This is a genomic window from Pontiella agarivorans, assembly GCF_034531395.1.
GTDB classification, from domain to species: domain Bacteria; phylum Verrucomicrobiota; class Kiritimatiellia; order Kiritimatiellales; family Pontiellaceae; genus Pontiella; species Pontiella agarivorans.
Genome location: NZ_JARVCO010000012.1, coordinates 1,094,231 through 1,265,434, shown reverse-complemented (window position 1 = coordinate 1,265,434; position 171,204 = coordinate 1,094,231). Strand labels below are relative to the sequence as shown.

Sequence of the window (171,204 nt, the reverse complement as noted above, 5' to 3'; positions counted from 1 at the left end):
TTTCAGCACGGACCGCAGGGCGTTGGTGAGTTTTACCCGCAAATTAACGGCTTTGCGCCGGTGCTCGGTAAGCAGGATCAGCTGGCGGGTCTGGTCGTCTTCCGGATACCACGCCTTGAGTTTGTGACGGCAATCCCGCACCAGCTCCATAAGCAGCACGGCATCTGAAGGATCATCTTTGGCCCGGCTTGTCTTCCAGGTTTTGCGATACCGGGCACTCGTGGCCGGATTAATCGTGTAGAGTACGATGAACTCATACTGCATTAACAAATGGATCAAGCCCCCCCTGGACTGTTCCAGGCCCACGGCGATGCGTTGGCCCTCATATCGGCCCCGGAGTTTGCAGATCCATTCGTGCAGCACTTCAGGTCGGTGTTCGATGCGTCCACTTTCCGTGGTTTGTGAGGCCTCATCCCAGAGGCAGAAGTCATGCTTCTTATCCGCCCAGTCTATGCCGATCTCAGCGGCGAAGGCATTCGGTTTAGGTCCGGTTTTTCATGTGCGTCTCCTTGTTGGTTTTTGAATGAACACGCTGGCTTCGAACGGGCGAAGGTCTTATAGTTGGTCATGCTGAATGACGATATCTGAGTATTCGTTGTTGTTCGAAGCGCACCGGCCAGGGCGAACAGCTGGTTATAAGCGTTATGGCGCTTGAACATTGGACATTCGTACCTAGCCGGTGCGTGCCCTTTCGGGCTGAAAGTTAACATAGAGCAATTAAAAAGAACACTAACCGGGCAACCTCCGCTCAGAGCGAATCGCAAGGCTCTCCGCTCCGGCTGCCACAATGAACTGGAATACCTATAAGAACATGGAGCCTATCGTGATAACGCCCGTCGATGAAGTTGAAGCGCAATCCACTCAGGCTCATGTTTAACGTTCGATAACTCATAATAAGGAAATTATATGAAACAAACTCTAACAATGACATTCAGTTTTCTCCTTCTAATGAATTCAATTGCAAGCACGACTTATCGGACGTTCAAGGATTCAAGCGGAAGAGCTATACAGGCTCGATTAGTTCAGTTTGATGCCGAGTCAGAAGTTGTGACCATCGAACGCAAAGATAGAAAAACCGCTCAGCTTCCCCTCTCCAAGTTCAGCGTTAATGATCGGGCATATATCCGTAACTTTGATATATCTACAGAATCTCAAGATAATATTAGTACTACTAAAGAACTGGAGCCATTGACCAAAGGTCAGGTTAAGGATCTTGCCGAGCAACTTGAGGAATCAATTGAAGATAAAGATTTCGAGTCTTTTAGTAGTCTCTACCTATCAGCCATCAAACGTCCCGGAAATTGGGACCAGATGAAACGGGTAGACATCGGTGACATAGAGGATCATGTTTTTCATATGCAAATCTCTGCTGACACAGGAAGTAATGGCGCCATCGGTTGGGTACATCTAACCCCAAGTGGCAAGATCAAATATTGTCCTTTAACCAGTCAACATCCTGTTGAGTTGGTTGCAGGGGCTATTTCAACATTTGACTGGCTCGACAGAGAGCGTCTGGATGCTTACAAGCCCCAACTGAATCAAGCTATTAGAGACCTAGAGCGATCCAAAGTTCCGACCTTCGGATTTAAAAAAAACATGCCCTTCAATGAGCTCAAGGAAAACAACAAAAAACTAAAGGCATGGTTTAAAGAAAATTGCGAAACCTACGACGTAGGAACTCCTAAACTACCCATTCCGGAAAAGCGTCTAAAATCCATCAAGTCAAATATCAAATTCTAGTTGTGCATATAAAAAATCGAACCAGCTCATTGACCCTACTTGGACAACGCCCGTCGATTCGGTCAAAGTCTGATTCCCAAGCGGGTCATGAGTAACGTTATGTTGCAGGAATAGATATGAATAAAGAAGACGTAATTTTAATAGCAGCGCTCATTGCATCTCTGACATCAGTTGTCACTTTAGGGCTTAATACTCGCCTCGCGATTATGCGAGAAAAGCGAATGCTCCTGTGGGAGAAAGAACTCGAGCGTTTACATCATTTGGAGGAAATTTCTGGCATGGCCAAAGAGATTGCTTTGTGTCATGCAGATCCCGAGGTTTTACAAAAAGAATTCCCTCCGTTGTATGATGAACTTCGTCAATCAGCTGGCAGGTTTGGGAGATATCCCCAGTTAGCAAATTCTATTCGAGATCTAAACCAAGCCAGCTCGGCATTAGTATCAGATAAGATTAATAAAAGTATCACTGGGCAGGGAGGCTGGGCAAAAAAAGTTACTGAAGCACATACAGCCCTTCTTGCGGAATGTGATGTCATTACAAAAAGAGAAAAAACATAACAAAAGGATTGAGTCTATTTTGACAACGCCCGTTTTGAAGGCAAAGTCTGATTCCCAAGCGGGTCATGAGTAACGTTTGGATAGGAAAATATAATGAACACAATTCAAGCAATCAGCATAGCAATCGCCTATCTATTGATCGTTCTTTTGTTTCCATTTTACAGCGCACTATTGATTCGTAAATTTAGCAAATATTTGACGGATAAATTCATCATAAACTCGATAACCTTAAGCTGCATGATTCTTCAGGTTCCCAGCGCACTGAATTCATACGCTGCAAATATTTGGGTTAAATCTTCTTTGGTAATAGTCATTTTAGCGATCACATATATCGTAAGTTCAACGCTGGCTAAACTGGGTGTATTCGTAATAAACAGAAAAAATCTAACCACCATTAAGTCCCTCTGAGTAAAGACAAAAAGTTCCCTGTCCCAATCTTCGTGTTTTGCCAACTACCACTACCGATTGAACATTCCAACCTGGCCTCAACTTGTGCCGTTTTTATTTCCGTATGAACGAGTGGAGCAAGGCTCCCTCAAACAACCGTGCGGGCTCAGGCGGCCGGATCTCCCCGACAAACGGGGCGGCGGCTGTCAATGATTACATCGATCTATGACGTCCCGGAATTTCATGCGGTTATTCCCTGTGCGCTACCTATTCAAGAACGAGCGGTTGTTCGCCATAAAGACGGAGCCCACTTCTCCTCGCTGGTGGAATGGCCCGTCAGCTCCGTCCGGTTTTTCACAAACTTATTGCGGCGCCGGAGCAGCTTACGCACCGGACGCAGATTGCGAGGACAGACATAGGCAGGAGGAATACGATTACAGCGAAGACAGTCGGCCAGTTCCTCGGAGTCGAACCGGTCGCTCTTATGCTTGTTCGCTGCAATTGATTTCACATAGTACGCATGGGCCAACACGAACTTGATCCCCGCATCCTCGCAGGCATCCGCCAGCCAGAAGCATACAAAGCAGCTCTCGCAGGTTACCGTTAAATCATGTTTATAGGGTTCAACGAGTTTAAGGAAAAACTCAAAGTCGTTGTTGCGGATATTTCGGTGAACCAGTTTGTTTCCGGCCAGGTCCTTCACACAGATGTACATCTGGCGGGTGTGCGACCGATTCCGCAGTTGTATTCGGTCGTCGTTTTGTAATACTTCATCGCAGTTTCCTTAAGTGTTACGGGTTAATGAGACTCTTCTTCTGGACCGGTCGGGAAACTTGGCCAGAAGGAGAACCCTCGATTTCAGTTTAAGGAATTAACCGTCCTTTTCAGAGGACTTAGATGAGTATCAAGTGGTTCGAGTTTACGGTGGCCGACGCGGAATTAATCCGGTCAACGTTTATGTTCACCGAAACTCACGTGTAACGTTAGAGAATCATGAATAAAATCATTCTATCCCTCACCCTTCTGATTGCAGGAATAACTTTTACTGGTTGTTCAACCAAAGCCTATCTGCCAACACTTCCAGACACTCCAGATTATGGAAAAGTTACACTCATTCGGATAAACACAGAACCAACAGCGCAAAAACTTATAATTTATTCTAAGGATGAAAAAATAGCTACACTTAGAAATTATTCAACAGTCACATTCAGCCTACCCAGAGGGCCTCATGATTTTTCCATTAGTTGGCCAAATACTGGTTCTTATTTTGAAAATGAAATTTCATTAAATATCATGGGCAATGATCATCATTACTTTGCAATCAACCATTACTTTGAAATTCAAAATTACAAAAGATACCCAAGGCATGAAAAATGGATGAATACCGAAATTGTAAATGTCCTAAAAATGGATAAACAAAGTGCAGAGAAACTAATTACGGAACAAAATCTCTAACCAGAAAGTAGAGCCTACTTGGCCCACGTATGTTGATGAGGTCAATGTTACTTTCCCAAGCGGCTCACTTTGAACGTTCGGCACGACAAAATATGAATCTCGATCAAATATTTAAATTTCAAAGCCATCGGTCTCAGCGTTACCCAAGGATTCGAGGATTAAAAAGCAAAGCCAAGAGAATCCTAGAAGAAGCAAAAGGTTATGAGGCAGAAATAGATCCTGATGGATGGTTTTATTATTATCACGTCCATCTGGATTGGGATGGAATTGGTGATTTGGGAGCACAGATACGGTTACTAACATTGGAAGCTCATCTGAACATTTTTAAAAAATATGTGGATGCATTAACTCAGTTTGACAAACCCTATCAAATCTTCATGAGTTTCTTTATCGAAGATGCAGGACAGGATGCAGTCTACGTCCACAGTGAAAACCCACATTCTGATTTCCCTGTAGTATTTGATGATGTTCAGTGGGATATTCCAGAGTTTGAATCATTTCTTAAATCCATGTGTCCAGAATACAAATTCATTGCTGGTAGAAGAGAAGAAAACATTGTTGTGTATGCAGAAGGTGTTGGAGAACAACTTAAACCAAACTAGCCGAACCAGAGCCTTGACCTTACTGAGAAAACGCCCGTTGATTAGGTCGATGTTTATGTGCACGGCAGGTCAACCTTAACGGGCGCTGGTGAAGAAAATGAGAACTGAATTATACACCTTCTTTGCATTGTCCAGTATTTTAAGCGGTTGCGCAGCAATCGTTGAAGATTCTCTACAAGGAGAAAATAGAAGAATGTATCACAATGGAGAAATATCCTATTCAGAATACCGCTGGAGACACAACCACCTCGACCAAGTTGACGAACAATTAAGAAACAAAAAATAACAGCGAACCAGTGGCTTTCCCTACCGTGAAAACGCCCGTTTGATTCGGTCACGCACGGCGGGTTATCCATAACACTCGCCGGATAAATGAATAATCGATCAATCTGAGGATCAACGAGTATGCAAAAGGAAAAACCAACTTCTACATTACTAAATAAACTCTATAAGGAATCTCTAATCCCGGCGTTGGTCTTTACGGTCATATGCTCATCGATTTTCTATTTTGCAAACTCTAGACATTTCTACTTTGTCCAAAGTGAAGAGATGATTCATGAACCTCACTACAAAATAATTCCTCCATCTGACCATTTGATTAATTCTGGAGAGAATTATTCGATACATGTAATGGTCAAAACACCACTTCAAGGACTAAAGGCCTCAACGATACCCATCCTTTTTTTAGTGATTCATTTATCAATCAAGGGATACATCAAAAAAGAAGTGGCGAACCGGTGTATGGAGCGTACCGGAAAAACGCCCGGTGATTAGATTGAAGTCTATGTACCCGGAAGCTCACGCTTAACGTTCATATGACTGCAGTTTTGTCAACAGGGTAAAAAATATACGACCTGACCTGAGCCCATAAACCTGGACCGTTTTAAATGAGAGTTTTTCGTGGCAAATAACCCGTAAGGAGAACCCAGAAAAGAAGCGACACGGTCTCAGGATCACGACAATAACGAATTATTTATTTTTTATATCCTGCCACGGACGGGAGGGGTCGGTGTCGAATGAGCCGTCGTGGAAGGTGCCGAACCATTTATCGAATGGAATAAGACACTCACCGAAATTATAGCGATAATAACGGTGATGCAGATAATGAAAATAAGAACCGGTCGGCACCTTGCCATTGAGAATCGGCCCTTCAAATCCGTGGTGTCCGCCCGCCGGCGTCAGCGCTGTGAGCTGAGCATTAAACAGCATATGCAGGGGGTGCGACGGGATGATCCAGTGAATCATAATGACACTGAAATAGCCGAAACATTCCACCGGATGCATGGCCAGCCCGGCCCAGGGTCCCGGATTGACATTGAGGTGATGCAGCGAGTGGTACCGTTTAAACATCGGCTTCCAGTGCAGAAAGCGATGAACCCAATAGAAATGAAACTCGCGCCAGACTGGAATCAGGAAAAACCAGGCGACAAACCAGACCGGATGCATGGCCCATTCCAGGAAAGGAATTTTTCCGTTGGCGTAGGCCCACATAAACAGTACTTCATAGGCCGTCCAGAACGGGACGGCGCTGCAACAGGTCCAGAAAATATTGTCAAGCACCTGATTTTTGAAGAGAAATTTTTTATTTCCTTTGTTCTGCCACCGAGGATCATATTTTTGTTTTGTGCCTTGAAGCTTCAGGATATAGAGCACCAGATGCCATGCCCCGCAGACCATCCAGATCAGGATTTCGTTCCGAATGAACATATAGAGGATCCAGTCCACGTTAAAAGTTCTGCATTGCTCGAGCGACGGCTGGAACCAGTACCATGTTGCCGCGGTCACGCCGAAAAAAAGAAGGTGCCACGGCCAGATATAACCCGGCCATCCCAACAGCCACTTCAGTATTACACCGATTTTCTGCGGCGTTTCAAAAAGCGGCGCATATTTCACCGGATACGGCGGGCGCCACTCCCCCTTGCTGTTGTATTCACCGAACTCACATTGCTCTGCCTTCTTTATATTCTTCATGATCATATTACTCACCTTTTAAATTAAAATAAGAGCCGAAATAGAGCACGGATGAATGTTACCCCGATCTTCCGTGATATATCGCGGCCTGAATCCTACCGCTGATTGAATTCCTTCACCGCATCAAAGGCCGCAATGGTGTTTTCCGCCGGGACCTCCGGAAGAATGTTGTGAATGGTATTGAAGATAAATCCCCCGCCCCGACCGAACAGTTCGCAGCGTTCCAGCACATGTTCCCGAACGCCGGCCGGCGTAGCCTTATTCAGAACCGAAGCCGTATCGCATCCCCCTCCCCAGAAACTGATCTGATCGCCGAATTCTTTTTTCAGACGCTCCGGCTCCATTTCGAAACAATTGGTCTGTACCGGATTGATGATGTCATACCCTGCTTCAATGAGATCGGGCATGATACGGTAAATCGATCCGCAGGAATGAAGAAAAGTTTTCATCTGCGAGTTTTCATGCACAAAGGCATTCAGTCGCGTGTGGTGCGGTTTAAACAGTTCACGATAGGTATCCGGCGGCATAAACAGTCCACCGGTTGTCCCCAGATCATCGCCGAAACGCAGAATATCGCAGCAGTCGCCCACTGCCTCGCACACTTTTTCCAGCGTCCGGAGATGGCGCTTCATCAGTTCGTCCAACAATCCCGTCACGGCTTCGGGCTCTGTCAGCAGATCCATCAGAAAATTATCGAGCTTTCTCAAAAACGTGCCCCACTCAAAGAGATTGCATCCGCAGACAATCATCAGGGCTTTATCGCTCTCGTCCCGCAACCGCAGGGTATTTTCACGCAACGTGGTCCAGAACTTCGGATCGTCGGCATGATCCCACGGGCTGTGCGCCATTGACTGCCAGAGAACCATGTTCATGGCGTCGTCAAGATGATCATAGCTTTCCGGATAATCCTCTTCATACGGAAACCAGGTCTGATCGAAAAAAGCACCGTCCGGCGGCATACGGGCAATCACTTCACCATTGCGTTCCACTTCCCACGCCCCATCCGAACGTTTCAGCGGGCGAAACCATTTGGGATACTGCGCCGGCGTTCCATCCGGCAGCGTAATGTCATACCAGTCCTCATCCGCCGTATTAAAGATTCGGCCGATATCCAGCACATCGCAACCCAAGGCATCCAGCACTTCCATTTCGGGCTGTGCCAGCTGTTGCACCACATCATAAATCCGAGTATGACCGCCCTGGATGCCCAGAGCCTTCTTGAGCTTATTGTAGCCCATGGCCGAAATTCCGGAACTCGGATTCGACCCCAGATCTACTGGAAGCTGATCGGCGGACTGATGATTGATTGCTGCAAGTACGCGTTCCCGTGATGTCATAATCATTCCTTGTTTAATCCTGATGAAAAACTTCTTCGGCTACAGACCAGATTTCACCCCGTCCCGCGGCATCGGGTAAGGGCAGCTGACAGGGATCCGTCTCTTTCCACCAGCGCTGAGTCTCTGGATCAGAAGCCATTTTCTGCATATCGGCTTCAAAATCCGACCCCGAGTATTCAAAATAGCTGAAGAGATAAAGGTTTCCGTCGATCTCTTTCATAAAAATTGAATAGTTCTGAATATGGCATTCTGAAATCATCCGTTGAACAGAAGGCCAGGATGCAGCATGCAGTTTTTTGTAGCAGTCGGCTTTTTCCGGTTTCAGCCCGGTGATTGATCCATAGCGTTTCATAACTCACGCCTGCAAAAAAGTTCGTTCCAGTTCCTCGATACTTTTTCCCTTGGTCTCCGGCAGAACGAAATGGATGACCGGAAGGTAGATTAACAGCATGAATGCAAATATATAAAAGATTGCAGCAGTCGGTATATTCGCCCGCATCACCGGAAACAGCTGAGCAACCAATGCACTGCTCAACCAGATGGAAAGGCTCGCCACAGAGATTGCTTTTCCGCGAATCCGGTTCGGAAAAACTTCCGAAATGAAAACAAATTTAACCGGTCCCAGTGAGCAGGAGAAGAAGGCAATGAAAGCATTCACCGCAATCACAATCGGCCACCCCGTATTCCCCATCAGAAAAAGTGTACCGACCACAACCTGAGAAATCATCGCTCCTGCAGAACCGATAAACAGCAGCTTCTTCCTCCCCCAGCTATCCATGAATTTAAGCGCAGCCATTGATGCGAAAAAGTTAACAACTGCGATTGTTCCGAATCCGCCCAATGCCCCGCCCAGTCCGAATCCGGCAGCCTCCAGAATATCCGGCCCGAAATAAAACATGGCTGCAGCACCACAGGCTTCGGCAAAAAAGCAGATTAATGCAGAATAGATCAGCGGCCTGCGAAGCCTGGGCGTAAACAGATCCCGCAGCCGTATATTGGATTCATCAATCAGTGTCGCTTCAATTTCCGCTTCAATCTCCGCAGCACGCTCTGCACCGTTGATTCGGGTCAGGACCTTAAACGCTTTTTCCTTCTGTCCGTTTTTGGAGAGCCAGCGCGGAGTCTCAGGCAGCACTGCTGTACAGATCAGAAACAGAATGCCCGGCACCGCCTCGGCGGAAAACATGATCCTCCAGTTCTGATCCACAGCAAACCACTTCCAGAAACGCGGAAGCATCTCATTGTTCTGATTAATCTCTGCATAGTAATAAATCCCCCAGTTGACCAGCACACAGGCCAGCAGTCCTATGGTAATCGTAAATTGATAAAGAGTGACCATGCGGCCGCGATGTTCCTCTGGAGCAACTTCTGAAATATACAAAGGACAAACCATGGTGGCCGCTCCGATACCGATACCACCGATCATGCGGGCTAAAATCAGATGTGTTGCATTAGCAGCGAGTCCACTCCAGACAGCGGAGATGAAAATCATAACCGAAGCCAGTACAACGAGACTTTTTCTTCCCATAGCATCAGCAATGAAACCGGCGATAAAAGAACCAAGCCCGCAACCGAGCAAAACACAGCTGACATAAAAACCCTGCTGAAAAGGGGAAAAGGAAAAGAGTTCCTTAACCTGCGAATTCGTTCCCGAAACCACAATGGCGTCGTATCCGAAAAGAATCCCTCCAGCACCGGCTATAATACAGATGAACCAAAGGTAAGCCGTCTGTTTATTAAGTTTCATATCCTCTTCGTCCTGAAACACCCATCTCCAGGGTGTTCAGGAACTGCTCTCCTTTATGAAGAGAGGAGTGGACCACAATCCGAGCAGTCTTGCTTCCATATCTGTCCAGTGGTAATTTTCCGACATGACTGAATTAACAGAAATCATCAGCTACGGGCATATTGAGAATAAAATGATGTACCCGCACAAGAATCCCGGCATGGAGCTCGTGCTCGTGGAACAGGGCCGTCTCGACTGGGCGGTCGAAGGCGTTCCTGAAGCCCTCAAACCGGGAACGCTGTTTTTCACTCTGCCCTGGCAGACGCACGGCAGCATGCATATTCGCGAACCGAAAAACCGGATCTACTTTATTCTGTTCGATCTCCCCGGAGCCGGGTTCCAGCCTTTGGAAAAAATCACGATGGCTGAACGGTTCGGATTTTCGGAAGAGGAGCTGAATTTTCTGAGCACCGCACTGGTCAATGCCCGTCGCCATGCCTGGCCGGCCTCGCAATTAGCCCGGCACAACCTTCCGGAAATTATTCACCGTCTGGACAATCGAAATCCGATCGACCACACCATTGCATTTTCCATGCTGCGCACCATCCTGCTGGAGCTCGCGGCAATCATTACCCGCGATTTTGAAATCAGCAGCAACACTTCCCGGACGATGCACCGTATTGAACAGTTTCTGAAATCATTACGTAAAACCCTCGACCATTCCTGGACGCTCAATGAAATGGCGGAAAGCTGTGGTGTAAAGCGTACCTATTTCTCAAACATAACCCTCAGACTGACCGGCTACGCCCCCTTGCAATATCTCAATCGGCTGCGCTTTGAACATGCCTGCCGGCTGCTGCGAGAAACCGACCGGTCAATTACCGATATCGGATTTGAATGCGGTTACAGCACCAGTCAGTATTTCGCCGAAACCTTTAAAAATGCTGCGCGCATGACCCCTTCCGAATACCGGAAAAGTCTCCCCGAACTGGAGCGAATTCTTCAGGCCAACTGGAAACACCCCGAACTGCGTACCATGGACGACGAACGAAAACGCCGCCGCATTTTCTCTTAACGCAGGCCGGGATCATCCAGCTGGGCACACACGGTATTTACCGGCACTTTTCCACGACTTTCCGTTCAACCGGAATCTGCAGTTCCACGGGAGCCAGTCCCTTCGATTCAATGCGAATCTGAACCGCTTCGGCACTGCCGCCTTTAACGATGGCCAAACACCGGCCCTCATCTGTACGGCGATGCTTCTTTTCGGTAAAGTGGTCTTCTGCCCCCATCGTTCCGAAATCCAAGCCCAACACTTCACCGCCCCGGACCGAAAACGAAAGTAACCGGTCATCATGTTTCACCGGAACACCGGCCTCATCGGTTAATTGAACTTCAACCTGAACAACACCTCCCGGCCGAATCGTTTCGCGATCAGCCGTCGCCTTAATACGCGCAGGTTCACCGGCGGTCTGGAGACTGAATTCACACACCGGTTTTCCATTGTTGATTCCCACGGCTTTGAGTTCCCCCGGCTCAAATTCAATATCGTACCAGTTCATAATCCGATTGGAAAAATCACTGAGTTTCTGTTTCCCGATTTTACGACCGTTCAGATAGAGCTCAACAAACTCACAGTTGGTGAACGTCACCAGATTGAGCGATTCCCCGTTTTTGAAATTCCAGATCATTCTGCGTGCCGGCGAACCCCAGCACCGGAATGATTCAATCGGTTTCATCTCATCATAAACCGCAATACTGACCGTCGGCCTATCCGACCAAAGCGCTTCGTAGAAATAACCGTTAACGGTTTTAAAGCTCGCCATATCCAGCAGTGCACTGCTTCCGCCATTGATTCGCGGCCAGTCTTTGCTTTTACTGACCTCTCCGAGATAACGCGTACCGCTCCAGAGAAACAATCCGGCATTAAACTCATTTTCCAGCACATCGAACCACGGGGATCGCTCCACGAGATCCCACCGCTTAAATTCCGTGCTGTTGTAATAGACATAGCTTTCCGTACTCACAAATGCTTTGCCGGGATTGCGGTGTCCGATCCGTTTCACCCACTGCTCGCCATAATTCATACCGATGAGATCCATGTACTGCGTCGATTCAAGAATATCATCCACCTTCTCTGAAGGATCTTTATCCAATCCGCGCTCCATGCCCGAAACCACGGGTCGCGTCGGATCGATGGTTCGCACAAAGTTACAGTATTCTTTCAGCCCTTGATTCTGTTTTTCACTGCCGGCCGGATAATTTTCATTCCCCACACTCCAGATAATAACCGATGGATGATTACGGTCCCGCCGAATGGTCTGTTCAAAATTTTTCTTCCATTCTTTGCGGAAGTTCGGTTCAGCGAATTTCGGATCATTCAGCGGATCGGCATTCGGGCGGATATGATGTTCCCATTTATCAACAAACTCATCCATCACCAGAAAACCCATGCGGTCGCAGAGATCCATAAATTCCGGTGCCATGGGATTATGCGCGGTACGGATGGCATTGCAGCCCAGCGCCTTCAGATTCCGCAGACGCCGCTCCCACATTTCCAGCGGCACCGCCGCGCCGACCGTGCCCATATCGTGATGAAGGCAGACCCCTTTGAGTTTCATGTTTTTGCCGTTCAGGAAAAAGCCCTTTTTACCGTCGAACCGGAAAGACCGGATGCCGAATGTACTGCGGTATACATCGACGGTCTTTCCGCCGACCTTCACCCGGCTTTCGGTGGAATAGAGCAGTGGTGAATCCACCGACCAGCGTTGCGGATTTTCGACAGTCAGAGACTGTTTCGCCTCAAACTCCGAAGTGATTTTTCCGGAAGATACCGCCCGTGCCACTTCCCGGCCCGCCGGATCGAATACGACGGTTTCAAGCTCGAATGTTTCCGCGCGACCCTTATTCGCCAATTCGGTTTTTACTGAAACTTCGGCCGAGCGATCTGTAATTTCCGGTGTCGTAATATAGGTGCCCCAATTCTTCACATGCACCGGAGTTTTCTTCGTCAGCCAGACCTGGCGATAGATTCCCGATCCGGAATACCACCGGCAGTTCGGCACATCGTGATTATCCACCCGAACCGCCACCACATTTTCCTGTCCCGGACGAACAAATTCCGTGATATCAAAATAGAAACTGGTATAGCCGTCAAACTGCCGCCCGACAAACGCTCCGTTCACATAAACTTCTGCGTGACGATAGACCCCGTCGAACTGAATTTCAAAAACCTTGCCCGCATCTTCCGCCGGCACGTCAACGGTTTTGCGGTACCAGGCAATACCGCCCGGCAGCCAGGCATTCCGGCCCGGATTCTCCTGACTGAATGCAAATTCCACACTCCAGTCATGCGGCACATCCAGTGTCCGCCAGCCTGAATCATCAAAATCAGCCCGTTTCGCCCCGGCCGGATCATTGAGAGAAAATTTCCAGTCGCTGGAAAAATTCAATCGTTCGGCGTGAACACTCAATACACAGGTGATGCCCAGAAAAATCAGTAAACGCTTCATCTTATTCCACTCCATTTTAGGGGTTGGATGTACGGACCAGTACAACGCCATGCGAAGGAATTTTTGCCGTGAAACTTCCGGCATAGGTTCCAATGTCTTTCTGTCGCCAGACATCACGCAGTTGTTTGCGGCCGCGGATTCCGGCCTTTTTCCAGTCGATGGAAACGGTCCGCGCCTTATCATCTTTATTCACAATTCCGATGGCCTTTTCCCCGTCCGCCAGATCTTTCACGAGAATTTCATACTCATCCTTCACCACCACAGACACCGCAGGAATTGCTTTTTCATCCTGATGAATAGCCAGCACCTCATCATTGCAGAGCAGGTTCTTCGTAAACTCATCCATCATCTCAATCGGACAGCCGATCAGCATCGGAGCGCTCCAAAGCGTCCATAACGAAATATGGGCATACTGCTCATCCGGAGTGAGACGCGAAGGCCGCGGCTCCTTGCCCTTATTACCTTCAACCACACGCCCCACCACGAGCATATCCGGATCCGGAAAATGGCCGGGACCGCCGCGCTGTCCTTCTTCAATCCAATGGCGATGGCGCTCCCACTGGTCAATAATATTCAGATGGGCCCCATCCTGGTCCCAGCGGTCTTTCAGGTCGCCGGCTGTACGCCAGCAATTTACTTCCTTTGCATAAAGTTCCGCGTGTTCAAGCGGTGCTGTATTCGACAGCGAATAAACGATATCCCGTCCGCTGTTTCTTAACGCATGAGCCATTCGCAGCGTGCTTTCCGGATCGTTCGGGTTCCAGTCATATTTCAGATAGTCGATGCCCCAGGCCGCCCACTGTTTTGCATCATTTTCATCAAATTTATATTTCGCCACCACCTGATGAGCCCTCTTTACCTCTTTCGACGCCGCATATTTTTCAGCGCTCCAGAAGCCGTCCTCATTCTCACTTGATCCGCCGACAAAACCGGCATAGGTGGTCACCCACGGAGAGGAATAGATTCCGATTTTAAGCCCCAGCGCATGCACTTCGTCACACATCTGTTTCATTTCAGGAAACTTTTCCGGATTGCCCTGAATGGCATTGAATTCCCCGCCGCGCTTTCCCTGCCAGGCATCATCAATATTGATATAGGTCCAGCCGAAATTTTTCAGCCCCTTGTCGACCATGGCGCGAGCAGAAGCCAGCACCTTTTCCTGATCGACCTGATGTCCCCAACAATTCCAGCTGTTCCAGCCCAACGGCGGCGTCAGACAGATTTCATCGGCGACTTTGATGGTCCATTCTTTCTCATCCAGCCCCGCTTCATTCTCCGCCTGAAGGACCACCTTGTAATCTCGTTTTTCCAGCGATTGGATTTTTCCGCTGATGGTTCCGGAACGCGGATCCACCGTCAGCCCTGCGGGCAGATTTTTCACGGCGAAAGACAACGGCGTTTTTCCCGTGGCCGGAATGGTGTAAAGAAAGGGCGATCCCGGACGAACCCCGAATACCGACGGACCGTGAATCATCGGTTGCTCTTTGACCGGCGGCGTCAGAATATACCGCCCTTCGCCGAAATTCGGCGCATAAATTCCGCCGGCCATCCCATTCAATACCAACCCCGTCAAAACGACGGCCATTACCGACTTACTTAAACGCATCATAATCCACTCCGTTAAATCATTTTTCTATGTTGCGTAAAGTTACGGAGATTTTACCTGCGGGAATATCGGCGATTTTGTAAATAACATACAGTTTTCCGCAAGCCGGTTCAGCGGTCAGCTCAGAGACTTCCGGTATTTCAGCGGCGGCAATCCATAGCGGAATTTAAATAAGCGGCTGAGGTGCTGCGCGTGGCAAAAACCACATTGGGCGGAAATATCTTCAACGGTCAAAGCCGATGATCTCAGCAGCTGCTCTGCGGCGGACAGCCTCAGCTCAATCATTTTCTGATGCACCGTCTTTCCTGTTGCCGCCCTGAAGCGAATTTCCAGCATGCGGCGCGTTAAGCCAACGCAGTCTGCAACCTCCATGGTTCCGAGAGAACGGGACAGATGATTTTTCATATATATTAACGCGTCACGAACCGGCTCATCGAGCACCGCAAAACTATTCGTACTTGCACGCACCGTCACCCCCTGCGGGCGGATCAGCCGTGTGCTCTTCGGCGGCTCTTTTCCATTGATCAACTCGTCCAGCAAACGAGCGGCTTCATAGCCCAGCCGCTCCAGATCATGATTTACACTGGAGAGCGGAACTTGGAGATATTCGCAAATAAGCGGATTATTATCCACACCCAGCACAGCAATTTCCCCGGGCACATCACAGCCCTCCTCCCTACACAGACTCAGCAACCAAGCCGCATCGGAATCCCGCCGCGCAAACACAGCGCAGGGCTTCGGCAGCGCCTTCAGTTTTTCCGCCATTCGTCCCCGGTTCCGGGCAAATTCGCCATCGAGCCGAATCACCGGCTTATTCAGTTTTTTCTGAAAACCTTCAAGTCGAGCCCGGCTGACAGCATCCCGCTCAAACGAAAACCAGGCAAAATTACGATGCCCGAATTCCAACAGATGTTCCGCCGCTATTTTTCCAATGGCTGGATGATCCGCAACGACCCGCGGCAACTTCACCTCCGACCGGTTTATCGAAATATCCACCACCGGCACCTCTGAGCAGCGCACAAACCGCTCCATTTCCGGATCGTTCGTCAAAGCACACAGAACACCATCGCCGCAAAAACGATCCGGCACGCCCGAACCTTCGATATACCCCCAATCAAGATACCATCCAAAATCATGCGCCGCCCGGGCAACACCGAGATGCGTCGCACTGTGCATGCCATCCACCAGGACCAATATGGTTTTAACGTTGTTCTTCAGTTTCGTTCTCCGCATTGCAATTATGCATTTATATATCTCATTTATGCATTTTATATAAACCCGGTTCTGATGACAGGATTCATCTGGAAAATTAAAACACGATCGCTGATGGTGCCGAATGAGGCGAAAAAGCTGATGAAACAAACATACACTCTTTTTTATGCACTTCTAACCTGCGCTCGGTGTGCGTCAGATCCGGCCAGAGACACCGCCGTGCGAGGATCAAGGATTGCGGATCCCGCCGAGACCCCTGAATAAACCCTATAAACAACGGTATCAATAATGATTTTACTCCAGGAATCCATGCGATGGTTCGGGCCGGGTGATCCGGTTTCACTGCACGATATACGACAATGCGGCTGTACGGGCGTTATGAGTTCGCTGCATCACATCGAATACGGGGAACTTTGGAGCCGCGAAGAAATCGCCACACGCAAAGCGGAAATTGAGGCAGAAAAACTGACCTGGCGGGCCGTTGAATCCGTGCCGGTCTCTGAGGCGATCAAAACCCGCACCGGCAATTTTGAACATCACATTGAAAACTATAAGCAAACAATCCGCAATCTGGGCGCCGAGAGCATCAACACAATCATCTACAACTTCATGCCCGTGCTCGACTGGACCCGGACCGATATGGCGTATACGCTGCCCGACGGCACGCAGACCCTTCTTTATGATCCGGTAATGTTTGCCGTTTTCGACATCCATCTGCTTCAGCGTCCCGGCGCAGAAAAAGCCTTTTCTTCCAGGATCCGGGAAAAAGCCGCAGCCTTTATTGATTCGATGTCGAAGGCGGAAAAGCAAACCTTTGAAAAAACCATTATCGATGTTTTTCCCGGCATGGACTTCAGCTTCACACTGGACGACATCCGGGCCATGCTTTCGACCTATAAACAAATCGATCGCTTCCAATTACTGGAACATCTGAAGCAGTTTCTTCAGGAAGTGATTCCGGTCTGCGAAGAAAACGGTGTGCGCATGGCCATCCATCCCGACGATCCCCCTTTCCCTGTTTTGGGATTGCCGCGCATCGTCTCCACCGAATCCGATCTGAAAAATATTACGGACCTGATCGACAGTCCGGCCAACGGCATCTGTTTCTGCACCGGCTCGCTGAGTCCCCGCGAAGACAATGACCTGCCCGGCATGGTCCAACGGCTGGGCCACCGAATCAATGCCTTTCATTTTCGCAGTACCCAGCGCAATCCGGACGGCTCGTTCTATGAAGCCAATCATCTTGAAGGCTCTGTCAACATGCCGGCCGTTGTAAAGGCCGCGCTTCAGGAAATGCAGAAAAGAAAAAATGCCGGACGCGAAGACTGGCAGCTTACCTTCCGTCCGGATCACGGAAGAACCATGCTTGACGATCTCAAAAAACCGCCGCTCAAAACCCCCGGCTATACCTGCATCGGCCGCCTCCGCGGCCTCGCCGAAATCCGCGGCCTGCAACTTGGCCTGCAGTCGACATAAATACGCTCAAACCGGGCCGGATATCTAGATTCAAGTAATCGGCCCGCATGCCCATGTCGCATTATTAATCCCCGGTCTGAGTCAGAAGTCGATGACGGCTGCCCGAATTTATATTGAGTTTCGCAGTACACCTGAAACGTATTGAATTTAAAGCCGGCTCAGACATTCCATACAGTATGGACGGCATTGCTTTTACATCCTTACTTTCCCGGCATCCCATCAGCACAGCCAAACAAACAAAGACTTACCCGCAATCTGACTCGATACCATCAAACCCGCGCATTCAAATATGCAATTTAAGCATAGTTCTTTGCAATATCAGCTATGGAAAACTCCCTCCCCAGACATTTATCTATAGCATGTTTTAACATACCTCAGATGCAGGATACTTAATCTCTATCTGAACAGCTGACCGATTCAATCAAGCGTGCCGAATCAGGAGGGGTTAACGGTTGGAATTCATCATATTAAAGAGATGAATCGCTTCCGCGGAGAGGCTTGTAAAAAACAAATATAGGTCCGCAGAGCAACGGGCTCTGCAGAGCTGATAAGTATCATGAGTACCGGCTCTAATCCTATAGCGTGTTGTGTGTTGTGCAGTGATCTTTGACATCTGGATATTGATTGATCAGACGACCTGAGGTTCTGCGGAGCCGAGGACCGCTATTTGCTCCGTTTCAACCCTGCATTCTCAACCGATCCTGCGATTACTTCGGGATAGATTCCGAAACATTTTTTAGATTCAGCACTTTCAGATTTCCGTTGAAGGGCTTGTCGAATCCTGAACGCACAACACCTTTATGTCCCCGCCTGATTAATCAATCCCCGGATAGAATGTCGGGTATATTTCGTAACCCACACCTAAGACACAGTTAATTGAATACCCGTAAAGGATGTCTCCTTTACAGGACGATACAAAATACAGGGAGTAAACTATGAAAAAAACAGGAAGGTTCGCCATTGCGATTCTTGTGGCTGCAACATGGATTTCAGATCCAGCAGAAGCAGTGATCGTCAATTACACAGCACCCGATTATTCAGATGGTGATTTAACCAACAGTACCGTCTGGGCCGGTGATGGCGGAAATATCATTTCCAACGCCGCAACCGACGGTGTTGTTTTATATTCAGCGGATGTACAATGGGTGGACAATGTGTTCAACGAACCCATTACGATGGCGTCTCCTGGCGACCGAATGACCCTGGCACAAAAATTCAAATATAATGCAACGGAACAATTCACCTCAGGAACCGGCGGATTAACCAGTTTAATATTTTTTGATAACTCAACGGTTTCTGCCAATACCATTCGAGTGGCACTTCGTCGCGGATCCACGGACAAGTTATTTCTCTTCCTGCAATACGGAAACACTGTGAGCAGCCCTTATATGGACGAGATCACCGCCGGCGTTACCAACGGAGTTGGAGAAAGCGACTGGCTTGATTTCCGGGCAACTTTGCAGAAAAATTACGGCACTGATGATTGGACGTTGGTTGCAACGGTAACAAACCTTACGACCGGAGCTGAAGTGCTGTCTCACGATTTCGGTGCGTTTGAACCGAAAGCTGCTTTGCAGGACGATGACATCATGTATGGCGGCATTAATTCCACCCGGAGTGATTCCGTTTGCAAGGCCAATAATCGTATGGTCGGCAGCTTTGAAGTTGCCTCCAGCTTCATTACCCCTCCTGCCCCGACAGAAGTCATTGTGCAGTGGAACAATGCCGGTGAAACCAACATTGTTTTTGATAACAGCATTTCCTTTAAAGACTGGGTCTCCACCAGTTACGAAGCGCATCAAGGCTTTGATGGCGGAACCAATGTGTACTATCCGGATGCATCCACCAACCGCACCCCCGGTGTGAATGCAACAGCAAGTAATACCGGCACGGTCATTATTCGCGATGGAGGCAACGGCGCCGATGCCATTGAACTGGGCCGTGGAGCAGGAGATGAATATGAAGGCATGCTGGTTTGGGAAGACTTCCTCGGAACTAACACAACGCTGGCCAGCTATTCGATCAATATTTATGGAACCGGAAAAGGCTACACCAACGGTGTAATTCGTTTTCTGATGCAAAAAGGAAGCGGCGAATGGTATGCCAGCGAAACCAACAATCTGCCCAAAGGCCAGTTGCTGCTATCGGATATTGATGCCGCTGCGATGACTTGGTATGAATTTTCTCCGCTGGTGGACGGTAAGGCGACGATCGGTTCTGTAGCAACACCAGATATGACAGACGTTTCAACCGTCGGTTATTATTTCGATCTCGGTGCCGGAGGGGCCTATTACGCGACACGTTGCTTCGGCTTTTCAGTCAGAGCCTCCGTCGGCGAAGTTCGTTCGGACAATGTATTTGCATACGATTTCAAAGGATGGAATAGCGAAACCGCGTTTTCAGATGCTCCGGGCTGGGACAGCCTGAACCAATGGGGCTGGGGATTTGTTAATTCAAATGCAACCGGAAACGCCCTGGTTCACCGCCCGAGTTCAACCAATTATACAGCAGCAAAACGAGGTTGGAACTGGCGTGGCGTCATGTATACCAACGGCCTTCCACATCAACTGGATGCCGGCGATGAAATCGAGTTCAGCGTAAATGCAAAAATGTTTGTGAGAGACAACCTGTCCAACCTGACTCTGGCTGATTTCTTCTTCACAACAAACGGCACATCGCTGGCTGAAAACACCTCGCCCTATGCTGAATCCATTCAATCCTTTGGAACCTACCCGGATGGACAGCTCGGTTTCCGAATCAATCAGGGAAGCTGGAATAATAGCGGTGCATGGCCGGATGGCGGACTCACAATCGGGCTCGACCCGGCCGCGCCTTCGACCCCTTCAGGCTCAATGAATCTCAATGATATCGGGGTGACGAATCTTAACAATCCCGGTTCTGACTATGAAACTGATGAACTTGTATATACCTACTCCGCACTGAAAACAACCAATGCCGGAGTGTGGGATGTCAGCTTCATTCTTTCAGACGCAAATGGTGCAGTTCTGAAAACCATTAACCAGAGCAGCTGGACCAACGAAGCACTATATAATGCTACGAATATTTATTTCGGCATGTATGCGGACCAAAACTTCGGAACAGAAGAAGGTCTTGAAATTCAAAACATGAACTGTCGCGTCATTCTTGGACCCGAGGTTGAAGAAGTGATTGTTGGCTGGGATAAGTTTATCATTGATTATCCAGGCATTGGAAGTGAGACAGACAATCCCGACAACGATGCGCTGGATAACTGGTCTGAATACATCTTCGGTGGTGTTCCAACCAATGGAAATGACATTGGAACACAACCCACATTTGATGGCTCAACCGGCGACTACACGTTCTATACCGTTAACACCGAACGTGAACTTCAGGCCCTCGTACTGACGAAAGAAAACCTCATCCTTGATCAGTGGGAAACCAACTCGGTGATTGATGTAAATGCGGGTGCGGATGATGGCACGTTCTATGTGAACTCTGTCAACTTCGATACCGCTTCATCGACAAATCAGCTCTTCATGAAGTTGATTATTGAACAGCAACCCTAACGTATTTCCGATTACGTGAACCGGCGCGCTCCCTTTGGGAGCGCGTTTTATGGTTAGGGAAATAACCGATAGGATCTCCATGATTAAAATGTGTAAATCAGTAACCCGTGCACTCTCACCAACTCTTGGACTTCTTGCATTAGGACAGGCGCATGCAGCGGCAGTTTATTTTGCGGCTCCTGATTATGTCAATGGAGATTTGATCAACCATATTAACTGGAACAAAGACAACGGAAATACCGTATTCGTCGACGAGCCTGGATACGACGGATCGCTTGGAATCGTCTCCCTATCCTCTTCCGGCGAATATATTGAAGGCATCTACAGCGAAGCCCTTCCAATGGTTGGACCGAACGATTCCGCCACGATCAAACTTCGTTTTCAATACACCTCCACAGGCACCTTATCCAGCAGCCAATCCGGCGTGATTGCTGCGCAGTTTAATGAAACATCCAGCGGCGGAGATATTATTACGCTGGCCGTACGCCGCAGAAACACAAACAAAATTCAACTGTATGGTTCCAATGCCGGTGGCGCAAATATCTTCTCTGCCCAGGTCGATGAAACTGCCGCGGGCATCACCAACATCACCGACACCAGCCATTGGCTGGAACTCACCGCCACCCTGACCAGGGGAAATACGACGAATGACTGGCTGCTGGGCGGGACATTAACCAATCTTACACTTGGCGGAACCCACGTGGTCACCCTGCCGGACACCGAAATAACTCCACCCTTCGACATCGTAAACGGCAACGCCGTTTATGGCGGAATTAATTCCCGCCGCACAGCATCCGACAATATGACGACCAACCGTATCGTCGACACCTTCGAAGTGGTTTCCAACTCTGAAACCTATATGCCCCTTGCGCTAGTCAGCTACGACACCGGTTATACCATTTCCAACGTTAAAACGGTGCAAACCGTAAGCAACTCGTTCATTATCGGCAGCAGCTATGAAGGCACGCTGCTGGCCATGGACTTTGCCGGAACCGCTCTTTGGACCAATGCGCTTTCAGGCTTCATGAACCGCGACCTCTGGTGCGATGATCTGACCGGCGACGGAACAGACGAGATTTTAACCGCAAATGCAGACGGAACCATTTACTGCCTTGATGCTGAAGGCAGCCTTCTGTGGCAGTTTAAAATGAATGATGCACCGATGAATTCGGTCTGTGTAGTCCACGATTCCAGCAACACGCCCTATGTCGTCTGCGGCGGCTATGATTTGAATATCTACTATCTTTCATCAACGGGAAACCTGGTTAAAACCATCGCCTCTTCGACCTACTCGATTGATATCGCGTGGTCCGGCATCCTTCCCCCCCGCCCGCCGGACTATATTCATACCGCCAACTTTCTACGCCCGATCCAAATCAACGGAACGGAAAATCTTGCCGTCCAAGGGGTACTTAACACCCATCAGGAATCGGGAAGTATTTACCTATTCGAAGTGCTGGCTGACCTGCCGTTTCGTTCCGACGATGTATTCACAAAAATGCGTGTGGGCGACTTCCGAGCAGTCGATCCTGACGGAGACGGAACGGACGAAATTCTCATGGGCGCCTCAGTCAACCGGCCTGATGGACGCATCGTCCGCTACGATCCGCTGACCGGTGCGCAGGTCGAATTCAATATCTATAATACGTTTAATGCGGAGTGTGGCCCCGGCTACCGGGTGGCCCAGACCGAACCCATTCCGGATGGAGAAGGAAGCTTTCAATACTTACTGCTCTATGGTGACAACATTATGCTGGTTCCGCCCGATCTGGACCCCGCCAACTCGACCATTCTCTCCACTCGTTATGCGTTCAACGATCTGTGCAAAGATCCCGTCTCGGGCCGAATTATCCTGGCCAGCGCACAGAGCGGCGGAAGCTGCATCCATTTAATCGACCCCTTGCATGCAGACTGGAAAATGGATTATGAAAACCTGACCCCTCCCGGTAAAATTGCAACAATCCTTGCCAATACAGCATCGGCAAGAAACCACCTGAACACTTTCACGAAACCGGCATGGGAGCGGAAACAGACCCCCATCTACATGATGACAGAAAACACAAAGGGGCTTGAATCACTCGCCTACAGCCTCACGAATACCTATGACTCTTTGATCTTCCTGAACAGCCACTATGAACTCGATGTACAATCCACTGAATGGCGCACGGCCATCTCCAACGAGGTCTACCGAAATAAACGAGACTCACGCAGAAACTATATCCTGACCCAGAACGAAGCTTTGAATGGCACCACGGGTGTCGAAGGTCTATTGGAAGCATTTGATGGATATCCGGGAATGACGACCTGGGGCGGTCATGGGAATGACCCCTACTTTTACGAACCGTCCACCTTACGCGCCACGATTGACGGCGCCACGAACAGCGTAACCGGCGGATTCAAAAAAACCGTTCTGGTCTGGCCTGAGATGAATGGTTCAGACACCAATTTCACCTATGTGATGGATAACCTATTCTATCCCCTAGCTGACTATGCATCGCCCCGGAATGCCAATATTTATGTGCGCAACAAAAACCTGTTCTGGCTGGCATCGGTCTACCTGCCCGCATGGCAACGTATGGTATCGGGTGAATTTTCCGATGTATTCGTGCCTTCTATGGAGGAAACCAGCGATAAAACACAGGACATGACCATTGCCGGACGAATCGGCATATGGGCCAGTGGAGCTGTCGACAGCTGGGGCACCCGTGCGGTGCCGGACAACGCAAGTTACGATCGCCTGCGTCAGTTTTCCACTCAGCGCCTGCCCAACCACTTTCTGCGGATGCTCGTTTATCACCTTTCCAGCGGTGCGCAGTATCTGAATAACTATGCGGTGGATCAGGAATACATCAGCATCTTTTGGGAACTGTTGGCCAAGGGCGCACTCTTTGTTCCCAAACCGCATGAAATCGTCAGTTTCAATCCGGTCCATCTCAGCATGACTGAACCGGATCACGAATTTGTTGAACATGCTGAGAATAGCAAATGGACCACCTACTGGGATGAAGCATGGGAAGATTCCAACAAAATGGTCTTCAACCGAATGAACGGCACATGGCCCGGTGCTCCGCTTACGGACTGGGATTTCTCGCGCTATGCCTCCGGCGTCAAAGAACGCCGCCTCGAATTTCTGCCACCCTATCAAAACGGAATGGTCATGATTACCCCGCCGCAACATGGCGTATTTGCTGATACAAATGCGGTACGCGGAAAAATGGCTGATCGCCTGCACCCGCTCTATAAAAATATTATGCAGGAATTTATCACCGACGGACGCAACTATATTTCGTCTGATGGAACTACAACGAACGCCGCGGAAACCTACTACACCACCGTATCGAATGCCATCGCCAGTGCCGCAAGTAAACTGCCGCTGACAGTTTCCGGCGATGTGGCCTGGGTTTGTGCTCAGACGTCCCCCACTCACTTACGCCTGACGCTCATCGACAGCGGCTACATTAACCCCAAAGCTCGTATCGCAACGGTGCACTTCAATACCGTAACTCCAGTCGGCATCACCGATCTGCTCGACGGCACAACCTATTCCCCGGCTTCAACAGTCAAAATCGATGTTCCGCTCGGGCTGTTCCGCTTCATCGATATCGAACTCGCCTCTCCCTTTTTTCCTGAAAACGGATGGGGCGACTATGCAAGTGAACACGGCCTTACCGGAAATCCGAAAGCGGATCAGGATAACGATGGCGAACTGGATATTCATGAATACGCCTGGGCCGGAAATCCAACCAACCCGGCTATAGTCGGATCCAAACCATCAATGGTATTTCAGCATAACAACGTAAGTCTCTTTACCCACCAGCTGAATCACACCAATCCCGGCATTACCTATGTAACCGAATGGAGCACCTCCTTGGTTTCCAACCATTGGAACAGCTCATGGAACATGATTACGAATTTTTCCATGGGCAATGCGGACTACACGCAAACACAATATCAGCTCACTGGTTCAACCAACGATTATCTGTTTTTCCGGCTTAAGATCACGCAACCCTAAAAAACAAATATCAAAATCGTATTTTGAAGGTTCACCATGATTTCACCAATGTTGCGACAGAGAATCAATATGCCCTCACCAAATGCAGCAATCAGCTGAAAAGTCCGCTGAATCAGATCACTGCCCTAAATCAAATTTCGCTTCGACCGCACCAGTCAGACTGAAATTCAGCAGTCTAAGCGATCTTCAAAAATTAATATCAGCAACAGGCCCTTTCTCAAATCGAAAGCAGCATTTCATAATGGAACCGAAAAAAACTATTCCAGCTCAAGTTTAAGAACGGTGGAAATTTCGTTCATTTCCACATCCGGAAGCTTGAAATTCAGAGAGTAGGTATCATCGTTCCAAGCGACCTCTTCGCCGCTGCCCAGCAGGGTTACACGTTTGATGGCTGAACGCGGCGTGTAACGGTGACGGCCGAGAGCTTTGATTTTCACTTCGGCTCCGGGCTCCGGCCGGCCCAGAAAAAAGATATACATGAATTTATCATCCTTGGAGACCGTGAAGCGTATATCTTCGGCGGTATATTTCACCGTGGCGGACTGGCCGTCGTGGGAGCTGTCACTGCTGCTGGCCGTTCCGGTTCCATAGATATCGAAGGGCCGCGTTCCATAGACGGCCTCCCCGTAACAGCTAAGCCAATTTCCGATTTTCGCCAGAATGGCACGTTGTTCATCATCAATCACTCCGTCGGCACGCGGCGCCACATTCAGCAGCACAATGCCGTTTTTACTCCAGACATCGATCATGTTGCGCACCACGAGTGCGGCATCTTTATAGCTGTGCCCTTCCACATACATCCAGCGGTTTTCACCCAGGGTGATATCGGTCATCCACGGCATCGGATGAATTTCCCGACGTCCGCCCTGCTCAAAATCAAGCACACTGAAACTCATCGGCATATCATTATGCTTATGACAGGTCACCACCTGCTGCCCTGTTTTTTCAGCATGGTTGAAATAGTAGGCGGCATAGTTCAGACGGTATTCTTCCGGCACCATATTCATCCACGAATCAAACCAGACAATATCCGGGGAATAGGCATCGATCACCTCTTTCAACTGATCCAGCCAGTATTGATTGAATTCATCCATCGTTTCAAAGTTGCCGAACAGTTTGCGGAGTTTCGGATCGGTTGTGGCCGTGGGATAATCCGGATGATACGGGTAGTGACTGTTAAAACTTTTATGCACGTGGTCGGGGGCCCACCGCTCCGGTTTATTACGGTTGCGCTGTCCGTTGCGTGCATGGTGAAACGTGGCGATGGTTTTCATATCGCACTTTTTCAGCTCATCAAACAAATCACCGAGCACATCTCGTTTCGGCCCCATATCGGCTGCGTTCCAGGGATTGACCTCGCTGTCCCACATAGCAAACCCGTCATGATGCTCGGCAACCGGCCCGGCAAATTTTGCCCCTGTTTTTTTAAACAGCTCCGCCCATTCTGCCGGATCAAAATGTTCCGCCGTGAAAAGCGGAATCATTTTTTCGTATCCAAACGTTTCAACCGGACCGAATTTTTTCGTGTGATATTTGTTTTCCGGACTGCCCGGGCGATAGATCGCGCTCGGATACCAGGCACTGCCGTAGGCCGCCACCGAATACGGCCCCCAGTGGAAATAAATGCCCAGCTTGGCATCCTGGAACCATTCCGGAGCCGCGGTGTGACCGGCAAGCGACTCGCGTACCGGCTGATACGTTGTCGCCATGACTGAGGCGGAAAACAATCCCAGCAGAATCAATATATTTTTTTTCATGAAATCTTCTGTGAAAGATTGATTATGTGTTGTCCCCAGGCCGCAGTTCCAACAGTTTTCCATACTCAACAATACCCTGCTCTTTGATCCAGGTATTGCATTTTTCCTCCAGCATTTTCACAATTTCCGGTTTTACGTCCGCTACGTTTTTCAGCTCGGAGGGATCATTTTCGAGATCATACAGTTCATACTGAATACCCGGTTTTTCCTGGGTCATGGTAAACCATCCGGGCTCAATCAGGAGTTTCCATTTTCCCTGCCAGATGACACTCTGCTGCCCTTTATCGTTAAAGAACAGATATTCAGCCGGTTTGCGTTTTTTACCTTCCAGTACCGGCAGCATGCTGCGGCTGGGCAGTGGTTCAGTTTTCTTTCCACGGAAGGTTTCCGGATATTCTGTACCGGCGAGTTCGAGACACGTCGGCAATACATCCCCCACCCAGACCTGCTCGTGCGAAATCGTTCCGGGTTTAATGTGCCCCGGCCAGGAGGCGATAAAGTGTGTTTTGCAGCCGCCCTCCCATAGCAGGGCTTTCACGCCGCGATACGGCGTGTTGAAGATGCTGTCCAGATGCGCCGCATTTCCGTTATCGGAAAAATAAAGAATCAGCGTGTTGTTCAATTCACCCTTTTTCCTGAGCGATTCAACCAGACGGCCGACGTTTTCATCCACTTTCTCAATCATCGCGGCGTGAATGGCCATTTGAAGCCGGAATTCATCGGACTTTTTCACATCAAACCAGGCCGGCTTGTAATCCAGGTCCGGATCGCACAGGCCCTGCGCTTTGAGCCCTTCAGCACGTGCGGCTTCTATGGCGCGGATGTCTTCATATTTCTTCAGATATTTCTGTACCAGCTCTTCCGGAGCCTGGAGCGGTTTATGCGGAGCGCGATAGGCCAGATAGAGGAAAAAGGGAGCCTTCTCTTTTCCCGAAGCGTCCGAAATCATTTCGATGGCGCGGTCGGTCACGCCGTCCGTGGCATACCATGCCTTTCCGGTTTTTCCATGATTCACCGTATAGGGCAGATCCTTGCGTTTCGAAAAACAGTGCATGGTATATTCACGATCATAGTTCAGTTTCGCATTTTCGTTCCCTTCCATAATCGGATGATACTGACCCGGCACGAAAAAGGAGCTGTCCTGCGCCCCATAGAGCCCGAAATATTCATCGAATCCACGCTGCAGCGGAAGTCCCAGAAAATCCTGCTCAATCTCTTCGTCGGTAAGCTCCCAGCCTTCGTGATACTGTTTCCAGACTTCGCGCCGGCCCGGGCGGGTTTTCATCAGGCTCCCGCCCATATGCCATTTACCCGACATCAGCGTACGATATCCCGCCTCTTTCAACAGTTCCGGCAGCAGTGGCGTATCATACGGCAGACGACCGCGGTGCGCCGCATACGGCATTTCCCGCACCCAGTCTCCGACCACACCGCCGCCGAAACCAACCTTGGCACAGTCGAGCCCCGAAAGCAGAGAAGCCCGGGTCGGACTGCAGCGTCCATTCGAATAAAAATTACTCAGTCGTATTCCGGACTCGGCCAGTTTATCAATATTGGGCGTATCAATTTCGCCGCCGAAACATCCAAGATCCGTGTACCCGGAATCATCGCTCATAATCACCACAATATTCGGTCGCGTATCCGCAGCCAATACACTCCAGCTGAACAGCAGCGACAACATCAGCAATAACCTTGTTTTCATACTCATTACTCCTTTGATCAAATTCCTGTTGTATCCATCGCACATCATTTACGAAGAACGTCCGGGGTTCAATGAACCGATCATCCAACTTGACACCGCGCCCGGTATCTGTTCTCGAAAAGACAGAATGCCTCGACCATCAAAATGTACCAGCCGCGCCTGGCCTTGTCCCCTGTCCCATTGATCAGCATCCGTCCCCCCTTCAACCCTCCGGACCGACGGAAAAAACGTCTGGAAACAGATCCCTTCAAAACCTTCCGATTTCAGGGATTGGAAAGCCGACCGTTTTCTTTATGTATCCGCTCAAGCTGCTGTGAGGAAAGCCCATGCCTATAGTGTTCCTCCGGTGTAAATTTAACAAAATGGTCCTTCATTTCCGGATCATGAATATCCCGGCTTAGGTCGCAATCAAAACGGACCAACACGGAATGGTTGTTTCCGTTGTACCCCCCGGCATAAGTGAAATGAGAAAGCCCCCATGTAATCCCGCGACCATCCTGCGTATCGGTAAACGCATCCGGCACAAACGGTCCGGCCGCCACCGGCATCATTTCCACATGTGCAACCACCTTGAAATTCACCCAGTCCTCAGCATATTGAATGGTATTCCGCTCCATGCCGTCTTTAATCACCAGCGCGGCAACGCCTTCCTTAAAGGGAAACAGCGTCGTTTCATGCCCCGAATTGATCACCGGATTCCGCGGATGTTTTTTAAACGGTCCCAGTGGATGCTCTGCAATTGCCAGCCCCTGCATGCGCACTTTGGATGGGAAAAACTCAGAACGCTTATCGAAATCGCTTTTGTAATACAGATAAATTTTTCCGTCATGCACCAGCGGATAGGGATCGTGAATGGAAAACTGATCCCACTCCCCCTCGGCTCCGTTCGGGATCACCACCTTGCCATACGGCGTCCAGGGTCCATCCGGCGAATCAGCCCAGGATACCGCGACGGGGCAGAAATCGCCACGGGTTCCACTCGCCTCCATAAAGGCCTGATAATAGAGATAATATTTTCCTTCCCATTCGAGAATATCGGTCGTCGTGACTGACCGCCAGCCGGGTTGCGGTTTCGGCGGCCGCGGCACAGCTACCCCCTGCTCCTCCCAGACAAAACCATCCTCCGAAACGGCATAATAAATATCCGCCAGATCCCAGTCGGCCGATGGAATAACCTCCGTGGCCTCCCGCGCCCGCGCCATGCCCACAGGTCTGTGACCCGTTGCGCGGCGCGTATACCAGACATAGTATTTCCCATTGGCAAAAATCACCTTGGAAGGATCGCGGCGGGATACTGTCCCGTCGCCACCGTTGTAATCAAAGCCCTTCAGTTCGGTATACTTAAACTGAGTATAGAGCTCCTGCGCTTCCGGGCGGAACCCTCCGTATTCATTATAACCCCGTTCCACAGCCGCACTTAACGGCCGTTCCGGTTTTTCCTCCGGAATAAGAAAAGGGAAAGCATTCATCTGATCTGCAGTTTCCGCCGCACAACCTGCCGACAGAAGCAGCAGCATACCTAATAATCCAACATCATTTTTCAACGTCATAATTGAGTCCTTATACCTTCCTGTCCGGAGGAATTGCGCTCTGTTTTATACGTCCGGGATGAATTCCCGGATTGAATGAAAACTGTACCGCCTCCCGATACTTTCTAATCAGGACGAATGTCAGCGCTGAATTCAAACACCTGCATGGCCAAACTAGATACATGACCGCCATCATCAGGAAAGATCACTTCAACCGTGTTGTTCTTCTCCAACAGGTCATACTCAACCGGAATCTCCACAACGCCGAAAAACTGATTTCGGGTCGCCTGATCATAGCCCCGCCAATCGGTCGGAACCTCAACCGACGTTCCGTTCACCCGAACGACGGGATGGAGCGAACGCCCGTGCTCCCGGCCCATACCCAGGCGCAAAACCGCCTCACCGTAAGAAGAAGCCCGCCTCACCCCCTCAATCCTGAAACGAACCGGCTCATCAGCCTTTATCGGTTGCAGATAGGTCGTTGCGTAATATTTCTTTTCCACAGAGACTTCATCCGTTTTAAGCGGGGCCCGATAAGAGAATTTCAGCATCGCAGTTGCAGAGGCCCCCAGCGTGATCCGTTCCAGCGAAGCGCGCTCAAATTCATCGATTACCGGCTCAAGATTTTCATCCGCATGCGCATGCTTAACCTCGACCCTCAACAGATCTTCAGCAGCTCCCAGCATACTGAGTTCCACCGTTTGCGGTCCCGTATGATCCAGACTGCTGACAACCGCAAACACATCGGCACCGTTCACATAGGCATCAACCTGAATATCCGGGTCAGAGGCGATGGTATCAACACGTGTTCCCTTAACCCCTTTCCACAGCTCCCAGAAATTAAGACGCGGTGTATAGGCCCAGGGACCGTCATTATCCTTCGGGCGGCCTTTCAGTTCATCCACATCATACAAGAGCCGTTTCGGATACGGATACCCGTCTTTACGCCCCCACTCCGCTTTCAGAACCATAAACGGGATAGCCTGGATAATCCGATCCGGACGTTCCAGCAGCTGCATCAGAATCGTATTGTAGGATCGGGTGCAGCGCCATGCCTCGTCCGGACTGTAGGGAAATCCGTTGCCCACACGCAGACAACCGTATTCCGAAATATTGAGCGGTTTCACCTCTCCCAGTTTAAGGAAGCTGTAGTGCTCCACCATATCCAGAATGGCTTCCACATTGCTTCCGCTGCGGTAGATACTGTTCTGCGGATCCTTGTTTTTGAGCGGATTGTCATAGAGATGCAGAGAAAAGAAATCCATATTCCCGCCGGCAATATCAATAAACTGCCGCCAGTTTTTATCCCAGTGTCCAAAATCATGATCTTCAAACCCCGGATGCGCAGCGGTATATCCGCCGATCAGAAGATCAGGATGCAACCGCTTAACACGCTCTGCCACCTTGTTGTGAAATTCGGAAATTTCCGCATAGGTTGTGTTATGCTCACGGGCATGAACAAAGGGTTCATTCACCACTTCAAGCATCGCCGGTTTCGGCGGACCGTCCGTTCCTCCGCTACCGGTAAAATGCGTCAGATACTGCTCATAAAAGTCGGCCAGCGCATCATAACTTCCGATCGCAAATCCATTCGCGTTTGTACTGCCGTCCGGGAACATTTTCGGTTGGCCGCCGATGGTCATTTTTTTACTGCGGTATTCCAGCGCATGGACCGCAGTGTTCTGCGCATACCGTTCCCGCTCCCGCTTTCCGAGCTGCTCAATACAGGCATGATCACACCAGCCCGGTTTATCCGGATCCTCCGAGGTCCACGACAGCGCCTCCGGCAAAGCCCCGCAGTCGCGCCCCAGATAAACATCGTATTCATTTAGAAACGTTTCCCGCTGTTCCTCGGAATCCCAGTCATGCTCGGTCGCCCGCGCATGCAGCACCATCCATTTTTCACGATCGAAAGCATCCACCCCGCCGACAGAATGCCGGACGTTCAGGTTGACCGTCACCGAAACCGGCTGTTCTTCCGCTATCCCGTTTTGATTCGCCGTAATAACCGCCGCAAAAAGACCGATCCACTTCATCTTCATCATTAACTCCGTATTTTTATTTAACATGCAGCTGATTCCACCCCTCAGTAATGACCGCTTCCATAAACAGATTTAATGCAACCTCATTCCCCCATTCTTCCGGAGTCCGGGCTCTGGCGACTTCATGCCGGACATTCTCCCGGATTTCCATGATGGCCGGTTTCCCGTTCCCCGAACCGTCGGGCGTGAGAGCAAGCATGCCGGCCGATAGTAAAACCCGTTTAATCGTCATGATTCCTCCGGTCACTTCCGACCGTTTAATCCGGCGTCAACCGTCTGCAGGGTCACACTACTGATCCGGCCGCCACTATCCGGAAACATGATCTCCACACTATTGTTCTTTTTAATCCGTTCAATAGGAACCGGAATTTCAAGCAGGCCGAAAAAGGCCGGACGCGTCGGCTGGTCACTGCCGCTGTAATGATCCGGAACCTCCAGCGCGGTTCCGTTGAAAACGACTTCAGGCCGACGGGAACGATCCGGTTCTCTCCCGAATCCGACACGCAGCACGGCCTCACCCGACGTTAGCGGCTGAACCTCATTCAGCGCAAACTCAACCGGGCGCCCGGCTGTAATCGGGCGGTTATAATCCGACGCATAAAACTTATGTTCCTCAACCGTTTCAGTAATGGCAATGGAATCGGCAAACGAACACGCAATAACAGCACTGGCCTCCGGTTTTAAGGTAAACGACTTCAATTCCTTCATAACCGTTTTCTCCTCCAGCAGCGGACCGTCTGCCACGCGGTACAGATGCTTAATCCGTGCGGATTCCATTCCGCTGGAAAGATTCAGATCAACCGTCTCCTCCACCGGATTCAGGTTACTCAGAATCACATAGGCTTTTTTACCATCCACATAGCTGTCGAGCAGCACATCAGGATTATCGGAAGCACTCTTCACCCGCGTTCCGTTCACATCCGACCACAGTTCATAAAACAACACCAGATCCGTGAAGATCCAGTCCTCGCCGAACCGGCCCGGACGCTCTTTCATCTGATGCATCAGACGACGGTTATACGGCACCCCGTTTTTGCGGCCCCATTCCGCCTTGGCGGTAATAAAAGGAATCGATTTAAGAATCATATTCGGTCGATCCAGCAACTGCAGTGTTAACGGCGTTGCAGCCTTAAGAAAATGCCAGTCACGCAACGCGGTCCAGACCCGGTTTTCCAGTTTATGATCCCGTCCGCCATATTCCGAAATAATAAACGGCTTAACCTCCCCCAGCCGGATCAGACTGTACTGTTCGATCATATCCAGCGTAGCTTCCAGACGGGACCCTTTATAATCATCACGCGCGCGATCCCCCCGGTTGTTGAAGTCATAGAAATGAAGCGAATAAAAATCCATCTGCTCGCCACAGGTATCGATAAACAGTTTCATCCGCTCATCCCACCGTGCGAAATCCCGTTCTTCAAAAATCGGAAACGCCATCGTCGGACCGCCAATCAGTACATCGGGATCAAACCGGCGAATCGCCTTCGCCGCGCCGTTATGAAATTCGAAAATGGATTTTGCGCTACGGATATCTCCGCGACGGCCGTCGATAAAATGATACAGCGGTTCATTCAGAATTTCGATAAACCCGGGACGCGACTGTCCCGCCGTCGGAGGCTCACCCGGGTTCCGGTAAAACTCCTGCAGAAAACGACCCATATATTCACCGACAGCGTCAGCACCGCCCAGCTCCCACTTCGTTTTCTCTTCCCCGGGGCTCGGCAGAAACGCATGGGGCTGTCCGCCGATCATAACATCGTTAACAGCGTCATATTTATGCAGATAGGCTTTGTGACTTCCATAGATGATTTTACGATGAATCCGCCCGGCGTTTTTCAGATATTCCGGATCCACATAACCCGGCCGGTCCGGATCTTCCGGAGCCTGCCGCAGGTATTCAATCATTGTTCCGTTATCGCGCCCGAAAGAAACATTCAGATCCGAGACCAATATATCCAGCAGTTCATCCTCACCCACCCAGTCAGGTTCCGAGAGATGTGAATGTGCATTGATATACTTATGGCGGTCAAAGGATGAAATCCCGCCCACTGAATATTTCATATTAAGCTGAATATCGACGGTTGTTCGGGCGTGACTCATCAGCCCCATAAACAGCACACTCAAAACAACGGTTTTGCCACTGATTATTTGCATTCGCTTATCCCTCGATAGATTTATACGTACTGGAGGTGAAAATCCGCTCATGCTGATGCCCGTCGAACCGGCGGATATACTGATCATTGCTGTTCATATATTCATGTGTCAGCCCCCATTCGAAAATGGTGAAAGGAATCGCTGAATCATCATTTTTACGCAGCAGCCCCATGGCATGCGGTGCATTCTGTATATACGCCAGAATTTCAAAATTGATGCCGTCAGGCGCCCACTGAATCGTATTGCGCTCCGGTCCGTCGGTGGTAATCAGCGACCCGATACCGCCGTTATAATGCCAGACCGCCACTTCATGTCCGCTGTTGGAAATCGGATTGAACGGTGATTTTTCATAAGGCCCGAACGGCGAATCAGACATCGCAACACCGTGCCGGATCTCACGCCCGCCGAAGTTGATCTCCCAGCCCATCTGTTCCCCTTTGTAATACAGATGAAACCTGCCGTTATAAAATGTGAGATAAGGATCATGTACCTTATGGCTGTCGAAATCGCCTTTTTTAATCACACTGAACCGGTCGTGCGGATCATTCCCCTTCCATATGCCGTTGTCCGCAGGACTCAGAATCGGTTCAGGATGCTTTATCCAGGGGCCATACGGCGATGCGGCCGACGCAATTCCGATCTGCTCTTTTGCACGCTGGATGTAGGGCGATTTTACCGTCTGGTAAACCAGATAGTAGGTTCCTTCATGGTTTAACACCTCCGGGGTAAACACGGAGCGATCATCAAAAGCTCCGGCTTCTCCCCGACCCACTGCACGTTGATCCTCGTTCCACGTAATGCCGTCCTCCGACGTCGCATGCCAGATTTCGGCATAATCCCAGGGCCACACTTTATCATCGAAATTATCGGTAAAACCCACACTCGGCCCCTCCGACTTCGTGTACCAGACATGATACACTCCATCCTCAAAAAGAACGGAACTCGGGTCGCGACGCGTGACGCCTTTCTCATAAGCCAGATCCCCCTTCAGGTCGCTGACAGAAAAGGTTCCGTACCAGTTGTTGCTGCGCTCCGGCCAGGCCAGCGCCCGTTTCGAGGCGGCACTTAAACAGTCCGGGTTGGTGATTCCCAGACGTTCCGATCTTTCATCGGTATATTCTGAAGACATAAGCATACTCACACGGTTTATATTCCGGCAGGATAATCTCGAGGCCAGCGCCTTCCTGCCCCCATTTCAACGGCCCTTCATGGCCGATCAGTTCAACTTCGGAAATACGGCCGTTGTAATGATGGCTGCCCAGTGAACGGATCGACAGCACGCCGGATTCCGGCCAGCTCAGCGCAATCGCATAAAGCTGTCCGTCACGGGTGGTATAACGGATATCACGATCCGTATACCCATCAAACGTCATATCCGCCAGATGCCCCTCCCGGGCTTTTGAAGGTCCTTCACCATAGATGATCCAGGGGCGGGTTCTATAGATCGCCTCACCATTCAGCTTCAGCCACCGGCCCATATTCTTCAGGCGCTGTTGCTGTTCTTCCGGAATCGTTCCATCCGGGTGAGGAGCAAGATTGAGCAGCAGACAGCCGTTCTTACTGACAATATCCACAAGATCGCCGATGAGCCGGTTTTCGTCATAGCACTCCAGATTCAGCGCCCAACTCCACGAAGTTCGCGAGATCGATGTATCCGTCAGCCAGGGTTCCGGATAAATCTCCGGCATCCGCGCCCGTTCCAGATCAACGGTACCGACACCCAGCGGAAAATCCGGCCGCTTGAAGGTCATCACCACATCCTGGTTCCGCTCTGCCGCATGATTATAATAATGGGCCAGCATCTGTTTCCGGACGGTTTCTGAAAGAATCTCCACCCGGTTGTCAAACCAGAGCAGATCCGGCGAATAACCCTCGACCACTTCCTTCACTTTCTCCAGCCAGATCCGTTCAAAGTCCGGACTCGGCATCGGATCACACGACTTCGTTTGAATACCTTCAATATGGCGTGCCGTTTTCGGCAGCCGGGGTCCGTACAGCGAGGCATTCGCCGGATCTGCACAGTCCGTATTCTCCAGCCAGGTCGGGAACCAGCCCCACAGCCAGGAATGATGCATACTCACCATAAACTTCATCCCCCGGCTCCGGACCGCCTGTTCCATTTCGGCCACCACATCGCGGCACGGCCCCTTTTTCGCGGCGTTCCAGGGATTTACGGTTGAATCCCACATGGCAAAACCATCTGCGTGTTCACCGACCGGTCCGGCAAACTGGGCCCCGGCTTCCTCAAACAGGTCCGCCCAGGCTTCAGCATTGAAATGTTCCCCTGTAAAACGCGGCACAAAATCCTTGTAGCCGAACTGATCCACCGGTCCGTAGGTTTCGCGATGGAACACATTATTCGGGTGTCCCTCTTCATACATGCCGCACCCATACCAGTCCGTATTCTCCGGCGCTCTGGTTGCAGAATAGACCCCCCAGTGCGCATAGATGCCGAACTTGGCATCGTGAAACCATTCCGGACATTGATAGGCCGACAGCGACTCCCAGTCCGATTTGAACCGTTGATCACTTTTCATAAACAAATTCCTTTACCGTCGGCATTTTTTCATCGGCGGTTTCTACGCCCGGCGTATGATTCAGACCGTCGAAATAACGAAGATAGTTGCAATTGCCGAATTTCACTTTCCGTGTAATCGCCTCTGCACCGATCTCCTTCAGTCTTGGAAGATCAACGCGCTCATCAGCAACCAGCAGCAGATATTTATTTTCCGAAACGACCGCACCTGCGGCATCCGTCATTTCAACTTCGATATGAAAACGGTCGCCCAGCTTTCCCGGAACCTTACACCTCACCGTTGCAAATTCTGCCGAGCTGTCCGGTTTAATTTCGCCGAGTTCGACCTCTTCCACAAACACATCTTCACAGCCTGATGAACGGAAGCAGACTTTCGCTTTACATCCGTGGAACGGTTCATAGCGGTCATTCACCACCCACAGCCGACCTTCGAAATCCTCCCCGGGCAGCCAGCGCCGTTTCTCATAATCCAGCGAAATCAGCAGCGGCTGATAGGCCAGACGCAGATATTCATACGACCGCTTCGGCTGCTGATAATAATCAACCACACCCCACTTCATATCCGGAGCGAAGGTAATGTAGTGACAGATGCAGAGTGCACTGGTTTTCGGTTTTCTCCGCCGGAAAAATTCAAGGGCATACTGAAAGTGAACCCCCTGCGTAATCTGTGTGGCCTCCACAAACTCCTGCAGTCCCCCCGTTGCCTGGGTACCGAGCACTTCAAAGTTCAGTGTCCGGAAAACATCAAAGTCGGTCCAGTGATGCCCCCAGCTCGGTCCGGGCGGCCACAGTTCTTCTTCCGGAATAAACTTTTTAATACTCTCCACATTCGGGCACGAGGAAATCGCCAGCTCAGGAACCGCCGCAAAATCCAGCTTACGGTAATACCGTTCAATGGTGTTCCGTCCTTCGCCGTAAAACAGTCCGTTGGCATGCACACTTTCTTTCGGTTTAAACCCCAGCGAAACCCCGACATCATCACTCAACGGCGAAACCGGAATATAATGCAGATCCGTGTAGGGTTTAACGACTTCACCCAGTTCATTCATCAGCTGCAGGTTGTGAGCCGGATCGGAGGCACTCATCAGAATCTCCTCACCGCCTTCAATGATCACCATGCACGGATGATTCCGAAGCTGTTTCACCACATCAACCGCATCCGAGAAAATCGCCTCTTTATAGGCCTCTTCTTCCGGCAGCGACAGACTCGCTATCGGCAGAATATCCTGCCAGACGGTGATTCCTTCGCGATTACACAACTCATAGAAATACGGTATTTCCGTCGGGTGCCACCCGAAAATCCGCAGGTTGTTCATATTGGCCGCTTTCGCCAGCCGAATCAGCTCCTCATACTTTTCATCCGTTGCACGGCCGAAAAAGATATCCGGCGGGCCGCCCCAGGTTCCGGAACGGATAAAATGACGTTTGCCGTTGATCATCAACGTCCACGGATATTCAACCTCATCCTCCGTAAAGCCCGGATTCATTTTCATTTCCAATTCGCGAATACCGAACAGCTGCTCCCGGGCATCGAGCGGTTTACCGTATTCTTTCAGGCAGACGCTCGCTGTATACAGGTTCTGCTCCCCCAGATCCCAGGGATACCAGAGTTTCGCATCCTCAATCCGAACCGAAATGCGGAACATATTGCGGCCGGACTGCAGCGTCTGCTGTACGGAAATTTCAACTTCCTCCGTCCGGACATTTTCGCCCTGAACCGCAACTACAACATCAACCGTACGCTCCGTTTTTCCGTGATGCAGAACTTCAATCTCAAGAACAACATCAGCAGACCCGTCATCCTGCACAGAGGTCTTTACATAAATATCTTCAATCCGGGCTTCGTCATAGGCCTCCAGATAAACCGGTTTCCAGATCCCGGACGGCACCACGCTCGTCCAGTAATCCCCATGCCAGGCAGGCTTTCTGCCGGCCACCCGGCTGTAACGCCGGGGCGCCGGATGCAGCCGGACCGCCAGAAGGTTACGACCGCGGGCAAGCTGTTCAAAACTCACGAGATCCGTAATATCAAATGAAAAGGCGGTGAACATCCCTTCATGCGAACCCATCGGCGTTCCATTCACAAACACGTCACAGGCATAGTCGACCCCTTCAAAGGTCACCTCAATCCGCTTCCCTTCCATTTCCGGCGGAACGTTAAAATGGCGCATATACCACCATTCATATTCATTCACCCATTTGGCTTTAAGACTGTTCCGGGCATAATGCGGATCCTCAATACGGCCGATGCGCCACAGATCGGTAAAAACATCACCCGGAACATGCGCATGCGACCAGTCCAGCATATCGCCCATATGATCATGGTTGATTTCCGGAAACTTCTGCTCCATACCCCGGCCCGGCAGACACCCTTCCAGCTTCCACAGAAAACCGCTCAGATCATGCTTCAGCCTTCCTCCGGCGTGTCCGGAGCGGGATACCGCATTTTCCTCCGTCATCACCTGCTTATCATTCATCACACTTTTCATCATCGTTCTCCAGTTTCTCCCGGAACCGTTTAATCAGGAAGCCACCGCTTTCCCGCGGCGCTCTTCCAGCTCTGCGCGGATCTCCATCATCTTTTCATGCGACAGCTTGTACTTCTGCAAAAGCAGGTATGCGATAGCCAGCGCGATAAACTTCGGCAGCACAAAGAAAAACCGCATCCGGAAAAGCATGCCCTCATCCTGCTGTTCCATAATGACCTCCTGCTCCATCTGACTTCTGAGCAGATGCACGGTTACTTCCGGAACATCCCCCTCATAGAACATGGCATCGGTCACCCGCATTTCCAGACTTCGACCGCTTCCGTCATCCGGAAAAGCTTTAAACATGCGGACAAAAACATTGTGCTCCGCCTTCTGTCCGGCACGCTCCCCTTCAGACATGGCTTCAAACTGTTCCTGTGCTTTTTCCTCAATCCGGGTAAGTACCGTCTCGTCTTCAATTTTATTGTCCAGCCCGACCGCAAACTGAATCAGGAGTCCACTCAATACTGCTGCAAGGGTCATGGCGGATTTTGTAAACCAGTTGGTCGTTGCCGAAATAATCCCCTCCCGCCGGCGGCCGGTCCGGTATTCATCCCAGTCACACACATCAGCCCGCATGGAAATAATCAGAATCCAGAATCCGACCTCGCCGATCGCCCAGAGCGGCCTGGTGACCAGAGCCAGCAGCGGACGCCCCGGAATCAGGGAGAAATACAGGCCCACCAGCGAAATCAGCATCGTGATCACACACCAGCTCATCAGGCGATGTTTATCAAATTTATCCGCCATGCGTTTGATCGCATAGGCCGCAAACAGGGAATACACAACGCGAAGCGTACCCTCTACCCCGCCGAGTACGGTTCCCGCAAACCGGTCACCGTCAAAAATATAATAAACGTTCACATAATACCCCAACGCACCGGCCGACATAATCGCCAGCAGATAGGTGCAGATGATCCCGATCACGATCATCAGCTGGGTATTTTTGAGCAGGTCCATAAACCCTTCCTTGAAGCTGGCTTTTTTCTTCTTCTGTTCCTCCTGTGCAATTTTACGGTAGCGCTCTTTACAGAAGATGCCGGGCAGCACTCCGGTGCTGATAACGATGACGGCAACCAGAATGCTGACCAGCCGCACGCCGTTGATATCACCGCCGACCCAAGGCTGCAGAGCCAGCCAGGTGGCCAGCGGGAAAAGCCAGCTCAGGCCGATATTGCCGAACTGATTCATGTAGGAACGAACCACAAAAATATTGGTGCGCTCATTATAGTCGGCCGTCAGCTCCGTACCCAGCGATTCATACGGCACCGAAAAAACAGAATAAAACGTAAAAAACAGCAGCAGAGCTCCCACCAGATAGGCCACAACCACACTCTGGTTCCAGTCGGGGGAAGCCAGCCAGATGACGGGATAAAACAGACCGGTCAGTATCGCCCCGGTAATAACAAACGGTTTCCGTCGGCCGAATTTAGACGTCCACTTATCAGATATGGATCCCACCAGCGGATCACTGATTGCGTCCCACAAACGGGCCAGGGCCAGAGCCCCGGTCACAATACTTGCCGGCACCTTCAGAAAATCATTAAAGAAGGGCAGAAAAAACAGATAGACAATCGAAACGTTCGCAAAATGGTCGGAAACAACCCCCAGACCATATGCAACTTTCTGATGCAGCAGCACCCGGTCTTCCGATTGGATCGAAGCTTCCCTACCCTGTTTTTTTTCATGTTCCGGTTTTTCCGACATGGCGAACTCCCTTATTGCACTGCATTGACTTCAACCGGTCCGGCTGAAAGGTTTAATTCATCCACCAGAGCCCTGACGCTCACGGTCCCTTCAACCACCAGCAGACATCGCCCCTGATCCGTAACCACACGATCCGACTGAAAGGGCTGCGTGCTGTAACAGGACCCGTTATCAATTCCCAGAATGCGACCGCCTCCATTGACCTCGAAACGGATTTCGTACTCCTCCGCTTTAACCGGAATACCCTGCGCATCCACCAGCCGGGCAATTACATGACAGCCGTCGACCTCCAGTATAACCGCCGAAGGTGCTCCGGCGGTTTTCAAACGATCCGATGCATCGGCCGCACGGGCCTCCAGCGTTCCGGCGGTATACGGCACCGCCCACTTATAGATACGGTCATCAAAATCCTTCAGGTGTTTAACACCGAGCGATTCCCCGTTCAGAAACAATTCCACCGACGCACAGTTGGAATACACCTCCACCGCAATCATCTCACCGTCGGCATAGTTCCAATGCGTGTTGACGTCGTGCCAGAACCAGGTTTTGGTTTTCCAGGCCTCGGAATCCTCTTCCCCGATAAACCCGGTCGCTGCATCAAAAATATAAGGTGATTTTTCCAGCGTCTGGGTTGTCAGGTGTACATGCGGCTCATCGCACCACAGCGTTTTCATCATGTGATACGATCCCTTTTCAAAACCGGCGCTGTTGAGCAGTCCCGACCGCTTGGAACGCATCGGCCAGCGACCGGCACATTCTCCCAGATAATCAATCCCGATCCACAGAAACGTCCCGGCCACAAACGGGCGTTCCATAACGGCTTTCCATTCATGCCACTGCCCCAGATTTTCGCAGCCCATCAATGGAAGGTCCGGATAATTTTCATGCCCATAATCATACATTACCCGGCGGTAGCTGAACCCGATGATATTCAGCGCATCCGCATAGCCGGAACGGTAGCTGGCCGACGGCAGAATGCAGTTGGCAATCACCGGACGCGTGGTATCCATTTCCTTCGTCCATTTTGAGAGCTTCAGCGCCGTTTCACCGATGTCATATTTTCCGCGCGGCAGTGTCGCCAGCTCATGATCAATCTCCTCCGGGCTATTCGGCGGCGTGGTCCAGAAATAATTGCCCGTTGCCTTCATTCCGAAAAAACCGGTCGCTTCGGCATTACGCGGATATGTCCATTCAATCTCATTACCGATACTCCACTGAATAATCGAAGGATGGTTCCGGTGCGCACGGATCACATCGTTCAGATCCCGCTCCGCCCACTCCTGAAAATGTTCCGTGTAACCGCGCGTAATATAATCATCATGCCGTTCATTCTGATTCAGCCGCTTGTCTTTCGGATAATCCCATTCATCGAAAAACTCCTCCTGAACCAGCAGCCCCATTTCATCACACAGCGAAATAAACTCTTCGGAACCCGGATTGTGAGCAATTCGGACCGCGTTACATCCGCCCTTTTTCAGAATTTCAAAGCGCCTGCGCCAGACATCCTTCGGTACGGCTGCACCGACACATCCCGCATCATGATGAAGACAGACCCCCTTGATTTTCAGATTCCGCCCGTTCAGAAAAAAACCTTCGTTCACATCAAAGCGGAATGTGCGAATGCCGAAAACCGTAGTGTATTCATCGACCGTTTTCCCCTCCCTGGAAATCGCCGTGATCGCTTTGTACAGATTCGGCGCATCAACATCCCAACGCCGCGGCTTCAAAACTTCCAAGGTCTGGAATGTTTCTGCTGATGCTTCTATTGCACCTTCGGCAACCTGGTTTCCATTCGGGTCAAAAATGGAAGTCGTCAACACCGCTCCTTCCGGATTGAGCACCTCAACCTGTATCTGGACCGCAGCCTTCTCGTCGGAAATCTCCGGCGTCGTCACAAAGGTGCCCCATACCGGAATATGTATTTTTGAAGTGCCGACCAGTTCCACATTGCGGTAGATGCCCGACCCGGTGTACCAGCGGCTGTCGCAGTAACGCGAATGATCCACCCGCACCGCAATCAGATTCTCCCCCTCAACCACCTGCTCTGAAATATCATAATAGAACGGTGAATATCCATAGGGATGAAAACCGATCTTCTGCCCGTTCACATACACCGTCGCATTGTTGTAAATTCCGTCAAAATGCAGATAGGTCACGTCGGTTTTCAGCGCTTGAAACGTTTTCCGGTACCAGCCTTCTCCACCGGGAAGCCAGCCGGTGGCCCCGTCGAAATCCTGACTGAACGGCGATTCCACGCTCCAGTCATGCGGCACCTGCACCGTGCGCCATGCCACACGCTCGTCAGACTCGTCCAGCTCAATCGCCGCTCCTCCGGCAAACCCCTGTTTTACAAATTTCCAAGCTCCGTTCAGTGATACCTTTTTTCTACTGCTCATTGAATATACCCCGTTGAAGTTGATCTATCCGTACCGACCTTTAAAACTGCAGCCGACGATGTTCTGTATTTTCCCCCGCGAATGGCTGCGAAAAGATATTCCGGTTTTCCATGGCGCATCAGTAACTGCGGGCGCTCAAAGCGATCATCCAGTCTGTTGCCCGTCGGCGGTTCTTTCAGATAGTGATGCGCCTGCAGATAACCGACCTGCGGTTCGCCCCAGCGGATCCCGTCAGCCGATTCAAAATAGAGTCCATACTGGTGATTCCAGTACCCCATATCACGCATCAGCATTTTAAACATTCCGTCTTCATACCAGACATAGGCATCCTCGCTCTGGGCATCTTCAACCACACGGCGAAGATCAAGAATCGGACCGCCCTGTTTTTCCCAAGGACCGTCAAGACTTTTGGCGATAGCCAGTCCATACCGGCGATAGGTGTTGCGCCAGTCATTTTCCCGGATATCCTTTTCCCGGTCGGTTACACACCACGATTTATAATACAGCCAATACTGGCCGTTCGGATGGCGTAGAAAAGCCGGATTGGATGTGATCATGGAATTCCAGGCCCCGGGATCCGGGTCCGGCTCAATAATCGGTTGATCCGACCGTTTCCACGGACCGTCCAGCGAATCAGACGTCGCCATCCCGACGCGTTTCGTGGCCGCCGTTCCATCCGAATTCCCCATATAAAACAGCACATATTTTCCGTCGACTTCATGAACGGTCGGATTGTGACAGGTCATGGCATCCCACCAGTCACCGCCGCGCCCCGTCACGGCAACATCCACGGTTTTATAGGGCCCGGCCGGATGATCCGCAACCGCATGGGCAATCTCACTGCAGCTGATCCAGCCCTGATGCGCCGCTTCGTTTTTCCAACGCGAATAAAATACGTGCACCTTTCCGTCCGGCCCGTAAATCGGCGAACAGCCCCAGACATTATAATCCGGATCATCCAGAATACGCCCGATGCCGCACAGACGCTTACTGAAATCTGAAAAGGTCTCTTCAATCATGTTGTTCATCTCCGCTCACCACTACCTTCCCAACCCCCGGCGCACCGGCTGTACCTCAGGATTCAGCGGAGAAGATAGGATGGATCTGAGATAAACACATATTGCATTATTTTATATTTATTGCATAAATGCGCATCATGCCTTCCATTAAAAAAGTGATGATGATCCAGAGTAATTACGACACCGAAACCCATAAGGGAATCGCGCGGGCGGCACAGGAACTTGGATGGCACCTTAATGTCAGCATGATGAATGCATTCCAGATTCCGAAACACTGGAAAGGCGACGGCATTATCTGTTCAATGGATAACAACAGACAGCTCGAGGAATTTATCCGAAATGCCGGTCTGCCCTGCGTGGATCTCTCTGAATGGCGGTCCGATCTTCACCTACCGCGGGTTTCGGCCGATAACAAACGTATCGGTCAGATGGCGGCCGAACACTTCCGGGCCTTCGGCCACCATTCGTTCGCCTACATCAGCTATCGGCAGCATCCCGTTTCTGAAGCACGCTATCAGGGCTTTAAAAAAGAGCTCATCGAAAACGGAATTGCCGCGCCGTCCCGATTGGTCGGCCGCCACTCCCAGGACGAAATTATGCAGTGGCTTGACACCCTGGCCAAACCGAGCTCCATCCTCGCCTATAACGACGTGGACGCCGCATGGCTGTTGAGCAACTGCATGGAAGCCGGCTACCGCGTACCTGAAGATTTTGCCATTCTCGGAGTCGACAACAATCTGCTGATCTGCGAACACCAGCCCGTTCCGCTTTCCAGTATCAACCACGATCACGAACGTATCGGCTACGAAGGCGCCCAACTGCTTGCACAGATCATGAACGGCATCCCGCCCAAACAGGGCATCATCTATATCGAACCCGCCGGAATCACCCAGCGCGCCAGCACCAATGCACTCGCGACCAACGATCCCCTGGTCCGGCAGGCCATGAGTTATCTCATCGAAAACCTGCGTCACGCCATCGGAACCCCGGAAATCGCCGCTGAGCTGGGCGTCTCACGTCGTACGCTGGAACAACGTTTCCGCGCAACACTCGGCAGCAGCATTCACCGCAAGCTGACCGAACAGCGTCTTAAAAAAGCCGAAAACCTGCTCTGCACCAGCCAGCACAGCGTCGAGGAAATTGCCGCGCTCTGCGGCTTCTGTCACGCCCCCCACCTCAGCCGGGTGTTCAAAAAAGAATACGGCCTTCCCCCGCTCGCCTACCGCAAAGCCAACACGCCCTGACGACAGGCGCGTGTACGCTTATTTCTCAGCCGGCTTCCAGGTGCGGATCCAGTCATATTTGGTGGTGCGCTCGTCGAGCGTTCCCGAAGCCACCAGTCCGCCGTCTTCCGGAATCGGATTCCAGTCATAGGTTTCGATCGCCATGTGCAGATAGGCCGGCCAGTCCCAGTGCGTTTCCGGATTAATGGAATATTTATATTCCCCATCCAGATAAAAACGGATTTCCTCCGGCGATTTCCACCATGCGCCGTACACAAAATAACGGCTGGAATTCTTTTCCTCCAGATATTCCCAGCCCTGCGCTTTCGTCTCTTTCGGTTCGCTGAAATAACGCCAGTGAATCGCGTTGGAATGAAAAATTCGGTTCCAGTTCTTCGCCCATTTATGGGTTAAATCGGTCGTACGGCCGACGCACTCCTGAATATCGAGTTCCAACGCTTCATCGGGACCGCCGATAGTCAGCATCCAGAAGGTGGAAGACATCTCGGTGGCATTGGCTTTCATCCGGCATTCGTAATACCATCCCACCTGTCCCGGCATAATCGACCGAACAATTCCCCCCGAATACGTGTAGGTTCCCTCCACGCCCTCATACGGCTCATCCAGCACATCCACTTTGACCCGCAGGTTGCCGTCCTTCACCCAGATATTATCTGCACGGAACAGCCCCGGCGGACGCCCTTCCCAGGTAAAACTGTTTCCGACAGGATCCACCTGCCATTTTTTCAAGTTTACTTTCCGGCCGTTAAATTCGTCCGACATGCCGTCAACCAGCTTCCACTTCATTCCTTCCGGCAAGGCGCTGTTTTCATCGGTAATCGTCGGGCCCGCCGGAGCATCCCGGAATGCACCCGACTGACAGGAAACCAGCAAAAGAGGCAACAGCAGACAGCCGCCCAGGTTTAAAATCGGATGTGGTTTTCGGTAATCCATTTCCATCTCCTTTAAAGTGCAGGCACAATTTCGGCCGGAATATCGAGTTTTTTATCATCCGCGCCTTTCGCAAAGGTGCTGATTTTATAACTGTTTTTCTGATTCCAGTCGCATTCCACCCGGCCGTCGCCCAGCACAATATTTCCCAGTTTCTGACGGAACCAGGCCGCAAGCTCACGATAGTGCGGATCATTCGCCACGTTGTTGCGTTCCAGCGGATCCCTGCGCAGATCGTACAGTGCCAGCTCGGCTTTCTCCACCGGACACTCCAGAGCCCATTTGATATCTTTGTTCAGATTCCCTTCCTGCGGCTTGCCGTTATTCGGACGGGTACGCATCGAAAATGCAAAATCCTCCGACCGCATATAAGCACGCGGCCCATAAATCAGGTTCATTTCGCCCAGTGCATATTCACGTTTAACGGCTTTCCCCGACAGCACTTCCGCCAGATCGTAACCATCCATATAATCATACTGCGGATCGTGGATATCCACGCCGGCAGCCGCGAGGATAGTCGGCATGAAATCGACATATTCCACGATACCGTCATACACCTTGCCCGCCGGAAATTTGGTTTTATCGGACGACACCACAATCGCCGCGTTATGAACCGATTCACGCCACGGGCTGAACTTGGTCTCAATCCCCTGTTCGCCCAGCTGCCAGCCGTGGTCCCCGACCGTATAAATAATCAGGTAATCCCTTTTATTTTCAGCACAGTATTTTTTGAACTCTTTTACGGCCTCTCCGATCAATTGATCTCCATGCGCACAGAATGCATAATAGTCCTGCACGGCCTGCTGGAATTTTTCGGGGGTATAAGCCCGGTTCGCTGAAATATCCTCCGGAGTCCCCAGCACCTTCATGCCCCGCGAAAGCTGCTGCAGTTGCGGCGGAAGTTTTTCAACTTCATCATTACTGAATTCCGGTACCCGATAACTCTTTTTCTGAAAACGATCGCGGAAGGATTTCGGCGGAAGCACCGGCGTATGCGGCAGGCGGAAACCGATTTCCGTCATCGCCGGCTTTGCCGTTGGAACGCCTTGCTGTTTCCGGCCGAAACAGGTGGAGTATTCCGTATCGGCATGATCCAGATAGCTTTTGAATTCCTTAACAATATAGGCGTCAATCGTCTTATCATCCGGTTGCGGATTAACCCCGCCATAGATCAGCTTTTTGCTGTAAAACCCTTCCGTATCAGCGCGGAGAATATCAAATTCCTTATCCGTCTTTCTGCGCTCCGCAATATCCTCTTCGGTCAGCGCGCCCGAATTCCGTTTAAGGAAATATTCCCGAATACTGCCATCGGGATACATTACTTTTTCCGTGGTTCCGTCCGGGCTATATCCTCCGGCATAAATATCGCCGAAACCGTTTGCCTGCAGATCGTGTTTAAAATGAACTTTAGTCCCGAACAGTCCGGCCGTCACATATTTACCGACTTCGGTGTAAATGTAGGAATCCGACTTACCGAATACCGCCGTGCTGTAGCCGTTCTTGCGCAGCGTCTGATGAATGATCGGTTTCACAAAATCCGGAAACTGATGCGTCAGTTCAAACTGATAATGCCCGTTGCGGAATGGATAGCGCCCGCTGTGCATGGAACCGCGCGACGGACCGCAGGCCGGCGAGTTGCAGATGGCGCGTGTAAACAGCACCCCTTCGTCAGCCAGCGCATCCACATTCGGCGACTCCACATAGCCCAGCGGACTTTCATCGGTTCCATAGACCGCCCGGTTAAAACAGGCCAGCGAATCGGGCCGCTGGTCATCCGTCACAATCCACAGCACATTCGGTCTTTTCTCCGCGGCATAAGCCGCCGCAATACATATTCCACTGAAAAGCAATACACTGATTTTTTTCTTCATCACTACACCCATACGTTTGATTAATTCCCCGTAACAAACAGCGTTGCCGCTTCCGAGTCACTTTTGAACCCGGCAATTCCGGTTTTGAAAAAATGAATTTTATCGATGCGGAATCCACTCGACCGTCCACAGATCCAGAAACAGTGATCGCCTGCTGATAAATCATAAACCGGTTCCGACACTCTGCCCTCTTTCGACCGGACCGCGCCATAGTTCTTATGAGCCGTATCCCACGTGAATCCGGAATTTTCATTCGCCGGAAAACCGGTTTTCCGCGTATTGCCATAGGGACTGACCGGATTGAGCCCCATCAGCGTATAACAACTGCTCCAATCATCCTTTAACCCGGCACCGTCATGTGCAGACTTCAGCGCCATACGGTACTTCCCGGGATTGGAAATCCGTATCGTATACATCAGCTCGCCCTGATGCTGGTGGCTGACGCCTTTGCCTTCCGGCGGTTCCCAGCGAATGGCCCCGGTTCCGTCGTTTTTCCAACCTCTGGAAAGCGGAACCGATTCCGCTTCGATCACCAGTTTTCCGTCCACTTCAAGAAATACCTGATCAGCAGCCGGAGGAATGACCTCAGGCTCCACCCCCGCCGGCGCAGCCGGTGTTTCCGGAACGCCGCCCGGCGCCGGAACCAAATCCGGCCCAAACCACTGCCGCATTTCCTGAATCGTCACCATTTCGTCATCGCCACTGATCCCCATCAGCCAGGCCAGCATCCCCGCATCCGAAACATCCGGCTTCCCGGCCCTGATGCGCTCATAAACCCAGTTGAGGTTGGGATCCGCATGATCACGTAGCCAGTAAAAGTCCGCATAGCCTTTCCCTTTCAGCCCGCTTCCGTCCCAACCGTTCTGATCTTTAATTCTCAAATATCCAATTTCCGGAACCAGTGCCTGCACGTCGTTCCAGTTCCGATGCCATAGACGCGCCTTGAAATATTCATTGTAATTATGGTGCGAAACCAGAATCACCCTTTTCCGCGCCTCAGGTTCCGCCGCTTCCAACGCCTGGAAAATCAGCTCCATCGGCCCCGCCACGATCAGATACAACGGATCAGCAGCCGTGGATTTATTGATCTCTTCAGTCAGATGCGCCACGGCACCCTGCGGATCAACAGCCGCATCGAAAAAGCGGTTTTTATCAAATCCCCACCGGGCCTGTCCGCCCATCGCCCCTTGCCACATCCGATTATTTCCCGGATCAATCCGTTTATAATTCAGGAAATTATTAAAGTCATAATGCACCAGATTTTCCTGCAGGCCCGCTTTTGCGAGCATCGCCAGCGAGATCGGCGAGGCACCGACATCGTCCGCATCCGCGTCCGGATTGCCGTCCGCACTGATCGCAATCCGGTTCGCCGTCGTCCACGGCGACTCCTCCGCATTGCTCACACCGATGCCTGCAAGCAGCAGCACGCTCAGGAATAGATCCCTTCTCATCTCCGAAATCCCAGCGGTTGACTTATTCTTCCGGTTTCAGCTCCGCAAATGTTCCCGGAACATCAGCCAGCAGTCGGCTGAGTTTCTTCTGCATTTTCTGGAGCTTGGCCTGATATTCCGGATTTTCCGCCAGATTCGTGGTTTCACGTGGATCGCGGTTAAGGTCGTAAAGCTGATCCGGATCAAAATAATTTTTTTCAAACGGCGGATGGTTCAGATAGAGCTGAAAACGTTCCATATGGTGGCCGCCCGGGGCCATGCCCATGTGCATGTATCTTGGATTTTCTTCCTCATGCCACATTTTCTTCGTCCAGGGAAACATCTTATGAATGTTCGCCAGAGACTCCCGATGTTCTTTCAGAATCTCTTCCTTCGGTCGATTCGTGTAGCTCTCCGGAACGCGGAATGCAAGATACTTGAAATTGTCGTCGGTTACCACCGCACGGGTAATTCCGATTTCCAGGAACATGGCGTCCCGCCAGTCGCTTACATTTTCACCCCGGCAAAGCGGCATCAGGCTCGCACCGTCCAGCACCATATCTTCCGGCGGAGTAACGCCGCAGAAATCAAAAATCGTCGGCGCAATATCAATATTAGCCACCAGCTCTTTTCGTTCTCCCGGTTTTACAACACCGGGCAGATTCACCATCATCGGCACATGTGCGCCCCCCTGGTAACAGGATCCTTTGCCCTGGTCATCCGTACTATTGTCGTTAAAGTAAATCACCAGCGTATTATCATCCAGCCCCAGCTCTTTCAGCTTATGCTGCACGGCTCCGACCACATCATCCAGCCAGGTGGCGGCAATCAGCTTTCCGTTCTCGCTTTCCGGAACACCGGCTTCACGGGCCCGACGCAGCACATCTTCACGCGGCGGCAGAACTCCCGGAGCAATCGGCTCATCCATCCAGCCCAGCGGCGTCAGACGCGGATCTTTTTTCAGATCGGCCGTACAATCCGGAACGTGCAGCAGGGTGGAGGCATAGTAGAGGACAAACGGCTCATCCTTATTTTCCTCGATAAAGTTCAGTGCATGCATGGTCTGCCACTCCGGCACATGCACATTACACCCGGTTTTCACCAGGTTCGGATCATCGTTTGGATTTCCGTGAAACGCCGCACCGACATAATCAAACCCGAATTCGGCAATGTCTTTGCAGTAGTATTCCTGATTATATTTCAGCACCTCAATAACTGCCGGATCTTTCGGATCATTATTCGGAACCGATTTGCGATAACCATGTTTTCCGCTGGATCCGACATGCCATTTTCCAACCATACCGGTCTTATAACCATTAGCCTGCATGACCCGCGGAAAGTTCCACTGCCCTTCTTCCATTCCCATATTCCACAGCACTTTTGTTACCCCTTCAGTACTGATTTCCTTTCGGAACTGCGGAGACTGACAACGGCTGGCATACTGGCCCGTCAAAGCCGAATAACGACTCGGGGAACACACACTGCTGGTGGCATACGCTCGCGAAAAATACGTCCCGCTCTGCGCCAGCTGATCAATATTCGGGGTATGCGCTTTCCCGTTAATGAACCCGAATGAATCCATCGGCTGATCATCGGTGTAGAAGATAACCACGTTGGGTTTTCGTTTAGCCGCACTTCCCGAAAGAACCGCGCCCGAAACAACCAGAAAAAGAATTATCCATTTTTTCATGACAGTATTCCTTAAAAATTAACCGGTGCTGTGCGCACGCCGCTCTTTCGAATTTTCACATACTTTTCAAACATTTTCTCTGCACGCGCTTTGTATTCCGGATGGTTGATCAGATTTTTTTTCGGACTTTCATTCGGATTGGACTCCAGATTATACAGTTCGATCGGATCCCATTTGCTCAGCTCATGATTGCTCTGGATAATCAGTTTCCATGGGCCTTCCCGATACATCACTTCAAACGTGGCCCCCGACTGCCAGGCCAGAAAATCGCGTGGTTTAAACGCCTGACCCAGCAGAAGCGGCAGAATATTAGTGGAATCCAGCGTATCCTCATCGCGCAGCTCTGTTCCGACAATCCGGGCTACCGTAGCCATCAGATCGTGCGTAACCACCAGCTCCCCGGAAAGCTGCCCGGGCTTGATATATTTCGGCCAATGCGCAACAAACGGAACCCGGTGTCCCCCTTCATGCGGTGCACTTTTCGCTCCGCGATAGTTGCCGCTCGGACGGTGTCCGGACTCCATGGTTCCCGGAACGTTCCAGGTCAAACCACCGTTATCGGTCATAAAAAAGATCAGCGTATTTTCAAATACTCCGTTGGCCTTCAGTGCATCCACAATACGCTTCACTTCAAGGTCCAGCACCTTGATGCATTCCATATGACGCGACGCCAGTGTTCCGCGAATTTTCACGCCGTCCATCTCGGCCGGCGGAATATGCGGGCGGTGCGCTTCGGGACTGCAGTAGTAGAGAAAGAACGGTTTTTTATTGGCATGCTGATTGATGAAACCCACCGCTTTGCTCGAAATAATATCGGGAATGCGCGAGGTATCCCAGCGGGAATCCCCCATCCCCGGCCCTTTGTCCGAGATCGTAAGAACCCCTTTTGCTCCAACGCCCTTTTTATCCGCTTCAGTCACCGTTTCAGGATCCCAACCGTTCTCTTCGTTGAAGCAGATGATTTCTGAAACGCCCTCTTCAAACGGAGCCCATTTCTCATTTTCATAGGCGAGATAAAGCGGCCCCTGAACTCCGGTCGGCAGCGCATAACTATACTCGAATCCCATATCGATCGGGCCGCCGTAAGCCACCTGCGTCATATCGGCATTCACAACTTTATCGTCTTTATCACTGCCCCGATAAAAGCCTTCGCCGTTCCGTTTTTTGAAATTCAGGCCCAGGTGCCATTTCCCGATAAACCCGGTGGCATACCCGCCGTCGCGCGCCACAGTGCCAAGCGTGGTGTCGCCTTTTTTTATGGCCCCTTCATGAAACGAATTCCAAACGCCCCAGGGCGCAAAGGAACGGTAGTTGTTTTTTCCACTCATAATCGCGTAGCGCGTCGGTGCGCAGAGCGAGGTGGAGGAATGGCCATCCGTAAACCACATGCCGTTTTCCGCCAGTGCATCAATATTCGGCGTTTCAAAAACCGGTTTCCCATCCATAAATTTATTGCGGTAAAAACTGATATCCCCGGAACCTACATCATCCGCCAGAATCACAACAATATTCGGCCGATCCGAAGCTGAAAAAGCCGGATCAATTCCTGTTAACAGCGCAAGGACAACAAATAACATACTTTTTTTCATCAAACTTCCCTTTCAAACGATTCAAGCAGCAAACAACTTTTCAGTTTTTATACCCGCTGTCACTTGGCTTATTGGATGGTTTTTTCGTGTCCAATTCACAGAATTTTACGATTTTACTGTGCGCCAAAATTCAACCCCGCCTGATTCCATCAGTGTGCCGGGGAGCAGGAGATACTGCGGAGAGGCATCGGCAGGATGCCCTCTGAACAGCCGTCAATATGCGGGGTTCAAACGGAAAATTCCTGAAAGAGTTTCGTAACTCATCGAGATACGCGTACGACAAACCGAAATCCCGTAACAGATGACATCGCCCGGCAGGATACAACCACCGTTCACCGTTTCTTTTGTCCGAACCGGATCGGTTCCATTTATCGCATCAGGTTTTAATACAGTGTAGCCGGAGGCCTCGTAGGAAAAACACGTTCACACTGTTTATTGATATAATTTCCAGGTTTCTGCCTTTTCAGATTTCCCAGATTTTTATAAAGCCATTCATTCGAAGTGCTGTAGCCAATTTCCCGGCCCCTTTCATCCGTAAGGATTACCAGATAGCCGGCATATTTTTCGCCGCGCGGTTCATTTTCAACTTCATAATTCTGCAGCACCACTTCCTGACTGCTTTTGAAACTGTGCGATTTTCCATTTTCCCGGGTCGGAACAAATGAAGTTTTCTGCCGGTCCAGCACGATGTACTTTGTGCCGAGCCGTTCCTGGCCGATGACAAACATTTCAGCATTTACACGGTAGGGGTAATCTCCTGATCCCTTTTGACTGAGCCTGAATCCATAATAACAGCGTAACTCCGGCGGACGGATATTGTTCACATCATAACTGTCCATCGCGAACGTCTTCTGGTTGTGATCTCGCACAAAATTGATATCAAATTCCGGTGGTAGCGAAAGACCGATATTATGCCGGCTGGTGTCAGTCATATTCTCCAAAGGCACCTTAACGGTTTTATTCCGCGCATTTTTGAATACAGCCATCCCGGCCATCACATTCACCAGTTCCGCTTCGAAATCGGTGCCATCCTGCAATTCCCACACACCGACTCCCGATACCTCCGGGGAGGGCTCAACCAGCGGAGGATTCTCCGAAGCTGCGGCAACGGCATTCTTTTCAGCAGAACTTCCGCCATAATCATTAAACACCGGCCCGTTGGTCAGACTCACCTCACCTTCAACCAGATCTTTGTAGATAATATCCATCATATCCCGGGATATCGGTGCCGTTTTAAATACAGGAAGAATCGGTCCACCCTGTTTACTTTCCGGGTACTCCACCCCCTGCTCCTCGACGGCCAGGCAGAAGTTCGCTTTACCTCCATTATCCCCGATAATAATTTCAAGATCCAACGGCACCCCCGGTTCCAAGGTAATCCAATCCCCCACGGCAGCCCGGCTGTTCCCCAGAATAAACCGGTAAGAATCCATGGATGAACTTTGCCAGAACGGCGTCACCGTGTCCGGCTCAACGTTTGACCAGCCGGTATCCGTATTCGCCCACTTTGCTCCAATAACGATTTCCCCATCGACCCGGACCAGCAGCGTTTCATCGGCTGCTGCCCAGAAGCGGAAAGTAATCCCCTCCGCATGAACCAGCTCGCCTTTATAATGCACCATCCACTGAGCCCCGCTCGCATCCTTGTCCCCGAATGCAGCCGGCGCAATCGATGATTGCGTCGTCGGCACAACCAACGATGTGGCATAGATTTTATTCGGTGACCGGAAAAATTTCGCCAAGGTGGATGGCCGCCAGCCTTTCCGAATAAAATCAATCATATTGGCACGGAAGGTCTCTTTATCATTTGAGATAAACCGGCCCTGTCGATCGAGCTTCAGGTCATAATACGTTCCTTCCAGATCGCTGCCGATCGACTGTGAGCTGCCCAGAACAGACAACTGCCCCAAATCCGGCATAATTTCAAAACCGCCGATATCACCGCTGAGGTTGTCCCCGATCCCCGAAAGCTCCGGCAACTGAATATCCGGCATACTGGCCTTCTGCACTTTGGTAACAATCCGATTGGTCGCTCGCGGTTTCGATGATTTCTTCACCTTCACTTTAGGCTTTTTCAGTTTCATCTTCGGCCGGTCAACCGGCTTGGGCGGAACAAACTTTTTCTCTTCCTTCTGAGTTACCGAAAAAACCACCAGCAGGCCTGCAAGCATGAACGCACCGGCATGAATGAGTATACTGATCAAAAAACCACTCGGCGCTCCTTTTGAAATACCCTTGGACTGCGTACGTTCTTTTCGCATAACCCCTCCAGTTAGCTTGTATTATAATTTACCTAACCATAAAGCTCACCTTACCAGCAATAGATCTTTTGAGCAGTTCCGGACAACCCTGAGGTCCCAGCTCCCACGCATTCGCGAATTTGGTTCCGGTCCCCGGAAGTTTATGGAACAGATACAGACCGCCGGTTTCCGGATAGTGCCACCAGGCATGCACCGGACTGGTCGGCCCGTGTTTATCCCGCTCACCCTCCGCATTGGCCGGGCGCAGCACTCCGACCGCCGCATAATCCGTATCCACCAGCAGTGATTTCCCGGATTTCAGATTCAGCTGCATCCAGTCGACGTTGCCGAAAATGCCTTTAAAGGGCGTTTCGCCCCAGTTCACACCGACGATATGATCGTTGTATTCATTGTCCCACAGCCCGAACTGCGGACCGCGCAGCCGGTTGCCCCAGATACGGTCCGGACCCTGCCCCAGCCACCGCTTGGAAGCCACCGCGGTTTCTTCCAGATCAAACCCGATTGCGGCATACACCAGCTCATTGGTCGGAGCCGAAAAATCATAATCCAGCACCGCCGAACCATCCGGCTGAACCGTCCAGCTGAATGACGCATCTTCGCAGATCGATCTGACGACTACGGAATTGCCCTTTTTCACAACCGAGGTTTTCCAGATACGGGAAAATTCCAAAGCACCGTCCAGTGTGCCCGCATAAAGTACGGGGCCCCGGCCGAATCCTTCAGCACTGCAGTTCAGTAATTGCCCGGTTTCAGGTGAAAACTTCCAGGTGGTTTTTCCGGCTTTGATTTCGAACAAGTTGTCTTCGGCCTGTCGCACGACAGCTTCGGCGCCTTTAATTTCCGGAGAACGAATGGGCCAGGCCCACTGCATAATTTCCCGCCCGTCGGAACTGAATGCACGCAATTCAAGTGCCGTAGCATTTTGCCAATTATCCGGAAACCGCAGTTTCAGCTCCCCCGTTTTTCCGGGTTTTATTTTAGGTCCTTTCACCCGTCCTTCGGCCTGCACGCTGCTTTTCGCTGTTTCAAACGGTCCGGTATGGTTCACGAGCTTCCACTCAAACGAACAGGCATCCAGGCGGGTTTCATAGAACTGGTTTTCCAGCGGAATTTTTCCGCTGAAATTATCCGGAAGCGTTTTCATGGCAATCTGTATCGGCGACCAGATTTCACGGATGGAATAATAGCTGGCCTCCTTCTCTCCGTTCGGCCCAACGATACCGTCCGCCGAATGATTGCCGTCAGTATCCAGCATGCCGTTGCGGTCTGTGCGGGCAATCGCCGCATCGGCCCAACACCAGAGCACCCCGCCCGCCGCGATCGGCGAAGCTTTAATCGCATCCCAGTAGTCCTGCAGTCCGGCCCCGTGACCCCCGTCATAAAGGCCATGCAGAAACTCGGTCGGCAGATAAACCTTATCGTGACTCAAACGCAGCTGGAATTCCTTCCAATCCGGATAATGCTTGGTATTCATCCCTTCAAAATAGGCCCATGGATGAATGATCGGACGATTCTGCAGATCGTAAAGATGATACAGTTCATCCACTTCCAGATTAAATCCGTTTTCATTGCCGTTCGCCCAGATAATCACCGACGGATGATTCTGATAGGTTGTAACCAGCTCATACACCAGATTACGTGCAACCGGTGTATCAATCACCGGATCATGCCAGTTGCACAGCTCCGTGATCACCATCAGACCCAGCTCATCACACGCCCTCATAAATTCCATAGTCGGCGGCATATGGGAACGTACCAGATTGGCATTCATCGCCTTGATCTCACGCGCTTCGCGCCAGACCCGCTCTGCATCAATCGCCCGGCCATGCTGCGGATCAAACACATTGCGATTCACCCCTTTGATCAGAATACGTTTTCCATTCAGATAAAGTCCGTCACCCAGCCGGTGCTCAAATGTCCGGAAACCGAAACGTTCAATCGTTGTAGACAGCACCTTCCCCTTGTGCTTCAACGTCAGTTTCACCTGATACAGGTTCGGATGTTCCGGCGACCACAGCGCCGGTTTTTTAATGTGGTTTTCAAAACGGATGCGACCGGCCGAACCATAAATGGGAGCTAACATCGGCTTTCCGACATTCTCCCCGTCCAGCGTCTGGATCTGCGCGGTAAGTTCATCCACGTATTCCTTAAACTCCTCGCGGAATTTGGTGGGCTGCTGCACCTGTGGAAAAACATCCATTTTAAACGTGCCGTCCATCTGCGCATCGATCGCCACCCGGTTCACAAATTCACGCGGCAGCACTTCCAGATAAACCGGCCGGTAGATCCCGCCGAATACCCAGTAATCCGCCTTACGCTCCGCCTGATCCAGACTGTCGTTATCCGGTTTCTTCTTCACCAGTACTTCGAGAGTATTTTCTTCACCGTATTTCAGCTTGGTTTTATCCAGAATATAGCGGAACGGAAGATAGCCGCCATAGTTCGGGAACCCGGCCTGCTTACCGTTAATCGTCACCTCGGTCTGCGTCATGGATCCTTCAAACACCAGACGCACATGTTTATCTTTCCATTCCTTCGGAACAAAAAAGGTGGTTTTATAGCGGCCCGTTTCGTCTGCTTTTTCTGCAGCCGGTTCATGGCCATAGTTGTATTCGCCGAACCCCTGCTGTTCCCAGTTCGACGGCACCGGAATCTTCGTCCACTCCCCGCTTTTCCGACCATTGGAACAAAAGAAATCCCATTCAACTGCATCCGACGGCCCTTTACCGCTCAGATAAACCCGCTCAGCAGTTGATGCTCCAAAGACGGGACTCATCATACCCAACACCAAACTGACTATCGCTAACCTGCATCTCATCGTGCTCTCCGTTTCTGACAATTCCTTTTTAATATGGATATATATGTTCAGTTTCCTTTTTCAACCGCACACCGAAACGGGCTCGAAGGCTGGTTTACCCGCCCGTTTTCATTTTTAATTACCCCTTCTTTGACCTGTAAAATAATCTGAGGTTTTCCCGTCGACTGCACCGTAACACTCACCGTTTTTCCACGATGTTCAATCGCCGTTACTTCAGCGCCATCGATGTATAAATCATCTTTCATCAACTTCATGGGCTCACTGCAAACCAGCTCAAATACCGCATCGCGTCCCGAAGTAACCGTCTTCGGCCCCTTGATCCAGACCGACATCAACGGCCGCCCTTCGTCTTTTGCCGCTTCGGATTCATAAAAATCCAATAGCGACTTCACTTTCTCCGGATATTTTTCCGCCAGATTTTTCTGCTCCCCGGGATCCGTCTCTAAATGATACAGCGCCCACGACTGCCCCTCATTAACCAGCTTCCAGCCTCCCCGGCGCACAGCGCGCCTGGACCACGGAATCTGTTTTCCGCGCGCCCAGTAAAAACCGCGCGGTTCCGCCGGCTCTCCCTTGAGCACAGGAAGAATATCCCTTCCATCAAGATTACTCGGAAGCTCCACCCCCGCTATTTTTCCAAAGGTTGGAAGCCAGTCGCAAATATGCACCGGATCATCAATCACACCTTTTCCCAGCACCCCCGGCCAACTGACAATGGTTGGAACACGAATTCCACCTTCATATACATGGGTTTTTCCGGAACGCAGTTCGCCGTTACTGCTGTACCCGGGTTTCAGATCCGGATTCGGTTCTGCGTACCCTCCTCCTTGATGTCCACCAGCCACTCCGCCATTGTCTGATGAATAGACCACTATTGTATTCTCCAGCACTCCGGTCTCTGCCAACGCCTGCAGCACCTGCCCGACGGCATCATCAAGATGATGCACCGAAGCCGCCATCAACCGACGACTTTCATCTTTTATTTTCTGAATTTTCCCTTCAGGGTCCTTAAACCATTTATCCTCTTCCGCCAGCGGGGTATGCACCGCAGTATACGCTAAATAGAGAAAAAAAGGCTGCTCTCGTTTCTGTTTTAAAAAGCGGATTGCATCTTTCGTGATAAGATCGGTCACATGGGTTCCCTCTTCATAGGGCTTTCCATTTTCATGCCCCGGAATCAGCTCACCGTTACGGTGCCAGGTGTTGACATAGTCTTTTTTGCGTAACCGGTAGCGATGGTCATACACTCCGACAGCACCTCCAAGTGATCCATAGGAATAATCAAATCCCCATAAATTCGGATGCTGTCCCGGAACCGAACCCAGGTGCCACTTTCCGATTAATGCAGTGTCGTACCCCTGTGCTTTGAGGAGACTCGCCAACGTTGGTGTCCCAAACGGAATAGCCTGTACATTATACCCCGCAATAATCGCCTGCGGACCGAACCGTTGCGCATAACGTCCAGTCAGAAACGAAACTCTGCTCGGAGTGCATTGCGGTGCCGCATAGTGATGCGTAAGCTCCAGGTTCTGTTCCGCCAGCCGGTCCAGATTCGGAGAATAAAGCGCCGGATCATGAAATCCGATATCCCCCCAGCCCTGATCATCCGATAGAATGAAAAGAAGGTTTGGACGTTTCTGCGCCGAATCAGCAACCGTCATCAGTACGAGAAAACTGAACGCAAGCAGCCATCCGGTCATCAGATATTTTTTTTTGTAATTCATATTCCTTCTCCGAACAACAAATACAAATCCTATTCAAAAGAGTGAAACGTAACACGGCCGGTGATCTGTTCAGACCGTTTTACGAGCCCACTCTGTGGACCCAGCAGCGAAATATCTTTTGATTTCGTGCCGACCGGCGGCAGCTTATGAAACAAGAACAACCCACCGGATTCGGGATAATCCCACATCGCATTGCTCGGACCGGTCGGATGCTTCCGGTCTCCTCGCGGACCTTCCGAATTTTTCGGAATCAGTACACCGACTTCAGCGGGAGCAGGCGATTTGATAAGCAGTGAATGCCCGCCTTTCAGGCTCAAGCGCATCCATTCCACATCACTGAATATTCCCTTGAATTCCGGATATTCCCAGGTCACCCCGGTGATGGCATCGTTGTATTCATTTTCCCACAGCCCATATTGCGGACCTTTCCGCCGGTTTCCCCAAATACGGAACGGACCATCACCCAGCCAGCGCTTGCTTTGAACCTCCTCTTCGGGCAGATCAAAACCAACTGCACAATAGATCACCGGAGATTCAATCGGAGCAAATGAATAGTCGAGTTGAACCAGGCCACCCGGCGCCAGCGTCCAGCGGAACGACGAAGCTCCATCACGACTCTTTGATTCAATTACTATGGCGTCGTTCTGTTTAACAACCGTGGCGTTCCAATCGAATGTAAAATCAAAGGCCTGATCAGAAATTCCGGCATAGAGATTCGGTCCGGAAACGGGCCCGACAACATGATCGCCGACCGTACAGTTTAACAACTGTCCGGTTTCCGGAGAAAAAGACCACAGCGTTTCGCCCATTTGAATATCAAAAGGTTTCCCCTTCAACGGTTCCGGCTTAACCCCCGCCATCGTTTTCCGTTCAGTCTGAGAAGTAGAAATCGGCCAGGTCCACTGCATAACCTCAACGCCATTCACGCCGAATGCGCGGAGTTTCAACGCATCAGCATTGCGCCAGTCGGCCGGAAGAGGTAGTTTAATTGCACCGGTTTTCCCCGGCTCTACATTCGGTCCCTGCAAGCGGCCCTTTTCCAGAACGTTTATCGAAGCCTTCGCGTCGTAGGGTCCGGAATAATCCACCAGTTCCCATTCCAGAGTACAGCGATTCAGCGAGGTATCGTAATAACGGTTTTCAACCGGCAGCGTTCCGGAAAAATCATTCGGCAGCGTTTCAACAGGAATCTGTATCGGCGACCAGATTTCGCGTACTGTAAAATAACTGGCTTCCTTTTCACCGTTCGGCCCAACCACCCCATCTGCAGAACGGTTTCCGAAAGTGTCCAGTTTTCCGCCCCGATCCGTCCGGGCAATCGCGGCATCTTTCCAGCACCAGAGAATGCCGCCGGCACCATAGGCTGACTTACGGATAGCCTCCCAATAATCCTCCAGCCCGGCTCCCATACCGCCATCGTATAATCCGTGCATAAACTCGGTAGGCATATAAACCCGCGGTCCGCGAAGCCGCTCAACCAACTGTTTATAAGCCGGATAATGCATCGTATCCAACGCCTCATTATGGAGCCACGGATGAAGCACAGGCCGACGCTGAATATCCAGAAGATGATACAACCCGCCCACCTCAAGATTGAACCCGCCTTCATTACCATTCGCCCAGAATAGGACACTCGGATGATTCTGATATTTAGCGACCAGTTCAAAAACAAGATTACGTGCAATCGGCGTATCAATCACAGGAGTACTCCAGGTGCAAAGCTCCACAATAACAAACAGGCCCAGCTCATCGCAGGCATTCATAAATTCAGTGGTGGCCGGCATATGGGAACGGACCATATTCACATTCATGGCCTTGATTGCACGGGCCTCATTCCACACGTCCTCTTTGTTCACCGCGCGAGCAGTTTGCGGATCAAACACATTCCGGTTCACGCCCTGAATACGAATCTTTTTCCCATTCAGATAAAGCCCGTCTTCCGGTCTCAGTTCAAACGTACGGAATCCGAAACGTTCCGTTTTTTCAAAAAGTACCCGACCCTCTTTTCGAAGACTGACTTTAACGGCATACAGATTCGGAAATTCCGGCGACCATAGATTCGGATTATTCACACGGCCTTCCAGACGTACCATTCCTGCCCCGCCGTACATACGTGCTGACATCATTTCGCCGACGGGCTCACCATCCAGCGTCTGGATTCGGGCAACCACCTCGTCCACCTGCTCCATAAGATGGCCCTTGCGCAGTTTCCCGTAATCATAAATCTGCGGAAAAACGTCCATTCTGAATGTGCCGTCAGCCTGCGCATCAATGGCAACACGATCAATGAACATTTTCGGCAACACCTCCAGATAGACCGGACGATAAATTCCGCCGAATACCCAGTAATCACCTTTCCGCTCCGCCCGGTCCAGACTCACATTCTCCGGACGCTTTTTAACCAGCACTTCAAGCTCGTTCACTTCGCCATATTTCAGCTCGTTTTCGTCCAGATTATACCGGAACGGAAGATACCCGCCTTCATTGGGCGCGCCGGCAACCTTACCATTAACTTTAACTGACGTCTCATTCATCGCCCCCTCAAAAACAATACGCACATGCTTGTCTTTCCACGCCTTCGGAACCAGGAATGTTGTCCGATAGGTGCCCGTTTCATCGTGCTCCCCTTTTGGTGTATCATGTCCATAGGCATAGCCGCCGAACCCCTGCTGCTCCCAATTCGACGGCACCGGAATCTTCGTCCACTCTCCGCTCTTCCGACCTTCCGAGCAGAAGAAATCCCACTCAACCGCATCCGACGGCCCTTTACCGCTCAGATAAACCCGCTCAGCATGCTGTGCCGAAGCGCCCCATGCAATCCATGCACCTAAAACAACCAGCACTTTTTTCATCACAATGTCACTCCCTGTTTCCAAATGGCAAAATCCCGATATCCGTTTTCTTCCGACCGCGTTTTACGTCCTGAGGCCACATCGACCAGATCGTCAAAAAACGCATCCCCCAGACCATCCATCGTCCGGCCTTCCATCAGCACACCTGCATTGAAATCAATCCAGTTTTTCTTCCGCTCGGCCAACGCCGAATTGGAAGCAATTTTCACCACCGGAACCGGTCCGCCCAACGGCGTGCCCCGCCCGGTGGTAAACAGCACCATATGACAGCCCGCCGCCGCCAGCGCAGTGACAGCCACAATGTCATTACCGGGACCCTCCAGCAGAGTCAGCCCGTTTTTCCGAACCCGCGCACCGTAACGCAGCACATCGTTCAACGGCGCGGTTCCGCCCTTCTGCACACAACCGAGCGATTTATCTTCCAGCGTCGTAATCCCGCCGGCCTTATTGCCCGGCGACGGATTTTCTCCCACCGGTTCACCGTGGGATAAAAAATATTCCTTGAAATCGTTCACCACATTCACCGCCTCATCGAACACGGCTTTTGATACGCACCGGTTGAACAGTATCGTTTCCGCACCGAATGCTTCAGGAATCTCGGTCAGCACGGCCGAACCACCGCGAGCAATCAAACGGTCCGAAACCGCGCCGACCAGCGCATTGGCTGTCAGCCCCGAAAAAGCATCCGACCCGCCGCACTTCAGACCGATCCGAAGTTTGGAAACCGGCACCGGCCCGCGCCGGTCTTTTGCCGCCGTTTCGCACAGTTCATGCAGCAATCTCCCGCATGCTTCCAGCTCGTCCTCCACCGCCTGTGTCACCAGAAATTTAACCCGGTCCCCATCCACTTCCCCGACCAGCTCCCGGAACTCTTTCATGGTGTTGTTTTCACACCCCAGACCAACCACCAGCACACCTCCGGCATTCGGATGCTTCACCAATGCCGAGAGAATCGTCCGCGAAGCTTCATGATCATCCCCCAGCTGGGAACAGCCGTACGGATGTGCCAGAACAACCACATCATCCACATTATCCGGCAAACCTTCCGCACAAAGCCGCGCCGCCGCCTTTTCCGCCAGCCCGTTCACACATCCGACCGTCGGAACAATCCAGAGTTCATTGCGTATCCCGACATCCCCATTGGCCCGAGGATACCCCATAAAGGTTTTTCCATCCGCAATACGTCCCGGCAGCCGGAAGTCCGGTTCATACGGATATTCCTGCACCCCGGACAACCCCGTCTTCACATTATGGTCATGCACCCAGTCACCGGCTTCGATCGTCTCGGTCGCATAGCCGATCGGAAAACCGTATTTAATGACCGCCTCTCCTTTTTCAATCGGAACCAGGGCTGTTTTATGCCCTCTTGGAATTTTATCCGAATCGTCGGAGATAACGACGGCGACGTTATCGCGTTCATTGATTTTAAGCGTCTTCATGATCCAACCAGTCTTTTACCGCTTCACGCATTCCTCCATGCAGAATCCGACCCAGCGCTTTTGAAACTTCCAGCTCGAATCCCGGCAGAGCCGTAAGATCCTCGCCCCAGAAATCCGTATGTTCCAGTACCCGCGCAACCACCTCAGACCCCGACCAGGCCGTTCGGAAGAATTCGAGAACCGCCGGATCATCCTTCGGTTCATAACTGTCCCGCAGATCTCCTTTATAAAAGGCAATCAGTGCCGCCATTGAAAAGGCAAGCAACGAAGGGACTTTGCCGAATTCAGCCATATAATTTTTCACCGAGGGCAACACCCGTACCTTCCATTTTGAAACCGAATTCAGACTGATGGAAAGCAGCTCATGCCGAATGAACGGATTCCTAAACCGTTCCAGTACCGCCCCTGCATAGACCTCCGCTTCTTCCCGTTCCACATCCAGTGTCGGAATAATCTCATTAAACAGAACCGCCTGCACGTACCTTCCGAAAAGCCCGTCCTCTACCATCTCACGTACAATATCCAGACCGCCCAGATAAGCCGCCAGCACACTTGATGTATGAGCACCGTTCAGAATACTGACCTTCAGATTCCGGTACGGCTGCATATCGTCCGTCCAAACCACATTCAGTCCCGCCTTATGAAACGGCAGCTCGGCTTTCAGCTCTTCAGGCCCTTCAATCACCAGCAGATGAAAAATCTCGCCCGTACAGATCAGATGATCCGTATACCCAAGTTCGCGCTGCATCGCCTCAGCTTCATCGTGCGGATAACCCGGCACAATACGGTCCACCAGCGTACTGAGAAAAATACAGTCGTTTTCAATCCAGGCCTCAAAATCCCCGCCCAGTTTCCAGTCCGCAGAATGCTTCAGAATGCACTCCTTCAATTTGCGGCCGTTATAGTTGATCAGTTCGCACGGCAGAAAAATCATCGCGGAATCTGCGGAGCCCCCAAGCTGTTCAAAACGCCGGACGAGCCAGGCGGTCAGTTTTGCCGGAAAGGTTGCGGGACAGGAATCCGGCGGTTCCACACGCTGATAGGCAATACCCGCCTCCGTCGTATTCGAAACCACAAAACGCATATCCGGATTGGCCGCTGTTTCCAGAAAACCTTCCCAGTCGGAATAAGGATTGATTCCCCGGCTGATTGAACGGATCACTTCATGATCGTCCACCTGTTCACCATTCTGAATTCCCCGCAGATAAAGTGTATAAAGACCCTGCTGTTCATTCAGCAAATCCACCTGCCCGTTTTCCAGCGGCTGAACCACCACAGCACTGCCTCCGAACACCCCGCTCTCGTTCATGCGGTGGAACATCCAGTCGATAAACGCCCGCAGAAAATTACCTTCCCCAAACTGCAGTACCCGTTCCGGCGGCAATGAAGCCGTCATCCTCTTTTGCTCAATTCGTTCCATCTTCACGTCCTTGTCCCCCTTTTTCCAGACCTTGGAATATTCAACAAACGAATACGTTACGCGGACGCGGACATAATTGGTATTGCATGGTTTATTATTTATTATTGCAAAATACGCCAGATGAGCCTTTGATCCGGAAATGCTGAATAAACGACGAGTCCTCCTGCTCCTGAACGCCTACGACCAGCCGACGCATCAGGCGGCCGTTGAAGCCGCCCGGAAATTTAACTGGCACCTCGATGCCAATCTGCTCACTCCGACCGGTATGATTAACCGATGGCGCGGTGACGGCATTCTGAGTTCGCTCACCGACAATCCGCGCACGGCCGGTTTTGTCCTTCAGCACCCGGAAATTCCCTGTGTCGATCTTTCCTCCTGGCGGAACGATATTCAACGGCCGCGCGTCGCCGCCGACAACACGGCCATCGGCCGGATTGCCGCACGTCACTTTCTCTCCTACGACCACCGCCACTTTGCCTGGTACGCCAGCACACCGACCCCGTTCGGCGAAGCCCGCCTGACGGCTTTCAGCGCTGAACTGCAGAAAAGCGGAAAAACGGTAATCCGCCTCGATGGAACCGGCAGCCTCAATTACAGCACCATGGCCGGCCGTTTACAGAACCTGCCCCGCCCCTGCGCCATCTTTACCGCCAACGATGCCGACGCCGCCTGGATTTCCGCCCTCTGTCTGGAAGCCGGATTTCAGGTTCCGCTCGATTTTTCCATTCTGGGTGTCGACAACAACCCGCTGGTCTGTGAAGTACAGGCCGTACCGATTTCCAGCATCGACCGCGACACCGCCGGCATGGTCCAGCAAGGCGCTGCACTGCTGCAGGCCGCCATGGACGGACGCCCCATTGTACCCGAAACCGTATTTATCCAACCCAAAGGGGTAATCACCCGCGCCAGCTCCGATGCCTTTGTTATGGCCGACGAACTGATCCGCCGCGCCATTCTCTATCTCCAGCAGAACCTCCCCGCAAAAATAGGCACCCCCGAAGTTGCCGCAGAACTCGGCATTTCACGCAGTCTGCTGAACCGACGCTTCCGGGAATCAACACAAACCACCCTCCACCAGACCCTCATGAAAATGCGCCTCAACAAAGCCGCCGAACTGCTGCTCTACACCAACTGGACCATCGAGCGTATTGCCGCCGAAACCGGCTTCACCCACGCCTCCCACCTCAGTAACAGCTTCAGAAAACATTTCGGACAAAGCCCCCAGACTTATCGGAAATCCCGATAAAAAAAGCCGCCCTGCAGGACGGCTTTTCAAACTTTGTAAATTTCCAATGATTGGAAATCAGAAACCGAGCTGTTTTTTATTCAGCCCTTTTTCGCCAACGGCTTTTTCGGGAGCCACTTCGGCGATGATGGCTTTCATCTCTTTCACGCGGTTGGGATAGATTTCGGCGAGGTTATGTTCCTCGGCCGGATCTTCCGTAAGATGGAACAGCAGACCCGGTTCCGGAACGGTGGTTTCTTTCCACCCGCTTCCGGCTTTCCAGGTCATGATGCCGAGGCGTTCGGTGACGCTGCCCGGCGGAATATATTTCCAGTTTCCTTTACGCACAGCAATCTGAGTCAGGGCTTCCTGAATTACATATTCCCGCCCTTCCAGCTTTTCCCCGAGAAATGTGGAAAGCAGCGGCTGTCCGTCCTGCCCCGCGTTTTTCGGCATCGGTTTTCCAATCAGCTCAGCAATGGACGCATAAAGGTCGACCTGGCTCACAATCGCATCGGAAATTCCCGGTTTGGATTTTCCGGGCCAGGTAACGATGAACGGAATACGCGTTCCGCCTTCCCAGCGGCTGTATTTTCCGCCGCGCCACGGGCCGGAAGCATCGTGCGTTCCCTGCCGCTCAATGCCCGCTTCCCAGTAGCCGTCGAACAGAACCGGACCGTTATCAGAGGTCACCACAATCAGCGTATTCTCATACTGCCCGGTTTCCTTCAGCGTCTGAACAATCCGGCCGACACACCAGTCAAAAACCGCCAGCGCATCGCCGCGCGCCCCGAGACTGGTAGAGCCCTGGAACCGAGGATGCACCACGCGCGGCACATGATTTTCGTTCAATGCATAATAGAGGAAAAAGGGATTTTCTTTGTTTTCACGAATAAACGCCTGCGCCTTACGAAGATACGTGTCAGCCATATCCTCATCTTTAAAACGGGCACTGTTTCCTCCGCTCATCCAACCGATACGACTGACCCCGTTCACAATGGTTTTACCATGCTGTTCATCGGCCTGCAGTTTCAGCAGATGCGGATGCGTGATGCCGGTCGGATCATTTCCAACCGGTTTCTGATAATTAACCTCAATCGGATCCGAGGGATCCAGCCCGACAACCCGGCCGTTTTTAATGAAAACCGACGGTACACGGTCAGCCGTTGCCGCCATGTGGAAGGATTCCTGGAAGCCGACTTCTCTGGGACCCGGCGCAATTTCACCGTTCCAGTCGAGCGGCTTATCCGGGGAACCGAGGCCCAGATGCCATTTTCCGGACAGCATGGTTTTATACCCGTTATCTGCCAGAAACTGTGCAATGGTCGGGCGCGACGGATCGATGATCAGCGGCGCATTGCCCGGCAGAATTTTTGCGGCTTTATTCCGGAAGGCATATTCGCCGGTCAGCATCGAATAACGTGATGGCGTACAGGTGGCCGCCGTGCAGTAGCCGCCGGTGAAACGAACCCCCTCTTCCGCCAGCGTGTCTATGGCCGCCGTATCGACCTCTCCGCCATAGCAGCTGAAATCACCGTAACCGATATCATCGCCGTAAATGAAAACGATGTTGGGTTTTTCCGCAACGGCGGAAAACGTGACGGCCGTCAAGGCCGACAGAATGAATTTGAATTTCATGGGATCTCTCCTTGTTATCTTAACGAACAGAAAAACGATAAATGGTCTTCGATTCAAAATGTTCTCCGGGCCGGAGAATGGTATTCGGGAATTCAGGTTTATTCGGGCTGTCCGGGAAATGCTGGGTTTCCAGACACAGCGCACTGCGCTTCCGGTAACGCTCACCCGACTTTCCCACCAGATCACCGCTCAGATAATTTGCGGTATAAAGTTGAATGCCGGGCTCCGTGGTAATGACCTCCATACATCTTCCGGATTCCGGATCATACAGCTCGGCGGAAACCGGGCCATCCGAAAGAACAAAAGTATGATCATACCCCATCCCGATCTGCAGCTGAGGATGTTCGGCATCTATATCGCGACCGACTGCCTTTGCCCGGAGAAAATCAAACGGAGTTCCGGACACGGGAAGTTTTCTGCCGGTTGGAATCGAAAACTCATCGGTTTCAAGAATACAGTCTGCATCGATTCGCAACGCATGATTCAGCACCGTCGACGCCCCCTCGCCCGCCAGATTGAAATAGGTATGATTCGTCAGATTGATCGGTGTCGCTTTATCCGTCGCAGCCCGATACTGAATGATCAACTCATCAGCATCGGTCAGCGTATATATAACCTGAACCTGCAGGGTGCCGGGATATCCCTCTTCCCCATCTCTTGAAACATAGCTGAAGCTGACGCTGTTATGCGTGGAAGCGCCGGTCCATTCGACTTTGTCAAACCCAACCATGCCGCCGTGCAGATGGTTCGGACCGTTATTTGCTGCCAATTCATATTCCCGGCCATCGAGGGCAAATTTTCCATTGGCAATCCGCCCGGCATACCGCCCGACAACACAGCCGAAATAGGGTTTCTTTTGCGCGGTTTTATAGGCATTGATATCCTCATAACCCAGCACAACATCAGCCATGCTGCCATCGCGATCCGGCACGTTTATGGAAGTGATACGCGCGCCATAGGAGGCCAGTTGAACCTCCATCCCACCGGAGTTTCTGAGGGTATAGTGCCCGGGTCTGTGCTCAACCGTTTTGTGAGAAACACAACCGGACAGCAACACCGCAAAACCGAGCACTGTACACTCCTTCACCATAATGATTTAGAATCCCCTGTTATCTTTCACAGACAGTGTCGGCTTCGTGGCCCCATCAGCAAGCACCCCTTTTTTGTTTTTTCCGATATAGGTATTTCCGGAGATTTCCACATGACGGCAGTTCTTCAGGTCAAACAGATAGGCATCACGCATCGGCTTGAAAGTATCGGTCTGTTTGATGGTATTACCTTTAAAAACAAATCCGTCCACCCGGTCGAGCCAGACAATCCGGTTATCAAATGTTTCAATAGTATTATTGATAAAACGAATATTCCGATCATAAGGAATCGTATCATCAAAAGTTTTTCCAAGCCGGGGCGTCACATTGAGCACCGCATGCTCCATCCCGCTCGAAGCACAGTCTTTAAATCGGTTATGCTGAATCAGCACATCCTCAACGGCACCGGATTCAAACCAGTGGAATGTTTCACCACGCAGAAAAACGGCCGACATGTGTGACGAAAAATCATTGTTCTCAATCAGAATCGGCCGCGGCGTTTTAATCACCACATTCCGGGCGCGGTGCTTTTCAAAATGGTTTCCGCGCATGGTGAACGTCGGATTCCAGGTCTTATTTTCCAGCACATCGCCTTTCTTCAGTTTTCCGGGAACCGGATTTGTAAACGTCAGTTCAATGAATCGGTCATTCAGCACTTTGACTCTGGATACCGTATTCACTTCACCGCGGGACGGATCAGGGTGATGAATAAACCAGCATTCGTCGCCGACTCCGGCAAATTCAAAACCGAGCTGCTGAAAATGCATCAGTCTGACGCGCACGCTGTGCTGATCAAGGACCTTATCCACTTCAACATAGGTTCCATGCACGTTAGTGGAATCATCAAGCATGCCTTTGAAACGAGCATTTTCCACCAGAATTTCCCCTTTGCAGTTCGCAAAGTGCGTTCCATCGGCGATGATCGAAACCACACGTTCGGAACCTTCCCGGACATAGACCCCGCCGCCCCGGATCGTTCCGGTGTCGCAACGTTCCAGCAGAAATCCCATGCCCAGCGCATGATGAATCACCACATTTTCAAACAGCAGATTTGAAGAGGAGATTCCCTGAAAAGCCGGCGCATAACGGTTTTTCTTTCCTTTGGAATTAAGGATCTGTCCCACCTTCGGCCAATGCTTAAGCTTTTCGTAAAAACGCAGATTTCCATTTTTCAGTTTCTGAACTTTTTCGGGCTGGCTGGTAAAGTCCCAGGCCCCGTATGCAACCTCTTTCGTCTCTTTGTTAAAAGCCAGGGTTGATCCAACGAGATTATAGGAAAAGCCGTCAATATCCGGAAAGCGCAAATGATTATTCCGGATCGTCCAGCTGAATCCATCCGTTGCCGGTTTGATCTCGCGCCAGCCTTCCTCTTCGTTAACGGCGACCACTTCTCCCTGAAAACAGAACGGAATATCCCAATCTACAACCACATCTTTAACCGTAACACGGCTGCAGTTTTCAAAGCGGAACGGAAACATCTGTCCATGGAAAATAAACTCGGAACCATTTCCCTCGATTTCAACGGAATCGAAACCATCGAACAGAAAAGCAATATTTTTCAACCCGTTATCATGGTTGGTGATATAGCAATACCGATGAAGTGCAAAATCCGGCCGAAAGCGGTATTCCCCCGCTGCAAATACCAGTTTGACATCACGATCCTTCACCTGTTCCAAGGCTGCACGCAACTCGGGCATACGATCACCCTTCGTCGGTTCAAAACGAATCACTTCCAAAGCCTGAACACATAACGGTCCGATGGCCAGAAACAAGGCCACCGCCGTTTTTACTCTTCTGTAGTTCATAGAATATCCTTTTTCATTTAAAGCCAAACAGTATACGGCGGATTTACAAGTTGAACACAAACGATCTTGCCAAAATCATATAAAAAACCGCCAAGAAAATCATTAACCGAAAAAACCCGCGCCATTCGGCACGGGCTTCAATCAACATTTTACAAAGACCGATAACTCAGTACCGGGCCCGTGGCGGCCCCTCAGGAAAGACGCGCTCACCCTGCTCATTCAAATAACGCCCTACCGGGAAATCCTTAAGTTTTTCATAGGCGTCTTCAATCCAGCCAGCAGTTGCTTTTTTCGCAATGATCTCACCGCGTTTATCCTTCACCACAATAAGATAGCCGTAATCTTTTTCTCCACGCACGGTAAAATCAGCTGACTCCCATTCCCGCGGCTCAATCTTGCGCAAATGAACCGTGTTCCCTGAAAAATTGTACTCCTTTTGATTTTCATCCAGCACAAAGGTTGATTCCTGACGATCCAACAGCAGATAGGTATCCGCATAATTCTGCACGCCGATGGCATAAAATTCTGCGGTCAATTCATGAGGATAGGCCTTCGGACTCTTCTTCCGGATTTTTCCCGTGTAAACCGCATCATATCCAACCACTTCATCCTTAACGCCATCACTGTAAGCGAATACAGGATCCTCTTTGTTGCTGACCGACACCTGCAGATCCGGGGGATTGCAGAGTTCAATATAGTTCAGGTCCTCTGCAGAGAGCATGCTCAGTGCGATTTTACGCTGTTTACCTTTTGCATCTTTCAGCACCACTTTATCGCCCATCCGGGTAACATATTCCGCTTCAAGCACCCCGCCACCGCTCGTACTCCAACTTCTCAGCTTTGATATTTTTTCAGGAATAGCCGGTTCAACCGTTTCTGCGGACACCATCTCAACCGTTGAATCATCTGACAGCGGGGAGGCCTCATTCTGCTCCGACGCATTGCTTGCAAAATCATTAAATACCGGACCGTTGGTGAGTGAAATTTCACCCGGAACCATGTCCCGCATGATCATATCCTGCAAATCATGTGAAGGATATGCTGTTTTGAACGCAGGCAAACGCGGCCCCCCCCCCGGCCGCGTTTCATAGTCCACCCCTTCTTCCTGGATGGCCAGCATCAGACAGCACAGGCCACCGGCATCCGAAATCAGAATTTCGATATCCTGCGGCTCATTGGCCTTCAGCGTCACCCAATCGCCAACCACCGCTGTCCAGTTGCCCATCCACCATTTCCGGTTATCCGCTGAAGAAGAGCGCCAGACATCGCCCATATACTCTTCTTCGGTGCCCTTCCACCAGCCGCCGAGCACCATCTCGTTATCGACTTTCACGCCAATGGTCATATCGGCCTGACAGACAAAACGGAACGTAATATCTTCCGGATACACAATCTGTCCTTTGTAGTGCACTATCCAGTACTGACTGTCACGGTCGCTTTCGCCAAATGACAACGGAGCAACGTTGGAGAACATTTCAGGAACCACAACCATAGAGCCGTATAGTTTTTTGGGAGAACGGTAATAACGCGACAGCGTCGATGTTTTCCATCCGCTCTTATAAAAGCGGTGAACAAGGTCTTTTAAAATATCACCGCTATAGGTAATGGGTCTTCCGGTCCGATCACGCATTATTGTATAGAATGTACCAACCAGGTCATTACCTGCTGACACATCATCACCGAGCACTGATGGCGCAACATCCAATGAGCCCAAATCAAATCCGCCGACATCACCAATGAGACCATCCGCCATACCCGACATTTCCGGAAGCTGGATATCCGGCATGGAAGCACGTTGCACCTTGGTAACGATGCGCGTAGTCGATCTCGGTTTTACCGATTTTTTGACCTTCACCTTCGGCTTCTTCAATTTCATTTTCGGCCGATCAACCGGTTTGGGCGGAACAAATTTTTTCTCTTCCTTTTGAACGACATTAAAAACCACCAGCATCCCGGCGAGCGCGAAAGCCGCCGCATGAATAGCAATACTGATAATGAAGCCGCTTGGAGCTCCCTTATTCACTTTTTTTGAACGCATTTTCTTTTTCATCATCATTCCCCAAATCAAATAATCAACACCGCAGGTGCAACCTTTTCTCTTTTTTTACACTATAAGTTTTACGCACTGTTGCGTATGGGGAATATAGCTATTTGCGCAATAAACATACGAAATCGGTACCTATCAAAAACTGCGAAATCTTCACTACCTCGGAATCGGAACGCATTTTTTTACATCCGAATTTCGCACATGTTTCGACACCGTACGTTGAAAACTATTTGCGTAATCACGAATATACATGCGATATATTGCCACATGTTACACTCAAATGAGACGCCGCGTATTGCCATCATGATGGGGACGCCTAACGACTGGGCCCGAAAAATTCTTAAAGGCATTCTATCCTATGCCAGCGAAGCGGGTTTCTGGGATGTATGGATCCGCCCCACGGCACCGGTTGAAATTAAACAGCTTCCTGCCGACTGGGAAGGGCACGGCGTCATTGGCAGAATCATCTCCCCCTCTTTGGCCGAGGAACTCAAACAGCGGAAGATCCCGGCCGTGAGTGTCGAGGACAGCTATCTAGAGGGCTACACCTTCCCTTATGTCAGGACCGATGACTCCATTTCCACTGCCATGGCCGCCGATTTCTTCATTGAACGCGGTTTTAAAAATCTGGCGTTTGCCGCACCGGACTATCTGGCCAACGTATCCTGGTATGCAGAAGAATACCGCCGGGTTCTTCACACACGCGGATTCCAATGCCCCGGCTTTTTCAGCACACGTCATGAACGTAATCTTCAGGAAAAATTGACTCACTGGCTCGCAGAACTCCCGAAACCGGTCGGCATCCTCGCCTATGCCGAGGGCATCGGCCGCCAAATCATCGAAGCCTGCCGCACCGCCGGCGTAAAAGTCCCGCACGACGTCGCCGTACTGAGTGGAAGCTATGATGAACTGATGTGCTACGCTTGCAATCCGCCGCTTTCCGGCATTCTGCTTCCCACAGAACAGATAGGCTATAAAGCCGCAAAACTGCTGCACCGGATGATGCTTGGTGAAGATGTCCCACACAAAACGACATTCCTACCCCCTCTTGGCATCAGGGAACACCTCTCCACCGACACCCTCGCAGTCGATGACCCTGCACTGGTCCCCCTTGTAAATTATCTTAAAGCCCACGCCTTTGAACCCCTCACCATGGACGATATTCTCAAATCCATCCCCATGAGCCGACGTACACTTGAGCGCCGCTTCCAGAAAGCCTTCGGTCGAACACCGTTCGATGAAATCAGACAGATCCGCATCAATCATGCCCGCAAACTGCTCGTTGAAACCGACAAACCGCTTCAAATTATTGCTGAAGAATGCGGTTACACCACCTACAACTACCTTGCTCAGGTTTTCAAACAGGTCACAGGCTGCAGCCCCAGCACATACCGCAAACGTATGCGCGTGTGACTTCCAAAGACTGGAATTCGTCTCTCCTCCCCAAAAAAACACCCGCCGGGAAACGGCGGGTGCTTACCATCGCATCCCGGAGGCGGGACGCAGTGGATTGTATTATGGCTATTCGACAACCGTTTTGAAGAAACGGATGGAACGGCCCGCAGTTGGAATGGCATTTGTTACCGCTTCAAACTCGGGAGCCCAACCCGCCCAGTCACCACCGGCAGAAACTTCGGTAAAGTCCACCCCTTCCACCAGCGTCTCATCGAAGCCTCCAATCACCAGGCTGTCGGCCGCCTTGAGGGTATAGGTCGGAGCCACCCCTTTCAGGCGCGGATAGATGTACACAAAGTCATCTCCATCCATATACATTCTGCGTTGCGTAATGCCGATATCCGTCCCATCCAGTGGGTCGCCACCCATGCCCCATTCGTATAGGTTATCAGCGCCATCGCCGTCCAGATCAGCACTTTCCACCGCATCCTCATTGTAGATCCCCTGCTCATCGCACCACTTTTGGAACACAGATGGTGAACTGCCGTAGAGCAACCGCATGTGATCCACCCAGGCATCATTACTGGCCGCTGCATTTTCAGCAAAAAAGCCGAAGGCATTGATATCATCAAAGCCGATTTCATCACCGGTGACATACGTTCCTTCCCGCACCATAAGGTTGGTATCTGTAGCTGATGCCAGAGTCACCGTCGTCCATCGCTCATCGCCCAGATCCAGACTCCGATCAGCATTCAACGAACTTTCGGCTACATACCAGGTCGAACCGTTGCGAACCGCAGGGAAACAGTACCACTGGTATTTGTCCCATTCTCCGGAAAGATCGTTTACTGTATTATCCAGCGAAGGACACTCCACCCAATACATGGCCGATGCACCTTCCGCGAAACGGAAGCGGGCCCCACCATTCCAGCGCAACTCCACATTCGGCCGGTTCGCCTCATAGGCACTGTTGGTCGGAGCCTGAATCACCGCTTTGAGATCCGGATGCGGCGGATTGGCATACCATGAATCCGATGCCCCGATAACTGAGTACGCCTCGACTCCTTCACCCTGCCAGTAATTCAACTCACCGGAAACCGTGGGTGCGCTTAGTCCAGTTGCCCAGTGATTGCCCGCCGACAATGCAACTTCACCGCCCCACTCAAGATGAAGCGTCCGGCCCAGCGCTCGAACCACCAATGGATCAGACAATGCACTTTCCCCCGCCGGATAAACGGAAGAAACTTTATAGAAATACGAACGAAGATCCGTCAATCCGGTGTCCAGGAAAAACTTATCGGTGGCCGGCACGCTGCTCAGCAACACATACGGTCCACCATTCGTTTCTGCACGGTAGATATTATAGCTCAACTCCTCACCGAAATTTTTCCAGTCCACGGTAATCTCAAGATTGCCCAGAGCACTGTCCAGACTATATGGCGGAAGCATAACGGGATCACTGGATGAGGTATAGGTTACGGAAAGGGAATCAACCGACACATCCACCTGCTGTTCGGCACTCGGTGCACCCCGACTCATACCGAAATAAACGAGCGGTTCACCCCATACAACCGTGGGCTTGCCCCACTCATTATCATCGGCCGTAGTATGCCATTGTCCTTCATAGGTCACTCCGGCAACCGTTGCCGTACACACCCCCATATAGGCAAGGTTATCCGTCGATTTACGGATCACATAGTCCAGCGTGATGGTATCCGTCGCAAAATCCGCTCCATTAGTAGCACTGATATCCATACCGGCAGGGTCCCAGCCCAGCTGTTCGCGGTTCAGAGCCAGCATGATATTTTCAGCCCAGTTGAAGTTGTTGATACTGATATCCACGCGTCCATCATCCCCTCCTACGCGGGCTGAAACCAGCACATCATCATCGCCTCCGACTTCCTTGTCACCATCAGTCGGATCCAGAACCGTATCCGGATTCGATGTAAGACCGAACATGAAGGTCTGGTATCCATTACCCAGCCGAGCAACTTCATACACATTGGTTACACCATCTGTGACATTCGTCTTAAACCCATCCGCTTCTGTTGAGAGAGAGAAGACCACAGTACCGCTCCAAGTGGCCGTTACCTCATTCGAGGTGGGCGCGGTATAATACACCTGATGAACTCCGCCGGTAGCTGTAAGTCCATATGTTTCAGCAACGCCGTCACCGGAAGAATCAATTTCAAACGCACCCGGAAGCGATGCGGAAAGTTGTTCCCATCCATTCTGCCCGGCCAAATCGCCATCTACATATGACGGATTATCTGAAGCTGCAAATGTGGTATCCAGAAAAGTCCCGGAAACAATCATCAGTGGCGTTCCCGAAACCGGCTCAGATTCCACATCCGCGGCACCCGCAGCTTTAGACACCACTTTATACCAGTAAACATTGCCGTTGATGGCCGTGCTGTCCGTAAAACGGTTTGTTGTAATTCCACTTCCTCCTGATACAGCAGTATAACCGCCGACTTCAGTATCAGACCGGAGAATATCATACGATTCCGCTTCAGTAACCGGATCCCAGGTCAGATTGACCGCACTATCTTCTCCCATAGCAGTAACCGCTGTAGCAACCAGAACCGGAGCATTGCCTGCTGATTTGATCAGACTGAGCGAATCAATTTGAATCCCTTTCCAGTACTGAACATCCTCATCCCACCAGCTGTAGCCCCTGGCCATCCCCATCATGTAATACGGGTCACTGGCCGCATAAGCCCCCGGCTTCTCCACAGAAACGGTTGAACCCGGATAATTCGAACCGGTCAGCGTATTCATCAGCGAAGCGGTGATGGTATAAAATCCGCTGTCCCGCGTTTTCCGCACATTCCACGTGATTTCCAATGGGTCCGAATCCAGCTCACTTCCGATCGTCATCCCCAGATCATCTGCAGTTACAGCCAGACACTCTACAAACGTTCCGCTTGCATCCGCCGTACCGATATAAAGTTTATCCGGCCAGCCGGTTTCAATAATCAGCGGCACATCATCGGAACTGGCATTCCTGAGCCCATTGGTCACAGTCGTTGAAGTACCGATTTTAAAGAATGCCCCATGGCGCCATTTGGTTCCGCTCCAGTTGAACGAGCACTCCATGCTGCCGTCCCATTCATCATCCATCGCATTGCCCGACGGCGTATTTCCCAGACTTACATAATAATCGAGTCCCGAACTGCCATCCCCGTTAGAAACCGCCATGTTGTTCGTCACGTTGAATGCTCCGGCGCCAGCACCGGAAGCCGCCACTTCCAGCCAATCGCCCTGCCCCGCCAGATCTCCATCCGAATAGGTCGAAAAATCGTCGGTAATGATACTCTGCCCCAACGCTGCGGAAACCATCCCCGAGCCGGCAAGCAGAGCAATGAACAAGGTATTCCTCTTCATTATGATACTCCCTTTAGTTTTGTTGATTCATCCCGTGGTCCACACCGGAAATTCCGGCACGCACCTCCTCTCGATCAAACTCAAGCTTCAGAAAGCCTTTGTCTGATGGTTGAATAAAATCACATTGCTGACGTTTTTCTATATGTCTTCGCGCATGAAAAATATGTGTTTCCGCCATGCACAATTTCGCCGATTAAAAAACACAAAACAGAAGATCCGGAGGGAAAATTTTACAGGGCCGCCTCTACCTTAAGCCGGAAAAAGAGCTGCTTTTCAGCGTCACCATTCAGCTTATAATCCAATTTATCCATTCCGGCATAGCCCGACGGGCGATTCGTGATCGATTCAAAACTGTTGGTCCATCCGCCAACCACCAGATTCGTCGCCCACTCCACATTATAGGAAACGCCTGAATTCGGATTGGTCAGCGCAACATGATAATAGTGAACCGAATCATCGAGTTGATATTCAACATCCGGCGCAATGCCGCGATCTGATGAATTCGTAGGATTCCCCCCCAAGGCATACTCCACAAAATCACTGACCCCGTTGGCATCCGCATCATCATTCGGATCCCCGCTCAGCCCATATGCAATAACAAAATTATCCCACCCGTTCTGAGGAAGTGCTGTAAATGCCGTAGCTTTAAAATAACGGGTTTCACTGGCACGGTATTTTATATTGGTCGATAATTGTTGAAAAGTGGCCAGATAACCCACCGCATTAATATCCTCCAGAGTAATAGAGGCACTTCCCCCCACCGACGCCACACCACCGACATGCGGCGTAAAATCAAACCAGCTCAGACTTTCCGGATCTTCCTCAGCAAAAAGTGTAAACGTATCGCTCGTATCCACCGCATCACTGGCATACCATTGGCCATCCATCTTACGCACCAGCCAGCGGAACTGCGAATCGGTATCGGCTGAATTATTCACCCGGGTTTCAATCTCAAGGCTCTTCAGAATATAGGCATTGGTAAGATAATTCTCCCACACCACCATAGCCGCGTAATCCGGATCATTTTTTGCCGTAGTAATATAATCGCCCAGCGTACCGCCATCAGTAATCTGCTTAACATTAAATGCATTTTTCGATGCGTGATTAAACACCGGAGAGCGACCACGGCTATCCGGATAATAATCCGGTCCCGGCAGCGGTGAAGCCGTATTTCCATAAGTATATGTAGTGAACGCCGGATAAGGGTTAAAGTTCTGTGTATTGGTCACAATACCGTCATCCCCGCCCGGTTTCCCCCACTGCACAATCGTTGAAAGTTGCGGCACAACATCCTGAGAAACCACCTCCAACAGACGCATCTCGAAAGGTTCCAGCACGAAAGAAGACGAATGCGCCTCCCCGGTCAGCATGTCCGTACAAACCGCCCCCTCCCCGTTTCGCATAACGAGAGACAATGATGCCGCCGAATGACCCAGATTCACAATGGAAACCACCGCATTGCCCGCTTCATTTGTCACACATTTCCACGCACAACCTTCAGTTCCAATCCCATTGGTTTCAGAAATCTCCACCGGCGGCAGGTCCACCCGAGCCAGCGCCTGCTCTTTCATATCAGCCAGCGAAACCGCAGAAATGAGCGTACCGGCAGAAGGGGCCAGCCCACCGATCCCCCGACCGTATTCATCCTTCCGAAGACTGTCAGAATCGATCACCACCGAGCCCCCGCCGTCGAGATATGCCTGCAGGGCCGCCACCTGATTGGTCGTTGCAAATTCAGTTTCATGCACCAGCACTACATCCCACAGGTCGTGCCCCTGCTTCGTCAGAATATTTTCTGTCACAAATCCGACCGGAACGCCTTCAAAATAGAGTTTTTCATAAAGCTCAAATATTTCATCCATATATTCAGGCTTGTTAATCGCCGACGTCTCGGAATAGAAAATACGAATCGGTTTACGCTGGCGCTGCATGGCCATCACCTCTTCCGAAAAGGTATTCAGGTCCAACATCGTCTGTGCGACTTCATTCACGACCTGCGGCTGGAAATTATTCGATCCCCACCATCCGGTACCCACGTTCACCCCCTTACGCGGCGACCCATCACTCTGCCGTGCCCAGAACCAGATCTGGCTCGCAGTCAGCCCGTGCAGATGCGCCAGCCAGCAGGTCGCCCGCGCATAGGCCGGATCCAGAAAAAGATCCCGCGAACCGCCGGTGGAAAGATAGTGTGCCTCCGAATTAAAAGTGATTTTTTCAGGACTGACCGACTTGAAAAAATCGTATGACATACACATTTCCCGCCAATCAAATGCATAGGTCCCCTGCCACCACAGCGCCTTGCCCCACCAGTTGGTGTGATCCGCCCCGGCGTCATTTCCGATGATTTCACTCAGCTCGGTCAATGCCTCCATATCCAACCCATGCCCACGGTCGTTTTCACTCCACAGATTCGGCATAACTTTCAGGTGCACTTTCGCCGCCGCATCATTCGCGCGAATTGCACTTTTAACCCAGGTATACCACTCCGTCACCCGCCACTGATTGAACCGCACCCAGTCATACCACTGCGGCGTACCCTGCAGTCCTTCATAAATCGGAACGTCCAGATCCACCGCATCAAAATCTGCAAACGACGTTCCCCATAGTGCATTGAGGTCGGCAACTGTTGCATGCCGATCCTGCAGCCACACCCGGAATTTATCCATCGTATATTCCGAAACCGGTCCGCGCGCCCAGCCCCAGTCATCCGGCTCCATCGAATCTTTTTCCTTGGTAGTGTAAAAATGCGGTTCATTGCAGAGCATATAACCCAGTTCAGAAAACTTTTTTCCGCTCATGAAAGGCACGCAGGCATCGAACAGAAAACTCAGCATCTCCCGCGCTCCCGGATTATCGATATCATACCCGGTATACGTATCTTCCCGCATCTGAAAGCCCGGACCGTATTCGGCTTCCGCCCAGTTCGGTGCCGCTTTATTTCCCAGAAAGATAAAACCCAGTGTGCCGGACGATTTATTCGTCAGATCATTCATCGTCCACTGATTAATATCCCCTGAAGCATTCGAAATCTTATTCGGATCAAAATAAAACCCATCCTGATTGCCATGATACTCCGTCAACCAGTCATCCCCCGGCTTCCAGGTATAATCCGCCACAAAGGCCGGCCGGCCGTTAAACGTAAGCTGATCCCCGTCATGTGTCACTTGAGCCCAGTCAATCTCCGGGGCCGGCTTACGCGAAATTTCCCCATTAATCAACCGGGTCAAATTCGACGTACTTTTGTCCAGCATGTGGATTACATCCTGCCGCTCAAACTCCGGCATATATTCCGCCCAATACTCCGGATCATCTTTGAATGATCCTGACTTGGAAAAAATATTGGAATTCACCGATGTATTCGCTTCATCCCAGTCAGCATAGAAAAGAAAAATATCTGCAGTACGCAGCATCGTCCGCTCCTGCAGCGTATGAATACCCTGTCCCTCCGCCTGCACCACCAAATTCGACAGCGCCGCCATTTTTGCCCGGGCATCCTCTTCCAGCCCAGCCTGTGCCGCCAATGTCATTCCGGACAGCAATAATGCGGTCCACTGATTAGAGCTTTTCATCGTGTTTACCTCTTCTTTTCACCTACGTTGATCGGCAGATACAGAACCCTTCCACCAGCTTCGAATGTTTCGTAAACGGGGAAAACACGCTATAGGCAATCCAGCAAAAGATGTATGTAATTTTGCCGTTGCCTTCATCGGCAGAAGCGCTATGAAGCCTGTGGAGAAACTCGAAAAAACAAACGGCTGACAAACACGAAAAAAACAAAGCCCGGACAATTACGTTTCCATGTTTTTTGAAGCCCTCCGCAAGTCCTATACATATAAAAAAATCCCCGCATCGGCAGAATGCGGAGATTCTAGAAGTACCGGGAAACAGCGCCGAATCTACAGGATCGCGCGGATGCCGTTGTGCTGTTTCATTTTTTCCAGCAACTTGGACATCTCTTCAACTTTCTCAGGATACTGATCGGCAAGATTTTTGGTTTCAGCCGGATCATCCTTAAGGTTGAACAAGGTGGCGTCGAACGGAGCAAGACCTTTGGGATATTTAACCTTCTGCGGCTCGATATATTTCCAGTCACCGTTCCGCAGAGCAAGACCGGTGGCCTCTTCAATCATATATTCAAGCCCCTCAGAATCACGTCCCATAAAGGCATCCAAAGTATTGCGACTGTCGATGCCTTCGTCATCGTCCAGCTCCACACCAAGAAGCTCTGCAAAAGAAGCCATAAAATCGATCTGATTGACCGTGGCATCGGAGGTGCCGGGCTTTATGCGCGCCGGCCATTTTATGATGAGCGGAACACGGGTGCCTCCCTCGTAGATCTGATACTTTCCGCCACTCCATTTTCCGGAAGCATCGTGGCCGCGGTCATTTTCGCCAATAGACGTTTTCAGCGTCGTTCCATCATCATAACCATCGTCATAAACCGGTCCGTTGTCGGAGGAGAAAATCACGATTGTATTCTCCGAAAGGCCGTGCTCTTCCAACGTCTGAAGAATCTGGCCCACCGTCCAATCAAACTGAACCATGGCATCACCGCGGTAGCCCAGTTTGGTAGCCCCTTTAAACCGCGGATTCGGTGCACGCGGAACATGAACATCCTGCGAAGCAAAATACAGGAAAAACGGCGCGTCTTTGTGGTCAGCGATATACGCTTTCATTTCATCCACAAAAACATCAGAAATGGTTTCATCATTCCAAAGCGCAGCTTTTCCGCCGGACTGATAGCCGATACGGCCGATGCCGTTAATCACACTGTTATCGTGACCGTGAGTGCTTTGATAATAAGTCATCGCTTCGCGATTGGTTTGTCCATCCGGATACGGGGTTGACCCCGGCACCTGCACATCGGCAAGAGTTTTCCCCACATAGAGCGGATCAGCGGGATCGAGATTCAGCACACGATGGTTTTTCAGAAAAACACAAGGTACACGGTCGTTCGTGGAAGGCAGGAGAAAAGAATAATCAAAGCCGATTTCAATCGGCCCAGGCTTTACATCGCCATTCCAGTTCACTTTTTTACCGGGTGTTCCAATGCCCAGATGCCATTTCCCGATGACAGCAGTCTGATAGCCGGCTCTGCTAAACAGCTGCGGAAGCGTCAGTTTATCAAGCGGAATAAGCAGCGGGGCATCGGGCGGCAGTACGCGGGCATTATAACGAAACGCATGAATGCCCGTCAGCATGGAAAAGCGCGAAGGCGTGCACGTGGCAGCCGAACTGTGGCCATCGCTGAAATTAATGCCCTCGGCAGCCAGCCGGTCAATATTCGGCGTCGGAATCATTTCTGCGCCGTTTACACCGATATCCGCAAACCCTACGTCGTCGCCGTAAATAACAACCACATTGGGACGCGACAAATCCGTCGGCTGCCGGCCCGCGGCAATCGAAATCCCTGCACTGAGCAGGGTCATTAAAAACAGAGCACTCTTCACCTTTTCCTCCGAAAGTTTATAATCAGGTTTTATTTAAAATTCAGGTTTCAGCTAACACTACGAATCAGCACCACCCCATGTGGACGCACGGCAGCAGAAAAATGATGATCGAATGTACCGATATCTTTCTGACGCCAGACATCCCGGAACCGTTGCGGTCCATTCAGCCCCACCGCCTTCCAATCAATCGAAACAGTCTGTTTCACGGTGCCTTTGTTGAACATACCGAACGCCCGACTGCCGTCCGCCAGCTCTTTAACCACCACTTCAATATCGTCCGCGAGATCAATGGAATATCCAGGAATGCCCCGCTCATCCTGATTAATGGCCAACACCTCGGAATTCGTCAGCAAACCGAGCGTAAAATCATCCATCATTTCAATCGGACAGCCGATCAGCAGCGGGCACGACCAAAGCGCCCACAGCGAAATATGGGCATACTGCTCATCAGCCCCCAAGCGTGACGGTACCGGCTCGCCCTTACACCCTTCCGCAGTCGTTAAATTTCCCACCACAAGCATATCGGCATCCGGAAAATGACCGGGACCGCCGCGTGCGCCAGTCTCCAGCCAGCGGCGATGCGCAGTCCACTGTTCAATCAGATTAAAGTGATAGCATTCGCCATCCCAAAGATCCTTCAGATCACCGGCTGTGCGCCAGCAGCTCACCTCTGTCTCAAACAGATCCGCATGTTCAACCGGAGCGGAATTCGACAGCGAAAAAACCATATCCCGCCCGCACGCCTTCAGGGCATCGGCCATACGCTGCGTACTGATACGGTCGTTGGGTTTCCAGTCATATTTCAGATAATCGAATCCCCATTCGGCCCACTGGCGGGCATCCTCCTGCTCAAAACAGTATTTCCCGATTCGGAAACGTGCCCGCTTTTCGACGATATCATCCGGCCCTAAATCACGCTCCCAGTCCCCGCCCGGAGAATCGGAGGAGCCGCCGATACGTCCGGCATAGGTGCTCATCCACGGCGAAGAATAAATGCCGATTTTCAGCCCAAGCGCATGAACATCTGCGCAAAGTTTTCCAAGGTCCGGAAAACGTTCCGGATCCGGCTGAATGGCATTATGTACTCCGCCGCGGCGGCCCTGCCAGGCATCATCAATATTGATATAGCTCCATCCGTAATTGATCAGACCGGTCTCGACCATGGCTCGGGCAGAGTCGAGCACGTGCTGCTGCGTCACCCGTGTCCGCCAGCAGTTCCATGAATTCCAGCCCAGCGGCGGAGTCAGACAGATTGTTTTTCCAACTTTGATCGTAAAGCGTTTTTCCGCACACCCCGCCTCATTTTCCGCTACCAGAAGAACGGGATAATCAACGGTTTTTAAATCAGCAATCGTTCCGCTGATCACCCCGTCGACTTCATCCAAGTTCAATCCTTCCGGAAGATTTTCCGCCGACAGACGCATCGGCCGGTTTCCCGTGACCGGAATTTTGTAGAGGAATGGAGCCCCGGGCCGAACCCCGTATATTGAAGGTCCGTTGATGATCGGCCGGGACGGCGCCGGTGGAGTCAGAATATATTTCCCGCCTCCGCACACCGGATCATATACCGGGAGCGATTCTGTCGCAACGCATCGCGCTCCCTCCTGAGTCATACACTTTGCCGTTCCATTCATATCGTCTATGGTGCGGTTTTGAGAGCAATAACACTATATGGTTTGCCGTAAAAGACATTCGTTATTCCGTCATAAAAAAAGGCGCCCCGAAGGACGCCTTTTTCGATACACTCCACTAATAGTTTATTTTACTTCGAGCTTAATAAACTTCTTGTTCTCTCCAGTTCCGAGGTTTGTGGTGTATTCACTCAGCTCACCATCATCCACCGTTACTGTAATGGTTTCATTGGTCGTCCACTCTCCGAGAAGCAGATCCGTAGTCGACACAACATAGGCTTCGATCGAGCTGTCGCCTACCAGTGAGACGGTATATACGCCGGTCGCTGCATCGAATTCGGGCTGTGCTCCCTGATCATTCGCTCCGGACGGAAGAACCGGATTGCCGCCGAATACATATTCGCCGAAGTTGCTGAGACCGTCTCCATCATCATCATCGCTATCAGCTCCCGTAACCCCCTGACCTGCGGCCCAGAGATCGTACGCGGTCGGCAGCGAACCGGTAATTCCGACCGCCTTGAAGGAACGAACCTGTACGGCCAGATATCCGCCAGAACCCTGAACAACAGCGTAATAACCTACCGCCGCAATATCTTCCGTATCAATTACCGCAGCAGCACCGACGGACGCCGTTCCGCCATCGTGCGGCGTGAATTCATACCAGGACAGACTGGAGAGCGATCCGTTTAGCGTGGCATATGCTTTAACCACCTCAAAAGCTTCACTGGCATACCAGTTTCCGCTGGAGGCACTTTTCACCAGGAAGCGTACCGCACCGTTTGTGGCACTGTTCTGAGTGCGGATATCCAGCTCGAGGTTCTGAACCAGCGTCGGTTCCTGCAGGAAGTCTTCCCAGGTCACCATAGCTTCATATTCTTCCACTCCTTTGCCGAAATGAATGGCATCACCGTCTTCAATATCATAGACCTGTGCCCCGCCATATGCCGCACCGCAGGCATAGTTAAAGAGCGGCGAACGATCCGTGTTGTTGGGATAATAATCCGCACCGACGACCGGACTGTTGGTTTCGCCATCCACATAAGTTGTCGGATAAGGCGCCTCGCCGAGGGTGACATTTGCCGTAACAATATCGAGCTCTCCGCCCGGTGCCCCCCACTGCAGCAGCGTCGTTGAAGTCGGTCCCGGAACCGCCGTTGCTTTGAAGTAGCGCACATTGAACGCCTGGAACTTGCCATTCGTGATTCCACCCATCAGACCGTAAACACCAACAGCCTTAACATCGGTCATATCGATGTCTTCAATCGTCGTACCGACGGTTGCTGATCCTGCGGTAATCGGAGTAAAATCATACCAGCTCAGCGCATCCGCCTCCACATCGGCACCGGAAGTGAATCCCTTATCAAAAACGGTCGGCTCACTGGCGTACCATTCGCCGGTTCCTTTCTGGATCACGAAACGGTATGTGGAATTACTTTCTGCAATGAAGCCCGCGCCGGTTCCCTGAACCTCAGCGGCCAGCGTTTTAACGAATGTGTTGTTCGTCAGAAAGTTTTCCCAGACCACCATGCCTTCATAGAACTCTTTATTTTTACCCAGCTGTATGTAATCGCCTCCGTTTTTCACAAAAGCCGTTCCGTACGCTTCAGATACCGCAAGATTGTAATCCGGAGTACGGTCTGTGCTGTTGGTGTAATAAGCCACATTGGTCGGGCTGTGAACAGCACCTGCGGTGTACGTCGTGGGATAAGGTTTTCCGTTGGAAGTATCATTGGTAACGATGCCCGCATCGCCGCCGATATTCCCCCACTGCACAATCACCGGCGGAGGTTCCGGGGGAACAAACGTATTAAACGAGAAAGAATGGACCGTACGGTTAGTGACAGCTGCATTACTGTCGCTTTGTCCTACTCCGATAGAACCGTAAAGCTCAGAAGCATCAAAACTCAGTCCGCTTTCCGTAAAGCCGCCAATTTCAACTCCGGTATCCAGGTTGGTTACCACAGCGGTCCCCGTCCAGTCATTCGTTGTTTCACCGGCGATCAGCTGAAAAGTCAGCTGAATACGATCGCTTACCAGATCCGAGCTGCCCTCATCATCTCCACGCACAATACCCACATCCGCAGTTGAAAAGGTGTCACTGGCACTGCCGGACGCTCCGGTCACATTGTCACCTCCACCAGAACCCCAGTCGGTCTGCAGGTCGATGTCAAACCCTGTTCCATTGCGATCAAATGAAAGCACGAGCTGATTATTCAGACTGTCCACCTCATTGGTATCGGCAAAACCGGTATTAAAGAATGGCTTCCGGAGTGCATTCGTTACATTGAAAGAATCCTGAAAAGTGAATGTGGCGGACACCCTGTACGCCTTGCCCTCAGTAAACACACCCTGTTCGGCCGTATACACCGCATTGTTATAGCCATCTTCGGTACAGCTGCCGGCAACGGCATCAACAGTCCATTGGGCCGCACTCCAGTTGCTGTTGTTATCCAGGGGCCCGGTCACATACCCCTCGGCGGCAGTAAAATTGACGGTAGCGGCCTGTACCGCTGCAGCCTGCACCAGACCCAGGCCCAATGCGAAAGCATATCGTGTTCTAATTTTCATCCTGATATTTCCTTTTGGAGTTATACGGATTCGCATCCGTTTATCATATGGAAGGAGCGTTTCTGCTAATGCAGATTGCCTAAAAAAGGAAATAAGAGCGTATTCTGAGCGATCAGGCTATACGGCATATTGCAAGAAAGATGCGAAATCTTGCCAGCCAGACAAAATCCCCGCCTATGTCCCGTTCTGTCGCAGCACCACCACCCCGCCTCCAGCGAGGTATATATGGCGGTTATCCGCATAAACAATACGTTTTAACCTATAGCTAACCCTCTAAAAAACCCGTTATCTTCAATCAATCTGTCATAAAAGATTTTAATTAAGGAGGGATGACCATGCACAAGTCAAAGAGGAAAATTCGGATATCCAGCAGAAAGCTCTGCAGCCTTGCAACGGTGATGCTGCTTCCAATGATTGGAAAAGTCTATGGCGATTTTCTCGTCGACGGTCCCTTCTCATCCGGCATCACCGAAGCGAACACCGGAAGTAATGAAACCTCCTTCGATGAACTCGATGCCGGCTGGGACCATAAAGGCAGCTGGGATCTCAGCAACGGAAGTGCATCGAACACCGCAACCCGCTCGCAGGCTGGACTGGCTCAGGTGGTTTCCATCGGATCCGCCTCTGGAAATGTTGTGCACTTATCCATCGACTGGATGCCTCCATCCGACGCCACCGGCACACAGCTTAATCTGACTTATCAGGTCATTGCCTGGAAAAAAACGGGTACACCGGAAAGCGGCAAATTTTTTGTCGGCATCAATTACGCCTCACCAAAAATCGGCACACTGGACGGCACAACGGCCTACACCGACCTGCTGAACGGCACCTACAGCACCACCGAAGCCAATCAATCGCGCGGAACATTCACCGGAACAGCCGGCCTGAACCAGACCTTTTCGGTTGATCTGCCGTTATCCTCTTTCAGCAGCGGGCTGGATGATATCAGCGAATATGACTATATCGGAATCCGCTTGGCCACAGAAAACGGCAGTGGCGGTATAGTGGACAATGTCATGCTTTCAACCGGCATCGATCATAATATGCCGCAACCGTTGACCTCTATCGATACCGGCTGGACCATCCAGAAAGTACGTACAGCCGCCGTCGATACAAATACCCTGCTCATCGGAAGCAGCTACGAAGGGGCCCTGATCGGCATGACCTGGGACGGCACCGCCCTCTGGACCAACCACCTCTCGGGCTACATGAATCATGATCTCTGGTGCGACGATCTCACCGGCGACGGCACCGACGAAATTCTCGTTGCCAATGCCGACGGACGGGTCTACTGCGTCGACAGCTCCACCGGTTCCAATGTCTGGAATTATGTGCCGAATGACGGCGGACATCTTCCGCCGATGTATGCCGTCTGCACGGTGCATTCCAATGGGACGCCTTATGTCGTCTGCGGCGCTTTCGACAAATTCATTCACTATATCGATGCGGCGGGAGCTCCGGTTAAATCGGTGGATTCTCATCCCTACTCCATTGCCAACACCTGGGGGAATACCGCGCCGCCGGATAAATATCATAATGCCAACTTCCTGCGCCCGTTCATAACCAACGGCGTCGAAAAGCTGGCTCTGCTCGGCAGCATGAGCCACATGCAGGATAATGGTGTTTTCTACCTCTTTGATCCGCTCGCCGATATGCCGTATCTAACGGTGGATGTGAACGGCCCGAAAGTTTCCGGCGACCTGCGTGTGATGGATCCCGACGGCGACGGAAACGACGAGCTCATCATCGGCTCCTCCGCCCTCAACGGAGACTCGATCGTGCATTTTGATCCGCGCTCCGGCGAACAGAATGAGTGGGTAATCACCGGCAACAAAGGCTCTGCGGGCTACCGTGTAACACAGGTGGCCAGCTATCCCGACGGCGACAGTTTTAAATATTTTGTACTCTGCGGCGCCACCCTCTCCATCGCCACACCCAGCGGCGACAGCAACATCGTCAGCTCAGCCGCAAACTATCAGTGCTCCTATGCCTTCAACGATCTCTGGCAGGATCCGGATTCCGGAAAAATCGTACTTGCCTCGGCCCAAAGCGGCGGCAGCTGTATCCACATCATCGACACCCGGCATTCCAACTGGCTGCCCGCCTTTGAAGCGCTGAATCCTCCCGGAAAAATTGCCGCCATTATCGCCAATACGGCTCAGACGAAAGCGCAGCTCAGCACCTTCACCAAACCGGCATGGGAGCGCGATCCGGTGGAAGTCATTCTGACGGCCGCCAGCCCGACTCATCCCGTCGCCCAGGATGTCATATCCTATTCGGACACGCCGGTTTTCATGAACTATTACTGGGACAGCTTTGCACAGGATCCCGACGATTGGAACCGCGATACCGTGCTAGCAACCAATCCCGAGTACCGTGACAAACGCGACAGCCGTCGCAGCTACACCAAAACCGAAGCATGGATTCTTTCTCAGGTAGGGGCCGAGGATGACGGCGGCGAAGGCATCGCCATGTGGGGCGGTCACGGCAACGATCCCTACTATTACAGTCTGGATACGCTTAAAGGCATCATTGATCTGCAGAACGGCGAAAAAACCTGCCTCATCTGGCCGGAAATGAACGGATCATCCGAAGCCTTCGCAAAGGTTATGGAAGACCGTTTTTATCCGTTGGCAGAATACGCCCGGACCAACAACGCCAATATTTTCATCCGTAACAAAAATATCTTCTGGCAGGGCGCGGTTTACCTCCCGGCCTGGGAGCGCATACGCAACGGCGAATTTTCAGAAGTATTCACTTCGCTGCTGGAAGAAACTACAGACAAAACCTGCGAGTTGAGTGTGGTTGGACGTATGGGCCTGTGGGCCAGCGGGGCACTCGACAGCTGGGGTATGCGCTGCTCCCGCGACAACCCCAGCTTCGACCGCGCGCGCCAACACTCCTACCAGCGCCTTCCGAACCATTTTCTGCGTAATATGGTTTACAATCTGGCCGGCGGAGCAACCATGCTGAACGTTACATATGTGGATGCCGACTACCAAAGCCTCGCCTGGGAACTCGTCGCCAAAGGTGCGCTGTTTGTGCCGAAACGTGAAGAAATTGTCAGTTTCAACCCGGTTCATCTCAGCATGCATGATCCGGATGAACACTATCTCGAGGACGGTGAAAACAACAAATGGACCACCTTCTACGATCAGTCCTTCGAACAGAACAACCCGTTTGTATTCAGCCGCATGAACGGAACCTGGCCGGCCGCCCCGAACACCGCATGGGATTTCTCGCGCTATGCCGCCGGCGTGAAAGACCGCCGTCAGAATTTTATTCCGCCCTATCCGAACGGCACCGTACTGGTGACCCCGGTGCAGGACGGCGTATTTGCCAACACCAATGCCGCCCGCGGCCGCATGACTGATCATCTTCATCCCATGTATAAAAACATTATGCAGGAGTTTATCAGCAACGGGCGGTATTATATTTCCAGCGACGGCACCGCAACCAACGCTGCGGATACGTTCTACACCACTGTGGCCAACGCCATCACCAACAGCGCATCCCGCCTGCCCGTCACCGTCAGCGGCGATATTGCCTGGATCGTAGCGCAGACCTCCCCCACCCATCTGCGTCTCACCCTGGTCGACAGCGGATACCTCAATCCGAAAAGCCGCACCGCAACCGTCCGTTTCAATACCGTTTCGCCGATTGCCGTGACCGATGTCCTGGACGGCACCGTTTTCCCGGTGTCCGGGAACTCCGCCACAATCAATGTCCCGCTCGGACTCTGGCGCTTTATCGACCTCGAGCTGAGCGAACCTTTTTTTCCGGACAACGGATGGGGCGAATTTTCCAGCACAAACGGACTCCCCGGAAACTCCTGGGCCGACACCGACGGCGACGGCGCAGCGGATCAAATCGAATATGCCCTCAACGGCGATCCGAAAGATGCCGGCTCCATGCCGCTCTCCCCCCGGATTAATTTTTATCCGGACAGCTCCGTCGGCTTCGCGCATCCTCAGCTGGTCCACAGCAACCCCGGCATCGGCTATATTCAGGAATGGACCACAAACCTCGTTTCAGGCCCCTGGCTCACCAACTGGTCGTCCTATTCGAGCGCAGCCACTACCAATCCTGCTTATAACCTTGCCGAACAGACTCTCGACGGTTCAGCCAAAGAAAAACTTTTTTTCCGACTTCAAATCACGCAGCCCTAATCCGCTCAAAAACGAACGCTGACGGAAAAACATATATAATTGGCAACCATGCATATTTATCAACCCTGTGGCTTCCGTCAGTATGACCGTGTTGAAGTCAGGTATAATGAAGCAAAAATAAATAAGGGGCATAATATGAAAAAATTGATACTCGGGCTCTCAGTTGCTGCCGCTGTTTTCAGCGCACAGGCAACAGTAGTGAGCTTTGACGAAGCCGGCTACACCGCCGGTGCGCTGGACGAGCAGGGAGCCACCGGAGGCAGCACCTGGAATGCCAGCGGAAACACCGTCGACCCAACCGGCGGCGGATCGGTCGTATTAGCCACGGGAACGGACACCTGGAAATACGGTGTATTCCGCGAAAACCTTCGGGCCGATTCAGGCAACAACGATTTCACGGTATCTCAGACCATTTCGTGGACTGAAAATGCCGAAACCGGAAACAATGATGCGTTCAGTCTGCTCTTTAACGATACGCTAAATGGAACCAGCACAATGCGTGCTTATCTGAACCGATCGGGTACCGACAGCTACAAACTCGGCATTAAAACCGACCTCGGCGAAGACCTGGGCGGCTCTACGTTTTCCGAGACTTTGTTTGGTCTGGATGACCTCGGCGACACAACCAGTGATTCCATTAAATTTTCCTTTAACCTGGTTGCGGGAGCCTCCTCAAATGACTGGTCCTACACGATCTCTCTTTATAATGAGACCACTGCCAGTGATATCGGAGTGATCTCCGACAGCGAAATCACAACGTCCGAGGCTCTCTTTACCGCAGGCAACCTGTATGGCGGATTCAGCTCGTCGCGTAACGAATCGACCCACGGTCTGACAGATCGCGTAATAACCTCCTTTGAAGTCGCAGCCGTTCCGGAACCGGCCACACTGGGAATGATTTCCGCTATCGGAATCGGCATCCTGTTTATCCGTCGCAGATTCATGATGTAAACTGAAAGCTCATTTTCACAGGAAAGGCGCAACACTGAGTTGCGTCTTTTTTTTGTGGCAAAATATCATATAAACCAAACGCAAGAGTGCATGTTATTTGCGTCCAAATCCCCTGTTGCATCGCGTTCCTTTCGCAAAACAACGAGGATTCATTTAATGATCAACAAGAAATGCGTTTTAACAACGGCACTGGTGATTACAACAGGTGCGGCATTGGCCTCCGCCATCACCAGCATTGAAACCGGGCACACCATGTCCAAAGTCCGGACCGCTCGGAAAAACGGGACAACCTATATCGTCGGGAGCGACTACAACGGCACCATCATGGCCATTTCCCCGAACGGTTCCATCGGCTGGAAAAACAAACTCTCGGGCTTTATGAACCGCGACGTATGGTGCGCCGACATCACGGGCGATGCATCCGATGAAATTCTTGCCGCCAACGCGGATGGTTCTATCTACTGCCTGGACTCCGATGGAAAACTGCTCTGGTCGTTCAAACCGTCCGATGCGCCGATGAATGCCGTGACCGTGATTCATAAAGACCGGACCCCCTACGTGGTCTGCGGCGGGTTCGATATGAACCTCTATTATCTTACAGTCGACGGCAAACTCATCAAAACCATTGATTCCAAGGTCTATTCCAAAGAAAAGCCATGGGGAAAATCCTATAAATCCCGACCGGAGGACTTTAAACACGTCGCCAACTTTATCCGCCCGCTGAAACGCCAGGACGGCTCTGAAGTGCTGCTGGTGCACGGCGTCATCTGGAGCAACAGCGCGGGGGGACACTTTTACTGCTTTGAACCGCTGGAAGAGAAGCCGTTCAACCAACTGAAAAAATCGGCCGGCGGCGTTGGCGATCTTAAAACGGCCGATCTTGACGGCGATGGCAATGAGGAGATTCTCTACGGTGCCACGTCCATGATTCAGGATGCTCACGTCAGCTCCTTCGATATCGATAAAGCGAAAAATCATACCTTCAAAATCAGTTCACTCCGTCGTGAGATCGACGGATTCGGTTATCGCGTTGCCCAGCCCGAACTCATCCGCGAGAACGGTGAAGATAAACTCTTTGTTCTTTTCGGCTCCCGCATTCTGCTGATGCCGACCGACCTCAATGCGGACCCGAAAAAAACCGAAGTGCTGAGCAACCGCTTTGCCTATAACGATCTGTGGAAACCGGATGACAAAAATCTCATCATTCTCGCCAGTGCACAGAGCGGCGGCAGCTGCATCCACATCATCAACCTCGATTCCAAATACTGGAAAACCGCATACGAAAATCTGGTTCCCCCCGGTAACATCACCGAAATACTTGAACAAACCGCGCAGGCCCGCGAACAGCTGAAGAGCTACACCAAACCCGAATGGGAAACTGACCGCCCTGTGGTCACCTTCATGACGGAAAGTCGAAAAGGCAGTGGCGGCCCCTATATTGAAGCCATCGAAAAATCGGGATACCCCAGCCCGGTCTTTCTGGGCGGGAAACATCTGCCGCGTGTTGAAAATGTCGACCGTTCGGACTTCCATCCGGACTATCAGACGAAACGTGACCGCCGCAAAAAATATGTCCTCAGCGAAAAAGAAATGACCAAAGAGCTGACGGACTGTTTCGCCGGCATTCCCGGCATTGCCTATTGGGGCGGCCATGGAAATGATCCGTTCCAGACCAGTCTGCAAACGCAGAAAAACGTCTTCGATTATGCGAAGAAACAGAACAAAAAAGTGGTAACCATTTATCCGGAACTCGAACAGCACGATGCCGCCTTTGCATGGGTTATGGAGCATCATTTTTATCCGATGGCCGCCTATGCCCAAAAAACAGGCGCGGCAAAAATCTTTGTCCGCACCAAGCATGCCTTCTGGAACGGCATCGTCTATATGCCCTTCTGGGCCGGACTGATTTCCGGGGAATATGCCGATGTATTTATCCCGGCTCTGGAGGAAACCACCGATAAAACCATGGAGCAGAGCGTTGCTTCCCGCCTGGGCATCTGGACGGCCGGTTCGGTCGACCAATGGGGAGCCCGTTGCGCCCGGGATAACACCAGCTTTGATCGAACCCGCCAGCATTCGCACCAGATGCTGCCCAACCATTTTCTGCGGCAGATGATCTACAACATTTCCTGCGGTGCAACCTACCTCAACAACTTCGCGGTCGATCAGGATTACATGTCGATTCTCTGGGAACTCATTGCCAAAGGGGCTCTTTATGTCCCGGAACGCGACGAACTCCTCAGTCTCAACCCGGTGCACCTCAGCATGAAAAAACCTGATGAACGATTCATCAACTATGGAAACAATGTCAAATGGATGACCTTTTTCAATCAGGCCGACGAGGACGCCAACCCCATGGTCTTCCAGCGCCTGAATGGCTCATGGCCGGGAGCTCCTGTCGTGGAATGGGATTATTCCCGCTATGCCGCCGGAGCCCATGAGCGGCGCCTCAACTTTCTTCCAACCTTTGAAAACGGCGTGGTCATGATCACTCCGCCCCAATCCGGAGTTTTTGCCGATCCGGATGCGCCGCGCGGAAAAATGGAAGATCATCTGCATCCGATATATAAAGGACTTCTGAAAGAATATATTACCGACGGACGGAACTACTATTCCGCCGATGGAACCCGGACCTTCAAGGCTGACGAATATTATAAAACCATCGAAGCCGACATCCGTGAAGCCGCCGAAAAACTGCCGCTTACAGTCGGTGGTGACGTCGCCTGGGTGGCGGCACAGTCCGCTCCGAACCACATCCGCCTCACGCTGCTCGACAGCGGCTACATCAATCCCTCGGCCAAAACGGCCGTCGTACATATCCAGGGATTGGAAATTGCAAAAATGACCGACCTGCTCAGCGGGGAAATATTTGATCCGGCCGATTCATCGACGGTCAAGATCGACATACCTGTCGGCATGTTCCGCTTCATTGATGTGGAACTGAAAAAACCCCTCGCTAAATAATTAAGAAACAAATATCCGCACACTGGAACAGCGTCGCCCCGACAGCCGTAATCCAAACGGCTTCGGGGCGATCTCTTTGTTTTTTTCACCCCCTGAAAACTTCTCCGGAGTCAGCCTATCCGCCGGCAGTTCAGGCGCAGGATCAAACGTTTCAGCGGTAGCTTTCCCGAAGCAGGTTCATCATGTAAACATTGGTATCCCATTGATCGCACAACGGTTGCAATGTGTACGGCACCGACGGAATATAGGGCCACGGTCCGAATTCCGGGCAAATAATAAGATCTTCATTCGCGGCTTTTTTACATTCCACAATCTGATCCCACCAGCCGAGATGCGCATTCAAGGCATCGGAAAATTCCGGCGCACGCGGATCGGAAACCTGCGGACCTTCCTGGAATCCGACACGGGCATGAATATGGTCCGCCCGGCTGATCGCCAGCGCCACGCTGTCCTGCTGATCCTCCAGCAGCGTTTCCGAAACACAGCACCAGTGTGAGGCATCAAAGGTGATCCGCAGTTCCGGGTCAGCTTCCAGAAAACGGTGCATAACAGCGGCGGAATATGAGAATTTTCCGCGGTGCGTTTCATGGATAATATTAACGCCGGAGACCTCGCTCATCTCTTTCGCTGCGGCGATGATGCGCTGATTATCTTCAAAACTGAACCAGTCACGACCGGTCTGTGAATTAATATAAAGCGGCTCTGTCCCGATGATCCACTCCAGCTGCTGTTTATATTCTTCGATGTGGGCCTCCACATCGGGATTGACGGTTTGCCAGTGCTGGCCGACATGCGCAATACCACGGCTTTTCATGGCTTCAACCCGTTGCTTGCGCTGCGTTTCATCGCCCCTGTCATACGAAAGTTCGATACCGTCATACCCGGCCTCCAGCACTTGGTCGCAAAATGCTTCAAACGGCATTTCAACACTGCCCCAGAGCGGACAGAAATAACTGATTTTCATGAATAAACTCCTGTTAATGCGAGCCGTTATACCCAAATGCGCAGCAAAATAAAATCCGGATAATATGATCAAATTTCATATTTATCCGGATTCAACGATCCGGCGACATCCCTGAAAACTATTCTTCCGGAACCCGGAAGCGATGTATCTCAGGACAGTACAATCGTGCAACGAGAATTACGCCCACAGCGCCGATCAGAAAATAGGGCGGAAAATACTGGGCCCCGGCAATAAACATTTCGTCGGAGCCCGCTTCAATCGACCGGTTGTTTTCCAGAAATTTAAGCAGTTGGGCATAGACGATCCCGATGAAACCGTAACCGAGGTTCAGCGCCATGCCCTTGAAACTCAGCACGGTGGCACGAATGGAATTCGTGGTGATGCGATTAAGATAAAATGAGATGGCAAATGCGGTAATTGAAAAAGCCGCGGAAAGCAGAATCATAAAAACTACCCCCAGAAACGGTATAAAAAAAGACGCACCCGTAAATCCGGCAATACCCAGCAGCAGCGCAATCACAAAAACCCGACCCGGCGTTTTGTGGTCGACCAGCTTCCTCGCCAATGGAGCGATCACAAAATTCAGCAGCGACATCCCCGCACCGATCAATCCCAGTGCAAATTCGGGATAATGAATCAACCGGTAATATTCGGAATTCAGCGTAATAAACATCCGGATCACACTGTCCAGAAAGGCGCCGGCCAAAATCACGACAAGTGCAAACGGCGTCTGAAAGATCCACCGGCCGGCCTGAACGGTCTGGCGAAATGCATCGCCCACGGCAAGCTGCTCCTCTTTATCCGGCCTTGCCGATTCGTGAAATCCCAGACAGTTGATCCAGCAGAGAATCGAAGTGATAAATGTCAGAAACAACGGCAGCCGCACCGTAAATTCCTTACTGATCTCAAGCCCCGTCCATGCAGAAAGAAGCGTTGGATCATACACCAGCCCGCCAATAATCATGGCAAACATAAAGGCTGCTGAGCGCCATTTGGTAACCGATTCAAGAACTCGCGACCACTGGTCCTGCATGCCCGCATCTTCAAGGCTTTCATACACCAGCGCTTCGTCCGATCCGCTCGCCGCCGCCTCGCCCAGCCCGCTCAGCACCCGGTTCAGCGCCAGCAACCAAAACAGCAACGCGGGATTTCCCCGCGGCGCAAAAGCCCAAACCGCCATTTCGGCAACCATCAGGCCGGAAGTTAGAATCAGCAGCTTTTTCCGTCCCATCAAATCCGATAACGCCCCCGACGGCACCTCCGCCAGAATAATTGTGGCCGCCCAGATTGCATTCAGCATCGCAAACTGATCCAGCGTCATCCCGAAATCCAGAAAAATTACCGCAAAGACCGGATAATAAAAACGCGCGTTGAACAGCAGTCGGAACGTAATAAAACGCCGAACATTATTTTTTGCAATACTCTGTAAATCCCTGACCATATTTTTATTCATGGGAGGCCGCCTGAATCGCAGCGATACCTCAGCGTACCGTCGGCATTCTTCCGGCCTTGTTGTGAACAGCAGGCAGAGCAAACAGCACCAGCGTGCCGAGCACCAGCAGGAAATACGGATTAAACCCCAATCCGGCCGGCAGGAATCCGATTGCGCCGGCCGCGGCGGCGGCGATCAGCGCATACGGCATCTGCGTCTTCACATGCTCCATCGGCTCAATGTCGCAGGAAATGGAGGAGACAATCGTCGTGTCGCTGAACGGCGAACAGTGATCACCGAAAACAGCACCGCTGAAAACGGCGGCGATGGTTGCATAGATTAACGGTGTAATCTCGCCGTCCGCCAGTCCGATCGCCGATGGCAGCGCCAGCGGCATCAGAATCCCCATGGTGCCCCACGACGTTCCCGTGATGAACGAGATTAAAGCACCTGTGATAAAGACCAGCATTGGAAAAACAGCCGGAGGGACATTCCCCTTCAGCAGGGCTGTCAACACCTCATGGGCATTCAGCGCCTTCAGCACACTGCTCAGCAGCCAAGCCGCAATCAGAATCAGCACCGGTTTAAACAGATGCCCCACGCCCTGCCCGAAAACCAGGGCCGCATGGGAGCCGCCGGCTTTGATCCTCTTTGCATTCATCGCCAATGCAATCCCGCACGCCAGCACACTCACCATCACCAGCACCCGCGCCGCATCGGCATTGCCGTACGCCGCCGAAACCTTTGCCAGTGTCAACGGCCAGATGCCGCCTTCAACCCCTTCGATATATAAACCGCCCAAAAGACCCATAATTAAAAAAAACAGCGGGATCAGGGCCGACCTTATTTTTTTCCGCGACGAAACAGAAAAATCGGGATCGTTTGGTCTTTGGTCTTTTTGAACCGCATGGTGATCATTCTTTATTTTTCCGATCTTCCAATCCCTGGAAATCACTACGACCAGAAGGATCAGCGTAAACCAGCAGTAAAAATTAAACGGGATCGATTTTAAAAACAGGCCGAACGGCTGGGCATCGAGCCCGGCCTGCGCCAGCCCTTCTTTAATCATTGCCAGCTGATAGGCGATCCAGGTTGAGATCACCGCCACGCACGCCACTGCAGAGCTGGTCGAATCGACGATATACGCCAGGCGCTGCTTTGAAACTCCGGCCCGTTCCGCCATCGGACTGATGGATTTGCCCACCAGCATACTGTTCGCCAACCCGTCGAAGAAACAAACCAGCCCCAAAAAATACGCACTCCACTGCACACACCGGTCCGACTGTTTTCCGGAAGCCAGCCGCCGTTCCGTCAGCGCCTGCAGTCCGCCGCCTTTTTCAATCAGCGCCGCAAACCCGCCCAGCAAAAGTGTAAATGCCAGCACGCTCAGATTCCACACACTTCCAAGCACTGGAAAAAGATGATCCGTAAAAAGAGAAACGGACGCCTGAACCGGATGACCGTCATTCAGCAGAATCAGCCCCGCCCCGGTCCCCAACAGCAGCCCCGTAATCGTCCGGTTCAGCAAAAATACCGACACCAGCGCCACCACACTCGGCCAAAGTGCACGCCCGGGAAAATCGAAAAAAACAACTCCCCATGAAAACAGAAAAAAAACGCTTACAGTTATTACACGCATAATCATGATTTCAAACCATCCGGATTTTTTGGCCGACCAGATCAGGGATTCCAGTTCCAGAACCAGTCTTTAACCTGTGCCCTGTGCACGAAGCCGCTGGCTCCGGGATAGGTGCTGACAATCTCCACCTGAAGGCGCGCCGCACTTTCCGGATCCCACCCTTTTTTGGGCGTGGCCGTGAAAACGAACGGAAAAAGATTTCCGTCTATAGAAAGGCTGGCCCTCTGTGTCTGAAAATCAATCTGCATCCGGACGTCGTGCCAATCGGTATCCGGCTCAAGGAACCCCACCGTCACCCATTCGTTCGTCCCGAACCCGGTCCACACCTGCACATCACCGAATTCATCGGTCCATGGATTCAGGATCCATTGAAATGCCCCGCCATAATCCAGCTGTTCCTCTCCGTTCCAGATGAAGAGCCCGCCTTCCAGGGTTTGCGCATTGAGAACCGGATTGGTGGTTGCCGGAAGATACGGCAGTCGGAAAGAATATCCGCAGTCATGAACAAAATTGGCGGCGGTGTCATCGTAAATGCGGTTAAGCAGAATGTGGTGAGCCATAATTCGGCGCTGGCTGCCGTTGGCCTCCAGTTCGCTGTATTCAGCAAAATGCGTGGTTTCAATATCGTTGGTCGTTACAGCAGACACTCCGTCCGGCGCGTAGATTCCATCTCCGAGCGCAGTCGTCCACCCGGCAAGGTTTACCCCGGAATGTCGGTTCGTGGACACCAGTACCCTATAGAACATCGGCACCGGAACCGACATCGTTTCGTTGGTGATCGGAATCTGGCGGAGCGTCCCCCAGTCTGAACGCCAGTCGCCGGCAGTCAGGCTGGGCGACCACTGCACCGTCCCTACCGCATTGCTTAGACGATTCGTCCAATTGAGAGAACCATTGCCATTAAATCCGGTAATTCTCACCTGTGCCACTGCATTCGGAGCACCGCCGATGAATAACCAGAAGAAAAGCGACGCCGTCAGGTATCTGAGCAGACGGCCCGTAACGCCCCTGCACGGGCCGAACGTTCGAAAACCGGTCATCCATTTTCCTCTGTTTTTATAATAAGTCCGATGTCGGCATCAAAAATGCACAATTTAATCAGGTTTCACCTTACCCTAAAGTCCAACGAGAACAAGGCCTACACTGCAACGGATTTACAGAGTATGCTCTACAAAATAAAACACCCGATACTGAGAGTAAAAAGATATGAAGAAAGTAATTTTCCTATTGGCGGCGCTTCTGGCGTCCGGAACCCTGCAGGCAGGCGTGATTGTGGACAGCCTGGATAATACGGATAATATTTCATATACGTTCGGCGCGGCATCAGTTTCGGACAATGGCGGAAGCGGTATTGTAACCCTGCAGAAAACGAGTACGAATTATGTGGATACCGGCATGGACTGGCAGCTGGGAGGCGCATCCGGCGGAAGCATGGATATCAATGCCTATACGAGTGCCAGCATCACTCCGGAGGGACCGGTCAACGGCGGATATTATAATGTAAACATCCTCCTCTATGATGCGCTGGGCGATTATATCGCTGAACAGGCCTGGATCACCGATACGCAGGACACCGAAACCCAAACGGTGGTTCTGGCCGACCTTATTAATGCATCCGCCTACGCCGAAAGCGGTGTGGCCAGCTGGGCCTTGCGGATTCGCGCCAACCTTCCCCACGACGTGGAGAACAGTGGATTTGGATTTACAGAGATTGCAGTAAACAACATTCCTGAACCCGTTTCACTGGCCCTGATCGGGATCTTTGGAGGCGGCGCACTCTTTGTCAGACGTCTACTTATGTAGATCGAGCCGGGCGGCAGTTAGGATTCCGCCCGATAATCCCTGGCCTCCCTCCGTGCGTGGAGATACATCTCCACCCCGCATCATGCCTTAATCGCTTCTTCGACAAGTTTGAGGGTGGAGTCGAAGGAGTAGGTGGCCAGAAGAAAAGCTCCCTGATGGCAGAAGATGCCGTCGGATATCCCCGCCGCCTGGTTAAAGTCATCATCCATCAAACCCGCCCAGGCCTGCGGAAAATCTTTGCGGTTACTGTATTCCCCGAGAGCTGACGGCACAGCCTGTGCGAAGGTCTTTTTGCCTTTGGAAAAAACGGCATACAGAATGGACTCGTTGCCTTCGCTGTTAAACAGATGTTCCTGCCACTTGCAGTTTTCCGGAACAATAATATACGCCCGTTTTTCGGCCAAAGCCTCGTTTAATGCCAACGCCAACCCCGCGCGACTGTGAATCCATCGTTTAGCCCGGCTAATCGCCGCCAGCAGCAGCTGGCGCGCCCGCACCACTTCCCCTTCAAATACGTCATCGGCCTTAAACGGATTGTCCGGATTCATCATTGAAATGGACGTCGTTAATGACACTTCCCGCACATCGGAAAAATCGTCCAGCGGCGCGGAGAGCTTTACCCCGTTATCGATGGCGTCAAATTGACGGATCAGGGTTTTGCACACTTGCTCCGCAAGTTTTGAATCGCCGCAGATTTCTGCGCCATAGTGCTTCCAGATCAAACCGATGGATGACATCTTCAACCCGTCATCATAGGTCGGACCGTTCTTAAAATGATGGTCATACTTTTTTTCAGCATGATCATACGTTCCACCCACATCCACGAGATAGTCGCACTGAGCCCAAACCTCCGGATCGCGGGAACGCCGGATTTCATACTCCGGGTGAAGTATCGATAAAGCCGCCACGGCAAATACATCGTCCGCATGAAAATTTCCGCTGTGAGTTCCAAGTATCGTTTTCAAAATTCGTCTCCCTTTTAAATCAGGGCGCGCATCAAACCACAAAGAAGCAAAGAACACAAAGGCAGCGGCGCAGATGTTTTCAATCGGGATCAGGAATATTTAAACGAAAGGTCTTTTTCAACGATTGGAACGTCTCCGTCCCCTCCTGCGATAAAATCCATTCCCCCTGAACGCTGCAGCCGGCTCTTCGCTGAAAAGGCCTGACAGGGCATGCAGAACAAGGTACAAAACGAGCCCTCAATTTACCTATGGAGCCCTTTGGTTATGAAATGTATATCCTGGAATGTGAATGGAATCCGCGCCGTCATGAAAAAGGGATTTCCCGATTTTTTAGACGCCCATGCCCCCGACGTCCTGTGTCTGCAGGAAATCAAAGTGCATAACGATGATCTGCCCGGGGAAATTCAGAGCACTGCCACCGACCGCGGCTATACCGGCTTCTGGAACGGCGCCGATCGAAAAGGCTACAGCGGTACTGCCACCCTCTCTAAAACGGAACCCCTATCCTACGAGACCCGTATGGGCGATGACCGCTTTGACCTGGAAGGCCGTTTCCAATGTCTGGAATTTCAGGAGTTCTTCCTCATCAACACCTATGTGCCCAATGTGAAGAGCGACCTCTCCCGCCTCGCCGAACGTCAGGAATTCGATGCGCTGATGCGCGATAAAATCCAGGAACTGGAAGCCGCCAAACCGGTTGTACTCTGCGGCGATATGAATGTGGCCCATCAGCCCATCGATCTCGCACGCCCCAAGCCCAACGAAGGCAAAGCCGGCTATACCGACGAAGAACGCGCCGGCATGACCGACTATATTCAGGCCGGACTGATCGACACCTTCCGCTCCCTGAACCCCGAAACCGTGCGTTACTCCTGGTGGAGCTATCGCGGCCAGGCCCGCGCCAACAACGTGGGATGGCGGATCGACTATTTCCTCGCCAGCCAAAACCTGCAGCCCCGCATTCAGTCGGCCGACATCCACTGCGATGTCACCGGCTCCGACCACTGCCCCATCGAACTCATCACCGACCTTGGGTAGAGTTCGGCCGCGCCGATTTTTTTAACTACTGAAAACACAAAGGGCACTGAGTTCCTAACCTTGGAACTTGGATAGATTTAAGTAAAAAGGGCCGCGCTTCTTCATGAACCTTGTGCAGCGAGAAAACATTAGAATCTCGGGCTTACACCTTCTTTTTTTCCGACCTTTTCCCCTGTTAAATAAAAGAATTCAGATCAGTCCGGATAGAACGGGAAACTTCCATGGATATCGCGTCAGATGCTGCAAGTAATATTGCTGCAACTTTTGCAACCCCTTTATTATTTGAACAACACGCCTCATTGATTTTTGGCACGGTTAGCCGCGCTCCGGTATACTGTCGATCCGTTCTGCCGTATGTTTGAAAATATTCATCAGTGTGGATTCTTCCAGTTTTCGCCGCGCCTGACAATACGCAGAGGAGGATAAAGCAGGAACCTTCATCCCGCATACCGCGGCCAATGCCTGTGTCTTTCTTACCACTTCCATACAGCCACCGTCGGCATCGATCACCTGGCAAAAGAACGCCCAAAAGGTGCTTTCCTTACTGAAGATCCTTTGCCTCGAATGGTGCCTGCCTTTCGATGGCCGTAGCCTTTGCTCCGGTACACACTTTCTGAAACACACCGCAAGCTGGGAGAGGCTTTTTTCTTTCAGCGCACGTAATTGCTGCGCAAGCCTGTCGGCTTCACCCCGGCTCTTTTTACCCAAAGTGCCCCTGTGAAAACCGTTGAAAAAGGGAGTCTGATTGTGCATGCGAAAGTTTATCAGAACCGCCCCGGAAGTTGGAGGATTTACTATGCAAATCATCCTCTATTTCACCTTTAAATCAGTGCCACTCGGGTCAGTCCGATATTTTAATATTCCCACTGGCGTTGCCCGCCAAACTACCTTTTCCAAGGATTGGAACTTCTCTGATTTCCTCCGTGCCTCTAGCGAAGCGGGTGGTTAAATGCGATCTATAGCACCGCATCGGTATGCTGATGATGTCCCGCCCCCCCATCCTCTTGGTATGAAAGGGCTCTTTTCCCGAATACCGTTTTGTGTAAGGATCACTCTTCTTGAGACAAAATATATTTAAAGGATTTTTATGAGCACATCCCCTCGCTTACCGCATGTTGTCGCCGGCCAAACCGAAAACCCGAAACTCACTATTGTCTGGATGCATGGGCTCGGTGCTGACGGACATGATTTTTCGCCGATTGTTCCGGAGCTGAAACGTCAGCTGAGCGCGCCGGTAAAATTTATCTTTCCGCATGCGCCGGTGCGGCCGGTTACGCTGAACGGCGGCATGCCGATGCCGGCGTGGTATGACATTAAAGGCATCGGAACACCCCGCGATTTTTCGGAAGATGATCTGGAGGAGAGCCGCCAACAGATTGAAGCCTTTATCGATGCGGAACTCAAAAACGGCATGCGGCCGGATCAGATTCTTCTCGTCGGATTTTCCCAGGGCGCGGCTGTCGCCTTCCATACCGGCCTGCGCTATGCCGCACCGCTCGCCGGCATCATCGCCCTATCCGGCTATATCCCGGTGCCAAGCGAAGATGGCAGTGATTATCCGGAGACCAATAAAGCCATACCGATTCTGATTGCTCACGGGACACTCGACCCGGTTGTTCCGCCCGTGCTGGCCGATCAGGCGCTGGAGCATTTAAAAGAACAGGGATTTCCCTGTTCATTTAAAACCTACCCGATGGAGCATTCGGTCTGCCCGGAGGAGATTGATGACATCGCGGCCTTCATCGATGCGCTCCTCTGAGGTTCTCGCACAACGACATTTTTATCCCGCGCAAAGATCACGGAGCATTCGTGCAGCACCTCTGCGCGCCCAGTCTCTCTGCGAAGAATTTTATATATATTAAGCAACCATGAACGCGCACTGCTGCTAAGGAATATTATGCCGAATCCGATCCCTTTTGATAATACCTACGCCCGGTTGCCGGAGCGTTTTTACGTTAAACAAAATGCCGCCGCAGTTCCGTCACCCGTGTTGCTGCGTGCCAATGCTGAATTGGCGGAAGAACTGGGGATTGATCCCGCCTGGCTGGAAACTCCGGAAGCGTTGAATGTGTTTTCGGGGAATGGCACGGCGGAAGGATCCGAGCCGCTGGCGCAGGCGTATGCCGGGCACCAGTTTGGCGGGTTTTCCCCGCAACTCGGCGATGGCCGGGCGCTTCTGCTCGGCGAAGTGATCGATCAAAACGGCGGCCGGCGGGATATTCAGCTAAAGGGTTCCGGCCGCACACCGTTCTCGCGCGGTGGCGACGGAAAATCGGCGCTGGGGCCGGTGCTGCGCGAATATATCGTGAGCGAGGCGATGCATGCGCTCGGTGTACCGACTACGCGTGCGCTGGCGGCGGTAGCGACCGGTGAATCCGTACTGCGTCAGGAAGGTCCGGAACCCGGCGGCATTTTCACGCGTGTGGCATCCAGCCATATCCGTGTCGGCACATTCCAATATTTTTATGGCCGCAACGATGAAGAGGCACTGCGCGAACTGGCGGACTACACCATAGCCCGCCACTACCCGGATGCGGCGGATGCCGAAGATCCCTATCTTTCGCTGCTGGAGCACGTAATTGCGGCTCAGGCCAAACTGATTCCGCATTGGATGTCGCTCGGCTTTATTCATGGTGTAATGAATACCGACAACACGGCGATATCGGGGGAAACGATCGATTACGGCCCATGCGCTTTTATGGATGATTTTCATCCGCAGTGTGTATTCAGTTCCATCGATCGCGATAGACGCTATGCCTGGGGCAGTCAGCCGGATATGGCGCGGTGGAATTTAAACCGTTTTGCGGAAACCTTGCTTTCCCTGATTTCAGGGGACAGCGAGGCCGCGCTGGAAAAAGCCAAACATGCCCTCGATGCCTTCGCTGGAATTTTCCGTAAAGAATACGACAACCGGTTCCGTGCAAAGTTTGGCCTGACCGCCGATGCCCCTCTGGACGTTGTTCGAAGCGGCTTTTCATTACTCACGAAACAGCAGATCGATTTCACCCTTTTTTTCCGCCATTTAACTTCCGGGAACCACGATGCTTTACATGGCCTGTTCAGCGACCCCGCGCCGTTCGACGCCTGGTATGCATCCTGGAATGCAGCCACGAAATCGAATCCGGATATTGAGGCCATGAAAAAAGCCAACCCGATTCTGATCCCGCGTAATCATCGTATTGAGCAGGCGATCCAGGCAGCGTATCAAAATGACTTCGCCCCCTTCCATCAACTGGTGGATGCACTGGCCAAACCGTATGAAGACCGCGCGGAATATGCCGCATACGAACGGGCTCCCAAGCCGGACGAAATCGTACATCAGACCTTCTGCGGGACATAGCGGCCAATCATTGCCCACAGAGTTTCCGGGTATTTTTATCTCCCGCAGAAAATGCCGTGAGCCTGCTCTTGCACCTTAGCGCGGAAGTTTTATCCTGCCCGATTCCGGCGGGCATCGACGCGATACAACAGGGCGGGCAGGATGCCGGCGATACATTTTCGGATCGCAAACTTCTAACAGTGGCGTGCGCTACAGCGGGTCAGGATAGCGGTATTCTTTTCCGAGATAATTGAGGAATACCACATCGTCCCCTTCGCGACGGATCTGCTCTTTTCCAAGGATTGGAACTTTTCCGCCGCCGCCGGGAGCATCAATGACATATTGCGGGACGGCTAGGCCGCAGATATGGCCGTGCAGGGATTGGATGAGCTGGATCCCCTTTTCCACCGTGGTGCGGAAATGCTCTGAACCCTGGACGGGGTCGCACTGCAACAGGTAATAGGGTTTCACGTTGATTTCAAGCAGGCCGTAAAACAGATTAACAAGCGATGGCGTATCGTCATTCACCCCTTTTAAGAGAACGGTCTGACTGACCATTCCGATCCCGTGGTCGGACAGTTTTCGGCAGGCGGACTGTGTTTCAGGCGAAAGCTCGTCAGCATGAATAAAGTGCAGGCTGAGCCAGACACGGTGTTTCCGAAGCACGGAACAAAGTTCGTCGGTGATGCGTTGCGGCAGAACGACGGGCACTTTGGAGCCGATGCGTACCATCCGGACATGCGGAATGTTCCGAACTCTGGAAAGCAGTTCTTCAAGCACCGAGTCAGTCATCGTGAGCGGATCGCCGCCCGAAATCAGAACATCGCGGATTTCGGTGTGCTCTTCAATATACCGGAAGGTTTCATCAAAGGTGGAAACATCAAATGCCAAAGGTTTGCCGACCATGCGGGAACGGGTGCAGTAGCGGCAGTAGGTGGAACAGAACGTGGTGGCAAGAAAAAGCACTTTATCAGGATACGTGTGAATCAGGTGCGGCGTGGCGCGGTGATTCTCCTCGCCCAGCGGATCGGCCAGCTCGCCGGTACCGACCCGGTTTTCGGCGGCAGTGGGTATAACGGTTTTTCTCAGGGCCTCGCTCTTGCGGATTAACCCGGCGTAGTGCGGGGTGACAGCAAAAGAGAGCGGGATTTCACCCTCGAACGCGGCGCGCTCGCCGGCGGTGAGGTTGATATATTCCTCGAGCTGTGCCCGGGAGGCGATGCGGTTGGCGATCTGCCATTTCCAATCGTTGGAAAAAATTTTACTGCTCATGTTTTCTATTTAGACCGAATTAACAGGACGTGCGGGATTAGGTGCTTTTAAAATCCGGTTAATCTTGTTGATCCAGTCAGAATACCTTTCATGTTGCGGACGGTTGACATGATAAAAACGGTCGGCATTATAGGCGGATGTCTACAGAGAAAAACCAGATCGAATTGCAATTAAAACAGGTTCAGGCTGCCATGCTGCACTGCCTGAAGGACACCAATCTGAACCGCCTGATTCCGGATAACAAGAATATTCTCGGCAGCGGCAAAATGCTCCGATCGCAGCTGGTGCTGGCGCTGGGTGCGGCCAACGGGATTCCGGAAAAGGAACTGATCAACGCGGCGGCCGCTGTAGACATGATCCATGGGGCCAGCCTGCTGCATGACGATGTGATTGACGGCGGCATTATCCGCCGGGGTGCCCCGACCTTCTGGAAAAAATACGGGGTCAACGGTGCAATTCTGTTCGGCGATGTCCTGATGTTTAAAGCGTTGTCGCTTCTGGTGGCTGTAAACCGTGTGGATCTGCTGAGCGAGCTGATCGACCGCACGGGCGAAGTCTGCCGTTCCGAAGTCGAACAGGAACTGATCCTGCGCGGCTCACCGGGCACCTGGGAAGAATGCGAACTGGTCGGCCGTTATAAAACCGGCTCCCTTTTTGCGTTTGCGGCGGTGGCCGGCGGAAACCGGGAAAAAGAACAGACGGATGCGCTGCGCGAGGCGGGCTATATTCTGGGTACAGCCTATCAGCTGGCCGACGATGTTCTGGATGCCTCCGGAAACGAGGAAATTTCGGGAAAAACGCTCGGAACGGATGATAAACGCGGCAAAACCACGGCGATTACGGCCACGAAAAACGCTCCGGAAGATCCGGTTGCCTATCTCTTCCAGCTCTTGGAAAATGCCTTAAATCTGCTGAAAAAATGGCCTGAAATACATGGGGCATGGGATAGGTTTTTAAAGATGACCATGGTCCCTGTATTGGAAAAACACGTCAACGCATCCGTTGATTAGCAACGGTTAACGATTTCCAAACGAATCGTGAGCGTATTTGTAATAATTTTGACTTTCCGCAATACAGTCAAATCGGTATAGAGATACCCATTAAACCGTTTTTTCTTTTTTCAAGGGAGAACTTCCAAGGGCAGAAATAGCATTCGATGTATTTTTATCTAATTTGTCTCATGACATTTTGACTGAATAGCGATAGGTTTCTGCGCTTTTCAGCAACAAGGTAAGATTTTGTACAAGAAATCCGAGGAGTGAAAATAGCGTGGCTAACTTCAAAATTAAAAAAGGCTTCGATGTCAAAGTGGTCGGAAAACCGTCCGCCAACATCGAAGAATATGCGAGCCAGCAGCTTTTCACGGTCTACCCTTCCGAATTTGAAGGGCTGAAGCTTCGCCTTAAGGTTAAGGCAGGCGACACTGTGAAGCGCGGCGACGTATTGTTCGAAAACAAGAAAAACGAAAAGATGGTTTTTCGTTCACCCTGCGCCGGCACGGTCAAGGCAATCAATCTGGGCGCACGGCGCTTTCCGGTTGAAATCCAGATCGAAAAGGATCCGCAGAGCCAGGACCGTGTTACGTTCGAGACCTATACCCGCGACAGTGTGGGACAGCTCTCCCGCGAACAAGTGGCGGATCATCTGCTGAACACCGGCGTCTGGCCGTTGATCAAGCAGCGTCCCTTCAACAAGATGGCCGATCCGGACACAGCGCCGAAGGCGGTCTTCATCAATGCCTGCAACTCCGCACCGTTCCAAGCGGATTTCAGCGTTGTCCTTAAAGGAGACGAAGAGGCGTTCCAAACCGGCATTAATGCGTTGGCAAAGCTGACCGAAGGCAAAGTTCACCTTTGTAAATCGGCCGGCTCCGACGTACCGGACTTTAAAAATGCGGAAAGCCACACGTTTGCCGGCAAACATCCCTCCGGCAACACCAGCGTACACATCAACCGGATCAGCCCGATTCTGCCGCATGACACGGTTTATACCGTTTCAGCTCAGGATGTAATCCTGATCGGTAAAACCCTGCTGACCGGGGAGCTTCCGAAAACCAAGATTATCGCGCTTGCGGGCCCTGCGGTTAAGGAAGAGTTCCGCAAATATTATAAGGTGGAGATTGCTGCATCGCTGGAATCCTTGCTGAATAAAGCCATTGAGGGGGATGAAGTCCGCCTGATCAACGGAAATATTCTCTGGGGAGACAAACTGAAGGCCGATACGTGCGTGCCGTTCTACGGTTCGGAAATTTTCGCGCTCGAAGAAGACCGTTCGCGCCACCTGATGGGCTGGACGATGCCCGGCTTGTTTCAGTACAGCGCACACCGGGTGAATGTTTCTTCGTTCTTCGGATTTTCCCATGACTGGAAACTCGGCACCAGCCTGCACGGTTCGCACCGCGCCATGGTGGTTACCGGCTGGCTGGATAAATTCCAGCCGCTGAACATCATGACCGACTTTCTGATGCGTGCCGCTCTGGCTCATGACACCGATGAAATGATTCAGCTCGGTATCCTTGAAACCGATCCGGAAGATTTTGCACTGGCTTCCTTTGTTGACCCGCACAAGACCGACATCTGCGGTATCATCAAGCGCGGCCTGGAAGAGATCGAGGAGGAAGGAATTTAATGAAAGCCCTATTCGACTTTATGGATAAGAACATTGCTCCGCTTTTTGAAAAAGGCGGCAAGTTCGAGCGCCTCTATCCCCTGTGGGAAGCGGGCGACACCTTTAACCGCACGCCTGGCGATGTTACCCCGAGTGCTCCGCACGTTCGTGACTCCATCGATCAGAAACGGCTGATGATCTTCGTCATCTATGCCCTGATTCCGTGTATTCTTTTCGGAATCTGGAACGCGGGCAACCAGTTCAATCTGGCCAACGGCATTGAGGCAACATTCGGAGCTGATATGGCCCGCGGTGCACTGATGGTTCTTCCGATCATCTTTGTTTCGTACGCAGTCGGCGGCATCTGGGAAGTGCTCTTCGCGGTTATACGACGACACGAGATCAACGAAGGCTTCCTGGTCACCGGCATGCTGTTCCCGCTGACACTGGCCCCGACGATTCCACTCTGGCAGGTTGCTGTGGGTATCTCGTTCGGCATCGTAATCGGCAAGGAAATATTCGGCGGCGTGGGATACAATATCCTGAACCCGGCCCTGACCGCCCGTGCGTTCCTGTTCTTCGCCTATCCGGCGCAGATATCGGGCGACAAGGTCTGGGTCGGCTCACTCGCAGAATCCCCTTCCATCGTCAACTCCATCCTCGGTCACTCCGGTGAATATGTTGATGGGGTAACCCAGGCCACTCCGCTGGCAGTTGCTGCAGCAGCAAAAGGGAGCGGAATGGCGGCGGTCGATGCTTTGAACCATGCGGGATACACCATTCAGAACCTCACCGTCGGCAACATTCCGGGCTCAATCGGCTCCACGTCGGCGATTGCCGTTCTGATCGGTATGGGCTTCCTGATCCTGACCGGTATTGCCTCCTGGCGCGTTATGCTCAGCGGCATTCTGGGATGCGGTCTGATGGGCCTGCTTTTCAATGTACTGCCGCTCGATAACGAGTTTGCGGCCCTGCCCTACTATTACCATATTGCCATGGGCGGCTTCCTCTTCGGCATCGTATTCATGGCCACTGACCCGGTTTCGGCGTCAGCGACCAATACCGGCAAGTTCATCTACGGCTTCCTGATCGGAGCCCTGACCGTACTGATCCGCGTGGCCAATCCGGCCTATCCGGAAGGGGCCATGCTGGCTATCCTGTTCATGAACGTGATGGCTCCGCTGGTGGACCACTTTGTGGTTCAGGGACACATCAAAAAACGTACTGCTTATGCGAGGGCTTTGAACAATGCGTGAAGATACTAGAACCTTGGTTTTTGCAGCGGGCACCTGCCTGGTTGTGAGCCTGTTGCTCTCCGTGACGGCCGCAGCACTCAAGCCGGCGCAGGTTGCAAATGAAAAGCTGGATGTGAAGAAAAACATCATCAAAGCATTCGGCATTGATATTTCCGATAAAGCGGAATGGACACCGGAGAAGATTGAAGAAACCTTCGCAACCTTCATTGCTGATGCCTCTTCCGACGACCTGCTGGTCTACACCTGGACGGACGAAGGCGCAGAGGCCCCTTCCAAATATGCCTTCCCGATTTCGGGCAAAGGGCTCTGGGGCGATATTTATGGGTACCTTGCTCTGCAGGATGACCTGGAAACGATCGCCGGTATCAGTTTCTACAAACACGTCGAGACCCCCGGTCTCGGTGCTGAAATTGAGAAGCCGTGGTTCCAGAACGACTTCAAGGGCAAAAAGCTCTATGAAGACAACGGAACCCCGACTGAATTCAGAGTGGTTAAGCCCGGCGCCGAAAAAGACGAGTCCGCGGTGGACGGCATCTCGGGCGCAACGCTGACCGGAAAAGGTGTACAGGCTTTCATTCGAAAGGATGCCGCCACGTATGCAGAATATTTCAAATCGCTTAAGGAGGACGACTAATGGCTTCCGCTGCTAAAAAAATGTTGCTGGATCCGTTTTCGGATAACAACCCGATTACCGTTCAGGTACTCGGCATCTGCTCCGCACTCGCGGTAACCGTCAAGCTCGACACCGCCATCGTGATGACGCTGGCATTGACCTCGGTTGTGACGCTCTCCAACCTGGTGATCTCGTTGCTGCGAAACGTTATCCCCGCCGGCATTCGAATGATTGTCGAAATGGCGGTGATTGCATCTCTGGTTATTATTGCCGACCAGTTGCTGAAAGCGTTTCTCTTTGATATCTCGAAACAGCTTTCGGTTTTTGTGGGCCTGATTATCACGAACTGTATCGTGATGGGACGCGCCGAAGCCTTCGCCCTGCAGAATGGACCGAAAGAGTCATTGCTCGACGGTCTCGGCAACGGCATCGGCTACGGCATCATCCTGATCGCGGTTGCGGCTATTCGCGAATTTATCGGCTTCGGTACCCTGTATAATTTCCCGGTTCTTCCGGAAAATTACATGGGCAACGGCCTGGTGCTGCTGGCACCGGGAGCATTTATCATCCTGGGCCTGCTCATCTGGCTGCAGCGCACCATTACCAAATATGTGGAGGAGTAAGCCATGGATCTGATCAGTTTAGCTGTTGAATCAATCTTCATTCAAAACATCCTGTTGGCATCGTTCCTGGGGATGTGTTCCTTCCTCGCGTGTTCGAAGAAGGTCGATACGGCCATCGGTCTCGGTTTCGCGGTAATTTTCGTTCTGACGATTACCGTACCGGCCAACTGGGCCATCTATACCTTCCTGCTGAAGCCGGGCGCACTTGCCTGGGCGGGGCTTCCGGATCTGGACCTGAGCTTCCTGAACTTCATCTGCTTCATTGCAACGATCGCCTCCATGGTACAGCTCGTTGAGATGATTCTGGATAAGTTTTTCCCGGCGCTCTACCACGCACTGGGCATCTTCCTGCCGCTGATTACGGTAAACTGCGCCATCCTCGGGGGTTCGCTCTTTATGGTGGAACGCAGCTACGGGTTTGCGGAATCCGTCGTCTACGGCGCAAGCTCCGGCACCGGCTGGTTGCTGGCTATTGCGGCTATGGCAGCCATTCGTAAAAAACTGCGCTACTCCCATCTGCCGGACGGCCTCAAGGGACTGGGGATCACCATGATCATGACCGGCCTGATGGCGATGGCATTTATGTGCTTCGCGGGGATCAGCCTTTAACCGGGAACAGGAATTATGGAAAACGTAACGTATATTATTTCAAGTGTCGTCGTCTTCACATTGGTGATCATGACGCTGGTCGCCCTGTTGATGATTGCGGCGAAGAAGCTGGTTCCGCAGGGTCTGGTTAAGCTCAACATCAACGAAGGCAACCGCGAGGTGGAAGTCAAGCCGGGGTCGTCCCTGCTGTCGGCTCTGGCCACCGACAAAATCTTCCTTCCGTCCGCCTGCGGCGGCGGCGGAACCTGCGCCATGTGTAAATGCAAGGTGCTCGAAGGCGGCGGAGACCTGCTGCCGACGGAAGCCGGTCAGGTCACCAAAGCCGAAGCCAAAGAAGGGGTTCGCCTCGCCTGCCAGCTCAAGGTCAAGGAAGACATGAAGCTCGATATTGAGCCGTCCATCCTCGACATTAAGAAGTACGAGTGCACCGTTCGCTCCAACGACAATGTGGCTACCTTTATTAAAGAGCTCGTCGTGGAACTGCCGAAAGGAGAAAAACTCGACTTCCGTGCGGGGGGCTACATTCAGATCGATGTCCCGGCTTACAAAGATCTTTCATACAAGAATTTTGATATCGCTGACGAATATCGCAGCGATTGGGATAAATTCAATGTATGGGACAATGTCGCCTCGAACGACGAGCCCTGCTTCCGGGCCTATTCGATGGCCAACTTCCCGCTGGAAGATGACATCATCATGCTCAACATCCGTATCGCGTCTCCGCCTCCGGGCTCGAGCTATCCGCCAGGCATCTGCTCCAGCTATGTGTTTGACCTGAAACCCGGAGACAAGATCACGATCTCGGGTCCGTACGGTGAGTTCTTCGCGCAGGAAACGGATCGCGAAATGTGCTTCATCGGCGGCGGTGCCGGTATGGCACCAATGCGTTCCCACATCTACGATCAGCTCAAACGCATCGGTACCGACCGTAAGCTCACCTTCTGGTACGGGGGCCGTTCGCTGACCGAGCTGTTCTATGTGGAAGAATTCCGGGAACTTGAAAAACAATTCCCTAACTTCGAATTCCACATCGCGCTCAGTGATCCGCTCCCTGAAGATAACTGGGACGGACCGACCGGATTCATCCATCAGGTTGTGCTCGATAACTACCTCGACCAGCATGAGGATCCGACCGAGATTGAATACTACCTCTGCGGACCGCCGATCATGCTCAAATGCGTGAAGGATATGTGCCACGACCTCGGTGTTGAACCCGAGATGATTCTGGCCGACGACTTCGGCATTTAAGTTCCTGCGGCTGAAAGATTCAGCCAATGGAAAAAGAAGCCCGCCCTGAAATTCAGGCGGGCTTTTTTCGTGGCCGTGGGCCGTCATGGTTTGGTTTGACCTCCCCTTGTTCACGACATAAAGTGGCCGGTATAAATAAGGCCATCAACTGGAGGCAACGGTGTCTGATCATAAAAAACGGAAAAAAGGCTATAAGAAAAACGGAAAGCTTGAACGAGAATACTATGAAACTGAACTTCGGCGTCTTCAGGTTGAGCTGGTCAAAATGCAGGAATGGATCAAACATAAAGGCCTTAAAGTCGTGGTTCTGTTCGAAGGCCGCGATGCCGCAGGAAAAGGCGGCACCATCAAACGTATTACCGAATGCCTGAATCCCCGCGTCTGCAATGTGGTTGCAAAAGGGAAGCCGACCGAACGCGAAGAAAAACAATGGTATTTCCAGCGCTACGTTCCCCACCTGCCCGCCGAAGGCGAAATGGTCCTTTTCGACCGCTCATGGTACAACTGTCCTGTGGTCGACCGCGTGATGGGTTTTGTGACCGAAGAGGAGGTAAAGGAATTTTTCATTGCCTGCCCTCAATTTGAAACCATGCTCATCCGCGCCAATACCTATCTTGTCAAATACTGGTTTTCGGTCAGTGACGAGGAACAGGAGCGCCGCTTTAAAGACCGGATGGAGGATCCCACCAAACGTTGGAAAATCAGCCCCATCGATATGAAATCACGCCGGAAATGGGTGGAATATTCCAAGGCCAAAGATGAGATGTTCGAAAAAACCGATATTCCCGAATGCCCGTGGTGGGTGGTGGAAGCTGATGATAAAAAGAAAGCACGACTGAACTGCATATCCCACCTGCTCAGCCAGATTCCCTACGAGGATATCACCCCGGAACAGATCGAACTTCCTCCTCGGCAGGATTACGGCGACTACAAACGGCCGCCTCATTCCCAACAGAACTTCATTCCCCACATCTATTAATTTTCAAAAGCCAGTCCGTCCGAAGTCCATGGACTTCAGCTCCGGATCACCTTGAATTTTCAACGGCTTCGTTAGGCGAGTCGGTCGTCGGCAATATGCCAATCGAGATCTTCGATGACACTGAGTTCAACAATGTTTTCTGCTTTATCCAACAGTTCCTGACACTCCGGACTCAGATTGAGCAGATGCAGAAATTTGCCCTGATCCGCATAACGCTCAGTAATATTATTGATCGCTTCGATGGCGGAATGGTCGTACACCCGTGCTTTTTCAAAGTCGATCACCACATCCTGCGGATCATTCAGCGGATCAAACAGATCTTTAAAGGACTGGGCCGAACCGAAAAACAGTGCACTTTCGAGTTTATAGATTTTTGCCCCGTTTTCCGCTTTGTCGATTTTCGCATGGATTTTCTTCCCGTGCTCCCACGCAAATGCCAATGCGGAAACAATGATGCCCACGAGTACAGCAATCGCAAGGTCGTGCAGCACGGTGACAACGGAAACGAGAATAATAATAAAAATGTCCATTTTCGGCACACTGCCGAACAGACGCAGGCTCGACCATTCGAAGGTACCGATAACCACCATGAACATAACGCCGACCAGCGCAGCCAGCGGGATGATTTCCACCAGCGGTGCGGCTACCAGCAGAATCAGCAGCAGAAACATTGCCGCGGAAATACCGGAAAGACGCCCGCGGCCGCCACCGCGGATATTGATCATACTCTGGCCGATCATGGCGCAGCCGCCCATGCCCCCGAAAAATCCATTCACCAGATTGGCGAGGCCCTGACCGATACACTCTTTGTTTCCCCGCCCGCGGGTTTCGGTAATTTCATCCACCAGCGTCAATGTCATCAGCGATTCAATGAGACCGACAGCCGCCGCCAATGCGGAATACGGTAAAATCAGCTTAAGATTTTCCCACGAAAAAGAAACTTCCGGAATTCCGAAGGTTGGAAAACCGGCGGCAATGGTTTCTTTGGTCGGATCCATACCCTGCACAAAATCAAGTACATTGCGTGAAGTATGAATTCCCATTTTATCAAAGACCAGAGAGAGAACCGTCACCACAACAATGCCGGCCAGCGTCGCCGGAACGGCTTTGGTGAGTTTCGGCAGAAAAAAGCTGATGGCCATCGTCAGAGCAATCATACCGCCCATAAAGGCCAGATCGGCCCCCGGGAGCAGATGTGCGTCTTCACCATGGCCGACATAAAACATTTCAAACTGCGATTTAAAGATAATGATAGCCAGGCCGTTTACAAATCCCAGCATCACCGGATGCGGTACCATACGAATAAATTTACCCAGTTTAAATATTCCGAACAGCATCTGAAATATCCCCATCAGGATCACTGCGGCAAAAAGATAGCCCTCTTTGGTCACTCCTTCGGGCAGGATCCCCGGCTGAGCCAGCTCGATCATCAGCGGAGCGAAAATGACGGCAACCGCACCGGTCGCCCCGGAGATCATTCCCGGACGTCCGCCGAAGATCGCCGTAATCAGTCCCATCATAAAAGCGGCATAAAGACCAATGACCGGATCCACCTTTGCCACAAACGAAAAGGCCACTGCTTCGGGTACGAGAGCCAGAGCCACAGTCAGACCGGAAAGCAGGTCGTTTTTTACATTCCGCGGACGTTCGATCTTCAGTTTGAACAGCGTGTTGGTTTTGGTCATGAAATTTTCCGTTTTGTGGTTGATGTATTCCTGCCCCATAAAAGCGCGCGACTATCCCAGAATAAAAAGCCATGGCGAGTTTTTTAACCGACTTTTCCGCCCGCAGGTTTTGCATTTTTCCAAGGATTGGAAGCCGGTGGCGTTGACACCTTCGGACCGTTTGAATACATTGCGCCCTTTACTTGCGAACCCGAAGCACAAGACGAAGGAGACTCCACCATGGCCGCAAAAAAAGATACTCCGAAAGATCCCGCCTCTGCACTCAGCGCAGTCGTTTCACAGATTCAGAAACAGTACGGGGAGGGTGCCATCGTCAAACTCGGAGATGCCTCAGCCAATCAGCACATTGAATCGATTTCCACCGGCGCGTTAACCGTTGACCTGGCCTTGGGCATCGGCGGTCTCCCGCGCGGCCGCATCGTCGAGATCTACGGTCCGGAATCCTCCGGTAAAACCACCCTGGTTTCCCACGTGATTGCCAACGCGCAGAAGGCCGGAGGCTCCGCAGCGTTCATTGACACCGAGCATGCGCTCGACCCGGGCTATGCCAAAAAAATCGGTGTAGACATTGATAACCTGCTGGTTTCCCAGCCGGATTCCGGAGAAGAAGCACTCAACATTTGTGAAGCACTCGTGAAGAGTAATTCACTCGACGTGGTGGTGGTCGACTCAGTGGCCGCCCTCGCCCCGCGCGCTGAACTCGATGGCGAAATGGGCCAGTCCCACGTCGGCCTGCAGGCCCGCCTGATGTCGCAGGCGCTGCGCAAACTCGTTTCCGCCATCAACCACTCCCGCTGCATCTGTATTTTCACCAACCAGATCCGTGAAAAAGTGGGCGTCATGTTCGGCAGTCCGGAAACCACCCCCGGCGGCCGCGCACTGAAATTCTACTCCTCGGTCCGCCTCGATATCCGCCGTATCGGCCAACTGAAAGATTCCTCCGGCAATGTCTACGGCAACCGCACCCGCGTAAAAGTGGTGAAAAACAAGGTGGCCGCCCCCTTCACGCAGGCGGAGTTTGACATCCTTTATGCTGAAGGCATCTCCTACACCGGCTCGGTGATTGATGCAGCGATTGACGCCGGTATTATTGACAAAAAAGGCTCCTGGCTTTCCATGGACGGTACGCAGCTGGGGCAAGGCCGCGATGCCGCCGTAAGGGCGCTGAAGGAAGACAAGGAACTCTGTGATTCGGTTATTGAACGAATTCATAAAACCCGCGAAGAAACTGCCGAGAAATAAACCATGCATGCTGTTCCAAACCCCAAAGCCACTACAAACACTGCAGTGAGCTTTGCGGTTCCGGCTCGCGCTCTGTGCACCGCTGCGGTGATTTTCCTCTCAGGATGCGATACGGAAAAGACCTCCGCCGCCGATCTCCCGGCGTTTGACGGACAGAAGGCCTATGCCGAGGTCGAGGCGCTGGTGCAGTTCTCCCCCCGCGATGCGGGGACTTCCGGAGGCTGGAAGGCGGCAAAACATATTTTCCAACGGCTGGAAAATTTCGGTATTGATGCCGAAATGGATGAATTTACCGATATCACCCCGGAGGGTGAAAAAACGATGATCAACGTCATCGGCATGATTCCCGGGAAACAAAAAGAATGGATCATTCTCGGCTCTCATTTCGACACCATGCCCGGCATTGACAACTTCCAAGGTGCCAACGATTCGGGGTCAAGTACCGGCGTCCTGCTGGAGCTTGCCCGCATGATCCAAACCTCAAAGGTCCAACCGGATATCGGCCTGATCTTTGCCTTTTTTGATGGAGAAGAAGGCATCTCCGACTACATTCCCGGCGACGGACTCCACGGCAGCCGCCATATGGCCCGCCAGCTGGTGCAGCGAGGTGATCACCTGAAAATCCGCGCCATGATCCTGCTGGATATGGTCGGAGACCATGACCTGAAATTCACCCTGCCCTACAACAGCTCCAGAGATCTGGTGCAGGAAACGTTCAAAGCAGCCCATACTCTGGGCTGTCGCGACCGATTCACTCTTTCAAGATCGATTATCACCGACGACCATGTGCCGTTTCTGGATATCGGCATTCCGGCGATTGACCTCATTGATTTCAAGTTCGGCTCCGAGCCCGGACTGAACGACCTCTGGCATACCGAGGCCGATAATCTGCAAAACATTAGTGCAGAGAGCCTTGAAATCACGGGCAACATCACCCTACAATTGTTTAAACAGATTGCATTTGAGCAAAACAGGGAGTAATCGCATCATCATTTAAATATTTTATTAATGAAGGGGCTTGTCAGACCCAATCAAACCATTTATATCGATAGCTCTTTTACCAAAAAAATCGGAGACGGAGAGTACCATGGCAGAAGAAATGAAGCACCTGATCGAGCAGATTCAGAAAGAAGGGATAGAAAAAGCCAACACCGAGGCGGATTCCATTATCTCTCTGGCCAAAGAGAAGGCCGCAAAAATTGTCGCCGACGCGGAAGCGAAAGCGCAGGAAAGCCTGAAGCAGGCCGAAATCGAATCTGCCGCATTTGCCGACCGGTCCGTGAAAACCCTCGAGCAGGCTGCACGTGATCTGCTGATCACTGTCGGCCAGGGATGCGAAAAAGTGGTAACCGAAACGCTGGGCAAAGAAGTCGACACTGCACTCAGCGGCGACCTGCTTCAAAAGATGATTGCCGATGTGATCACCCAGAGCGGAAACAATGCCACGGTAACCGTCAGCGAAGCCGATAAGTCCGCCCTCGCCACCTATTGTTCAAGCTTGGCCTCCTCATCCGGAAAAAGCGTTGAGCTCGTTTCCGACAATGAAGTGCTCAGCGGTTTCAAAGTGGTTTTCGAAGGTAAGAGCGTTTCTCTCGACTACACCGGCGAAGCGGTGGCCGATGCTCTTGCGGCCTATCTTCGTCCTGAACTTGCAAAAATTGTGAGCGGCATCGCCCGTGAACAGATTTCCAACTAACGGTAGCGGATGATGGCCTACTACTCACTTGTAGCCAGTCTGCCGAGTCTCCAGATCGGGGACGAGCCTCCGGTATCCGTTGAACAGTATATTGAAAACTGTTCGCAATGGATAACTGAACGCGAAACAGGCATTCTGAAAGCGGTCCTGCTCAATGAGCCCGTTGCCGCCCCCTGCCCGCTCTGCAAAGCCTGGCATAATCTGGAAACACAGCTGCGCAACGCCGTGGCCCGCCACCGCGGCCAGAAACTCGGCGTCGATTTCAAGGAATACATCCAGCCGCACGAAGGGTTCAGCGGAACAGTAGAGGTGCTGGTGAAAGATGCCTTCACCCGCAGCGATCCACTTGAACTCGAGCAGGAGCTCGACCGTGCACGATGGCAGCTGGCCGAAGAATTAATCGGCGAAGACACCTTCGGATTCAGCAAGGTGCTGGCTTACGGGATCCAGCTTAAAATTGTTGAACGCTGGAACAGTATGGACGTTTCGGTCGGCAAGGGAAACATCGAGGCCGTCATTACAGCAAACACTGAAAAAGAAGAGGTCGCGGAAACCGAATAATCCGCGGCTGTTGCTTTTATTGGGATAGAGGAAAAAGATTATGAGCGAAAACATCGGTAAAGTAATCGGGGTAAACGGCAACCTGCTGAAGGTTGAGTTTGATAAACCCGTGATCCAGAACGAAGTGGCCTACGCCTGTGTCGGCTCCGGCGACCTTAAGCTGAAAGCGGAGGTTATCCGTGTGCGAGGCAACAGCGCCGAACTGCAGGTATTTGAAGATACGATCGGCCTGAAAGTCGGCGACCCGGTTGAATTCACCGGCGACCTGCTTTCTGTGGAACTCGGTCCCGGCCTGCTGACACAGGTTTTTGACGGCCTTCAGAATCCTCTCCCCCGTCTGGCTGAAGAATCGGGATTCTTCCTGCAGCGCGGCAAATACCTCGATCCGCTTCCTCGCGATAAAAAATGGAATTACACCCCTGTCGTAAACGTCGGCGACACCGTAATTGCCGGCGACACGCTGGGAACGGTTCCGGAAGGGCTCTATGATCACAAGATCATGACCCCGTTCAACCTCCGCGGTAAGTGGAAAGTGAAAGAAGCCGCTCCGGCCGGCGAATATACCGTTGAGCAGGTTATCGCAACGCTCGAAGACGATAAAGGCAACACCCGCGATTGCAAAATCATGCAGATCTGGCCGGTGAAAATGCCGATCAAATGTTACTCGGAACGGCTCCGTCCAACCGAATCCATGGCTTCCGGCATGCGGACCATCGATACCTTTTTCCCGGTTGCCAAAGGCGGCACCTTCTGTGTTCCGGGTCCGTTCGGTGCAGGTAAAACCGTACTGCAGCAGATTATATCACGTAATGCCGATGTGGATATTGTGATCATTGCAGCCTGCGGCGAACGTGCCGGAGAGGTGGTCGAAACACTCCGAGAATTCCCGGAACTGACCGACCCGCGTACAGGAAAATCGCTGATGGAACGTACGCTCATCATTTGTAACACCTCATCCATGCCGGTAGCGGCCCGTGAAGCATCCGTCTACACCGGCGTAACGCTGGCCGAATACTACCGCCAAATGGGACTCGACGTTCTGTTGCTGGCTGACTCTACCTCCCGCTGGGCGCAGGCTCTGCGCGAAATGTCCGGTCGTCTGGAAGAAATTCCCGGCGAGGAAGCCTTCCCGGCTTATCTGGAATCCGTGATTGCCTCATTCTATGAACGTGGCGGAGTGGTGAAACTCAACAATGGCGAAACCGGCTCGGTCACCATTGGCGGAACCGTTTCACCGGCCGGCGGTAACTTCGAAGAACCGGTAACGCAGGCCACCCTGAAAGTGGTCGGCGCTTTCCACGGTCTTTCGCGTGCCCGTTCCGATGCCCGCCGCTACCCGGCAATCGACCCGCTCGATTCCTGGAGCAAATATCCTTCTGTCGTTCCACTGGATAAGGTTTCCAAAGCCCGGAAAATCCTGCGCGACGGTTCAGAAGTCGGCCAGATGATGAAAGTGGTCGGTGAAGAAGGCACCTCAATAGATGACTTCGTGCTGTACTTGAAATCAGAATATATCGATGCCACCTATCTCCAGCAGAACGCTTTCAACGAAACCGATGCGGCCAACTCGGTCGAACGTCAGGAATATGTTTTTGACCGGTTGCTTAAACTGCTGGATACCAAAATGAAATTTAAGGACAAAGGGGAAGCCCGTTCGTTCTTCCAGCAGCTCACGCAGACCTGCCGCGACTGGAACAACAGTGAATTCCAGTCCGATGACTTTAAGAGAATTGAAGAGGAAATGAGTAAAGCGCTCGCGGAGGTTTCTGACTATGCAGAATAAAGTGTATCACCGTATTGAACAGATCACCGGTAACGTGATCGTGGTTAAAGCTGACGGCGTCATCAACGGCGAGCTTGCTCTGGTTGATTCCAATCACGGCGTGTCAATGGCTCAGGTCATCCGCCTCGACAGAGAAGACGTATATCTGCAGGTGTTCTCCGGCGGTCGAGGTGTCGGCACCGACTCCAAGGTCCGTTTCCTGGGCCGAACCATGCAGATTCCGTTTTCTGACAATCTGCTCGGCCGTGTATTCTCCGGTTCCGGCGAACCGCGTGACAACGGCCCGGAAATCGAAGAAAACATGATCGAAATCGGCGGTCCTTCTGTTAACCCGGCAAAACGTATCATTCCGCGGAATATGGTGCGTACCGGCATTCCGATGATCGATGTGTTCAACACCCTCGTCGAATCGCAGAAGCTGCCGATTTTCTCGGTGGCCGGCGAGCCCTATAACGACCTGCTTGCGCAGATCGCCCTGCAGGCCGAAGTGGATGTGATTATCCTCGGCGGCATGGGCCTCAAATACGACGATTATCTTTTCTTCCGTGACAAGCTGGACGAAAGCGGCGCCCTTTCCCGCACCGTGATGTTCGTCCACACGGCATCCGACCCGACGGTTGAATGTCTGCTTGTTCCCGATGTTTCGCTGGCGGTGGCCGAACAGTACGCCCAGGAAGACAAACGGGTACTTGTGCTGCTGACCGACATGACCAACTTTGCCGACTCCATGAAGGAAGTGGCGATTACCATGGAACAGATTCCATCGAACCGCGGCTATCCCGGCGATTTATACTCCCAGCTCGCGGCCCGTTACGAAAAAGCCGTGGACTTTGAAGGCAGCGGCTCCATCACCCTGCTCGCAGTGACGACGATGCCGGGCGATGACGTGACCCATCCGGTTCCGGATAACACCGGTTACATCACCGAAGGTCAGTTCTATCTCAAGAACGGACGTATTGAACCCTTCGGCTCGCTCTCCCGTCTGAAACAGCAGGTGAACGACCGGACCCGCGAAGACCACCGGGTTATCATGGACACCATGATTCAGCTCTACGCAAACTATAAAGAAACCCTCGAAAAACAGTCGATGGGATTCCGAATGTCCGACTGGGATACCAAGCTGCTTAAATACGGTGAAAAATTTGAAACCAGCATGATGGATATCACCGTCAACACCCCGCTCGAAGAAGCCCTCGACAACGGCTGGAAAATCCTGGCCGACTGTTTTGAACCTTCAGAAACCGGTATTCAATCCAAGTACACTGACCAATTCTGGCCGAAGGGTTAATGAGGATGAATCCACAGATTTCACTGATTAGCACGGATTTAATAATCAGGGAAATCTGCGTAATCTGTGGATAGGAAATCATGGCAAAAATTAAATTAACCAAAAACGAGCTCAAGACGCAGCGCGATTCGCTTAAGCGGTTCCAGCGCTACCTGCCGACGCTCCAGCTCAAAAAGCAGCAGCTTCAGATGGAGATGCGCCGCCTCGATCAGGAAATTGAGGAAAAACGCGACGAAGAGCAGGAAGCCCGCGCGCAGCTCAGCTCATGGATTCAGCTCTATTCCGAACCGATTGATCTGGGTCCTTATGCTGAACTGGAAACGCTGAAGACGTCTCATGGCAATATTGCCGGGGTAAATATTCCGATTCTGGACGATCTGGTTTTCAAAGAGATCCCAATGAACCTCTTCGAAACCGAAGCCTGGACCGATGAAGGGGTCAACACCCTCAAACAGTTGACCCGTCTGCGGGTGGAACGCCAGATTCTGGAAGAACAGCACCGTCTGCTTGGTGAGGAACTGCGGACCACCACCCAGCGCGTGAACCTCTTCGAAAAAGTCAAGATTCCGGAAGCGAAGGAAAATATCCGCGTCATCCGTATTTTCATGGGGGATCAGCAGACTGCCGCCGTGGCCCGATCCAAAATCGCGAAGGGGAAAAACGCATGATCGTAAAAATGAAGAAACTTACGCTCCTGTGCACCCGTTCGCAACAGGACGCTACGCTGGAAAAACTGCGCGCCCTCAAAGTCGTGCACATTGAACACGTACAGGCACCTTCCAGCGGAAAACTGGAAGAAGCCCGCAACCACCTGCTGTATGTACAGCGTGCCCAGGAAGTACTGCGCGCCCGTCCCGACACCGATCCGACCGGCAAAGATGCCGACCAGCTGGTTGATGCCGTATGGAAGCTTCTCGAAACAGAGAAACAGCTGCAGGAACAGCTGCAGGGCCTCAAACATGAAATTGAGCGTATTTCCCCGTTTGGAGAATTTGATCCGCGCGACCTCAAAAAGCTGCAGGCCGAAGGGGTTTATGCAAAGCTTTATAAGCTGTCGCTCAAAGAACCCTGCGAAATCCCGGACAGCGTCGCCATTGAAGAAATCAGCCGCGACAAAACAGACCGGTATGTTTTTGCGGTATCCCGCGAAATGTTCACCCTTCCGGCTCACGAAATCCGGCTGCCCGACCGTTCCCTGAGCCGCCTTCAGCGTCATCTCGAAAAAACGGAAAAAGGCCTCGAAGAAACGGAAGCCGAATTGCAGAGCTATGCGGGCGATAAAGCCCTCGTCGATAAAATTGCAGACGCCGCCGCCGACAAAGTGACCTATCTGGAAACGCAGGCCGGTATGGGCACCGACTCGGCCATCGTTTATCTTAAAGGGTTTTATCCAGCAGACCGCGAGAGCGAGATCGAAACAGCGGCTGCCGAGTATGGCTGGGGTCTGACCTTTGAGGATGTTACCGACGAAGATGAAGCCCCCACCCTCCTGCGCAACCCGAAGTGGGTCAAACCGATTCAGGCCGTACTGGATGTAATCGGCGTTGTCCCCGGATACAAAGAGCTGGACGTCAGTGCCATCTTTCTGATTTTCCTCAGCATCTTCTTCGCCTTCCTCATCGGCGATGCCGGCTACGGTCTGCTGTTCATCGGACTCACACTGTTTGGCAAGGTGAAGACGAAAGGTAATGAAGCCGCTCAGCCGGGGCTGAACCTGCTGCTGATCATGAGTACCTGTTGCGTGATCTTCGGAGGACTTACCGGAAACTATTTCGGCATTCCAACCGAAAGCCTTCCGGCGCCGCTTCAGGCAATCACCAATGACTTCATGACCGGACTCTCTACAGAGACCGGACTCCGCGATCCGGATGTGGCAGCAAACAACATCATGTTCATCTGTTTTGTCATCGGTGCTGTCCACATCACCATTGCTCACGTCTGGAACTTTATCCGAAAAATAAACAGTGTTTCCTGCCTCTCAGATCTCGGCTGGATTCTCTCCACCTGGGGACTGTTCTTCCTGGTCCTGGAAATGGTGATCGGCGCTGATGCCATTCCGATTCCTATGATGTCGAAAAATATCCTCGGCGGAATGGTCGGTTCCGGCGCACTCCTGATCCTGATCAGTCTGCTGGCCAAAAAAGAGTTCTTCGGCCTGGTTACACTGGCGCTCGATCTGATCAACAACTTCGTGGACATCATTTCATATGTACGTCTCTATGCAGTGGGTGCGGCTTCGCTCGCCATCGCCGTTGCGTTCAATGAAATGGCTCTGGGTATGGGCTTCAAAGGGCTCGCATCGCTCGGTGCCGCCCTCATCCTGTTTCTCGGTCACGGACTGAACATCATTCTTTGTGCAATGGGTATCCTGGTACACGGCATTCGCCTGAACACTTTGGAATTCTCGGGACACGCCGGTGTGGAATGGGGCGGTATTCACTACAACCCGTTTAAGAAGAAAAACGAAACTTTAAATAATTAGAATCGACAATAGGAGGTAATACAATGGACATCGCAATCACAGCAGCAGAAGCAACAAAAATCGGAGCTGCAATGGCACTCGGATTCGGCGCAATCGGATCAGCACTGGGTACAGGAACCGCAGGGATGGCCGGTATCGGCGCATGGAAAAAATGCTACCTGCAGGGCAAAGCCGCTCCCTTCATCCTGCTCGTATTCATTGGTGCTCCGCTGTCGCAGACCATATACGGCATGCTGCTCATGAACTTCATTCTGAATGCCGCTGAACCGAGCAATGCCCATCTTTATGCCGGCATTATCGGCGGTATTGCCATGGGCTTCTCTGCTTGGTATCAGGGTAAAGCCGGTGCGGCAGGTTCTGACGCTCTTGCCGAAACCGGACAGGGATTCGGTAACTACCTCACCGTTCTCGGTATCGTGGAAACCGTGGCCCTCTTCGTGATGATTTTCATCCAGAAAGCCCTCTAAATTTTCCAATGATTGGAAACAGAAAACGCCCGTCGCTTCCGCGACCGGGCGTTTTTTCGTTTTTATCCCGTGTTACGGGACCTGCCAAATCAATATTTAGACCGAATATAATCTTCTAAACATAATACACGGTCATTATGGTCCTTTCTACAATCCGAAAGGCCTCATAATGAATTCTAATTTTTTCAGCTTTTTCATACGCCTGCTCTTTTCGGCCGGCCTCCTGCTGGTCCACACTCCGGCTCTGGCTCTTGTGGTTTTGAATACGGAAGATGCCGGACCAGGAAGCCTGCGGCAGGCCATTCTTGATGCAGCCCTGGATGAAGTCATCACCTTCTCCACCAATCTTTCAGGCCAAACCATTCATCTCACCGGCGGTGAGCTGACTCTTGGAAAAAATGAAACAATTGATGCCTCCGCTCTGGCGGAGGGGATCATTTTGGATGCAGCACATTTGTCACGGATTTTCGTGATTTCAAATTCGTCGAGCAATCACCTACATGGATTGACGATTCAAAATGGCACTTACAATTCGCAGAGCAGAGGGGCCGGCGGTATCTTCTGTTATGGGTATGTCGAGCTGACGGACTGCACCGTCCAGTCCAATGACAGAGGCATTTACACGTCCTACGGCGAAGTCTCTCTGGTTCGCTCGACCATTTCCGGAAATTCAGATCTCGGCATGTACAATTACAACGGGATCATTAACACCTTCCAAACGGAAATCTCTGATAATCCAGACGGTGGAATATTTAACGAAACAGGCACGATTGCCATCGATCAATCAACCGTTGCACGGAATACATCATCATCGGGTGGCGGACTGAAAAGCATCACCGGTCCTATCAAGATTACCCAATCCACCTTCGCAGATAATTTTTCAACCAATTCAGGCGGCGCGCTATCGATCACTTCCGGCGACCTGACCATTCTTCAATCAACATTTTCCTCGAATGCATCGAGCAATTCAGGCGGTGCGATTTATTTTAACAGCGGAACATTCAATATCACCAACTCGATCGTATGCGGAAATAGCGCTCCGGTGTCGCCCAACATCGATGGAACCCTGAATTCGAGTCACAATAATTTAATTGATATCGATGCTCTTCTCACCCCGCTTGGTGATTATGGTGGCCCGACTCCATCCATGCCGCCTCAACCGGGAAGCCCGGCCATTGATACCGGAACATCGCTTCACTTTTCGACCGATCAACGTGGATACTCCCGCATATATGGTGAAGCTAAAGCTAATTATTCTTTCTCTAATACCAATTTAGTCGGAGTCATGATTGTGACAGAAGGCAGTGCTCCTGAAACCGGAACCATCACCAATAATAGTTTTCTTCTCACGCCGGAAACCGAGTGGCAGAAATCATCGCTGATTCTTCCGGACCTTGGCCTGATGGCTGGTTTTTCTGCCTCCTTTAAATATCGTTATACGGCACCTTCCAATAGCGTATATAATCCAGCAGACGGCATGAGTTTTTCTTTTGGTCCGGCCCCGACTGTTCCTGTTGGAGAAAACGGTATCACCACCGATGGACATGCCGTCAGCTTTAACCTGTACAACGGGAACCATCCAACGGATGCCGCGTTCCGGTATATTCGCACCACCGACGATCCGCTAACATTTACCTCCCCGATTCCATTCGGTCGGTTCACTGACGCGAACAAATGGCACGATATCGAGATTCAACTCGATCCTGAAGGCATACTGAATGTTTGGTTTAACGGATCGAATGTACTGGAAAATATTCAAACCGATTATAGTCCCACCCCCGGCGACCGCTTTACATTTGGTGCGCGTACCGCCAGCGGTTTTTCCGAACAACGTATTGATGAAATCCGCGTCACCGTCGGAAGGCAGGATATTGGAGCGGCGGAGTGGACCCCGCTAGAGGATCCGATTTGGGTCACGATTCTCGATGATGTTGTAGACACTATTTTCACAAACGGCATCTCTTTGCGCGAAGCGATTCAGTACAACCGTTCAATTGGAGGCGGCTGCAGCATCGGATTTGATCCGGCGCTGAACGGACAGATCTTGGCCCAAACGAACAGCCAGTTCACCATCAACCAAAATTTAACGATTGATGCATCCAACCTCCCTAACAAGATCCAGCTGTACTGAACAAATCCATCACGATCTACCTTTTTCACGATCAATGGTTCATCCACAGAAGTGACGATTGACTCGCTGATCTTGCGTGGCCGAAATCGAGCCTTAGACACGCAGGGAGGTGCCATCTTATTACAATACGCAACCCTCAAGCTTAATAATTGTAACCTAAATGGAAATGTCGCGATAAACGGCGGAGCCATTTATAATAAACAAGGCATCCTTAATTTAACAAACTGCTCGCTATCTTCGAACCGGGCGCGGGAAGCGGGCGGCGGCATTTACAATGGGTACGGCACGCTGAATCTGAACGACTGCCTTATCGATGGGAATTATATAACGGATGCATATGGCATCGGAGGCGGAATTTATAACGTGGGCGGTTCTGTTGAACTGAATAAGACCCACCTACGTGCTAATAGCGCGCAATATCGCGGAGGAGGCATATTTTCTGCCAGTGGAGCCATCGTCGGCAAGCAGTTGCTGATTGAAGAGAATACAGCAGAAACCAGTGGCGACGGAGGCATCGCCATCGGAGGAGGAGATTTTACGTTGGTGAATTCGGCCGTCATCAATAATGATGCCGATGCTGCCGGCGGAGGATACTTATCGCTCGACTCTTCCCCTTCCATCATGAGCAACGTAACCTTTGCCTTGAATACATCGGGTGGCTATGGAAGTGCGATATCAGCGATCGATGGCGGGCTCAAATTGTATAGTTGCACGATCGCTGAAAATGTCGGTTATGGGGCTAATTCCGTGGGCGTTTACAATCAAGGATTTATCACAGCCTATAATTCCATCATTGCGAATAACATTGGGTATGGCGGAGCAAGCGCCAACTATAACAACTCGCCCAGTGTTGTGATTGGAACGCATAATTTAATTAATGGAGCCCCCATGCTCGCGGCTCCGAGCTTCTACGGTAGTGAAACGATCACGATGCCACCGCTGCCGGGTTCGCCGGCCATTGATGGCGGATATAGCCGTGCAAATACCCTTGCTGTCGATCAACGCGATGCTCCGCGGATATCTGGAACCCATATCGATATAGGAGCGGTGGAAATCCAGCAACTGGTGGTGAATACTACTACCGATGAAAACGATGGTATTGCAACCTCCAACGTTTCCCTGCGCGATGCCGTCGACTATAACTCTGCGGTCGCCTTTTCAAAAATCACGTTCGATCCAGCGTTGCAGAATCAAACTATTCTGCTGACGAACGGACGGCTCGATGTAACTGAAAGCGTCACGATTGATGCCTCCGCCCTTCCCGGCGGCATGATCATCGATGGAAATGGAGTACTGAACAGCAATCGTATTTTCGGTATATACAGCAATACAACGAACCGGTTCGATTCACTCATTCTGAGCAACGGTTGGGCTCAGGGCGTAGGTAACGGTGGCGGTGCAATTTCCATCCTCCCAAATGCCGCCCTCACCCTCAACAACTCAACGCTCACCGGAAACTGGGGCAGCCTGGGTGGAGCCCTCTTAAATCAGGGTGACCTCATAATCAACAACTCTATTTTTAAGAACAATTCGGCTTCTTCCGGAGCCGGCCTGGCTCATTATGGGCCGACCAACACGGCCTCCCTGCTCATTCAGGATTCTCTGTTCACCAACAATTATGCCTATACCATAGGCGGCGGCCTTTATATCTACAGCGGCGATTCAACCCTCACCAACACGGTCATTTCAGACAACAGTGCAAATAATGCAATCGATATCCGCGGCGGCGGAGGTGTATTCATCCGCGAAGGCAGCCACAACCTGCAGGCCCTGCAGCTGGAAAATAATGCCGCCGTAACAGGCGGAGGAGGCCTCTATCTTGCGGATGGTTCGCTCGACATTTCTGATTCGGAGGTTGAAAACAACGCCGCGCGCAATGGCGGCGGGCTTTATCTTGCGGCAGGCAACCACGCCATCAGCAATACAGCCATCCATGTAAACACCGCCACGTTGGGAAATGGCGGCGGCATATATGCAGCAGCGGGTTCCGTGTCTGTCCGGAATTCAAGCGTTAATGGCAACCGGATCTCAAGCAGTTCAGGCGCAGGCGGTGGTATATACAGCGACTCCGCCGCCTTCACCATCGCAACCTCCACCGTCTCGCAGAATTTTACCGCCGGAGCAGGCGGTGGAATCTACCTGAATGCATCCCCGGGCTCACTCAACTTGACCCAAAGCACCTTAGCCGGAAACCACGCCTCACGCAAAGGCGGTGCGCTCTACTTGAACGCAGGTGCTTCAGACATCAGCAGCAGTACGGTCGCGCATAATCGGGCCACAATGGACGGCGGAGGTTTTTATTTACATACCGATACGCTGGAGTTGGATCATGTCACGATAGCGGATAACATTGCCGTCAGGCACGGCGGGGCGATCTATAATTCAAACGCAGTCCTCCGCGCTCAGCACACCACCATTGCCACAAACCGGGCTTATCAGGGTTATGGCGGCATCTACAATCTGGCCGGCACAACTGAACTGAATCATGTTCTGGCCGTCGGAAACTTGAACAGCAGCAATACCACCGTCGGGATTACCGGAAGCTATTCAGGCACTCATAATATTATCGACGGACCGGCCCTGCTGGCTCCGCTTGGAAACTATGGCGGTCTCACCGAAACGATGCCCCCGCTGATGGGTTCCTCCGCCATCGACACTGGAGTTGCCGATGAAAATACCCCCAACGAGGATCAGCGGGGTATGCCGCGTGTGATGCGAAGCGGCATGGCCGTTACACCGCGACTCGATATTGGCGCGGTCGAATTCAATGGCTGGCTGGTCGGTGAAGATCTTTCCCTGACCGACCCCGCATATTTACTGCCGGGCAGTATCTATGATGCTGCAACCGTCTTTCCTGTCGGCTTTGATCCCATCGCCGCCGGCATGCAGACCATACTGTCACCTTCCGGCCGGCAAAATCTAATTGCCCAGGGGGAATCCAATGTCACGGATAGCCCGGAAGTTTACGGGCTATATACCGAAGCTGCATTTCAGGCACTGGCGCTCGACCGGCCCTTCCTGACCTATAACGCCGCAAGCAACTCCTTCACGCTCTCCATCGGCATTCTGAAAACCCCGGACCTCATCAGCTCACCGTTCACCAACCTCACCGGATTCACCGCCACCCCCTATCCCGGCGATGGCCGGATTGACATCGAATTCACGGCCCCGAATGCCGATGCCCGTTTCTACGAAGTCTACGGTTCCGAACCACCCGGCCCGTAGAGACGGTGAAGTCGGGCATCGAAGCCGATGCCCCTCTATTTTATGCTATCCCCACTTCCCTTTGCCCATGTGGCCCTGCATTTCGGTCATCGCCAGCTTCATCTGCAGGTAGGACATTTTCAGGCACTGCTCGAACACGTTAACGCATCCCGGATCCAGCGCATCTTCGATACCGTCTTCACAGACCCGTTCAATCTGGCGCGCGAGATCAATCAGTTGCGCATGCAGGGCATTCGTATGACGCGAACGCTCAATCAATCCCGCCGCCTTTTCATCCAGTGCGGTGAATTTTTCAGCCGGAGCCCCGCATTTCGGGCAGGTATCGCAGACTTCATCCCCATCATGAATGTAACCGCATACTTCGCACTTCCATTTTTTCATTACGTCTCCTTGGTTAGTGTGCGGAAATCCTAAAACGAACAGAAAAATTTACAAGGTACCACCGGCACATTTCACTTTTTAAGACAAAATCTCATGTGCAATACTCGGCTCATGAAATTACAAACCGTCATACAGATCTTGGAAAATATCGCCCCGCTGAATCTGGCGGAAGAGTGGGATAACGTCGGACTGCTGATCCATCCGCTCAAACCGCGGAACGTGAAAAAAATCCTGCTGACGATCGACCTGACCGAAGCCGTCGCGGATGAAGCGATTGCAGGAAAAACAGACCTGATCATCGCTTATCACCCGATTCTCTTTCACGGTGCAAAACGGCTCTCTGCCGGAAATGCCTACGACCGCACCGTCATGAAGCTGATTCAGAAAAACATCGCGGTTTATTCTCCCCACACCGCACTGGATGCCGTAATCGGCGGTGTAAATGACTGGCTGGCCGATGGCGTAGGCGACGGCGACGTTTCGGTTCTCCACCCCTTGGAAAACTCCGATGCGGGCCAAGGGCGTCTGGTGGAGCTTAAAAAACCGGTGAAACTGAAAACGCTGACCGCGCGGATCAAAAAACACCTCGGGCTCAAATCGGTCCGGATCGCCTCTGCCGCTGAAGACACCCCGATTTCAACCGTTGCCCTCTGCGCCGGGGCCGGGACCGAAGCCTTCAAAGGCGTCAAAGCCGACTGCTACCTCACCGGGGAAATGAGCCACCATAACGTGCTGGCCGCCACGCTGGGCGGCTCTCATGTGATTCTGTGCGAACACACCAACACCGAACGGGGCTATCTTCCAACCTTTGGAAAAATCCTCAAAAAGGCACTGGAAGCCGGCGTGGACATCCAATGCTCGGAAATTGACGCCGATCCCATAATCATTGGATAATCTCGCGCAAAGACGCTAAGTCGCCAAGTATCCAATCCAACAAGCTTTGCACCTCTGCGCCTTTGCGCAATTTATTACCAATAATTGCTCCAAGAGGCTTGTTTGAAAAGGCGTATGAGGGTTTAATCCGCGCATTATTTTTCAGAAAGGGATGCTTTAATGAGTGAAGACAAGAAAAAATCAGCTTACGCCGAAGCCGGTGTAGATATCGATGTCATGATGGGCTCGCTGCAGAACATCAAAAAAGACGTGGCCTCCACCAATACCGAGGGTGTCGTCAGCGAAATCGGCTCCTTTGGCGGCCTGTTTAAATCGCCGGGCGAAGGCAGCCTGATCGTCAGCTCCGTCGATGGTGTCGGCACCAAACTGAAAGTCGCCAATATGGCCGGCATTCACAACACAGTCGGTCAGGATCTGGTGAATCACTGCACCAACGACATTCTCGTTCAGGGCGCCAAACCCCTCTTCTTCCTCGATTACCTCGGCACCGCCTCATTGGCTCCGGAAGTTTTCGAAGCAGTCGTCAGCGGCTTCTGCAAAGCCTGCCGCGAAAACGGCGCCGCCCTGCTCGGCGGAGAAACTGCTGAAATGCCCGGCCTCTATCCGGAAGGTGAATACGACCTTGTCGGCACCATCGTCGGTACCGTCGAGCGCGATAAAGTGATTACCGGCGAAAAAATTACCGAAGGCGATGTTTTGATCGGTCTGCCCTCCACTGGATTGCAGACCAACGGCTACTCCCTGGCCCGCAAAGTGATTTTTGAAAAAGCCGGCAAAAAGCTGGATGATATGGTTCCGGGCACGGACGTCACCTTCCAGGATGCGCTGCTGGCCATCCATTCCTCTTTTTTGCATCCCGTTATGGCGTTGCTCGAAAAGGTGGATGTGCACGGCATGGCGCATATTACCGGCGGCGGGCTTTACGACAACGTACCGCGGGTACTGCCCGAAACACTCGATGCCCGGTTTGACCGCTCCACCTGGGAAGTTCCGGCCATCTACAAATTCATCGAAGAAGAAGGCGATGTGGATCACGAAGAAATGTTCCGCGTCTTCAACATGGGCATCGGCTACGTCATCATGGTTGCTAAAGACGATGTCGATTCCACCCTCGAAATCCTGAAAGCCAGCAATCAGGAAGCCCTCATCATCGGCGAAGTTGTTCCAGGCTCCGGAAAATCGGTATTGATCAACTGATTCTTCCAATCTCTGGAAAAAGCAAAAGGCGTCCCGCAAAAGCGGCGGCGCCTTTTGCTTTTACCGGAAAACCCCAATCCGTTCTGCGTAGAATGTATCAGAAAATTAAATTTTCCGGATTTTCCGAACATAACGTCTGAATTTCTGTCGACACATTGGCGTTCGAAAATACGGAACCACAGCTCCGAGAATCACATTGCTAACCATAAACCGCATCATTCTGCCAGCCTATACATCCCTCCAGCCACGTTGCTGTTTCCGATAGACCGAAGGCGAAACCCCGGTTACCCGCTTAAAAATCTGAGTCAGATAATTATATGTGGCATACCCGCATGCTTCCGCAATTTCCTGCATAGACAGGTCTGTTTCGGCCAAAAGTTTTCGGGCTTTATCAATTCGCATCCGGCGTATTTCCTCCAATGGAGTTCGCCCGAATACCAGCTTAAACTTCCGCTCAAGCACACGACGTCCCATCGGCACCGCCTTCAGCACATCAGCAACACTAATTTCTTCATACGCGTGCTTCCGCATGAAATCCATCACCTCAACCAACCTGGGATCCGCCACAGCCACGGTATCGGTCGACAACCGGCTCTCCACCCCGCTGGGCGGAATATAGATCGGTTGCATCGACACCGTTTTCCCCTGCATCATCTCATGCAGCAGCTGCGCCGCTTTGTAGCCAGTCTGCTCGGCCGGTGTAACGATTCCGGAAAGTGCCGGATAACATGCTTCACACAGCAGCTCGTCAAAATCTCCACCCAGCACCGCCACATCATGCGGAACGGATATATTTTCATGCAAGCACGCATCAATAATATTACGCCCGATCGCTGCCCCCCAGGTCAGAATGCCCACCGGCTTCGGCAATGACACCAACCAGCTCCAAAGCTCCCTCTGAATCTCATCCGAAGCACGTGTTTCATCCTCAAGCGATATCGGGCAGGTCCGACAGGGAAACCCTTCGTCTGTCAGCACCCTTTCAAAAGCACATAGATGCCGTTCAACCACCGGCTGAACAACAGGACCTGCATAGGCAAAGTTTTTAAATCCCCGATCCATAAAATGCTGCATGGCCATCCGTGCCCCGGCCTTCGTATCCGTCGTAACGCGCGGCGAAAGAAAATCATGAATCTGCACCCCGGAAACATTAACCACCGGAAGACTGCTGTCTTTCAATTTACTCGCAATGCCCGGATTGGAGATACGCGCAATGACCCCATCGCCCTTCCATCCTGGAGGCAGGTCATGAATGCTTTCCCGGTCAGCAGCCTTAACCCATACATGCCATGGCCCATGTTCATGAACATAGGAGAGAATGCCACGAACCACTCGCCGCCCCCAGCCGGTTGCAGTATCAACCAGAATAGCAATGTTAGGAATATTTGAATTATGTGCCATGCATCTGTCTTTTCGCAGGAATCAAACCTTAATTCCAGTCCTACCGTCCTTTTTATTTCGCATCAAGACCACCAAGCCTCCTGTAATAAACGGAATCAGAATGCCCACCATGCGGTCTGTGATTCGCATATGGAAATGAACAATTTCGACCAATGACGCAATCAGTTCAACTCCTGTAAGGAGCAGGGCTCGCGCGGTCGCCCTCAGCCCGACCAAAGCGACCTTATTTTTTCAGGGACGGAAAGTTGAATTCCGGGTGTGGTGACGGGGTGCGGGACTTACGGATAATTGCATCCATTTCAGCCACAACCTCCGGATATAGACCCGCCAAATTGCGAGACTCGGTCGGATCGGTCGACAGATCATACAGCTCCAAGGTGGAATCAGGATCTTGAGTCACATTATAACGTACTGCTTTCCACTTGCCTTTGCGCAACGCAACGCGCCCGCCGCGTGCGTGAAACTCCCAATACAGGTTATCATGACGTTGCTGTCCCGGTTGATCCAGCAACGTCGGCAGTATGGAAATACCATCCGTCTTAACCGTAAGCGGGACCTTCACGATCTCCGCTACCGTCGGCAGGAAATCCCAAAATGCGGAAATATGGTCCGATTCCGAACCGGCCTTAATTTTCCCCGGCCAAGTTGCAATCATCGGCACCCGCACACCGCCTTCATAGAGATCACGCTTTTTACCACGAAATCCGCCAGTCGAATTAAAGTAGGCCGCATCGTGTCCACCTGTACTGTGCGCTCCGTTATCGGACGCGAATATCACCAGCGTATGCTGTGCAATGCCCAGCGTTTCAAGCTCAACCATCACTTCGCCGACATACGTGTCCATAATATCGACCATGGCCACAAACGCGGCGTGCCCTTCCGGCTGAGCGCAGTAATAACCTCCATCATACGAACTTTCCGGAAGATATTTCCCGCGGTATTTATTCATATACTCTTCCGGCGCGATCATATCCGCGTGCGGCTGCACGAGTGCATAATAAACAAAAAACGGGCGGTCCTTGTTTTCGCGAATGAAGTCCAACGTCTCTTTATGAATAAAGTCCGGCGCATAATCCTTGTGAAACGAACCGACATTTCCCCAGAGGAAATCGCGCTCGGTATCGCTCCAAAGCCATGCCGGATAATAGCTGTGCGCCATATACTGGCAATTATAGCCGTAAAAACGATCAAACCCGACGTTCAATGGATCACTTGTACTTCCCGGATATCCAAGCCCCCACTTTCCGAATATGCCGGTTCTATATCCGGCCTTCTTCAGATGCTCAGCCATGGTATACGTGCCTTTCAGCATCGGCATCTGCCCTTCCGGCGGACGCTCCAGATTACCGCGTACTGCGGCATACCCCTGATGCAGTCCCGTCAATAAAGAACATCGAGATGGCGCACAAACTGTACTGCCAGAATAGTGCTGCGTAAACGTCATCCCCTTCTCAGCGAGCGCATCGATATTCGGCGTCTGAAACTTTTTTTGCCCGTAACAGCTCAAATCCCCATATCCCAAATCATCTGCCAGAATATAAATAATGTTCGGCAATACAGTTGATTCATCAGTGCGCTCGGCGCAGACATTCGAAGCAAAAAAACCAACAGACAGGAAAATCAGAATGACCAACTTTTTCATAGCGTTTCTCAGCGGTTAGATGGTTGCGGAGGATTCGGTTCTGCGGATCAGAAAAAAGACGAGACCGGAGATACCAAACAGTACCAGAGAGAAGGTGAACAGCACTTTCCCTTCCGCACGGTTGAACAGAGCAAGAGCCGACATCATGATCCCGATCACCGCCAGGGTAACCACGACCATTTTGGCGGGCATATTGGAGGATTTCTGAGTTGGGACTTCATGAAAATCGGCTTTCGACTTCATAACGCGTTCCCATCCGGGGTGCTCATGTTTTTCAAATAGCTCCAGAATCACCAGCACAATGAATGGAACGAGAATTCCCACCATCAGATCAGAAATCCGCATATGTGCTCCCACAAATTCAATCAAGGGTTGCAGGAAGCCGACTCCGGTCAGGAAACCTCCGTTTGCGACACCGAATTTCACCAGTGCGGCCGCAGCAAATCCAATGAGGGTCGTTGCCCACACGGCTTTCATACCAATCTTTTTGGAAAACAAACCCCAGATGGTTGGTAAAACCAAGGGTCCGGTCAGCAAGGTGGTTAGATCAAGAATGAAGCGGGTATATCCGTAACGCGGGATCAACAGCGCCCCTGCAATGACCAGCATTCCCAGAACCACGGTGAACACCCGTCCGGTCGTAACCAGCTGCTTGTCCGTTGCAGATTTGTTGATCAGCCGCTGATACACCTCAGTCGTAAAGGCACCTGCAAAGACATTCAGCTGTGTGGTGGCCATACTCGCAGTGGCGGAGGCCATGGCCGCAACCATCAGGCCCATCATGCCGGCGGGAAGCACATACTGACAGGCAAGAATATAGGCCTGTTCCTGATCCACGCTCGGATTCAAAATCCGGAAAACCAGCGGGGGCATCATCCAGAAGATCGGGCTCACCAAATACATCACCCCGAAAATATACGCAGCCTTTTTGGCATCTTTGGCGGAAGGCACACAGGTATAGCGCTGTACAAACGCCCATTCGCCACCAATCTTGAAGAAGTGGATCACCACCCAACCGACAAGGAACCACCAAGTGAAATCCGAGGCCACCGGTGAGGTAAAGCCTTCGGGTGCCGCATCAATAAAGGCCCCCCAGCCACCGGCTTTCCCCAGGATCAGGGGAACGACAAAAATCACGGACACGGTCAAAATGACAAATTGGAGCACGTCGGTCATCAGTACCGCCCACAGTCCACCGGAAAAAGTGATCAGGATCACCATCACACAGATCGTGACCGAGGTGAAGGGAACGGACAGCTGTCCCGTGGCCGGATCTGCAAGGATGTGCCCCTCAGGTAGTGGCATGAGCGCGCAAACAATTTTCGCCAGCGCATATACCGCGCCCCCCATCCCGAAGATACCGATGATTCCCTGAAACCAAGTGTAGAACTGGACAATAGATCCTCCGAAACGCAACTGTAGAAATTCCGCCGCGGAGTTTACTCCAAGCTTGCGCCAGTATCCTGCCAGAAACCAGCCAACCAACAGCGCGGATATGCCATAACACATACTGATGGCAACGGCCACAAACCCGAACTTGTAGGCAATGCCCCCCCAGACGACAAAGGTGCCCGCTGAAAACATGGTCATGAAACCAGAGAGCCCCGAAACCCACCACGGGGACTGTCCGCCTGCGGCAAACATATCCTTGGAGTTCTTCATCTTTCCGGCAAAGACCATTCCGGAACCAACGATGCCGAGGATATATAAAACAATAACGATGTAATCGATGAGCGACATAAGCTCTATCCTGCCTTTATTTCCATCCGTTTAACCGATGGAGCAATCTTCCACAAATTGGATGCTACAAGCGAAATAAGTCCATCATCGGAAACGGGGCTTTCTCCTCGTACCAGAACAAATATTCAACCAACTCCTCAAGTTCCAAACTTAAACGGCCATCCTCTATATTCACAGAGGAAATCATTTCACTGCAAAGATACTTATCCGGAGCGCCGCTTACCGCCCAGCCGAATTGTTTAGACGACAGCAGAAAAAATCGATCACTGAAGATGTTCATTTTAATGTCGATCCGCTCACACTTCGTCTTTTGGTTAAGCGTGATACCCGACAAATTTTCCAAAACTGTACTGATATCTATCTGGCTCCATCCACTGATCAGTATGGGCAGGGAGAGACTGACTTAAGATTTAGGACCACGGGTTAATTTAGGTTTTGGCGCATGACTCCTCAAATGAGAAGGTAAAAGAGTTATGAAAATAACAGAACCGAAAGTCCGGCTCAGACTTCAGCCATATGAACGTTAAACCCGATGCTCTCGCAATCTTCGATCCGATCAATTTTCCCCGAAATCACTGTATCAGCAATAGCTGAAACAGCATTCCGCTCCGAAGAATAAAAATAATCTCATAACCCCATCCCCCACTGGCATATATTTTTAAGCAGAGATTTGAAAAGCAGGCCGCCAAGTCCTTTTTGTAATGCATCAGGGCTGAATATGAAAAAAGCGCCCTCCGAATGAACGGAGAACGCTTTATCAGAAAGCTGATCCGAAGATCAGCTGTCCGGATTTACCTTAGGCATTCAGACGAGCTTCGAGCTTGTCGAGCTGTTCCGTCATCTTCGCCGGCAGTTTGTCGCCCAACTTGGCGAGGTATGCACGAGCGTCAGCCACGGTCGCTTTGTAAGCATCCTTGTCGACCTTCATCAGTTTTTCCCAGGCATCAGCCGAAAGGTCCAGACCGTCGAGGTTGATGTCGCCATCTTCCGGCATCAGGCCGATCGCTGTTTCGCGGGCACCGACTTTTCCGTCTACACGGTCGCACATCCATTTCAGTACGCGGCTGTTTTCACCGAAGCCAGGCCAGATGAATCCATTTTCATCTTTCTGGAACCAGTTCACATAGAAAACCTTCGGAGCTTTGTCTCCGAGTTTTTCACCCATATCGAACCAATGCTGCATGTAGTCGCCGGCGTGGTAGCCGATGAACGGCGTCATGGCGAACGGGTCGAAGCGCAGGGAAACATTACCGAGGTCGAGCGCAGCAGCGGTCGGCTCGGAGGAAGCGGTTGCCCCCATGAATACGCCCTGTTCGAAGTCAAAGGCTTCGTGAACCAGCGGAACGGTGGAAGTACGTTTACCACCGAATACGAAGATATCAATCGGAACACCGGCCGGATCTTCCCAGTCCGGGCAGATCGACGGACAGTTTCTTGCAGGTGCCGTGAAGCGGCTGTTCGGGTGTGCACCCTTGAGCGGCTTGCCGTTTTCATCTTTCATGTCCGGCGTCCACGGGCGGTTCAGCCAATCCGTACCTTTTTCGATCGGCACATTCATGTCTTCCCACCAGACATCCAGATCCGGTGTCACAACCACGTTGGTATAGATGCAGTCTTTGTCGAGAGAGGCCATGGCCATCGGGTTGGTTTCTTTGGAAGTGAACGGAGCCACACCAAAGAAGCCGGCTTCCGGGTTGATGGCATACAGACGGCCGTCATCACCCTGTTTCATCCAGGCGATGTCATCACCGATCGTTTCCACTTTCCAGCCCGGTACGGTGGACTGCAGCATGGCGAGATTGGTTTTACCGCAGGCAGACGGGAACGCCGCAGCCACGTGATATTTTTTACCTTCCGGGCTGATGAAGCGCAGAATGAGCATGTGTTCAGCCATCCAGCCTTCACGGCCGGCCATGGCGGATGCAATACGCAGCGCCAGGCATTTCTTACCCAGCAGCGCGTTTCCACCGTATCCAGAACCGTAGGACCAGATCAGGTTTTCGTCGGGGAAATGGGCAATATATTTGTCTTCGATCGGGGCGCACGGCCAGCGGCAGTCTTTTTCGCCTTCGGCCAGCGGAGAACCTACGGAATGCAGACAGGGAATGAAGAAATCTTCTTTCTCAATCAAACGCAGAACTTCTGTAGAAACTCGCGTCATGATATGCATGTTCGTGACCACATAAGGCGAATCGGTGATTTCAATCGCATTCTTAGCAATCGGAGAACCGATCGGACCCATGGAGAACGGAATCACATACATTGTACGGCCTTTCATGCAGCCGGTGTAGAGTTCTGTCATGGTCTTTTTCAGCTCATTCGGGTCCACCCAGTTATTGGTCGGGCCGGAATCTTCTTCCTTAACGGAAGCAATGAAAGTACGGCTTTCAACACGGGCAACATCAGAAGGATCGGAGTTAAACGCATAAGAATTCGGGCGTTTTTCTTCATTCAGCTTGATCGCCATTCCTGTTTCAACCATCTCGGCCATCAGGCGGTCATATTCTTCTTTGGAACCGTCACACCATACCACCTGATCCGGTGTGCACATGGTTTCTACTTCAGCTACCCAGTCCAGCAGCTTCTGATTCGTTGTGGGAGCACTCATTTTGTAACCTCCTAAGTTATATTACACCCAATTTTCGGTAAAAGCGGAAATCATAAGCGACCAACGCTCAAAGTCAAATCAATCAGTAAAAAAATACCTATTGCGAGTAAGGAATAATATACAAAAAACCATCATATTATTCACGTTTGAATCACGCGCCGAATAACGGTTTTCAGCAGTTACCGCTTGTAAACAGCCAGCGAATTTTGGCTCTCTGTTTTCATGCGTACTGCAAAAGCCAGAGAATGGGAAAAGAAGTTAAAACATGTTTTCGATGAAATCGACCGCATTCTTGAAACTGAATATAGCGGATATTTTACACGGCATCCCAACCGCCCCCCCGAAGGCACAACTTCGAATCCCGAAATGGATGGCCTTATTAATGTCGGGGCCTCCTATTCCGCAGGATTCGGCTCTGAATTCGGTCCCGGCTACGTGGTAAGCATCCGCATTTCCACCCTCGGTCGCGTACCCGACACCGTCAAACAGGAGATGCGCGACAACGTACAGCACCTTCTTCAGGAAAAACTGCCGTCCGTTTTTCCTGAGAACCAACTGTTTGTCGATCAAGAGAAAAACCACCTCCGCATTCACGGAGATCTAAGTCTCGACTGAACAAAAAAAAAGCCGCTGCGTTAACAGCGGCGGCTTTCAATTCCCGGCATTGAATTATTCGCCGTCGAGGAACCCCTCGAGCTTCCGAATACGGGTCGGATGGCGCATTTTACGCAGTGCTTTCGCCTCAATCTGCCGAATACGTTCACGCGTTACGTTGAACTTCCGACCAACTTCTTCCAGCGTACGCGGATAACCATCCACCAAGCCGAAACGGAGCGTCAGCACTTCCTGCTCCCGGTCGGTTAACGTCATCAGCACATCACCGATTTTCTCTTTCAGCAGACTGAAAGCGGTCATTTCATCCGGTTTTTCGGCCGACTTATCCTCGATGAAATCACCGAAATGGGTATCGTCGGAATCTCCGATCGGGCTCTGCAGTGAAATCGGTTGCTGCGCAATTTTAAGAATAGCGCGAACACGTTCCACCGGCAGATCCATCTCATCCGCCAGCTCTTCCGGCGAGGCTTCGCGCCCGAACTCCTGAAGCAGCTGTTTCTGGATACGCATCAGCTTGTTGATGGTTTCAATCATGTGAACCGGAATACGGATCGTACGAGCCTGGTCGGCAATTGACCGGGTGATCGCCTGGCGAATCCACCACGTTGCATAGGTGGAGAATTTATACCCGCGACGGTACTCAAACTTTTCCACCGCTTTCATCAGGCCCATATTGCCTTCCTGAATCAGATCGAGGAACGAGAGGCCGCGGTTAGTATATTTTTTCGCAATCGAAATCACCAGACGCAGGTTGGCCTCAATCATTTCCGTTTTAGCTTTCAGACCCTTCCGGAGCCAGACCCGCAGGTCCGCATAGTGCTTTTCAAACTCCTTCTGCTCCATATTCAAATACGTTTCAAGCTCTTTGATCTCTTTGCGAACTGCACGCAAATCAGCATTTGCACTTTTTGCGCGGCTCTTTTTCAGGCGGTCCACTTCGCTGAGCAGATGCTCCATCTTGTGATGATATTTATCCACTTCAGGAACCACATCCTCAATGGCTTTCTGTTTGAAGTGCAGTTGCTTAAAATAATCCGAAAGCCGTCCCTGCGCCTTGTCGAAATTTTTCAAAGCTTTCTTTTCTTCAGGACTGCCCTTCTTCGCTTTGGTGTATTCCAGATAGTACTTCAGCTTCAGATCACTGTTCCGATCGATTCCCTTGAGTACTTTCGGCAGATCATTGAAATAGTCCTCACGGCACTCCACATGTTTATCGGAGATAATGCGGTCAAAACGCTCCTTACCCTGCTCCAGACGCTCAATGACACCGAGATAAGCATCTTTGGCACACCCCAGACGATTGAACATACTGGTGGTTGCAATTTCCGCCTCTTCGATCCGCATGGAGATTTCCACCTCCTGCTCACGCGTCAGCAACGGCACCTGACCCATCTGCTTAAGGTACATTCTGACCGGGTCGTCCAGCACATCCGAACGTGCACTCTGTTTGTCAGCCTGTTCTTTTTCGAGCCGTGCCTGATATTCTTCAACATCATCCTGCTTGATAATGTCGATTTCCATACTTTGGAGAAGCCCCACAATTTTATCGATGTCTTCGACAACAACCAGATCTTCCGGAAAGGCTTCATTGATATCTTCAAAGGTCAGAAAGCCATGTTCAGAGGCCAGCGCCATCAGTTCTTTGATGCGGTCATTGCGCTCTTCGCGATCCATCAGAGAAACACCGCCCGCCGTGGCCTCATCAACAGCAGCAACCGTGGCGGCAACTCTCTGCTCCTGCGTTTTCGGCACTTCAGCAACCACAGGTTTCGATTCCGCCGCTTCGGTTTTTTTCACCGCTTTCTTTTTTGCCGGTGCTTTTTTCGCAGCCGTTTTTTTTGCCGGGGCCTTCTTTGCAGCTTTTTTTGCCGGAGTCAGCTTTGAGCCGGGAGCGGCGGCTTTCTTCGAAACTTTGATCGGTTTGGTTGTTTCCTTTTCGGACGCGGGCTTATTGGAGTTTTTTGTGGTGTCAGCAGTTTTATTCGCAGAGGTCTTCTTTTTCGAAACAGCCATGTTGATCCTTATTTATAAAAGTATACAGTCCACCTATTATAGTGAAGAAAGCGAGTAATTAACAGCAACACCGACCCCGGCGTCAATGTTAACCTTCATAATTTTCAGCATGAGCCTGCCGGTTTATTCGCTTGAAGAATTTCCCCGCAACAAACACTATTTGCCGAATGAAATTCACATTCCGATCATATCCTGCCCACCCCTGGATTGCCAACTGGTCGATTGAGCCGCGCGACTGCAGTGCCAGCTACCGCTCGAGCAGTTCCGGCCGTTTTTTCCGAACTCAGGAAACCCCCGGCCGCATTACCGCCAATACCGACGTCCCGGAATGGACCCTGCACATGGATCTTCCGAACAACTGCCGCATCAATCTGCTGTTCAACGGATTCTGCGCTTACCAAAACCGGAAAAACAAAAGAGCCGGCATCGAAATTCTTTCTCCGGAACCGGGGGTCGTCTGGGGACATTTCGAAGGTATTCCATCACCGACTCTGCGATCCGATCTTCCGATAACTCAGGAAGACCGCTTCCAATGGCTTGAAATCGGAGATGACCTTGTTTTACTGGCAGTACAAAACCAGCAGTTCTGTCTGATCACCAAATCACATCTGCGCCCTGAAGCAGAGCGTATTGCAAAGCAGTACCTTTCTGAAGATTTTGATGCCGCCATTCTGAGTGAGTTTCAGCAACGCTCCGGCGCATCAGCCCTTTTCGAAGAGATGCAGCATCACGATGCGCTGGCCGTCATCAGCGCCGAATCCATGTTTAAAGCACTGCGTCCTCCCGAGGGCAGCATTCCTCTCCACTGGTGTCAGGCCTCCTTCTCCGATCATCTGATGATGGATATCAACGAAATCCCGGCATTGACCCGCGCCTGGACCCTGATCGATCCCGAAATGGCTGAAGAACTTATGCTCTGTGCTCTGAAAATTCAGACCAGCGCAGGAGCCATTGCCGTGAATTATGCCCCGCACACGACCCACTCGACTTTGGAAGCGCCCAAACCGCTGCTAGCCCAGACCGCCGAAACCGTTTGGAGCATCCGAAACAATGATGATTTTCTAAAAGCCGTTATCCCTCTGATCCGCCGGCATATTCAATGGTTGCTGCACCACTTCGACCCCAAACGAACCGGTATTCACTGCTGGAAGCATTCTGCCGAGAGCCTCTCCCCCAAGCTGTATGAATCCGATTTGGCAACCGTCGATTTATCCACTCTGCTGCTTTGTGAAATCGATGCCCTGAACCGGATGCGGAAGGCATCTTCCATCCACGCATCCGAGGCTGTTTTTTTTGAAACCGAACGAACCGCTCTCGAAAACAACCTGATGAACCGCTTCTGGAATCCGCAAGAAAATGCATTCACCCGGGCCGTGTTGCGGGATAAGGAAGGAACGCTGCGCGGATTTCCAGCATTCACCCCGCTTCTCTGGCCCGACCTTTCGGATACCTATAAAACCCATGTGATCGAACGTGTACACGAATCCGGAAAACTCCCCGGCGGCCTCAGCGTCCTGACCTGGCGCAAATCAGCTATGGACGACGATTCCTTCCCGCTGTTACAGCAGTTGCTGGTTTTTCAGGCCCTGAAAACAGCAGACCCAAACGGTCAGCTGCTCAACGATTTTTCACGCATCACGTTACAAGGTTTTGTGGAATGGCACGGGCTGGTTATCGAGCAGGAAAAATGCTTACCAATCAATCCCGTCCTCGGGGCCTTCATCATGAATGTACAGGCGATCCGGCAATACCGCTATCACGCCAAAGGCGCCATTACCGGGTATTTCTTCAAAATGATGCGCAAAGTCAAAGCCGACCGCTTCGACCTGATCGTTATTGCCGCCACCCTCTTCGCCATTGTCAGCGTCCGCCTGATCTACAGCGTCCTGAACGCACCTCCGCCCCTTGAAATGCTCGAAGCCCAGATGACCAGTGCCTATGTAGAAAGAGACATTGAAGGCACACTGTCCAGCTGTATGGCCATCATAAAATATTTTCCCGATGATGCTGACAATGCCATGCTCCTTGCCGCCAACCTATCCATCCTGCAGGAACAATATACCGAGGCCTCCGCACTTTACGAAAAGGTCCGCAAAAAATATCCGGACAGTCCTGGAGCCATGATCGGCCTCGGCCTGGCCTATCAGCTGCAGGGCCGCTTTAAGGAAGCTGATCAGAATTATTATGAGTTCTGCTACATCTTCGAAGAAGTATTCCCCTCACTGGTCGATCAGATCAACAGCTTCCGCCAACTGATGGCGGAGGGGTTTAAGGCACCTCCAAAATGGCGGGATATTTATGGATATCAGCTGATGCATGAACTAGAGTAACGCGCATTATCTGTTCAGAAAGGTTCTACCATGAAATTGAAAGCATTCATTTTTTCAGCCCTGGCGCTTCTCATGCTCTCCGGCTGTAAAGACCCGGAAAGCAAAGCCAACGGAAAAAAGGCCGACCCGGCCTTTATGTTCTGGTGCTTCCGCAAGGAAATCGTCTCCGCCGCTTATCACATTCCCGATATGAAAACACCGGCGGAAGCCTCCTACATTCAGAACCGCCTCAAATCCATCCCCGGCTACGAAGGAAGCACATATGACCTGTCAACCCAGACTATGACGATCAGATACCAAAGCAGTACCATCCGGAAAATGAATTTTGAAGAAGCCATTGCTCTAGCCGGTTTCGCGGTAAACCACCGCCCCGCCAATCCCCACACTAAAATCCCTGCAGGAGTCAAATAACCATGAAAATTTCCGTATCCTCAGCCCCGCTGACCGACATCAAAAAAGATGCCGTCATTCTTTTTTTCCAGGAATTGGAAAACCTGCTTCCCGCCGGAAACACCAAGCTTGCTAAACAGGTTGACGCCCTCGTAAAAACATCGCCCTTCAAAGGAAAAGCCGGCCAGACCGCTGTTTTTCCAATGAATGGAAAACAGATCATTGTTACCGGCATCGGAGAGCCCGGACGGTTTCATCACGCCCTGCTCGAACAGGCGGCCGCTGCCGCCGTACGCACCGGAAAAGCCGCCGGCCTGAAATCCTTTGCCATGGCATCCACCATCAAGCTCAAGGGCCTTTCCGAATCCGACTACCACCTTCTCGCCGGCCGCGGAGCCGCCTGGGGAACCTACTCCTATGACATCAATAAATCCGATGCAAAAAAAGCCCCGGCCTGCTCCCTGGCTTTCTGCGGAAAAGTAAAATCGCGCAACGCCATCAAAACCGCTGAAGCACAGGGCGAGGCGCTCGTTTCCACGGCAGATGTCGCCAATATGCCGGGCAATCAAGCCACCCCCGAATCCATTGCCGACTGGGCGAAGAAAATGGCCAAAGAAACCGGCCTCGGCTGCCGGATTATGAACACAGCCGCGCTGGAGAAAAAAGGGTGTGGCGGAATCCTCGGCGTTTCCCAGGGCAGTGCCAAAGAACCGCGCATGATCATACTCGAACACAAGGGCACGGACACGAAAGCCAAACCCATCGTGCTCGTGGGCAAAACGCTCACCTTCGATTCCGGCGGTATTTCACTGAAACCCGGAAAAGGCATGGGCTGGATGCGTTACGATAAATGCGGCGGCATGGCTGTGCTGGCCGCCATGCAGATGATCGGAAAAATAAAACCCGCAACCCCCGTCATCGGAATTCTGGGTGCCGCCGAAAACATGCCCGGTTCCAACGCCATCCGTCCGGGGGATATTCTCACCGCCTACAAAGGAAAAACCGTTGAAGTACTCAACACCGATGCCGAAGGCCGGCTGGTTCTCATGGATGCCCTCGGCTTGGCTGCGGATTATAAACCACAGGCCATTGTCGATCTCGCCACGCTCACCGGGGCCTGCATCGTAGCCCTCGGCTCATCCGCCTCGGCCATTCTCGGAAACGATCAGAAACTGGTCGACACACTGATTAAAAACGGCGAACTCGCGGGCGAACGTCTCTGGCAGCTGCCGCTCTATAAAGAATATACGGACGATATGAAATCCGACTTTGCCGATTTATCCAACCTCAGCAAATCCGGTGGAGCCGGTACGGCGACAGCGGCAGCGTTTCTGCAGGAATTCGTTCCGGACGACATTCCGTGGGCGCATCTCGACATTGCCGGTACGGCCTGGCTGGAATCGCCCAAGCCCTATCAAGCTCCGGGAGCCACCTTATTCGGCGCCCGGCTGCTGGCACAATGGCTGGTCGCTCTGGACTAATCCCCGGCCCCAAACCGCAGCCAACGCAGTGCGTGAGTGAACCCCGAGGTTCGTATATATCTGTTCCAAATATTTGCCAACCGTTCGGGGCGAAATACGTAGCACCTCGGCAATTTCACGATTGCTTTTTCCGGTAGTGAGTAATTCGGCCACCTGATATTGCCGTCTGGTTAATGGACTGAGCATGTTTTGCAAAACCGCCCCTCTTTCTGAGGACGCTTCAGTCGTCATTCTATTTTGACCCGATAAAGCGCACTGAAATTTGACCCAGCGCAGCTGCTTCCAGCATTTCCATGCAATTTGAATATGCGGAGTAATCAACGCCGCCATAGCAACATCAGCGGCGGCGTAAGCGGAATCTCTGGAAAAAGCAATACCGATCCGTTCCTCATGGTCGCCCCCCCCATCCAGATCTGGTCCTCAATACCAATGGGCTTATATACCTCATTATAAAGATGGGTTATGCAGGAACATTCAGCAGGAGCGCTCAGGGCTCAGACACAACCCAGATGACAGACTTCGAATACCCCTTCACCGTCACGAACGGGGCAATGATTGCCATCGACACCCTGCTTAGCAACTCATCCAGTGCAGGAAAATGGATCAGCGGCAATTCGGGGCAAGCCTACGGCGGCACCATGGCCGGTACGTGTGCCGTTGGAAATGGCGGATTCGTGATCGCCCCGGACTTTACGGACAGCCGAGTGGAGTATACCATGGAAATCATTTCCGGAAACGGCACCTTCCTGCCCTGCGGCGACAACACCCCGTCCGAAGCAGAACCCGCCGGAACCATAAGCCCCGGCAAAAACCCCGGTGACGTGAACCTGGTGCTCGCCGGCGAAGAGGGCATCACCTATCAGGTTGAAACCTCCACCAATCTGACCGACTGGACCACCTGGTTTTATCTGACAGGAAAAGGCGATTCCTCCGAACACGCCATCGATCCATCCGGAACCAATGCCTGCTTCTATCGCATAACCACGCTCAAGAAATAGCCGCACACAGTTGACACGCGCGTTGGGTCGAATACCATTCGTGCCATGGAATTGGACTGGCATACACTTAGCACATTCGGCAGCTATTCAGCAGCCGCACTGTTATGCATTCTTGGATTTGTGCTTTCCTGCCTTTCTCTATCCGGAACCTGGTTGGTGCTGACGGCCACAGGCCTGGTAGCCTGGTCGCGCTGGCCCGGGTTTCCCGGCCCGGGAACCCTGATTCTTTTTATCGTGCTCTGCATCGGTGTTGAGGTGCTCGAGGCCTTCGCCGGTGCATGGGGGGTGCAGAAACGCGGCGGCTCCAAAGCCACCGGATGGGCCGCGGTCGGCGGCGGTTTCCTGGGCATGATCCTCGGCGGCTTTATCCCGCTTCCAATCCTTGGAAATCTCATGGGGATGTTTGCCGGAAGTTTCGGGCTCGCCTTTCTTGTTGAACATAATCGCATCAAAAAAGCGAATCATGCCGCCCACGTGGCAACCGGAGCTGTACTTGCCCGCCTGGGCGTCATTTTTCTCAAAGTCGGCATCACCATTTTCATGACCCTCTTTCTGGCCTTCGGCATCGCTCTGACAACAAAATGAAAAAAATTGCTTACTACATCACGGCCCATGGCTACGGACACGGGGCCCGCTCCTGCGACATTCTGAATGCCCTGAAAAGCGCCGCACCGGAAGTTCCAATCCTTGTAAAAACCGACCTGCCCGTGGAATTCATGAAAAGCCGCCTGCTTCCCGGCATCGAACTGCGTCCCGGCGCCTTTGATGTCGGCCTGATTCAGAACGATTCCATACAGGTCGATCTCGAGGCCTCCATTCAGGCCCTGACTGAGCTTTACAGCCGTGAAGAGGAGCTGATTCAACAGGAGCGACGCTTTCTCCGCGATGAAAATATCAGCACCGTGGTGGCCGATATCCCGGCCATTCCCCTTGCCGCGGCACAACAGGAACAGCTTCCAAATATTGGATGCAGCAACTTCGGCTGGAACTGGATCTATTCCGAGTTTGCGGAGATCGACAAACGCTGGCAGGTCTTTGTGGATAAGTTTGCCCAAGTCTACAGCCGAACCGATCTTCTGCTCAGACAGCCGTTCTCCGAACCCATGGACGCTTTTCCCAAGAAAATCGACCTCCCACTGCTCGCCAAACCCGGAACGCCGCAACGCAACCGGATCGCCCGGGCTGCCGGAGCCGACCCCGCCAAGCCCTGGGTCCTGCTCTCCTTCACCTCCCTCAACCTCGACCTCCCGGCCCTGAAAAAAATTTCACACCTTCGAAGGTGTGAAATATTCACTGTTGAACCGCTCGACTGGAGTCCGGCGGGCATACACTGTCTGACGCGAGATCTCGTCCGCTTTGCCGATATTGTGGCGTCGGTGGATGTTGTGGTGACCAAACCCGGCTTCGGGATCGTTTCGGAATGCATTGCCAACAACAAACCGATCATCTATTCCGACCGAAAAAACTTCCTCGAATATCCGGTGCTGGTCGAAGCCATCGAACGGTATTGCCGCCACGCCTTTATCCCTAATGCCGAACTTTATTCCGGCGACCTCGAACGCGCCCTCATCGATGCGGAAAGCGCTCCGGAACCACCGGAAAAAATGCCGGGCGGCGGTGCCGAATCTGCCGCAGACCATATTCTGAGATTTGCCGGAAAGACGTCTATTTCCATTGACTGAACGGATGCTTCGAAAGATAGCCGTTAAAATACCGCTCATCTTCAGAAACTTCTTCTCCGGCCCAGACCGGTTTTTCAAAGTGCTGGGTTTCAGATTCCAGCTCCACCTCCGCCATCACCAGCCCGGCATTCAATCCCTCGAACACGTCGAGTTCCCAGGTAAGCCCGTCATGCTCAATATAGTGACGCGTCTTTTCCACCAGCTGCTCGCAGAGCATCAGCATATAATTGGCGTCGGCGAGATCGATTTCGTACTCAAATTCCATGCGCGAAAATCCATCCGTTGCACCCTTCACCGTCAGAAATCCCTGATCGCCCATCACGCGGACGCGGACCGTTTTTTTCGGATCCGTAACCAGATAACCCTGCCGGCAGATGCTGGATTCAACGACGGAACTTTTCCAAGCGTCGGAAACCACCAGAAACTTACGTTCAATTTCAACGGCCATTTTTAAAACACCTTTGTAAGTCGTGTGCTGTCCGGAATCATCTCTTCTTTCAGCATATCAAACAAACGCTGCGCAATCGGACCGGGTTTCCCGTCGCCGACGGGATTACCTTCAAAATCAATGACCGGCGTAATATTCGGCGTGGTTCCATAGACATGCATTTCTGCAGCGGAACGAACCGCCCCGAGATTGATCGGCCGGAATTCGGCAGTGGTCAATACGCGCTCGGCTTTCAGCTGCTGTGCAAATTCCATGGCCCGGCGCGCAGTAGTGCCGGCCAGCACCCGGTCGGGCGGCGGCATAAACAGCTCTTTGCCCCGTGTAACGATCCCGAAGTTTTCGGTGGCGCCTTCCGCAAGAAAACGGTTTTCATCCAGCGCAACCGTGAAGTCAACGCCCATATCCACCGCTTCTTTTTTCATAAGTACATTGGGCAGATAGTTGCAGGTTTTAACCTGCGCAAAGATCCCCGGTTTGATCGGCACCTTACTCAGCCGAACGCTGACGCCCTCCGGAAGCCGGTCAATTTTTGCGCCCTGCATTTCGTATACAACAATGTAAAGCTCCGGCCCGGCACAGGAATAGGGATTGACCCCCATCGTACCGACTCCCCGTGAGAGTAATAAACGCACAAGCGCATTGGGCTGACCGCCCGCGCGTACTGTCTGCACTATGATCTGCCCCATTTCATCGAAGCTGACCGGAAGCGCAATACCGAGAACTCCACACGATTTTTCCAGCCGTTCCAGATGATCCTGCAAATTGTAAAGACGCCCGCCGACACACTTGAACGATTCAAATACGCCGTCGCCCCGATGTACCATATGATCATCCACCGGAACCGTCATCATCGATGGATCCGTCACAATACAGTCGGTGACCGAAGAATACATGGCATAGAGTTTTTTCTCCCGTTTCGGAAGACGGGCAATCCATTCTTCGCGGTTGACGACAGGTTTTACGAATGATTCTGACATGATGCTCCTTAAATTTGAAACAGATGATCATTGCTTAAATCGCTGCAAATTGGAATTAATTTCAAACATCGCCAATGGGAACATTGTGCTAAATAAAAATAAATGGGGATTTTCGTTATGAAAGACATTATCAAGAAACGGGTACTTGTAACCGGAGGAGCCGGCTTTCTGGGATCTTTTCTCTGTGAACGGCTGCTAGACGAAGGGTGCGATGTCATCTGTATGGATAATTTCTTCACCGGACGAAAAGCCAACATTGCGCATCTGATGGGCAATCCGTATTTTGAACTGATGCGTCACGATGTGACGTTTCCTTTTTATGTTGAGGTCGACGAAATCTACAACCTCGCCTGCCCCGCCTCACCGGTTCACTATCAGTTTGACCCCGTACAGACCACAAAAACCAGCGTTCACGGGGCCATCAATGTACTCGGACTGGCCAAACGTCTGAAAGCCAAGGTGTTTCAGGCATCAACTTCAGAAGTCTACGGCGACCCCGATGTCCACCCGCAGCCGGAATCCTACTGGGGCCACGTCAACCCTATCGGCATCCGCTCCTGCTACGATGAAGGAAAACGCTGCGCCGAAACCCTCTTTTTTGATTACTGGCGCCAACACAACCTGCGCATTAAAGTGGTCCGCATCTTCAACACCTATGGTCCGCGCATGCATCCGCACGACGGCCGGGTGGTTTCCAACTTTATCATGCAGGCCCTGCGTGGTGAGGATATCACGATTTACGGCGACGGAACACAGACCCGCTCGTTCTGTTATGTTTCCGACCTGATTGAGGGCTGGATCCGTCTGATGAACTCTCCGGACGATGTCACCGGCCCCATCAATATCGGAAATCCCGGTGAATTCACCATGATTGAACTGGCGGAAAATGTGATCGAGCTGACCGGCTCATCCTCAAAACTGGTGTATGAGCCCCTGCCTGCCGACGACCCGAAACAGCGCAAACCCGATATCACACTGGCCAAAGAAAAACTCGGCTGGGAACCGAATGTACCTCTGCGTGAAGGCCTCGCCAAAACCATCGAATATTTCGACGGCCTGCTGAAGCAGTAAACGGTTATTCTCCGATAATCTTGACGAGGGCGCGCTTGTCGCGCATCCCGTCGAGCTCATAATAGAAAATCGATTCCCACGGACCGAAATCCAATTTTCCGTCCGTGACGGCCACCACCACTTCGCGGCCCATCACGGTGCGCTTCAGGTGAGCATCGGCATTATCCTCATACCCATTGTGTGCATACTGGTCATAAGGTTTTTCCGGCGCCAGTTTTTCCAACCAGCGTTCGTAGTCGGAATGCAGTCCGCTTTCATTGTCATTAATAAAAACCGACGCTGTAATGTGCATGGCATTCACCAGGCACAGCCCTTCCCGGATCCCGGATTCGCGCAGACATTCTTCAATTTCCGGCGTAATATGAACGATCTGCCGCCGTTTCGGCGCTTTAAACCAGAGTTCTTTTCGGTACGATTTCATTCAACTCCCTTGAGATATTCATCGAGCGGCACCAGCATTTCATTGAGATACAACTGCTTCATCAATTCACAGTCAAGGCGATGGCCGGCTTTGTAGGATTTAATGTGACCGACAAACTGGCCATTCGGAATCAAGGCAATCGCGGCCAGCAGATCCAGCACAGAACGGTGCCAGACCGCTTCCAGCGCTTTACCTTCGTGAACCAGACGCGGTTCATTGATGTAGCGTTTTTTACCGGCGATCGATACGTTTTTCTTATTGTAGCCCAGATTCCGCACATCAGCGAACAGCTTGCCGATGGTCCGACAGTACCAGACTTTGGCATTTGATGTGTTTGTCCGAGCAACCGATGCCATTTCCGTCAGCTCTTTGCAAACCGGAAAAATAATGCGCTGCTGCCCCAAAGCCGTATTGAAATTGATTGCCGCATCAATGGTCAATTGCGGATTATCCGGATTCAGCGGCGGAGCCAGCGTAACAAAGTCCCCATAGGTTCCGCCCACGGTAATCGGCTTTTTGACGGTAAAATAGTTCACCGGTTTTTCCGAATTTTCCACACCGCACGATTTAATGGCCTCCACCACATCCAGACTGCCCTGCTCAAATAACGGCGGATCCCCGGAATCGAATTTAATAACCATATTATCGATGCCCATCCCCATACGCAGCGAAATCAGATGTTCCACCATACGCACATAGTTGTGCGGATTACCTGAACGCAACACAATATTGCTGACAATCTGGCCCGTCGTCCAGACATTGGCAATGCCCACCCGGATGGGCAGCGAATTCGGGAGATCGGCGCGGTCGAGCCACCAGCCCTCCAGATTGGACGGCGCAAGTGTGATCGTCCGCATCGCTTTACCCATGAACGTTCCGGGACCGGAAATCGTTGTTTCTCCGCCCAGAGTAGTCTGCGTTTTACGCAACGGCTCAACCGGTTTATCGCTCAAATCCCAGTCCACCGGGATCGCGTTCATCTCTGCATACGAAGCCTTAATCGCCTCTTCATCGCCCATCAAAATGGTGCCTGATTCTGTCATAAAACGGTTCCGTCCATAGTTATAAATTGATCAAATGAATGACCCGTTTTTAGATTTTTCGTTCAAACTAGGCAATCAAAACCAAACAGGTACCGTTGTTTAGATTCCCAAAAGCATTTCCCGTTTTTCATAGGCATTCCGATGAGTTGCCATCCCCGCCCCCCCTGTGATACATCTTTCCGTCTGTTGATCAGAACGCATACGCAAAGCAGGGATTCAAATTGAAAGACGGGAAAGTCATACGTTCCGCCGGGGTGGTTGGAAGTTTCACATTACTGAGTCGCGGACTGGGCATGTTGCGCGACATCATCATTGCCTACCACTTCGGCACCTCCATCTGGGCTTCGGCATTTTTTGTGGCCTTCACCCTGCCCAACCTGTTCCGCCGGCTTTTCGGCGAAGGAGCACTTTCCGCCGCGTTTGTCCCGATCTTCATTGAAACGCGCACAAAAGAAGGCGATCAGTCCGCATGGAACATGGCTGCCAAAGTGGTCACCATGACCGCTGCCCTGCTTTCAAGTATCGCCATCATCGGGGTTCTGCTCTTTTCTGTCCTGACCCGGCTCCCCTGTTTTTCCGATAAATGGATCACCACCTTCGAACTGTCACGCATCATGTTCCCCTATGTGGTTTTCATCTGCCTGGCCGCGCTCTCCATGGCGGTGCTCAATTCCTACCGGCACTTCGCCACGTCCGCCTTTGCCCCCTGCCTGCTCAACCTGATCCTCATCGTCATCATGCTCGCCGTTTTTCCCGTGGTGGGAAAAGAGCCCTCTATCCGTGCAACGGCGCTGGCGTGGGGCGTCCTGCTGGCCGGAATTTCCCAGATCGCCATTCAGCTGCCGGCACTGAAACGTTTCGGCTGTCCCTTCAAATTTTCCAACCGCTGGAACGATCCCAAAATCCGGAAAATGCTGTTGCTCATGGGCCCGGCGGCACTCGGCATGGCAGTCACCCAGTTCAACGTACTGATCGACCGGCTGCTCGCCCTCTGGATCGGCGACTGGGCCCCGGCCGCCCTGTTTTACAGCGAACGTATGATCTATTTCCCCCTAGGCATCATTGCCACCGCCATGGGCACGGTACTGCTGCCGACCTTTTCCACCCAGCGCGCCGAAGACAATCATGCCGCCATGAGCACCACCATCACCCACTCCCTGCGGCACCTCTCCTTCATTATGCTTCCCGCCGCGCTCGGACTCCTCGTCCTCGCGCCCGATATCCTCTCCTGCATCTTTGAATGGGGCGGCCGTTTTTCCGAATATTCCACCTTACTGAGTGCCCGCGCCCTGATGTTCTATGCGCCCGGCCTGCTGGTCTTCAGTGCCGCCAAAGTGTTTGTTCCCGCCTTTTATGCCATGCAGGACACCCGGACCCCTGTACGCATCGGCATTTACATCGTACTCATTAATCTGGCACTCAACATTATTTTCATTCTGATCCTGCCCGAATACTGGAAACACGCCGGCATGGCCTTCTCAACGGTGCTCGCCGAAGCCGTCGGCATGAGCGTACTCGGCATACTGCTGACCCGCCGCGTCAAAAATATCGAATGGCCGTCTATTCTGCGCAGCTCGCTCCGGCACCTGCTGAGCGCGCTCCTCATGGCCGCCGCCGCCTGGTTGACCGCCCGGCTTCTGCTTCCGGTCTTTGGAAATATGCTGCCGCTGAAACTGGCGAACATGGCCTCGCTGACCACCGCTATGGCCATCGGAGCCCTGACTTATTTCCTGCTCTCACTCGCGCTTCGCGCTCCGGAACTGCGCGAACTGAAATCCGCTCTTCTGCGCAGGTAAACCCATGGCCGATCACTTTGCCCAACTCTGCCGGCTCACCGGACAGGCCGTTACCGATTACCGCATGATTGAAGATGGCGACCGCCTCCTCGTCGGCATCAGCGGCGGCGTAGACTCCATGATGCTCATGCATCTGCTCACCCGGCTGCAGCAGCGCGCACCCGTAAAATTCGAGCTGTTCGGCATCCATATTGACGAAGGTTTCAAGGGGCTCAACCCTCAGCCCCTCGTCCATTATGCCGAAGCCAACGGCTGGCCGATCAAGGTGGTCCGGGCCCCGATCGCTGAACTGATTCTCGAAAAGAAAGCCGATGAACGCCCCTGCGCGCTTTGTTCGCGGTTGCGGCGGGGTTTTATTCATGGCTATGCGGAAGAGATCAAAGCGGATAAGCTGGTACTCGGCCATCACCGCGACGATCTGTGCGTCAGCCTTCTAATGGGGCTCTTCCGCGGAACCGGCCTGAAAACCATGGGCCCCAATGTGTCTGGCGACGGCGGGAAACTGCGCGTCATCCGTCCCATGTGCTATGCCCCGAAAGATCTCATCGAATCCGCCGCAGAACCGTTCGATTTTCCGGACCTCGGAAACTGCGATTATGCAGAACAGCTCGAAACTTCAGGCGACCGCGCCCGCTTAGAGCGCCTGCTGAAAACCCTAGAAACCGATTTTCCAGGCCTTGGAAAAAGTATGCTCCACTCAATGAAAGATCTACGGCCCGGCCATCTGCTGGATAAAAAATATCTCAAACTGAATTAATCCTTCTTTTCACAATTCAGTTTTTTATACTCGGCGCATGAAATGTGTTCTTGCGCTTGATCAAGGTACCACCTCATCCCGATCGATCCTTTTCGACCATGCCGGGAATATCCGTGCGGCTGCTCAGAAAGAGTTCAAACAGATCTATCCCCGGCCCGGCTGGGTGGAACACGATCCCGAACAGATTTGGCAAACCCAGCAGTTCACCGCAAAAAAAGCCATGCATGAGGCCGGCGTACACTGCGAAGACACCGTCGCTCTCGGTATCACCAACCAGCGCGAAACCGTCGTGGTCTGGAACCGGAAAACCGGGGAGCCGGTTTATAACGCCATCGTCTGGCAGGACCGCCGGACTGCAGATTTCTGCGCAAAACTCAAAACCGACGGACTCGCCGACACCTTCCACAAAAAAACCGGACTCTTTCTCGATCCCTACTTTTCAGGCACCAAAATCCGCTGGATTCTCGACCATGTCGACGGTGCCCGAAAACAGGCGGAACGCGGAGAACTCGCCTTCGGCACCATCGATTCCTGGCTCATCTGGAAACTGACCCGGGGCGGCGCACACATAACCGATGTCAGCAATGCCTCGCGTACGCTGCTTTTCAATATCCACACCCTGCAATGGGACAGCGAACTGCTGGAACTGCTGGATATTCCCCCCTCAATGATGCCGAAAGTCCGATCCTCCAGCGAGGTCTACGGAACGGTCAATAAATTCCTCTGCGAATGCGGCGTCAGAATTTCCGGCATGGCCGGCGATCAGCACGCTGCACTTTTCGGCCAGGCCTGTTTTGAACCCGGCTCCTCCAAAAACACCTATGGTACCGGATGCTTCCTGCTCATGAACACCGGCTCCGAAGCCGTCACCTCGAATAACCAGCTCCTGACCACGCTGGCCTGGAAGCGCGGCAAAGAAATCAACTATGCCCTCGAAGGCAGCATTTTCATCGGCGGCGCAGTGGTCCAATGGCTCCGCGATGAAATGGGCCTCATTCAAAAAGCATCCGACATTTCAAAACTCGCGGCTGAAGTCCCCGACACCGGCGGCGTCTATTTTGTTCCCGCCTTTGCCGGACTCGGCGCACCCCACTGGGATCCCGCCGCACGCGGGACCCTCATCGGCCTGACCCGAGGCACCGGAAAAGCGCACATCGCCCGGGCGGCACAGGAAGCCATCTGTTTCCAGTCTCTGGAAGTGCTGCGTGCCATGGAAAAAGACTGCGGCACACCGTTGCCTTCCTTACGCGTGGATGGCGGTGCCTCTGTCGATAACCTGCTGTTGCAGATTCAGGCCGACCTGCTCCAGGTTCCGGTCGAACGCCCCGCCATGGTTGAAACCACCGCCTTTGGAGCCGCAGCCCTTGCCGGACTGGCCGTCGGATTCTGGGAATCGACCGACGAAATTTCCAATGTCCGGAAAACCGACCGCATCTTTGAACCGTCTATCAGCAAAGATGAAGCGGAATCGCGTTTCGCCAGATGGAAACAGGCGGTCGAGCGCTGTAAAAACTGGGAGAACGGAACATGATTATCGGTGTGCCGAAAGAAGTGAAACCAGACGAATACCGAATTGCCATGCTGCCGGTGGGGGCGCAGCTGCTGGTGCAGGACGGTCACACGGTAATTATTGAAAAAAATGCCGGTCTCGGAAGTGGATTTTCGAACGACGATTACGCGGACGCCGGCGCCGAAATTATCGAGTCCGCAGAAGATCTGTTCCGCCGCGCGCAAATGATCGTAAAAGTCAAGGAACCTCAACCGGATGAAATCGGCCGCTTAAGGGCGAATCAGGTGCTGTTCTGCTATTTCCACTTTGCCAGCTCACATAAATTGACCCTCCAGTGCATGAAAAAGAACATTTCCGCCGTAGCCTACGAAACACTGACCGATGAACACGGTCGCCTGCCCCTGCTGACCCCCATGAGTGAAGTGGCGGGTAAACTGTCGATACAGGAAGGCGCCAAGTGCCTGGAAAAACCGATGATGGGCCGCGGTATCCTGCTCGGAGGCGTCCCCGGCGTTCCCCCGGCCAATGTACTGGTGCTGGGCGGAGGCGTGGTGGGTATCAATGCGGCTCGGGTCGCTGCCGGGCTCGGCGCAAACGTCACGATCATGGATATCAATCTTGACCGGCTGCGACAACTGGATGAGATGATGCCCCCGAACGTAACCACGGTTTTCTGTGAACCGCATGCCATCGAACGCTATGCCGTTCAGGCCGATCTGGTGGTGGGCTCGGTCCTGATTCCCGGTGCACGGGCTCCCAAGCTGATATCGCGCGAACTGGTATCCAACATGAAAAAGGGTTCAGTGATTGTCGATGTATGCATCGATCAAGGAGGATGCAGTGAAACCAGCAGACCGACTACCCATGGAGATCCGGTATATGTGGTGGATGAAGTAGTCCATTACTGCGTCACCAACATGCCCGGAGCGGTTGGCCGCACCAGCAGCTCGGCTCTTTGTAATGCCACGCTGGCCTACTGCCGCGAACTCGCCAGCCTCGGACTCCAGGGATTTCTCGACAAAAGTCCGGGCAGGGCCGCGGCCCTGAATATGCAAAACGGCCGAATCATCTGCACAGCCGTTGCTGAAGCATTTCCGGATCTTGAAAACGAAGTTCGGTTTGTTTCATCCGGCAGGGTTGAATAACTTTTCTATCGATTCAATGCGCGTCGTGGTTTAAGTTCTGCGACTTATTTTCAGGAGAACTATCATGATAAAAGCAAAAATCGTTGGTGCCGGAGGATACGGTGGAGTCGGGATTACCGAACTGCTGCTGAAACATCCGGAAGTGGAAATCGGATGTCTGGTGAGCTTGTCGGACACCGGACGAAAAATGAGCGATGTGTTTCCTCACCTGCGCGGTTTTTGCGATGAAGTGATTGTCTCCCCGGATGATCCGAAAACCAGAGAATTGTATGATGTGGTTTTTTATTCGACCCCCGACGGAGTCGGCATGAAGAGTGCAGCCGCAGAACTGGAGCGCGGTGCCAAAGTCATCGATTACAGTGGCGATTTCCGGTTCGGTACAGCAGATCGTTATGCAGAATATGCTAATTTCATCGGGCTCGATCCGGTGCACAAATCGCCGGAGCTTCTGCCGAACACCGAATACGGACTGCCGGAGCTTCATCCCATTGACGAGTCGCACAGACTGGTAGGCAATCCCGGCTGTTTTGCCGTGAGCTGTATTCTCGGTCTGGCGCCTGCAGTGGCGGCCGGAATTATCGATCCGAAGAGCATCATTGCCGACTGTAAAACCGGTGTTTCCGGAGCAGGAAAAAAGCCAAATGCAGCATTTCACTATCCCAACCGTTACGACAACATGAATGCCTACAGACTTGCCGGACACCAGCATACCGTCGAGGTCGAACAGGAACTGAGCCTGCTCAGCCAAGAACAGGTGCAGATGACTTTTACCGCCCAGGTCGTTCCGGTCTGCCGCGGCATCATGTCCAGCCTCTACGCCTCCCTTCACGGCCAAAAAGCAAACGAGGTCGTCGAAATCTATCGTGAATACCACAAAAACAACCGTTTTGTCCGGGTTCAGGATGCCGGCACGCCGGCAAGTATCGCTGATGTACGGGGAACAAACTACTGCAACCTTACGGTGGATGCAGACGAACGCAACAACCGCCTGCGGGTGATTTCGCACATCGACAACCTGATGAAAGGTCAGGCGGGCAATGCCCTGCAAAACATGAACCTTATGTTTGGCTTTGATTCTGGCACAACACTTGCGAATCCTGGTCAGTATCCTTAAAGAGATACGGCTAACGGGGTTTAAGAATGAATCGGATAATTAGATTGGCGACAGCAGTCGCCGCATTGATTGCCTATCTGGCAACTTTACGATTCATTCTCCCCCCAGACCAGCCCTACTTTATTCTGGGCATCGGCATGGTGGCATTGATTACATGGTTGTTGGGCACAATACCCGGCATCATTGCACTTGGAGCATTAATTCCCCTGACGCACCTCGTTTATCAACAATTCACCGTCTCGGCCAGCTATGTGCATTTTGCCAGCTCACCGGCTTATCTGGGGCTCCAGCTGGCCCTGGCTCTCGGGATCGGTCATATGCGGCGCGAAAAAATGCGTTTGCAGAAAATCGCCACAGAACTTCTGGAGTCCAATGCTCACCTGCAGGATGTGCTTTCCCAAGTTCAGGAACTCGGTGGCGTCCACAATCTGTGCAGCGGATGCAAAAAAATTCAGGACGATTCCGGCGTCTGGCAATCCATCGACCGTTTCCTGAAATCCAAAACCAAGATGAAATTCAGTCACGGTATGTGCCCGGACTGTGCTGATAAGTTCAGATCCCCGCCTCACTCCACCAGTTCGTGACGCATACTGTGCCCAATGTGGCAGGTGATTTCATAGGGAATGGTGCCGGCCAATCTCGCCAGATTTTCCACACTGTTGGGCGCGGCTGGATCAGATGAAATCACTTCCACCTCATCCCCCACCTGCACATTGGGAATATCCGTCACATCCACCGTCATCTGGTCCATCGAAACCCGCCCGCGCACCGGGGCATCCATGCCGTTAATGCGCACCACGGCCTTATTGGAAAGATTCCGGAAATAGCCGTCCCCATAACCGATGGGCACCACACCCACCCGGCTGTCGCGATCGTAGACATGCGTCAAACCGTACCCGCTGCAACCCCCTGCAGGTATCCGTTTCACGGCAATCAATTTGGCCTTAACCGACATACACGGCCTGAGATCAACCGAATTTTGAATTTCATCCGATGGCTTACACCCGTATACCGCAATCCCCGGGCGGACCATATCGAAATGGGTATCCGGAAGATCCAGCGTCGCCGCCGAATTTGCCGCATGAATTCTAATCCCCTTTCCAGCCACCGGAAGAATGGCACGGAACCGTTCCAATTGCCGGAATGTCGCGGAACGATCCGCCTCATCCGCCGTTGCAAAATGGGTATAAATACCGGTCAGCTCCACTTCCGGCGTTTCACAAATCAGCTCAATCAGCCGGGGGGCCTGTTCTGAGGGAACCCCCAGACGTCCCATTCCGGTATCCACTTTCAGATGCACCCGCGCAGTTTTTCCAACCCGCACGGCAGCCGCCCGAATTGAATCCAGCGCAGATTTCGACATCACAGTCTGAGTAATCTCCTGCCACACCAGTTCATCCTGCACCGCAAAATCATCAAAATAAGCGGAGAGAAAACACAGGATAAATCCGTGACATCCCTTGCGCCGCAGTTCCAGAGCTTCCTGCGGTGCCGCAACGGCAAAACCGTCGGCACACTCCGTCAACACCGGAAACAGCACATCCATGCCATGGCCGAAACAGTCGTCCTTCACCACCGGGCAAAGTTTCACACGTTCACCAATCAAGCTCCGCAGTGCAGCCAGATTGTGCCGCACGGCGGATTCAGAAATTGAAGCAGTTAAATAGTTTTTCATCGTTTCCAATGGCAGGAAAATTCGTCCTGCCTTTTTCTTGCAGACGCGGGGCACGCGGAGGGCTTAACCCACGAATAAATAAAAAAAGCTTCCAGAAACTGGAAGCTTTTTGTTGTAGCCGTTTTTCCAAAGCTTGGAAAGACTAAGCACAGCACAACTGGGTATCATGATCCGTTTCAAACGCTTCGATATCCTCAACAAACATGAGCGATTCACCGATATCATCGAGCCCTTGCAGCAGTTTGTTTTTCACCGCCTGGTCCACATCGAAAGAGAATACATCTTCACCGAAGGTCACCGTTTGCTCTTCAAGATTCACGGTGGCTTCAAGCGGTTCATCCGCTTCCGCAAGACTGAAGATTCTATCAACTTCTTCACTGGTCAGCTGAACGGTCAGCACTCCGTTTTTCGAGCAGTTATTGCGGAAAATATCCGCAAAGCCCGGGATATCGCCTTCAATCGGTGCAATCACCACTTTAAAACCCTGCTGCGCGACGGCCCACACCGCATGCTCCCGGCTCGATCCGCAACCGAAGTTGTTACGGCCGATCAGAATCGAGGCCCCCTGCGTTTTCGGCTGATTCAGGATAAAGTCCGGATTGTCCGACCCATCCGCATTATAGCGCCAGTCCGAAAACAGCGCCGGACCAAAGCCCGTCCGTTTGATGGATTTCAGGTGTTCTTTCGGTATCAGCGCATCGGTATCAATATTAGCACGGTCTACCGCGCAGACCACGCCTGTGAATGTTTCAAATTTTTCCATTTCTAAACTCCAGATTTCAGAACCACGAATCTCCACTGATTTTCTCAACCAGTGCCGATTAGTGCTGATTAGTGGTTAACCTTCCAGTTCGCGGACATCTACAAAACGGCCGTTAATAGCCGCTGCGGCCGCCATCGCCGGACTGACCAGATGAGTGCGTCCGCCACGCCCCTGACGCCCCTCGAAGTTTCGGTTCGAAGTGGAAGCGCAACGTTCCTGCTCCGCCAGTTTATCCGGATTCATCGCCAGACACATCGAACAGCCCGCATAGCGCCACTGTGCACCCGCCTCGTGAAAAATACGGTCGAGCTTTTCGGCTTCAGCCTGATAACGGACTTTTTCAGAGCCCGGAACCACCAGCACCCGAACACCGTCAGCAACCCTTTTGCCCTCCATCACTTTTGCCGCTTCACGTAAATCTTCGATACGGCCGTTGGTGCAGCTGCCGATGAATACCGCATCCACTTTGATATCGGTCATTTTCTGTCCCGGCTCAAGTCCCATATAATCGAGCGCCGCACGAACATCTTCCGGAGCATATTCTGCAACCGCATCCAATTGCGGAACTTCCTGATTCACACCGGTAACCATGCCCGGACTCGTGCCCCACGTCACCTGCGGTTCAATTTTCGTAACGTCGATCACCAGCTCCTTATCAAAGGTTGCATCGTCATCGGTAAACAGCGTTTTCCAGTAAGCGATCGATTTTTCAAGCGCTTCGTCTTTCGGAGCAAACGGACGGTCTTCGGCCGTAACATAATCAATCGTTGTCTGGTCCGGAGCAATCAGGCCCGAACGCGCACCGGCCTCAATCGCCATGTTGCAGACCGTCAGGCGCCCCTCCATCGAAAGCGATTCAATCGCTTCCCCGCAGAACTCAAACGCGCAGCCGGTTCCGCCGGCCGTGCCGATTTTACCGCAAAGTTCGAGCACAAGATCCTTCGCCGTAACACCGGTCGGAATTTTGCCCTTATATTCCACCTTATACTGCAGTGGTTTCGTCTGACGCAGGGTCTGTGTGGCCAACACGTGTTCGACTTCCGACGTACCGATGCCGAAAGCAATGGCCCCGAAAGCCCCATGCGTTGCCGTATGTGAATCGCCGCACACAATCGTGGTGCCCGGCAGCGTGATGCCCTGCTCCGGACCGATAATGTGGACAACGCCCTGTTTGTCGGACTCCATGCCGTAGAAGGTGATGCCGTGGTCCGCGCAGTTGTTCTGCAAGGCATCCACCTGCGCTTTAGCGATCGGATCCGTGATTTCCGAGCGGCTGTCCGTCGGCACGTTATGATCGGTCGTTGCGAACGTCAGTTCCGGATGGCGCACCTTGCGGTTCTGCAGACGCAGCCCTTCGAAAGCCTGCGGGCTCGTCACTTCATGAACGAGATGGCGGTCAATATAAAGCAGCACCTCGCCGCCCGGAAGTTCCTTGACGACATGCCGATCCCAGATTTTTTCAAACAGTGTTTTTCCCATAATGATTACCTTGGTTTAAGCGAACCGGGGATTATAGAGATGCCGAAAAGGCGTTCAAGTCATTCTTTGGCCGTTATTTGACTGATTTTTTCAAGCAGAAAGAAACTGCAGAAGAACTCCGATTATGCACTGCACCTGTTCACTCCACATATCTCATATCGTTTTTTCAGCCCTTGGAAAATCCTCACTCTTTTCTTCCGAAACCTCCGAAGAGTGGATACTGCAGGTGCCCTTTTATTCCTTATCGGCAGATTCCTGATTGTTCAGTTCGTTAAACTTCGCCGCCATCGTCGGATTGCGCCGGGTTAATTTTTTCACCGTCACCTTCTGCGCCTTGTCATTGGCGAGACGCAGATTCCGGTCCGTGCCCAACAGCGCATCTTTCGTTTTCTGAAGATGGGTAATGGATTTATCGATCTCATCAATAGCGGTTTGGAATTTCCGGGAGGCCAGATCGTAGTTTTTCCCGAATGCCGTTTTGAATTTTTCGAGATCGCTTTCAAAACTGGTGATGTCGACATTCTGCGCTTTGACCAGTTCAAGCTCGGTCTTGTATCCCAGCGAGTTCATCGCCGCATTACGCAACAGGGTAATCATCGGCAGAAAAAACTGAGGACGAACCACATACATTTTTGGATAGCGGTGAAATACATCAACAATGCCCGTGTTGTAAAGCTCACTTTCCGGCTCTAGCAAAGAGACCAGCACCGCATACTCGCACCCTTTTTCATTACGATCCTTGTCGAGTTCCTTGAGAAAATCCTCGTTCTTTTTCTTCGTGGCCGTGGTGTCGATCTCATTCTTCATCTCAAACATGATCGAAACGATTTCAGTGCCGGCCTCATCCTGATCACGGAAAATATAATCGCCCTTGCTGCCGGAACTCGCGTCATTGTCCTTCTCAAAATAAGCCCGCGGAAACGCCGTTGCCCGAATCCGGTTGAATTCGGTCTCACAATGCTGCTCGAGCGTTTCGCCCACCATCTTGGTCGACAGACGGGCCTTCATATCCCGAAGGCGCTCAATCGCATCATCGCGGTCTTTAATCTGCGTCTCGTACTTGTCTTTGAGCGACTTCTCGGCGAGCTGCTTTTCAAGCGCGGCCTGCTGCAGACCGCTCTTCAGTTTATCGCGCTCCTTCTCGACATCGCTGACCGCCTCCGTGATCGCCAACTGCTGAGCTACCGCATTTGCATCCAGTTGCCCTTTCAGCTCCTGAATCTCAGCATCCTTTTTCGCCGCGGTCTTCTGCAGCTGCTGCGACAGCCTGCTCTCGGCCAGCTGCTTCGCCTGCTTCAGTTCGTTCGCCAATTCGTCGCGTTCCTTTTCAACGGTGCTCAGGGCCTGAGTCACTGCAAGCTGCGTCTCCACCGCACCGGCATCCAGTTTCGCCCTCAGCTGTTGAATCTCAGCGTCCTTGGCGGCGGCCGCCTTCTGCATCTCGCTGCCGGCTTTTTCCTTCGCCAGCTCAACCGCATTGCGTTTTTCCGTCTCTGCCAGTTTCAGCCGTTCATCCAGCTGCTGCTCGAACTCACTGTCACGAACCTGCTTCAGAATATTCGCGTACCCCGCATCATCGAGCGCAAATTCCTTCCCGCAATGCGGGCATTTTATTTTTCCGGCTTCCATAATGCTGACCTCTCCCTGCCACGATTCCGCCATTCACTCTCCGCGTCAGTCAACCCAACCAACGTAGAATGGAGACCTTATCGGGATTCCAAAAGCAGAACAAAATAATTTAAACGAAACGAGCCACCCCGGGGATCGGGGCGGCTCGGATATGACGAATGAAACGACGTTCCCGTCGTCCGCTGGCGGGGTCGCGGCCCCCGCCCTACATGCAGCGGCAGTTCATGACCGCGGATTTACAGCTCGGCGAGTGCGGCGTTGAAGGTTTCGCTGGGGCGCATGGCCGCGTTGGCGGCTTTTTCGTCCGGACGATAGTAGCCGCCGAGGTCCACAGGTTTACCCTGGCAGTCGATCAGCTCAGCCACGATTTTCTCTTCGTTGGCTTCGAGCGTTTCGGCCAGTTTGGCAAAGCGGGCTTTCAAGTCGGCATCCTGCTCCTGCGCGGCGAGGGCTTCGGCCCAGTAGAGCGCGAGGTAGAAATGGCTGCCGCGGTTATCAAGCTCACCGGCTTTGCGGGACGGCGATTTATTTTCCTCGAGGAACTTGGCATTGGCCAGATCCAGCGTGTCGGCGAGAATCTGTGCCTTTTCGTTGCCATAGACCGTCGCCAGATGTTCCAGCGAAACACCAAGGGCGAGGAATTCGCCGAGCGAATCCCAGCGCAGATGGTTTTCAGCCACGAACTGCTGAACGTGTTTCGGAGCAGAACCGCCGGCACCGGTTTCGAACAGGCCGCCGCCGTTCATCAGCGGAACAATGGAAAGCATCTTGGCGCTGGTGCCGAGCTCGAGGATCGGGAACAGGTCGGTCAGGTAGTCGCGCAACACGTTACCGGTGACAGAGATGGTGTCTTTTCCGGCCTTCGCGCGTTCCAGCGTCAGGCGAGTGGCTTCGACCGGCGGAAGAATCCGGATATCCAGGCCTTCGGTATCATGGTCTTTCAGGTAGGTATTCACCTTTTCGATCAGCTGCCCATCATGGGCGCGATTGGGGTCGAGCCAGAAGATGGCCGGAGTACCGGTGGCGCGGGCGCGGGTGACGGCGAGTTTGACCCAGTCCTGAATCGGCGCGTCTTTCACCTGGCAGGCACGCCAGACATCGCCGGCTTCCACGTCATGAGCAATCAGCACGTTGCCGTCGGCATCGACGACCTGCACCGTTCCAGCCTTTGGAATTTCGAAGGTTTTATCGTGCGAGCCGTATTCCTCGGCTTTCTGGGCCATGAGTCCGACGTTCGGAACCGTGCCCATGGTGGACGGGTCAAATGCGCCGTTCTGCTTGCAGAAATCGACGGTTTCGGCATAGACGCCGGCGTAGCAGCGGTCGGGAATGATGAAGTTGGTATCCTGCTGTTTGCCATCTTTGTTCCACATCTGACCCGAAGAGCGGATGGCGGCCGGCATGGAGGCGTCGATAATGACGTCGGAGGGTACGTGCAGGTTGGTGATGCCTTTGTCGGAGTCGACCATGGCGAGATCCGGCGCAGCGTTGTACCAGGCCTTGATTTCGGATTCGATAGACGCGCGGGTTCCAGGCGTCAGACGGTCGAGTTTGGCATAGAGATCGCCGATGCCGTTGTTCGGATCAAAACCGGCTTCAGCCAGCTCGTCGGCATAGCGTTCGAGAATCGGCTTATAGAATACTTTTACGCAGTGGCCGAAAATGATCGGGTCGGACACCTTCATCATGGTGGCTTTCATGTGAAGCGAAAAGAGGGTGCCGGCTTCCTTGGTGGCGACGAACTGTTCCGCCAGGAATTTTTCCAGTGCTTTGGCGCTAATGAAGGTACCGTCGATGACTTCGCCGGCGAGCAGCGGCAGCTGCTCTTTCAGCACAACGGTCTCGCCATCTTCGGCCTTCAGCTCAATGCGGACTGTGGTGGGTTCAGCCACCGTGACCGATTTTTCGTTGCCGTAGAAATCGTTTTCATCCATTGAGGAAACGACAGATTTGGAATCGGCCGACCACGCGCCCATGCGGTGCGGATTGTTTTTGGCATACTGTTTTACAGCCGAGGCGGCGCGGCGGTCGGAGTTGCCTTCGCGCAGGACCGGGTTGACGGCGGAGCCCTTCACCTTTTCATATTTCGGCAACGCGGCCGGATCGTCATATTCCGGCAGGTTGTACCCCAGCGCCTGCAGTTCGGCGATACACGCCTTCATCTGCGGGATGGAAGCGGAAATGTTGGGCAGTTTGATAATGTTCGCTTCCGGCTTTTTGGCGAGTTCACCGAGTTCAGCAAGAGCATCGCCGACTTTCTGGTCGTCCGTCAGGCATTCCGGAAACTGAGCCAAAATGCGGCCGGCCAGCGAAATATCGCGGGTTTCCACCGCTACTCCTGCAGCCGCGGTATAGGCTTCAATAATCGGGAGAAGGGAACGGGTTGCCAGCGCGGGCGCTTCGTCGGTGATGGTGTAGATAATCTTTTCGCTCATGAATTATATTCCGTCGTTTATGGTGAAAAATAAGCTGAAGTGTCTAAGGGAAACCGGCGGGGATGTCGAGATCTTTCCAAAGCTTGGAAACTTCAAAAATCCGTATTTTTACTCCGCATTTTTCAAGATTTGAAGAGACAGCGGCTTCGATTCACAGTCCTGTTTCGGCACACCGTTTTCAGAAGCTTGTCAATCGATTTTCAGCACCACCGCAGAGGAGGTATTGTATTTTCCGCCGCGGAAGGCACAGAAAAGATATTCGGGTTTCCCGTCTTTAATCAGCAACTGAGGGCGTTCAAAGCGGCCTTCACGATCAAGTCCATTGGGAGCTTCATCAAAATAATGCACCGCCTCTTTGTAAGCGATCTCGGGCTCGCTCCAGCTGATTCCGTCGTCGGAATGAATAATCAGTCCGTATTCATGGTTATAGAAGCCCATGTCGCGCAGGATCATATGATACTGCCCGTCTTCCCGCCAGACATAGCCGTCCTCGCACTGCACACGGATATCGATCAGGGAATAATCGACAATCGGATTCCCCTCAA

General features: G+C 52.0%; 122 protein-coding genes (1 of these 122 running past the window's edge). 54 read left to right on the top strand and 68 right to left on the bottom strand.

Going from position 1 to position 171,204, the window contains the following annotated elements; translation table 11 throughout:
• Window positions 1-453, bottom strand: a 453-nt coding sequence (locus P9H32_RS18080) for an IS110 family transposase (protein WP_322610334.1), incomplete at its 3' end; no start/stop codon positions are given.
• 453 nt (window positions 454-906) lie between these two features.
• Between P9H32_RS18080 and P9H32_RS18075 the strand changes: the two genes are divergently transcribed.
• The gene (locus P9H32_RS18075) at window positions 907-1,740 is read left to right on the top strand and encodes a hypothetical protein (RefSeq protein WP_322610329.1); all 834 of its coding nucleotides are present in this window, start codon (window positions 907-909) and stop codon (window positions 1,738-1,740) included.
• Between the two features lie 116 nt (window positions 1,741-1,856).
• Complete coding sequence (locus tag P9H32_RS18070; RefSeq protein WP_322610328.1) at window positions 1,857-2,297, top strand: hypothetical protein; 441 nt, start codon at window positions 1,857-1,859, stop codon at window positions 2,295-2,297.
• 658 nt (window positions 2,298-2,955) lie between these two features.
• Here the strand turns inward: P9H32_RS18070 and P9H32_RS18065 are convergent.
• A complete protein-coding gene (locus P9H32_RS18065; RefSeq protein ID WP_322610327.1) occupies window positions 2,956-3,399 on the bottom strand; it encodes an IS110 family transposase in 444 nt (147 codons plus the stop codon).
• A gap of 278 nt (window positions 3,400-3,677) precedes the next feature.
• Here P9H32_RS18065 and P9H32_RS18060 point away from each other — a divergent pair, with 278 nt between their 5' ends.
• The 3 genes from P9H32_RS18060 to P9H32_RS18050 all read left to right on the top strand — a co-directional run bounded on the left by P9H32_RS18060 (window position 3,678) and on the right by P9H32_RS18050 (window position 5,515).
• Window positions 3,678-4,139, top strand: coding sequence for an EexN family lipoprotein (locus tag P9H32_RS18060; RefSeq protein WP_322610326.1), 462 nt, complete (start codon window positions 3,678-3,680; stop codon window positions 4,137-4,139).
• Window positions 4,140-4,183: 44 nt separating this feature from the next.
• Window positions 4,184-4,741, top strand: coding sequence for a hypothetical protein (locus P9H32_RS18055; protein ID WP_322610325.1), 558 nt, complete (start codon window positions 4,184-4,186; stop codon window positions 4,739-4,741).
• A 405-nt stretch (window positions 4,742-5,146) separates the two neighbouring features.
• Window positions 5,147-5,515, top strand: a complete 369-nt coding sequence (locus P9H32_RS18050; RefSeq protein ID WP_322610324.1) for a hypothetical protein — start codon at window positions 5,147-5,149, stop codon at window positions 5,513-5,515.
• 195 nt (window positions 5,516-5,710) lie between these two features.
• Here P9H32_RS18050 and P9H32_RS18045 read toward each other — a convergent pair whose 3' ends face one another.
• The 4 genes from P9H32_RS18045 to P9H32_RS18030 form a co-directional block, all read right to left on the bottom strand.
• Window positions 5,711-6,712: a sterol desaturase family protein gene (locus P9H32_RS18045; RefSeq protein ID WP_322610323.1), complete on the bottom strand. Its 1,002-nt coding sequence runs from the start codon at window positions 6,710-6,712 to the stop codon at window positions 5,711-5,713.
• Window positions 6,713-6,807: 95 nt separating this feature from the next.
• Window positions 6,808-8,049 carry a uroporphyrinogen decarboxylase family protein gene (locus P9H32_RS18040; protein WP_322610322.1) on the bottom strand — a complete coding sequence of 414 codons (1,242 nt, stop codon included), beginning with the start codon at window positions 8,047-8,049 and terminating at the stop codon, window positions 6,808-6,810.
• Between the two features lie 13 nt (window positions 8,050-8,062).
• A complete protein-coding gene (locus P9H32_RS18035; protein ID WP_322610321.1) occupies window positions 8,063-8,401 on the bottom strand; it encodes an L-rhamnose mutarotase in 339 nt (112 codons plus the stop codon).
• Window positions 8,402-8,404: 3 nt separating this feature from the next.
• Window positions 8,405-9,796, bottom strand: a complete 1,392-nt coding sequence (locus P9H32_RS18030; RefSeq protein ID WP_322610320.1) for a sugar porter family MFS transporter — start codon at window positions 9,794-9,796, stop codon at window positions 8,405-8,407.
• Window positions 9,797-9,920: 124 nt separating this feature from the next.
• Between P9H32_RS18030 and P9H32_RS18025 the strand changes: the two genes are divergently transcribed.
• Window positions 9,921-10,850, top strand: coding sequence for an AraC family transcriptional regulator (locus P9H32_RS18025; RefSeq protein WP_322610319.1), 930 nt, complete (start codon window positions 9,921-9,923; stop codon window positions 10,848-10,850).
• Window positions 10,851-10,887: 37 nt separating this feature from the next.
• Here the strand turns inward: P9H32_RS18025 and P9H32_RS18020 are convergent, their stop codons facing one another.
• From P9H32_RS18020 to P9H32_RS18010, 3 genes are all read right to left on the bottom strand, one after another.
• Window positions 10,888-13,287 (bottom strand): glycoside hydrolase family 2 TIM barrel-domain containing protein, encoded by a 2,400-nt coding sequence (locus P9H32_RS18020; RefSeq protein WP_322610318.1) that lies wholly within the window; start codon window positions 13,285-13,287, stop codon window positions 10,888-10,890.
• 16 nt (window positions 13,288-13,303) lie between these two features.
• A complete protein-coding gene (locus P9H32_RS18015; protein ID WP_322610317.1) occupies window positions 13,304-14,896 on the bottom strand; it encodes a putative Ig domain-containing protein in 1,593 nt (530 codons plus the stop codon).
• Window positions 14,897-15,010: 114 nt separating this feature from the next.
• Window positions 15,011-16,126, bottom strand: coding sequence for an AraC family transcriptional regulator (locus P9H32_RS18010; RefSeq protein WP_322610316.1), 1,116 nt, complete (start codon window positions 16,124-16,126; stop codon window positions 15,011-15,013).
• A 267-nt stretch (window positions 16,127-16,393) separates the two neighbouring features.
• On the opposite strand from P9H32_RS18010, the gene uxuA reads away from it, so the two are divergent.
• From uxuA to P9H32_RS17995, 3 genes are all read left to right on the top strand, one after another.
• A complete protein-coding gene (uxuA, locus tag P9H32_RS18005) occupies window positions 16,394-17,581 on the top strand; it encodes a mannonate dehydratase (RefSeq protein ID WP_322610315.1) in 1,188 nt (395 codons plus the stop codon).
• A 935-nt stretch (window positions 17,582-18,516) separates the two neighbouring features.
• Entirely contained in the window at window positions 18,517-21,129 is a 2,613-nt protein-coding gene (locus P9H32_RS18000) for a hypothetical protein (protein ID WP_322610314.1), read from the top strand.
• Between the two features lie 79 nt (window positions 21,130-21,208).
• Window positions 21,209-25,141: a hypothetical protein gene (locus P9H32_RS17995; RefSeq protein WP_322610313.1), complete on the top strand. Its 3,933-nt coding sequence runs from the start codon at window positions 21,209-21,211 to the stop codon at window positions 25,139-25,141.
• Between the two features lie 257 nt (window positions 25,142-25,398).
• Here the strand turns inward: P9H32_RS17995 and P9H32_RS17990 are convergent, their stop codons facing one another.
• The 12 genes from P9H32_RS17990 to P9H32_RS17935 form a co-directional block, all read right to left on the bottom strand.
• Window positions 25,399-26,898 (bottom strand): alpha-L-fucosidase, encoded by a 1,500-nt coding sequence (locus tag P9H32_RS17990; protein ID WP_322610312.1) that lies wholly within the window; start codon window positions 26,896-26,898, stop codon window positions 25,399-25,401.
• Between the two features lie 22 nt (window positions 26,899-26,920).
• Window positions 26,921-28,600, bottom strand: a complete 1,680-nt coding sequence (locus P9H32_RS17985; protein ID WP_322610311.1) for a sulfatase-like hydrolase/transferase — start codon at window positions 28,598-28,600, stop codon at window positions 26,921-26,923.
• 263 nt (window positions 28,601-28,863) lie between these two features.
• Complete coding sequence (locus tag P9H32_RS17980) at window positions 28,864-30,150, bottom strand: glycoside hydrolase family 117 protein (protein ID WP_322610310.1); 1,287 nt, start codon at window positions 30,148-30,150, stop codon at window positions 28,864-28,866.
• A 104-nt stretch (window positions 30,151-30,254) separates the two neighbouring features.
• Window positions 30,255-32,174, bottom strand: a complete 1,920-nt coding sequence (locus P9H32_RS17975; protein ID WP_322610309.1) for a hypothetical protein — start codon at window positions 32,172-32,174, stop codon at window positions 30,255-30,257.
• 13 nt (window positions 32,175-32,187) lie between these two features.
• Complete coding sequence (locus tag P9H32_RS17970) at window positions 32,188-32,403, bottom strand: hypothetical protein (protein WP_322610308.1); 216 nt, start codon at window positions 32,401-32,403, stop codon at window positions 32,188-32,190.
• 11 nt (window positions 32,404-32,414) lie between these two features.
• Window positions 32,415-34,325 (bottom strand): hypothetical protein, encoded by a 1,911-nt coding sequence (locus P9H32_RS17965; RefSeq protein WP_322610307.1) that lies wholly within the window; start codon window positions 34,323-34,325, stop codon window positions 32,415-32,417.
• A gap of 4 nt (window positions 34,326-34,329) precedes the next feature.
• The gene (locus tag P9H32_RS17960; RefSeq protein ID WP_431311709.1) at window positions 34,330-35,460 is read right to left on the bottom strand and encodes a glycoside hydrolase family 117 protein; all 1,131 of its coding nucleotides are present in this window, start codon (window positions 35,458-35,460) and stop codon (window positions 34,330-34,332) included.
• Window positions 35,432-36,862 carry an alpha-L-fucosidase gene (locus P9H32_RS17955; protein ID WP_322610305.1) on the bottom strand — a complete coding sequence of 477 codons (1,431 nt, stop codon included), beginning with the start codon at window positions 36,860-36,862 and terminating at the stop codon, window positions 35,432-35,434. The genes P9H32_RS17960 and P9H32_RS17955 overlap by 29 nt, the downstream gene beginning before the upstream one ends.
• Complete coding sequence (locus tag P9H32_RS17950; RefSeq protein ID WP_322610304.1) at window positions 36,852-39,353, bottom strand: glycoside hydrolase family 2 protein; 2,502 nt, start codon at window positions 39,351-39,353, stop codon at window positions 36,852-36,854. The genes P9H32_RS17955 and P9H32_RS17950 overlap by 11 nt, the downstream gene beginning before the upstream one ends.
• 30 nt (window positions 39,354-39,383) lie before the next feature.
• Window positions 39,384-41,096 (bottom strand): MFS transporter, encoded by a 1,713-nt coding sequence (locus tag P9H32_RS17945; RefSeq protein ID WP_322610303.1) that lies wholly within the window; start codon window positions 41,094-41,096, stop codon window positions 39,384-39,386.
• Between the two features lie 11 nt (window positions 41,097-41,107).
• On the bottom strand, window positions 41,108-43,492 hold the full coding sequence (locus P9H32_RS17940; protein WP_322610302.1) for a glycoside hydrolase family 2 TIM barrel-domain containing protein: 2,385 nt from the start codon (window positions 43,490-43,492) through the stop codon (window positions 41,108-41,110).
• On the bottom strand, window positions 43,489-44,520 hold the full coding sequence (locus P9H32_RS17935; RefSeq protein WP_322610301.1) for a glycoside hydrolase family protein: 1,032 nt from the start codon (window positions 44,518-44,520) through the stop codon (window positions 43,489-43,491). The genes P9H32_RS17940 and P9H32_RS17935 overlap by 4 nt, the downstream gene beginning before the upstream one ends.
• A 128-nt stretch (window positions 44,521-44,648) precedes the next feature.
• Here P9H32_RS17935 and P9H32_RS17930 point away from each other — a divergent pair, with 128 nt between their 5' ends.
• Complete coding sequence (locus tag P9H32_RS17930) at window positions 44,649-45,755, top strand: DNA-binding transcriptional regulator (RefSeq protein WP_322610300.1); 1,107 nt, start codon at window positions 44,649-44,651, stop codon at window positions 45,753-45,755.
• A gap of 18 nt (window positions 45,756-45,773) precedes the next feature.
• On the opposite strand, the gene P9H32_RS17925 is transcribed toward P9H32_RS17930, so the two are convergent.
• The 11 genes from P9H32_RS17925 to P9H32_RS17875 form a co-directional block, all read right to left on the bottom strand.
• A complete protein-coding gene (locus tag P9H32_RS17925) occupies window positions 45,774-46,688 on the bottom strand; it encodes a LamG domain-containing protein (protein WP_322610299.1) in 915 nt (304 codons plus the stop codon).
• A gap of 11 nt (window positions 46,689-46,699) precedes the next feature.
• Entirely contained in the window at window positions 46,700-48,556 is a 1,857-nt protein-coding gene (locus P9H32_RS17920; protein WP_322610298.1) for a sulfatase-like hydrolase/transferase, read from the bottom strand.
• A 20-nt stretch (window positions 48,557-48,576) separates the two neighbouring features.
• Window positions 48,577-50,007 carry a hypothetical protein gene (locus P9H32_RS17915; RefSeq protein WP_322610297.1) on the bottom strand — a complete coding sequence of 477 codons (1,431 nt, stop codon included), beginning with the start codon at window positions 50,005-50,007 and terminating at the stop codon, window positions 48,577-48,579.
• A 22-nt stretch (window positions 50,008-50,029) separates the two neighbouring features.
• Window positions 50,030-51,676 carry a sulfatase family protein gene (locus tag P9H32_RS17910; protein ID WP_322610296.1) on the bottom strand — a complete coding sequence of 549 codons (1,647 nt, stop codon included), beginning with the start codon at window positions 51,674-51,676 and terminating at the stop codon, window positions 50,030-50,032.
• 11 nt (window positions 51,677-51,687) lie between these two features.
• A complete protein-coding gene (locus P9H32_RS17905) occupies window positions 51,688-53,265 on the bottom strand; it encodes a sulfatase family protein (RefSeq protein WP_322610295.1) in 1,578 nt (525 codons plus the stop codon).
• 383 nt (window positions 53,266-53,648) lie between these two features.
• Entirely contained in the window at window positions 53,649-55,526 is a 1,878-nt protein-coding gene (locus P9H32_RS17900; RefSeq protein WP_322610294.1) for a hypothetical protein, read from the bottom strand.
• A 28-nt stretch (window positions 55,527-55,554) separates the two neighbouring features.
• On the bottom strand, window positions 55,555-58,344 hold the full coding sequence (locus P9H32_RS17895) for a glycoside hydrolase family 2 protein (RefSeq protein ID WP_322610293.1): 2,790 nt from the start codon (window positions 58,342-58,344) through the stop codon (window positions 55,555-55,557).
• Between the two features lie 47 nt (window positions 58,345-58,391).
• The gene (locus P9H32_RS17890; protein ID WP_322610292.1) at window positions 58,392-60,068 is read right to left on the bottom strand and encodes a sulfatase-like hydrolase/transferase; all 1,677 of its coding nucleotides are present in this window, start codon (window positions 60,066-60,068) and stop codon (window positions 58,392-58,394) included.
• Window positions 60,069-60,097: 29 nt separating this feature from the next.
• Window positions 60,098-62,920, bottom strand: coding sequence for a glycoside hydrolase family 2 protein (locus P9H32_RS17885; protein WP_322610291.1), 2,823 nt, complete (start codon window positions 62,918-62,920; stop codon window positions 60,098-60,100).
• Window positions 62,920-64,359, bottom strand: a complete 1,440-nt coding sequence (locus P9H32_RS17880) for a UxaA family hydrolase (protein WP_322610290.1) — start codon at window positions 64,357-64,359, stop codon at window positions 62,920-62,922. Before P9H32_RS17880 ends, P9H32_RS17885 begins: the two co-directional genes overlap by 1 nt.
• Window positions 64,346-65,779, bottom strand: coding sequence for a tagaturonate reductase (locus P9H32_RS17875; RefSeq protein WP_322610289.1), 1,434 nt, complete (start codon window positions 65,777-65,779; stop codon window positions 64,346-64,348). Before P9H32_RS17875 ends, P9H32_RS17880 begins: the two co-directional genes overlap by 14 nt.
• Before the next feature lie 139 nt (window positions 65,780-65,918).
• On the opposite strand from P9H32_RS17875, the gene P9H32_RS17870 reads away from it, so the two are divergent.
• Entirely contained in the window at window positions 65,919-67,025 is a 1,107-nt protein-coding gene (locus tag P9H32_RS17870) for a helix-turn-helix domain-containing protein (RefSeq protein ID WP_322610288.1), read from the top strand.
• 57 nt (window positions 67,026-67,082) lie between these two features.
• Here the strand turns inward: P9H32_RS17870 and P9H32_RS17865 are convergent, their stop codons facing one another.
• The 4 genes from P9H32_RS17865 to P9H32_RS17850 form a co-directional block, all read right to left on the bottom strand.
• Window positions 67,083-68,642, bottom strand: a complete 1,560-nt coding sequence (locus tag P9H32_RS17865) for a sulfatase family protein (RefSeq protein ID WP_322610287.1) — start codon at window positions 68,640-68,642, stop codon at window positions 67,083-67,085.
• A 19-nt stretch (window positions 68,643-68,661) separates the two neighbouring features.
• The gene (locus tag P9H32_RS17860) at window positions 68,662-69,732 is read right to left on the bottom strand and encodes an aldose epimerase family protein (RefSeq protein WP_322610286.1); all 1,071 of its coding nucleotides are present in this window, start codon (window positions 69,730-69,732) and stop codon (window positions 68,662-68,664) included.
• Between the two features lie 6 nt (window positions 69,733-69,738).
• Window positions 69,739-71,535 carry an alpha-1,3-galactosidase-related protein gene (locus P9H32_RS17855; RefSeq protein WP_322610285.1) on the bottom strand — a complete coding sequence of 599 codons (1,797 nt, stop codon included), beginning with the start codon at window positions 71,533-71,535 and terminating at the stop codon, window positions 69,739-69,741.
• Between the two features lie 166 nt (window positions 71,536-71,701).
• Window positions 71,702-73,585, bottom strand: coding sequence for a hypothetical protein (locus P9H32_RS17850; RefSeq protein ID WP_322610284.1), 1,884 nt, complete (start codon window positions 73,583-73,585; stop codon window positions 71,702-71,704).
• A 264-nt stretch (window positions 73,586-73,849) separates the two neighbouring features.
• Here P9H32_RS17850 and P9H32_RS17845 point away from each other — a divergent pair, with 264 nt between their 5' ends.
• Complete coding sequence (locus P9H32_RS17845; RefSeq protein ID WP_322610283.1) at window positions 73,850-74,995, top strand: AraC family transcriptional regulator; 1,146 nt, start codon at window positions 73,850-73,852, stop codon at window positions 74,993-74,995.
• Between the two features lie 108 nt (window positions 74,996-75,103).
• Here the strand turns inward: P9H32_RS17845 and P9H32_RS17840 are convergent, their stop codons facing one another.
• From P9H32_RS17840 to P9H32_RS17815, 6 genes are all read right to left on the bottom strand, one after another.
• Window positions 75,104-78,364, bottom strand: coding sequence for a fibronectin type III domain-containing protein (locus P9H32_RS17840; RefSeq protein ID WP_322610282.1), 3,261 nt, complete (start codon window positions 78,362-78,364; stop codon window positions 75,104-75,106).
• Window positions 78,365-78,377: 13 nt separating this feature from the next.
• Entirely contained in the window at window positions 78,378-78,542 is a 165-nt protein-coding gene (locus P9H32_RS17835) for a hypothetical protein (protein WP_322610281.1), read from the bottom strand.
• Between the two features lie 52 nt (window positions 78,543-78,594).
• Window positions 78,595-81,933, bottom strand: coding sequence for a beta-galactosidase (locus P9H32_RS17830; protein ID WP_322610280.1), 3,339 nt, complete (start codon window positions 81,931-81,933; stop codon window positions 78,595-78,597).
• Window positions 81,934-82,260: 327 nt separating this feature from the next.
• On the bottom strand, window positions 82,261-83,814 hold the full coding sequence (locus tag P9H32_RS17825) for a sulfatase family protein (RefSeq protein ID WP_322610279.1): 1,554 nt from the start codon (window positions 83,812-83,814) through the stop codon (window positions 82,261-82,263).
• 47 nt (window positions 83,815-83,861) lie between these two features.
• Window positions 83,862-85,427, bottom strand: coding sequence for a putative Ig domain-containing protein (locus P9H32_RS17820; protein ID WP_322610278.1), 1,566 nt, complete (start codon window positions 85,425-85,427; stop codon window positions 83,862-83,864).
• 144 nt (window positions 85,428-85,571) lie between these two features.
• Window positions 85,572-88,013 carry a hypothetical protein gene (locus tag P9H32_RS17815; protein WP_322610277.1) on the bottom strand — a complete coding sequence of 814 codons (2,442 nt, stop codon included), beginning with the start codon at window positions 88,011-88,013 and terminating at the stop codon, window positions 85,572-85,574.
• 335 nt (window positions 88,014-88,348) lie between these two features.
• Here P9H32_RS17815 and P9H32_RS17810 point away from each other — a divergent pair, with 335 nt between their 5' ends.
• The 3 genes from P9H32_RS17810 (at window position 88,349) to P9H32_RS17800 (ending at window position 96,097) form a co-directional block, all read left to right on the top strand.
• Complete coding sequence (locus tag P9H32_RS17810; RefSeq protein ID WP_322610276.1) at window positions 88,349-92,182, top strand: PQQ-binding-like beta-propeller repeat protein; 3,834 nt, start codon at window positions 88,349-88,351, stop codon at window positions 92,180-92,182.
• Between the two features lie 135 nt (window positions 92,183-92,317).
• The gene (locus P9H32_RS17805; protein WP_322610275.1) at window positions 92,318-93,133 is read left to right on the top strand and encodes a PEP-CTERM sorting domain-containing protein; all 816 of its coding nucleotides are present in this window, start codon (window positions 92,318-92,320) and stop codon (window positions 93,131-93,133) included.
• 156 nt (window positions 93,134-93,289) lie between these two features.
• Complete coding sequence (locus tag P9H32_RS17800) at window positions 93,290-96,097, top strand: hypothetical protein (protein WP_322610274.1); 2,808 nt, start codon at window positions 93,290-93,292, stop codon at window positions 96,095-96,097.
• 151 nt (window positions 96,098-96,248) lie between these two features.
• On the opposite strand, the gene P9H32_RS17795 is transcribed toward P9H32_RS17800, so the two are convergent.
• The 4 genes from P9H32_RS17795 to P9H32_RS17780 all read right to left on the bottom strand — a co-directional run bounded on the left by P9H32_RS17795 (window position 96,249) and on the right by P9H32_RS17780 (window position 101,172).
• Entirely contained in the window at window positions 96,249-97,061 is an 813-nt protein-coding gene (locus tag P9H32_RS17795) for a sugar phosphate isomerase/epimerase family protein (protein WP_322610273.1), read from the bottom strand.
• Window positions 97,062-97,179: 118 nt separating this feature from the next.
• A complete protein-coding gene (locus tag P9H32_RS17790; RefSeq protein WP_322610272.1) occupies window positions 97,180-98,514 on the bottom strand; it encodes an MFS transporter in 1,335 nt (444 codons plus the stop codon).
• Window positions 98,515-98,542: 28 nt separating this feature from the next.
• Window positions 98,543-100,138, bottom strand: coding sequence for a Na+/H+ antiporter NhaC family protein (locus P9H32_RS17785; protein ID WP_322610271.1), 1,596 nt, complete (start codon window positions 100,136-100,138; stop codon window positions 98,543-98,545).
• A 35-nt stretch (window positions 100,139-100,173) separates the two neighbouring features.
• Complete coding sequence (locus tag P9H32_RS17780) at window positions 100,174-101,172, bottom strand: hypothetical protein (RefSeq protein WP_322610270.1); 999 nt, start codon at window positions 101,170-101,172, stop codon at window positions 100,174-100,176.
• A 166-nt stretch (window positions 101,173-101,338) separates the two neighbouring features.
• Here P9H32_RS17780 and P9H32_RS17775 point away from each other — a divergent pair, with 166 nt between their 5' ends.
• Window positions 101,339-101,935 (top strand): hypothetical protein, encoded by a 597-nt coding sequence (locus P9H32_RS17775; RefSeq protein WP_322610269.1) that lies wholly within the window; start codon window positions 101,339-101,341, stop codon window positions 101,933-101,935.
• An 80-nt stretch (window positions 101,936-102,015) separates the two neighbouring features.
• On the opposite strand, the gene P9H32_RS17770 is transcribed toward P9H32_RS17775, so the two are convergent.
• Window positions 102,016-102,900, bottom strand: coding sequence for an MYG1 family protein (locus tag P9H32_RS17770; RefSeq protein ID WP_322610268.1), 885 nt, complete (start codon window positions 102,898-102,900; stop codon window positions 102,016-102,018).
• 264 nt (window positions 102,901-103,164) lie between these two features.
• On the opposite strand from P9H32_RS17770, the gene P9H32_RS17765 reads away from it, so the two are divergent.
• Complete coding sequence (locus P9H32_RS17765; protein WP_322610267.1) at window positions 103,165-103,938, top strand: exodeoxyribonuclease III; 774 nt, start codon at window positions 103,165-103,167, stop codon at window positions 103,936-103,938.
• A 315-nt stretch (window positions 103,939-104,253) separates the two neighbouring features.
• Here P9H32_RS17765 and P9H32_RS17760 read toward each other — a convergent pair whose 3' ends face one another.
• Window positions 104,254-104,691 carry a hypothetical protein gene (locus P9H32_RS17760; RefSeq protein WP_322610266.1) on the bottom strand — a complete coding sequence of 146 codons (438 nt, stop codon included), beginning with the start codon at window positions 104,689-104,691 and terminating at the stop codon, window positions 104,254-104,256.
• Between the two features lie 334 nt (window positions 104,692-105,025).
• On the opposite strand from P9H32_RS17760, the gene P9H32_RS17755 reads away from it, so the two are divergent.
• Window positions 105,026-105,697: an alpha/beta hydrolase gene (locus P9H32_RS17755; protein ID WP_322610265.1), complete on the top strand. Its 672-nt coding sequence runs from the start codon at window positions 105,026-105,028 to the stop codon at window positions 105,695-105,697.
• Window positions 105,698-105,835: 138 nt separating this feature from the next.
• Window positions 105,836-107,278, top strand: a complete 1,443-nt coding sequence (locus P9H32_RS17750; RefSeq protein WP_322610264.1) for a protein adenylyltransferase SelO — start codon at window positions 105,836-105,838, stop codon at window positions 107,276-107,278.
• Between the two features lie 189 nt (window positions 107,279-107,467).
• Here the strand turns inward: P9H32_RS17750 and P9H32_RS17745 are convergent, their stop codons facing one another.
• On the bottom strand, window positions 107,468-108,529 hold the full coding sequence (locus P9H32_RS17745; RefSeq protein ID WP_322610263.1) for a KamA family radical SAM protein: 1,062 nt from the start codon (window positions 108,527-108,529) through the stop codon (window positions 107,468-107,470).
• Between the two features lie 137 nt (window positions 108,530-108,666).
• Here P9H32_RS17745 and P9H32_RS17740 point away from each other — a divergent pair, with 137 nt between their 5' ends.
• The 8 genes from P9H32_RS17740 to ppk2 all read left to right on the top strand — a co-directional run bounded on the left by P9H32_RS17740 (window position 108,667) and on the right by ppk2 (window position 116,464).
• Window positions 108,667-109,539 carry a polyprenyl synthetase family protein gene (locus P9H32_RS17740; protein ID WP_322610262.1) on the top strand — a complete coding sequence of 291 codons (873 nt, stop codon included), beginning with the start codon at window positions 108,667-108,669 and terminating at the stop codon, window positions 109,537-109,539.
• A 259-nt stretch (window positions 109,540-109,798) separates the two neighbouring features.
• On the top strand, window positions 109,799-111,157 hold the full coding sequence (locus tag P9H32_RS17735; RefSeq protein ID WP_322610261.1) for a Na(+)-translocating NADH-quinone reductase subunit A: 1,359 nt from the start codon (window positions 109,799-109,801) through the stop codon (window positions 111,155-111,157).
• Complete coding sequence (locus P9H32_RS17730; protein WP_322610260.1) at window positions 111,157-112,392, top strand: NADH:ubiquinone reductase (Na(+)-transporting) subunit B; 1,236 nt, start codon at window positions 111,157-111,159, stop codon at window positions 112,390-112,392. Before P9H32_RS17735 ends, P9H32_RS17730 begins: the two co-directional genes overlap by 1 nt.
• Window positions 112,385-113,026 carry an NADH:ubiquinone reductase (Na(+)-transporting) subunit C gene (nqrC, locus tag P9H32_RS17725; protein WP_322610259.1) on the top strand — a complete coding sequence of 214 codons (642 nt, stop codon included), beginning with the start codon at window positions 112,385-112,387 and terminating at the stop codon, window positions 113,024-113,026. The genes P9H32_RS17730 and nqrC overlap by 8 nt, the downstream gene beginning before the upstream one ends.
• Window positions 113,026-113,628 carry an NADH:ubiquinone reductase (Na(+)-transporting) subunit D gene (locus tag P9H32_RS17720; RefSeq protein ID WP_322610258.1) on the top strand — a complete coding sequence of 201 codons (603 nt, stop codon included), beginning with the start codon at window positions 113,026-113,028 and terminating at the stop codon, window positions 113,626-113,628. The genes nqrC and P9H32_RS17720 overlap by 1 nt, the downstream gene beginning before the upstream one ends.
• Before the next feature lie 3 nt (window positions 113,629-113,631).
• Entirely contained in the window at window positions 113,632-114,237 is a 606-nt protein-coding gene (nqrE, locus tag P9H32_RS17715; RefSeq protein ID WP_322610257.1) for an NADH:ubiquinone reductase (Na(+)-transporting) subunit E, read from the top strand.
• Window positions 114,238-114,252: 15 nt separating this feature from the next.
• Window positions 114,253-115,485, top strand: coding sequence for an NADH:ubiquinone reductase (Na(+)-transporting) subunit F (gene nqrF, locus P9H32_RS17710; protein ID WP_322610256.1), 1,233 nt, complete (start codon window positions 114,253-114,255; stop codon window positions 115,483-115,485).
• Window positions 115,486-115,645: 160 nt separating this feature from the next.
• Window positions 115,646-116,464 (top strand): polyphosphate kinase 2, encoded by an 819-nt coding sequence (gene ppk2, locus P9H32_RS17705; protein WP_322610255.1) that lies wholly within the window; start codon window positions 115,646-115,648, stop codon window positions 116,462-116,464.
• A gap of 71 nt (window positions 116,465-116,535) precedes the next feature.
• Here the strand turns inward: ppk2 and P9H32_RS17700 are convergent, their stop codons facing one another.
• Window positions 116,536-118,149, bottom strand: a complete 1,614-nt coding sequence (locus P9H32_RS17700) for a SulP family inorganic anion transporter (protein WP_322610254.1) — start codon at window positions 118,147-118,149, stop codon at window positions 116,536-116,538.
• A gap of 219 nt (window positions 118,150-118,368) precedes the next feature.
• Here P9H32_RS17700 and recA point away from each other — a divergent pair, with 219 nt between their 5' ends.
• The 11 genes from recA to P9H32_RS17645 all read left to right on the top strand — a co-directional run bounded on the left by recA (window position 118,369) and on the right by P9H32_RS17645 (window position 133,024).
• Window positions 118,369-119,391, top strand: coding sequence for a recombinase RecA (gene recA / locus P9H32_RS17695; protein WP_322610253.1), 1,023 nt, complete (start codon window positions 118,369-118,371; stop codon window positions 119,389-119,391).
• A gap of 3 nt (window positions 119,392-119,394) precedes the next feature.
• Window positions 119,395-120,372, top strand: coding sequence for a M28 family metallopeptidase (locus tag P9H32_RS17690; RefSeq protein ID WP_322610252.1), 978 nt, complete (start codon window positions 119,395-119,397; stop codon window positions 120,370-120,372).
• Window positions 120,373-120,478: 106 nt separating this feature from the next.
• Window positions 120,479-121,087 (top strand): hypothetical protein, encoded by a 609-nt coding sequence (locus P9H32_RS17685; protein WP_322610251.1) that lies wholly within the window; start codon window positions 120,479-120,481, stop codon window positions 121,085-121,087.
• 9 nt (window positions 121,088-121,096) lie between these two features.
• Window positions 121,097-121,648, top strand: coding sequence for a DUF2764 family protein (locus P9H32_RS17680; protein WP_322610250.1), 552 nt, complete (start codon window positions 121,097-121,099; stop codon window positions 121,646-121,648).
• Between the two features lie 40 nt (window positions 121,649-121,688).
• A complete protein-coding gene (locus P9H32_RS17675) occupies window positions 121,689-123,431 on the top strand; it encodes a V-type ATP synthase subunit A (protein ID WP_322610249.1) in 1,743 nt (580 codons plus the stop codon).
• Window positions 123,421-124,719, top strand: a complete 1,299-nt coding sequence (locus P9H32_RS17670) for a V-type ATP synthase subunit B (RefSeq protein ID WP_322610248.1) — start codon at window positions 123,421-123,423, stop codon at window positions 124,717-124,719. Before P9H32_RS17675 ends, P9H32_RS17670 begins: the two co-directional genes overlap by 11 nt.
• An 80-nt stretch (window positions 124,720-124,799) precedes the next feature.
• Complete coding sequence (locus P9H32_RS17665; RefSeq protein ID WP_322610247.1) at window positions 124,800-125,387, top strand: V-type ATP synthase subunit D; 588 nt, start codon at window positions 124,800-124,802, stop codon at window positions 125,385-125,387.
• A complete protein-coding gene (locus tag P9H32_RS17660) occupies window positions 125,384-127,201 on the top strand; it encodes a V-type ATP synthase subunit I (protein WP_322610246.1) in 1,818 nt (605 codons plus the stop codon). The genes P9H32_RS17665 and P9H32_RS17660 overlap by 4 nt, the downstream gene beginning before the upstream one ends.
• Window positions 127,202-127,224: 23 nt before the next feature.
• Window positions 127,225-127,668: a hypothetical protein gene (locus P9H32_RS17655; protein WP_322610245.1), complete on the top strand. Its 444-nt coding sequence runs from the start codon at window positions 127,225-127,227 to the stop codon at window positions 127,666-127,668.
• A gap of 259 nt (window positions 127,669-127,927) precedes the next feature.
• Window positions 127,928-129,799: a choice-of-anchor Q domain-containing protein gene (locus P9H32_RS17650; protein ID WP_322610244.1), complete on the top strand. Its 1,872-nt coding sequence runs from the start codon at window positions 127,928-127,930 to the stop codon at window positions 129,797-129,799.
• Window positions 129,800-130,162: 363 nt separating this feature from the next.
• Window positions 130,163-133,024 carry a choice-of-anchor Q domain-containing protein gene (locus P9H32_RS17645; protein ID WP_322610243.1) on the top strand — a complete coding sequence of 954 codons (2,862 nt, stop codon included), beginning with the start codon at window positions 130,163-130,165 and terminating at the stop codon, window positions 133,022-133,024.
• 45 nt (window positions 133,025-133,069) lie between these two features.
• Here the strand turns inward: P9H32_RS17645 and P9H32_RS17640 are convergent, their stop codons facing one another.
• On the bottom strand, window positions 133,070-133,405 hold the full coding sequence (locus P9H32_RS17640; RefSeq protein ID WP_322610242.1) for a rubredoxin-like domain-containing protein: 336 nt from the start codon (window positions 133,403-133,405) through the stop codon (window positions 133,070-133,072).
• 111 nt (window positions 133,406-133,516) lie between these two features.
• Between P9H32_RS17640 and P9H32_RS17635 the strand changes: the two genes are divergently transcribed.
• Together P9H32_RS17635 and purM are read left to right on the top strand one after the other, a co-directional pair.
• Entirely contained in the window at window positions 133,517-134,299 is a 783-nt protein-coding gene (locus P9H32_RS17635; RefSeq protein WP_322610241.1) for a Nif3-like dinuclear metal center hexameric protein, read from the top strand.
• 159 nt (window positions 134,300-134,458) lie between these two features.
• Complete coding sequence (gene purM / locus P9H32_RS17630; protein ID WP_322610240.1) at window positions 134,459-135,496, top strand: phosphoribosylformylglycinamidine cyclo-ligase; 1,038 nt, start codon at window positions 134,459-134,461, stop codon at window positions 135,494-135,496.
• 228 nt (window positions 135,497-135,724) lie between these two features.
• Here purM and P9H32_RS17625 read toward each other — a convergent pair whose 3' ends face one another.
• The 5 genes from P9H32_RS17625 to P9H32_RS17605 all read right to left on the bottom strand — a co-directional run bounded on the left by P9H32_RS17625 (window position 135,725) and on the right by P9H32_RS17605 (window position 142,887).
• A complete protein-coding gene (locus tag P9H32_RS17625) occupies window positions 135,725-136,897 on the bottom strand; it encodes an AraC family transcriptional regulator (RefSeq protein WP_322610239.1) in 1,173 nt (390 codons plus the stop codon).
• Between the two features lie 223 nt (window positions 136,898-137,120).
• Window positions 137,121-138,539: an arylsulfatase gene (locus tag P9H32_RS17620; RefSeq protein ID WP_322610238.1), complete on the bottom strand. Its 1,419-nt coding sequence runs from the start codon at window positions 138,537-138,539 to the stop codon at window positions 137,121-137,123.
• 15 nt (window positions 138,540-138,554) lie between these two features.
• On the bottom strand, window positions 138,555-140,279 hold the full coding sequence (locus tag P9H32_RS17615) for a sodium:solute symporter family transporter (protein WP_322610237.1): 1,725 nt from the start codon (window positions 140,277-140,279) through the stop codon (window positions 138,555-138,557).
• 64 nt (window positions 140,280-140,343) lie between these two features.
• On the bottom strand, window positions 140,344-140,559 hold the full coding sequence (locus P9H32_RS17610) for a hypothetical protein (RefSeq protein WP_322610236.1): 216 nt from the start codon (window positions 140,557-140,559) through the stop codon (window positions 140,344-140,346).
• A 516-nt stretch (window positions 140,560-141,075) separates the two neighbouring features.
• Window positions 141,076-142,887 (bottom strand): phosphoenolpyruvate carboxykinase (GTP), encoded by a 1,812-nt coding sequence (locus P9H32_RS17605; protein WP_322610235.1) that lies wholly within the window; start codon window positions 142,885-142,887, stop codon window positions 141,076-141,078.
• A gap of 222 nt (window positions 142,888-143,109) precedes the next feature.
• On the opposite strand from P9H32_RS17605, the gene P9H32_RS17600 reads away from it, so the two are divergent.
• Entirely contained in the window at window positions 143,110-143,502 is a 393-nt protein-coding gene (locus tag P9H32_RS17600) for a hypothetical protein (RefSeq protein WP_322610234.1), read from the top strand.
• Window positions 143,503-143,556: 54 nt separating this feature from the next.
• Here P9H32_RS17600 and rpoD read toward each other — a convergent pair whose 3' ends face one another.
• Window positions 143,557-145,515: an RNA polymerase sigma factor RpoD gene (gene rpoD / locus P9H32_RS17595; RefSeq protein WP_322610233.1), complete on the bottom strand. Its 1,959-nt coding sequence runs from the start codon at window positions 145,513-145,515 to the stop codon at window positions 143,557-143,559.
• 167 nt (window positions 145,516-145,682) lie between these two features.
• Between rpoD and P9H32_RS17590 the strand changes: the two genes are divergently transcribed.
• From P9H32_RS17590 to P9H32_RS17580, 3 genes are read left to right on the top strand one after another with little or no spacing between them, the layout of a single operon-like run.
• A complete protein-coding gene (locus tag P9H32_RS17590) occupies window positions 145,683-147,845 on the top strand; it encodes a tetratricopeptide repeat protein (protein WP_322610232.1) in 2,163 nt (720 codons plus the stop codon).
• A gap of 30 nt (window positions 147,846-147,875) precedes the next feature.
• Window positions 147,876-148,256, top strand: a complete 381-nt coding sequence (locus P9H32_RS17585) for a heavy-metal-associated domain-containing protein (RefSeq protein ID WP_322610231.1) — start codon at window positions 147,876-147,878, stop codon at window positions 148,254-148,256.
• A gap of 2 nt (window positions 148,257-148,258) precedes the next feature.
• Window positions 148,259-149,716: a leucyl aminopeptidase family protein gene (locus tag P9H32_RS17580; RefSeq protein WP_322610230.1), complete on the top strand. Its 1,458-nt coding sequence runs from the start codon at window positions 148,259-148,261 to the stop codon at window positions 149,714-149,716.
• On the opposite strand, the gene P9H32_RS18195 is transcribed toward P9H32_RS17580, so the two are convergent.
• Window positions 149,669-149,902, bottom strand: coding sequence for a response regulator transcription factor (locus tag P9H32_RS18195; RefSeq protein ID WP_431311708.1), 234 nt, complete (start codon window positions 149,900-149,902; stop codon window positions 149,669-149,671). The genes P9H32_RS17580 and P9H32_RS18195 overlap by 48 nt on opposite strands.
• A 323-nt stretch (window positions 149,903-150,225) precedes the next feature.
• On the opposite strand from P9H32_RS18195, the gene P9H32_RS17575 reads away from it, so the two are divergent.
• From P9H32_RS17575 to P9H32_RS17565, 3 genes are read left to right on the top strand one after another with little or no spacing between them, the layout of a single operon-like run.
• Complete coding sequence (locus P9H32_RS17575) at window positions 150,226-150,714, top strand: hypothetical protein (protein WP_322610229.1); 489 nt, start codon at window positions 150,226-150,228, stop codon at window positions 150,712-150,714.
• 45 nt (window positions 150,715-150,759) lie between these two features.
• Complete coding sequence (locus tag P9H32_RS17570) at window positions 150,760-151,299, top strand: DUF456 domain-containing protein (protein ID WP_322610228.1); 540 nt, start codon at window positions 150,760-150,762, stop codon at window positions 151,297-151,299.
• Window positions 151,296-152,396, top strand: a complete 1,101-nt coding sequence (locus P9H32_RS17565; protein ID WP_322610227.1) for a hypothetical protein — start codon at window positions 151,296-151,298, stop codon at window positions 152,394-152,396. The genes P9H32_RS17570 and P9H32_RS17565 overlap by 4 nt, the downstream gene beginning before the upstream one ends.
• Here the strand turns inward: P9H32_RS17565 and P9H32_RS17560 are convergent.
• Window positions 152,380-152,844, bottom strand: a complete 465-nt coding sequence (locus tag P9H32_RS17560; RefSeq protein WP_322610226.1) for a CYTH domain-containing protein — start codon at window positions 152,842-152,844, stop codon at window positions 152,380-152,382. The two genes, P9H32_RS17565 and P9H32_RS17560, sit on opposite strands and share 17 nt — an antisense overlap.
• Before the next feature lie 2 nt (window positions 152,845-152,846).
• Window positions 152,847-153,821, bottom strand: a complete 975-nt coding sequence (locus P9H32_RS17555; RefSeq protein ID WP_322610225.1) for an aminotransferase class IV — start codon at window positions 153,819-153,821, stop codon at window positions 152,847-152,849.
• Between the two features lie 117 nt (window positions 153,822-153,938).
• Between P9H32_RS17555 and P9H32_RS17550 the strand changes: the two genes are divergently transcribed.
• A complete protein-coding gene (locus tag P9H32_RS17550; protein ID WP_322610224.1) occupies window positions 153,939-154,892 on the top strand; it encodes a UDP-glucuronic acid decarboxylase family protein in 954 nt (317 codons plus the stop codon).
• A gap of 4 nt (window positions 154,893-154,896) precedes the next feature.
• Here the strand turns inward: P9H32_RS17550 and P9H32_RS17545 are convergent, their stop codons facing one another.
• Window positions 154,897-155,313 carry a secondary thiamine-phosphate synthase enzyme YjbQ gene (locus tag P9H32_RS17545; RefSeq protein WP_322610223.1) on the bottom strand — a complete coding sequence of 139 codons (417 nt, stop codon included), beginning with the start codon at window positions 155,311-155,313 and terminating at the stop codon, window positions 154,897-154,899.
• Window positions 155,310-156,356: a UDP-3-O-acyl-N-acetylglucosamine deacetylase gene (locus P9H32_RS17540; protein ID WP_322610222.1), complete on the bottom strand. Its 1,047-nt coding sequence runs from the start codon at window positions 156,354-156,356 to the stop codon at window positions 155,310-155,312. The genes P9H32_RS17545 and P9H32_RS17540 overlap by 4 nt, the downstream gene beginning before the upstream one ends.
• A gap of 221 nt (window positions 156,357-156,577) precedes the next feature.
• Here P9H32_RS17540 and murJ point away from each other — a divergent pair, with 221 nt between their 5' ends.
• From murJ to P9H32_RS17510, 6 genes are all read left to right on the top strand, one after another.
• The gene (murJ, locus tag P9H32_RS17535) at window positions 156,578-158,152 is read left to right on the top strand and encodes a murein biosynthesis integral membrane protein MurJ (RefSeq protein ID WP_322610221.1); all 1,575 of its coding nucleotides are present in this window, start codon (window positions 156,578-156,580) and stop codon (window positions 158,150-158,152) included.
• 4 nt (window positions 158,153-158,156) lie between these two features.
• On the top strand, window positions 158,157-158,909 hold the full coding sequence (locus P9H32_RS17530; RefSeq protein ID WP_322610220.1) for a PP-loop family protein: 753 nt from the start codon (window positions 158,157-158,159) through the stop codon (window positions 158,907-158,909).
• 37 nt (window positions 158,910-158,946) lie between these two features.
• Entirely contained in the window at window positions 158,947-160,440 is a 1,494-nt protein-coding gene (glpK, locus tag P9H32_RS17525; RefSeq protein ID WP_322610219.1) for a glycerol kinase GlpK, read from the top strand.
• Window positions 160,437-161,564, top strand: coding sequence for an alanine dehydrogenase (gene ald / locus P9H32_RS17520; RefSeq protein WP_322610218.1), 1,128 nt, complete (start codon window positions 160,437-160,439; stop codon window positions 161,562-161,564). The genes glpK and ald overlap by 4 nt, the downstream gene beginning before the upstream one ends.
• A 64-nt stretch (window positions 161,565-161,628) precedes the next feature.
• Window positions 161,629-162,678: an N-acetyl-gamma-glutamyl-phosphate reductase gene (argC, locus tag P9H32_RS17515; protein WP_322610217.1), complete on the top strand. Its 1,050-nt coding sequence runs from the start codon at window positions 161,629-161,631 to the stop codon at window positions 162,676-162,678.
• 26 nt (window positions 162,679-162,704) lie between these two features.
• Window positions 162,705-163,262, top strand: coding sequence for a hypothetical protein (locus tag P9H32_RS17510; RefSeq protein WP_322610216.1), 558 nt, complete (start codon window positions 162,705-162,707; stop codon window positions 163,260-163,262).
• Here P9H32_RS17510 and alr read toward each other — a convergent pair.
• The 6 genes from alr to P9H32_RS17480 form a co-directional block, all read right to left on the bottom strand.
• Complete coding sequence (gene alr / locus P9H32_RS17505) at window positions 163,244-164,353, bottom strand: alanine racemase (RefSeq protein WP_322610215.1); 1,110 nt, start codon at window positions 164,351-164,353, stop codon at window positions 163,244-163,246. The genes P9H32_RS17510 and alr overlap by 19 nt on opposite strands.
• A gap of 142 nt (window positions 164,354-164,495) precedes the next feature.
• Window positions 164,496-165,116 carry a 3-isopropylmalate dehydratase small subunit gene (leuD, locus tag P9H32_RS17500; protein ID WP_322610214.1) on the bottom strand — a complete coding sequence of 207 codons (621 nt, stop codon included), beginning with the start codon at window positions 165,114-165,116 and terminating at the stop codon, window positions 164,496-164,498.
• A 75-nt stretch (window positions 165,117-165,191) separates the two neighbouring features.
• The gene (gene leuC, locus P9H32_RS17495; RefSeq protein ID WP_322610213.1) at window positions 165,192-166,595 is read right to left on the bottom strand and encodes a 3-isopropylmalate dehydratase large subunit; all 1,404 of its coding nucleotides are present in this window, start codon (window positions 166,593-166,595) and stop codon (window positions 165,192-165,194) included.
• A 234-nt stretch (window positions 166,596-166,829) separates the two neighbouring features.
• A complete protein-coding gene (locus tag P9H32_RS17490; protein ID WP_322610212.1) occupies window positions 166,830-168,257 on the bottom strand; it encodes a DUF2130 domain-containing protein in 1,428 nt (475 codons plus the stop codon).
• Window positions 168,258-168,460: 203 nt separating this feature from the next.
• Window positions 168,461-170,659 carry an NADP-dependent isocitrate dehydrogenase gene (locus P9H32_RS17485; protein ID WP_322610211.1) on the bottom strand — a complete coding sequence of 733 codons (2,199 nt, stop codon included), beginning with the start codon at window positions 170,657-170,659 and terminating at the stop codon, window positions 168,461-168,463.
• A 189-nt stretch (window positions 170,660-170,848) separates the two neighbouring features.
• Window positions 170,849-171,204, bottom strand: partial view of a glycoside hydrolase family protein gene (locus P9H32_RS17480; RefSeq protein ID WP_322610210.1) — the end only. It continues 703 nt past the right edge of the window; the window shows 356 of its 1,059 coding nt (coding positions 704-1,059); the start codon falls outside the window, past its right edge — the gene reads right to left on this strand; it ends in the stop codon at window positions 170,849-170,851.

Coding starts and splice junctions, on each gene's coding strand:
- P9H32_RS17720 (WP_322610258.1), top strand. CDS start 113,026: ATGGCTTCCGCTGCTAAAAAAATGTTGCTGGATCCGTTTTCGGATAAC.
- P9H32_RS17785 (WP_322610271.1), bottom strand. CDS start 100,138: ATGATTATGCGTGTAATAACTGTAAGCGTTTTTTTTCTGTTTTCATGG.
- P9H32_RS17830 (WP_322610280.1), bottom strand. CDS start 81,933: ATGAAAAGCTCTAATCAGTGGACCGCATTATTGCTGTCCGGAATGACA.
- P9H32_RS17840 (WP_322610282.1), bottom strand. CDS start 78,364: ATGAAGAGGAATACCTTGTTCATTGCTCTGCTTGCCGGCTCGGGGATG.
- P9H32_RS17585 (WP_322610231.1), top strand. CDS start 147,876: ATGAAATTGAAAGCATTCATTTTTTCAGCCCTGGCGCTTCTCATGCTC.
- P9H32_RS17970 (WP_322610308.1), bottom strand. CDS start 32,403: ATGACGATTAAACGGGTTTTACTATCGGCCGGCATGCTTGCTCTCACG.
- P9H32_RS18040 (WP_322610322.1), bottom strand. CDS start 8,049: ATGACATCACGGGAACGCGTACTTGCAGCAATCAATCATCAGTCCGCC.
- P9H32_RS17870 (WP_322610288.1), top strand. CDS start 65,919: ATGCTGAATAAACGACGAGTCCTCCTGCTCCTGAACGCCTACGACCAG.
- P9H32_RS17875 (WP_322610289.1), bottom strand. CDS start 65,779: ATGGAACGAATTGAGCAAAAGAGGATGACGGCTTCATTGCCGCCGGAA.
- P9H32_RS17900 (WP_322610294.1), bottom strand. CDS start 55,526: ATGCGAAAAGAACGTACGCAGTCCAAGGGTATTTCAAAAGGAGCGCCG.
- P9H32_RS17765 (WP_322610267.1), top strand. CDS start 103,165: ATGAAATGTATATCCTGGAATGTGAATGGAATCCGCGCCGTCATGAAA.
- rpoD (WP_322610233.1), bottom strand. CDS start 145,515: ATGGCTGTTTCGAAAAAGAAGACCTCTGCGAATAAAACTGCTGACACC.
- P9H32_RS18035 (WP_322610321.1), bottom strand. CDS start 8,401: ATGAAACGCTATGGATCAATCACCGGGCTGAAACCGGAAAAAGCCGAC.
- P9H32_RS18065 (WP_322610327.1), bottom strand. CDS start 3,399: ATGTACATCTGTGTGAAGGACCTGGCCGGAAACAAACTGGTTCACCGA.
- P9H32_RS17685 (WP_322610251.1), top strand. CDS start 120,479: ATGGCAGAAGAAATGAAGCACCTGATCGAGCAGATTCAGAAAGAAGGG.
- P9H32_RS17980 (WP_322610310.1), bottom strand. CDS start 30,150: ATGACGTTGAAAAATGATGTTGGATTATTAGGTATGCTGCTGCTTCTG.
- P9H32_RS17925 (WP_322610299.1), bottom strand. CDS start 46,688: ATGGATTACCGAAAACCACATCCGATTTTAAACCTGGGCGGCTGTCTG.
- P9H32_RS17845 (WP_322610283.1), top strand. CDS start 73,850: ATGTTACACTCAAATGAGACGCCGCGTATTGCCATCATGATGGGGACG.
- P9H32_RS17965 (WP_322610307.1), bottom strand. CDS start 34,325: ATGCAAATAATCAGTGGCAAAACCGTTGTTTTGAGTGTGCTGTTTATG.
- P9H32_RS17555 (WP_322610225.1), bottom strand. CDS start 153,821: ATGTCAGAATCATTCGTAAAACCTGTCGTCAACCGCGAAGAATGGATT.
- P9H32_RS17620 (WP_322610238.1), bottom strand. CDS start 138,539: ATGAAAAAGTTGGTCATTCTGATTTTCCTGTCTGTTGGTTTTTTTGCT.
- P9H32_RS17485 (WP_322610211.1), bottom strand. CDS start 170,659: ATGAGCGAAAAGATTATCTACACCATCACCGACGAAGCGCCCGCGCTG.
- P9H32_RS17775 (WP_322610269.1), top strand. CDS start 101,339: ATGAAGAAAGTAATTTTCCTATTGGCGGCGCTTCTGGCGTCCGGAACC.
- P9H32_RS17575 (WP_322610229.1), top strand. CDS start 150,226: ATGACAGACTTCGAATACCCCTTCACCGTCACGAACGGGGCAATGATT.
- P9H32_RS17760 (WP_322610266.1), bottom strand. CDS start 104,691: ATGCACAATCAGACTCCCTTTTTCAACGGTTTTCACAGGGGCACTTTG.
- P9H32_RS17780 (WP_322610270.1), bottom strand. CDS start 101,172: ATGACCGGTTTTCGAACGTTCGGCCCGTGCAGGGGCGTTACGGGCCGT.
- P9H32_RS17910 (WP_322610296.1), bottom strand. CDS start 51,676: ATGAAAAAATGGATAATTCTTTTTCTGGTTGTTTCGGGCGCGGTTCTT.
- P9H32_RS17545 (WP_322610223.1), bottom strand. CDS start 155,313: ATGAAATCGTACCGAAAAGAACTCTGGTTTAAAGCGCCGAAACGGCGG.
- P9H32_RS17885 (WP_322610291.1), bottom strand. CDS start 62,920: ATGAAAAAAGTGCTGGTTGTTTTAGGTGCATGGATTGCATGGGGCGCT.
- P9H32_RS18010 (WP_322610316.1), bottom strand. CDS start 16,126: ATGCGGAGAACGAAACTGAAGAACAACGTTAAAACCATATTGGTCCTG.
- P9H32_RS18025 (WP_322610319.1), top strand. CDS start 9,921: ATGACTGAATTAACAGAAATCATCAGCTACGGGCATATTGAGAATAAA.
- P9H32_RS17625 (WP_322610239.1), bottom strand. CDS start 136,897: ATGGCACATAATTCAAATATTCCTAACATTGCTATTCTGGTTGATACT.
- P9H32_RS18020 (WP_322610318.1), bottom strand. CDS start 13,287: ATGAAGCGTTTACTGATTTTTCTGGGCATCACCTGTGTATTGAGTGTT.
- nqrC (WP_322610259.1), top strand. CDS start 112,385: ATGCGTGAAGATACTAGAACCTTGGTTTTTGCAGCGGGCACCTGCCTG.
- P9H32_RS17950 (WP_322610304.1), bottom strand. CDS start 39,353: ATGATGAAAAGTGTGATGAATGATAAGCAGGTGATGACGGAGGAAAAT.
- P9H32_RS17730 (WP_322610260.1), top strand. CDS start 111,157: ATGAAAGCCCTATTCGACTTTATGGATAAGAACATTGCTCCGCTTTTT.
- P9H32_RS18070 (WP_322610328.1), top strand. CDS start 1,857: ATGAATAAAGAAGACGTAATTTTAATAGCAGCGCTCATTGCATCTCTG.
- P9H32_RS17860 (WP_322610286.1), bottom strand. CDS start 69,732: ATGGTGAAGGAGTGTACAGTGCTCGGTTTTGCGGTGTTGCTGTCCGGT.
- P9H32_RS17960 (WP_431311709.1), bottom strand. CDS start 35,460: ATGCTTATGTCTTCAGAATATACCGATGAAAGATCGGAACGTCTGGGA.
- P9H32_RS17680 (WP_322610250.1), top strand. CDS start 121,097: ATGATGGCCTACTACTCACTTGTAGCCAGTCTGCCGAGTCTCCAGATC.
- P9H32_RS17945 (WP_322610303.1), bottom strand. CDS start 41,096: ATGTCGGAAAAACCGGAACATGAAAAAAAACAGGGTAGGGAAGCTTCG.
- P9H32_RS18045 (WP_322610323.1), bottom strand. CDS start 6,712: ATGAAGAATATAAAGAAGGCAGAGCAATGTGAGTTCGGTGAATACAAC.
- P9H32_RS18060 (WP_322610326.1), top strand. CDS start 3,678: ATGAATAAAATCATTCTATCCCTCACCCTTCTGATTGCAGGAATAACT.
- P9H32_RS17610 (WP_322610236.1), bottom strand. CDS start 140,559: ATGAACATCTTCAGTGATCGATTTTTTCTGCTGTCGTCTAAACAATTC.
- P9H32_RS17810 (WP_322610276.1), top strand. CDS start 88,349: ATGCACAAGTCAAAGAGGAAAATTCGGATATCCAGCAGAAAGCTCTGC.
- P9H32_RS17975 (WP_322610309.1), bottom strand. CDS start 32,174: ATGATGAAGATGAAGTGGATCGGTCTTTTTGCGGCGGTTATTACGGCG.
- P9H32_RS17530 (WP_322610220.1), top strand. CDS start 158,157: ATGGCCGATCACTTTGCCCAACTCTGCCGGCTCACCGGACAGGCCGTT.
- P9H32_RS17745 (WP_322610263.1), bottom strand. CDS start 108,529: ATGAGCAGTAAAATTTTTTCCAACGATTGGAAATGGCAGATCGCCAAC.
- P9H32_RS17915 (WP_322610297.1), bottom strand. CDS start 50,007: ATGAGAAGGGATCTATTCCTGAGCGTGCTGCTGCTTGCAGGCATCGGT.
- P9H32_RS18050 (WP_322610324.1), top strand. CDS start 5,147: ATGCAAAAGGAAAAACCAACTTCTACATTACTAAATAAACTCTATAAG.
- P9H32_RS18030 (WP_322610320.1), bottom strand. CDS start 9,796: ATGAAACTTAATAAACAGACGGCTTACCTTTGGTTCATCTGTATTATA.
- recA (WP_322610253.1), top strand. CDS start 118,369: ATGGCCGCAAAAAAAGATACTCCGAAAGATCCCGCCTCTGCACTCAGC.
- P9H32_RS17590 (WP_322610232.1), top strand. CDS start 145,683: ATGAAATTCACATTCCGATCATATCCTGCCCACCCCTGGATTGCCAAC.
- P9H32_RS17635 (WP_322610241.1), top strand. CDS start 133,517: ATGAAATTACAAACCGTCATACAGATCTTGGAAAATATCGCCCCGCTG.
- P9H32_RS17690 (WP_322610252.1), top strand. CDS start 119,395: ATGCATGCTGTTCCAAACCCCAAAGCCACTACAAACACTGCAGTGAGC.
- P9H32_RS17570 (WP_322610228.1), top strand. CDS start 150,760: ATGGAATTGGACTGGCATACACTTAGCACATTCGGCAGCTATTCAGCA.
- P9H32_RS17790 (WP_322610272.1), bottom strand. CDS start 98,514: ATGAATAAAAATATGGTCAGGGATTTACAGAGTATTGCAAAAAATAAT.
- nqrF (WP_322610256.1), top strand. CDS start 114,253: ATGGAAAACGTAACGTATATTATTTCAAGTGTCGTCGTCTTCACATTG.
- P9H32_RS17580 (WP_322610230.1), top strand. CDS start 148,259: ATGAAAATTTCCGTATCCTCAGCCCCGCTGACCGACATCAAAAAAGAT.
- P9H32_RS17565 (WP_322610227.1), top strand. CDS start 151,296: ATGAAAAAAATTGCTTACTACATCACGGCCCATGGCTACGGACACGGG.
- P9H32_RS17920 (WP_322610298.1), bottom strand. CDS start 48,556: ATGAAGAAAAAAATCAGTGTATTGCTTTTCAGTGGAATATGTATTGCG.
- ald (WP_322610218.1), top strand. CDS start 160,437: ATGATTATCGGTGTGCCGAAAGAAGTGAAACCAGACGAATACCGAATT.
- P9H32_RS17805 (WP_322610275.1), top strand. CDS start 92,318: ATGAAAAAATTGATACTCGGGCTCTCAGTTGCTGCCGCTGTTTTCAGC.
- P9H32_RS17750 (WP_322610264.1), top strand. CDS start 105,836: ATGCCGAATCCGATCCCTTTTGATAATACCTACGCCCGGTTGCCGGAG.
- P9H32_RS17995 (WP_322610313.1), top strand. CDS start 21,209: ATGATTAAAATGTGTAAATCAGTAACCCGTGCACTCTCACCAACTCTT.
- P9H32_RS17795 (WP_322610273.1), bottom strand. CDS start 97,061: ATGAAAATCAGTTATTTCTGTCCGCTCTGGGGCAGTGTTGAAATGCCG.
- P9H32_RS17815 (WP_322610277.1), bottom strand. CDS start 88,013: ATGAAAATTAGAACACGATATGCTTTCGCATTGGGCCTGGGTCTGGTG.
- alr (WP_322610215.1), bottom strand. CDS start 164,353: ATGAAAAACTATTTAACTGCTTCAATTTCTGAATCCGCCGTGCGGCAC.
- P9H32_RS17510 (WP_322610216.1), top strand. CDS start 162,705: ATGAATCGGATAATTAGATTGGCGACAGCAGTCGCCGCATTGATTGCC.
- P9H32_RS17615 (WP_322610237.1), bottom strand. CDS start 140,279: ATGTCGCTCATCGATTACATCGTTATTGTTTTATATATCCTCGGCATC.
- P9H32_RS18075 (WP_322610329.1), top strand. CDS start 907: ATGAAACAAACTCTAACAATGACATTCAGTTTTCTCCTTCTAATGAAT.
- P9H32_RS17675 (WP_322610249.1), top strand. CDS start 121,689: ATGAGCGAAAACATCGGTAAAGTAATCGGGGTAAACGGCAACCTGCTG.
- P9H32_RS18015 (WP_322610317.1), bottom strand. CDS start 14,896: ATGATGCGTTTAAGTAAGTCGGTAATGGCCGTCGTTTTGACGGGGTTG.
- P9H32_RS17935 (WP_322610301.1), bottom strand. CDS start 44,520: ATGAACAACATGATTGAAGAGACCTTTTCAGATTTCAGTAAGCGTCTG.
- P9H32_RS17660 (WP_322610246.1), top strand. CDS start 125,384: ATGATCGTAAAAATGAAGAAACTTACGCTCCTGTGCACCCGTTCGCAA.
- P9H32_RS17755 (WP_322610265.1), top strand. CDS start 105,026: ATGAGCACATCCCCTCGCTTACCGCATGTTGTCGCCGGCCAAACCGAA.
- P9H32_RS17600 (WP_322610234.1), top strand. CDS start 143,110: ATGCGTACTGCAAAAGCCAGAGAATGGGAAAAGAAGTTAAAACATGTT.
- P9H32_RS17955 (WP_322610305.1), bottom strand. CDS start 36,862: ATGAAAAGTGATCAACGGTTCAAATCGGACTGGGAGTCGCTGTCGGCC.
- P9H32_RS17820 (WP_322610278.1), bottom strand. CDS start 85,427: ATGACTCAGGAGGGAGCGCGATGCGTTGCGACAGAATCGCTCCCGGTA.
- P9H32_RS17990 (WP_322610312.1), bottom strand. CDS start 26,898: ATGAAAAAAAATATATTGATTCTGCTGGGATTGTTTTCCGCCTCAGTC.
- P9H32_RS17700 (WP_322610254.1), bottom strand. CDS start 118,149: ATGACCAAAACCAACACGCTGTTCAAACTGAAGATCGAACGTCCGCGG.
- P9H32_RS18000 (WP_322610314.1), top strand. CDS start 18,517: ATGAAAAAAACAGGAAGGTTCGCCATTGCGATTCTTGTGGCTGCAACA.
- P9H32_RS17865 (WP_322610287.1), bottom strand. CDS start 68,642: ATGAAATTCAAATTCATTCTGTCGGCCTTGACGGCCGTCACGTTTTCC.
- P9H32_RS17490 (WP_322610212.1), bottom strand. CDS start 168,257: ATGGCGGAATCGTGGCAGGGAGAGGTCAGCATTATGGAAGCCGGAAAA.
- P9H32_RS17605 (WP_322610235.1), bottom strand. CDS start 142,887: ATGAGTGCTCCCACAACGAATCAGAAGCTGCTGGACTGGGTAGCTGAA.
- P9H32_RS17835 (WP_322610281.1), bottom strand. CDS start 78,542: ATGGCGGAAACACATATTTTTCATGCGCGAAGACATATAGAAAAACGT.
- P9H32_RS17940 (WP_322610302.1), bottom strand. CDS start 43,492: ATGAGCAGTAGAAAAAAGGTATCACTGAACGGAGCTTGGAAATTTGTA.
- glpK (WP_322610219.1), top strand. CDS start 158,947: ATGAAATGTGTTCTTGCGCTTGATCAAGGTACCACCTCATCCCGATCG.
- P9H32_RS17800 (WP_322610274.1), top strand. CDS start 93,290: ATGATCAACAAGAAATGCGTTTTAACAACGGCACTGGTGATTACAACA.
- P9H32_RS17905 (WP_322610295.1), bottom strand. CDS start 53,265: ATGAAAAAAAGTATGTTATTTGTTGTCCTTGCGCTGTTAACAGGAATT.
- leuD (WP_322610214.1), bottom strand. CDS start 165,116: ATGGAAAAATTTGAAACATTCACAGGCGTGGTCTGCGCGGTAGACCGT.
- P9H32_RS18055 (WP_322610325.1), top strand. CDS start 4,184: ATGTTACTTTCCCAAGCGGCTCACTTTGAACGTTCGGCACGACAAAAT.
- P9H32_RS17930 (WP_322610300.1), top strand. CDS start 44,649: ATGCCTTCCATTAAAAAAGTGATGATGATCCAGAGTAATTACGACACC.
- P9H32_RS17560 (WP_322610226.1), bottom strand. CDS start 152,844: ATGGCCGTTGAAATTGAACGTAAGTTTCTGGTGGTTTCCGACGCTTGG.
- P9H32_RS17890 (WP_322610292.1), bottom strand. CDS start 60,068: ATGAATTACAAAAAAAAATATCTGATGACCGGATGGCTGCTTGCGTTC.
- P9H32_RS17665 (WP_322610247.1), top strand. CDS start 124,800: ATGGCAAAAATTAAATTAACCAAAAACGAGCTCAAGACGCAGCGCGAT.
- P9H32_RS17895 (WP_322610293.1), bottom strand. CDS start 58,344: ATGAGATGCAGGTTAGCGATAGTCAGTTTGGTGTTGGGTATGATGAGT.
- P9H32_RS17850 (WP_322610284.1), bottom strand. CDS start 73,585: ATGAAAAAGAAAATGCGTTCAAAAAAAGTGAATAAGGGAGCTCCAAGC.
- argC (WP_322610217.1), top strand. CDS start 161,629: ATGATAAAAGCAAAAATCGTTGGTGCCGGAGGATACGGTGGAGTCGGG.
- P9H32_RS17640 (WP_322610242.1), bottom strand. CDS start 133,405: ATGAAAAAATGGAAGTGCGAAGTATGCGGTTACATTCATGATGGGGAT.
- P9H32_RS17880 (WP_322610290.1), bottom strand. CDS start 64,359: ATGAAGACGCTTAAAATCAATGAACGCGATAACGTCGCCGTCGTTATC.
- P9H32_RS17540 (WP_322610222.1), bottom strand. CDS start 156,356: ATGACAGAATCAGGCACCATTTTGATGGGCGATGAAGAGGCGATTAAG.
- uxuA (WP_322610315.1), top strand. CDS start 16,394: ATGATTTTACTCCAGGAATCCATGCGATGGTTCGGGCCGGGTGATCCG.
- leuC (WP_322610213.1), bottom strand. CDS start 166,595: ATGGGAAAAACACTGTTTGAAAAAATCTGGGATCGGCATGTCGTCAAG.
- P9H32_RS17985 (WP_322610311.1), bottom strand. CDS start 28,600: ATGAAAACAAGGTTATTGCTGATGTTGTCGCTGCTGTTCAGCTGGAGT.
- P9H32_RS17550 (WP_322610224.1), top strand. CDS start 153,939: ATGAAAGACATTATCAAGAAACGGGTACTTGTAACCGGAGGAGCCGGC.
- P9H32_RS18195 (WP_431311708.1), bottom strand. CDS start 149,902: ATGCTCAGTCCATTAACCAGACGGCAATATCAGGTGGCCGAATTACTC.
- P9H32_RS17740 (WP_322610262.1), top strand. CDS start 108,667: ATGTCTACAGAGAAAAACCAGATCGAATTGCAATTAAAACAGGTTCAG.
- nqrE (WP_322610257.1), top strand. CDS start 113,632: ATGGATCTGATCAGTTTAGCTGTTGAATCAATCTTCATTCAAAACATC.
- P9H32_RS17655 (WP_322610245.1), top strand. CDS start 127,225: ATGGACATCGCAATCACAGCAGCAGAAGCAACAAAAATCGGAGCTGCA.
- P9H32_RS17855 (WP_322610285.1), bottom strand. CDS start 71,535: ATGAACTACAGAAGAGTAAAAACGGCGGTGGCCTTGTTTCTGGCCATC.
- purM (WP_322610240.1), top strand. CDS start 134,459: ATGAGTGAAGACAAGAAAAAATCAGCTTACGCCGAAGCCGGTGTAGAT.
- P9H32_RS17670 (WP_322610248.1), top strand. CDS start 123,421: ATGCAGAATAAAGTGTATCACCGTATTGAACAGATCACCGGTAACGTG.